Annotated in this window: 225 protein-coding genes, 2 tRNA genes and 3 pseudogenes; 110 read left to right on the top strand and 120 right to left on the bottom strand. The window is 65.7% G+C overall.

Going from position 1 to position 224,237, the window contains the following annotated elements; all coding sequences use genetic code 11:
- Both FHS94_RS00005 and FHS94_RS00010 read left to right on the top strand, forming a co-directional pair.
- A pseudogene (locus FHS94_RS00005) lies at positions 1–345 on the top strand (ferritin-like domain-containing protein); the annotation flags it as partial.
- Between the two features lie 115 nt (positions 346–460).
- Positions 461–859: a VOC family protein gene (locus FHS94_RS00010; RefSeq protein WP_184052981.1), complete on the top strand. Its 399-nt coding sequence runs from the start codon at positions 461–463 to the stop codon at positions 857–859.
- A gap of 135 nt (positions 860–994) precedes the next feature.
- On the opposite strand, the gene FHS94_RS19570 is transcribed toward FHS94_RS00010, so the two are convergent.
- Both FHS94_RS19570 and FHS94_RS00020 read right to left on the bottom strand, forming a co-directional pair.
- Positions 995–2,233 carry a methyl-accepting chemotaxis protein gene (locus tag FHS94_RS19570; protein ID WP_281396794.1) on the bottom strand — a complete coding sequence of 413 codons (1,239 nt, stop codon included), beginning with the start codon at positions 2,231–2,233 and terminating at the stop codon, positions 995–997.
- Positions 2,234–2,447: 214 nt separating this feature from the next.
- Positions 2,448–4,964, bottom strand: a complete 2,517-nt coding sequence (locus FHS94_RS00020; RefSeq protein ID WP_184053002.1) for an ATP-binding protein — start codon at positions 4,962–4,964, stop codon at positions 2,448–2,450.
- Positions 4,965–5,101: 137 nt separating this feature from the next.
- On the opposite strand from FHS94_RS00020, the gene FHS94_RS00025 reads away from it, so the two are divergent.
- Positions 5,102–5,470: a response regulator transcription factor gene (locus FHS94_RS00025; protein ID WP_184053005.1), complete on the top strand. Its 369-nt coding sequence runs from the start codon at positions 5,102–5,104 to the stop codon at positions 5,468–5,470.
- Entirely contained in the window at positions 5,470–5,868 is a 399-nt protein-coding gene (locus FHS94_RS00030) for a response regulator (RefSeq protein ID WP_184053008.1), read from the top strand. Before FHS94_RS00025 ends, FHS94_RS00030 begins: the two co-directional genes overlap by 1 nt.
- A gap of 41 nt (positions 5,869–5,909) precedes the next feature.
- Here FHS94_RS00030 and FHS94_RS00035 read toward each other — a convergent pair whose 3' ends face one another.
- The 3 genes from FHS94_RS00035 to FHS94_RS00045 are packed head-to-tail and all read right to left on the bottom strand — an operon-like array spanning position 5,910 to position 10,508.
- Positions 5,910–6,350: a response regulator gene (locus FHS94_RS00035; RefSeq protein ID WP_184053011.1), complete on the bottom strand. Its 441-nt coding sequence runs from the start codon at positions 6,348–6,350 to the stop codon at positions 5,910–5,912.
- Complete coding sequence (locus FHS94_RS00040; RefSeq protein WP_184053014.1) at positions 6,319–9,150, bottom strand: PAS domain S-box protein; 2,832 nt, start codon at positions 9,148–9,150, stop codon at positions 6,319–6,321. The genes FHS94_RS00035 and FHS94_RS00040 overlap by 32 nt, the downstream gene beginning before the upstream one ends.
- On the bottom strand, positions 9,147–10,508 hold the full coding sequence (locus tag FHS94_RS00045) for a sensor histidine kinase (protein WP_184053017.1): 1,362 nt from the start codon (positions 10,506–10,508) through the stop codon (positions 9,147–9,149). Before FHS94_RS00045 ends, FHS94_RS00040 begins: the two co-directional genes overlap by 4 nt.
- Before the next feature lie 134 nt (positions 10,509–10,642).
- On the opposite strand from FHS94_RS00045, the gene FHS94_RS00050 reads away from it, so the two are divergent.
- A complete protein-coding gene (locus tag FHS94_RS00050; protein WP_184053020.1) occupies positions 10,643–11,005 on the top strand; it encodes a response regulator in 363 nt (120 codons plus the stop codon).
- A gap of 210 nt (positions 11,006–11,215) precedes the next feature.
- On the opposite strand, the gene FHS94_RS00055 is transcribed toward FHS94_RS00050, so the two are convergent.
- A complete protein-coding gene (locus tag FHS94_RS00055) occupies positions 11,216–13,489 on the bottom strand; it encodes an MHYT domain-containing protein (RefSeq protein WP_184053023.1) in 2,274 nt (757 codons plus the stop codon).
- Between the two features lie 571 nt (positions 13,490–14,060).
- Between FHS94_RS00055 and FHS94_RS00060 the strand changes: the two genes are divergently transcribed.
- The 3 genes from FHS94_RS00060 (at position 14,061) to FHS94_RS00065 (ending at position 15,359) form a co-directional block, all read left to right on the top strand.
- Positions 14,061–14,237 carry a hypothetical protein gene (locus FHS94_RS00060; protein WP_184053026.1) on the top strand — a complete coding sequence of 59 codons (177 nt, stop codon included), beginning with the start codon at positions 14,061–14,063 and terminating at the stop codon, positions 14,235–14,237.
- A gap of 127 nt (positions 14,238–14,364) precedes the next feature.
- Positions 14,365–14,625, top strand: a complete 261-nt coding sequence (locus tag FHS94_RS19865) for a DUF6894 family protein (protein WP_425506147.1) — start codon at positions 14,365–14,367, stop codon at positions 14,623–14,625.
- A gap of 323 nt (positions 14,626–14,948) precedes the next feature.
- A complete protein-coding gene (locus FHS94_RS00065; protein WP_184053029.1) occupies positions 14,949–15,359 on the top strand; it encodes a BLUF domain-containing protein in 411 nt (136 codons plus the stop codon).
- Between the two features lie 53 nt (positions 15,360–15,412).
- On the opposite strand, the gene FHS94_RS00070 is transcribed toward FHS94_RS00065, so the two are convergent.
- The 9 genes and pseudogenes from FHS94_RS00070 to FHS94_RS00105 all read right to left on the bottom strand — a co-directional run bounded on the left by FHS94_RS00070 (position 15,413) and on the right by FHS94_RS00105 (position 24,786).
- The gene (locus FHS94_RS00070; protein WP_184053032.1) at positions 15,413–15,655 is read right to left on the bottom strand and encodes a hypothetical protein; all 243 of its coding nucleotides are present in this window, start codon (positions 15,653–15,655) and stop codon (positions 15,413–15,415) included.
- 154 nt (positions 15,656–15,809) lie between these two features.
- Positions 15,810–16,784 (bottom strand): sensor domain-containing diguanylate cyclase, encoded by a 975-nt coding sequence (locus FHS94_RS00075; RefSeq protein ID WP_221234446.1) that lies wholly within the window; start codon positions 16,782–16,784, stop codon positions 15,810–15,812.
- 10 nt (positions 16,785–16,794) lie between these two features.
- Positions 16,795–17,049, bottom strand: a complete 255-nt coding sequence (locus FHS94_RS00080) for a hypothetical protein (RefSeq protein WP_221234447.1) — start codon at positions 17,047–17,049, stop codon at positions 16,795–16,797.
- Positions 17,050–17,056: 7 nt separating this feature from the next.
- Positions 17,057–18,001, bottom strand: coding sequence for an EAL domain-containing protein (locus tag FHS94_RS19285; RefSeq protein WP_246348263.1), 945 nt, complete (start codon positions 17,999–18,001; stop codon positions 17,057–17,059).
- Positions 18,002–18,010: 9 nt separating this feature from the next.
- A pseudogene (locus tag FHS94_RS19870) lies at positions 18,011–18,874 on the bottom strand (diguanylate cyclase domain-containing protein); the annotation flags it as partial.
- Between the two features lie 231 nt (positions 18,875–19,105).
- Positions 19,106–19,495 (bottom strand): response regulator, encoded by a 390-nt coding sequence (locus tag FHS94_RS00090; RefSeq protein WP_184053045.1) that lies wholly within the window; start codon positions 19,493–19,495, stop codon positions 19,106–19,108.
- 451 nt (positions 19,496–19,946) lie between these two features.
- A complete protein-coding gene (locus FHS94_RS00095; RefSeq protein WP_184053048.1) occupies positions 19,947–22,844 on the bottom strand; it encodes a PAS domain S-box protein in 2,898 nt (965 codons plus the stop codon).
- A 133-nt stretch (positions 22,845–22,977) separates the two neighbouring features.
- Positions 22,978–23,583, bottom strand: a complete 606-nt coding sequence (locus tag FHS94_RS00100) for a phosphatase PAP2 family protein (protein ID WP_184053051.1) — start codon at positions 23,581–23,583, stop codon at positions 22,978–22,980.
- A gap of 255 nt (positions 23,584–23,838) precedes the next feature.
- Positions 23,839–24,786, bottom strand: a complete 948-nt coding sequence (locus tag FHS94_RS00105; protein ID WP_246348265.1) for a cellulase family glycosylhydrolase — start codon at positions 24,784–24,786, stop codon at positions 23,839–23,841.
- A 382-nt stretch (positions 24,787–25,168) separates the two neighbouring features.
- Here FHS94_RS00105 and FHS94_RS00110 point away from each other — a divergent pair, with 382 nt between their 5' ends.
- Positions 25,169–25,621 (top strand): hypothetical protein, encoded by a 453-nt coding sequence (locus FHS94_RS00110; protein WP_184053057.1) that lies wholly within the window; start codon positions 25,169–25,171, stop codon positions 25,619–25,621.
- A 44-nt stretch (positions 25,622–25,665) separates the two neighbouring features.
- On the opposite strand, the gene FHS94_RS19765 is transcribed toward FHS94_RS00110, so the two are convergent.
- Together FHS94_RS19765 and FHS94_RS19770 are read right to left on the bottom strand one after the other, a co-directional pair.
- A complete protein-coding gene (locus tag FHS94_RS19765; protein ID WP_343055129.1) occupies positions 25,666–25,821 on the bottom strand; it encodes a helix-turn-helix domain-containing protein in 156 nt (51 codons plus the stop codon).
- 6 nt (positions 25,822–25,827) lie between these two features.
- Positions 25,828–26,115 (bottom strand): annotated as a pseudogene (locus tag FHS94_RS19770) (recombinase family protein); the annotation flags it as partial.
- A gap of 281 nt (positions 26,116–26,396) precedes the next feature.
- Between FHS94_RS19770 and FHS94_RS00120 the strand changes: the two are divergent.
- Positions 26,397–27,236 carry a DUF5694 domain-containing protein gene (locus FHS94_RS00120; RefSeq protein WP_184053060.1) on the top strand — a complete coding sequence of 280 codons (840 nt, stop codon included), beginning with the start codon at positions 26,397–26,399 and terminating at the stop codon, positions 27,234–27,236.
- Between the two features lie 121 nt (positions 27,237–27,357).
- Here FHS94_RS00120 and FHS94_RS00125 read toward each other — a convergent pair whose 3' ends face one another.
- Entirely contained in the window at positions 27,358–28,320 is a 963-nt protein-coding gene (locus FHS94_RS00125) for an alpha/beta hydrolase (RefSeq protein ID WP_221234449.1), read from the bottom strand.
- Between the two features lie 291 nt (positions 28,321–28,611).
- On the opposite strand from FHS94_RS00125, the gene FHS94_RS00130 reads away from it, so the two are divergent.
- Together FHS94_RS00130 and FHS94_RS00135 are read left to right on the top strand one after the other, a co-directional pair.
- Entirely contained in the window at positions 28,612–29,712 is a 1,101-nt protein-coding gene (locus FHS94_RS00130) for an anhydro-N-acetylmuramic acid kinase (protein ID WP_184053063.1), read from the top strand.
- Positions 29,709–30,668 carry a hypothetical protein gene (locus tag FHS94_RS00135; RefSeq protein ID WP_184053067.1) on the top strand — a complete coding sequence of 320 codons (960 nt, stop codon included), beginning with the start codon at positions 29,709–29,711 and terminating at the stop codon, positions 30,666–30,668. Before FHS94_RS00130 ends, FHS94_RS00135 begins: the two co-directional genes overlap by 4 nt.
- Positions 30,669–30,695: 27 nt before the next feature.
- Here FHS94_RS00135 and FHS94_RS00140 read toward each other — a convergent pair whose 3' ends face one another.
- Entirely contained in the window at positions 30,696–31,682 is a 987-nt protein-coding gene (locus FHS94_RS00140; RefSeq protein ID WP_184053070.1) for a S41 family peptidase, read from the bottom strand.
- Between the two features lie 335 nt (positions 31,683–32,017).
- Here FHS94_RS00140 and FHS94_RS00145 point away from each other — a divergent pair, with 335 nt between their 5' ends.
- The 3 genes from FHS94_RS00145 to FHS94_RS00155 all read left to right on the top strand — a co-directional run bounded on the left by FHS94_RS00145 (position 32,018) and on the right by FHS94_RS00155 (position 34,831).
- Complete coding sequence (locus tag FHS94_RS00145; RefSeq protein WP_221234450.1) at positions 32,018–32,788, top strand: hypothetical protein; 771 nt, start codon at positions 32,018–32,020, stop codon at positions 32,786–32,788.
- 911 nt (positions 32,789–33,699) lie between these two features.
- Positions 33,700–34,347 (top strand): immunity protein Imm33 domain-containing protein, encoded by a 648-nt coding sequence (locus FHS94_RS00150; protein WP_184053076.1) that lies wholly within the window; start codon positions 33,700–33,702, stop codon positions 34,345–34,347.
- Positions 34,348–34,495: 148 nt separating this feature from the next.
- A complete protein-coding gene (locus tag FHS94_RS00155) occupies positions 34,496–34,831 on the top strand; it encodes a hypothetical protein (protein ID WP_184053080.1) in 336 nt (111 codons plus the stop codon).
- Positions 34,832–34,872: 41 nt separating this feature from the next.
- Here FHS94_RS00155 and FHS94_RS00160 read toward each other — a convergent pair whose 3' ends face one another.
- A complete protein-coding gene (locus tag FHS94_RS00160; RefSeq protein WP_184053083.1) occupies positions 34,873–35,133 on the bottom strand; it encodes a hypothetical protein in 261 nt (86 codons plus the stop codon).
- Positions 35,134–35,841: 708 nt separating this feature from the next.
- On the opposite strand from FHS94_RS00160, the gene FHS94_RS00165 reads away from it, so the two are divergent.
- A complete protein-coding gene (locus FHS94_RS00165) occupies positions 35,842–36,744 on the top strand; it encodes a DUF4349 domain-containing protein (protein ID WP_184053086.1) in 903 nt (300 codons plus the stop codon).
- A gap of 100 nt (positions 36,745–36,844) precedes the next feature.
- Here FHS94_RS00165 and FHS94_RS00170 read toward each other — a convergent pair whose 3' ends face one another.
- Positions 36,845–37,405 (bottom strand): hypothetical protein, encoded by a 561-nt coding sequence (locus FHS94_RS00170; protein ID WP_184053089.1) that lies wholly within the window; start codon positions 37,403–37,405, stop codon positions 36,845–36,847.
- Between the two features lie 717 nt (positions 37,406–38,122).
- Here FHS94_RS00170 and FHS94_RS00175 point away from each other — a divergent pair.
- The 4 genes from FHS94_RS00175 to FHS94_RS00190 all read left to right on the top strand — a co-directional run bounded on the left by FHS94_RS00175 (position 38,123) and on the right by FHS94_RS00190 (position 41,419).
- Positions 38,123–38,392 carry an HU family DNA-binding protein gene (locus FHS94_RS00175; protein ID WP_184053092.1) on the top strand — a complete coding sequence of 90 codons (270 nt, stop codon included), beginning with the start codon at positions 38,123–38,125 and terminating at the stop codon, positions 38,390–38,392.
- Positions 38,393–39,298: 906 nt separating this feature from the next.
- On the top strand, positions 39,299–39,916 hold the full coding sequence (locus FHS94_RS00180; protein WP_184053094.1) for a DUF6624 domain-containing protein: 618 nt from the start codon (positions 39,299–39,301) through the stop codon (positions 39,914–39,916).
- Positions 39,917–40,775: 859 nt separating this feature from the next.
- The gene (locus FHS94_RS19875; protein ID WP_184053097.1) at positions 40,776–41,078 is read left to right on the top strand and encodes a LuxR C-terminal-related transcriptional regulator; all 303 of its coding nucleotides are present in this window, start codon (positions 40,776–40,778) and stop codon (positions 41,076–41,078) included.
- On the top strand, positions 41,027–41,419 hold the full coding sequence (locus FHS94_RS00190; RefSeq protein ID WP_184053100.1) for a VOC family protein: 393 nt from the start codon (positions 41,027–41,029) through the stop codon (positions 41,417–41,419). Before FHS94_RS19875 ends, FHS94_RS00190 begins: the two co-directional genes overlap by 52 nt.
- A gap of 216 nt (positions 41,420–41,635) precedes the next feature.
- On the opposite strand, the gene FHS94_RS00195 is transcribed toward FHS94_RS00190, so the two are convergent.
- A tRNA-Ser gene (locus tag FHS94_RS00195) sits at positions 41,636–41,726 on the bottom strand.
- A gap of 95 nt (positions 41,727–41,821) precedes the next feature.
- Here FHS94_RS00195 and FHS94_RS00200 point away from each other — a divergent pair.
- Positions 41,822–42,703, top strand: coding sequence for a peptidylprolyl isomerase (locus tag FHS94_RS00200; protein WP_184054332.1), 882 nt, complete (start codon positions 41,822–41,824; stop codon positions 42,701–42,703).
- 15 nt (positions 42,704–42,718) lie between these two features.
- Here the strand turns inward: FHS94_RS00200 and FHS94_RS00205 are convergent, their stop codons facing one another.
- The 7 genes from FHS94_RS00205 to FHS94_RS00235 all read right to left on the bottom strand — a co-directional run bounded on the left by FHS94_RS00205 (position 42,719) and on the right by FHS94_RS00235 (position 52,103).
- Positions 42,719–43,303 (bottom strand): ABC-type transport auxiliary lipoprotein family protein, encoded by a 585-nt coding sequence (locus FHS94_RS00205; RefSeq protein ID WP_184053103.1) that lies wholly within the window; start codon positions 43,301–43,303, stop codon positions 42,719–42,721.
- Between the two features lie 14 nt (positions 43,304–43,317).
- The gene (locus FHS94_RS00210) at positions 43,318–44,280 is read right to left on the bottom strand and encodes an MlaD family protein (protein ID WP_184053106.1); all 963 of its coding nucleotides are present in this window, start codon (positions 44,278–44,280) and stop codon (positions 43,318–43,320) included.
- Positions 44,280–45,188, bottom strand: a complete 909-nt coding sequence (locus FHS94_RS00215; protein ID WP_184053109.1) for an ABC transporter ATP-binding protein — start codon at positions 45,186–45,188, stop codon at positions 44,280–44,282. Before FHS94_RS00215 ends, FHS94_RS00210 begins: the two co-directional genes overlap by 1 nt.
- On the bottom strand, positions 45,188–46,294 hold the full coding sequence (locus FHS94_RS00220; protein WP_184053112.1) for an ABC transporter permease: 1,107 nt from the start codon (positions 46,292–46,294) through the stop codon (positions 45,188–45,190). Before FHS94_RS00220 ends, FHS94_RS00215 begins: the two co-directional genes overlap by 1 nt.
- Positions 46,295–46,370: 76 nt before the next feature.
- Positions 46,371–47,639 carry a DUF445 domain-containing protein gene (locus FHS94_RS00225; RefSeq protein WP_246348266.1) on the bottom strand — a complete coding sequence of 423 codons (1,269 nt, stop codon included), beginning with the start codon at positions 47,637–47,639 and terminating at the stop codon, positions 46,371–46,373.
- Positions 47,640–47,697: 58 nt separating this feature from the next.
- Entirely contained in the window at positions 47,698–50,907 is a 3,210-nt protein-coding gene (locus tag FHS94_RS00230; protein WP_184053115.1) for an efflux RND transporter permease subunit, read from the bottom strand.
- Positions 50,904–52,103, bottom strand: coding sequence for an efflux RND transporter periplasmic adaptor subunit (locus FHS94_RS00235; RefSeq protein ID WP_184053118.1), 1,200 nt, complete (start codon positions 52,101–52,103; stop codon positions 50,904–50,906). The genes FHS94_RS00230 and FHS94_RS00235 overlap by 4 nt, the downstream gene beginning before the upstream one ends.
- A 227-nt stretch (positions 52,104–52,330) precedes the next feature.
- Here FHS94_RS00235 and FHS94_RS00240 point away from each other — a divergent pair, with 227 nt between their 5' ends.
- Entirely contained in the window at positions 52,331–53,056 is a 726-nt protein-coding gene (locus tag FHS94_RS00240) for an SIMPL domain-containing protein (protein WP_425506153.1), read from the top strand.
- A gap of 62 nt (positions 53,057–53,118) precedes the next feature.
- Here FHS94_RS00240 and FHS94_RS00245 read toward each other — a convergent pair whose 3' ends face one another.
- From FHS94_RS00245 to FHS94_RS00255, 3 genes are all read right to left on the bottom strand, one after another.
- Positions 53,119–53,376: a GlsB/YeaQ/YmgE family stress response membrane protein gene (locus FHS94_RS00245; protein WP_184053124.1), complete on the bottom strand. Its 258-nt coding sequence runs from the start codon at positions 53,374–53,376 to the stop codon at positions 53,119–53,121.
- 92 nt (positions 53,377–53,468) lie between these two features.
- Positions 53,469–53,768 (bottom strand): CtrA inhibitor SciP, encoded by a 300-nt coding sequence (sciP, locus tag FHS94_RS00250; RefSeq protein WP_184054336.1) that lies wholly within the window; start codon positions 53,766–53,768, stop codon positions 53,469–53,471.
- 101 nt (positions 53,769–53,869) lie between these two features.
- A complete protein-coding gene (locus tag FHS94_RS00255) occupies positions 53,870–54,118 on the bottom strand; it encodes a hypothetical protein (protein ID WP_184053127.1) in 249 nt (82 codons plus the stop codon).
- A 129-nt stretch (positions 54,119–54,247) separates the two neighbouring features.
- Here FHS94_RS00255 and mnmA point away from each other — a divergent pair, with 129 nt between their 5' ends.
- Entirely contained in the window at positions 54,248–55,372 is a 1,125-nt protein-coding gene (gene mnmA, locus FHS94_RS00260) for a tRNA 2-thiouridine(34) synthase MnmA (protein ID WP_184053130.1), read from the top strand.
- Positions 55,373–55,379: 7 nt separating this feature from the next.
- Here the strand turns inward: mnmA and FHS94_RS00265 are convergent, their stop codons facing one another.
- The 3 genes from FHS94_RS00265 to pdxH are packed head-to-tail and all read right to left on the bottom strand — an operon-like array spanning position 55,380 to position 57,705.
- Positions 55,380–56,177, bottom strand: a complete 798-nt coding sequence (locus FHS94_RS00265) for a PhzF family phenazine biosynthesis protein (RefSeq protein WP_184053133.1) — start codon at positions 56,175–56,177, stop codon at positions 55,380–55,382.
- Positions 56,177–57,130, bottom strand: a complete 954-nt coding sequence (locus FHS94_RS00270) for a cation diffusion facilitator family transporter (protein WP_184053136.1) — start codon at positions 57,128–57,130, stop codon at positions 56,177–56,179. The genes FHS94_RS00265 and FHS94_RS00270 overlap by 1 nt, the downstream gene beginning before the upstream one ends.
- Positions 57,127–57,705, bottom strand: a complete 579-nt coding sequence (gene pdxH / locus FHS94_RS00275) for a pyridoxamine 5'-phosphate oxidase (RefSeq protein ID WP_184053139.1) — start codon at positions 57,703–57,705, stop codon at positions 57,127–57,129. Before pdxH ends, FHS94_RS00270 begins: the two co-directional genes overlap by 4 nt.
- Before the next feature lie 117 nt (positions 57,706–57,822).
- Here pdxH and ku point away from each other — a divergent pair, with 117 nt between their 5' ends.
- From ku to FHS94_RS00295, 4 genes are all read left to right on the top strand, one after another.
- Entirely contained in the window at positions 57,823–58,734 is a 912-nt protein-coding gene (gene ku, locus FHS94_RS00280) for a non-homologous end joining protein Ku (protein ID WP_184053142.1), read from the top strand.
- 92 nt (positions 58,735–58,826) lie between these two features.
- Positions 58,827–61,295, top strand: coding sequence for a DNA ligase D (gene ligD / locus FHS94_RS00285; RefSeq protein ID WP_184053145.1), 2,469 nt, complete (start codon positions 58,827–58,829; stop codon positions 61,293–61,295).
- A gap of 100 nt (positions 61,296–61,395) precedes the next feature.
- Positions 61,396–63,873: a circularly permuted type 2 ATP-grasp protein gene (locus FHS94_RS00290; RefSeq protein WP_184053148.1), complete on the top strand. Its 2,478-nt coding sequence runs from the start codon at positions 61,396–61,398 to the stop codon at positions 63,871–63,873.
- Positions 63,874–63,881: 8 nt separating this feature from the next.
- Entirely contained in the window at positions 63,882–64,790 is a 909-nt protein-coding gene (locus FHS94_RS00295; protein ID WP_184053151.1) for a transglutaminase family protein, read from the top strand.
- A gap of 7 nt (positions 64,791–64,797) precedes the next feature.
- Here the strand turns inward: FHS94_RS00295 and FHS94_RS00300 are convergent, their stop codons facing one another.
- Positions 64,798–65,052 (bottom strand): hypothetical protein, encoded by a 255-nt coding sequence (locus tag FHS94_RS00300; protein WP_184053154.1) that lies wholly within the window; start codon positions 65,050–65,052, stop codon positions 64,798–64,800.
- 97 nt (positions 65,053–65,149) lie between these two features.
- On the opposite strand from FHS94_RS00300, the gene FHS94_RS00305 reads away from it, so the two are divergent.
- From FHS94_RS00305 to aroC, 5 genes are read left to right on the top strand one after another with little or no spacing between them, the layout of a single operon-like run.
- Positions 65,150–66,094 carry a DnaJ C-terminal domain-containing protein gene (locus FHS94_RS00305; protein WP_184053156.1) on the top strand — a complete coding sequence of 315 codons (945 nt, stop codon included), beginning with the start codon at positions 65,150–65,152 and terminating at the stop codon, positions 66,092–66,094.
- A 7-nt stretch (positions 66,095–66,101) separates the two neighbouring features.
- Positions 66,102–67,070 (top strand): YihY/virulence factor BrkB family protein, encoded by a 969-nt coding sequence (locus FHS94_RS00310; protein WP_184053159.1) that lies wholly within the window; start codon positions 66,102–66,104, stop codon positions 67,068–67,070.
- Between the two features lie 8 nt (positions 67,071–67,078).
- The gene (gene fabI, locus FHS94_RS00315) at positions 67,079–67,870 is read left to right on the top strand and encodes an enoyl-ACP reductase FabI (protein ID WP_184054338.1); all 792 of its coding nucleotides are present in this window, start codon (positions 67,079–67,081) and stop codon (positions 67,868–67,870) included.
- A 13-nt stretch (positions 67,871–67,883) separates the two neighbouring features.
- Positions 67,884–68,183 (top strand): hypothetical protein, encoded by a 300-nt coding sequence (locus FHS94_RS00320; RefSeq protein WP_184053162.1) that lies wholly within the window; start codon positions 67,884–67,886, stop codon positions 68,181–68,183.
- On the top strand, positions 68,180–69,250 hold the full coding sequence (aroC, locus tag FHS94_RS00325) for a chorismate synthase (RefSeq protein WP_184053166.1): 1,071 nt from the start codon (positions 68,180–68,182) through the stop codon (positions 69,248–69,250). The genes FHS94_RS00320 and aroC overlap by 4 nt, the downstream gene beginning before the upstream one ends.
- Here aroC and FHS94_RS00330 read toward each other — a convergent pair.
- Together FHS94_RS00330 and FHS94_RS00335 are read right to left on the bottom strand one after the other, a co-directional pair.
- A complete protein-coding gene (locus FHS94_RS00330; RefSeq protein ID WP_184053169.1) occupies positions 69,214–69,828 on the bottom strand; it encodes a hypothetical protein in 615 nt (204 codons plus the stop codon). The two genes, aroC and FHS94_RS00330, sit on opposite strands and share 37 nt — an antisense overlap.
- Positions 69,829–70,207: 379 nt before the next feature.
- Positions 70,208–71,497 carry an adenylosuccinate synthase gene (locus tag FHS94_RS00335; RefSeq protein WP_184053172.1) on the bottom strand — a complete coding sequence of 430 codons (1,290 nt, stop codon included), beginning with the start codon at positions 71,495–71,497 and terminating at the stop codon, positions 70,208–70,210.
- A 202-nt stretch (positions 71,498–71,699) separates the two neighbouring features.
- Between FHS94_RS00335 and FHS94_RS00340 the strand changes: the two genes are divergently transcribed.
- The gene (locus tag FHS94_RS00340; RefSeq protein ID WP_184053176.1) at positions 71,700–72,467 is read left to right on the top strand and encodes a ThuA domain-containing protein; all 768 of its coding nucleotides are present in this window, start codon (positions 71,700–71,702) and stop codon (positions 72,465–72,467) included.
- Positions 72,468–72,483: 16 nt separating this feature from the next.
- On the opposite strand, the gene FHS94_RS00345 is transcribed toward FHS94_RS00340, so the two are convergent.
- The 4 genes from FHS94_RS00345 to FHS94_RS00360 all read right to left on the bottom strand — a co-directional run bounded on the left by FHS94_RS00345 (position 72,484) and on the right by FHS94_RS00360 (position 77,170).
- The gene (locus tag FHS94_RS00345; RefSeq protein ID WP_184053179.1) at positions 72,484–73,584 is read right to left on the bottom strand and encodes an ATP phosphoribosyltransferase regulatory subunit; all 1,101 of its coding nucleotides are present in this window, start codon (positions 73,582–73,584) and stop codon (positions 72,484–72,486) included.
- The gene (locus FHS94_RS00350) at positions 73,581–74,234 is read right to left on the bottom strand and encodes a TIGR02466 family protein (RefSeq protein WP_184053182.1); all 654 of its coding nucleotides are present in this window, start codon (positions 74,232–74,234) and stop codon (positions 73,581–73,583) included. Before FHS94_RS00350 ends, FHS94_RS00345 begins: the two co-directional genes overlap by 4 nt.
- 89 nt (positions 74,235–74,323) lie before the next feature.
- Positions 74,324–75,901, bottom strand: coding sequence for a phosphoglycerate dehydrogenase (serA, locus tag FHS94_RS00355; protein ID WP_184053185.1), 1,578 nt, complete (start codon positions 75,899–75,901; stop codon positions 74,324–74,326).
- A gap of 111 nt (positions 75,902–76,012) precedes the next feature.
- A complete protein-coding gene (locus FHS94_RS00360) occupies positions 76,013–77,170 on the bottom strand; it encodes a phosphoserine transaminase (protein WP_184053188.1) in 1,158 nt (385 codons plus the stop codon).
- 155 nt (positions 77,171–77,325) lie between these two features.
- Between FHS94_RS00360 and FHS94_RS00365 the strand changes: the two genes are divergently transcribed.
- Positions 77,326–77,985, top strand: coding sequence for an extensin family protein (locus tag FHS94_RS00365; protein WP_184053192.1), 660 nt, complete (start codon positions 77,326–77,328; stop codon positions 77,983–77,985).
- 50 nt (positions 77,986–78,035) lie between these two features.
- A complete protein-coding gene (locus FHS94_RS00370) occupies positions 78,036–78,923 on the top strand; it encodes an LOG family protein (RefSeq protein ID WP_184053195.1) in 888 nt (295 codons plus the stop codon).
- Between the two features lie 50 nt (positions 78,924–78,973).
- On the opposite strand, the gene FHS94_RS00375 is transcribed toward FHS94_RS00370, so the two are convergent.
- Positions 78,974–79,591 (bottom strand): hemerythrin domain-containing protein, encoded by a 618-nt coding sequence (locus FHS94_RS00375; RefSeq protein ID WP_184053198.1) that lies wholly within the window; start codon positions 79,589–79,591, stop codon positions 78,974–78,976.
- 257 nt (positions 79,592–79,848) lie between these two features.
- Here FHS94_RS00375 and FHS94_RS00380 point away from each other — a divergent pair, with 257 nt between their 5' ends.
- Positions 79,849–80,379, top strand: coding sequence for an energy transducer TonB family protein (locus FHS94_RS00380; protein ID WP_184053201.1), 531 nt, complete (start codon positions 79,849–79,851; stop codon positions 80,377–80,379).
- Here the strand turns inward: FHS94_RS00380 and FHS94_RS00385 are convergent.
- Together FHS94_RS00385 and FHS94_RS00390 are read right to left on the bottom strand one after the other, a co-directional pair.
- Positions 80,376–80,615, bottom strand: a complete 240-nt coding sequence (locus FHS94_RS00385) for a response regulator transcription factor (protein ID WP_184053204.1) — start codon at positions 80,613–80,615, stop codon at positions 80,376–80,378. The genes FHS94_RS00380 and FHS94_RS00385 overlap by 4 nt on opposite strands.
- A 167-nt stretch (positions 80,616–80,782) precedes the next feature.
- Positions 80,783–81,514, bottom strand: coding sequence for a c-type cytochrome (locus FHS94_RS00390; protein ID WP_184053207.1), 732 nt, complete (start codon positions 81,512–81,514; stop codon positions 80,783–80,785).
- Positions 81,515–81,616: 102 nt separating this feature from the next.
- Between FHS94_RS00390 and FHS94_RS00395 the strand changes: the two genes are divergently transcribed.
- Complete coding sequence (locus tag FHS94_RS00395; protein WP_184053210.1) at positions 81,617–82,507, top strand: prephenate dehydratase; 891 nt, start codon at positions 81,617–81,619, stop codon at positions 82,505–82,507.
- A 1-nt stretch (position 82,508) separates the two neighbouring features.
- On the opposite strand, the gene FHS94_RS00400 is transcribed toward FHS94_RS00395, so the two are convergent.
- Genes FHS94_RS00400 through FHS94_RS00415 form a run of 4 tightly spaced genes read right to left on the bottom strand, consistent with a single transcriptional unit; the run spans position 82,509 to position 86,096 of the window.
- Positions 82,509–82,745, bottom strand: coding sequence for a hypothetical protein (locus FHS94_RS00400; RefSeq protein ID WP_184053214.1), 237 nt, complete (start codon positions 82,743–82,745; stop codon positions 82,509–82,511).
- A gap of 35 nt (positions 82,746–82,780) precedes the next feature.
- Entirely contained in the window at positions 82,781–83,680 is a 900-nt protein-coding gene (gene nudC, locus FHS94_RS00405; RefSeq protein ID WP_184053217.1) for an NAD(+) diphosphatase, read from the bottom strand.
- A complete protein-coding gene (locus FHS94_RS00410; RefSeq protein ID WP_246348267.1) occupies positions 83,677–85,032 on the bottom strand; it encodes a serine hydrolase domain-containing protein in 1,356 nt (451 codons plus the stop codon). Before FHS94_RS00410 ends, nudC begins: the two co-directional genes overlap by 4 nt.
- Positions 85,029–86,096: an A/G-specific adenine glycosylase gene (locus FHS94_RS00415; RefSeq protein ID WP_343055098.1), complete on the bottom strand. Its 1,068-nt coding sequence runs from the start codon at positions 86,094–86,096 to the stop codon at positions 85,029–85,031. The genes FHS94_RS00410 and FHS94_RS00415 overlap by 4 nt, the downstream gene beginning before the upstream one ends.
- A 26-nt stretch (positions 86,097–86,122) precedes the next feature.
- Between FHS94_RS00415 and FHS94_RS00420 the strand changes: the two genes are divergently transcribed.
- The 6 genes from FHS94_RS00420 (at position 86,123) to FHS94_RS00445 (ending at position 92,762) form a co-directional block, all read left to right on the top strand.
- On the top strand, positions 86,123–86,635 hold the full coding sequence (locus FHS94_RS00420; RefSeq protein WP_246348268.1) for a DUF721 domain-containing protein: 513 nt from the start codon (positions 86,123–86,125) through the stop codon (positions 86,633–86,635).
- A gap of 9 nt (positions 86,636–86,644) precedes the next feature.
- Complete coding sequence (locus tag FHS94_RS00425) at positions 86,645–87,325, top strand: thioredoxin domain-containing protein (protein ID WP_184053219.1); 681 nt, start codon at positions 86,645–86,647, stop codon at positions 87,323–87,325.
- Positions 87,326–87,338: 13 nt separating this feature from the next.
- Positions 87,339–88,067 carry a DsbA family protein gene (locus FHS94_RS00430; RefSeq protein ID WP_184053222.1) on the top strand — a complete coding sequence of 243 codons (729 nt, stop codon included), beginning with the start codon at positions 87,339–87,341 and terminating at the stop codon, positions 88,065–88,067.
- Positions 88,068–88,166: 99 nt separating this feature from the next.
- The gene (locus FHS94_RS00435) at positions 88,167–89,414 is read left to right on the top strand and encodes a putative DNA modification/repair radical SAM protein (RefSeq protein WP_184053225.1); all 1,248 of its coding nucleotides are present in this window, start codon (positions 88,167–88,169) and stop codon (positions 89,412–89,414) included.
- A gap of 43 nt (positions 89,415–89,457) precedes the next feature.
- Positions 89,458–90,852: a UdgX family uracil-DNA binding protein gene (locus FHS94_RS00440; protein WP_184053228.1), complete on the top strand. Its 1,395-nt coding sequence runs from the start codon at positions 89,458–89,460 to the stop codon at positions 90,850–90,852.
- An 83-nt stretch (positions 90,853–90,935) separates the two neighbouring features.
- On the top strand, positions 90,936–92,762 hold the full coding sequence (locus FHS94_RS00445) for a DUF885 domain-containing protein (RefSeq protein ID WP_184053231.1): 1,827 nt from the start codon (positions 90,936–90,938) through the stop codon (positions 92,760–92,762).
- A gap of 21 nt (positions 92,763–92,783) precedes the next feature.
- Here the strand turns inward: FHS94_RS00445 and FHS94_RS00450 are convergent, their stop codons facing one another.
- On the bottom strand, positions 92,784–93,581 hold the full coding sequence (locus tag FHS94_RS00450; RefSeq protein WP_184053234.1) for an aldo/keto reductase: 798 nt from the start codon (positions 93,579–93,581) through the stop codon (positions 92,784–92,786).
- 85 nt (positions 93,582–93,666) lie between these two features.
- Here FHS94_RS00450 and FHS94_RS00455 point away from each other — a divergent pair, with 85 nt between their 5' ends.
- Positions 93,667–94,302 carry a DedA family protein gene (locus FHS94_RS00455; protein WP_184053237.1) on the top strand — a complete coding sequence of 212 codons (636 nt, stop codon included), beginning with the start codon at positions 93,667–93,669 and terminating at the stop codon, positions 94,300–94,302.
- A 124-nt stretch (positions 94,303–94,426) separates the two neighbouring features.
- On the opposite strand, the gene FHS94_RS00460 is transcribed toward FHS94_RS00455, so the two are convergent.
- From FHS94_RS00460 to FHS94_RS00500, 9 genes are all read right to left on the bottom strand, one after another.
- The gene (locus tag FHS94_RS00460; RefSeq protein WP_184053240.1) at positions 94,427–94,909 is read right to left on the bottom strand and encodes a hypothetical protein; all 483 of its coding nucleotides are present in this window, start codon (positions 94,907–94,909) and stop codon (positions 94,427–94,429) included.
- 14 nt (positions 94,910–94,923) lie between these two features.
- Entirely contained in the window at positions 94,924–95,454 is a 531-nt protein-coding gene (locus tag FHS94_RS00465) for a demethoxyubiquinone hydroxylase family protein (RefSeq protein WP_246348269.1), read from the bottom strand.
- Positions 95,451–95,930 carry a disulfide bond formation protein B gene (locus FHS94_RS00470; protein WP_184053243.1) on the bottom strand — a complete coding sequence of 160 codons (480 nt, stop codon included), beginning with the start codon at positions 95,928–95,930 and terminating at the stop codon, positions 95,451–95,453. Before FHS94_RS00470 ends, FHS94_RS00465 begins: the two co-directional genes overlap by 4 nt.
- The gene (locus FHS94_RS00475; RefSeq protein WP_184053246.1) at positions 95,927–97,261 is read right to left on the bottom strand and encodes a S41 family peptidase; all 1,335 of its coding nucleotides are present in this window, start codon (positions 97,259–97,261) and stop codon (positions 95,927–95,929) included. Before FHS94_RS00475 ends, FHS94_RS00470 begins: the two co-directional genes overlap by 4 nt.
- Before the next feature lie 92 nt (positions 97,262–97,353).
- Complete coding sequence (locus tag FHS94_RS00480) at positions 97,354–98,538, bottom strand: murein hydrolase activator EnvC family protein (protein ID WP_343055099.1); 1,185 nt, start codon at positions 98,536–98,538, stop codon at positions 97,354–97,356.
- A 21-nt stretch (positions 98,539–98,559) separates the two neighbouring features.
- A complete protein-coding gene (locus FHS94_RS00485) occupies positions 98,560–98,982 on the bottom strand; it encodes a 23S rRNA (pseudouridine(1915)-N(3))-methyltransferase RlmH (RefSeq protein ID WP_184054350.1) in 423 nt (140 codons plus the stop codon).
- Positions 98,982–99,332 (bottom strand): ribosome silencing factor, encoded by a 351-nt coding sequence (gene rsfS / locus FHS94_RS00490; RefSeq protein WP_246348299.1) that lies wholly within the window; start codon positions 99,330–99,332, stop codon positions 98,982–98,984. Before rsfS ends, FHS94_RS00485 begins: the two co-directional genes overlap by 1 nt.
- Positions 99,333–99,402: 70 nt before the next feature.
- Positions 99,403–100,023, bottom strand: a complete 621-nt coding sequence (locus FHS94_RS00495) for a nicotinate-nucleotide adenylyltransferase (protein ID WP_343055100.1) — start codon at positions 100,021–100,023, stop codon at positions 99,403–99,405.
- Complete coding sequence (locus FHS94_RS00500; RefSeq protein WP_221234452.1) at positions 100,020–101,273, bottom strand: glutamate-5-semialdehyde dehydrogenase; 1,254 nt, start codon at positions 101,271–101,273, stop codon at positions 100,020–100,022. Before FHS94_RS00500 ends, FHS94_RS00495 begins: the two co-directional genes overlap by 4 nt.
- 77 nt (positions 101,274–101,350) lie before the next feature.
- On the opposite strand from FHS94_RS00500, the gene FHS94_RS00505 reads away from it, so the two are divergent.
- Positions 101,351–102,445, top strand: coding sequence for a DUF3667 domain-containing protein (locus FHS94_RS00505; protein ID WP_184053258.1), 1,095 nt, complete (start codon positions 101,351–101,353; stop codon positions 102,443–102,445).
- Between the two features lie 232 nt (positions 102,446–102,677).
- On the opposite strand, the gene FHS94_RS00510 is transcribed toward FHS94_RS00505, so the two are convergent.
- The 7 genes from FHS94_RS00510 to ptsP form a co-directional block, all read right to left on the bottom strand.
- Positions 102,678–103,049 (bottom strand): hypothetical protein, encoded by a 372-nt coding sequence (locus FHS94_RS00510; protein ID WP_246348270.1) that lies wholly within the window; start codon positions 103,047–103,049, stop codon positions 102,678–102,680.
- Between the two features lie 431 nt (positions 103,050–103,480).
- Positions 103,481–105,454 carry an ATP-dependent zinc metalloprotease FtsH gene (gene ftsH / locus FHS94_RS00515; protein WP_184053261.1) on the bottom strand — a complete coding sequence of 658 codons (1,974 nt, stop codon included), beginning with the start codon at positions 105,452–105,454 and terminating at the stop codon, positions 103,481–103,483.
- An 88-nt stretch (positions 105,455–105,542) separates the two neighbouring features.
- Positions 105,543–105,914 carry a hypothetical protein gene (locus FHS94_RS00520; RefSeq protein WP_184053264.1) on the bottom strand — a complete coding sequence of 124 codons (372 nt, stop codon included), beginning with the start codon at positions 105,912–105,914 and terminating at the stop codon, positions 105,543–105,545.
- A 43-nt stretch (positions 105,915–105,957) separates the two neighbouring features.
- Positions 105,958–106,977: a tRNA lysidine(34) synthetase TilS gene (gene tilS / locus FHS94_RS00525; protein WP_343055101.1), complete on the bottom strand. Its 1,020-nt coding sequence runs from the start codon at positions 106,975–106,977 to the stop codon at positions 105,958–105,960.
- The gene (locus FHS94_RS00530) at positions 106,955–107,920 is read right to left on the bottom strand and encodes a tetratricopeptide repeat protein (RefSeq protein WP_184053266.1); all 966 of its coding nucleotides are present in this window, start codon (positions 107,918–107,920) and stop codon (positions 106,955–106,957) included. The genes tilS and FHS94_RS00530 overlap by 23 nt, the downstream gene beginning before the upstream one ends.
- 73 nt (positions 107,921–107,993) lie before the next feature.
- The gene (locus FHS94_RS00535) at positions 107,994–108,851 is read right to left on the bottom strand and encodes a helix-turn-helix domain-containing protein (RefSeq protein WP_246348271.1); all 858 of its coding nucleotides are present in this window, start codon (positions 108,849–108,851) and stop codon (positions 107,994–107,996) included.
- Between the two features lie 85 nt (positions 108,852–108,936).
- Positions 108,937–111,213: a phosphoenolpyruvate--protein phosphotransferase gene (ptsP, locus tag FHS94_RS00540; RefSeq protein ID WP_184053269.1), complete on the bottom strand. Its 2,277-nt coding sequence runs from the start codon at positions 111,211–111,213 to the stop codon at positions 108,937–108,939.
- A gap of 64 nt (positions 111,214–111,277) precedes the next feature.
- Here ptsP and FHS94_RS00545 point away from each other — a divergent pair, with 64 nt between their 5' ends.
- Positions 111,278–112,849, top strand: coding sequence for a cation:proton antiporter (locus FHS94_RS00545; RefSeq protein WP_343055102.1), 1,572 nt, complete (start codon positions 111,278–111,280; stop codon positions 112,847–112,849).
- A 9-nt stretch (positions 112,850–112,858) separates the two neighbouring features.
- Here the strand turns inward: FHS94_RS00545 and ruvB are convergent, their stop codons facing one another.
- The 5 genes from ruvB to FHS94_RS00570 are packed head-to-tail and all read right to left on the bottom strand — an operon-like array spanning position 112,859 to position 116,477.
- The gene (gene ruvB, locus FHS94_RS00550) at positions 112,859–113,881 is read right to left on the bottom strand and encodes a Holliday junction branch migration DNA helicase RuvB (protein ID WP_184053272.1); all 1,023 of its coding nucleotides are present in this window, start codon (positions 113,879–113,881) and stop codon (positions 112,859–112,861) included.
- 56 nt (positions 113,882–113,937) lie between these two features.
- Complete coding sequence (locus tag FHS94_RS00555) at positions 113,938–114,588, bottom strand: hypothetical protein (protein ID WP_184053275.1); 651 nt, start codon at positions 114,586–114,588, stop codon at positions 113,938–113,940.
- A 43-nt stretch (positions 114,589–114,631) separates the two neighbouring features.
- On the bottom strand, positions 114,632–115,231 hold the full coding sequence (gene ruvA, locus FHS94_RS00560) for a Holliday junction branch migration protein RuvA (protein WP_184053278.1): 600 nt from the start codon (positions 115,229–115,231) through the stop codon (positions 114,632–114,634).
- Complete coding sequence (gene ruvC / locus FHS94_RS00565; RefSeq protein WP_184054358.1) at positions 115,228–115,737, bottom strand: crossover junction endodeoxyribonuclease RuvC; 510 nt, start codon at positions 115,735–115,737, stop codon at positions 115,228–115,230. The genes ruvA and ruvC overlap by 4 nt, the downstream gene beginning before the upstream one ends.
- A complete protein-coding gene (locus FHS94_RS00570) occupies positions 115,734–116,477 on the bottom strand; it encodes a YebC/PmpR family DNA-binding transcriptional regulator (RefSeq protein WP_184053281.1) in 744 nt (247 codons plus the stop codon). Before FHS94_RS00570 ends, ruvC begins: the two co-directional genes overlap by 4 nt.
- A gap of 140 nt (positions 116,478–116,617) precedes the next feature.
- Here FHS94_RS00570 and FHS94_RS00575 point away from each other — a divergent pair, with 140 nt between their 5' ends.
- Positions 116,618–118,090 (top strand): ATP-binding protein, encoded by a 1,473-nt coding sequence (locus FHS94_RS00575; protein ID WP_184053284.1) that lies wholly within the window; start codon positions 116,618–116,620, stop codon positions 118,088–118,090.
- A 43-nt stretch (positions 118,091–118,133) separates the two neighbouring features.
- Positions 118,134–118,766: a PilZ domain-containing protein gene (locus FHS94_RS00580; protein ID WP_184053287.1), complete on the top strand. Its 633-nt coding sequence runs from the start codon at positions 118,134–118,136 to the stop codon at positions 118,764–118,766.
- A gap of 11 nt (positions 118,767–118,777) precedes the next feature.
- Here the strand turns inward: FHS94_RS00580 and FHS94_RS00585 are convergent, their stop codons facing one another.
- Positions 118,778–119,020, bottom strand: a complete 243-nt coding sequence (locus FHS94_RS00585; protein WP_221234477.1) for a DUF2312 domain-containing protein — start codon at positions 119,018–119,020, stop codon at positions 118,778–118,780.
- Positions 119,021–119,181: 161 nt separating this feature from the next.
- Positions 119,182–119,478 carry a DUF1244 domain-containing protein gene (locus tag FHS94_RS00590; protein ID WP_184053292.1) on the bottom strand — a complete coding sequence of 99 codons (297 nt, stop codon included), beginning with the start codon at positions 119,476–119,478 and terminating at the stop codon, positions 119,182–119,184.
- A 73-nt stretch (positions 119,479–119,551) separates the two neighbouring features.
- Between FHS94_RS00590 and pyk the strand changes: the two genes are divergently transcribed.
- Positions 119,552–121,021 carry a pyruvate kinase gene (gene pyk, locus FHS94_RS00595; RefSeq protein WP_184053295.1) on the top strand — a complete coding sequence of 490 codons (1,470 nt, stop codon included), beginning with the start codon at positions 119,552–119,554 and terminating at the stop codon, positions 121,019–121,021.
- On the top strand, positions 121,018–123,939 hold the full coding sequence (locus FHS94_RS00600) for an insulinase family protein (protein ID WP_184053298.1): 2,922 nt from the start codon (positions 121,018–121,020) through the stop codon (positions 123,937–123,939). Before pyk ends, FHS94_RS00600 begins: the two co-directional genes overlap by 4 nt.
- Here FHS94_RS00600 and FHS94_RS00605 read toward each other — a convergent pair.
- Both FHS94_RS00605 and ykgO read right to left on the bottom strand, forming a co-directional pair.
- A complete protein-coding gene (locus tag FHS94_RS00605; protein WP_343055103.1) occupies positions 123,893–124,534 on the bottom strand; it encodes an HAD family hydrolase in 642 nt (213 codons plus the stop codon). The genes FHS94_RS00600 and FHS94_RS00605 overlap by 47 nt on opposite strands.
- A 27-nt stretch (positions 124,535–124,561) precedes the next feature.
- Positions 124,562–124,687 (bottom strand): type B 50S ribosomal protein L36, encoded by a 126-nt coding sequence (gene ykgO, locus FHS94_RS00610; protein ID WP_184053301.1) that lies wholly within the window; start codon positions 124,685–124,687, stop codon positions 124,562–124,564.
- A gap of 145 nt (positions 124,688–124,832) precedes the next feature.
- Between ykgO and FHS94_RS00615 the strand changes: the two genes are divergently transcribed.
- From FHS94_RS00615 to FHS94_RS00625, 3 genes are read left to right on the top strand one after another with little or no spacing between them, the layout of a single operon-like run.
- Positions 124,833–125,459 carry a DUF4136 domain-containing protein gene (locus FHS94_RS00615; RefSeq protein WP_184053305.1) on the top strand — a complete coding sequence of 209 codons (627 nt, stop codon included), beginning with the start codon at positions 124,833–124,835 and terminating at the stop codon, positions 125,457–125,459.
- On the top strand, positions 125,456–126,565 hold the full coding sequence (locus FHS94_RS00620; RefSeq protein WP_184053308.1) for a M14 family metallopeptidase: 1,110 nt from the start codon (positions 125,456–125,458) through the stop codon (positions 126,563–126,565). The genes FHS94_RS00615 and FHS94_RS00620 overlap by 4 nt, the downstream gene beginning before the upstream one ends.
- Positions 126,565–127,020, top strand: a complete 456-nt coding sequence (locus FHS94_RS00625) for a GNAT family N-acetyltransferase (protein ID WP_184053311.1) — start codon at positions 126,565–126,567, stop codon at positions 127,018–127,020. Before FHS94_RS00620 ends, FHS94_RS00625 begins: the two co-directional genes overlap by 1 nt.
- 6 nt (positions 127,021–127,026) lie before the next feature.
- Here FHS94_RS00625 and FHS94_RS00630 read toward each other — a convergent pair whose 3' ends face one another.
- Both FHS94_RS00630 and FHS94_RS00635 read right to left on the bottom strand, forming a co-directional pair.
- Positions 127,027–127,335 carry a hypothetical protein gene (locus FHS94_RS00630; protein WP_184053314.1) on the bottom strand — a complete coding sequence of 103 codons (309 nt, stop codon included), beginning with the start codon at positions 127,333–127,335 and terminating at the stop codon, positions 127,027–127,029.
- A gap of 72 nt (positions 127,336–127,407) precedes the next feature.
- Positions 127,408–128,136 (bottom strand): dienelactone hydrolase family protein, encoded by a 729-nt coding sequence (locus FHS94_RS00635; RefSeq protein ID WP_184053317.1) that lies wholly within the window; start codon positions 128,134–128,136, stop codon positions 127,408–127,410.
- Between the two features lie 68 nt (positions 128,137–128,204).
- Here FHS94_RS00635 and gpmA point away from each other — a divergent pair, with 68 nt between their 5' ends.
- Positions 128,205–128,891, top strand: a complete 687-nt coding sequence (gpmA, locus tag FHS94_RS00640) for a 2,3-diphosphoglycerate-dependent phosphoglycerate mutase (protein WP_184053320.1) — start codon at positions 128,205–128,207, stop codon at positions 128,889–128,891.
- Here the strand turns inward: gpmA and FHS94_RS00645 are convergent, their stop codons facing one another.
- Entirely contained in the window at positions 128,892–129,659 is a 768-nt protein-coding gene (locus FHS94_RS00645) for a tryptophan 2,3-dioxygenase (RefSeq protein ID WP_184054362.1), read from the bottom strand.
- A gap of 75 nt (positions 129,660–129,734) precedes the next feature.
- Here FHS94_RS00645 and purE point away from each other — a divergent pair, with 75 nt between their 5' ends.
- From purE to FHS94_RS00660, 3 genes are read left to right on the top strand one after another with little or no spacing between them, the layout of a single operon-like run.
- The gene (gene purE / locus FHS94_RS00650) at positions 129,735–130,232 is read left to right on the top strand and encodes a 5-(carboxyamino)imidazole ribonucleotide mutase (protein WP_184053323.1); all 498 of its coding nucleotides are present in this window, start codon (positions 129,735–129,737) and stop codon (positions 130,230–130,232) included.
- Complete coding sequence (locus FHS94_RS00655) at positions 130,172–131,284, top strand: 5-(carboxyamino)imidazole ribonucleotide synthase (protein WP_184053326.1); 1,113 nt, start codon at positions 130,172–130,174, stop codon at positions 131,282–131,284. Before purE ends, FHS94_RS00655 begins: the two co-directional genes overlap by 61 nt.
- Positions 131,285–131,336: 52 nt before the next feature.
- Positions 131,337–131,564 (top strand): hypothetical protein, encoded by a 228-nt coding sequence (locus FHS94_RS00660; RefSeq protein WP_184053329.1) that lies wholly within the window; start codon positions 131,337–131,339, stop codon positions 131,562–131,564.
- A gap of 61 nt (positions 131,565–131,625) precedes the next feature.
- Here the strand turns inward: FHS94_RS00660 and FHS94_RS00665 are convergent, their stop codons facing one another.
- Together FHS94_RS00665 and FHS94_RS00670 are read right to left on the bottom strand one after the other, a co-directional pair.
- On the bottom strand, positions 131,626–131,925 hold the full coding sequence (locus tag FHS94_RS00665; protein ID WP_184053333.1) for a hypothetical protein: 300 nt from the start codon (positions 131,923–131,925) through the stop codon (positions 131,626–131,628).
- Positions 131,926–131,945: 20 nt separating this feature from the next.
- A complete protein-coding gene (locus FHS94_RS00670; RefSeq protein WP_184053336.1) occupies positions 131,946–134,759 on the bottom strand; it encodes a M16 family metallopeptidase in 2,814 nt (937 codons plus the stop codon).
- A 172-nt stretch (positions 134,760–134,931) separates the two neighbouring features.
- On the opposite strand from FHS94_RS00670, the gene clpB reads away from it, so the two are divergent.
- Positions 134,932–137,508 carry an ATP-dependent chaperone ClpB gene (gene clpB / locus FHS94_RS00675; protein WP_184053339.1) on the top strand — a complete coding sequence of 859 codons (2,577 nt, stop codon included), beginning with the start codon at positions 134,932–134,934 and terminating at the stop codon, positions 137,506–137,508.
- A 266-nt stretch (positions 137,509–137,774) separates the two neighbouring features.
- Here the strand turns inward: clpB and FHS94_RS00680 are convergent, their stop codons facing one another.
- From FHS94_RS00680 to xseA, 4 genes are all read right to left on the bottom strand, one after another.
- Positions 137,775–140,843, bottom strand: a complete 3,069-nt coding sequence (locus tag FHS94_RS00680) for a TonB-dependent receptor domain-containing protein (protein ID WP_184053342.1) — start codon at positions 140,841–140,843, stop codon at positions 137,775–137,777.
- 205 nt (positions 140,844–141,048) lie between these two features.
- Positions 141,049–141,948, bottom strand: coding sequence for a M23 family metallopeptidase (locus FHS94_RS00685; RefSeq protein ID WP_425506148.1), 900 nt, complete (start codon positions 141,946–141,948; stop codon positions 141,049–141,051).
- Complete coding sequence (locus FHS94_RS00690; RefSeq protein ID WP_184053345.1) at positions 141,945–142,145, bottom strand: DUF2093 domain-containing protein; 201 nt, start codon at positions 142,143–142,145, stop codon at positions 141,945–141,947. Before FHS94_RS00690 ends, FHS94_RS00685 begins: the two co-directional genes overlap by 4 nt.
- Before the next feature lie 24 nt (positions 142,146–142,169).
- Positions 142,170–143,546: an exodeoxyribonuclease VII large subunit gene (gene xseA / locus FHS94_RS00695; RefSeq protein WP_184053348.1), complete on the bottom strand. Its 1,377-nt coding sequence runs from the start codon at positions 143,544–143,546 to the stop codon at positions 142,170–142,172.
- Here xseA and purD point away from each other — a divergent pair.
- Together purD and FHS94_RS00705 are read left to right on the top strand one after the other, a co-directional pair.
- Positions 143,545–144,816, top strand: a complete 1,272-nt coding sequence (purD, locus tag FHS94_RS00700; RefSeq protein WP_184053351.1) for a phosphoribosylamine--glycine ligase — start codon at positions 143,545–143,547, stop codon at positions 144,814–144,816. The two genes, xseA and purD, sit on opposite strands and share 2 nt — an antisense overlap.
- 9 nt (positions 144,817–144,825) lie before the next feature.
- Positions 144,826–145,569 (top strand): hypothetical protein, encoded by a 744-nt coding sequence (locus FHS94_RS00705; protein WP_246348272.1) that lies wholly within the window; start codon positions 144,826–144,828, stop codon positions 145,567–145,569.
- Positions 145,570–145,599: 30 nt separating this feature from the next.
- Here FHS94_RS00705 and dapF read toward each other — a convergent pair whose 3' ends face one another.
- Together dapF and FHS94_RS00715 are read right to left on the bottom strand one after the other, a co-directional pair.
- A complete protein-coding gene (gene dapF, locus FHS94_RS00710) occupies positions 145,600–146,535 on the bottom strand; it encodes a diaminopimelate epimerase (protein WP_184053354.1) in 936 nt (311 codons plus the stop codon).
- A gap of 47 nt (positions 146,536–146,582) precedes the next feature.
- Entirely contained in the window at positions 146,583–147,047 is a 465-nt protein-coding gene (locus FHS94_RS00715) for a DUF6456 domain-containing protein (RefSeq protein WP_184053357.1), read from the bottom strand.
- A 93-nt stretch (positions 147,048–147,140) separates the two neighbouring features.
- Between FHS94_RS00715 and FHS94_RS00720 the strand changes: the two genes are divergently transcribed.
- The gene (locus tag FHS94_RS00720; protein WP_184053360.1) at positions 147,141–147,704 is read left to right on the top strand and encodes a helix-turn-helix domain-containing protein; all 564 of its coding nucleotides are present in this window, start codon (positions 147,141–147,143) and stop codon (positions 147,702–147,704) included.
- A gap of 3 nt (positions 147,705–147,707) precedes the next feature.
- On the opposite strand, the gene aguB is transcribed toward FHS94_RS00720, so the two are convergent.
- The gene (gene aguB / locus FHS94_RS00725) at positions 147,708–148,580 is read right to left on the bottom strand and encodes an N-carbamoylputrescine amidase (protein ID WP_184053363.1); all 873 of its coding nucleotides are present in this window, start codon (positions 148,578–148,580) and stop codon (positions 147,708–147,710) included.
- Positions 148,581–148,657: 77 nt separating this feature from the next.
- Between aguB and pabB the strand changes: the two genes are divergently transcribed.
- The 4 genes from pabB (at position 148,658) to msrA (ending at position 152,598) form a co-directional block, all read left to right on the top strand.
- Positions 148,658–150,424 (top strand): aminodeoxychorismate synthase component I, encoded by a 1,767-nt coding sequence (gene pabB, locus FHS94_RS00730; RefSeq protein WP_184053366.1) that lies wholly within the window; start codon positions 148,658–148,660, stop codon positions 150,422–150,424.
- A gap of 31 nt (positions 150,425–150,455) precedes the next feature.
- Complete coding sequence (locus FHS94_RS00735; protein WP_184053368.1) at positions 150,456–151,655, top strand: pyridoxal phosphate-dependent aminotransferase; 1,200 nt, start codon at positions 150,456–150,458, stop codon at positions 151,653–151,655.
- Positions 151,656–151,753: 98 nt separating this feature from the next.
- Entirely contained in the window at positions 151,754–151,897 is a 144-nt protein-coding gene (locus FHS94_RS00740; protein ID WP_184053417.1) for a hypothetical protein, read from the top strand.
- 41 nt (positions 151,898–151,938) lie between these two features.
- Positions 151,939–152,598, top strand: a complete 660-nt coding sequence (gene msrA, locus FHS94_RS00745; protein WP_184053420.1) for a peptide-methionine (S)-S-oxide reductase MsrA — start codon at positions 151,939–151,941, stop codon at positions 152,596–152,598.
- Positions 152,599–152,601: 3 nt separating this feature from the next.
- Here msrA and pdeM read toward each other — a convergent pair whose 3' ends face one another.
- The gene (gene pdeM / locus FHS94_RS00750; RefSeq protein ID WP_184053423.1) at positions 152,602–153,264 is read right to left on the bottom strand and encodes a ligase-associated DNA damage response endonuclease PdeM; all 663 of its coding nucleotides are present in this window, start codon (positions 153,262–153,264) and stop codon (positions 152,602–152,604) included.
- 218 nt (positions 153,265–153,482) lie between these two features.
- On the opposite strand from pdeM, the gene FHS94_RS00755 reads away from it, so the two are divergent.
- Positions 153,483–155,366, top strand: a complete 1,884-nt coding sequence (locus tag FHS94_RS00755; RefSeq protein WP_246348304.1) for a potassium transporter Kup — start codon at positions 153,483–153,485, stop codon at positions 155,364–155,366.
- 13 nt (positions 155,367–155,379) lie between these two features.
- Here FHS94_RS00755 and FHS94_RS00760 read toward each other — a convergent pair whose 3' ends face one another.
- Entirely contained in the window at positions 155,380–156,183 is an 804-nt protein-coding gene (locus FHS94_RS00760) for an aspartyl protease family protein (RefSeq protein ID WP_184053429.1), read from the bottom strand.
- A gap of 332 nt (positions 156,184–156,515) precedes the next feature.
- Complete coding sequence (gene rpmG, locus FHS94_RS00765) at positions 156,516–156,683, bottom strand: 50S ribosomal protein L33 (protein ID WP_184054368.1); 168 nt, start codon at positions 156,681–156,683, stop codon at positions 156,516–156,518.
- A gap of 160 nt (positions 156,684–156,843) precedes the next feature.
- On the opposite strand from rpmG, the gene FHS94_RS00770 reads away from it, so the two are divergent.
- From FHS94_RS00770 to FHS94_RS00785, 4 genes are read left to right on the top strand one after another with little or no spacing between them, the layout of a single operon-like run.
- A complete protein-coding gene (locus FHS94_RS00770; protein WP_184053432.1) occupies positions 156,844–157,155 on the top strand; it encodes a hypothetical protein in 312 nt (103 codons plus the stop codon).
- Positions 157,156–157,159: 4 nt separating this feature from the next.
- The gene (locus tag FHS94_RS00775) at positions 157,160–157,726 is read left to right on the top strand and encodes a TMEM165/GDT1 family protein (protein ID WP_184053437.1); all 567 of its coding nucleotides are present in this window, start codon (positions 157,160–157,162) and stop codon (positions 157,724–157,726) included.
- A gap of 58 nt (positions 157,727–157,784) precedes the next feature.
- Entirely contained in the window at positions 157,785–158,276 is a 492-nt protein-coding gene (locus FHS94_RS00780) for a Dps family protein (protein ID WP_184053440.1), read from the top strand.
- Between the two features lie 47 nt (positions 158,277–158,323).
- Positions 158,324–159,928, top strand: coding sequence for a cisplatin damage response ATP-dependent DNA ligase (locus FHS94_RS00785; RefSeq protein ID WP_184054370.1), 1,605 nt, complete (start codon positions 158,324–158,326; stop codon positions 159,926–159,928).
- On the opposite strand, the gene FHS94_RS00790 is transcribed toward FHS94_RS00785, so the two are convergent.
- The 4 genes from FHS94_RS00790 to FHS94_RS19575 form a co-directional block, all read right to left on the bottom strand.
- A complete protein-coding gene (locus tag FHS94_RS00790; protein WP_184053443.1) occupies positions 159,929–160,744 on the bottom strand; it encodes a glutaminyl-peptide cyclotransferase in 816 nt (271 codons plus the stop codon). It abuts the gene before it with no gap.
- Complete coding sequence (locus tag FHS94_RS00795) at positions 160,741–162,204, bottom strand: carboxylesterase family protein (protein WP_184053446.1); 1,464 nt, start codon at positions 162,202–162,204, stop codon at positions 160,741–160,743. The genes FHS94_RS00790 and FHS94_RS00795 overlap by 4 nt, the downstream gene beginning before the upstream one ends.
- Before the next feature lie 1,209 nt (positions 162,205–163,413).
- Positions 163,414–163,596, bottom strand: coding sequence for a hypothetical protein (locus tag FHS94_RS00800; RefSeq protein ID WP_184053449.1), 183 nt, complete (start codon positions 163,594–163,596; stop codon positions 163,414–163,416).
- Between the two features lie 721 nt (positions 163,597–164,317).
- Positions 164,318–165,178: a cold-shock protein gene (locus tag FHS94_RS19575; protein WP_184053452.1), complete on the bottom strand. Its 861-nt coding sequence runs from the start codon at positions 165,176–165,178 to the stop codon at positions 164,318–164,320.
- A 206-nt stretch (positions 165,179–165,384) separates the two neighbouring features.
- On the opposite strand from FHS94_RS19575, the gene FHS94_RS00810 reads away from it, so the two are divergent.
- From FHS94_RS00810 to rpoN, 6 genes are all read left to right on the top strand, one after another.
- Positions 165,385–165,981, top strand: coding sequence for a TerC family protein (locus FHS94_RS00810; RefSeq protein ID WP_184053455.1), 597 nt, complete (start codon positions 165,385–165,387; stop codon positions 165,979–165,981).
- 31 nt (positions 165,982–166,012) lie between these two features.
- Entirely contained in the window at positions 166,013–166,633 is a 621-nt protein-coding gene (locus FHS94_RS00815; RefSeq protein WP_184053458.1) for a ribonuclease D, read from the top strand.
- Entirely contained in the window at positions 166,626–167,267 is a 642-nt protein-coding gene (lptC, locus tag FHS94_RS00820) for an LPS export ABC transporter periplasmic protein LptC (RefSeq protein WP_184053461.1), read from the top strand. The genes FHS94_RS00815 and lptC overlap by 8 nt, the downstream gene beginning before the upstream one ends.
- Positions 167,268–167,272: 5 nt before the next feature.
- Positions 167,273–167,812, top strand: a complete 540-nt coding sequence (locus tag FHS94_RS00825) for an LptA/OstA family protein (RefSeq protein WP_184053464.1) — start codon at positions 167,273–167,275, stop codon at positions 167,810–167,812.
- Between the two features lie 95 nt (positions 167,813–167,907).
- On the top strand, positions 167,908–168,684 hold the full coding sequence (gene lptB, locus FHS94_RS00830) for an LPS export ABC transporter ATP-binding protein (protein ID WP_184053467.1): 777 nt from the start codon (positions 167,908–167,910) through the stop codon (positions 168,682–168,684).
- 51 nt (positions 168,685–168,735) lie between these two features.
- Positions 168,736–170,238 (top strand): RNA polymerase factor sigma-54, encoded by a 1,503-nt coding sequence (gene rpoN / locus FHS94_RS00835; protein WP_184053470.1) that lies wholly within the window; start codon positions 168,736–168,738, stop codon positions 170,236–170,238.
- 47 nt (positions 170,239–170,285) lie between these two features.
- On the opposite strand, the gene FHS94_RS00840 is transcribed toward rpoN, so the two are convergent.
- Positions 170,286–171,296, bottom strand: coding sequence for a ligase-associated DNA damage response exonuclease (locus FHS94_RS00840; protein ID WP_184053473.1), 1,011 nt, complete (start codon positions 171,294–171,296; stop codon positions 170,286–170,288).
- Positions 171,297–171,404: 108 nt separating this feature from the next.
- Here FHS94_RS00840 and FHS94_RS00845 point away from each other — a divergent pair, with 108 nt between their 5' ends.
- Both FHS94_RS00845 and FHS94_RS00850 read left to right on the top strand, forming a co-directional pair.
- Positions 171,405–171,581: a hypothetical protein gene (locus tag FHS94_RS00845; RefSeq protein WP_184053476.1), complete on the top strand. Its 177-nt coding sequence runs from the start codon at positions 171,405–171,407 to the stop codon at positions 171,579–171,581.
- A gap of 51 nt (positions 171,582–171,632) precedes the next feature.
- Positions 171,633–174,044 (top strand): ligase-associated DNA damage response DEXH box helicase, encoded by a 2,412-nt coding sequence (locus FHS94_RS00850; RefSeq protein ID WP_184053479.1) that lies wholly within the window; start codon positions 171,633–171,635, stop codon positions 174,042–174,044.
- A gap of 28 nt (positions 174,045–174,072) precedes the next feature.
- On the opposite strand, the gene FHS94_RS00855 is transcribed toward FHS94_RS00850, so the two are convergent.
- Positions 174,073–174,435: a response regulator gene (locus FHS94_RS00855; protein WP_184054372.1), complete on the bottom strand. Its 363-nt coding sequence runs from the start codon at positions 174,433–174,435 to the stop codon at positions 174,073–174,075.
- A 40-nt stretch (positions 174,436–174,475) separates the two neighbouring features.
- On the opposite strand from FHS94_RS00855, the gene FHS94_RS00860 reads away from it, so the two are divergent.
- From FHS94_RS00860 to FHS94_RS00875, 4 genes are all read left to right on the top strand, one after another.
- Positions 174,476–174,745 (top strand): DUF3572 domain-containing protein, encoded by a 270-nt coding sequence (locus FHS94_RS00860; protein ID WP_184053482.1) that lies wholly within the window; start codon positions 174,476–174,478, stop codon positions 174,743–174,745.
- Between the two features lie 44 nt (positions 174,746–174,789).
- Complete coding sequence (locus tag FHS94_RS00865; protein ID WP_184054374.1) at positions 174,790–175,389, top strand: HAD family hydrolase; 600 nt, start codon at positions 174,790–174,792, stop codon at positions 175,387–175,389.
- On the top strand, positions 175,386–175,844 hold the full coding sequence (locus FHS94_RS00870) for a RidA family protein (RefSeq protein WP_184053485.1): 459 nt from the start codon (positions 175,386–175,388) through the stop codon (positions 175,842–175,844). The genes FHS94_RS00865 and FHS94_RS00870 overlap by 4 nt, the downstream gene beginning before the upstream one ends.
- A gap of 62 nt (positions 175,845–175,906) precedes the next feature.
- Positions 175,907–177,049 (top strand): GNAT family N-acetyltransferase, encoded by a 1,143-nt coding sequence (locus FHS94_RS00875; RefSeq protein WP_184053488.1) that lies wholly within the window; start codon positions 175,907–175,909, stop codon positions 177,047–177,049.
- Here FHS94_RS00875 and FHS94_RS00880 read toward each other — a convergent pair.
- Together FHS94_RS00880 and FHS94_RS00885 are read right to left on the bottom strand one after the other, a co-directional pair.
- A complete protein-coding gene (locus FHS94_RS00880; protein ID WP_221234454.1) occupies positions 177,007–178,629 on the bottom strand; it encodes a hypothetical protein in 1,623 nt (540 codons plus the stop codon). The genes FHS94_RS00875 and FHS94_RS00880 overlap by 43 nt on opposite strands.
- A gap of 251 nt (positions 178,630–178,880) precedes the next feature.
- A complete protein-coding gene (locus FHS94_RS00885; protein WP_184053492.1) occupies positions 178,881–180,098 on the bottom strand; it encodes an argininosuccinate synthase in 1,218 nt (405 codons plus the stop codon).
- 118 nt (positions 180,099–180,216) lie between these two features.
- Here FHS94_RS00885 and FHS94_RS00890 point away from each other — a divergent pair, with 118 nt between their 5' ends.
- Positions 180,217–180,675: an EF-hand domain-containing protein gene (locus FHS94_RS00890; protein WP_184053495.1), complete on the top strand. Its 459-nt coding sequence runs from the start codon at positions 180,217–180,219 to the stop codon at positions 180,673–180,675.
- A 21-nt stretch (positions 180,676–180,696) separates the two neighbouring features.
- Here the strand turns inward: FHS94_RS00890 and FHS94_RS00895 are convergent, their stop codons facing one another.
- Entirely contained in the window at positions 180,697–181,923 is a 1,227-nt protein-coding gene (locus tag FHS94_RS00895; RefSeq protein ID WP_184053498.1) for an SAM-dependent methyltransferase, read from the bottom strand.
- A 79-nt stretch (positions 181,924–182,002) separates the two neighbouring features.
- Between FHS94_RS00895 and FHS94_RS00900 the strand changes: the two genes are divergently transcribed.
- Positions 182,003–182,620, top strand: a complete 618-nt coding sequence (locus FHS94_RS00900) for a flavin reductase family protein (protein WP_184053501.1) — start codon at positions 182,003–182,005, stop codon at positions 182,618–182,620.
- 13 nt (positions 182,621–182,633) lie between these two features.
- Here the strand turns inward: FHS94_RS00900 and FHS94_RS00905 are convergent, their stop codons facing one another.
- From FHS94_RS00905 to FHS94_RS00925, 5 genes are all read right to left on the bottom strand, one after another.
- Positions 182,634–183,386, bottom strand: coding sequence for a sulfite exporter TauE/SafE family protein (locus FHS94_RS00905; protein ID WP_184053504.1), 753 nt, complete (start codon positions 183,384–183,386; stop codon positions 182,634–182,636).
- Positions 183,386–184,603, bottom strand: coding sequence for an MFS transporter (locus FHS94_RS00910; RefSeq protein ID WP_343055105.1), 1,218 nt, complete (start codon positions 184,601–184,603; stop codon positions 183,386–183,388). The genes FHS94_RS00905 and FHS94_RS00910 overlap by 1 nt, the downstream gene beginning before the upstream one ends.
- Positions 184,604–184,625: 22 nt before the next feature.
- Positions 184,626–185,810: a dual-specificity RNA methyltransferase RlmN gene (gene rlmN, locus FHS94_RS00915; protein WP_484592893.1), complete on the bottom strand. Its 1,185-nt coding sequence runs from the start codon at positions 185,808–185,810 to the stop codon at positions 184,626–184,628.
- A 168-nt stretch (positions 185,811–185,978) separates the two neighbouring features.
- A complete protein-coding gene (locus FHS94_RS00920) occupies positions 185,979–186,479 on the bottom strand; it encodes a hypothetical protein (protein ID WP_425506149.1) in 501 nt (166 codons plus the stop codon).
- The gene (locus tag FHS94_RS00925) at positions 186,476–187,126 is read right to left on the bottom strand and encodes a histidine phosphatase family protein (protein ID WP_184053507.1); all 651 of its coding nucleotides are present in this window, start codon (positions 187,124–187,126) and stop codon (positions 186,476–186,478) included. Before FHS94_RS00925 ends, FHS94_RS00920 begins: the two co-directional genes overlap by 4 nt.
- Positions 187,127–187,272: 146 nt before the next feature.
- On the opposite strand from FHS94_RS00925, the gene dnaN reads away from it, so the two are divergent.
- Positions 187,273–188,388, top strand: a complete 1,116-nt coding sequence (gene dnaN / locus FHS94_RS00930; protein ID WP_184053510.1) for a DNA polymerase III subunit beta — start codon at positions 187,273–187,275, stop codon at positions 188,386–188,388.
- Positions 188,389–188,412: 24 nt separating this feature from the next.
- Here dnaN and FHS94_RS00935 read toward each other — a convergent pair whose 3' ends face one another.
- Positions 188,413–189,585, bottom strand: coding sequence for a phospholipase D-like domain-containing protein (locus FHS94_RS00935; RefSeq protein WP_184054384.1), 1,173 nt, complete (start codon positions 189,583–189,585; stop codon positions 188,413–188,415).
- A gap of 126 nt (positions 189,586–189,711) precedes the next feature.
- Here FHS94_RS00935 and rpoZ point away from each other — a divergent pair, with 126 nt between their 5' ends.
- Positions 189,712–190,053: a DNA-directed RNA polymerase subunit omega gene (gene rpoZ / locus FHS94_RS00940; protein WP_184053513.1), complete on the top strand. Its 342-nt coding sequence runs from the start codon at positions 189,712–189,714 to the stop codon at positions 190,051–190,053.
- A 222-nt stretch (positions 190,054–190,275) separates the two neighbouring features.
- On the opposite strand, the gene FHS94_RS00945 is transcribed toward rpoZ, so the two are convergent.
- Both FHS94_RS00945 and FHS94_RS00950 read right to left on the bottom strand, forming a co-directional pair.
- Positions 190,276–190,947: an RlmE family RNA methyltransferase gene (locus FHS94_RS00945; protein ID WP_184053516.1), complete on the bottom strand. Its 672-nt coding sequence runs from the start codon at positions 190,945–190,947 to the stop codon at positions 190,276–190,278.
- Positions 190,944–191,984, bottom strand: coding sequence for a Ppx/GppA phosphatase family protein (locus tag FHS94_RS00950; protein WP_184054386.1), 1,041 nt, complete (start codon positions 191,982–191,984; stop codon positions 190,944–190,946). Before FHS94_RS00950 ends, FHS94_RS00945 begins: the two co-directional genes overlap by 4 nt.
- A gap of 182 nt (positions 191,985–192,166) precedes the next feature.
- Here FHS94_RS00950 and FHS94_RS00955 point away from each other — a divergent pair.
- Together FHS94_RS00955 and FHS94_RS00960 are read left to right on the top strand one after the other, a co-directional pair.
- A tRNA-Gln gene (locus FHS94_RS00955) sits at positions 192,167–192,240 on the top strand.
- A 5-nt stretch (positions 192,241–192,245) separates the two neighbouring features.
- Positions 192,246–192,587 carry a hypothetical protein gene (locus FHS94_RS00960; protein WP_184053519.1) on the top strand — a complete coding sequence of 114 codons (342 nt, stop codon included), beginning with the start codon at positions 192,246–192,248 and terminating at the stop codon, positions 192,585–192,587.
- Here FHS94_RS00960 and FHS94_RS00965 read toward each other — a convergent pair.
- Positions 192,580–193,155, bottom strand: coding sequence for a TlpA family protein disulfide reductase (locus FHS94_RS00965; protein ID WP_184053522.1), 576 nt, complete (start codon positions 193,153–193,155; stop codon positions 192,580–192,582). The genes FHS94_RS00960 and FHS94_RS00965 overlap by 8 nt on opposite strands.
- Positions 193,156–193,171: 16 nt before the next feature.
- Between FHS94_RS00965 and argH the strand changes: the two genes are divergently transcribed.
- The 5 genes from argH to FHS94_RS00990 are packed head-to-tail and all read left to right on the top strand — an operon-like array spanning position 193,172 to position 197,768.
- On the top strand, positions 193,172–194,542 hold the full coding sequence (argH, locus tag FHS94_RS00970; RefSeq protein ID WP_184054388.1) for an argininosuccinate lyase: 1,371 nt from the start codon (positions 193,172–193,174) through the stop codon (positions 194,540–194,542).
- A complete protein-coding gene (locus FHS94_RS00975) occupies positions 194,539–194,775 on the top strand; it encodes a hypothetical protein (RefSeq protein ID WP_184053525.1) in 237 nt (78 codons plus the stop codon). Before argH ends, FHS94_RS00975 begins: the two co-directional genes overlap by 4 nt.
- 13 nt (positions 194,776–194,788) lie before the next feature.
- Complete coding sequence (gene lysA, locus FHS94_RS00980; protein ID WP_184053528.1) at positions 194,789–196,054, top strand: diaminopimelate decarboxylase; 1,266 nt, start codon at positions 194,789–194,791, stop codon at positions 196,052–196,054.
- Positions 196,051–196,818: an NAD(P)-dependent oxidoreductase gene (locus FHS94_RS00985; protein ID WP_184053531.1), complete on the top strand. Its 768-nt coding sequence runs from the start codon at positions 196,051–196,053 to the stop codon at positions 196,816–196,818. Before lysA ends, FHS94_RS00985 begins: the two co-directional genes overlap by 4 nt.
- A complete protein-coding gene (locus FHS94_RS00990) occupies positions 196,815–197,768 on the top strand; it encodes a CorA family divalent cation transporter (RefSeq protein WP_184053534.1) in 954 nt (317 codons plus the stop codon). Before FHS94_RS00985 ends, FHS94_RS00990 begins: the two co-directional genes overlap by 4 nt.
- A gap of 8 nt (positions 197,769–197,776) precedes the next feature.
- Here the strand turns inward: FHS94_RS00990 and FHS94_RS00995 are convergent, their stop codons facing one another.
- The 4 genes from FHS94_RS00995 to glyA are packed head-to-tail and all read right to left on the bottom strand — an operon-like array spanning position 197,777 to position 200,910.
- Entirely contained in the window at positions 197,777–198,931 is a 1,155-nt protein-coding gene (locus tag FHS94_RS00995) for a TrmH family RNA methyltransferase (RefSeq protein ID WP_184053537.1), read from the bottom strand.
- Entirely contained in the window at positions 198,928–199,404 is a 477-nt protein-coding gene (gene nrdR, locus FHS94_RS01000) for a transcriptional regulator NrdR (RefSeq protein ID WP_184053540.1), read from the bottom strand. The genes FHS94_RS00995 and nrdR overlap by 4 nt, the downstream gene beginning before the upstream one ends.
- A 1-nt stretch (position 199,405) precedes the next feature.
- Positions 199,406–199,594 carry a hypothetical protein gene (locus FHS94_RS01005; protein WP_184053543.1) on the bottom strand — a complete coding sequence of 63 codons (189 nt, stop codon included), beginning with the start codon at positions 199,592–199,594 and terminating at the stop codon, positions 199,406–199,408.
- A 5-nt stretch (positions 199,595–199,599) separates the two neighbouring features.
- Positions 199,600–200,910: a serine hydroxymethyltransferase gene (gene glyA / locus FHS94_RS01010; protein WP_184053546.1), complete on the bottom strand. Its 1,311-nt coding sequence runs from the start codon at positions 200,908–200,910 to the stop codon at positions 199,600–199,602.
- A 175-nt stretch (positions 200,911–201,085) separates the two neighbouring features.
- Between glyA and FHS94_RS01015 the strand changes: the two genes are divergently transcribed.
- Positions 201,086–201,568, top strand: coding sequence for a DUF3429 domain-containing protein (locus tag FHS94_RS01015; protein WP_343055107.1), 483 nt, complete (start codon positions 201,086–201,088; stop codon positions 201,566–201,568).
- Positions 201,569–201,574: 6 nt separating this feature from the next.
- Here FHS94_RS01015 and hemA read toward each other — a convergent pair whose 3' ends face one another.
- Positions 201,575–202,819 carry a 5-aminolevulinate synthase gene (hemA, locus tag FHS94_RS01020; RefSeq protein WP_184053550.1) on the bottom strand — a complete coding sequence of 415 codons (1,245 nt, stop codon included), beginning with the start codon at positions 202,817–202,819 and terminating at the stop codon, positions 201,575–201,577.
- A gap of 78 nt (positions 202,820–202,897) precedes the next feature.
- The gene (gene murI / locus FHS94_RS01025; protein ID WP_246348273.1) at positions 202,898–203,695 is read right to left on the bottom strand and encodes a glutamate racemase; all 798 of its coding nucleotides are present in this window, start codon (positions 203,693–203,695) and stop codon (positions 202,898–202,900) included.
- Between the two features lie 110 nt (positions 203,696–203,805).
- Here murI and plsY point away from each other — a divergent pair, with 110 nt between their 5' ends.
- The 4 genes from plsY (at position 203,806) to FHS94_RS01045 (ending at position 208,545) form a co-directional block, all read left to right on the top strand.
- The gene (gene plsY / locus FHS94_RS01030; RefSeq protein WP_184053556.1) at positions 203,806–204,411 is read left to right on the top strand and encodes a glycerol-3-phosphate 1-O-acyltransferase PlsY; all 606 of its coding nucleotides are present in this window, start codon (positions 203,806–203,808) and stop codon (positions 204,409–204,411) included.
- A gap of 9 nt (positions 204,412–204,420) precedes the next feature.
- Positions 204,421–205,557 carry a DNA-processing protein DprA gene (gene dprA / locus FHS94_RS01035; protein ID WP_425506150.1) on the top strand — a complete coding sequence of 379 codons (1,137 nt, stop codon included), beginning with the start codon at positions 204,421–204,423 and terminating at the stop codon, positions 205,555–205,557.
- Between the two features lie 77 nt (positions 205,558–205,634).
- Complete coding sequence (gene topA, locus FHS94_RS01040) at positions 205,635–208,277, top strand: type I DNA topoisomerase (RefSeq protein WP_184053559.1); 2,643 nt, start codon at positions 205,635–205,637, stop codon at positions 208,275–208,277.
- Between the two features lie 64 nt (positions 208,278–208,341).
- Positions 208,342–208,545, top strand: coding sequence for a hypothetical protein (locus tag FHS94_RS01045; protein WP_184053562.1), 204 nt, complete (start codon positions 208,342–208,344; stop codon positions 208,543–208,545).
- Positions 208,546–208,550: 5 nt separating this feature from the next.
- Here the strand turns inward: FHS94_RS01045 and FHS94_RS01050 are convergent, their stop codons facing one another.
- Positions 208,551–208,847 carry a sel1 repeat family protein gene (locus tag FHS94_RS01050; protein WP_184053565.1) on the bottom strand — a complete coding sequence of 99 codons (297 nt, stop codon included), beginning with the start codon at positions 208,845–208,847 and terminating at the stop codon, positions 208,551–208,553.
- Positions 208,848–208,909: 62 nt separating this feature from the next.
- Complete coding sequence (gene panC, locus FHS94_RS01055) at positions 208,910–209,752, bottom strand: pantoate--beta-alanine ligase (protein ID WP_184053568.1); 843 nt, start codon at positions 209,750–209,752, stop codon at positions 208,910–208,912.
- Between the two features lie 75 nt (positions 209,753–209,827).
- Here panC and FHS94_RS01060 point away from each other — a divergent pair, with 75 nt between their 5' ends.
- From FHS94_RS01060 to FHS94_RS01090, 7 genes are all read left to right on the top strand, one after another.
- Positions 209,828–210,637, top strand: a complete 810-nt coding sequence (locus FHS94_RS01060) for a division plane positioning ATPase MipZ (RefSeq protein ID WP_184053571.1) — start codon at positions 209,828–209,830, stop codon at positions 210,635–210,637.
- Complete coding sequence (locus tag FHS94_RS01065; RefSeq protein WP_184053575.1) at positions 210,634–210,903, top strand: DnaJ domain-containing protein; 270 nt, start codon at positions 210,634–210,636, stop codon at positions 210,901–210,903. Before FHS94_RS01060 ends, FHS94_RS01065 begins: the two co-directional genes overlap by 4 nt.
- 80 nt (positions 210,904–210,983) lie before the next feature.
- Positions 210,984–212,357, top strand: a complete 1,374-nt coding sequence (pgmG, locus tag FHS94_RS01070; protein ID WP_184053578.1) for a phosphoglucomutase/phosphomannomutase PgmG — start codon at positions 210,984–210,986, stop codon at positions 212,355–212,357.
- Positions 212,358–212,450: 93 nt separating this feature from the next.
- Positions 212,451–213,215, top strand: a complete 765-nt coding sequence (locus FHS94_RS01075; protein WP_184053581.1) for an exonuclease domain-containing protein — start codon at positions 212,451–212,453, stop codon at positions 213,213–213,215.
- Between the two features lie 60 nt (positions 213,216–213,275).
- Positions 213,276–214,790, top strand: coding sequence for a sensor histidine kinase (locus FHS94_RS01080; protein ID WP_184053584.1), 1,515 nt, complete (start codon positions 213,276–213,278; stop codon positions 214,788–214,790).
- The gene (locus FHS94_RS01085) at positions 214,787–215,236 is read left to right on the top strand and encodes a response regulator (protein WP_184053587.1); all 450 of its coding nucleotides are present in this window, start codon (positions 214,787–214,789) and stop codon (positions 215,234–215,236) included. Before FHS94_RS01080 ends, FHS94_RS01085 begins: the two co-directional genes overlap by 4 nt.
- A 10-nt stretch (positions 215,237–215,246) precedes the next feature.
- Complete coding sequence (locus FHS94_RS01090; RefSeq protein ID WP_184053590.1) at positions 215,247–216,284, top strand: sensor histidine kinase; 1,038 nt, start codon at positions 215,247–215,249, stop codon at positions 216,282–216,284.
- Between the two features lie 16 nt (positions 216,285–216,300).
- Here the strand turns inward: FHS94_RS01090 and FHS94_RS01095 are convergent, their stop codons facing one another.
- On the bottom strand, positions 216,301–217,047 hold the full coding sequence (locus FHS94_RS01095) for a class I SAM-dependent methyltransferase (RefSeq protein WP_184053594.1): 747 nt from the start codon (positions 217,045–217,047) through the stop codon (positions 216,301–216,303).
- Between the two features lie 50 nt (positions 217,048–217,097).
- Here FHS94_RS01095 and FHS94_RS01100 point away from each other — a divergent pair, with 50 nt between their 5' ends.
- The 4 genes from FHS94_RS01100 to FHS94_RS01115 all read left to right on the top strand — a co-directional run bounded on the left by FHS94_RS01100 (position 217,098) and on the right by FHS94_RS01115 (position 220,631).
- Entirely contained in the window at positions 217,098–217,955 is an 858-nt protein-coding gene (locus FHS94_RS01100) for an oxygenase MpaB family protein (RefSeq protein WP_184053597.1), read from the top strand.
- Positions 217,956–218,027: 72 nt separating this feature from the next.
- The gene (locus FHS94_RS01105) at positions 218,028–219,029 is read left to right on the top strand and encodes a cell wall hydrolase (RefSeq protein ID WP_184053599.1); all 1,002 of its coding nucleotides are present in this window, start codon (positions 218,028–218,030) and stop codon (positions 219,027–219,029) included.
- A 52-nt stretch (positions 219,030–219,081) separates the two neighbouring features.
- Positions 219,082–219,873, top strand: a complete 792-nt coding sequence (locus FHS94_RS01110) for a cytochrome b/b6 domain-containing protein (RefSeq protein ID WP_184053603.1) — start codon at positions 219,082–219,084, stop codon at positions 219,871–219,873.
- Positions 219,870–220,631: a molybdopterin-binding protein gene (locus tag FHS94_RS01115; protein WP_184053606.1), complete on the top strand. Its 762-nt coding sequence runs from the start codon at positions 219,870–219,872 to the stop codon at positions 220,629–220,631. The genes FHS94_RS01110 and FHS94_RS01115 overlap by 4 nt, the downstream gene beginning before the upstream one ends.
- A gap of 7 nt (positions 220,632–220,638) precedes the next feature.
- Here FHS94_RS01115 and FHS94_RS01120 read toward each other — a convergent pair whose 3' ends face one another.
- Positions 220,639–221,061 carry a DUF1489 family protein gene (locus FHS94_RS01120; RefSeq protein ID WP_184053609.1) on the bottom strand — a complete coding sequence of 141 codons (423 nt, stop codon included), beginning with the start codon at positions 221,059–221,061 and terminating at the stop codon, positions 220,639–220,641.
- Between the two features lie 21 nt (positions 221,062–221,082).
- On the bottom strand, positions 221,083–222,504 hold the full coding sequence (gene mgtE, locus FHS94_RS01125) for a magnesium transporter (protein ID WP_184053612.1): 1,422 nt from the start codon (positions 222,502–222,504) through the stop codon (positions 221,083–221,085).
- 122 nt (positions 222,505–222,626) lie between these two features.
- Here mgtE and FHS94_RS01130 point away from each other — a divergent pair, with 122 nt between their 5' ends.
- On the top strand, positions 222,627–223,085 hold the full coding sequence (locus FHS94_RS01130; RefSeq protein ID WP_184053617.1) for a peptidylprolyl isomerase: 459 nt from the start codon (positions 222,627–222,629) through the stop codon (positions 223,083–223,085).
- Between the two features lie 43 nt (positions 223,086–223,128).
- On the opposite strand, the gene FHS94_RS01135 is transcribed toward FHS94_RS01130, so the two are convergent.
- The gene (locus FHS94_RS01135) at positions 223,129–224,016 is read right to left on the bottom strand and encodes a LysR substrate-binding domain-containing protein (RefSeq protein ID WP_184053619.1); all 888 of its coding nucleotides are present in this window, start codon (positions 224,014–224,016) and stop codon (positions 223,129–223,131) included.
- Between the last annotated feature and the right edge of the window lie 221 nt (positions 224,017–224,237).

Genomic DNA, 224,237 nt, shown 5'->3' on the forward strand with positions numbered 1-224,237 from the left:
GCGGCCGGCATTCTCGCCGCGGAGGCCTATCATGCCGGCCTGGTGCGGACCGTACTTTACGCCAAGGGCATCACCACCGCAGCGGTTGTCACCAATGTCGGCAAGATTTCGGACGCCCGTGACACGCTCGACAAGAACGGGGACTCCGACCAGGGCATCGCAGGGACAGGTGGTGCGTCCAACATCGTGCCAGCCGACGAGTCCGCGATCGCATACAGCCGCAACAGCCAGCAGGTTCACAACATCGTGTACCTCAATGCGACGGGTGCAAACGTCAACGGTGGTGGCTTCTTCCCCAACGGGACCAACAATCCTAACCCGGCGCTGAAAGTCGGCCTCTCGTAAGGTACTTGCGACGTTCGGGTGATTGGCAACTTCGATCACCCGCCTCGCGTTTCCACACTAATGCGCGACCGGTTTTGGCGGTCGAGAGATCAAGGTTTAAGTTAGGAGAGTATGCGTGCTTTTCCACACTATGGTAGGTTCCAACGACATCGAGCGGTCCAAGCGCTTTTACGATAAGGTGCTCGGTGTCCTTGGCGTCAGTGAGGCTACGTTGAACATCGCTGATAGCGGCCACACGCGCCTGTTCTATCGCAACGAGAACGGTACCAACTTCATCGTCTCACAGCCCATCAACGACGAGCCAGCGACAGTGGCAAACGGCAGCACCGTCGCATTCTCGTGCAGCTCGCCTGAGCAGGTGCGGAAGTTCCATGACGTTGCTGTCGCTAATGGTGGCACGTCGATCGAGGCAGCGCCTGGGCCCCGCAAGACGGCATCGATGGGAACGCTCGAGTTGGCCTATGTTCGAGATCCCGATGGCAATAAGCTTTGCGGGATCCACTTCCCTAGGTGACTACCTGGTCCACGTAGCTCGTGCCAAGTGCTGCCTGCTCGGTTCTCGACAGTGAGATGGGTTCGCCAAGACGGTAGGCAGGAGCCGCTGAGACTCAGTCGTGCCTTTCGTTGACGCAGCTTTGGCCCATTACAATCAGCGCTCCAAAAACTCTTCCGCGCCCGCCTCAAGTCGCTCAATGAGATCTCGGACCTGTCCAAATGCGTCACTGACATCCCGTACTGCCTCTGCCAACGAGCAGCTATTCTGGTTTACGCTATCGATGTTGCTGGCCATCTCATGGGCGGTAAGGGCCGTTTCATCGATCGCTGACGCAATCGTGCTCAAGTCCACTTGCTGTTCGGCGATCCGCGTGTGGATGTTATCGGCCTGGCGCTCAACGGCAGCTAATCGGTGCTGGATCGAGCCGTTCGCATCGAGCACCTCCGCGACCGCCGCTCTGATGCCATCGATCTTGGTCTCGACGTCGTTTGCTGCTCGCGTCGTCTGCTCGGCCAAGGACTTTACCTCCTGGGCAACGACACTAAACCCGCGTCCCGCGTCTCCCGCCCTTGCGGCCTCGATGGACGCATTCAGGGCGAGCAGCTTCGTTCGAGATCCAAGTGCCCGGATTACATCCAAAATGGAGGAAATAGCCTGTGAGTGGGCTCGAAGGTTCTCCGAAAGCTCGGTGGTGCGATCGGCCGACTTGGTGGCGAGCGCGGCACCTGCGGCTGCTCGAAGAGCCTCCTCTGCCATGCTCGCCACGACGTTGCTCAGGGACGCGGCCGTTCTTGCGGCGCTGGACATGGCGTCTGCCGACTGGTGGGCAGCCGTGGCCAGATCGTTTGCGTTGACGACCGATGCCCGTGTCGCCTCATTCGCGCTCGCGCAGCTAATTTCAACGACCTCTGCCGCTTCGGCGATACTGCTGACCGTCTCGACTATCTCGGTGCGGAAGTGCTCTGCCTTTTCCTCACGTTCCTTCATGAGGCGCTCCAAGCGGCGGGATGCGGTCACCTCGTTGTAGGTCAGGATCGCCCCCCGGCCCAGGAGTGGGCGGTAGCCTACGCGAACCACTCGGCCGTCCGCAAAGCCGTGATCCATGTCTCGGTCGACGCCTTCACTCTTCCAGAGGCGATGATTGTGGATCACCCGTGCGGTGCGCTCCGGCTCCCAGCCGACACCCTCGCCAACGATCGTCAGGAACTTGGATAAGGTATCTCCGACCAGCAAGCTGCCACGCGGGATATTGAATAGCTCGCAGGCTTGATGGTTGACCGCCTCGACGACCTCATGCTCGTTTAGAATTAGAATACCACCCGTCATGTGATCGAGGGTGAGGGCGAGCAACTCGGTCGCAGTCTGACCTGCCTGTAAGTTCAGGGCGTTCAACGATCGCTCCAACGGCGTCTGGCGCGTACGCCCAGCAAAGGAGCGCACTAACACGCTAAGGTAAACACCCGTTTACGAAAACGGCCACACCCGTGCATCGTGTCGCGCATACCAGGCGCAGTTGCTCGATTGGGGGTGCGTGCATCGGGTTGGCGAGCCGCACCCCGGAGCGGCGTCACAGCATGGATCGCGGTTTTCCCGCAAAGAAGCCTCTTCAGGCGGCCTCGCTCAACGTCTGCAGGACGCTTTCGACGATGCCTCTGCTACCACCGCTTGTTCCGCCTTCCAGTCTGCCCTCGAGCTCTGCGGCCCGGACACCCAGATCCTTCTGCCCGAACATCGCTGCGGAGCCAGCGAGCTTGTGGAGATGATCAGCGAGTTGCTTGGCCTGCTCATCGCTGAGGTAATCATGGCCAGCAAGGCCCTGGGCGAAAGCGATCAACTCCAGCTTACGTGCATCGAAACGGGCCTGCAGCGTCGGACTGATCTTGAATGATCCAGTCGTGGTTATTGGCTGGACGGGAGAGCGGGACCATTTCTGTATGGCTTGCCCAAGGCCTGCCAGGTCCAGCGGCTTGGAAAGATGGCCCTGCATGCCTGCCTCCAGGCACGCTGCGACATCGTCGGCATAGGCGTTGGCGGTCAATGCCACGATGGGAAGGCGGTCCGAAGTGACGCCCGCGGCCCGTATCGCCCGCGCAGCTTCCAACCCGTCCATCACTGGCATCTGCAGATCCATCAGCACGAGGTCGAATTTTGCACCGGTCGACGTTGCTGCTTGCAGAGCCTGTCCGCCGTCCTGGACAATGACGCACTCATGGCCAAGGCGGGACAACATGGCCTTCACCAGCATCTGATTGACATCATGATCCTCGGCAAGAAGCACTCGCAGGCTCCGTGGCGCCGGTGTTAAGGCGCCTGCTGGGCTCGGCGCCTCGTTATCGGCCCGTGACGGGATCAGCGGAAGGCGAAGGCTGAATGTAGTACCCATCCCTTCCTCGCTGGTGAGTTCGAGGCTGCCACTCATCAATGACGCAAGCTGCCTGCTGATGGCGAGGCCTAGCCCGGTTCCGCCGAACCGCTTTGCCGTTGTATGTTCAGCTTGGGTGAACTGCTCGAAAATTGCTGCCTGGCGGTGGGCGGGGATCCCGATGCCGGTATCCTCCACGGCGACCTCGAAGGTTGGCTTCGCCGTATCCTCGACGACCCGAGCCCGTAGGTACACGGAGCCAGCGGGCGTGAACTTCACCGCGTTGGCAAGCAGGTTGAGCGTAACCTGGCGCAGGCGAAGGCCGTCGATGAGAAGACAGGGTGGCAGCGCATCATCGACCTCGAGGTCGAGCTGCAATCCCTTCTGCGACGCTGCAGGCTGAACGAGCTTGACGCAGTTGCGCAGGGCGTGCCGAACGTCGATGGGCTCGGGCGACACCTGCATCTGCCCTGCCTCGATCTTCGAGAGATCCAGGATGTCGTTGAGCAGGCGCATCATCGCCTTGGCCGAGTCGAGGATCAGTTGCGCGTGATGGCGCTGTTCGGTTGCGAGCTCGCCTTTCAGGAGCAGATCCGCAAAACCCAGAACGCCGTTCATCGGCGTGCGAATTTCGTGGCTCATGTTGGCCAGGAAGCTCGATTTGGTCCGGACGGCTGCCTCCGCGCGCTCACGCGCGGTCTCAAGCTCCGCCTCGAGACGCTTCCTCTCCGTAATATCCCGCAACGATGCGATGAGTTCGCGCGGCGCCCCGGTCTCCGCGTCGCGCACAAGCCCCGCGTGAGCTTCGATCCACAGGTCACGGTCCGCCGTGTTGATCCGCTTGGCCCGATAAGCGTGAACGCCCCGCTCCGCCTCCCCGCTGACGAACAGATCGTGGACGGCCTGCAAACCGGGCAGATCGCCAGAATGTACCATCTCGCAGAGCCGCTGCCCTATGAGATCGGCAGGCTTAACGCGGAAGAGCTGCTCGGTCGAAGGCGAGGCGTAGAGGCAACGCCCTTTCAGGTCGAGCCGCAGCACCGCATCCGTAGCGTTCTCCGCCAGAAGGGCGAGTTCTGACTCGGCCAGCTCGCGCCGCCTTATATCGGCCTCAAGTTGCTCGTTGGTAGCTCGCAGGATTGCCATGCGCTCACGCCGGCCCCGGTAAACCAGGAACGCCAGCAAGGCGATGAGGACGCCGCTTCCCGTCAGACCGGCCTGAATGGGTCCACGGAAAGCGTCTGCCCGTCGCAGGCGCTCCGCGAGCAGTCGTCGCTCCTCGGCCGAGATCGTTTCGATAAGGCCGATGAGGGCAGCCGTGATTCGATGGCTGCTTTCGCCCGACATGGCCTTGGCAGCCTCGGTGCTGCGGCCACGCTTGGCCAGCGCGATAGTCTGATCGACTTCGTCCAGTCTCAACATAGCGAGATCAGAGAAGGCGACGACGCGTCGATGCTGTTCAGGGTTGTCCCTCGTCGACTGCTCGAGGACTCGCAACTGCCCAGGCATCTGATGGCGTATATCGGCGAGGGTGTTGCGGGCTTGCTGGTCGCCAAGGACAAGCGCCCGGCGATACACCTCTGCCCTTAGCAGACCCACCCTGACCTGGGACAGGTGCTCCTGCACCTCAAACGTGTGGCGAACCCACCCATCGGCCTTCTGCCGCTGGTGGACCAACCAAAGGCCGGAGATCGCGCAGCAGCCTAGCAGTACCATCGCGGCGACGAGTGCCAACTGCGACCTGATCTTGTCCCTGTACACTCATCGTCTCCCGGTCAGCGGACTGGTAGGCGTGCTTGGTTAACGGCTTGTTGAGGCAGGCGTTCGTAAGGCCGGTCCGGTGCCTGAGGGCGTTCTCTTGCCGCCCTGACCTACCTTATTCGTCATAGAGATTATCCATGGCCCGTATCATCATTGCAGACGACGACGAGATTGTCGGCGAGATTGCCCGCGACGCCCTGATCGGTGCCGGGCATGGGGCTGGGCTCGTCACCGACGGCAGTGAAGCGTTCAGGATTATCAAAGCGCGCCGCCCGCATGCGGTCATTCTCGATTGCAACATGCCGGGCATGTCAGGCGTGCTGCTGGTGCAGGAGCTGCGCAAGATGCCGGAGTTTGCCAGCTTGCCGGTCATGATGCTGACTGGGCGCCGCGGTGAGCGTGACGAGGAACTCGCCCGGTACGCAGGCGCGGATGACTACATGCGCAAACCCTTCGACCCGGACGAGCTGGTCTTCCGCATCGAGCAGATGCTGGCGAGGGCCTGATGGCGCGGATCATCTACGTCGAGGATGATCCCTTGATGGGCGAGGTTGTTCAGGAGATCTTGACCCAGGCGGGACACCTGATCGGGATCGTTCCCCACGGCACCCTCGCCTTCGAGACCATCGTGTTCAAAAAGCCCGAGCTCATCCTTTTGGACCAGAAGCTGCCCGGCATGCAGGGCATGGAGATCCTACGCGCGCTGCGCCGCCTACCCGATCTCTATCTCACCCCCATCATCATGCTGACGGCCAGGGCAGGCGATGACTCGCGGGATGACGCACTTGTTGCGGGCGCGAATGACTACCTGGTGAAGCCGTTCGATCCAGCCGAGCTGGTGCGCCGCGTTGGACTCGTTCTGGAGCAGACTGCCTTCACCAGGCAGCCTCGTGGCGCCAAGTAGACCGACTAAGGCAGCAACTCATTAGGTCACGAGACAGTAACCTACTCATTCGGTAGTTCGTTCATGATGGTCCAGTAGATGCCAAGGTGTTTTACCATTTCCATCAACCCATCAAAAGCGACCGGCTTGACGAGATACGAGTTAGCACCAAGGCTATAAGCACGATTGACGTCCTCACTCTCGCGCGAGGACGTCAGCATCACGACTGGCGTGCGTTGCAGCGCCGGCTGGTCCCGCACCCAGGCTAGTACTTCAAGGCCCGAGCGACGCGGAAGCTTTATGTCCAGAATGATGATGGCAGGAAGGGGATACCCCGCCCGGTCGGAATAAACGCCAGCACCTGATAGGTATGCGATTGCCGCGTCTCCGTCCCCTACGACTTGGAGCGGATTGGCAAGGTTTGACTTGGCGAAGGCTCGTCGGATCAGAAGTTGATCGTCCGGGTTATCTTCAACCAACAAAATCGGTCTGGTGCTCGGCATGTCCCTCCGCCTGCGGTAGTTCGATCCAGAAACTGCTGCCCTCGCCCAGCGTGGACTCAACCCCGGCTGTGCCCCCAAGCCGCTCAACACCCTTTCTTACGATTGCCAAGCCAATTCCCGTACCGGGGTATTCAGCAGCGCTGTGGAGCCGCTGGAAAACCTCGAAAATGCGCTTCTGATGTTCGTCAGCTATCCCGATCCCGTTGTCCTCGACCCAAAGGCGCACTCGCTGGCCCCGGTTCTCCGGACGTAAACGGACCTTTGGGGTGGTGCCAGCAGCAACGAATTTAACGGCGTTCGAGATGAGGTTTGCGAGGACCTGAATAAGCACGGGCGCATGGGCGGAGACGATCGGGGCCGGCCGCACCACTTCTACATCCGCGTTACGTTCGCGAAGAAGGCCGTTGGCCTGAGAAAGCGCGGCATCGATAGCGCTATCCAAAGACACAGGGCCGAGCACGACCTCCTCGCGTGAGAGACGACTAAAGGCCAACAAGTCTAATATTAGGACGTCCATCTGCTTCGCACCCGCAACAATCCGTCCAAGATAGTTGCGGCCCAACTCATCGAGTTGATCGCCGTAATCCTCGGTCAGGGCCTGTCCGAAGCCTTGCATTGCACGCAAAGGTGCCCGCAGATCGTGCGAAACTGAGTAAGCGAAAGCCTGAAGTTCGTGATTGACTTCAGCCAAGCGACGCGTGCGCTCTTCTACCCGTTGTTCAAGGTCGCGGTTCAGCCGACGAACCTCAGCTTCAGCCTCGAGACGCTCAGTGATGTCTAGCTCGGCCACAACGCCCGCAATGATCGTGCCCGATGCATTGCGCACTGGGGCGGCGTTGTTCAGGTAATAGCGCCGTTCTCCTGTGTCGAAGCGCTCATTCTGGATTAGCTCATTCGTCACTGTCTCCCCGTGCAGGAGCGCGCGTGACATGGCCCAATCATTGGCCTGAATACGCTCCCCGGTGTCCGGCTGATACCCTACCCATTCGCCGTATTGCTCCCAACTCGACGTTTCGGGAGCGACGCCCCACAGCTCACGATTGGCGCGATTGTCGCGGATAATTTTCCCGCTAGCGTCCGCGATGATCATGCCGACCGGCAACGCCTCGAGCACCGCCGCTAACAACGCTTCGCTCTCGCGAAGAGCGGCCTCTGCTGCCTGACGGGAGGTCACGTCGCGCATAATTTCGGTGAAGAATTGATGGCCGGCAGCATCGCTCCATCCAGCAATGGTAAGTTCGAGGGGGAAGGATGTCCCGTCCTTGCGCTGGCCCTGAACATCGCGGCCAATGCCAATGATCTTACCCACGCCGCTCAGAGCATAGTTCGAAAGGTGATGGTCGTGGCCGGCCGCTTCGTCGGCATCCATCAGCAGCGCGACATTAGCTCCGATTAGCTCATCCGCAGAGTAACCGAACACGCGCTCGGTCGCGGGGTTGGCCGACGCCATCGTGCCACGCTCATCGATAACCACGATGGCATCCACGGCTGTGTCAACGATCGCCCTTAGACGAGCCTCGCCGTCGAGGAGCGCTGCCTGTGCTTCGCGCAGATCGTGAATGTCCGTGCAGGCGCCAAACCAGCGATCCACCTGCCCTGCATCATCGCGGTGCGGCAGGCCGCGCACCAGGAACCAACGATAGGCGCCGTCATAGCGCCGAAAGCGGTATTCGGCCTCGTAGCTGCCGAGGTCGGCTGTGGCACGAGCCCAGACCTCTGCCGCCCGTGCCCGGTCATCTGGATGAAGCGCTTCCAACCACCCGTTGCCGAGCAGATCCTCACCACTGCGCCCGGTATAGTTCTGAAACACGACATTGGTGTGAGTGTTAGCGCCCTCGGCGTCGGTCACGAACAGCAGGCCCGGGACGGCGTCGGTCATCGTCCTGAAGCGCTCCTCGCCGACGCGAATTGTGCGGCGTAGCGAGAGGGCGCGTGCCTGCCCGCGAAGAGACATCATGGTAACGGCAGCAAGTCCCAAGGAGATCAGTGCCGCGATCGCCGGAACCACCTGTGCCAAGCCGAGGCGTCCGGCTGAGGTCGCTGCTTCAATGCGCCAGGGGAGGCCTCCAAAGCGGAACTCGGCGCGGGCGGGCGTCGCATCGCTGTCTTCTACGCCCTTCCCCCTTGCGATGCGTGTATATAGTGGTTCGCCGGCGACCGACACACGCAGTGAATCGTGGGGAAAGAGGTCCCCGAAGATGCGGTCCATTAGCTGCCGCGAGTCAACCGCGGCATAGATGAAGCCCTGGGGCTTGGCGTCGATCGGAGTTATCGGCTGAAAGAACAGAAAGCCCTGGCCGCCTTGCTTGAGTCCGAGCGGACCGGCGATGGCTAGCCTTCCCGTCCGCCGCGCATTTTGTAGCGCGGTACGGCGACGGGTCTCCTTGTTATTGTTCAGCCCGACAGTCGATGAGTTGCCGGCAACGGGGTAGACCCAGCGTACGACGGAACCCGCATCCACCCAGCCAAGAGATCGGAACGCGGGAAAGCTCTCGAGATTGACGGCGGCCTCTAGTTCAAAGTCAGTGCGGGTCCGGCCTCCGCTAAGCTCCCATCGCCGTGCTGTCCGTGCAAGCGCACGTGCGCGCTGATCGAGGCCCTGGATCAAGGTACGTTTCAGTGCAGCCGTCTCGGCCGCGAGTACCTGCCTTTCGTGACGCTTTTCGGTCTCGCTGAGATAGGACGCGAGCAGGCCGGAAAAGAGCAAACCGACAACCGCGACGAGTAGCGGGAGAAAGCGGGTTAGGTCGAGCGGCGGTAAACCATGCGGCTGTTTGTCACTCGCCTGGTATGAGCTCACGCGGCGAACCTGATGACCGTCTCGTACCCGCCATTGCTGGCGGTGGTCACCTCTGCCTGCAGCTGGCGCGCCAGCCTTGGAACCAGGCGGCTTCCGAGCCCGCTGTCCTCGCCTCCCTTCGGCTCCGACGTGATACCGATGCCGTTGTCGGCCACAGCAAGTGCTATACGTTCGCCCTCCCGTTTGAACGACACCCGCAGTTCGCCAGCGCGGCTGTCGGGGAAAGCGTGCTTCATGGCGTTAGTGAGAAGCTCGTTAGCGATCAGGCCTAGCGGCACTGCCTTCTCAATCGGTACGCGGATCGGCTCAATGTCCAGCAGGAGGTCGATTTCTGGACGATCCTGCATGCCTGACAGGGCATCGACCAAGCTTTTCAGGTAACCCGGGAAGTCTACCGCGCTATAATCCTCATCGCGATAGAGCTGTTGCTGAACCAGGCTCAAGGTCTGGATACGGCTGGCTACCTCAGTAAAGGCCGCTTGCACTGCTGGATCGTTGAAGCGCCGAGCTTGAAAGACCAGAAGTGATTGTACGATCTGTAAGTTGTTGTGCACGCGATGATGCACCTCGCCTAAAAGCACACTGCGCTGCTCAAGCGCGTTCCTCAGCTCCGTGACGTTCGTTAGTACGCCTACGATTTGCCGACGGCTTTCATCAACAGGGTGTGCGTCAAGCAATGCCCAGCTCGGCTCAGGGCACCCCTTCAACTCAACTTCCAGTCCTGAGATGCCGTCCGCAAGCTCTCCCGTCGCCATCTTCCGCCAAAGCGTTTGCGCGTCCTCGGATACCATAAAGTCGAGAATTGACCGTCCCTCGACAGACTCGACTGAAGGAAGGCAGAGCTGACGTGCCAAGGCGCTGTTGGCATCTTGGAACTCGCCCGAGTTGTTTGTCGCAAAAATGCTAACCGTGACGTTCTGAAACAAAGCTCGGTAACGTGCTTCGGCACGCTTGCGCGCTTGGCGTTCCGCCTTCTGTTTTAATAGCGCATCAATTGAAGAACGGAGTCGCGGGAGGCGATCGATTGATTTCAGGATGAAGTCGTCAAAGCCGATTTTGATGGCTTCTGCGGCTTCTTCTTCGCCCAGAGAGCCTGTGAATAGAATCACCGGGACGTCGGGGTCGATGGCGCGCATGCGCTTGAGCACCTCGACGCCGTTGGTCCAGCCAATCGAATAGTCGAAGACTCCCAGTGAGAAACCGTCCCCCGATAGAGCTTGGGCCAGCTCTTCGGGCGTGCCCGCTTCTATGATCTCGGCAGCAGCGTGGTCTCGGCGCAGTTCGCGTACAACGAGCGCTCTATCTCCGGGATTGTCGTCAACGAGTAGAACGCGGAAGGGCGTGGTCGCGTCAGGCATCGCGTCTCAACACCGAATTTTGCATTTGGTTCGGAATCCGGTCTGAGTGGTTTCAAAATTAGCTTGCCCGATTGGATGGTCAAGATACGAGAGCGCGATCGAAACTCCAGCTCCAGCCTAGATATGGGTGAATTGTGCAGACACTGACGGGACGGCATGTGCTGGTTGTTGACGACGAGTCCATGATCCGCCTCATGTTAGCTGACACCCTCGAGCAAAATGGGTGCCTGGTACAAGAGGCCGATGGTGGGGCAATGGCGCTGGAGCGACTTGCGGCCGACCATGCCTACGACCTCCTCGTGACAGACATACGGATGCCTGAGATGGACGGCTGGACGCTTGCTGAGCGTGCGCGGGAGCTACGTCCCGATCTCGCGGTCCTGTACGTCACCGGGTATCCTGGCGATAAGACGCGGTCTGTCGCCGGTGCAGAAGTACTTCTTAAGCCCTTCTTGGGGGCTGATCTGATCAGGGCGGCCACCAAGTTGATGAACTAACGCAAATCGGAGCCACATACGGTTGAACCTTAGAGCTTAGCGACAGTGCATCAAATGAGGTGTCCGGCTGTTAGCCTTCGACCTTGTGGTGCTGCTACCCGGGGCCGGATGGCGATCTACCCAGCGACGTTCGGGTAGGCACCGCGGACTATCTCTACACTTCGCCGGATAACACGCCGCTCGGTCGCATCGCTTTTCGACAAGCTTGGCCTACCGCTTCCGGCGTAACGGCACCACGTTTGCGGGGCGATGAAGGTCTTTTAGAGCGCGCGCCAATGCCTCTCGATCGAACGGTTTCGGCAAAAGTGGGAAGCGCCCGCCATGGGTGGCTTCCAACTCGGCAAACCCGCTGACAATGAGCACCGGGGTGTCAGCAGCCCCCAGCCTGATCCGCCGGGCAAGCTGCGAGCCCGTCATGCCGGGCATGAGCTGATCGGTCACGACTAGATCAACGTTCGAGTCTCGTGCAAGCTGATCCAGGGCATCCTCGCCTGACCGTGCAAGCCGGACTGAGTGACCCATATCTTCCAGCATCGCGGCCGTGTTGGCGAGCACCAGAGGATCATCATCGACCACGAGGATGTCGAGAGCCTCCCCCGGTTCGACTGAAACGTCATCGACTGCCCGGCGCTGCGCAGCCGCTGCCTTGACCGTAGCCGGCAGGTATAGGTCGATCGTGGTGCCATGGCCGACGTGGCTACGGATCATGAGCCGGCCGCCAGACTGGGCAGCAAGGCCATGAACCATGGACAGGCCCAACCCAGTTCCCTTTCCTATGCCCTTGGTGGTGAAGAACGGCTCTGTGGCCCGTGCGAGTGTCGCTGCATCCATGCCCTCCCCCGAGTCCGCGAGCGTCACTCGGACATAAGGGCCACTCGGCAGACCAGCGATGTTAGGCTGACCCAGGCTTTCTGCAGCCGCGCTCACGTCGAGCTTTCCGCCGCCAGGCATGGCATCGCGGGCGTTAACGGCGAGGTTGAGGAGCGCCATCTCCAGCTGGTTAACGTCAGCGTGGACAGGCGGTAGATCGCGCGGAAATCGCGTCTCCACGCGTACCTGTGGCCCCAATGAGCGTTGCAGCATGTCTGTCATACCGCGCACGAGCTCGGGTACGTCGACCGCCTCGGGACGAAGGTCCTGCCTGCGAGCAAAGGCGAGCAAACGCTGCGTTAAAGACGCGCCGCGATGCGCGCCCTCGAGCGCGCTCTCGACCAAACGCATCAGCTTGGGGTCATCTGGCAATTTTCTGCGCAGGATGTCCAAGTTGCCCATGATTACGGCTAGTAGGTTGTTGAAATCATGCGCCACGCCACCAGTGAGCTGACCGATGGTCTCAATCTTCTGCGCCTGCCTGAGCGCTTCTTCCGCGCGTTTGCGCTCTGTAACGTCGGTCAGGCCGCCGACGAGGTACAGGAAGGTGCCGTGCTCGTCCCGCTCGATCCGTGCCGCGGATACGACGTCTAGGAAGGCTCCGTCTTTTGTGACCACACGATACTCGCGCGGTTCCAGCGCGTCCTGGGCTACCAGCGCCGGCCAGTCTGTTGTGCGAAATTGACGGGCTGACTCTTCGGTCAGGAAGTTGATCAGCGGGCGACCGACAACTTCGTCGCGTTGATAACCCATAAGCTCCAGCCACGTATTGCTGACCTGCTCGATCCTGCCCTCCTGGTCGAGGGAATGGAGCGGTAGCGGCGTGCCTCGATATAGTGAGCGGAACCGCTCCTCGCTGGCGCGCAGAGCCACGGCTTCGCGCTCAGCGAGCACTGCAAAGCGGCGGTCGAACATCGCAGCAACAAGGGAGAAAAGAAGGACCAGAAAGGAGGCGGCAAACACACCGACCGCAAGCGCTGTTTGGCCGACGCTTTCAGGGCCACCTTCCATCCTGACGCCGAGGCCGGTGAAGGTGGCCGCTTTAATGCCGGCGAAGTGCATTCCGGAGATTGCGCCGCCCATAACGAGCGCCGCCACGACCTTCTCCGCCTGTCCGCTGTTGCGCGACGCGAGCCACAGCGCCGACGTGGCCGCACCGATCGCAATCAGCACGGAAGCGCTGAACCACAGCCCGTCATAGCTGATCGCTGCGCTCATTTGCATGGCCGCCATCCCCATGTAGTGCATGCCGACGACGCCCAGGCCCATGAACAGGCCGGCGGCGAGCAGCTGACCTCCTGATCCGTGAGACCGCGCCATCACGGCAAATGCTATTCCGGTCACGCAGATAGCGATGAGCAGCGATAGCAGGGTAAGGCCGAGGTCGTACCCGACCTCCATGCCCGGCATGCTGAACGCGAGCATGGCGACAAAGTGCATGGCCCAAATCCCGCCGCCCATCGCCACCGCTGCGGCGCCGAGCCATACCTGCCGGATCCAGCCGTTGGATGCGCGGATGCGGGCCGCCAGATCGAGCGCGGTGTAAGACGCGAACATCGCAATGGCGATCGACATGATCACCAGCGTGCTGCTGTGCGTTCCCGAACTGGTCATCTTGCCCCCAACCGAAATGATACACTGGCGTCAGTGAGTTACTAGGCACTGAATGGCAGCACGGAGAGGTAGTTATCCGACCGAGATTGGCTGGCAGAAGCGCTTCGGCACGACCGGGACAAAGGTGGTGCTAAGTCAAGAACTGCTCCGCGACGTAGCTCCGAACGTAATCTGGAGCCTGCGCCGCGGCTGAGGTGAGGCCTGACGGTGCCAAATTTAAATACACCAGGAAGCCGCCCGCAAGGTCGACGAGGCTCTCGGCCGTGCGGTTGCAAGCAAGGTGGACAACTCATTGAAGAACGCGATCATCGAAAGCGAGGGGGCTGCGGATGGCGGGCGGCCGAGCGGAAGGTACGGACGAGGGTCGGGGAAGCGAGAAGGCTCACAGAGGCGAGCACCTGCGGCGCGCTTACCCGGTGAGCAAGGACGGCACCTTTGCGAGCTTCTTGCTTTTGTTAGGGGATATAGAGTCTGTTTCCATGATCCAGAAGCGGAGCGGATAGGCCTCACTGGCAATCCGGAGTGGCTGCGCCGCCTCAACCGCTTGGCGAGGCACTCGAGGGAGGAAGATATGGACGAAGATGTTGCCGAGCAGGCCGAACAGCGGTCTGAGATCCACTTCCTCGCGGCGCTAGTGGATGAGCTGATGCGGACGATGTTAGACGCGGGCACTCTCACTCGTGCACAGCTGAACGACATCGAGCGCGTTGCGGCAGAAAAGGCAGGTCAGACCCCGCGAGCGTGGTGAGCCGCCAGGCAACAAGGGTGCAACAACCTCGGGCAGCGTCTCAGAATCAGGCGCTGAGCGCCACCCGGCAAGTGGGCTTATAACCTGTGGCAAGGACGAGCAGCCCGTGGGGGACCAGGCTGGATGGATGTCCCGGTACTACATCCATCTCCAGGATCCGAATGGCCACTGCCATGATGGCGAGGGCTTCGAAGCCGAAGGTCTTGATCAGGCCACAGCTGTAGCTCGAGAGACTGCGGGCCAGCTCCTCCGTGAAGCCGTCTCTAAAGGGGAGGACGCGGTTTCCCTGCTGATGTGTCTGGACGACAGCTCAGGCACTCGCATTGCAAACTTCGCGGTACATGGCTCGTTCGCGACATATGCCCAGACCGGTGTTCGCTTGGGCTAGCCGCCAACAGGTCGATCAGGTGCGCCAAGCCTATGGGCGTTCTGCCGGCGTTCGCCGCTCCTCAACCGCATCCAGCGCCTGTAAGAGATCGGTAAACGGGTGAGCCTCGTCGACTGGGAATAGCCGTTGAAAGCCGGTTCCGAGCACGTCCAGGTCGCGTCGGGTAAGCAGCCCGACGGCCACGATCTTATCAGGCCCATTCGTTCTCATGGGCAGCCAACAACCTTCTGCTTGGTTTGTGCCCGATCGTTCCGGCTGCGGCTTGGAGAACACAGCTCACGATAGAGGCTGTTTTTCCCCGAGCTCCTCCCCAGATTACAGCCATGGATTGCCCCATCGACTACAAGCGCCTGATCTACACCAGCTGCATCCGGGGCTCCCTCTCCGATGGTGATGTGGCCGCCATCTTTGCCGCGTCCCGGCGTAACAACGGCCTCGACGGGGTCACAGGTATTCTGCTGATCGAGAACCGGCGTTTCCTGCAGGTGCTCGAGGGGCCAGCAGAAAGCGTCGACTTGACGTTCGAGCGCATAAGGGCCGACGAACGGCACCGGGACGTTGTTGTGCTAGATGAGCAATGCGAGGCTGAGCGAATCTTTGCGGATTGGGCGATGGCTGGCTGGCCGGGTGAGCGACCCGCCAACGCAGTCGAGAAACTTGGCAGGCTATTGCGGCATGCGCCGGCCGAGGTGGCACGGTACTTTCCGAGCCTCAACGTTCCCCAGCCCGTCTAAGCTGGGCGGCTGGTTGCTGGCTGCGACCAAGTGGCGCTGCTCAGCAGGTCACTCTACCCAGCCACATACGGGTACGCGCCGCGGACTATCTCTAGACTTCGCCGGATTACCCGCCGTTCGGTCGCATCACCCTTCGGCTTGATGCGCCAGTTGAAGCGAGCGCTCATGGCTGCTGGCAATTTCCGGATATCACCGATCGCCTCGCGCCAGCGGGCAGCATCGCCTCCTGCCCCGCTCATGACGAGCATGACCAGAAGTTCGCGCAACTCATCTGGCGTATGTACCTGGAAAGCCATAGCCGGGCTTTACCGGAACATGGTCAAGAACTGGTAACCAAGGGCCTGCTCTCAACGGGCATCCTTCTGTGTGCTCGGCCTAGACCGGAAACAGGATCTCCGTCGCCGACTACACTCGGACGGCTGGCCAGCCGGGTGGCAGACGAGGGCGAGCCTAGCTCGCCATCCTGAGGTCAGTCATGCGTGTGCAGTTCCGTCCCTCCGCCTTCGCGCGGTAAAGCTCCTGATCGGCCTCGGCTAGCCAGTTACCGGCGCTCATGTGCCCGGCCACGGACGACACTCCAAGGCTCGCGGTAACCTTGAGCGTTTGAAGGCCACCAATTGCGAAGGTGTGTTTCTGAAGGGCGCAGCGTAGCCGCTCCGCGGCCACGAAGCCGTCCTGGGCGCCTGTTTCCGGCAAGAGAACGCCGAACTCCTCGCCGCCCAAACGACCGAGCACGTCGTTTGGCCGGAGCGTGGCCCGGGCCACGTCAGCGAGCTGGCGCAGAACCTGGTCCCCTGCGGGATGACCGTGCGTGTCGTTGATCGACTTGAAATGGTCGATGTCGAGGAACACGACCGAGGCAGGCCGATGGTATCGTGCGTGGCGATCGAACTCGCGCTGCAACTCCTCTTCGAACCCGCGACGCGTAAGCGCGCCGGTGAGGTAGTCACTGCGTGCGATCATGCGCAACTCGAGCTCGTCGCTGACCACGTTGGCGAAGTTGCTGAGGATCGCGATGTCGGCGGGGCTGAACCGGCGAGGCTTCGTGTCCATCGCGCACAGCGAGCCTACGTTGTAGCCATCAGGCGTGCGCAGGGGGACACCCGCATAGCTGCGAATGCGGGGGCCACCCAAGACCAGCGGGTTCGTTGCGAAGCGCTCATCGAGATGCGCGTCTTCCACGATAAGCGGCTCGCGCTGCTGAATGGTATGCGTGCAGAAGGAAACGGACCGCGATGTTTCGTTCACGTTCAATCCGCGCTGCGCTTTCAGCCACTGCCTGTTTCTGTCGACCAGAGAAACGGTCGCGATCGGCACGGCGAGGACCGTGCGCACCAGGTTCACAACATTCTCGAACAGCTCTTCCGGGGGTGTCTCAAGGATCTCAAGGCGGCCCAACGCCGCGAGCCTTGCTTCGTCGTCCATCAGCTTTGCTTCAAGCACTGGCAGTGTCCTGCAAAAGGGCTCGCATCGCGCTGGTCAGCTCGGCGTGATAGCTGTCGAGCAGCTGACGCACGCTTGCGTCGATCACCTCCTCGGTCAGGCCGGCTGCCCGAAGACTTGAGACAAGCGCTGCAAGGTGCCGTTGGTGCCGCTGAACGCTGTCCTGCAGCTCCGCAGGGATCGACGGCAGATCGACATGCCGCGAGGGGATTGGTCCGTATACGGCCCGCAACGATGAGTTCTGCATGAACTGATTATAGGACCTGTTGACCTGCCAGGGCGCGGTCGCGCCCCCAATTTTGATGCGTCTCGCCAGAGGCAAACACGGCCTCGCAGGCCGTGCCCACATGAAGGTGGCGTGTTTCTATCTCGGCTGCCGGCACCGCCTTGCCGAAGTGGAAGCCTTGCCCGACATTGCACCCTGCCTGCTGCAGGAAAGCGAGTTGTGCGGCATCCTCGATGCCTTCGGCTACCACTTCGATCGACATGCTTTTGCCAAGATCGATCATCGTCCGCACGATCGCGCGATCCTCATGACTTTCGGTAACGCTGCTAACGAAGCTGCGATCGATCTTGATGACGTCCACCGGGAACTGCTTGAGGTGAGACAGTGAGGCATAGCCCGTACCGAAGTCGTCGAGTGCTATCCGAACGCCCTCATTGCTTAGCTTGCGTAATACTCGGGCAACGTGGGGTGCACCGTCGCCCAGGAACACCCCTTCGGTAACCTCAAGCTCGATCATGGAGGCGGGCACGCCCGCTTGTGCCAGTTGTGTCAAAAGGCGTTCGGCGAAATTCTCGACCCGGAAGTCAGCGGCTGCCGCATTGAAGGCGACGGGCACGGCACACGAGCTGTCTCCCCAGCGGCTCAAGTCGGACACGATCTTCCCGAAGATTGTATCGGTGATCCTGGTCGCCAGGCACTTGTCATCGAAAGCGGCCGTTATGGTCTCCGGCGATTGCCATTGCCCGCCGGGCTGGCGCCAGCGCAGGAGGGCCTCAAGTCCACATAGCTTGCCCGAAGCGAGATCGAACTTCGGCTGGTAGTGCGGCTCGATCCAGCAGTTCGCGATGGCTGTTGCAGCGACTTCCAAAGACGATGCGCGACGTTGGAGGGCCTGCCGCATGTCACCGCTGAAAACCAGTGCCCGGCCGGCTTCCTGTGACTTGCCTGTCAGAAGCGCGATGTCGGCGTTCATGTACAGGTCGTCGGGCGTTCGACCTCCAAGTGGGAACACCGCAACACCGGCACTGGCCGTGCACTCGATCGGCCGCCCAGCATGATTATAAGGGAGGCGAAGACGTTCCAACATGAGCTCGACGAGCGACTGGACGTCGGCTCCTGCGGGAAGGTCGATCAGCGCCACAAACTCGTCGCCGCCAAAACGCGCTGCAAGACCTCCCGCAGGAAGGATCTCGGCGAGCCGGGCTGCAAAGCCGCGCAACAGGGCATCGGCGCCAGCGTGCCCGATACGCTCGTTGATCTGCTTGAAGCGATCGAGATCGAACGCGACCAAGCCGAAGCTACCCCCATCGGCCTGAGCCCGCTTAATCTTTTCATCGAGGCGAGCGTAGAAAAGCGCACGGTTCGCGAGGCCAGTCAGGCCGTCGTGTGTTGCGGCCCATTCGAGCTTCTTCTGCGCTGCCTCTCGTTCGGTGACGTCCCTGATAAAGGCTATCATGGTCGCCTCGCCTGCTACCGGCGGTCCGTCAGGCGATATGATCACCTCCCAGCACGCCTGGGTCCTGGCGACAGTAGGACAGGTCGCAGCGAAGGTGGCTGGAATACCGATCCGAGCCGAGGCGAGAGCCGATGACACGGCACGTTGTTCTTCGCGCGGCCAAAAAGACAGCCAGTCCCGTCCGATCACGAACGCTGGATCGCGCACCTCGGTCAGGCGCATGGCTTCTGCGTTCATCCACGCCAGCCTACCGTCCAGGTCGATCAGGAAGATGCCCTGCTTACTGGCGTCGAGAAGAGCAAGCTTCTCGCCAAGGTCGCCGCCCACTCCGGGCGTCGGAACGGGGTGGCGCGTGCAAGGCGGCAAAACAGGCGGAGCGAAGTGATGCATGGTCGTCTCGGTGCTCCTACCGACGAGGACTCGGTTAAAGATAATTGCCGTCTAATCTGAAAGGGTTAACGAAACACATCGCCAACCCGGAGCCCGGCAATCCCGGACATCCGAGACACGCGTGCCTTCAGCCCGTGACATCACGCCCGCTTCCACTTTCACCTCATCGAGGACGTCGATACGCCTGACGTTGATGCGTATAGAGCTTCGTCGCGCTGGTGCTGCTAGCGATCAACAGAGGCTGGTGGCTTGCTCGTTGAGCAAGGTAGTTATGGCGGCAACGAGCTGGGCGTTTGCAAATGGCTTTGGCAGCAGCAAGCTTTTGGGCACCCCGTAGGCAGCCCAGTCGGCCGCACTGTCGCCGGTGACATACACGACCGCGATCTCCGCGTGCCGTTCCCGGGCATGCCGCGCGACGTCCCAGCCTATGATGCCTTGCCCAAGTCGGACGTCGGTGATGAGGCCGACCGGTCGAACGCTGTCGTCATCCAGGATGCTGACTGCCTCCTCGCCGAAGGTAGCGACCCGCACCGCAAAGCCCGCGTCCTTCAGCACGTCTTCCATCAAGATCTGGATTGCAGGTTCGTCCTCTACCACGAGCAGGAGTATGGGACTGGTCATTTGTTCTCACCTTGAGCGATCGGACTGCTCTCCCGTGAAAGGCCCGGTTCGGGCCGATATATCGCGTAAGGTTCTGCAACTTAAGAGCGAACAGCTGTCGTAACTTGGCAGGTAAGCCCACTTTTTCCTACAATTTTGCTCGCTTGCTGCTGCCTACCGGGTTTAGGGATCCAGTGGCCGTGCTCTCTTGCTGAGTAGCCTAGTCGAGACCGCGAAGGACGAATGGCCTGCAGAGCTGGCGACTAGGTTGATAGACCGCGTAGCTTCGTAAAGGGGCGCTCGGAGCCGGGCGCTACCGAGGCTGACGCCTGTAGCTTAATTCAGAGTCAGCAAAAGTAGTGCCCGCGGCAGCACATGGTCCGACTTACCGCAGGCTCAACTGGCTTCCAGAAGGCGGTCACCACCGGCTTGCCCCTTTTTTTTCGAGAATGGGCCCAGTGCAACACGACAGTCAAACCCGAAGCATCTCCCGGATCTTGGTCGCTAACGCGTCAAGCGCAAACGGCTTGGTGATCATCTCCATGCCATGATCAAGGAAGCCACCCCGGACAGCCGCATTCTGGGCGTAGCCTGTGATAAACAGCACTCGAAGGTTGGGTCGGTGCTGACGCGCGATCTCCGCGATTTGTCGCCCGTTCAGTCCTGGCAGGCCAACGTCTGATACGAGCAAGTCAATTTTGCGATCGGACTGCAGAACCGGGATAGCTGTCTGCCCATCTGTCGCCTCGATCGCATGGTACCCAAGCTCATCAAGCACTTCGAGCACGATCATACGAACGGAGTGGTCGTCTTCCACTACCAGAACCGTCTCTCCATGACCGACTGGAACCGTTGCCTTCTGCTCCGGCACGACTTCCAAGGTGCCATGGTAGCGCGGAACGTAGAGTTTTACGGTCGTGCCCTGGCCAAGCTCGCTGTAGATGCGGACATGGCCACCAGACTGGCGAGCAAACCCGTAGATCATGGACAGGCCTAGTCCCGTTCCCTGGCCGACAGGCTTTGTCGTGAAAAAGGGCTCGAATGCTTTTTCGATGGTTGTTTGGGCCATGCCGGTGCCCGAGTCCGAAACACAGATTACAACATAATCACCTGGTGAGACTTCTGCGTGATCGCGCGCGTATCGATCATCAAGGTGGGTGTTAGCCGTTTCGATCGTGAGCTTCCCGCCGTGAGGCATGGCGTCACGGGCGTTGATGCAGAGATTAAGCAATGCGCTCTCAAACTGATTGGCGTCCGTGGATCCAGCCCAGAGATCGGGTGAAAGGTGAGTTGCCAATGCAACCTGCTCTCCCAGGGTCCGCCGGAGCATGTCCTCCATGCCGCCCACGAGCTCATTTACGCTCACCGGGCGCAGATCAAGCGATTGCCGGCGTCCGAATGCAAGCAGCCTTTCCGTCAGTGCGGCCGCCCGGTGAGCGGAGGTAGTCGCGGCGTCGATGTAGCGGCCAACCCGCTCCATCTTGCCGGAGGCGATATAACGCTGAACCAGGTCCAGGCTGCCAATCACGCCCGTCAGCATATTGTTGAAGTCGTGCGCAATGCCGCCCGTCAGCTGTCCGACAGCCTCCATCTTTTGCGCTTGGCGCAGAGCTTCCTCGACCTTCAAACGCTGGTCGACTTCTTCGGCAACCCGTTGTTCCAGCGTTTCATTCAGGTCCTTGAGGGCCTGCTCTATCTTCTTCCGTTCCGTGATGTCGATGGCCGTACCGATGGCGCGACGGCAGACGCCCGCCTCGTCGAAGACGCCACGTCCCTTGGCAGCGACCCAGCGGACGACCTGATCTTCCTTGCCAACCGTGCGGTATTCCACGTCGTACACGGCGCGGGTATGGGGATCGACAGCAGCGGCAAACGCGACCGATGCGTGCTCCCGATCGTCTGGATGTAGGCCGGCGTAGAAGTCTGCCATGCTGACCGAAACGTCGGGCGATATGCCGAACATGGCCTTTACCCGGGGTGGCCAGAACAGCGTATCGTTATCGAGATTGACGTCCCACATGCCGATCTCGGCTGCATCAGTCGCAAGGCGTAGCTGCTGTTCACTACTCCGAATCCGCTCCTCAGCCTCCCGGCGGTCCTGAATGTCGATGACCGAGCCAACATAACCGAGATACTCACCGTCAGCGCCAAACCGCGGGCTCGCGGCGTCAATAGCCCAGCGGTAGCCACCGTCCGCGTGGCGCAGGCGATATTCGACCCGGAACGGTACCTGAGCCGCGTTTGCTTCCACGAAGGCGCGCTCGGCTTCCGCTCTGTCCTCAGGGTGCGTGGCGTCAAGCCAGCCGAAGCCGATCGCTGCATCTTCAGCTTGGCCGGTAAACTCATACCAGCCACGGTTCAGGTAGGTGCAATAGCCGCTCTGGTCCGTCACCCACATCATTACCGGGGCGTTGTCGGCCATGTTCCGAAAGCGCGCTTCGCTGTCGACCAGCTCGGCCCGTGTTCGGGCCAGCTCTTCCGACTGCTGACGAAGGGCGGTCTCATTGCGAGCAATCTTCAGGTACCCGCCCCGCCGCGCACCGCCGTGGGCCAACGGATGAGTGGACCCGTTCATGAAAACGCGTGAACCGTCAGCCCGTTGATGCCAGCGGACGTCGGGCGCGCAACCCTCGACCGCCGCTTGGTGGACCTCCGCTTCTGGAATTCCCGCAGCTTGATCCTCAGGGGTGAACAGCTCGTCTATCGAGCGGCCAATCGCGTCCTGCTCGGTCCACTCGAACGCAGCCTCGGCGCCGGACGACCAGCTTGTGATGCGGCGACTTTCGTCCATGGTGATGATGGCGTACTCATGGGCGCTGTCGAGGATCAGGCGATACCGCTCCTCGCTAGCAAGCGCCTCCATATGTTGTCGCTCCCGCTCCTCCAGCGTTCGGCGCAATTCGAGCTGAGCCATGACCTGGTGGGCAAGGACGCGCAGAGCCTCTTGCTGAAGCTCGGTCAGCTGCCGTGGCCTGTGGTCAAGGACGCACAAGGTCCCGATCGGCAATCCGCTTTCTGTCTTCAGCAGCGCGCCAGCGTAGAACCGTAAGTGGGGCTCTCCGACTACCAACGGATTACATTTGAACCGCTGATCCTGCGTCGCGTCTGGCACCAGCAGGAAATCCTCTTCGAGAATCGCTTTTGCACAGAACGAGCTTTCGAGCGGCGTCTCGCGCACACCGAGCCCAACTTCAGCTTTGAAGAACTGACGACCGTCGCCGATTAAGTTCACAACCGCGATCGGCACCCCGCACAGCTTGGCCGCAAGTGCCGCGATCTCGTCAAAGGACGGCTCGCGGGGCGTGTCGAGTACGTCATACGACGCCAGCGCGGCGAGCCTTTGCAGCTCACGATCCCGATCCACAGTCATAACGCTCGATGATGTTACCCCAACCGTTCACTAGCGCTCCGGCCCATCCGATGCCAGCGAAACGTCCGGAACGGTACTAGCCCGCTCTCTCGGCCTTCTTCTGAGAGTCGAAAATCGTCCGGTCGCTTACCGCTTAGGCCTCGTACGGTCGCCACGGCCTAGAGCGTGCTGCAACAAAGCTCCGCAAACCTCGCCCTAGTGCGGCTTCGCTTGCCTTCTCAGCGGCAAAGCCGATTACCACTCCTGCAGCCACATCGCCCGCGTAATGGGTACCCCGCGGCACTTGCACCGCAGCGACGACGAACGCCGCCGTTCGGGCTGCAAGGGCATGGTTCGGGTAATTACGCGCGAACGCTTCAGCAACGGACACGGCCCCTGCACTATGGCCAGAAGGAAACGAGTTCTCCTCGTGAGCGTCGCTGTCCCCCCATCGCACGGCCGGGTCGTCTCCGCTTTCGGGCCGGGTGCGATTAACGACAGATTTGACGCCGCTCTTCGCCCAAGTGGCTAGAGTATGGGCCGAGAGCATCTTGATTCCGGTCTTCAGGAGACGGTTGTCACGCCCGACCACGGCGATACCGATAGTGGCAGCGCATAGAAGCCGCATCTGCGGCTGGTCGCCGATCTCGCTGGCGGCCCCCATCAGCCGGACGGGCCACGTCTTTCGTTTTTGATTAACCTGCGCGCTAAGGCGCCGGTCGAGCGCTTCTACGACTGTGGCGTCCTGTTCGGTTTCCATGCCGCTTCAACAGGCGACATTCGATCTCGGGCCCGAGCGGTCGCGGCTGGCGAGAAGCCTGACGCCGGCGACAAACCGGGCCCAAGTCAGGGCCGCGTTAGACGCGGACCCTAGGCAGCCAGTAAGGCTTTGACCTCACGTTCTAGAAACCCAAAAGTGAATGGCTTTCGTAAGAAGCTGTCGGCAATACCAGCATGGGCGCTCTCGCCGGAGTAACCCGTCAGACAGCTAATAAGCCGAGGATCAAGGACCGTTTCAGACGGCGCTTAGCATTCTCAGGAACTCGACCTCCTCAGCATCGTAAGGTTTGCCGGTTTCATCAAAGATGTCGTGGAACCACGCATCCTTGGCGACCTCAGGCAAGGGACTAGACCAATTATCCCACGGCAAGTGCGTTTGGGTCTTGCCGCGAACCAGGCCCCAGCAAAACGAGCCTACACGGTGCTCCTTTGCTGCCGGAAGGATTGCCTGAAACGTGCTACCTGCGGGCCGCGCCATGAACTCTGTGCAGAGTAGAGGACGGCCCATGGCGCTCAGCCATTTGACCCGGGTTACGAAGTCCTCGGCGGTACCGTAGTTGTGGAACGAGATGATGTCGGAATGGCTGGTCTGCGCGCGCTGGATCGGGCTCAGAAGATCTGGCGCCGACCAGTCACCCAGCCAGATGCCGCTAGTCAGCGGTTGCGTCGGCTTGCACTCGCGTGCCCAACCGAATGCCGCCACCATAAGCGGCACGACCAAGTCTGCCTTGGCGCTGAGCAGCGCGGGGTCGCAGAGCGCCACCTCAGGCCCGTTATCCGGCTCGTTCCAAATATCCCAGGCGAACACACGTGGGTCGGCAGCAAAGCGTTCGACTACACCTTTTACATATGCCTCAAGCCGCCCGTGCTGCCCGTGGTCATGCAACACCGGTACGCCGGGTGACTGCACCCAGCCGGAATTGTGCACTCCCGCACGAGGCGCGCGCTGTAAGCCGAGACAAGGCTCAGGATCCCAACACGAATCGAACAACACGAGCATGATGCGAATGCCCTGTTGGTCTGCAACGCTCAGGAATTGATCAACCCGTTTGAGAAAGCCTGGCGCGTCCTGCATCCAGAGCAGATCATGCAGGTAGACGCGAGCCGAGTTCATACCGATCGACGACGCTAGCCGGAGTTCCCGCTCCATAACGGCCAGGTTAAAGGTCTCGGGCTGCCACATCTCCAGCTGATTGATGGCATATGACGGGGTGAAGTTGCATCCCACATGCCACGGCTGTGCCTCGAACCATGTGTGCGCCTCCTCTGGAGTCCACCGCTCTGACATGCCTCACCTACCCTCGCCAACTCGTCCAAGCGTGGTGCCTGTCAAGTGTAAGCGTTTACGGACCTGCCTACGACAGGTCCTTCGTCGAGGCATGCACAAGGTTAAAAGGATCATTCCCAGAAGGCTTCGTCTAGACCCACAGGTGATCATCGCAACGCGCATCAGACCGGCGAGGGGATGCCAATCCTTGCGACTTAGCATCAGCAACTGACCGCACATCTGATTCAACTCGACTCATGATGGTTGCCGTCAAAGCCGGCCCCGGCATGGTGGCAGAATGGAACATCGCATCGCGCACGCCTGCGGTCACGAGCAGGCCCACTATATTCCCGGCTATCCCTCTCAGCAGGACCGCAAGGCGCGCTGGCTACGCACAACCAAGTGCCGGATCTGCTTTGTCGACGACAAGCGCTCAGAGGAAGCCGAAGCCGCAGCGCGGAATGCTACCGCGATCGCGCATCTCGATCTGCCAGAGCTCGTCGGCAGCGGGCGCCAGGTCTCCTGGGCGACAACCATTCGTGCGAAACGCCTTGCCGCGATCATGGCCGCCCCCAGCATCGATGATGCGAGCGGCCATCAGGCGTGCGTGGCCGTGACGGACGCAAAGTGGTGGATCGACCATCGCGACCTCACCGACACCAACCTCATCGCGAAAGGAAGGCTGCACATGAGCGCAGCAGACACAAACATCGCCGGTGCCCAGCTGACGAGCGTGGCAACGCTAGCCTGACTTCCCGCCACGGACGAGAACAGCAACTCGACCGCCAGCCAGGTTCAGCCTTGGCCGTCGACCATGCTTGTTGGCAGGAAGCGGTATACCGTCCCGCGTGAGATCCCGAGCTGACGAGCAATGTGAGAAGGCCTGACCCCTTCACTCGCCAGCTTGCGCACGGCTTCAGGGTCGATCCGCGCCTTGCCGCCCTTGTACACCCCCCTCGCCTTGGCAGCAGCAATGCCCTCTGCCTGGCGCTCTTTGCGCAGGTTGGTCTCGAACTCGGCAAAGACACCGAGCATGTCGAGAAATGCCTTGCCGGCAGCAGTGCCGGTATCGATCGGCTGCTCGGTCGCTTTCAGGGCAACCCCCCTGCCCTTCAGCTCATGCACAATGTCCTGCAGGTCCTTCATCGATCGTGCGAGCCGGTCGATGCGGGTCACTACCAGGGTGTCGCCCTCGCGCAGGAAGTCGAGCAGGATCTGAAGCTCGGTTCGGGCACCCCGCTCGGTGGCACCCGACGTAGATTGGCTGTTGCAGAAGTTAGGACTTTCGAAACACTACCGTTGTCCCATAACTCCGTCTCCCCCAGCCCATTTCGGGAAAAAGCAATTGGGAACAGGTTTTGGGAATATGGCCCCGCTGAGGGCCGAGAAGCCCTGCCCTGGCTGGTCAGCCGTCTCGCTCGACCTTCCCAATTGGGACGGCTTAGGTCACGTCGAACGGGAGCCAGATACAGCTTGAGCCGGCAACGCCTGTGTGTGATTGAGGTGATACACCTGCCGGAGGTTCCATGCGCGTCCGACAATTCCTTGCCGTGCTGCTGCTTCCCGCCATCTCAGCCGCGCCACCCATTCAAACCAAACCAGTGATGCCCCACTTGCTCGTCCTCGGCGTGCCTCACTTCGCCAATCATCATCGCGATTTGATAAACTCGAATGTGGAGGACGTGCTTACACAGGTCCGTCAGCGCGAGATGATGGAGATCGTCTCAGCGTTGGCCGCATTGCGCCCGAACCACGTCGCGGTTGAATGGTCAGCGACAAAGCAAGCTGCACTTGATGAGCGGTATGCAGCATACCGTGCGGGTAAGTACGTCCTTACCGGAGACGAGATCGACCAGATCGGATTGCGACTTGCGGCGATGCTGAATCTGCCTCGCGTGGACGCCGTGAACTGGTTGGAACAAGCGCCGGGAAATGATGATGATTACGACTTCGGCAAGTGGCTCGAAGTGCATGGCCGATCAGGGGAGCTGTCGGCGATAACAGCCGATGGACAGCGCCGGGTGAATGCGCAGGACAAGCTCAATCGCTGTCGCCCAATCGCCGAGTGGCTGCGCGATCTGAACTCGCCCGAATATGTAGCTTGGGACGAGAGCACTTATTATCGCATCGCCACCTTCGGTGACGCGAAGATGAATCCAGGAGCAGCTTGGGTGGGAGCCTGGCACGCGCGTAACCTGCGTATCGCCGCCAATCTCAAGCGTGTCGCTGGCGCAGCTGGAGACAGAACCGTGGCCGTCTCTGGCGCAGGTCATGCCAACCTGTTGCGACGATATGGTGCGGGCATGGGCTTCTCTGTGCTCGACACCAACAAGGCCCTGCCTCGGCCCGGTAAACCAACCTGTTAGTGGGCGCACGTCTACGCACTTGGGCACAGGGCCGGCACCTAGCCATCGCCATTTCTTCAGGGGGGAAACTTCTGTGGCTACTGCCTAAGCTCCGCCACCTCTACCTGCCAATATGCCCGCACTAAAGCATGCCGATCTGCTTGAGCCAAAGCTCTACAAGCTGAGCCCATTGGCCAATGGGCTCACTTGCGTGACGCAGGGCAAAGGCATGACCACCTTGCGCAAAAAGGTGGAGCTCTGTGGAGACGCCGACCTTATCGAGTGCGGCCGCATACATCAGACTATTACAGACCGGGTCTGTTTGATCGTTCCACGCTTGAGCAATGAAGGTGGGAGGAGCTTGCTTTGACATCGGTAGAGTAGGGTCGAAAACGCCACCAGCGCGACAGATATGGCCCGGGTAAAGCGCGATAGCGAAGTCTGGTCGACTACTGATGCTATCGATCGCATCGACCGTCCGATAGGTCGGAGCGAATATGTTGCTCGTTTGAGCAACCAGATATCCGCCAGCCGACATGCCTAGAACGCCAATCCGGTGTGGATCGATACCTAGCTCACCCGACATCGATCGTACCAGCCGGATTGTACGCTGCGCGTCTTGAAGCGCGCGGGGTATCTCGGGTGTGATTCTACGATTGAGCTTTGAGTCCCAGAAGTCGTTCCCACCAGGAGCTCGGTACTTCGAAAGGATGCAAGTGACGCCCTTGCTGGTCAGCCAATCGCAGATCTCCAGGCCTTCCAGACCGACAAAGACCATCTGGAAGCCGCCACCTGGAAACACCACAACAGCCGTGCCGGTGTTCCTTCCCCTGGGCGGCACGACCGTCATGGTTGGTTCGGCTATGTTGAGAACCGCTTGGGATTTGCCCCCGACCGCAGCAGCGTCATCATACGTGTGAACGCTTTCGGGCGGCTGCGGCCGGAACGTGCCGTCCGGCGCTGCGCCTGGCCAAATCCTGGTTTGCTTCAGCCCCCTTGGCGCTTGCCAAATACCCGGCGTACTTGGCAGCGTCTTTTCTGCGGCAGATGCTGACTGATTGGTGCCCGCGACCGCTTTCACCGCGTCACACGACGGCCCAGTCATCATCACCGCACAGAGAACGATTGTGTGTAGGCGCAACATCGGGCTCTCCCCAGCGTACCTTATGGTCGCCGCAGTTCCCAGTTCTTGCAAGCGCACAGCTGTTGCTTGCCCAGGTCTCTTATTAAATCTCACATGATGGTCGGCGAGCGACGCCGGACGTGCTGAGTTTAGGCTTCCCTTTCGCAACCATCAGAAGCGGTGCTCTCGCGGTGTCGCTTAAAGACGTGCACCATCAACGGACCCTGCTCAATCAGGTGTTAGCATCACCGGTGCCGTGTCTTGGAGGTTTGAATGCGCGTTCTGGGATTCATGAGCGGCACGTCGCTTGACGGGGTCGACGCCGCGATCATCGAGACGGATGGCGTCACGGTGATTGAATTTGGACCCGCCCTGCTGCTGCCGTTCACCACCGAGGAGCGCTCCATCCTCGTGTCCGCGACGGAGGACGCTGTACTGCGGGATGGTCGCGGCGAGACGCCGGCTGTCTCCGGGGCTGCCGCCCAGGTCGTGCTCGACGCCCATGTGAGGGCCGCGGAGCAATTGAGGGCCGAGGATGGTGGCGATCTGGACCTGGTCGGGTTTCATGGGCAAACCGTGCTCCATCGCCCGGAGCGGAGGCTCACCATCCAGCTAGGAGATCCCTCGGCGCTGGCCGATGCGTTGGGCGTACCTGTCGTCGCTAATCTTCGCCAGATGGACCTTGCGGCCGGCGGACAGGGAGCGCCGATCGTGCCTGCCTACCATGCCGCGTTGGCCGATCGCATCGGCGCTGAACGACCCATAGCATTCCTGAACCTGGGCGGGGTCGCAAACCTGACGTGGCTCGGGCGGGATGGTGAAATGATCGCGTTCGACACGGGGCCTGCGAACGGCCTGGTAGACCTTGCCGTACAGGCGCGCGGATTGGGGCGCTATGATGATGGCGGACGTTATGCAGCGGCAGGACACGTCGATGCTGGCGCTCTGTCCTCGCTTCTGAACTCACCCTATTTCCACCGTGCCGGAGCCAAGTCGCTCGACCGCTACGACTTTTCGCTCGACGCGGTTACCTCACTTTCAATTGAGGACGCCGCTGCAACTCTGACCGCGTTCACGGCCGAGACCGTCGGCCTAGCGGCAGACCAACTGCCGAGTGCTCCCGGGCGTTGGGTGATATGTGGGGGCGGACGCCACAACCCTACAATGATGCGCGCGCTCGCCGACAGGGTCGGCCGATGCGACACTGCAGACGCGCTCGGACTGCGAGGTGACTTTATCGAGGCGGAGGCAATCGCGTTCCTGGCGGCCCGCTCGGTAGCGGGACTTCCGATTACCTTCCCTGGAACCACCGGCGTGCCGCATCCAATGACTGGCGGTGAACGTTTTGGGATTTCGCAGGAGAAGACGGCGTGACTGCCAACGGCTCCACCAATCTCGCGATGGCTGGTGCTCTGATGCGCTTGGCCTCGGCCCTTCTGGCTTCTGGCCTCATGGTGGGCAACCGTCCCGCCACTGACCGTCACGTCGAACGAAGTGAGCGGTGCACAATGCCTGCGGGTTGGTTGGGGGTGGCGAGAGCCCATCCGCGCTTCGTCATCTTTGGCGAGATACATGGGACACGCGAGGCGCCCGCTTTCGTAGGTAAGGTGGCGTGTTCTCTGGCCAATAAAGGGGACCGCGTTCTTGTCGCCATTGAGCATAGCGCGGTGAACGATGAGGCGTTCCAAGCGGCGTGGCGCCTCCCCGATCCGAATTTCCAGGCTGCAATTACAAAGGTCGGATGGGCCGGTCGTCGTGATGGTGTCGCTAGCGCCGCCATGCTCGACCTTCTTCTTCAACTGCACCGGCTTAAGGAAGCCGGCAGATCGGTCGCGATAGTGGCGTTCAACGGCTTCCGAGATGAAGACCAGCGTCGCAGATTTGCAGGTCTGCCCGGTCAAGGACCACATGAGGCTGCGCAGGCCGAGAATATTCGCAAAGCTGCAGATGCCGGTCATTATGACCACATTCTGGTCCTCACCGGAAATCTTCATGCACGTAAAAAGCCTATTGAAGAGAATTCCTGGGTGTATCGACCAATGGCTATGCAGCTTGCGTCCCCCGGTGAGATCGTGTCGTTAAATATGAGGACCGCGGGAGGAAAGATGTGGAACTGCATCATCCGACCGGATGTGCAACTGGACCGAACTAAGCCAGTCCCGGATGACGCAATTGAGTGTGGAGATCGCCCGACGAAAGGGTGGGCCAATATGAAAGCCGCTCCGTTTATGGCTCTGAGAGTTAAGAATGGCGGCGAGGACGATAATTACGACGGCATCTTTTGGGTAGGGCGGGTCAGCGGCTCCGGGCCCGCGCTGGCTTATCCCTAGCACTGAAGCGGAGGGCATTGTTCCTGATCAGCGAGCGCACTGGCTCGCCAACCAGCGTTGTGCGCCTGTTTCGATGTTGAAGTACTCAAGGTGCTCATCCGGTTCGATTGAGCCCACATAGTCGCGACCCGTGCGGTCCCGAACGCTGGTCTCAGTGATCAGAAGGACGGCTCCATCGCTGAGGATGTAGGGCATATTAGCGGTTGTGAAGCCCGCAGAAGCTGCGCCGAACACCCTCGTCCGGGGCCGCCCGACAAATGCGAGAGCCGTCATCTCGCCGGAACTGGCCGTACCCCGCCCTATAAGAACAGCGACCGGGGCAGCCGAGTGCGCCAGCTCGAACAGGGGCTGGCTCGGTGGAAGTTCGTCGGACGACGAAAAGATGCTCCCTTCCGATCGTATCCATGCCTCTTTCGTGCCGTCCGGCAGAACGAAGAAGCCGAAAGGCGCTGCGCCGAGCAGAGGGTCCAGACCGCGGAGCATTGGCCACATATTGCCCCCGCCGTTCCCCCGCAGGTCGACGATCCAGCCGCAAAGGTCAGCGCGGTCCATGCTTAGCAATGCACGTCGCAATGTCGCGGTGTAGGCCTTTCCTCTCTCGCGTCCGTTTGGGCCCAGAGTGTCCAGCTCTGGAAGGCGCACGTAGCCGAACCGGCTTTGTACGAGACGCGATGACGGCATCAACGGACCGGCGTCTGTCCGCGTCGGCGTCGCCCCAGTGGAAGCTGGAAGGGGATACGGATCGAGCAGGAAAGAATGGCGCTCGTGGAGGGCAGCCAGAACCAGACGTATTGCGTCATAGGTGTCCGCGGGCCTTTTAGCGCCGGCGAGCAAGATCTCCGCTTGCGGGATGAGCTTCACCCAATCGACCTGACGTCGATTTCGGTGATGATGTCTGATCAGATCCAGCGCTCGCTGAAAGTAGGCTTTCGCTGCACGAGTAGGCGGTACAGGTCCGTCGGAGGAAATGGCTAGGGCTAAGATAGCTGCAACAATGGTCGAAATGCGCAGCATACGGACCCGTTCCTAGCACGAGAGCCATTCTGGTTCCCACCTAGCCGCTTGTGGGTTTTCACCATACCCGGACAGCCCCAGACTACCGTCGTTTTTGGGAAAGCTGCAAACAGCCGGCAGTGCCCACACCTTAACGGTTCGGCGGTCGAGCCAAACTGCCCGAAGCAGATAGATCTCACGCGGGAACTCCCTTCCTTCTGCTGCTCTGTTGGCGGTAAACCGTCCTGAATTGCGATTAGAAAAGAGACGTCGCGATGCAGGATGTGAGGAGTGGGTCATGCAAGCTCAGCTTGTTGCAACAAACTCTGACGACCATTGGCGCTGTAAAGTCGACCATGAGCCTGGCCTTGGTGTTGATGGCGTGCTCATCTTCTTCCCTTTCTCAAACGATCCAGGCGTCTAAGTCTGAGGCCCTGGTCAACACCGAAGTCGGACAGGATGTAGTCGTCACCGGATCGCGTCCGGTTATTATTAAAGGCAAGGTGAGGCGGTGCACACCGCAGGCTGGTGATCCGCTGGATCGCGTCAAGGTCAGCGGCTCAGCCGATACGAGAGGCTGGGAGGCGGGTGTTCACCGATATATGGCCATCGTTCCGCGTGGCGATAAGTTCGCCTGGGTGCGCGATGCCGATCAGATCACCGGCCCCGCCTTCTGGCAGCGGGTCGGGATTTTGATGGAAAACTACAGGTTCCGTGGAATGGCGCAGGACAGCCTGATGTGCGTGGGCGGGACTACGACCTATCCGTATGCCTTTGCTGGATTTCGGCGTGAGTTCGATGCGGTGCCTTATCGAGGCAAGCGGCTGCGATTCACACTCTGGGTGGCAACGAGAGCGGCCGGGAGGATCGTCACATGGCTTGGGTCACGTAGCCGCAGCGGGTTGAGAGACGGAGGAAACACAGACTACGGCAACTTCAGGGGCGATCATCTCTGGACACCGATACTCCTGGAAACCGGACCAATCGACGAAAAAGCAGATCGGATCAGCTATGGCTTCAATCTACAGGGATCTGGCGATCTGTGGGTCTATCGTCCTACCTTCGAGGTAGTTGAGGATTACGTCGGCGACGGCACCGATCGCATTGTCTTCGGCAAGGGATCATGAGAGGAAGAAAACGTAGATGATGTTGCCTCTGGTGCTTGCGACGGTTGGTGTGCAGGCGGCTCAACCCCCACACAGTGACGGTCCCATCGCAGCACAGGAAAGGTCGATAAGGCTGCCGCGTTCTTGCGACGCCAAGGCGCAACAGGCGAGCCTCAGCAATCTTTCTGAGAGCGACGCCGCTATGCTTCTCACGTCCGCAGGTTCTAGTCCGCGCATCGGGAAGGTCACAGGCGGCTTCAGCATAACGGGCGTTTGCGCCCCAGCGGTGAGCAGCCTATTTCCTGCTGTCGTGTTCGGGGGCACCGACTTCTATGGCATCGCGTATCCAACGTTCGACTCTCTCATACCGACGAAGCCCTTCTCGGAACTGCCTGATCCTTTCACTCCGCCGAGTACAGTCCGGAAGCTGAAGGGCGCCAAGTTCGAGCTCGGCGGAGTCCTTCGGTATGGCGGAGGCATTCCGTTCGAGACTCACCAGAGACTATCATTCTGGAGTAACAGCTCTGGATCTGTAATAGGATTGATCGACTGCTTGGGATCTTCGGCAACTCCCCCGTGCACCATAGGAAATATCCTTTATAGGACTAAGCACAGGGTGAGGAAGGTCAGCTACACTCCATCGATGCACTCGACGTATAAACAACTCCGGTTCTGGATCACTGAGAGAACGGGCAGGCAGGATTACGTTGAGGCTGACTATCTAGCTGCGCCGAGATGACAGGGGCAAAGCATACCGCGTCGCCCGTGGCGCACATTCTTTAACGACTGGGCGGAAAGCGCATCCGGCTGTCCCAAAATAGCATCCCAATTGGGGCGGCAGCTATCGCCCAGTTCTAGCCGTTTAGCTTGCGGCATGTGCTTCCTAGAAGCGGTCGCTTGTCGGTGCGCGTTCGCCCGTTACGATCACAGGGATGACGGCCCCGACTTTCACCCTGCTCGATCCACGCCCTGTTGCAGCGAATGCCCGCTACACCTTCTTTCTGCCGAGCCCCGCTGAGATTGCGGCTGTTGGAAAGGGCGACCTAGTCAAATTGACGTTTGCGTATACTCACGAAACTGAAGAATGGTCTATCGAGAGAATGTGGGTCACCGTCGAGGACGTCGGAGATACGGACCTTACCGGGGTACTTGCCAATCAGCCGTTCGAGAAGACATCCTCGCTCAAAGTAGGTGACCTCATCCGTTTTCAGCGGTATTGTATCCTTTCGATCCAATGGGCCCGTCCTGAGACTGCTCCACCTCCGATGGAATACCGGGAATACTGGGAGCGTTGCCTCGTGGACGAGTGCGTTCTCGACGGGTCGGAGCCGGTCGAATATATTTACCGCGAAGAGCCCGACATGCAGGAGGAAGGTGACAAGTTCCCAGACAGTGGATGGCGCATTCGCGGTAGATTGAGTGAAGCGAGCGACGAAGAGTTGGATGCGCGTAAGCCGCAGTACGTTGCTGTCGGTGCGGTGCTTAACCGAGATGATAGCTGGTTGAGCCTGATTGACGCCCCCATCGGCTCCCGCTTTACGCGCGACTTCACGACTGACACCTACAATGAAGAGCATTGACTAGCTGTGTCCGCTACCATGGCCATGGCACCTTGAAGCTGCCGGTCCCGAATCCACCCAAAAGCCGGACAGTCCCAAAATAGCATCCCAATCGGGACGGCAGCCCTCGCCCACTGGCGGTCATTCGGCCTGCTTGGCATGGAGAGCTATGGCAGAGTTCGAGAGCTTAGAGGGTGACGATCGCTGGGACGGAGAGTTCGCCGAAGATTTGGTCGGCTGTACGCTTCTCGTCGGCCTCACCTATGTCGATCACGACAACCAGCTGCTTCGGCGTCAGCAGGTTTTTGGGACGGTGGTCTCAGTCGACCGGCAAGCCGGCATTTTGGTTCGGCAGGAAACAGGCGACGACTTCACGGTCGCGCCCGTCCTTGACGCAATCGAGCCTGCGCAGCCCGGTATCTACCAGCTTGCTGACGAAGATGCGGCAGTGGAAGACCCGGACTTCACGGCGCTTCTGACGGTCCGAGCGCCGCTTCGTAGCTAGGCAGCGACGTCGGCTCACGGCCAGTTCCAGACGTGGGTGAGCTATGGAGCCGTCCTCGAAAGCAGACGTTCAATCAGCGTGAGCAGGCGTCTACCTGCCTCCGTTGATGCGATCAGGCACGGGTCATCCCACTCATTTTCAAACAGGAAGGTTTCACCGCCAAACACCACACGGGAGTACGTGGTGAACCACTCGCTGGCCGCCCCACCGAATAGATCGGAGATTGCCTGCTTCACGGTTGCGATATCATCCGTCGCGAATTCCAACGACGAGGTGCCGTCGGGAAGGGAAAGCAGGGTCACAGCCATTGCCTACTATGATGTCCTTGCGGGCGCTATCCAGCCCCACTCACTCCAAAGCTGCCGTTCCGCTGCTCACCCAAACTTCCGACGTTCGGGTCCGCCCCGATGCCCCGAAGCGCCGTCATCTCTGCTGTAGGCGTCGTGGCATGCATCATGGTACGTGCAGGCGCTGGAACGCTGCAGAGGACAGCTCCCGGAGTATACGGCCCGTTACAGGAGACGGCGTTGATCGACGTGCAGCAAGCCGAGGTCGCACCAGCGCCTGCGCCGCCTGAGACGATCAATCTGCTCGCCGCTTCCAAGCCGGGCTGTCCTGGCCCCTCGGACAGTGACGACGTCGTGGTGTGTGGGCCGAGAGATAACGAGCAGTACCGCCTTCGCCCTCTTCCCCCGCCAAAGCAGGACGGTTTTCTGTCGAGGCCCTTGCGGGTCCAACTCGCCCCTGGGGTGTCGTTTGGTCTCCAGCGAGGCGGCGGTGTGGGCCTGCGAGCTGAGTTTGGGCCAGGCAAGAAGACGGACGAAAGAGAGGAGAAGTGAAAGCCCTCGGCGCTGGCTTCCGCTAACGACCAATCCGGACAGTCCCAAAATAGCATCCCAATCGGGACAGCGTCGAACCTCGAGCGCCACTCTCGTTAGTAAGCAGGCGATGGCCGGAATCATCAAAGACAGGCGTGTGCCGATAGCCACATCTTGACGAAGCGGGGCCCCGTGGACGACTTTGCCTCGGGGGAGAAGCAGATGATGCGCAATGCTACAGTTCTGCTGGCAGCGACGTTGCTGGCCGGGTGTGCGAAAGCGCCCCAGAACAAGCAAGCGCAGACCCTGAGTGCGTACGACGTCGAAGAGCCGGCGCCTAGCGCGCCGGGTAGTCCCGCAGCTGTCGCAGGGCCCCGCATCGCCTACACCTACACCGTCACCTATGCATTCGACCGGCGCACCGTCGGGCAGGTGCAAGGGCGGCAGCTGGCCCTTTGTCGCCAATTGGGTCCTACGCGCTGCTTGGTTGTGAAGTCGACGCTGAACGCGCCGGGACCGGAAGACCACCTAGTCACCGACGAGGCTGTGCTGCTGGTAGATGCCCGGCTGGCCGGGGAGCTGAACCGCCGGCTCGACGCCCTTGCGCTGGCCGGGGGGGCGACGCTGGCGAACCGGCAGGTCGAGGCGGAGGACGTTACGAGGCAGGTGATCGACACCGATGCGCGAGTGCGGGCCAAGCAGGCGCTTGCGGAGCGGCTGCTCAGCATCGTCCGGTCCGGCAAGGGCAAGGTGGGCGAGTTGGTGGAGGCCGAGCGGGCCTATGCTGCCACCCAGGAAGAGCTAGACGCCGCGCGTGGCGAACAGGCGGAGCTTGCCCAGCGGGTCGCCATGTCTCGGGTGACAATCAATTATGCTTTTGATGACACGCCGGGTCGACAGTCGCCGGTTCGCGCCAGCCTCGTGACCGCAGGCGACACGCTAGCAACGAGCCTTGCCGCGCTCGTCACCGCGGCGGTTGCAGGTCTGCCCTGGCTTGTTGCCTTAGCGGTTGTACTTGCGCTCGTCCGTTGGATGCGCCGTAAAAGGATTTTGCGCTGGCCGCGAGGATCCCAAGCCGCTCCGCCGCTAAGTTGAGCGAGAGGCCTGCCGAGGCCTTCGCCCGTGAGATTGCTCGAGCAATGCTGAGCGTCAGCTAACGCCCGACTTTCTGAGCACAATCACTACCACCGGGCGATCAGCTCCTGCCATCAGAGAGCTTTTTAAGCCCGACCCAAAGATAGAGACCGAGCAGCGCTCCGCTGCCGATAAGCCATGCCCATGCGCTAGCCGATCGATCGAGTGTAATGATGCTGCCTAAGAAGACGAGCCCGCTAATGAGAAGGATTGTAATCACAATCGGCCAACTAAGCGCAGCCCTGGCCTCACGCCGTGCCTGCGCTGGTAGCCTTGGTGGAGCGACGGACGGTCGCCCTTTCACGAGGCGCCGTGGCGCGGTGCTAGACCAAAGGAGCCGGGCAAGTATTGTCACGACGACAGCGGCGGTCAGCAGACTGTCTGCCGATTCAGAAAACGACAGCCAGTCCGAAACCAACGTCCACAGAGCAACAATTGCGCAGACCGCTCCTACGGTCTTCCAACGACCTGCCCGTCCGGCAACGCTTTCCCACTCGGCCAGCAACTGATCATATTCCGCCTCGGTCACGAGCTTCGCGCCAAGCTTTCGTGACGGGAATATAAGGTAGCCGCCCTCCGTACGGATAAATTGCCTTTTAAACGCCTTGGTGGTGTTGAACATGTGCAGCTCCCAGGGGGCGCCGTGCCTCTCCCCCTCCCTTTTCCCGCTTATCGGCCTGCAATTCCGATCCGTAGCGGACGTCGGCTCTCGCCTGCTGTCGGCCCCCGAAACCCTGATAGGACCGCGGAATGAACGCATCTACGGTCGTCGGTCTGCTGATCATCCTATTCATCGGGATCGTACTAGGGGCCTTGTTCGCGTCCGGAAACATGCCGAACAATCTGAGAAAGTTGGACGCCCGACAGGACACAGAACCCGTGGCATTCTGGTTCTCTGCAGGGTCTTAGCTGATGATTGCGATCATCGGGGCTATGATCGTCGTCGTGAACTGGCGGAAGTGACTACTGTCCACCGAACTCCAATAGACCACAGTCGCCATCCCAACCAAATCCCGGATCGCACATCTGCCTCGGATTTGCTCAGCCTTGGAGGCTATGGACGGAACTCGGCGCGAGTGGCGGTTGGGGCCAAAACTGAAGACTTGCCGCTCTTTAGGCCGTCTTAGGACCCGCAAGCATTAGAAGAAGCCGAGCGCCTGCCAGGTTGTGACCAGAAGGCAGACGCCCAGCCTGAGTTTGTGGGGGATCCACAACTCGGAATTGGCCCCACAACACGAAGCTTTCATGACAAGGTGACAGCTGTGCCCCTCACCTCTTTGACCGATTGCGCCATCCTTAAGCTCGGGTAAGCTTATGCGGTCCAAGGGAGTGGAATTGCATGAATGTGAGTGAGCTTGCGAAGGGTGTGGCGGCCGCGATCGGCACGAGTGATGCGGATGCCAAGAAGGCGATCACCGCTGTGTTCGACCAGATTGCGGGGGCAGCTGCAAAGGGCGAGGAGGTTTCCATCCCTGGTTTCGGCAAGTTTGCCGTCAAGGACCGTCCCGAACGCCAGGGCCGCAACCCGGCAACTGGCGAGGCAATGACCTTCGCGGCATCAAAGAAGGTGGCATTCACAGCCGCCAAAGGTCTGAAAGACAAGCTCTGACCTGGCGCGCCGGCGATGTCGGTCGTCGGCGCACAAAATACCTCTCGGCGCGTAAGCCGATGGTGATGCTGACGGCCAGCAAACCGTCAGCCGTCCCAAAATAGTAGTTTCGAGAAGGCTCCTACGTTCCCATTTCTCGATCCCAATCGGGACTAATGCCCTCCAACGCCGACACTGGACGCGGCCTGTAGCGTGCCCGTAAGCTGCCCTTGGGCAGAGTAACTAGGGAGATGCGGCAATGCTGTTGTTTGTGGCTCTGACGCTCGCCTCGCCGCAGCCGTGCATGGATACGAAGCGACAGTGCCGCGCATGCACGGTCTCGGACGGCACCAAACGTTGCTCGAATATCGGGATCGCCTGCCAACCAATCGTCCGGGTCTGTCGCCCAAGAGGCAACCCGACGTCGCTGAGCCGAACAGCGCCAAGACAAGCTGACGGCAGATAACGCCCAACGCCCGCTTTCCCCCCTTCTTCGCCCTGGAAGCAGCCGGACCGCCTACCACCCAGTTGCGAACGATCCGGCGACGCCGCTAGGGTCACTCCGTGATACGGAAGATTACTCGACGCGATCGGCTCGCCCAACTCCCATTGCAGATACGCTGGCTGGGCCCTGTCCTCGCTGCGACCCTATCGGCCTTCCCATCTCCAGCCAATCGGCCGCAAGTAGGGCAGCTCCGCTTCGAAGCTGACCTTCGGAAACTGTATGGCACCGATCAGGAGCAGGCACGCGACCGATTGGAGGCACAGACGAGCAAGCTGACCCGCCGCGCCACTGAGAAGGAAGTCAAACGTATTCGATCGCTCGGGCTTCAGGCTCATCTAAAAGCATCGTGTTTCTCAGATGCACGATGCTCATATCTCGACCGGATACGGTCAGTACGAAGTGCCTGCTCGACGGCTGCAGAGATGCTTTCCGCTTCGACGAAGGTTGAAGTTGAAATGCGGTCGGTCCTGAAGATGGTCGCCGGCGCTGATGGCGACCAGCTCTCAGGAAAACTCGAGGATAGGCTGAAAGCCAGGGCTTCGCGCGAGGAGCTCTTACGCAAAGCTTTAGTCCAGGCTCGAGGAACGGGATCACCAGCAGGGCCATCCTGCCACGCAGCCACTCTGGTGGCCCGGCTCGGAGCCGAAATCGAGAGCCGCGATGCGGCCAATCTTCGCGATCTGACCAAGGTAGTCGCTGTGAGCGGCTGGCCCATCGTTGACGCCAGTTCGGGCCCTCCCTGGTACTTCCCCGTCGTGCAGCATGCCGACCGGCAATTGGCGGAGCAGTACAGGATCCTCTTACAATGGCGGCCTCTCGCAGCGACCAACCGCGTGTCTCCCAAAGCCTACGCCTACTTATACGATCGAGTGATGCTACAGCTTCGCGGCACCCAACTCTATGGCACCCAGTTTGAGTGCCAAGGAGGACGATACCTGCCATCGCGAATTGAAGATTCAGATACGGTCGACAATCGGCGCAAGGAGCTGGGCATGGTTCCTATGGGCAAATACGCTGAGATGCTTCCATCCACGTGCTGACCAGCGAATGCGGCCTGTCCCAAATCACCATCCCAATCGGGACGCCATCTCGCTACCGCTATCAGGTGATCCAACTCTGCAGGCAGCGCGCGGTCCAAGCGGCTTTCGACAATCGGACTGTACAGAGGACTCCGTAGCCGAACCTGCCTTCTTCGAGGAAAGAGACTTCCACTAAGGCAAGGCGCCGATTTTTCGAGAAGATGGGACTGGTGAACGTGACAAACGTCTTATGTCCCTCGTCGTCGATTGTCGGCCCTGTCTGGCCAGTCCACCTGCAAGCGGGCCTGAAGTTCTCGAGATTGAAAAGGTGTTCTCGTCTCGCGAGATCCTCAAATTCGCCTTCAGAAAGCTTCATGCGGGCACGATAATCCGGCATGAACTTCCGGAGATCATCAAGCCCATGAGGCGACAACCGCACATCCTGTGGGTAGGCAGGAGACGTCCGGCCTATAGCGGCGGTATAGGCGGCTTGCAGAACGGCGCACGTACTCGGTGCGGAGGCGAAAGTGACAATCGGCTGGGTAGCCGCCTTTGAGGGCACTCCTGAGGACGATGCCAGCAGTCCAAGGTACGTGATTGCGCCAACGTTCAGCACCATGGCCTCAACTTCTCTACTCGCGTGACGCGTGCAGTGACACTTACGAGCGGAGGCAGGCGGTCCGCAATCTACTCAACCCAGAGGGCCCCAAAATAGCATCCCAATCGGGACGATGCCGTTCCCTGTCCGCCTCCGAAGCGGCCCTTCTGCTCTCGCCCAGATGCAAACGCTCAACCGTGAACCGCCCGGCCCCGAAAACGCCCATTCGTTCATGCCTGTCCGGGTAGGGTAATTGCTCTCGGCGGAGTGTAGAACTGCACCATGAGCATCGAACGGAGCCGCGGAAGGACGGCCCATGACGACGTGCTGACGCCGGCCGAGTGGCGGGTTGTCGAGGCCGTGCGCCACGGCCTGACTAACGCTATTATAGCCAGCCGGCTTGGCGTTAGCGCGGACGCGGTCAAGTTCCACGTCGCTAACGCACTACAAAGCTCGGCTTTGCAAGCCGCGTTGAACTCAGGCGCCGGGACGGTGTGCGCCGGGACAGCCTGTTGCGAGGAGGTACGAGAAACATGGATCCGGATCTTCAGCTCGGCCGCATCGGCCAGCTTTCTCGAACGGTGACCGACATTGCGGCAGCGCGACAGTGGTACGCCGACGTACTCGGCCTCGCTCACCTGTACTCGTTCGGTGATCTCGCCTTTTTTGACTGTGCCGGCGTGCGCCTCTTCCTTTCGCAAGGCGAGGCCGGACCGGAGTCGATCATCTATCTGATGGTCGACGACGTGCATGCGGCAGCCGCGACTCTGGCTTCCCGCGGTGTTGAGTTTCGCAACGCGCCGCACATGATTCACCGCCACGAGGACGGAACGGAGGAGTGGATGGCCTTCTTCAACGACCCGGATAGCCGCCCGCTCGCACTCATGTCGCGTCAGGTCGTCGAGGGTGGTGAGCACCAGACCTGACCCGATTTCCGTCGTGATACATTAGGCCCGTTATGCTGAACCCAGCCGCAATCCTGCCAATCCGCTTTCCACCCACATGCTAACATGAGGCGTACCAGTGTCGGACCCGACCTACTGAGTCGCTCACAGCAAAGAAGCGAGAGTAGGACCGGCAATGGGGCCACAAACCCAAACCAGACTAATTCTGCACAATCTGAACCAGTTACGACGACGTGATGGCGGAGCGGGAGGGATTCGAACCCTCGATACGGTTTTGCCGTATACTCACTTTCCAGGCGAGCGCCTTCGACCACTCGGCCACCGCTCCGCATCTCATCCGTGCCCGGAAATGGGCCGACTAAAGGCACGCGCGCGTTGGCGCAAGCGATTGCGCGCATTTCCGCGCTGGGGCAGTCTGAACACATGTTCGCCGCTCTCCTAGTCAGCCTCGCAGTGCAGGCCGCCTCAGCCACCGTACCCCCCTCCCCCTCCGACCCGATCGAGGCCGATTGGCGAACGATCCCGGATGACGAGCTGCTGGTGATGACCCTCTCCGGCAATCGCACGGTGGTGATCCGGCTGGCCACGCCATACGCGCCCGAGCATGTCGCCAACGTGCGTCGCCTCGCGTTGGCGCATTGGTGGGACGGTACCAGCGTGTACCGCGTCCAGGACAATTGGGTGACGCAATGGGGTGACGAAACGGAGAAGAAGCCGTTGCCCATGGGCATCGCCGCTCGCCCCGCGGCGGAATATGACATCGCTGCCGGGTTTCGCGCCGCCCAACGCATGACGGTGTCCGACGCCTACTCGGGCGTTTCCGGCATCACCGCTGATGGCTGGGCAGTGGCGGGCAGCAAGCCAGGCGTGGGGCCGGTGGCGGACGCCAGTCCCGGTTGGCTGGCCCATTGCTATGGAACGGTCGGCGTCGCGCGGGATGCATCGCCCGATACGGGCACGGGGTCTGAACTCTTCATGCCGATCGGCGGGTCGGCACGGCGGCTGGACCGGAACTACACGATCGTCGGGCGCGTGATCGAAGGAGCAAGCCTGTTGTCCGGCCTGCCGCGCAGTGACGCGCCAATGGGCATGTACGCGACCGCGGCGGAGCGACTGCCGATTACCAGCGTTCGCCTGGCGAGCGACATGCCAGCGGCTGGCCGGCCCCGCTATCAATATCGGGCCGCAGACAATCCCCGGTTTGCCGCCCTGATCGCAACGAGGGAAAATCCGAAGCCGCCCACGATTGGCCTGGGCGGTGCGGATGTCTGCGACGTGCCAATCGCCACACGTCGCGCGCCCTGAGGCATGCCTCGGACCTTAGCGCCCGACCCAGTCCGCCACTTCTGCCGCCACCTGGTTAGCCGCGGTATTGAGCGCCGGCCCAGCGCTGACCGCGTCGATGGCAGCAACAGGTGCACGCGCCTCGAACCGGCGCTTCTCCAGCGTCTGCGTCCCGTCGCGACGTAAAGACGCGTCAAAGGTCACCACGGCTTCCCGTGTTGCCGCGTCAATGCCGAACTGGCGCAACTCACCGGCAAGCTCACCATTGGGCGAGTCGACCGCCTGCACCGATGACAGCACCACGCGCCCGGTACGGGCCTGTACCGTGTCGGACAGAAGCCGCGCGAACAGCCGGGCGGGCGGCTCGGCCCAGATAGCCTCCTTTACATAGGCAATGCTGGTCGGCGTCGCCTGCACGGGCACGCGTGCCGTCGCCAGACTGGCAGGGGTGACGGGCACGGCGATGGTGATGGCCCGCGCGCCGGCTGATGTCACGACCTGCCCCACCGGGACCCGTTCCGCCGGGGTCAGCGTCAGCAGCGAGGGTGGAGGCTTCGCACCGAAGCTGATGCACGCCGCTAGCGGCATCGCGCCAAGGACGATCGCGAGCGGCGTCTTCATGGTCATCCTCATGCTCACTTACCCTTGTAGTCCGGCAGCTTCGGGCTTCCGATCAGCGAGCTGGCACCACCCTGATCGACCTTTTCCGCCACGGACGACAGCGCGGCCGCGGTCTGGCGCAGATCGTGGACCAGCCGGTTCGCCTCTGGAACCGTCTGCTTGGAGAAGGTTTGCAAGCCTGGTCGCGCATCGCCGATGGCGCCGTTCAACGTGTCGGACGCCTGCTGCGCGGACGCAATCGCCTTGTTCAGGTTCTGCATCGCCGGGCGCACGTCTTCCGCCAACAAGCCGTTGGTCGTGTTGGCGAGCGCCCCCACCTGCTGTGCGGCATCGCCAGCCTGCTGGATCGCGATCCGCGTCTGCGCCAGCGTCGCCGCGATCTCCGGCGCGCGATCTGCGAAGGCGGATGTCAGCCGGTTTGTGTTCTGCAGGATCCCGGCGATCGAGGCTTGGTTACGGTCGGTCAGCAGCCCCGTCAGCCTCTCCGTCAGGGTCGACAGCCGCTCCAGCAGCTGCGGCGCGGAATTGAGGATGGCCCCGATGCCGCCCGCCCGCGGCGGGATCACCGGGACGCCATAAGGACAGGTCTGGGTCAGACGTGATTCATCGCATCCGATCGGCGGCGCACCACGCTTGGCGCCGTCCAGCGACACGGTGCTGGGACCGGTAAAGCTGCCCTGGATGGTTGCCATCGTGCCCTGCAGGATGGGCGTGTCCTCGTTCACGCTGATGCGGACGCGGACGAATTGCGGGTCGTTCTTCCACAGGCCAATCGCCTTTACCTGGCCCGCCGGCACACCCGAATAGGTGACGGTCGATCCCTTGGCGAGGCCGTCTACCGCCTGCTGGAAGAAGATGTCGTATTCGCGTTCGGTCGCATTGCCGAGCCGCGCGAGCCACACGGTGAAGATCGCGAGCACCGCGAGAAGGATCAGCACGACGGCGCCGACCAGGACGTGATTCGATCGGGTTTCCATCAGCTGGTCCTTGCTGCGTGTTCGGGCATCTGCGCGGCCGGATCACCGGCGCGCTGCCGCGTAGTGAGCTCCGTCGGGTTCTGTTCCTCCCGCGAGGCGGCGCCCGTGTCGTTCTCACCCTGTAAGGCGTCGCGCGCATTTTCGGCGGCGCGGCCGCGGGGCCCCTTGAAATACTCCTGGATCCAGGGGTGATCGAGCGCCAGCAACTCGTCGATCGTGCCGACCGCGATCACTTTCTTGTCCGCCAGCACAGCGATCCGGTCACAGATCGCATACAATGTGTCGAGGTCATGGGTAATCAGGAACACCGTCAGCCCCAGCGTCTTCTGGAGCGACTTTGTAAGCCCGTCGAAGGCCGCAGCGCCGATCGGGTCGAGCCCAGCGGTAGGCTCATCAAGGAATAACAGTTCCGGGTCCAGCGCCAGCGCGCGGGCAAGGCCAGCCCGCTTCTTCATACCCCCGGACAGCTCAGCGGGATATTTGGGGCCAGCTTCCGCGGCAAGGCCGGTCATCACGACCTTGTAGGATGCGATCTCGGACAGAAGTGTAGGGTCCAGGTCGCGGTAGAATTCGCGAAGCGGCACCTCGACGTTTTCCGCGACGGTCAACGTCGAAAACAAGGCGCCGCCCTGGAACAGCACGCCCCATCTTTTGCGGATCTCGACCGCTTCGGTCTCTTCACGACCGATCGTGGGCTCGCCGAATACGGTGATGTCGCCGGCGTCTGGGGTCTGAAGGCCGATGATGGAGCGCATCAACACCGACTTACCCGTGCCCGATCCACCGACCACGCCCAGGATCTCACCGCGACGGACGTCCAGATCGAGCCCGTCATGGATCACCTGGTCGCCAAAGCTGTTGCGAAGGCCACGGACTTGAACGATCGGATCGGCTTGAGAATCGGCCATCAGAGCCACCCGATCCGTTCAAAGAAGATGGCGAAAAAGGCGTCGATCACGATCACCAGGAAGATTGCCTGCACCACGGCGGAAGTCGTACGGGTACCGACCTGTTCGGCGTCGCTTTCGACCTGCATGCCCTGAAAGCAGCCCGCGATGGCGATGATCGCACCGAACACCGGCGCCTTGATCAAACCGACATACAGGTCGGTGATCGGCACTACCTCCCGCAGCCGCGCCACATAGGTGACGGGCGGAATGTCGAGCTGTAACCAACACAGCAGCCCGCCTCCGATGATCGAGATGAGCGATGCGTAAAAGCCCAGAAGCGGCATCAGCAGCACGGCGGCGATGGTACGCGGCAGCACCAGCGCCTCCATCGGCGACACGCCGATGGTGCGCATCGCGTCGATTTCCTCGGTCAGCTTCATGGTGCCAAGCTGCGCGGCGAAGGCAGAGCCGGAACGTCCGGCGACCATGATCGCGGTCATCAGCACGCCAAGTTCGCGCAAGGTGATCCGACCAACCAGGTTGATAGTGAAAGCCTCCGCGCCGAACTGACGAAGCTGCACCGCCCCCTGCTGCGCGATGACGATGCCAATCAGGAAACTCATCAGGCCGATGATGCCCAGCGCTGATACGCCGACCACCTCGAACCGTTGAACCACCGCGTTGAAGCGGAACCGCTGCGGATGGCGCATCACGGCGAACAGGGCGATGATCGTCGCGCCCAGGAAACCTAGCAGGCCATGCAGCGTCCGGATCGAGATCACGATCGCGTCGCCAATCTCGCCCAGCACCCGACGGAACGGAGCGACATAGGCAGGGCGACGGCTGACCGGCACGTCTGCGGCGACGACTTGGTCCATCAGGTGCTGACCGTCGGCATCCAACCCCTCGATGCGCGCGTCATGGCGCGCGGCGAAGCGATGCACGACCCAGGCGCCGACAGTGTCGATCCGCGTCACGCTGCTGAGGTCGACCACCCCGACATGGCCTGACACCGCCTCAAGCCGCTCCGGCAGGGTTCCGAGGCTGGCAAGCGACAGGTTGCCGGTGAAGCGTACGACCCCGTCGCCCCCACCCCCTTCGTCGAAATCGGCCATGGGCTTCATCGCCTGCCTCTTTGGGCGAAACCTGAACGAACGGCAAGCCGGTAGCCATTCGCGACCGACCGCTCATAGCGGCCCGTCACAGCAGGGTGTCGACCGCGTGGATGACGAGCCCCACCATGCCGCCCACCAGTGTGCCGTTGACGCGGATATACTGCAGGTCGCGGCCGACCGCATTTTCCAGCCGGCGCGTGATCGTGCGCGTGTCCCAGCCCTTTACAGTTTCCGACACCAGCCGGACGATCACGTCGCCATAGTCTGCAGCCACGCCGACCGTCGCACGGCGGGTGAAGCGGTTGATACTGTTGGCCAAGCGCCGATCGGTCGCCAACGTATCACCGATCTGACGCAGGATGTCGCCCAGCCTGCCCGCCATGGCGGCCTCCGGATCGCGGGCCACCGATAGCAGCACGCCACGCAATTGCTCCCACAAACCTTCCAGCCAGCGACCAACCGCGGGGTTGGCGATCATCTCATCCTTGATCGCCGCTACCTTGGCCTGCGTCTCAGGATCATGCCGCAGGTTCCAGGCGAACCGGTCAAGGGCTTCCTCCGCGCGGAGCAGCATCGGGTGTTCGGGGTTGTCGGCCATGTCGGCCAGCATGTTCTGCAGGCCGCTGATCAGCTTGTTGGCGACCGTTTCGTCCAGCCCCGTCCAGCGCAGAATGGAGCCGGCACGCTCGCTCACCATCTGCCGGATCAGATGATCATTCGCGGCCAGCGCCCGCGCGGCCCAGCGGATCACAGCCTCCAGCAAGGGCTTGTGACGGTTCTCGCGCATGGCAGCCACCAGGAGGCGCCCGGCAAGCGGTCCAACTTCAACCTGACGCAGCCGTTCGCCAGCCATGGTCCGGATCATGCCGCCCAGGCGCGCCGGATCCAGCGACTCGAGCACCTGCGCGACCAGCTTGGATGCGCCCGCGCGAAAGCGGCCTCCTGCCCCTTCGGGGGGATCGGTCAACCAGCGGGCCGCCGCACCGGCAACATCCAGCCGGCGCATCCGCCTGGCGATGACGCCCGTGACCAAGAAGTTCGCGCGCAGGAACGACGCGAGCTGGTCACCAATCCGGTCCTTGTTGCGCGGCACGATCGCGGTGTGCGGGATGGGCAGGCCAAGGGGATGGCGGAACAGGGCCGTCACGGCAAACCAGTCGGCGAGCCCGCCCACCATTGCCGCTTCGGCAAAGGCGCGGACATAGCCCCAGGCCGGATGCACCCCCACCAGGGTGCGGCTGACCAGGAACAACGCCGCCATGACGACCAGCAACCCGGTCGCGACCAGGCGCATCCTGACCAGGCCCGCGGGGGTCGCCTCCTCGGCCAGCGACGCGCGGGATACAGTCCTCATGCCCGAACAATCCCCGACACGGGGGATTGTTCAAGCAATGGTCGCGCCGGGGCGATCGTTATTCGGCCGCGGGCAGGCTGGCCGGACCCCGATGGTGTCCGATCGGCGTCGGCGCGGGATGGCCGTCGATCACCGGGCCCAGCTCGTCGCCGGGGCGATAGGTAAGCAAACGCCGCCCAAGCTTGCGCCCGATCGTCTGCTCGACGCCCAGCGCCAGGCTGAAGCTCGACGGCACGATCAGCAGCGTCAGCACGGTGGACAGGATCAGCCCGCCCATCACCGTCACGCTCATCGGCGCGCGGAAGGAGCTGTCGCCGGTTAGCGACAGGGCGGTCGGGATCATGCCCGCGACCATAGCGACCGTGGTCATCACGATCGGCTGCGCGCGCTTGTGGCCCGCGTCCAGGATCGCATCCATCCGACGCACGCCCTTGCTCATTTCCTCCAGCGCGAAGTCGACCAGCAGGATCGAGTTCTTCGCGACGATGCCGAGCAGCATCAGCAGGCCGATATAAACGGGCAGCGACACGGCCATCCCGGCGACCTTGAGCGCGATGCACGCCCCCAACGGCGCCAGGAACAGCGAGCCAAGGTTGACGAACGGCGGCAGGAAGCGGCGATACAGGAGCACCAGCACCGCAAAGAGCAGGAAGAAGCCTGCACACACGGCGATGATGATGTTGGTGATCAGCTCCTGCTGCCCCTTGGCCTCGCCCGTGGACAGGCGGGTGATGCCGACCGGCAGGTTCTTGATGGCCGGCAGTTGGTCCACCAGCTTCATCGCGTCACCCTGCTGCACGCCAGGCGCTAGGTCGGCGCTGATCGTCAGCTGACGCTGCTGCGCAATGCGGTCGATCTGCGTCGCGCCCGCACCGAAGCCGATATCGGCCACCACCTTGAGCGGCACCGAACCGCCGCTCTGGGTCGGCACGGCCAGGTTCTCGATGTTCGCCAGCCGCTCACGCGAGCTGCGGGCAAAGGTCACGCGGATCGGGATCTGGCGATCCGACAAGGAGAAGCGTGCCGAGTTTTGGTCGATGTCGCCGATGGTGGCGACCCGGATCGCGTTTGACAGCGCCGACGTAGTGATGCCGAGGTCGGCAGCCAGGTCCAGCCGTGGCTTGATCACGATCTCCGGCCGCTGCAGCCCGCCTTCGGTACGGGGCGCCTGCAGCACCTTGATGCCGCCCATCTGCTCGACAATGGCGTCGCCTGCCGCCTGCAGCTTGACGGGATCATCGCCCCCCAGCGTCAGCGTCAGCCCGCGGGTCGGGCCGCCCCAGCCACCATAGTTCTGGAACGCCACCCGCGCGTCGGGGATCGCCGACAGCTGCGGGGTCAGCGAGCGCTCGAACTCCTTGCTGGTCACCTTGCGATCTTCGCGCAGCTGCGCGGTGACGCGGCCGTTGCCGACAAAGGCACGCTGATAGACCGAATCGACGATCTGCTTCTGGGCGGACAGGATGGTGGCCACCCGGTTCACGACCGCTTCCGTCTGTTCCAGCGTGGATCCCGGCGGCATGTCGATCGAGACCGACGACCGGTCGCTGTCACGTTCGGGCTGGAACTGCTGTGGCAGCGTCGCGAAAATCGCAACGGTCAGCACCAGGGCAAGCGCGGCGATCCCCATCACCCAGACGCGATGGTCCAGCAATCGGGCGAACGCACGCCCGATCCGTCCCCGCGCCCGCTCACGCGCGCGACGCATACGGGTCAGGTCCACCGTCCAGCGCAGCGCGCGCATATAGGCCCGCATGACTAACCCGTCCGGGACCTCGCGGTGACCTTCGTCCTTCAGGAAATAGGCCGCGATCATGGGCGTGATCAGGCGCGCGACGGCAAGGCTCATCAGCACTGCCGCAACCACCGTCAGGCCGAAATTCTTGAAGAACTGCCCCGAAATGCCCGGCATCACGGAAACCGGCAGGAACACCGCGACGATCGACATGGTGGTCGCCAGCACCGCGAGGCCGATCTCGTCAGCGGCGTCAATGGACGCCTGATAAGCGTTCTTGCCCATTCGCATGTGGCGGACGATATTTTCGATCTCCACGATCGCGTCATCGACCAGCACACCGGCGACCAGGCTCAGTGCCAACAGGGTCATGCCGTTCAGGCTGAACCCCATCATGTCCATAAAAAAGAAGGTCGGCACCGCCGACAACGGGATGGCAAGCGCCGAGATCGCCGTTGCGCGCCAATCGCGCAGGAACAGGAACACGACCACGACGGCCAGCACCGCGCCTTCGATCATGGCGTCGATCGCGCCATGATATTCCTGCTCGGTATCATTGACACTGGTCGACAGCAGGTGGAACTTCACCTTGGGATTGCGCTGCTCCAGCGCTTTCAGCTTCTTTTCCGCCTCACGGAACACCGTCACGTCGGACGCGCCCTTGGAACGCTTGAAATCGAACGACACGACCTGCTGCCCATTCACCGCGGCGCGGCTGGTCTGATCCGCATAGGCGTCGCGCACGTCGGCGATGTCAGACAGGCGCACGGTGCGGCCGTTCCCGATGCTGATCAGCGACTGGCCAAGCGCAAAGGCGTCGGCGGCGTTGCCGAGCACACGCACCGACTGCTCGGAACCCGCGATCTGGGCTTTGCCGCCCGTCGCGTTCAGGTTCACCGCGCGCAACTGCTGGTTCACCGCGGGCGCTGTCAGGCCATAGGATTGCAGCTTCACCGGATCGAGAATGACGCGAATTTCCCGCGACACGCCGCCGTTGCGGCTGACTCCGCCCAGGCCCGGGATCGACAGCAGCTCCTTGGTCACGGTGTCGTCGATGTACCAGCTCAGCTGCTCGACCGTCATGTCGCTGGTGATCGCGGAGAAATTCGCGATGTCGTTGTCGGACGTGTCGACCCGGCCGATCTGCGGCTCCAGTATGCCGTCGGGCAGGTCGGAGCGGATCTGGGTGATGGCGCTGCGAAGATCCTCCGCCGCGCGATCGATGTTGGCGCCGATCTTCAGCTGCAGAACGGTCTGCGAGCTACCCTCTTGCACCGTGGAGCGAAGCTCGTCGACGCCCTGAACGTTGCGGGCGGCAGCTTCGACCCGCTTGGTAACCTGCGTTTCCAGCTCGCTCGGCGCGGCGCCCGGTTGGCTGATCGCGACATAGGCGATCGGGATGTCGATGTCCGGGTTCTGGTTGACGTCCATCCGCATAAAGCTGACGATTCCCGCCAGCGTCAGCGCGATAAACATCACGATAGGCGGCACCGGATTCCGGATCGCCCAGGCGGAGATGTTGCGAAAGCTCATGTGCGGTTGCCGTTCGCCTGGAGCACGGGCTTGACCTGCTGCCCGGGGTTAAGGAACGCACCCGCCGCGAGCACGACCTTTTCCGTCCCGCTCAGGCCCTGGGCGATCGACACGCCGGTATCGTTGACGGTGCCGATCTTCACCGGACGGCGCTGCACGCGGTTATCCGCCCCGACGACATAGACGTAGTTACCCGTCCGATCGCTTTGTACGGCCGATTCGGGCAGCAGGGGCACAGTCGCCGCGCCGCTGACCACCGTGGCCGTCGCAAAGCCGCCGGGTCGCAGCGCCGGGTCATAGCGCAACTGGATGCGTGCGATGCCCTGCCGGCTTTGCGGATCGATAACGGGCGACACCTGCCATACCGTGCCGGCGAACTGCCTGTTGCTGCCCACCGGAACGACGCTGGCGCGGGCGCCGGGGCGCAGGCCGGCCAGGTCGGACTCGGCCATCAGAGCTCGCATTTCCATCTCACCGCCCATTGCCATGCGGAACAGCACGCCCGAGCCGGAGGATACGATCTGCCCGGGCTCTACCTGCCGGGTAAGCACCAGCCCGGCGGCGGGCGCGCGTATGTCGAGCCGTCCGTTACGCGCCCGCGCCTCGGCAAAGGTGGCCTGTGCGACGTTCACACGCGCCGCCGCTGCATCGCGGGTGGCAGCCTTGCGCTGCAGGTCGGCCTTGGAGATGAAGCCGCGGTCAACCAGCTGCTGCGCGCGATCGAGCTCGGATTGCGCGATGGACAGGTCGGAACGCGCAACGTTGATCTGTGCTGCCAGGCTGTTGGCAGTCTGAACCTGGACGGACCGGTCCACCAAGGCCAGGACCTGGCCCGCGCGCACCCACTGTCCGGGCTCCACCAATACCTGGCGGACTAGCCCGCCCTCACCCGCGACGCCGACCGGCATCTCGCGCTTTGCTGCCAAGGAACCGGTGGCGGAGATCTGGCGATCCACCACCTGACGGCCCGGGACCGTGACCGTGACGCTTGGCAACTGGGCCACCACGCCCGCCCCCGCCGGCGCCGCGGCCTTTTTATGGCCGAGCATCCACCACGCGCCCAGCAAGGCCAGCAACGCAAGCGCGCCGCCGATCAGCCAACGCCGACGCGTGCGGGCGCGATCGGCCCCTTCGTCGCCATAGCCGGGCAACGCTAGCCGCTCCTCGCCGCTGACCTGTCCCGACTCGTAGTTCATCCGCCCCACCCATTGTCGCTGCCGCTCAGGCACGCTGCCGCGCTGTATTACGAGAATAAGGCACCGGGCTCAAGCCCCGTCGAGAGCCCAAGTGCCAGGCTCGTCACAGCCCAAGGCCGCAGGCATGGAGCGTCCCGCGCGCAGGTGCAAGCGCGACGTTCAGCCGGTGTTGTAACAGGTCCGGCCATCGCAGGACGTGAAGTAAACAGGAGAACATCATGCGGAAAATGACGTGGCAGATCGCGGCGCTTGCATTGGCGGGGGCAAGCGCAGCGAGCGCCGGCGCGCAGGTGGCGCCTGCGGTGGAACCAATGGTGCCGGCATCGGGAACGGTTCTGGACGTCACGGCGCAGGGCCTGTCGACGCGTGTGCCCGACGTGGCAACGATCCGCGCCGGCGTCGTGACCCAGGGAACAACAGCCGCAACTGCCCTCAGCGACAACGCAGCCCGCATGGGCCGCGTGCTGCAGGCGTTGCGGCGCGCGGGCGTGGCGGCGCGCGACATCAGCACCAGCAGCGTCACTCTCCAGCCGCAATATCGCTATGGTGAGAACCAGCCCCCGGTGATCACCGGTTATCAGGCAACCAACAGCGTGGCGGTACGCTTTCGCGACATAGCCCGCGCAGGAACGATCCTGGACGCGCTGGTTGCGGAAGGAGCCAACCAGATCGACGGCCCGGCGCTGGCCATCGACGACCCCGACGCGGCATTGAACGAGGCCCGGGCCGACGCGGTCAAGCGCGCCCGCACCCGCGCGGACCTGTACGCCCGTGCAGCAGGCCTCAACGTCGTGCGGGTCGTCTCGATCGCGGAAGCCGGGCAGGACACCGGCGAACCGGGCCAGCCACCGATGGTCCAGATGCGCATGGCGGCAGCCGCTCCGCGGACGGAGATCGTCGCCGGGGAAAAGCAGGTGAGCGCCACCTTGTCGGTCCGCTTTCTGCTTCGCTGATGCAAAAAGGGGCCGCCGCGTTGCCCGCGGCGGCCCCCTTGCTTACGTCCGACGAAGTGCGCTTAGCGCACGCTGCCGCGACGAACGAGGTTCACGATCGCAAGCAGGATGATCGCGCCGAGCAACGACACCAGGAAGGACTGGATGGTCAGCCCGCTGCTGTTGATCGACCCGCCATTGATGATCAGGCCGCCCAGGAAGGCGCCCACGATGCCCACGATGATGTTGAGGAAGATGCCCTGCTGGGCGTCGGTCCGCATGATGATGCTCGCCAGCCAGCCGATGACGCCGCCAACGACTAGCCAAAGGATGATACCCATTACTCGTTCCCTCCGTTGCCGCCCCTTGGTGGGCCGTGCCGGAAGAACCGAAAGCGCCCCGACTAGTTCCGCCTCCGTATCGATAACATTGATCAATACTTTTGCTGGCGCTCATATAGGGTGCGATAATGTTGGATGCGGGTCACCCGCAGCCCCGGCATCCCCGAACGGTCAATGGCACGCTGCCAGCCGGCAAATTCCTCCACGGTCAGGCGGTAGCGTTCGCAAACCTCGTCGACCGAGAGCAGCCCGCCGTTCACGGCTGCCACCACTTCCGCCTTTCGGCGAACCACCCAGCGCGTCGTGTCGGGCGGCGGCAGCGTGTCCAGCGTCAGCTGTTCACCCAGCGGCCCGATCACCTTGGCAGGACGGATCTTCTGGTTCTCGATCATGGTTTCTTGCCTCTTGGGGGCCGAGGCCCCGTCATTCCCTGTTCCTGACCGGTACCCCGGCCCATTGAAGATCGCCTGAAGCGGGTCGGTAAACGCCGCCTTCATGGCTCGTCCCACAGCACGATCAGCGCTGCGAGCGCCCCGTTGAATGCGCCGTCGGCCGGCGCGAACAGATCGGGTTCGGGCTGAACGACCGCAGCCGCCGCAACGTCGCTATCCACCCTTGCTTGCGCCACCGCGGTCGGGCTTGCCGCCTGACGCGCCGCGACCCCCACCATCAGCACGGCGAGGTCGCCGGGCAGCAGTGTCACCTCACGGTGGCGGTCATAACGGGCAAAGCTCAGGTCCAAGCGGCGCTGCTTTCATGCATTCCAACGGGACCGACGCTGTACGCAGGTCGTCGTGAAGGGGGCGTAAAGCCGCCGGCAAGAAAGCGTGAACCTTCCCTAACGCGAACGCCGGCCCTATCTGCGTCCGGCATGGATTCCCTCCCCGCCGACATCCCCGACCCATGGTCGCTTGGCGCCGATCCGTCCGCGCGCCGCATCGTCGTTGCCATGTCCGGCGGCGTCGATAGCTCCGTCGTTGCGGCCCTTGCGCAGCGCACCGGCGCCGAGGTGGTGGGTGTCACGCTCCAGCTTTACGACCATGGCGAGGCAACCGCCCGTCCAGGCGCCTGCTGCGCCGGACGTGATATTCGCGACGCGCGGGCCGTGTGCGACCGGCTCGGTATCGCGCATTATGTTTTCGATTATGAAAGCAATTTTCGCGCGGCCGTGGTGGACCGGTTTGCCGACGATTATCTCGCTGGCCGGACCCCCATCCCGTGCGTCCAGTGCAACACCGGGCCGAAATTTACCGACCTGCTACAGTTCGCCCGTGATCTTGGCGCCGACTGCCTCGCCACCGGCCATTATGTCCGCCGGGTTGGGGGAATGGCAGGGGCGGAGTTGTACCGCGGCGCCGATCCCGCGCGCGACCAGAGCTATTTCCTGTTCGCGACCACCCAGGCGCAGCTCGACTATTTGCGCTTTCCCCTGGGCGGCCTGCCCAAGGCGCGGGTGCGCGAGCTCGCGGCGGAGATGGGACTTGGGGTCGCGGCCAAGCCCGACAGCCAGGATATCTGCTTCGTCCCCGACGGGGATTATGCCGGGCTGGTGCGGAAGCTTCGTCCCGACACGGACACCGCTGGCGAGATCGTGGACCTGTCTGGTCGTGCCCTCGGCCGCCATCGCGGGCTGATCCACTTCACCGTCGGTCAGCGCCGCGGGCTCGAGATCGGCGGGCAGGATGAGCCGCTTTATGTCGTGCGGCTGGAAGCGGAAAGCCGGCGCGTGGTCGTGGGGCCCCGCCGCGCGCTCGCCGTGGATGCGGCGCAATTGTCAGGTCTTAATTGGATCGGTGGCAACCACCACGGCCCTCTCACCGCCAAGGTCCGCTCGATGGCGAAGCCGGTTCCAGCGCAGTTGATTGGCGACCGTCTGGTGTTCGACCAGCCCGAATATGGCGTCGCGCCGGGCCAAGCAGCCGTGCTTTACGCGGGCGAGCGGGTGCTGGGCGGCGGCTGGATCGAGAGAACGGAAGCGGCCGCGCTAGCCGCCTGACCAGCGATCAGGGCAGCAGGAACGTGCCCTCGATCACCGTGACGCAACTGCCCGTCAGGATCACCCGGTCTTCCTCCAGCGTGCAGCCGAGCCGCCCGCCCCGGGCGCTCGCCTGATACGCCGTCATGCGATCACGCCCTAGCTTTTCCGCGAAGTAGGGCACCATCACCGCATGAGCGGAGCCGGTCACGGGGTCTTCATCGATCCCGAATGCCGGGACGAAGACGCGGCTGACGATGTCCGTCTCGGCACCCCGGGCGGCGACGATGACGACTAGGTCGCCCTCCTCCGCCATGGCCCGCAGGTCAGGGTCGCAATCGCGAACGCTATTCTCGTCATCCACGACCACCAAAGCATAGCCGGTGTCGACCCATTGCGTGTCGAGCACGCCTTCGACGCGCAGAGCCGAAACCAAGCCGGGCAACGGGCGGGGGGTAGGCACCCAGGCGGGCAAGCTCATCCGATAGATCGAGTCCTGGCGCGCTACCTCCAGCATCCCAGACCGGCGGGTGCGAAACCGGACCCTCTCCTGCCCGATGCCCGACGACAGCACGACATGGCCGCTCGCCAACGTCGCATGCCCGCACAAGGCAACCTCGCCGCCCGGCGTGAACCAGCGCAGATCGAAATCGGCCCCGTCATCCTCAGCCGCGACCAGAAAGGCGGTTTCGGACAGGTTGTTCTCCTGCGCGATCCGCTGAAGCGTCTCATCGTCCAGCCAGCGGGACAAGGGCATCACGGCGGCGGGATTGCCTGCAAAGGGCTGGTCGGCGAAGGCATCGACCTGGGTAAACGGAATGCGCATCAGGCGCCGACCCGCTTGCCGAACCAGTGAGGCGTCACGTCTGTCTCCACGAGCGGATTGTCCGTATCGACGTGCCCTTCGGGATCGAGGTGGATCAGCACCTCAACCTTGGGAAAGGCGCGTTTCAGGCTCTGCTCGACGCCCTCCACCAGGTCATGCGCGCGGGCAACGGTCAGCGATGCGTCCACCTCCATGTGGAACTGCGCGAAATCGTGGCTGCCCGAGCGACGGGTGCGGAAATCGTGAATGCCGCGCAGGCCCGGTTGTCGAGCGGCGACGTCGAGGAAGCGCTGACGCTGATCCTCCGGCCATTCCTTGTCCATCAGCTGGTCGATCGCGTTCGACGACGCCTTGAATGCGCCGTATGCGAGCCACAGCGCGATCGCGATGCCGAAGATCGGATCCGCCTTGCTGAACCCCATATACTGGTCGAGCACCAGTGCCAGGATCACTGATCCATTCAACAGCACGTCCGACTGATAATGGATGTTGTCTGCCAGGATCGCGACCGAACCGGTGCGGCGGATCACGGAGCGCTGGTACCAAAGCAATAAGGCCGTTGCAGCAATCGCGATCACCGATACGCCGATACCGAACTCGGCATCCCTGGTCGGGGCATGATTGCCAAGGGCGGCGATGGCGCGCCACGCGATGCCAACAGACGACGCGGTGATCAACCCGACCTGGAACAGCGCCGCAAGCGCCTCCGCCTTGCCATGACCGAAGCGATGGTCATGGTCGGCGGGCTCACCGGCAAGCTTCACGCCGTACAGGGTTACCAGGCTGGCCAGCAGGTCCAGTCCGGTATCGGCAAGCGAGCCCAGCATCGCCACCGACCCCGTGTGCCAGGCCGCGAAGCCTTTCAGCGCCAACAGAAAGGTCGCGGTCGCCACGCTCGCCAGTGCGGCGCGGATGGCAAAGGGCACAGCCCTGCGGCGTTCGTCCTGGGTCATGGGTAGAGCAAGCCCTCGGTCCAGCCATCACCCGCGCGGGTGAACAGTCGACGCTCATGTAGGCGGTGGGCGCGATCCTGCCAGAACTCGATCCGATCGGGCGTAACGCGATAGCCGCCCCAGAAGGGCGGGCGAGGCACGTCGCGGCCTTCGAACTCCGCCTTTTTCGCCTCGAAACGGGCCTCAAAGGTTTCGCGAGCGTCGAGCGGGCGCGACTGGTCGGACGCCCATGCCCCCAGCTGCGAATCGCGACTGCGGCTCGCGAAATACGCGTCGGACTCTGCCTCGGTGGCGAGTGTTACCTTGCCTTCGACCCGGATCTGGCGCCTGATCGATTTCCAATGGAACAGCAACGCGGCGGCAGGATTGGCGTGCAGGTCCGCAGCCTTGCGCCCTTCGCGGTTCGTGTAGAACACGAAGCCGTCGGGCCCATGCCCTTTCAGCAGTACCATGCGGACCGACGGGCGAGCGTCGGCATCGGCGGTGGCAAGCGCCATCGCGTTGGGATCGTTCGGTTCTGACTGCCTCGCTTCGGCGAACCAGGCGTCGAACAAGGCAAAAGGATCATCGGCCATGTTGCTCGGCCCATATCCCAACCACCACCGAATCCCAAACCGGCGGTGTTGAACAAAAGGGAATCGGAACGAGTCCGTCGCCCAAGGATTGAATCGCCCTCGCAACGAGGTGCTCACATGCCCGCCAGAGCCTATTGGCAAGGTCAGATCCGGCTCGCGCTGGTGTCGATCCCGGTTGAAATCTATTCCGCGACCAAATCGGGCGCGCAGATCAGCTTCAAGCAGATCCATGAGCCCAGCGGCCAGCCGATCCATTACGAAAAGATCGTCAACGGAATCGGCCCGATCGACACGGCCGAGATCATGAAGGGCTATGAAGTCTCAAAGGGCGAGTACGTCCTGCTCGAACAGGAGGAGATCGACGCGGTCAAGCTCGAGTCCAAGAAGACGCTTGAGCTGACCCAGTTCGTGGACGCGTCCGAGATCGACGTCCTGTATTACGAAAAGCCGTATTTCGTGGTTCCGGCCGACGACCTTGCAGAAGAAGCGTTCATTGTTCTGCGCGAGGCGCTTCGGCGAACAAAGAAGGTGGGACTGGGCCAGCTCGCAATGCGCGGGCGCGAATATGTCGTCAGTCTGAAGCCATGCGGACGCGGCATGGTGCTCGAAACGCTGCGCTATGCGGACGAGGTGCACAAGGCGCAGGGCTATTTCCGCGAGATCCCGGACGAGAAGCCTGACAACGACCTGCTCGATCTGGCCGAGGCGCTGATCGAGAAGAAGTCAGGGCCGTTCGAGCCGCAGGAGTTTCACGACCGCTATGTGGATGCCCTTCGCGAGCTGATCGAGCGCAAGCGCGAAACCGGCGGCAAGAAGATCATCGAGGACAAGGGCGACGAGGCATCGTCCCGCGGCTCCAACGTCGTCGACCTGATGGCCGCGCTCAAGAAGTCGATGGAAAGCGGGGCCAAGGCCGCCAACGACGAGAAACCTGCCCCGGCCAAGAAGCCGGCGGCGAAGAAGGCCGCCGCGAAACCAGCTCCGAAGGACGCGGCCGAGAAGAAGCCGGCGGCGAGGAAGCGTGCTTAGGAGCGTTGGCGTGCCGATGCGATCGCGCAAGCCAAGAGCCCAGCTCGTAAAGCGGGCCGGTCCGGACTCCGGCGAACACGGCGGGCTCCTGCATGGCTGATCAGGATCCACTCGCCCGCTACAATGCCAAGCGCGACTTCTCCAAGACCGCAGAGCCGCGTGGCGAGTTCGCGCCCGGCAACGGCATCAGCTTCATGGTCCAGAAGCATGACGCGACGCGGCTCCATTGGGATTTCCGGCTGGAGGTCGACGGCGTCTTGAAGAGCTGGGCGGTCACTCGCGGACCCAGCCTCGATCCCGACGAAAAGCGCCTGGCCGTACGGACGGAGGATCACCCGCTCTCCTACGCAACGTTCGAGGGGACAATCCCCAAGGGCGAATATGGCGGCGGCACCGTGATGCTGTGGGACCGCGGCACCTGGGCGCCCGTACCCGGCAAATCCGCCAAGGATCTGGAGAAGGGGCACCTCCATTTCACGCTCAATGGCGAGCGGATGAAGGGTGAATGGCTGCTGATCCGGCTGAAGCCGCGGCGCAAGGAGCGCAACGAGAACTGGCTTTTGCGCAAGATAAACGACGCAGAGGCCGGCGGCACCGATACGCTCACCGAAGAGGCGCTGACCAGCGTCGCCACCGGCCGTACGATGCAGGAAATCGCGGAAAACAAGCCCGCCAAGGCCAAAGGAAAAGCGGCGCCCGCCAAGGCCGCCGCACCGAAAAGGGTAGCGAAAAGCTCTTCCAGGGCCGGCAAGCCACCCGCTTTCAAACCGCTTCAATTGTGTACCCTTGTGGACGCGGTGCCGGCTGGCAACGGCTGGCTGCACGAGATCAAATATGACGGCTATCGTGCGTTGATCGCGGTCGGTGGCGGTTCAGCCAAGGTCTACACCCGCTCCGGCCTCGACTGGACGGACAAGTTTCCCGGCATTGCAGAGGTTGCTGCGGCGTTGCCGGTGAACGATGCACTGATCGACGGTGAAATCGTCGCGTATAAGGACGGTCGTCCCGATTTTTCCACGCTGAAGGACGCAATCTCGAACAACGGCCCGATGACGTTGTTCGCCTTTGACCTGTTGCAGCTCGATGGCGAGGACCTGACGAAGCTGCCGAATGTCGCCCGCAAGGAGCGGCTGCGCCCGTTGGTCAGCGGCGACGATCCCCGGCTGCAATTTGCCGATCACGTCGTGGGCGCGGGCGAAAAGCTGTTCGAGACCATGTGCCGGGAGGGACTGGAGGGCGTGGTCTCCAAGCGGGCCGATGCTCCTTATCGAGGGGATCGCACCTCAGCCTGGCTCAAGGCGAAGTGCATCCAGCGGCAGGAGTTCGTGATCGTCGGCTGGACCGCGTCGGACAATAAACGCGGGTTTCGCTCGTTGCTGCTCGGCGTGCACCGCGACGGGCAACTACAATATGCAGGCAAGGTCGGCACCGGCTTCGGTCATGCGCAGATGGACGAGTTGCTGGACGCGATGGAGCCGCTGGCCCGCGATACGCCCACTGTGGTGGGGCCCAAGAACCTAGGTCGTGCGGCGGTGCGTGGTGCCCGCTGGATCGAGCCCAAGCTGGTGGCGGAGATCGCGTATGCCGAGGTGACGCCTGATGGCGTGCTGCGTCACTCGAGCTTCCTTGGCCTGCGCGGCGACAAGCCTGCAGCGGACGTGGTGGTCGAAACGCCGACACCGCCGCCCGCCGCTCCCGAGATCCACGTCAAGGTGTCGAGCCGCGAGCGCGAGATCTTCCCGGACTCCACCGTCACCAAGGGCGAGCTCGCCGACTATTACGCGCAAGTCGCGCCGATCATGCTGCCCTGGGTCGCGAACCGGCCGATCAGCCTGGTCCGCTGCCCACAAGGCCGCGGCAAGCGCTGCTTTTTCCAGAAGCATGACGCTGGCAGCTTCGGCGAATGGGTGCACCAGGTGCCCGTGACCGAGAAGGACGGATCCAGCGAAGACTATCTCTACGTGACGGACGCCGATGGATTGGTCGCCTGCGTCCAGATGGGCACGATCGAGTTCCATGGCTGGGGATCGACCGTCGACCATCTCGAACAGCCCGACCGGATGGTGTTCGACCTCGACCCCGATGAAGGGCTCGACTTCGCGGTCACGCGCGACGCGGCGGCGCATCTGCGTGACCTGCTCGGCGAAATGGGACTGACCACCTTTCCGCTGCTGTCCGGGGGCAAGGGGGTCCATGTCGTCGTACCCCTGACGCCCCGGGCCGATTGGCCGGCTGTCCGCGATTTCTCGGAGCGCTTCGCCCGTGCCCTGGAGCAGGCCGACCCCGCCCGTTTCGTCGCCAACATGTCAAAAGCTCGGCGAAAGGGACGCATCTTCGTCGATTATCTGCGCAACGGGCGCGGATCGACCGCGATCATGCCTTATGCCGCGCGCGCGCGGGCCGGCGCCCCCGTTGCCGTGCCGGTGTCGTGGACCGAGCTGCGCGACATGACCAGCGCGCACCCTTTCTGTGTGCGGGACGGCGCGGAGCTGTTGAAGCGCGCAAACGGGCGCGGCTTGCAGGGTTGGGGAGTTGCGGATCAGGTGCTGCCGGACCTCTGAGGACCGCGCCTGAAAAGGTCCGATAGCTCATAAACAGGTTGCATCGGCCTGCAGTAAGTGGGCACGCAGGCCCGCGACACTGGCGACGCACAAAGGACTCATGGCGACGCACCCCGCTGCACCCCTGTTCGAGGCCACCGAACAAGCCCGCCGCTGGATGGCCGACTATCGCGCCGGAGCCGGCTGGGGTGACGTGCTGGCATCGGGTGACGACGACGCCTGGTCCGCGATGTTCGAAGAGCTTGGGGCGGTGGCGGGCCGCGACCTGGGCCATGCGCGCGAACGGGTTCGGCGCCATACGGCTGACATCGGCACCGGCTTTCGGCTGGCCGATGAGGCCGAAGAGCGGCCATGGCCACTGTCCCCGGTACCGTTGCTGATCGGGGCAGACGAATGGCGCCATATCGAGCGCGGCGTAATCCAGCGGGCCGATCTGCTCGAGCGAGTAACTGCCGACCTTTATGGCCCGGCTCGACTGGTCGCCGATGGTGATCTGCCCGCCAGTGTTGTCACCGGCAGCCCGCATTTCGTGCGCACGGTGGCCGGGCTGGAGCCGCCGGGCGGACGGCACCTGCACATGGTCGGCATGGACCTGGCGCGGGGACCGGGTGGCGAATGGCGGGTGCTGGCAGATCACCTGCGTGCGCCGGCAGGGGCAGGCTACGCATTGGAGAACCGGCTGGCGATCGGCCGGACGCTCGGTGGGCTAGGCCCGCGCCTCAACGTCCAGCGCCACGCGCCGTTTTTCGCGGCCTTTCGCGACGGGGTCACGGGCCTGTGCCGCCGGGCGGAGCCGCGCATCGGGCTGCTCACCCCCGGTCGCTACAGCCCAAGCTACGCAGAGCAGGCCCATCTCGCCCGCTACCTTGGCTTTCTGCTGGTCGAAGGAGCGGATCTCGCCGCGCTCGACGGGCGGTTGTACATTCGCACGGTTGCCGGGCTGAAGCGCATCGACGCGGTATGGCGGCGTATCGACACAAGCCTGCTCGATCCGCTGGCGTTCGACACTCACTCACAGATCGGCGTGCCGGGGCTGCTCGATGCCTATGCCGCGGGCAATCTGGTCATCTCCAATCCACCGGGCGCCGGCCTGCTGGAAGCGTGCGCCTTTCACGCCTTCTTCCCGCGGCTTGCGAGCCGGTTGTTGGGTGAGGAGCTGTTGCTGCCCAGCATTGCCACCTGGTGGTGCGGAAGTGCGCGTGAGGCGGCGCATGTGACGCAATCGCTCGACGGGTTGATGATCGCACCGGCTTTTGGCGTGGCGCCGCTCGGCCTGCCAGCGGGTGCGCCGGTCGCCGGGGCCGACCTGTCCGGTGACGAGCGAGCGGTGCTGCTAGAAGACATGGCGCGCCGCCCGCAGGATTATGTCGGGCAGGAAGTTGTTCGCCTGTCCACCATGCCAGTCGTGATCGGCGACACCCTGGTACCGCGCCCCTTCACCTTGCGCGTGTTCGCCACCCGCGACGCGCATGGCGACTGGACCGTGATGCCGGGCGGCTTCGCTCGCATCGGTGATGAGCCTGATGCCCGCGCCGCGATCATGGGAGAAGGCACTTGGTCCGCCGATGTCGCGGTGCATGGGGCCGAACCGGTGGCGCCCGTGTCGCTCCTGTCCGGCGCTGACTCGCATCAGGTTCGCCGTAATCCCGGCACCCTACCCAGCCGGGTTGCCGATAATTTCTTCTGGCTTGGCCGCTATCTTGAGCGCGGCGAAGCGCTGCTGGCCGCCATTCGCGTGCTGTTGGGCAATTCGATCGATGCCGATGGGGGCGGTGCGCTGGCGCCCGACACGGTTGGCCGGCTGGTCGGGCTGATCGCGGGCAGCGGCGCCGCTGCTTACCCCGCCTCGCTCGACCGTGCCGCACTGACCGCGTTTGCACGCCTCGCCATGGAGGATGAACACCAACATTCCGTGCGTGTGATCAACGGGATGGCGAGGATCATCGGCGACGGATCGCGCGACCGTTTATCCGCCGACATGATCCGGCTTCTCGATGCGCCTTTTCCCTCCACGCCCGGGCTGCTGGACCGTGCTGGCGCGTTGCAGCGGCGATATGTGGCGATTGCCGGGCTTTCCGCCGAGCATATGGGCCGCACCGATGCATGGCGCTTTCACGACCTTGGCCGGCGCATCGAGCGCGCCACGGCGATTACCCGGGCAGTTCGCCTGTTCGGGATGAAAGGCGCGTCAAGGGATGATCTGTCCACCCTGCTCGACCTTGCCGACAGCCAGATCAGCTATCGCCAGCGCTACCTGACCGGCATCGCGCGGGTGCCTGTCGTGGACTTGGTCGCGCTCGACCCCGGCAATCCCCGCGCCCTTGCCTTTCAGATCGAGCGCGTGGCCGTACATCTCGGCAAGCTTCCCGTACTGGAAGACGATGGCATGGCCGAGCCGCAACAAGCATGCGGGATCGCGTTGCAGGCGGCTATCAATACCGCGACCGCCGCCGGGCTCGATCCCGACACGCTCGGCAGCATCGAACGGCGACTATCGCAGCTGTCCGACGCCATTGCCCGGCGATATTTCCTGCAAGGGGCAGAGCCGCTGCGCGCAGCGGGACTGACACTCGCATGACCGGCGCGATGACCTACGACATTCGCCACGTCACTCGGTTCGACTACGGCGCGCAGGTGAAGTTCGCTCGTTGCAACCTGCGCCTCCGACCGATCGACTGGCCGGGGCAGCGGCTTGACCGGTATGCACTGACGGTGGAACCTGCTGGTCGCACCAGTCCCGCGCGGGCCGAGGCGGGGCTGGCCCATGTCACCCGCCTGATCGTGGATCAGCCGGTGCGCACCCTTACCATCGTCAGCCAGGCACGATTGTTCGTGGATCGCCTGGTGCCGGTTCCATTACCGACAGACCCCACGCTTGGCGAGATCGCCGGGCGCGCGAGGATAAGCGCCGACCTGTCACCCGCCGGGCCGGCGGCCTACCTTTACCCCTCTCCCTTGATCCGCCCAGACCGCGCCATCGCTGACTGGTGCGCCAGCGAACTCGATCCGGATCGGCCGGCGCTGGACGCGGCGATCGCCCTCGCGCGCCGCATACAAGCGGAATTCGAATTCGATGCCGCCGCTACTTTGGTCGACACGCGCCCGGGCGACGCCTTCGCCAAGCGGCGAGGAGTGTGCCAGGACTTTGCGCAAATCATGATCACCGGGCTTCGGGCAGCGGGCCTGCCAGCGGCCTATGCGTCCGGGTACATCCGCACACTGCCCCCGCCCGGCCAACCACGCCTGGTCGGCGCGGATGCGACCCATGCCTGGGTCATACTGTGGTGCGGCCCAACGCTGGGCTGGGTCGGGGTAGATCCCACCAACGGCATCTGGATGGCGGGCGACCATGTACTGGTCGCGATCGGCCGGGATTATGCAGAGATCGCGCCGGTGGACGGCGTGGTCTTGGGCTCGGGTGCCCAACGAATGGACGTCAGCGTCGATGTCGCCCCCGTGAGTGAGGACGCGCCGACCCTGACGCCTGCAATCTGACCGGAGACTATTTGGTCACGGCATTCTCGTTGCCGACGTCCGGATCATCGTCATGGCCGCCCTGGCCGGTTCCCGAGTAGGCGATCTCCGTTTGCCCGCCATGCCCCATGAAGCCGCCTTCGCCGCCGCCCTTCTTGCCCGTGTGCGGGTTGGGATAGGCGCCGCCATTGCTTTCGCCGCCTTCGGTGCGATCCTGCGGATTGGGGTCGCTCTTCTCGGCATAGTTGCCGCCGCTTGCCTGGGTTGGTTGGGTATCGGCCATCGTCATTCTCCTGATACCTGCTGAACGCGCGAGCGATGAATTGCGCTCCGGGCGATCCTGCCCCACATAGTCGGGTAACACACCTGGGGGTTCAACTGTGGCCGATCCGTACCAGACCTTGGGCGTCGCACGCGGCGCGACCGAGGCTGACATCAAGAAGGCGTATCGCAAGCTCGCGAAAGAGCTTCATCCTGATCGCAACAAGGACAATCCAAAGGCAGCCGAGCGCTTCAGCCAGGCCACCTCTGCCTATGACCTGCTGTCCGACAAGGACAAGCGCGCGCGCTTTGACCGGGGTGAGATCGATGCGGACGGCAATCCTGCCGCTCCGTTCGGTTTCGGCAACCGGGCCGGCGCAGGGGCCCGTCCTGGTGCCGGCGGCCCCGGCAGCTTTCGCAGCAGCGGCTTTGAATTCGGCGGCGGCGAAGCAGACATCGGCGACGTTTTCGAAGGATTGTTCGGCGGTCGTGGCGGCGGCGGTGGCGGCTTCGCGGGCGGCTTTGGCCGCCAGCCCCAGCCCAAGGGCGCCAACATCAACTATCGCCTGCCCGTGACCTTCACGGACGCTGCGACACTGGTGCCGCAACGTGTGACGCTGGGCGATGGCAAGTCGATCGAGCTGAAGCTGCCGGCAGGTGTCGAATCGGGCACTCAGATGCGCCTGGCGGGCAAGGGAGAGGCCGGACCCGGCGGCCCGGGCGACGCGCTGGTCACCATCGAGATTCAGCCGCACCGCTTCTTCAATCGTGACGGCGATGATGTCCGCCTGGACCTGCCGATCAGCCTGGCCGAAGCGGTTCTGGGCGGCACGGTGCGTGCCCCGACCGTGGAGCGTCCGGTAAACCTGACCATTCCCAAGGGCACCACCTCTGGCCGAACATTGCGCTTGAAGGGCAAGGGGTTCCACAAGAAGAGCGGCGGGCGCGGCGATCAGCTGGTCACGTTGATGATCGATGTGCCAGCGGACGACGCCCAGCTCACCGCCTTTGTGCAAGGTTGGGCAGGGGCCGCGGGGAACCCCAGGGCTGCCATGGGCGTCTGAAGCCCGCATGAGTCAGGGTCTAGAGCTAACCCCCGAAGCGCGGGCCCATCATCCGGGCCGCGCGCGTGCCCGAGTCACCAAGGAGTTCGCCCGGGTAAAACCGGGCAGCGTCGCCTTTGAAGTTACGAAGCGGGCGGCGCTGGGCGTGTACAATGATGGTTTCATCCATGCGGGGAACCTAGCCTATCTCGCGCTGATGACGCTGTTCCCGTTCTTCATTGTGGCAGCGGCGATCCTGTCGCTGTTGGGCCAGAGCGCCGAAACGCAGCACACGGTGGCGAGCTTCCTTCACGTCCTGCCGCCGGACGTCGCGGACCTGTTGCGCAAGCCGATCGCGGACGTGCTGACGGCGCGCACCGGGCCCTTGCTGTGGCTCGGCGGGTTGGTCGGCCTGTGGACGGTGGGAAGCTTCGTGGACACGATCCGCGACATTTTCCGCCGCGCCTATGGCACCAAGTCGAGCGCGTCGTTCTTCAAGGCGCGGCTGCGGCTGTCAGGCGCGATCGTCGGGTCAGTGATTCTGGTTCTGTTGTCCTTCTTCGTACAAGGGCTGCTGACCGCGGCCGAGCAGTTCGTGTACCGGCTGCTCCCGTTCGCTCAAGAAGCTGCGACCTGGATCGGATTGTCGCGCCTGGTGCCGGGCGTGGTGATGTTCGGCGCGCTTTATGTGCTGTTTTATTCGGTCACCCCATCCAAATATCGCCATTCCGACAGCCGCAAATGGCCAGGAGCGCTGTTTGTGGCGGTTTGGTGGATCGGCATCACCGCCCTGTTGCCAAAGGTGCTCGCGTCGCTCGGCGGTTATGACATGACCTATGGCAGCCTTGCCGGCGTCGTCGTGATGCTGTTGTTCTTCTATACGATCGGCCTCGGCTTCGTCTTCGGGGCTCACCTGAACGCAGCACTGGCGGAACCCGATCAGCTCGGGCTACAGGGTGGCCCGACGGATCGGGAATTGGAGGCGGCGTCGGCGTGAACGGATTGATGGCAGGCAAGCGCGGCCTGATCATGGGCCTTGCGAATGACAAGTCGCTGGCCTGGGGCATCGCCAAGAAGCTGAGCGAAGCGGGGGCGGAACTCGCCTTCTCTTACCAGGGCGCCGCGATGGAAAAGCGCGTGCGTCCGCTGGCCGAGCAGCTCGGCATCGCGCGGCTGTTCGACTGCGACGTGTCCGACATGGCCGCACTGGACCAGACGTTCGCCGAGCTGGAAGCCGAATGGCCCACGCTCGACTTCGTGGTCCATGCGATCGGGTTTTCCGACAAGTCGCAGCTGCGCGGGCGGTATTACGATACGACGCTCGACAATTTCCTGATGACCATGAACATCTCCGCCTACAGCCTGGTCGCGGTGACGCAGCGGGCGCGGCGGATGATGTCGAGTGGCGGATCGATCCTGACGCTGACTTATTATGGCGCGGAAAAGGTAATCCCGCACTATAACGTGATGGGCGTTGCCAAGGCCGCGCTGGAAACCAGCGTGAAGTACCTGGCCGTCGACTTGGGTCCGGAGAACATTCGCGTAAACGCGATCTCGGCCGGCCCGATTCAGACGCTTGCCGCACGCGGGATCGGCGATTTCAACTACATCCTGAAGTGGAACGAGTTGAACGCGCCGCTCCGTCGCACGGTGACCATCGAGGACGTGGGCGGGGCCGGGCTTTACCTGTTGTCGGATCTCGCATCCGGCGTGACGGGTGAAATCCACCATGTGGATGCCGGCTACAACGTGATCGGCATGAAGGCCGAGGACGCGCCCGACATCGCACTGGCGTGAGCGCGCCCCTGCTGTGATCGCCCTCCTCGCCTGCCTTGCCGCGGTTGCGGGATATTATAGCTGGCAGCGCGGCCGTTACGCTCGCGCGACCCATGCCGAGGCGCATGGCCGCGCGCTCGCCGATGCGGCGGCAATGGCGACGGTGATCGCCAGCGTGTGGATCGCGAACCGTATCGGCGTGCGGTATGGCCTGATTGCAGCGGAAGGGAGCGCGGGTGCTACCGTCGGCGTGGTTCTCGGCTTTCTGCTGGCCGCGCCAGTCCAGCAGGCGGTGCTGGCGTTGACGGTGCCTGGCTGGAGGCGACCACGATGAGCTGGAACAGCTTTGGCCGCGTATTCCGGTTCACCACCTGGGGGGAAAGCCACGGCCCCGCGATCGGCGCCGTGGTCGACGGTTGCCCGCCGGGACTGGTCTTGTCAGAAGCGGACATCCAGCCCTGGCTCGATAAGCGACGGCCGGGAACATCGCGGTTCACCACACAGCGGCAGGAACCGGACCAGGTCCGCATCCTGTCTGGCGTGTTCGACGGGCGGACGACGGGGACGCCGATCAGCCTCCTGATCGAGAATGTCGACCAGCGCTCCAAGGATTATGGCGAAGTCGCCCAGGCTTATCGCCCCGGCCACGCTGACTACGCTTATGACGCCAAATACGGGTTCCGGGATTATCGCGGCGGCGGTCGCTCATCGGCGCGCGAAACCGCAAGCCGGGTTGCCGCAGGGGCGGTAGCGCGGCTGGTGATCCCGCGCGTCCGTATCCGCGCGTGGGTGGAGGCGATCGGGGGCGACGCGATCGACACAAGGGCCTTTGACGATTCCGAAATAGACAACAACCCGTTCTTCTGCCCCGATCCAGGCGCAGCGCGGCGTTGGGAGGCATTGGTCGACAGCGCGCGCAAGGCAGGCTCGTCGCTGGGCGCCGTTGTCGCGTGCGAGGCAACGGGAGTGCCGGCGGGCTGGGGCGCTCCGCTCTACGCCAAGCTCGACTCAGAACTTGCCGCCGCAATGGTGTCGATCAATGCGGTCAAGGGCGTGGAGATTGGTGACGGCTTTGCCGCCGCGGCGTTAAGGGGCGAGGATAATGCCGATCCGATGCGTCCGGGCGCGAACGGTCCGGTTTTCGCTGCCAATCATGCCGGCGGGATTGCCGGCGGGATCGCAACCGGTCAGCCGATCCGCGTGCGCGCAGCGTTTAAGCCAACATCCTCCATTCTGACCCCCGTTGAAACCGTCACCCGCACCGGCGAAGCGACCGAGATCGCGACGCGAGGCCGCCACGACCCGTGCGTAGGAATACGAGGAGTGCCCGTCGTCGAAGCGATGATGGCGCTGGTATTAGCCGATCAGGCGTTGCTCCATCGCGGCCAATGCGGTTGGTAAACGGAACGTTGACTAAGACTACTCGTTGAAGCTTCTACATATTTTAGGAGAATTCGGATGCGTATGATTTCCATAGCGATCGCGGGCGCCTTGATAATTCCCGCCGCGGCGCTCGCCCAGACGACGGGTGGCACCAGCACGGGTGGCTCAACCACAGGCAGCACGACTTCAGGCAGCAGCTCTACTGGCACGCTCGGTACGGACAGCAGCATGGGCAGCCAGTCCGGCACCACCGCGTCGCCGCAGAGCACCACGACGCAGAGCCGGTCGTCGCGTCGCGGCGGTCGTCGCGGCAGCACCGCTACCGGTTCGACAACGACCGGGGTCGATTCGACCACGTCAACGGGCGGCAGCACGTCCACGACTGACACCACCGGCACTTCGAGCACCGGTACGAGCGGCACCACGGGCTCGATGGGGACGGGTACAACCGGATCGATGGGCACCGGTTCTACCGGGTCGCTGGGCACGGGCACAACTGGCTCCACCGGTTCGATGGGCACCGGCACCACTGGATCGATGGGTACGGGCACGACCGGGTCAACCGGTTCGTCCTCGACCGGATCGGTCGGCGGCACCACCCCCCGCTAATAAACAGGAAAGGGCGTGCCGCACTGGTGCGCCCTTACCAGTTACGGGGACCTGATGCGCCTCACCACTCTGGCGATTGCCAGCATCTTCGCCGCCTCGACCGCCGCGCTGGCCCAGATTACGTCGCCGGAACCGAGCAGGAGGTGCCCGCTTCGGGCCAGTCCCCGCTCGGTAACGACTTAACTGCGGCGGACCCGGCCGACCCGTCGGCGTCACGAGCAGAAAACTCCGCGCCGAGCTCTGAGAGGTTTGCGCCGGGCCCTGATGCCACTTCGAACGCGGACGCTCCGCCAGCGAACAAAGTCGCGCCCGCCGCGGCGGCCACCGAACAAACGCCCGGCGCCCGCCGCCTCCGGCGCTAAGCCGTTAATCGGCGAACGGATCGCGTACCAGGATCGTGTCCGCTCGTTCCGGGCTGGTTGATACCAGCGCGACCGGACAACGGATCAGTTCCTCGATACGGCGGATGTACTTGATCGCCTCTGCGGGCAGTTCCGCCCAGCTCCGTGCGCCCGCGGTCGACTGAGACCAGCCGGGCACGGACTCCCAGATCGGCTCCACCGCTGCCTGATCCGCCGCATGGGCCGGAAAGTAATCGAGTACTTCCCCGTTCAGGCGGTAGCCGGTGCAGATACGCACCTCGTCAAACCCATCGAGCACGTCGAGCTTGGTCAGGGCGATGCCGGTGATTCCCGACACCGCAGCGGACTGGCGCACCAGCACCGCGTCGAACCAACCGCAGCGGCGCTTGCGCCCCGTTACCGTGCCGAACTCATGCCCGCGCGTGCCCAGCCGCTCCCCCGTTTCGTCATGGAGCTCGGTCGGGAACGGCCCGGACCCGACGCGTGTGGTGTACGCCTTGGCGATCCCGAGGACGAAGCCGACGCCTGACGGACCAAGGCCCGATCCACCCGCTGCCTGTCCCGCGATGGTGTTGGACGAGGTGACGAACGGGTAGGTGCCATGATCCACGTCGAGCAGCACGCCCTGTGCGCCCTCGAACAGGATCCGCTTGCCCGCCGCGCGCGCTTCGTTGAGGTCGCGCCATACCGGTTTGGCAAAGGGCAACACGAATCCGGCAATCGCGCGCAATTCCTCCAGCAGCCCCTCACGGTCGATCGGCGGCTGGCCGAACCCGGCGCGCAGCGCATCGTGGTGCGCGAGCAAGCGGTCGAGCTGCGGCCCAAGCCCGTCCAGATGTGCCAGATCACACAGCCGGATCGCACGGCGGCCGACCTTGTCCTCATACGCAGGGCCGATGCCACGCCGGGTCGTGCCGATCTTGCCGGCGCCCGACGCATCCTCCCGCAGCGCGTCGAGATCGCGGTGGAAGGGCAGGATCAGCGCGCAATTATCGGCGATACGCAGCGTGTCGGGCGTCGCCACCACGCCCTGCTCCGCCAGTCGCGCGACCTCCGCCTGGAGCGCCCAAGGGTCCAGCACCACGCCGTTGCCGATGACCGATGGCGTGCCACGCACGATGCCGGAGGGCAGCAGCGACAGCTTGTAGACCTTGTCGCCGACGACCAGCGTGTGGCCGGCGTTATGTCCACCCTGGAAGCGCACCACCATGTCGGCCCGCTCGGCGAGCCAGTCGACGATCTTGCCCTTGCCCTCGTCGCCCCACTGCGCACCGATGACTGCTACGTTGCCCATGAGATGTGCACGCTCCCCCGCCGAAATCGACCCGCGCGCCCTTCGACGGGACTCGGTGCGCGGGCGGTGCCATGAATGCGTGGCGCCGGTAGCGGGGCCGTAGGGCCTGTGTCAACCAACGCACCGATCGACCGAACGGCTACGACCATCGACCGGGTGACACTGCCCCGTTCGTGCCGCACAACGCGCGCGGAGGTGGTGCATGAGGGCGATCGGATGGCTGGCAGGCGTGGTGATCGCGACGGCGCTTCCGTCGGTTGCGGAGGCGCAGAGCCAGTACAAGCTGCTCGTCCTGTCGATCCCCAACAAATATCACTACGAATACATACCAGTCGCGCGCGACAGCCTGGAAAGGCTCGCCAAGCTACACGCCTTTGACATGGTCTGGACCAACAAGATCGACGCGTTCGACGGCGACCTCAGCCAATATGCCGCGGTCATGTTCCTCAACACCCCTGGGGAGGAGCTGACGCCGGCACAGCGGACGAAATTCGAGGCTTATATGCGTGCCGGCGGCAACGCCGTCGTGGTGCACCGCGCGGCCATTACACCGCCGGGCAACTGGAACTGGTACGAGAAGCTGGTCGGGCGTTCCTTTGTGATCCACCCGATGTTGCAGACGGGGGTCGTGACGGTTGCCGACGCCAGCTTCCCGGCGACCTTTGGCGTGCCGGAGCGCTGGATCTGGAGCGACGAGTTCTACGTCACAAAGAACCCGTACAACGTCCGCATCAACCCGGTGCTGAACGTCGACGAAACCAGCTACGACCCGCGCAAGATCTGGCCGGGTCAGGTGTCGGAGCCGATGGGCAAGGACCACCCGGTCGCCTGGTGGCACCCCTATGAAAAGGGGCGCGTGTTCGTGACGCTGCTCGGCCACAATGTGGAGATGTACCGCGACTCCCAATATCTCTCGCACCTGATGGGCGGGATCTATTGGGCGGCAACCGGGCGAGGTCGAAAGCAGTAGGTCCGGCGAACCATCGTCAGGCCGGGGCGACGTCGCCCTCGCGCCAGACATGCGTACAAAGCTGCGCCTCGGGCGAGTCGCCGGGTTCAAGGCCTGCGACGGTGACCCATCCTTCCGCCCGCAGCTCCCGGCCGACGTCAGTCGGCGTTCCGTGCGGCAGGAACAACCGCCGGCGTTCGGGCGCGGGCAGCTGCTCCGCCAGAACGTCAGCGTATAACGAAAAGCCGGTTGCGACCTCCTCGCGCCCGTCCGCGCCGATCAGCGCATAGGTTCCGCCGCGCCCGACCTCTCGCGACGCGCCTGCGACGAATAGTGAGAATCCGAACCAGGACTGAAACTCAAAGCCATGCCGCTCGGTCGGATCAAGGGTCAGCGTCACCGTGTCGCCAAGCGTTGCGGCGATACTGGCGATGCCGTCGAGCCGGCTCGATAGCGCGCCGGTCGAATCTATTGCCCGCAACCGGGCCAGAGCGGCTTCGAACGGACCCGCAGCCTCCACCAGCGGCAGATAGGCGGGCGCCAGTGCGGCGACAGCGCCAGCGTCCTTGGCGTCCAGCCTGTCTTTCAGCGCCGCGGTCTGTTCGGGCGGGACCGGCAATGGTCCTGCTGCCAGAACGTCGACCAGGTCGGGCAGGGTCACGTCGATTGACACGCCCGTCATCCCTGCCGCGCCCAGTGCTTCAGCGGCCACGCCGAGGATCTCGGTCGCCGCCGCCACAGAGTCCAGCCCGATCAGTTCGCAGCCGATCTGCCGGCGTTCGCGGGCCGGGGCGAGTTGGTCGCCGCGCAATTTCAGCACGGGGCCGGCATAGGACAGCCGTACCGGGCGCGGGTGATGGCCCATGCGCGTGGCGGCGATGCGCGCCACTTGCGCGGTCAGGTCGGGGCGGATCGCCAGCGTTTCCTGGCTGACCGGGTCGACGAACCGGACCGCATCGGTCAGCCCCCCCGCCTTCAGCCGTTCGCCCAACGACCGCGCAAATTCGGCCAAGGGCGGATCAACCCGCTCATAGCCATAGCCTGCCGATACGCGGAGTACCGTTGCCTCCAGCGCGGCGGCAGCGTCCGCACGGGGCGGCAGAGTATCGTGAAATCCTTCGGGTAGCAGTCCGGTCATGCGCCAGCCTCCTTGGCATATAGGTTCATGGCGATGGCGACACGGTCACGCCGGCCGCGGTGGGGGCGGACACCATGGCGCAGATAGCCGGGGAAAAGGACCAGGTCACCGGGCGCCGTCGGCACCGTCCGCTCCGTTGCCTGTGGCTGACCATCAACTCCGATCGCGCGAAAGCCGGGAAAGGTCATCAGCGGCACGGGAAAACGCGGGTCCTCCAGGTACAGCTCACCCCCTGGCGGATCACCCGGATCATTGCCAAGGTCGACATAATAGACCGCCGCCCACAGCACGCCGGGATGCGCATGGCTCATGTTGAGCGCGCCGGGCGGTGAAACGTTCGCCCACATGCGGACCGACCATCGGATCGCGGCAGGGTCGCCGTCCTCGAAATGCGACAAGCGCCGGGCGGCGCGGATCGCCGTGTCGGCCAATTTCTGGCCCGCCTGGCCTACCCAGTCGAGCATGTCGGTCCTGGAATGCCAGCCCCCGACATTGGAGCGGCCGATCCCTTCCTCCATCGCGCGCCGGGCGTTCACCGCGGCGAGCAGTTCGGCATCCAGGCTGCCATGATCCGCCACATGGCCGACCAGCACCATGGTCTCGAACAGCGGCAGCATCTCCGCTTTCACACGCAGCATGTCGGTGGGCATGATGCGCGTCTAGGCGGGGACGATGAAGGGGGGAAGACGCGTTTGTCGCGGCCGGCGTCCACCCCCTCTTCGGTCCGGGGCGGCTCCCCTTAGAAGCTCAGCCCCATCGCGGTCTTCACGCCCGGCAGCGCCTTCATCTTGGCGAGCAGATCGCCGGTCACCGGCTCGTCGACCGACAACAGCAACACCGCTTCGCCGCCCGTGTCGCGCCGGCCAAGGTGGAAGGTGCCGATGTTGACTCCTGCTTCGCCGAGCAGAGTGCCAAGGCGACCGATGAAGCCCGGCGCGTCCTCGTTCACGACGTAAAGCATGGGGCCGGCAAGGTCGGCCTCCACCTTGATCCCGAACAGCTCGACCAGACGGGGATTGGCATCGCCGAACAATGTCCCCGCGACGGATCGCTCGCCATCGGCCGTGCGGACGGACACGCGCAGCAACGTGTGATAGGCACCTTCCTTCTCCGTGCTGACTTCCCGCACCTCCGTGCCGCGATCACGCGCGAGCAGGGGGGCATTGACCATATTCACCGTATCGGTCTGCGTGCGCAAAAAGCCGGTGAGTACCGCCGAGGTGATCGGCTTTGGATTGAGGTCCGCTGCCGCACCCTCGCGATGAATGGAGATCCGGTCGATTGCGCCGGTGGTGAGCTGGCCGACCAGGCTGCCCAGCTTCTCTGCCAAAGTCATGTACGGCTTCAGCTTGGGGGCTTCTTCCGCGCTCAGAGATGGCATGTTGAGCGCGTTGGTCACCCCGCCCGACACCAGGAAATCGGCCATTTGCTCGGCCACCTGGATCGCGACGTTGACCTGCGCTTCGGTCGTTGATGCACCAAGATGCGGCGTGGAGACAAAGCCCGGCGTTCCAAACAAGGGCGACGCCTTGGCAGGCTCCTCCACGAACACGTCGAGCGCGGCGCCGGCGATGTGGCCTGAGTCGAGCCCGGCCTTCAGCGCCACCTCGTCGATCAGGCCGCCACGCGCGCAATTGATAATGCGCACGCCCTTCTTGGTCTTGGCCAAGTTCTCGGCCGAGAGGATGTTGCGGGTCTGGTCGGTCAGTGGCGTGTGCAGCGTGATGAAGTCCGCGCGGGCGAGGAGCTGGTCGAGCTCGACCTTCTCCACTCCCATCTCGATTGCACGCTCGGGCGTCAGGAACGGGTCAAAGGCCACGACCTTCATCTTCAGGCCGCGCGCACGGTCGGCAACGATCGATCCGATGTTGCCCGCGCCGATCAGCCCCAGCGTCTTGGCGGTGAGCTCCACGCCCATGAAGCGGTTCTTTTCCCACTTGCCCGCCTGGGTCGAGGCGTCGGCTTCGGGCAGCTGGCGGGCGAGCGCGAACATCAGCGCAATCGCATGCTCGGCCGTGGTGATCGAGTTGCCGAATGGCGTGTTCATCACCACCACGCCCTTTGCCGACGCGGCGGGAATGTCGACGTTATCGACGCCGATGCCGGCGCGCCCGACCACCTTCAGGTTGGTCGCGTGCTCCAGGATATCCTTCGTCACCTTGGTCGAGGAACGGATAGCAAGGCCGTCATACTCGCCAATGATGGCCTTCAGCTCGTCGGGCGTCTTGCCGGTGATTTCGTCCACCTCGACCCCGCGCTCGCGAAAGATCTGGGCGGCCTTGGGATCCATTTTGTCGGAGATGAGGACTTTGGGCATGGGAGTGCTCCTGTAATTGATGGTCACCCCGGCACAGGCCGGGGCCCAGAAAGGCAGACGTTGCCGCTTGAGGCTCTGGATCCCGGCCGTCGCCGGGACGATGGGAAAGGATTAGGCGGCGCGGGCCGTCGCGTAGGCCCAGTCGAGCCACGGGCCGAGCGCCTCGATGTCCGCAGTGTCGACCGTGGCGCCGCACCAGATGCGCAGGCCCGCAGGCGCATCGCGATAGCCGGCGACGTCGAACGCGGCGCCTTCCTTTTCGAGCAGCGAGGCCATCTTCTTGATCAGCGCCTCGTCCGCGCCCTCGACTGTCAGGCAGACACTGGTCTTGGAACGGCTGGCCGGATCAGCGGCAAGGTGGCCCAGCCAGTCGCGGCCCTCCACAATCGCGTCGAGCGCCGCGGCATTCGCGTCAGAGCGCGCCTTGAGCCCGGACAGGCCGCCCAGGCCCTTCGCCCATTCAAGCGCGAAGATCGCGTCTTCGACCGCCAGCATCGACGGCGTGTTGATCGTCTCGCCCTTGAACACGCCCTCGGCGAGCTTGCCCTTGGACACCAGGCGAAACACCTTGGGCAGCGGCCAGGCGGGCGTGTAGCTTTCCAGCCGCTCGACCGCCCGCGGCCCGAGGATCAGGACGCCGTGCGCGCCCTCCCCGCCCAGCACCTTCTGCCAGGAGAAGGTCGCAACATCGATCTTGGCCCAGTCGATGTCATAGGCGAACACACCCGAGGTCGCGTCGGCAAAGCTCAGGCCCTCACGGGTCTCTGGTATCCAGTCTGCATTCGGCACGCGGACGCCGGACGTCGTCCCGTTCCAGGTGAACAGCACGTCGTTCGACCAGTCGACCGACTGCAGGTCGGGAAGCTGGCCGTAATCGGCGCGGATAATGGTGGGATCGATCTTGAGCTGCTTCACCGCGTCAGTGACCCAACCCTCGCCAAAGCTCTCCCAGGCGAGCGTGGTGACAGGGCGGGCGCCCAGCATGGTCCACATCGCCATTTCAAAGGCGCCGGTGTCCGACCCTGGAACGATGCCGATACGGTGCGTGTCGGGCAGCTCCAGCATCTCGCGCATCAGCTGGATGGAATAGGCCAGCCGATCCTTGCCGAGCTTTGACCGATGCGAACGGCCGAGCGATGCAGTGGCGAGCTTGTCCGCTGACCAGCCGGGCGGCTTGGCGCAAGGACCCGACGAGAAAAAGGGGCGTGCCGGCTTGGTGGCCGGTTTTGCAGGCGCAAGAGTTGCGTCGGCGAGCGTCGTATCAGTCATCAAACTCTCCTCACAGAGAGCACGCGCGGCGTTGGGACCGCGTGGCCCGTAGACGGCCGTATAGGGCAAGTGTCGCAACGGCAACCCCGTTTGGCACTTGCGCCCTTGAGCTCAGGTCCAGCGTCCCGCACACGGGCCAGGTGAGTTGTACCAGAATGAAGGGTCACCGGATCAGGTCCGGCGTGGCGATGGCCATGATCGTGTTCCTGGCGGCGTGCGGAGGCCGGAACGAAACGCCGCCTGGCCGCCCCGCCGAACCGGAACGGCCCCCAACACGCGAAACCGCGCAATGCCTTTCCGACTTGTCCGCACAAGGGGTCGCGTTTCGCCGATTGCCGGACAAGACCACCGGCCCTGCATGCGGGCTATACGGCACGGTGCAGTTGCTCGACATCGGCGTACCGGTAAACAACCTGACCGCCGTACGCTGTGGCGCGGCGCGGGCCTTTTCCGGCTGGGTCCGCAACGCGGTTGTGCCTGCCGCAAACCAGATCCTGGGGTCGGAGCTCGCCCGCATCGACACCTTTGGCAGCTATGCCTGCCGAAACGTCGTCGGCACGGCAGGGCGTGGGGACCGGCGATCGGGCCATGCGACTGCCAACGCAGTCGATATCGGCGGCTTCGTACTGAAGGACGGTCGACGGGTGACAGTCCTGAACGACTGGAACAGCGCCGACCCGGCCACGCGCGAATTCCTCCAGACCGTGCGCCGCTCCGCGTGCCGGCGCTTCGGCACCGTGCTCAGCCCCGATTATAATGGCGCGCATCGCAATCACTTGCACCTGGAGGACGACCACGCGCGCTTCTGCCGCTAGCTGATCCATATGGGTGGACAGCTGTCACATCCGCGGCGTAACGCCCTCGGATGACTGATACCCGAGTACCAAGCCGCGTTTTTCCGGCCGCAAAGCAGGACGCGGAATCCGCTAAAACCGCCGTTTCGACGCCGCAGACCGAGAACCCGGCCTACCGCCTGGCCTTTCAGGACATGGACTTCCTGCTGCGCGAGGACCTGCGTCCCATTCGCTTCCAGCTCGAGCTCCTGAAGCCGCAATTGTTGCTGGACGAAGCCCATATTGGCTCCACGTTCGTGTTCTACGGCTCTGCCCGCATTCCTGCGCCCGACAAGGCCCAGGCCATGCTGGAGCTGGCGACGGACGAGAAGAGCAAGCGCATTGCCGAGCGGCTTGTCGCCAAGAGCAAGTATTATGATGTTGCGCGCGAGCTGGCTGCAAAAGTGTCGCAGCTGCCGCGGGACGAGAGTGGCCAGCGCCAGTTCGTCGTCTGCTCGGGCGGCGGGCCGTCGATCATGGAGGCCGCGAACCGCGGCGCAACGGACGTGGGTGAGGAGTCGATCGGGCTCAACATCGTGCTGCCGCATGAGCAGGCACCCAATCCTTATGTGACCCCGTCATTGTCCTTCCAGTTCCACTATTTCGCGCTGCGCAAGATGCATTTCCTGCTGCACGCACGCGCGCTTGCTGCGTTCCCGGGCGGCTTTGGCACGTTTGACGAGCTGTTCGAGCTGTTGACCCTGATCCAGACGGGCAAGATCGCGCCGATCCCCGTGTTGCTCGTCGGCCGCGAATTCTGGAGCCGCGTCGTCAATTTCGATGCGCTGGTCGAGGAGGGTGTGGTGTCGGAGCGCGACCTCGGCATCTTCACCTATGTCGAGACCGCTGATGAGGCTTGGGCCGCGGTTCAGCGCTTCTACCATGAGCGGGCCGAGGCGGATCCCTCTCCGCCGGCCTGATCCGCCGCGCTTGAAGATTGGCGCCCGCCACACCGGCGGGCGCCTTGCCATCAGGCGAGCTTCAGGCCTTCCTTGTTCATGGCCGCCGTGATGTGCTTGTTCTGCGCATCGGTCAGCTTGCCGCGCATGCGGGGGAACAGGTCGTCCTCCTCCTCGCGCATGTGCTTCTCGATCATCCCGCGAAACTCGCGCAGCTTGGGCAGCCAGGCCGGATCGCCCTTGGGCATCTCGGTCAGGTCAAAGAAATACTGCTTCACATAGCCATGCTCGTGATTGAGGTGGTCTGCCGCCTCCGCCAGTCCCTGGTCGCGCATCATGGCATAGACGACATTTTCCTCCTGGAATGCGTGTTTGCTGATCGCATGCTTCAGCTGCATCAGCAGAAACGAGCGCCGGCCGGTCGCGCTGTCTTCTGTCTTTTCCAGCAGGTCGAATATCTTCAGTGCGGCGGCATGTTCGGCCGCCAGGGCCGCGTCCCAGTTCCCGGCCAGCACAGTGGGCGCCTGCACCGCCGCCTTCCTCACCAGGTTGGCGAGCAGCCCCGCCACCACGCCCGAGGCCGCGCCGATTGCCACCGTACGTCCGACTCCGGACGAGTTGGCCCGATCGGCATCTGCGTTGCGCACCTTTGTGTTACGCCCGCCCGCTTCTTGTTGCTTCGTCGCCATGGTGCTCACTCCTGTTCGCTGCAGGTCGAACGAGGGCCTCCACCGCCTGTTCCGCCGGGCTGATCCGGACCGGCCATTAGCCCCGGCCTACCGCAAACCCCGGATCGCCGGTGTCGGATTGTCGTAGGTAGTTGCCACGCTGCGATACTGGCGTGGGCTTAGATCCGCTAGGATCGGGCACTCCGAGGCGTAGAACTGATACGAAGCGGCCCAGTGTCGTCCCTCGAGACGATAGGGACGCTCTCAGGAGCGGCATCATGAAACATCATCTGATCGCCGCGGTATGTGCCGCGGTGTTGTCCACCGTGCCTGCCGCCAGCGACGCGGGGCCAGTCAGGAGCAGCGGAACCTCCGACGCGGCTTCCAACCCGGTGACGTTCAAGGCGTGGCAGGTTCGCGTGCAGCGTGAACTCGCCCACCGGCTTCATTACCTGGCGCCAATCCTGGGCAGGTCAGCTGGAAGCGGCGTCGTCCGGGTCAACTTCAACTGCAGCGAGTCCGGGCGTCCCGACAAGGTTACGCTTGCCCAGAGTTCGGGCAGCCAGGCCCTGGACCGGGCCGCCCTGTTCGCGGTGCGCAAGATGGCGAGCATGCATCCGCTGCCGTCATCCTTCAACCATGAGCAGAAATTTGCAGCGCTCATCTATTTCGACGACGGCCTGGGCACCCAAAGCGATTCCAAGCTGAAAGACATGATGGCCTCTGCCGACAAGGCCAATGGCTGGATCCACGATCCGGTCGCTGCGGCCCAGGGGCCTGCGCCGGTGCTGTCGATCGTCCACGGCTAGCCGTGCGCGTCCGGGCCGTCGTTCAGGTCGAGCAGACCCCAGGCGACGGCCAGCGCGGCCATGTGGCTGCGATTGGTCGCTCCCATCTTGAGCTTGATGTGCTCGATGTAGGTTTCAACGGTTTTCGGAGCAATCCCAAGCGCAGCAGCGATTTGCTTGGACGAGCGCCCGGCACCTACCATTCGCAGCACGTCGCCTTCCCTGGCGGTCAGATGCACAGCCGGATGGGCGATCATAACGCGTTCCCTTGCTCGAAACGCTATCGAACGGGAATGACGCGACTACGATAAAGAATGTTGTTTAGTTAAGCGACGCTCAGCCGCGCCGAGCAGGCCCACAGCCTGCCATAAACAGATATGGCCTGCGGCCGGGCTGCGCCACGCGCACCCGGCCATGGCACAGCTTACTTGTCGAGCTTGGAAGCCTGCTTGGCGGCTGCCGGGTCGATCGAAGGCGCGCCACGTTCCGGCGTGCCGGTGTTGGCGATGTCGGCGGTGGAACCGCGAACGTCCTTTTCGACTGCGTCGATGGCGTTGGCAGCGCCCGGTGCAGCGCTACCGCCGCCCTCCACCTTGTTGCCGCCATCCGCCGGGGCAGCGCCGGGTGCCGGGGCGGCTGGCAGCGGCAGGTTCGAACCCTGGCTGTTCAGATATGCGATGACGTTGGCGCGATCCTGGGGATTGCCAAGGCCCGCAAAGGTCATCTTGGTCCCGGCCGCGAACTTGCGTGGCGAGGTCAGCCACGCGTTCATCTTGTCGAAATCCCAATTGCCGCCGACGCCCTTCAGCGCGTCGGAAAAGGCGTAGCCGCCCTTACCCTGGCCGATCGGCTCACCCAGCGTCGCATACAGGTTCGGGCCGATGCCGTTCGCGCCGCCTTGGTTCACGGTGTGGCATGCCGCGCACTTCTTGAACACTTCCGCGCCCTTGCCGGCGTCGGCGGTGGGAAGCAGGCTTGCGATCGGCACCTCGGCCGCGCCGCCGCCGGCACCGCCTTCTTCGACGCCTTCGATCGCGTAGCCCATCTTTTCAGGCCGATGCCCCTGGAACAGCATCCCGCCGACGATCGACAAGCCCAGCGCTGCGCCGCAGCCCGCCAGGACCCAGCCCGCGATCGTGTTGTTCCGGCCGTCCATGATTACCCCTGACACCTCAAGCCGGCCTCCCATAGAAAAGCCGCTCCCTCACCGCAAGCCGCGCTTGCCGCGCGATTTCGTCCCGCCTACCCCCAATGACCCATGGAGCAGTACCCAGTCCCCGCCCGCCCGTTGGTCGAAGCCATGACCAACGCCGCCGCCGACGACCCCGACCGGGCCGTGGCATTCCAGGGCGCGCCCGGCGCGAACAGCCATCTGGCCGCGATCGAATTGTTCCCCGAAGGCCTGCCGCTTCCCTGCTTCGACTTCGCCGACGCGATCGATGCGGTGAAGGATGGCCGAGCGGGCGTGGCGGTGATCCCGATCGAAAATTCGCTGCACGGCCGGGTCGCCGACATTCATTTCCTGCTGCCCGAATCGGGGTTGGTGATCACCGGCGAGCATTTTCTCTCGATTCGCCACGCGCTGATGGGGACCGGGCGCCTGGAGGAGGTGACGCAGGCCATGAGCCACCCGCAGGCGCTGGGCCAATGCCGGCACTGGTTGCGGGCACACGGCATCAGCCAGGCGTCCTATCCCGATACGGCCGGCGCAGCGGCGCATGTTGCGGCGCTGGGCGACCCCGCGGTGGCGGCCCTGGCGCCGCCGGGCGCGGCAAAGCTTTATGGGCTGGAGTTGATGGCGACCGACATCGCCGATGCCGATCACAACACCACCCGCTTCGTGGTGCTCGCACGTGGCAACCGGCAGCCGAGCGGCGATGGCCCGTGGATGACGACATTGATCTTTGAAGTGAAGAACGTCCCCGCGGCGCTCTATAAGGCGCTGGGTGGCTTCGCGACCAATGGCGTCAACATGACAAAGCTTGAAAGTTATCAGCGCGGCGGCAGCTTTGCAGCGACAGAGTTCTATGCCGATGTCGATGGCCGCCCGGGAGAGCCGGGGCTGGACCGGGCACTGGAAGAACTGGGCTTCCACGCAAAATGGCTGCGCGTGCTCGGCACCTATCGGCAGGCCCGCACGCGGGGCTGATCTAGGCGGCGCAGGCCCGGTTCACGTCGGGCAACTGCGCGGCCAGCGCGGCGATATGGCGGCCGTTGAGCGTCCGGCGCACCCCCGGCTCGTCTCCGTCGACCACCAGATAGCTGTTCAGCCGGGCATCAGCGTCCAGGGTTGCCCAGCGGTTCAGGCATTCGGCAACGGTGGCGCGCCACGGCGAATGAATGGTTGCGACCAACGCCGCGGCACGGTTCGGATCGATAACCATCATCAGAATATCGTAAGCATCAAGCCATTGACGAGGCGTTAACTTAGATCACCGGGGGTTTCGTCGCAAGCAGCCCAGGCCTGCAACAATGTATGCGCGATGGCATAGGGCGGCGGCGGCAGGAACGGGCCGGGATTTCCCGCCAGCACCTCGCGGACCAGTGGGCGCGGCACCCAGATGGCGTCTTCCAGTTCGTTGCTGTCGATCGTGAGCGCGTCGTCCTCCGCTTCCGCGACGCAGGCGATCATCAGTTGCGATGGAAAGGGCCAGGGCTGACTGGCCAGGTAGCGTACCTTGCCGACCCGCACGCCCGCTTCCTCCCACACTTCCCGCGCGACGGCTTCCTCAATCGATTCGCCCGGTTCAACAAAGCCCGCCAGCGCCGAATAGCGACCTTCGGGCCACGAAGGCTGCCGTCCGATCAACGCGCGACCGTCATGTTCCGCGATCATGATCACGACCGGATCGGTGCGCGGGAAATGCTCGGCGGTGCAAGCGGGGCAGCGGCGGCCCCAACCGGCGCGGTAAGGATTGGTCGCGGCGCCGCAATTGGCGCAGAAACGGTGCCGGGCGTGCCACAGCAGCAGGCTGCGCGCCGTGGCGTAGATCGCCGCTTCGCCCGGGGCGAGCGCGCCGAGCAGCCCCATCAGCTCGGGACTGCGGATCGCTTGCACTTCGCCGTCCCGTCCCGCCGACGACTCTGGCAGCGCGGCAAAGCGGGGCTCGCCTGCGTGGAGGCCGAGAAGCACCAGTTGGTCGAGCGGTTCGTCCGCGAGTGGCACCCATTCGAGCCGGTCATGCCCGCTGGTCACCGGCAACAGGCCGTCCAGCCGCAACAGGCGCGCTGTCGCGTCCTCTCTCGCCGCGGCCAGAGCGGCAGCATCGTGACGGAGCGGATCGGCGCGATCCAGCGGATTGCCGGTGAAGCCGGGCATCATCGTCCCGCCAACAGGGCGAGATCGCGGCCAAACGCGCGCACAGCTTCCTCGCGCACCGGCCAGCGGTCGGCCGGGAAGTAGTTCACCATGATTGTTCCTCGAATGCGCTTGGCGGGATCAACAAAGGCAACCGTGCCGGCGGCGCCACCCCATCCATAGGTTCCCTTGGATGGCACCCCGCCGGGACCGTCGGCCAGGTACACCGACCCACCCGCGCCATAACCCATCGGCACCGAAGCATCAGTGCCGCCAGTTCCGCCTCCGACCCCGCCAAAGGTCACTCCCGCAGGCAACAGGTTGGACATGGCGAGCCGAACCGTCTCCGGCTTCATCACCCGAACCCCGTCCAGCGCGCCGCCGTCGGCCAGCATGCGCAGGAACCGATCGTAATCCCGCGCGGACGTGACCAGTCCTGCGCCGCCATAAGGGAAGCTTGGCCTGGCCAGGTACACGGAGGTGGCGGCGGGATCGACCGGAACCAGGCTGTCCCCCAGGAACGTGTAGTTGGTCGCGAGCCGCGAGGTTTCGCCGGCCGGCACCGTCCAATAGCTCGACCGCATGTCCAGCGGCACGAACAGCCGGGTCTGGACGAATTGGTCGAACGGCATCCCGCTCGCCTTCTCGATCACCGCGCCCATCACGTCGAGGCCGATCGAGTAGCTCCACTTGGTGCCGGGATCCGCGATCAGCGGCAGCGTCGCGACGCGACCGGCGAACTCCTGAAGCGTCGGGGGGCGGACCCGGCGCATCTGCGGCTCGACACCGGCGTTGATCGCGGCGGGAAGGATTCCCAGGCGCTCATATTCCTTCAGCAGGGGCCCCTTGGTTATGATGTTGTAGCCGAGCCCTGCAGTGTGGGTCAGCAGGTTGCGCACCGTGATCGGCTGGGTCGCCGGACGGCTCTGCATGGTATTGGGATCAAGCTGCACCCGCATCTTGCGGAACGCGGGCAGGAAGTCGCTGATCGGCTGATCGAGGCTGATCTTGCCTTCCTCGACCAGAATCATCGCGGCCATGGCTGTGACTGGCTTGGTCATCGAATAGACCCGCCACAGCGTGTCGGGGCTGGCAGCAGCCGCGGTCGGATCGGTCGCGATCCGGCCAGCGGACACGAATCGCGTGGGCAGGTTGCCGGTGCCGAACGCAGCCACGATGCCCGGCATCTTGCCCTCGCGCACATAGCCATCGAACAGGGCCTTTGTGGCGGGCATGAACGGGATCGGCCGCTCTTGGATGACAATATTGCCCGAACCAGCGTTGCGGGGCCGCTGGGCCTGGGGCTGCGCCTGTCCCGCCAGCATTGCGCCTGCCACCAGCGCCGCCACCGCCTTGATCGTTCGAGCCCGGATCATCTGCCCTCCGCAATTGCCGCTGCAGCCCTGGCGAACAGGGTCGGCAGACCCGCAGTTGCGAGCGCGTCGACCGGCCACCACTCGCCTGGCGGCTCGCCTTGCGCCGGGCCCGTTGCCACCGCAAGCGCCAGTTCGAGCGTGAAATGAGTAAAGCCATGCTCCACCGTTCCCGCCAACAACCGCCAACTGGCCAAAGCCGGCGCGCCTTCCAGCAAAGGCGCTTCGTCCACCCACGGCCCAGTCGGCAGCGCGCGCATGCCGCCGAGCAGCCCCTTGTCGGGGCGCCGGACCAGCAGCACCTCCGGCCCGCGTGCCCGTTCGCGCTCCAGCCAGAAGATCGTGCCGTAGCGCTTGGGCCGCGCCTTCTTTGCCGCCTTGACCGGGAAGGCCTCGGGCGCGCCGGTGGCAAAGCCAGCGCAATGGGCCTGGAGAGGACACAGCAGGCAACGCGGCTTCTTGGGCGTGCAGATCGCCGAACCCAGATCCATCAGTGCTTGCGCGAAGTCGCCCGCCCGACGCTCGGGCGTGACCGCATCCGCTGCGACGCGTATCGCGGCTCGTCCCGCGGGCAACGGCGTGGCGATCGCAAACAGCCGCGCACCCACTCGCTCGACATTGGCGTCCACCACCACCGCGCGTTCACCAAAGGCGATCGCCGCGACCGCTGCGGCAGTATAAGCGCCCAAGCCAGGCAGGGTGCGCAGTTCCGCTTCGGTTCGCGGAAACGTGCCACCATGGTCGGCCACCACCGCCTTCGCCGCCCGAAGCAGGTTGCGAGCGCGAGCATAATAGCCAAGGCCGGCCCAGGCGGCCATGACTTCGTCGTCCGGCGCGGCCGCGAGGCTTTCAAAGTCGGGCCAGCGCGCGATCCATGCCGCGAAACGGGGGCGAACGGTTGCCACCGTGGTCTGCTGCAGCATCACCTCCGACAGCCAGACGCGGTATGGATCGGGCGTCTCGCCCGGCCGCGCACGCCAGGGCAGGTCCCGGCGATGGCGGTCGTACCAGTCCAGCAGCAAGGGTGCGATCAGGGTGTCTGCGATCGAAGCGCTCTTTGCGTCCACCCGCGCGCTATGGCATGGGATCGGCCATGAGCAAGCGCGTCCGCGCCACCGAAGAGCCTGTCCGACAGAACCGCTCGCGCAGCGTGGCAGAACTGCTGCCCGCGGTCGGCGGCGCGGCGTTCCGGCGCTTCGGCTTTGTGCAATCCGCGATCGTCAGCCGCTGGGCGGAAATCGTGGGGGAGCGGCTGGCAGGCGCCTCCGCCCCCGAATCGATCCGCTTTCCCCATGGCAAGAAGCAGGACGGCACCTTGACGCTGATCGTTCGCGGTGCCCATGCGCCGATGATGCAGCATGTCGCGCCCGAGATCATCGAGCGTGTGAACAGGTTCTTCGGCTATGCCGCGGTCGCAAAGCTGCAAATCAAGCAGGGCGATGTCGCCCCCCGCACAACCCGCGCCGCGCCCGCCCCTGTTCGCACCGTGCCGGCCGAGCTTGGCGAAGGGTTGAAGACCATCGCGGATCCGGAACTGCGGGCCGTTCTCGAATCGCTTGCCGCGGGCGTTGCGGCCGGCGCCCCTCGCCTGCCCAGGATCAGTTGAGGCCATCTCATGCGTTCACTGCTCGCGTTAATGTGCCTTCCCCTGCTGCTCGTGACGGCGTCGCAGGCCGCGTCACCGAAGCGTGACTGGTCGCAGGTGGGAACCCGCCTGCCGAGTGGCACCTTTGTGATCGGCAATCCCGCCGCACGTATCAAGCTTGTCGAATATGCGAGCTATACTTGCCCGCACTGTGCTGCCTTTTCGGCTGAATCGGAGCCGGTCCTGGCCAATCGCCTGGTGCGTTCGGGCAAGGTCAGTTGGGAAGTGCGCCATTGGCTGCGCGACAGCACCGACCTTGCCGCCGCAATCGTTGCGCGATGTGGCGGGGGCCGGTCCTTCGCGCCACTGACCCGCCGCATCTTCGCCGAACAGGAAAGCTGGTTGCCGCGTGCCATGGAATGGGGCCAAGCGAACAGCGCCCGGATCCAGATGTACCCGGTCATGGCGCGGTTGCGGGCGCAGGCCGATGGCGCGGGGCTGACTCAGATCGGTCGCGCGGGCGGCCTTACCGATGCGCAGCTCGACGCCTGCTTCGCCGACACGCAGGAAGCGGATCGCGTCGCGGCCATCTCTGCAGCAGTGCCGCGCGAACTGCCTGGCACGCCAGCCTTCTTCATCAACGGCAAGCATGTTCCCGGCGCCAGCTGGGCCGCGCTCGCCCCTGCCTTACGCGCCGCCGGCGCGTCCTGACCGGAGCTTTCCCATGAAGTTCGTGCTTCCCCTCTCTGCCCTGTCGCTCGCGCTTGCCGGTTGTTCAGGCGGCGCGAATGGCAACAGCGCCGATGCGGCGTCGTCCGCCCCTGTCGCAGCCAAGGCGGCTCCGGCTGGTCAGAACTGGACGGAAGTCGTGTCCAAGACCGCCGAAGGATATCGGATGGGCAATCCTGACGCGCCAATCAAGCTCGTCGAATATGGCTCGCGCCTGTGCCCGGCTTGTCGCCAGTTCGCGACCGAAACCCTGCCCCAGGTCGTCCAGACCTATATCCCGACCGGCAAGGTCAGCTATGAATTCCGCGACTTCCTGATCCATGGCGCGGCCGACCTGCCGCCGTCGCTGCTGGGCCGCTGCGTTGGTGAAGGGCCGTTCTTCGCGGTCATGGAGCAGCAATACAAGGACCAGCCCGGCTTCGTCGACAAGCTGACGCCGGCGTTCATGCAGTCGATCCAGTCGCTTCCCCCGCAACAGGCGATCCCTGCGATGGCCGAACAGATGGGGCTGATCACCTGGATGAAGCAGCGCGGCCTTCCAGAGGCCAAGGCACGGGCCTGCCTGACCGACACCAAGCAGATCGACGCCCTTACCGAGCAGACCCAGGCCAAGGGCAATGACGGCACCGTGTCAGGCACCCCGACGTTGATCCTGAACGGCACGAAGCTAGATAATTACACATGGGACGACGTGTCCAAGGCGATCAAGGCGGCCGGCGCCTGAGCCTGCTCCGGGGCAACCCGCCGGGCCGGTGGGTTGCCCTATGTTACTGGTTTGCGCGGTGAAGCTTGTTCCGTTTGTTGCGGAACGTATATTGAACAGATGGCGCAACTCGACGTTCGGCAGAAGCTCGAAATCCTGGCGGACGCGGCCAAGTATGACGCGTCATGCGCGTCGTCAGGCACCGCGAAGCGCAACAGCCGCGACGGCAAGGGCCTGGGCTCCACCGAAGGAATGGGCATTTGCCACGCCTATGCGCCGGACGGTCGCTGTATCAGCCTGCTCAAGATCCTGCTGACCAACAGCTGCATCTTTGACTGCCATTACTGCATCAATCGCAAGAGCTCGAACGTGCGTCGCGCGCGTTTCACGGCGGCCGAAGTCGTCCAGCTCACCCTCTCCTTCTACAAACGCAACTACATCGAGGGGCTATTCCTCTCGTCAGGTATCATCCGTTCCTCGAACTACACGATGGAGCAGCTGGTAGAGGTTGCGCGCTCGTTGCGGGAGGACCACCATTTTCGCGGCTATATCCACCTGAAGACCATTCCGGATGCAGACCCTGAGCTGGTGCATCAGGCGGGGCTTTACGCCGACCGCGTATCAATCAATGTCGAGCTGCCTACTGCCAGCGGGCTGAAAAGGCTCGCGCCCGAAAAGGACGGTGCGCGCATCGAGGGCGCGATGGCCGACAACAAGGCGGCGATGCTCGATAACGCCGACGCGCGTAAGAAGTACAAGGCGGCGCCGCGATTCGCGCCCGCAGGTCAGTCCACCCAGATGATCGTTGGCGCGGACGCTGCAACCGACGGCGACATCGTCCGGCGGGCGTCCACCCTGTACGACCGCTTCAACCTGCGCCGTGTCTACTACTCCGCTTTCAGCCCCATTCCGGACGCGAGCGCGGTGTTGCCGCTCCAGCGCCCGCCCTTGATGCGCGAACACCGGCTGTATCAGTCGGATTGGCTGATGCGCTTCTACGATTATTCACTGCAGGAAGTGGTCGCGGCCGCCGATGACGCGACCGGCATGCTGCCGCTCGACATTGATCCCAAGCTCGCCTGGGCGCTCAAGTTCCGCGATCGCTTCCCCGTCGACGTTAATCACGCGCCGCGGGAGATGCTGTTGCGTGTGCCGGGGCTCGGCGTGAAGGCGGTGAACGCCATTTTGACGAGCCGCCGCTGGCGCCGTCTGCGCCTTGACGACGTGGCGAGACTGACCGTTTCGGTCACCAAGCTGCGCCCCTTCATTGTCACGGAAGACTGGCGTCCGGTGATGCTGACTGACAAGGCGGAGCTGAAACCGCTGGTCGCGCCCAAGAAGCAGCAGTTGGAGCTCTTCGCGGCCTGATTGCTCACGCAACCAGCGGCGGCTTTCACCGGTTATCTTGGCAATGCGCGTCGTCACACTGCCCGAACCCGATGACTTCGACGCATGGCGCGATGCTGCGCGCGGGCTTGCCGCGGCCGGCGTACCGGCCGACGACGTCGTATGGCAGGTCGGTGACGCGCCAACCGATCTGTTCGCAGGTCAGGCCAGCACTGCGCCACCGCCAGCATCGCCCGGCTTTTCGGTCCCCAGGCCCTTTATCGACCTGGCCCGGTCGGCGGTGCAGGCCAGTGACCCCGAACGGTTCAGTCTTCTCTATACACTTCTCACTCGCCTTCGACGCGAACCCGGGGTCATGGAGGATCGCGCCGATCCGCTGCTGCGCCGGCTGGAAACGCTCGCCAAGAACGTGCGCCGCGACATCCATAAAATGCGCGCATTCCTGCGCTTTCGCGAGGTGACCGACGAGGCAGGATCGCGTTTCGTCGCGTGGTTCGAACCCGAACACCACATCGTGCGCGCCAATGCGGCGTTCTTCGTCAACCGCTTTGCGTCGATGCGCTGGTCCATCCTGACGCCCGATGTTTCGCTGCACTGGGATGGCAAGGCGTTAAGCGAAGGTCCGGGCGCGACCCGCGCGGACGCCCCCGACGGCGACCCGGTCGAAGAGGTATGGAAGACCTATTACGCGAACATCTTCAATCCTGCGCGCGTGAAGGTCGGCGCGATGCTGAAGGAGATGCCGCGCAAATACTGGAAGAACATGCCCGAAACCGCGCTCGTCCCCCAGCTTCTGGCAGGCGCCCAGGCACGCGAGGCCCGCATGATCGAAACGGCACAAACCCAGCGCGGCGAGATCGGCGGCAACAGCCAGGCTGCATGGGAGGCGCTGAAGGAAGAGGCGGCCGCCTGCACGCGATGCCACCTTTACAAACATGCGACGCAAACCGTGTTCGGCGAGGGATCGGTGACGTCCACCATAATGTTTGTCGGCGAACAGCCAGGCGACAATGAGGATCTGGCGGGCAAGCCGTTTATCGGCCCCGCCGGCCAGATGTTCGATCGTGCGCTGGAACAGGCCGGCATCGATCGGGGCGCGGCTTATGTCACCAACGCGGTGAAGCACTTCAAATTCGAACAGCGCGGAAAGCGTCGCATCCACTCCAAGCCCGGCGCGGGAGAGATCGATGCGTGCCGCTGGTGGATCGAGCAGGAGCAGATGCTGGTCCAGCCCAAAGTCACCGTGGCCCTTGGTGCCACTGCTGCACGCTCCCTGTTCGGCCGCACCGTAACGATCGGGCGCGAGCGAGGGCAAGCAATGCAGCTGCCGGCCGGTGGCCAGGCGCTGATCACCGTACATCCAAGCTTCCTGCTGCGCCTGCCCGACGAGGAGGCGAAGCAGGTCGAATTCGCCCGCTTCGTCGATGACCTAAAGGTCGCGCACGCCCTTCTCGCCTGACGCGATCCGCCGTGGCGGATCACTTGCCTGTTCCTTCCGAACGTGATTGCATCGGTCCGGAATTTTCGGGGGAACACACAGGCATGATCGATCGTCGCACGCTTCTCGGCTCGGGCGTGGCCATGACGTCGCTGGCGCTGCTCGGCTCGGTTGCTCATGCGGCGGAGACGTCGAGCAGCGGGCCGCTTTCGACATTATTCGACACGTTTGTGCAGGAAAGCCTGGACCGATCGCCAGATAGCGCGACCAGCCTTGGCCTCGATGTGGGCGCGCGAGCGGGGCAACGGCGGCTGGTGTCCGACAACTCGGCCGCTGGCATCGCTGCCGACAAGGCACTGACCGCCAGCCAGCTAAGCCGTCTTCGCGCCTTTCCCCATGCGTCGCTCACGGGCCTTGACCGGGTGAACTATGACGCGGTGCTTTATGGCCTGGAGAATGCGGACGCAGCCAATCGCGCCTTTCGCTTTGGCGAGGCCGGCGCGTCGACGCCCTATGTGCTGAGCCAGATCGCCGGCACATATCAAAGCTTCCCGACCTTTCTCGATACACAGCATCCGATCAACAACGCTGCGGACGCCGACGCTTACCTCGCCCGCCTGACCGGCTTTTCCTGCCTGCTCGACAATGACACCGCGCGGGCGCAGGCTGACGCCGCCGCCGGGGTGATTCCGCCCGACTTCATCCTCGACAAGGCGCTGGCGCAGCTCACTACCCTGCGCACGGCCGGACCGGACAGCGCGCGGCTGGTCACCTCGCTTGCCGAGCGCACCAAGGCGAAGGCCATTGCGGGCGATTGGTCTGCACGGGCAGCGGCGATCTATACCGGGCAGGTCCAGCCCGCCCTCGGTCGCCAGATCGCGGCGGTTCGCGCCATGAGAGCGCGGGCGACCTCGACCGCGGGCATCACTCTACTGCCGGGCAGCCAGGGTTATTATGCGGCCGCGCTGAAGAACTATACGACTTCCTCGCTCAGCCCGGCCGACGTGCACCGGATCGGCATGGAACAGGTGGGCCAGTACCAGGCCGAGATCGACGCGATCCTGAAGACGCAGGGGCTGACGACCGGCAGCGTAGGCGCTCGCCTGACTGCGCTCGGCACCGATCCCAAGCGCCTGTGGCCCGACACGGATGAGGGCAAGGCCAGCGCGATCGCGTCCCTTAATGAACAGGTGAAAGCAATCACCCCGCGCCTGACCGAAATATTCCGCGACCCGCCCGCCGTGCCACTGGAGATCCGGCGCGTGCCAAAGGAGATCGAGGCCGGCGCGCCGCTTGGCTATTACAACCAGGCCACGCTCGATGGGTCGCGCCCGGCGATCTACTACCTCAACCTCCAGCATTCGTCCGACTGGCCGCGATGGCAGCTGCCCTCCGTCACCTATCATGAGGGGGTTCCGGGCCATCACCTGCAAGGATCGGTGGCATTCACGATCAAGGGACTGCCGTTGCTGCGCCGGCTCAGCTGGTATTCGGGCTATGGCGAGGGCTGGGCATTGTATGCCGAGCAGCTTGCGGATGAGCTCGGCATGTACCGCAACGACCCCCTTGGCCGGGTCGGTTATCTCAAGTCCGAACTGTGGCGCGCGTGCCGCATGGTGGTTGATTCCGGTCTGCACAGCCGTGGCTGGACCCGCGACCAGGGCGTCCGATATCTCGTCGACAATGCAGGCCTAAGCGAGGGCGCGGCAACCAACGAGGTCGACCGTTACTGCGTCTGGCCGGGGCAGGCGCCGAGCTACAAGATCGGCCACACCGTCATCAACCAGCTACGCGATCGCGCGCGGGCGCGGTTGGGGCAGCGGTTCGATATCAAGGATTTCCACGCCGTCGTGCTCAACTCCGGCGCGGTGCCGCTCGACGTGCTCGACCGCATGGTGACAGCCTATGCCGCTTCCGGCCGGGTGGCCTGAGGCGGCGCTGGGCGCCCGACGTCAGAAGCTGCGCGGGTCGGGCCCGATCCGCCCGTCGGCCCGGTCGAGCGCGTCGATCGCGGCGACATCCTCCTCGTCGAGCATCAGCTCGGCCGCGGCAAGATTGTCGGCGAGGTGCTCGGGGTCCGCAGCCTTGGGGATCACCGACAGTCCGTGGTGCAGGTGCCAGGCAATCACAACCTGCGCCGCGCTCCGCCCATGCTTTGCCGCGATGCGCCCGATCGCCTCGTCGCTGAGCAACGTCTTGCCCTGACCGATCGGGCTCCAGCTTTGCGTCACGATGCCATGCGCCTCGTGATACGCGCGCGCTTCGCGCTGCTGGAAATAAGGGTGCAGCTCGATCTGGTTCACCACCGGCACCACCCCCGTTTCCTCGCGCAGTCGGTCCAGGTGCTCGGGCAGGAAGTTAGACACCCCGATTGAGCGGGCCTTGCCCGCATCGCGTAACTGGATCAGCGAGCGCCAGGCCTGCACATACCGGTCCTCGGCCGGGCTGGGCCAGTGGATCAGGTAAAGGTCGACTGCATCGGTGCCCAGCAACGCCAGGCTCTCGTCCAGCGCGGCCTCCGCATCACCGTGCCGGTCGTTCCACAGTTTCGTGGTCAGGAAGGTATCCGATGATTTCCACCCCTCACCGACGCCCCGCTCATTGTGGTAAAGAGCGGCGGTATCAACCAGTCGGTAGCCAAGATCGATACCCTGGCGGACGACTGCCGCGACCTGCGCATCGGCAATCTGGTAGGTGCCCATGCCAAGCTGCGGCATCGACCGTCCGTCATTCAACAACATGTTCTGCATTCGCGCTCAACATCGGCGTGCCATGCGCGGTTCCGGCCATTCGGCTCGGATTGCTTATCGGGGCCGATTCGGCCAAGCGCTGGTCATGTTCGAAACGATCCTGACCGCCCTTGCGACCTTTGTGATCAACGTGATCTCAGCGGGCGGGTATCTCGGCATCATCCTGCTGATGGCGATCGAGAGCGCATGCGTCCCGCTGCCGTCCGAGCTGATCATGCCGTTTGCGGGCTATCTGGTTTCCACCGGCCAGTTCAGCCTGGTGATGGCCGCAACCGCGGGCGCGCTGGGATGCAACCTTGGCTCCATCGTAGCCTATGAAGTCGGCAAGCGCGGCGGCCGGCCGGTGGTGGAGCGCTGGGGCAAATACCTGTTGATCGGCCCGGACGAGCTGGATGCCGCCGACCGCTTCTTTGTGCGCTGGGGTCGCTGGGCCGTGCTGGTGGGACGCCTGCTGCCGGTGATCCGCACCTTTATCGCGTTTCCAGCCGGCGTGGCGCGCATGCCGCTGGTGCCGTTCCACATCTACACTTTCGTCGGCTCATGGCCGTTCTGCTTCTTCCTCGCCTGGGTCGGTATGAAGCTCGGCGATCAGTGGCACAGCGATCCCCGGATCAGGGCAGCGTTTCACCGGCTGGACGCGGTGATCGGCGTACTGCTGGTCGCGGCGGTCGCTTTTTATGTTTGGCATCGGGTGCGCTCGACCCGGAAAAAGCGCGCCTGATCATCCGGCGACGATGGCGTTGGTCATCCGCTCGCGAGCAGGGTCAAGCCTCCGCCTCGTGTTTCCACTGCAACCCTCAAAGCCTAACCGCGCACGCTGACCTCAGCGTGGCAGCTAGCCGGTTTCACCGCTCGTTGATGATCCGGTCGGCGTTGGCCTGGTCGGCCTTGCGGGCCTGGTTCTCTCGGCGGTTGCCCCGAACGGCCTGGTGGAAGCAGCCCGTCTGCCCCGCCTGCCCAACAACCGAGCAGCTGCCGATCGAGTTCACCCCAACCCCGGCGGACAAGGCCTCGGGCGCGCGGGCGGCCCAGGATTCGTTTTGCGGGGTCACCTGGAACTCGCGAAGCTCCTTGGGCACACGAAACTTTTCGCTGGCCGATCGGCGGGTGCAGACCACCACTTCGGCGCCATCCGAATTGGTTGGGCAGCGTTCATTGCCATAGAGCACCAGCACGCCGTTCACGGGCGCGTTGCGCGACACTTCGCTGGTCCCCGTTACCGGCTTCGGCTTGGCCGCTCCGGGCAGCGCCACGGTTGGCACCGCCTGCTGGGCCGCTGCCGGACCGGCCAGCGCCAGTCCAAGCGCCGCAAGCATGTTTTTACGCATCAGCCTGTCCTTTCCTAGATCCGCTTGGCCGCGGCGATCGCGACCCGGCAGCCCAGCCGGATCGCGGCGCTCAGCACCGGGTAGCCGAATGTGTTCTCCGCACCGGCGGCCAGTGCGTGATCACGATGTTCCAGCTCCTCGGCCTGGAACTTGGCGATCGCGCCCGACAGCTCGGGATCATCATCGCCCAGCGTGTCCAGTTGCTGGGCGTAGTGCTTGTCGATTTCCGTCTCGACTGCCGCCGTGCAGGCCATCGCCGCTTCCGGCCCGATCGCGGCGGTGACGGCGCCCAGGGCAAAGCCGGCAACATTCCAGAACGGCTGCAGCAGCGTCGGCCGTACGCCCCGTTCGACGATCATGCGATCGAAGAACGCGCGATGCTGCTCTTCCTGCTCCGCCATGTGGTGGATCGCGCGGCTGGCGGGGTGGCGATCACCCAGAATGGCAAGCTGCCCCTGGTAGATGCGCGTGGCGCCATATTCGCCCGCCTGGTCGACGCGGATCATCGCGTCGATGCTTTCGCTCCTGTCGCCCGGCTTCCTCATCTCACCCTCGCTAGCCACCAGCCGATCACCGCCGCCCCGGTGAGCGACAGGATCGCGTTGAACCCCGCCAGCGAGATCCCCGCCAGCGTCCATTGCGGCGCGTCACAGCGCACCAGCGGCGCATGCATCAGCGCATCCAGCCGCGCTGCACCGTTCAGGCCCGACAGATCCACGGTCGAGGTACAGCCGGTAAAGCCGTGCCACCAGTGGTACTCGACGCCCGCGTGCAGGACGCCGATCACACCCGACACTGCAATCAACAGCGCCGCCAGGATCACCAACGCACGAGCGGGCCTGGGCGGCGCAGAAAAGGCGAGCAGCGCGACAGCCAGCGCCGCGTAATGCGGCCAGCGTTGCCAATGGCACATCTCGCACGGGTATAATCCGCCAAACAGCTGCGCTCCCCACCCGCCCGCCAGCAAAGCGGCCGGGACGAGCAGCGCCAGCCATCGCGCCCGATTCAGCGTCGCGATCACAGCGCCTTGGGCTTCGTCGCTGCTGCCACCTGCACCGGACCACCCAACCGCGCCACGGTCTTCAGCGCATAGTTCAGCTGGAAATCCTCAACGCCCTGCTTCTTCAACTGCTCGGGCGTTGCCGTGAAGCGCGGATCGTCCTTGGTATCTTCTTCAAGGATCGCGTTGTCCGCCTTCACCTCGTTGATCAGGTGGCGGCGCAGGTCCGCTTCCCGGAAGACCGGGCGGGTCTTGTAATCGGGGTCGGTCAGCTGTGGCACACGGATGTCGGGCTCGATCCCGCCCTCCTGCACGCTTCGCCCCGACGGCGTGTAATAGCGCGCGGTGGTCAACCGCAGGGCGGTGTTCGGGCCGAGCGGCAGTACCGTCTGCACCGATCCCTTGCCGAACGTCTTTTCGCCCATGATCAGCGCGCGGTGATGGTCCTGCAGCGCGCCGGCCACGATCTCCGAGGCAGAAGCGGTACCCGCATTGGTCAACACGATCACCGGCAAACCGTGGGCGTCATCGCCGGGTCGCGCGTAATAACGCTCGATGTCCGTCTTCTCGCGCCCGCGCTGCGAAACGATCTCGCCATGATCCAGGAACGCGTCGCCCACGGCGATCGCCTGGGTCAGCAGCCCGCCGCCATTGTCGCGCAGGTCCACCACATAGCCGAGCGGACGGTGGCCCAGCGACTTGTCGATCGCCATGATCGCGGCGCGCGTATCAGCGCCGGTGTTTTCGGAAAAGGTGTTGATGTTGATGTAGCCGACCTGGCCGCGCACTTCCCACTTCACGGGCTTCTGCACGATCACTTCGCGGATCAGCGTTACGTCGATCGGCTTGTCACGGCCCGGGCGCACCAGCGTCAGCGCGACCTTGCTGCCGGGCTTGCCCCGCATGCCTCCGATCGCCTCGTCGAGCGATTCGCCATAGATCAGCTTGCCATCGATGTGGGTGATATAGTCGCCCGACCTGATGCCCGCCCGGCCCGCAGGAGTATCCTCCTGTGGTGCGATCACCTTGATGGCCCCGTCCTCCATGGAGACGGTAAGGCCCAGGCCGCCGTAGTTACCCTCGGTCTGGATCTTGAGATTGTCGAAGTCGAGCGCGTCGACATAGCTCGAATGCGGGTCGAGGCTGGCGAGCATGCCGCTGATCGCACCCTTGATCAGCGTCTTGTCGTCGACCTTGTCGACATAGTCCGCCTTGACGCGATTGAAGACGTCCAGGAACTCGTCGAACTCGCGATAACTGTTACTATCGACCGCCGCCATCGCGCTGGTCGCGACGGGCACCAGGGCAAGCGCGCCGAGTAGGGCAGTAGCGGGGAAGAACAAACGCGGCATCAACTGGGATCCTGGAGCGAAGGGCGTGCCCGTCATGTAGTCGCTTCGGGCATCGGATGGTAGCCGGGGCGGGTGAACCGGTGCTGACCGGATTAGCCCAACAATGCGGTGATATCGACGGGCCGGCCGCGGCGACGCAATTCCACCGTGACGCGCGGGTCTTCCCCGACTGCTGCGGCACCCAGGACGGCTCCGGCGGCGACCCGCTCGCCTGCATTGACGGCAGCAGCGGACAAGCCGGTGACCAGCGTCGACCAGGCGGATCCGTGATCGATGATGATGATCGTCCCATAATGGCGAAACGGCCGGGCAAAGCGCACCACGCCGCCAGCCGGCGCGACCACGGACGCTCCCGGTCGCACCGAAAGGGTCAGCCCGCGCGACCGGATGCCATTGCCCGACACTTCGCTGAGGCCAGTGACGAGCTGCCCGGCGACCGGCAAGCGGTACGCGCCATGTTCGCCCGCCATGGCTAGCACCACGCCAGGTGCCAGCGGGCGCGGTATCGGATCGGGCAAGGGGGCGAGAGCGGCCGCCGTGGCCTTCGCCGCCCCATCTTCTTCCAGCCGATCGACCAGGTCACGCGCACGCTCGCCCAGCGCCAACGCCCGGTCCTGCTCGCTTGCCGCACCCCGGCCCAATGCCGACGCCTGCGCACGATGCCGCGCTTCGAGCAGCGCCAGCCGGGTCCGTTCCGCTTCCAGCGTAGCCCGCCCGCGGCGCAGCGCGTCTGCGGTGCCTGCCGCCACGGCCGCGAGCTTGCGCGTGGCCGCGATCTCTTGTCGCAAGCCCGCCGTGCGCGCCTGCACCGCTGGCAGCGTGCTGCCCAGCACGGCGCGCAGGTGGACCATGTCGTCCACCGATCCCGGCTGCGCGATCGCCACGATGGCGGGCCGCCGCGCCATGGACTGGAGGGCGGCGAGCAGTCGCGCGACTGGCTCCTGCGCGCGGGCCAAACGCTCGCGCTGTTGCGCGACAAGGGTGGTCACCAGCGCGGCACGCGCCCGCGTCGCGGCAAGGTCTGCCTGGGCTGCGTTCACCCGCCCGGCCAGCGCACGTTCCTGCGCGGCGGCGCGGGCAGCGGCACCGGTTTCACGAGCCGCAGCCGCGGCCAGCGCGCTTGCGCGACGGGCAGCAGCCGCGGCGTCCGCGCGGGCTGACGCAAGTGTCCGGCGGCTGGCATCGGGATCAGCTCCTTGCGCGCCCGCCATGCCGACGGCCAGCGTCGCGATCATGCCGCCGCACGCGATCAGCCCGGCAATGCTTCCTGCCCTCACGCGCTATTCCCCCGCCACCCATCAACCTTCGCGGTGGTAAGGGTGGTTGGCAAGGATGCTGGTGGCCCGGAACAGCTGTTCGGCCAGCATGGCACGGGCCAGCATGTGCGGCCAGGTCGCGCGCCCGAATGACAGCAACAGGTCAGCGCTCGCACGCGTCGCCTGGTCAAAGCCATCGGCCGCGCCGAGCAGGAAGCGCGCTTCCCGCACGCCATCGTCGCGCCATCTCTCCAGGCGACGTGCAAAGGCAACGGAGCCCAGCACCTCACCCGTTTCGTCCAGCACCACGCGGCGAAGACCCGCCTCCTCAGGGGGCATCCGGCCACCGGTGTCGGGCAACTCGGTAACGCGCGTCGGCCAGGCGATCCGCTTCAGGTAGCGGTCGACCAGCTCGCCCTCCGGCGAGCGGCCGATCTTGCCGCGCGCAACAATGTGAAGAAGGATCAGGCCTGTCCAGCGGGCGCGGACGATGTGGTGCTGGCGCTGGCCGGCTCGGGCGCATCGCCGAACGCCCACATCCGCTCCAGATTGTAGAAGGAGCGAACTTCCGGACGGAACAGGTGAACGATCACGTCACCGGCATCCAGCAGAACCCAGTCGGCGGTCGGCAGTCCTTCGATTCGGACCGAGCGGCCGAACTCGCCCTTGATCCGCTCGGCAAGCTTCGTCGCCATGGAGGCGACCTGCCGGGTCGAGCGGCCGGACGCGATCACCATGTGATCCGCGATGGTCGACTTGCCGGCGAGCGGGATCGTCACCGCGTCCACCGCCTGATCGTCGTCGAGCGACGCCATCACCAGCTTGTGCAGTGCCTCCACTTCCTGCGGGTCGGGGGCACGATTGGATTGAGGTTGGGTCGCCAAGTCAGCTCCTGGAAGGCAAGGTGGCCGGCGCAACATGCCGGAACCAGTCGGGGTCGGCCGCGCGAACCTGCGTCGCGGAAGTGGGATCGGGGCGGAAGCGCAACAGCACCAGGGCCGGCAAACTCCACGTCGTCCAACATCGGGCACTGGCAGCGGGCCGTTGGTAGCGCCGCAGCCATCCCATCGCGGGGGCCGCGAGGGCACCTCTATTATAGGGAGGGCGGGCCACCACCGCAATCGGCATCTGCCGCGCAATCCCCCGCCAGTCGCGCCAGCGGTGGAACTGGGCGAGATTATCCGCCCCCATGATCCAGACAAAGCGCCTGTTCGGATAGCGCCGGCGCAGCATCCGCAGCGTATCCACCGTGTAACGCGTGCCCAGCTTTGCCTCGATCGCGCTTGCCCGGATCGGCGCGTTGCGGGCCATCGCGCGCGCCGAGGCGAGCCGGGCGGCCAGCGGCGCCATGTCGGACGCCCCGGCCTTCAGCGGATTGCCCGGCGACACCATCCACCATGTCTCGTCCAGCCCCAGCGCACGCATCGCGGCGAGGGTAACGAAGCGATGTCCGCGATGCGCCGGGTTAAACGATCCACCGAGAAGCCCGGTGCGCCGGCCCGTCACGCCCTGACCTGGCCCGTGCCGCGGCCCACCCACTTGTACGTCGTCAGCCCTTCCAGTGCGACGGGACCGCGCGCATGGAGCCGTCCGGTCGCGATGCCGATCTCCGCGCCCAGGCCGAACTCGCCGCCATCGGCAAACTGAGTGGAAGCATTCCACAGCACGATCGCGGAATCGACCGATGAGATAAAGCGCTCGGCCACGGCGGAATCTGCCGCGACGATGGCATCGGTGTGGTGCGACCCGTGTCGCGCGATATGGGCAATCGCCTCCTCTACCCCATCCACCAACGCCGCCGAGGCGATCGCGTCGAGATACTCGGTATCCCAATCCTCGTCGGACGCGACTGGCAGGCCGGGGATCGCAGCGCTCAATCCAGGGTCCCCCCGCACTTCGCACCCGGCGTCGCGCAACGCGGTTACCAGCGCCGGTGCGTCCGGATAGGCGCGATCAATCAACAGCGTTTCCATTGCGCCGCAAACTCCCGTGCGCCGCATCTTGGCGTTGACCACGATCTCGCGCGCCATCTCCGGGTCGGCCGACCGATCGACATAGATGTGGTTGATGCCATCGAGGTGCGCGAGCACGGGCACCCGAGCCTCGGCCTGTACGCGCGCGACCAGCCCCTTGCCACCGCGCGGGACCAGCAGGTCGATGCCACCCTCCGCCTTCAGCATCGCGCCCACCACCGCCCGGTCTGCCGTCGGCACAAGCTGGACGACATCGGCGGGCAGGCCACCTGCCGCTAGTCCCGCGACCAGCGCCGCGTGGATGGCGCGGTTGCTCTCGCTCGCCTCGCTGCCTCCGCGCAGGATCACCGCGTTACCTGCCATCACGCACAAGGCGGCGGCATCGGCGGTGACGTTTGGCCGGCTCTCGTACACGATGCCGATGACGCCGATCGGGACCCGCACACGCGTCAACACGAGGCCGTTGGGCCGGGTCCGCTCATCCATGGTCGCGCCCACCGGATCAGCCAGTGCCGCCACCGCTTCGACGCCGCTCGCCATGGCGTCGATGCGCGCAGGATTGAGCTGCAGCCGGTCGATCATCGCCCCGGACAAGCCCGCTTCTTGCGCTTGCGCGACGTCGCGCTCGTTCGCGGCCAGGATTGCTCCTGTGGCTGCCCGGATCGCCTCAGCCGCGTTGCTCACCGCCTGCGCCTTCACCCGGGTCGGGGTCGCTGCCAGCTGCTGAGCAGCGTGGCGCGCGCGTACGGTCATGTCGGCGATCAGGGCGGCGGGATCGGTCATGGGGGCGGACGCTAGCATGTGAGAGGGCGCGCTGCATCCCTCTCGCCCCGTTGATCCTGCAATGATAGGCTGCCTCCATGGCGGGGGAATTGGAAGCAATCGGCGGGTTCGTCGACGGGGCAATGGTGGCGCGCGCGGTAGAGCCGCACGCGGGCGAAGGGGGTGGCCAAGACGCGCATGGCGGCGGCAAATGCCTTAATTGCGGAACGGAGCTGATCGGATCCCATTGCCACAGCTGCGGGCAGCACGCGCATGTTCACCGCACGGTGGGCGCGATCGGGCATGAGATCGCGCACGGCGTCTTCCATTTCGAAGGCAAGATGTGGCGCACCCTCCCAATGCTGGCGCTGCGCCCGGGCGAGCTCACACGCCGCTATGTGGCCGGCGAGCGGGCGCGCTTCGTCTCTCCGATGGCCGTGTTCCTGTTTTCCGTGTTCCTCCTCTTTGCTGTCGTGGCCCAGCTGCCCGGCTGGCACATGGGCGATACGAGCTGGATCAACGATGCAAGGGTCGAGGACGCGCGTAAGGCAGTGGCAAAGCAACGCGACCGCGCGGCCGAGCAGGTGAAGGATCTCGACAGCGACCTTGCCGAAGCCCGAGCGGAAAAAACGCCCGACCCCGCCAGGATTGCACAACTGACCGAAAAGCGCACCGAGGCGGTGCAGACGCAAACAACCCTCAGCCGGACCGAGCAGATGCTGCCGGCCCCCGCAGAGGAGGAAAAAGGCGCGCATTCGAAAAGCGGCTGGCTCAACGCCAAGCTGCAGCACGCGAAGGAGAATCCGCAGCTGGTACTCTACAAGATCAAGTCGTCAGCCTATAAGTTCAGCTGGCTCCTGATCCCATTGTCCTTGCCGTTCCTGTGGCTGCTGTTTCCACTCCGCCGGGGCGTTGGCATGTACGACCATGCCGTGTTCGCCACCTATTCGCTCAGCTTCATGTCGTTGCTGGCGATCACCCTTGCCGTGCTGGGTGCGATCGGCACGCCGACCAATGTGCTGGTCTTTGCCTCGCTGCTCATTCCGCCCTTTCACATCTACAAGCAGCTGAGAGGCGCTTACAGCCTGTCTCGCGTCGGCGCCCTGTGGCGGACCGTGTGGTTGTTGTTCTTCATCACCATCATCACGACCCTGTTCACCCTGGTCCTGTTGTACCTGGGCACGGCCGATTGACCGAGCTGAACAGCCAAGCGCTGCCCTTTGGTGCGAGCGTACTGATCTCCGCGTAGCTCAGGCGACTGGCCACTGGCTGGCGTGTTCCGGCCGGCCAAAGGCGGACAGGTTGTCCGCGCAACGACGGGGTCCCCGACGGGCAGCTTGGGCAACCATGCCGTGCGGAGCCGGATGCCTGTCATGTCACAAGCAGTCGTCTACCTGCCCGCCAACATATTCGTTGCTGCCGATATCAGCGGCAGGGGAATGTTTTGGCGAGAACCCGCGCGTAACCATCCTTGAGCGGCAAGCGCTTTTCCTTGGGCGACAGCTCATCCAGTCCGTCCAGCATGTCCGTAATGCCCAGCTTCTCGCCTTCCGGCATACAGGCAATCGGCTTCTTGCCCGCCGCCTTGCGCTGTGCGGCATCGGCCCGCAGCGCCCGCGTGGCGGCATCCGCCTCAGCCTTCAGCACCGGATAGTCGGGCGACATCAGCGCGATCAGCGGGTTGGCGCGCAACGGCTCCGCCCGCGCAAGGAACGCGCCTACGGTCATAGCGGCGTTGGCGGGCGCAGCAATTGCCGCGCTTAAAGCAATGGCGGCGAGGGCATGACAAAGACGCATGGCGAACCCTTTTTGGAGCGGGCGGGCGATACCGTCATTCGCCTTTCGCGGGGCTGAACTAGCGGGATGGGTCCGGGCCAATGCGTGAATGCTGGCTTGGAAGAGAGACCCCACGAAACGTCGCACGCTACCTCAGCAGAGCGCCGACAAGCTCATGAAAGTCTGACGGCAGGCTGGCAGATCAGGGACGATGCCACCAACAGCAAAGCAGGCCTCCAAAGCGCGGAGACGATTCGCCGACCGGCACGCGATTCCGGATCGCCATTTTGGCCGAACTTGTTCATCGCCTGGCGACCTACTGAGCCGAATGGAGTCTTCGGCATCCATGATCAGCGCCAGGCGCTCCGGCGTCCGGTTCCGCCCCAAACAAAACGGGGCGGCGGCATTCTTGTGCCACCGCCCCGCTCTGGGCCATCCTGGCCAATGGAAGTTCAGGCGCCGGCCGGGGCCGGGTTGCCGAACGGGCCAGCCGGACGCCGAGTCTTGGGAATCGACGTGCCCGCACGCGGGACGCTCGACTTGGGCGCCGACGGATCGGGCCGGCCCAGGTCCTCGCCCGCGATCAGCTTCTTGATCTCGTCACCCGACAGCGTCTCGTAATCGAGCAGCGCGCCGGCAAGCAGGTGAAGCTGGTCGACATTCTCGGTCAGCACATGCTTCGCACGGCTCAGGCCGCCCTCGACGATGCCCTTGATCTCGTCATCGATAAGCTGCGCGGTCGCGTTGGACATGCGGACCGGCTGCGAGGACGAATAGCCGAGGAACGACTCACCCTCAGGCTGCGCGTATTCGACCGGGCCCACCTTGTCCGACATGCCCCATTTTGTGACCATGTCGCGGGCAAGACCCGTTGCGTACTGGATGTCGCCGCTCGCGCCGGATGAAACCTTGTCGTAGCCGAAGATGATCTCCTCTGCGACACGGCCGCCCATCGACACCGCCAGGTTCGCGTACATCTTGTCGCGATGGTACGAATAGCTGTCCCGTTCCGGCAAGCGCATCACCATGCCCAGCGCACGGCCGCGCGGGATGATGGTCGCCTTGTGGATCGGATCCGACGCCGGCTCGTGCAGCGCGACGATCGCGTGGCCCGCCTCGTGGTACGCGGTCATCCGCTTCTCGTCCTCGGTCATGACCATGGACCGCCGCTCGGCCCCCATCATGACCTTGTCCTTTGCTTCCTCGAACTCGGCCATCGCGACCAGGCGCTTGCCCTTGCGGGCGCCCATCAGCGCCGCCTCGTTGACGAGGTTGGCGAGGTCCGCACCCGAGAAGCCGGGCGTGCCGCGCGCGATCACTCGGGCATCGACGTCGGGGGCCAGCGGCACCTTCTTCATGTGCACTTCAAGGATCTTGATGCGGCCCTCGATATCCGGGCGCGGCACCACGACCTGCCGGTCGAAGCGGCCCGGACGCAGCAGCGCGGGATCGAGCACGTCGGGGCGGTTGGTGGCCGCCACGATGATGATGCCCTCGTTCGCCTCGAAGCCGTCCATCTCGACCAGCAACTGGTTCAGCGTCTGCTCGCGCTCGTCATTACCGTTGCCCAGCCCTGCGCCACGATGGCGACCGACCGCATCGATTTCGTCGATGAAGACGATGCAGGGCGCCGACTTCTTGGCCTGTTCAAACATGTCACGCACGCGGCTCGCGCCGACGCCGACGAACATTTCGACAAAGTCCGAGCCCGAGATGGTGAAGAACGGCACGCCCGCCTCACCCGCGATGGCGCGGGCAAGCAGCGTCTTGCCGGTGCCGGGCGAACCGACCAGCAGCGCCCCCTTGGGGATCTTGCCGCCGAGGCGCGCGAACTTGGTGGGGTCCTTCAAGAACTCGACGATCTCGGTCAGCTCCTCGCGAGCCTCGTCGATGCCGGCGACGTCGTCAAAGGTGACCTTGCCTTCCTTCTGCGTCAGCATCTTCGCGCGGCTCTTGCCAAAGCCCATCGCGCCCGAGCCGCTCGACTTCTGCATCTGGCGGATCACGAAGAACGCGAGGCCGAGCATCAGCAGGAATGGCAGCGAATTGTAGAGGAGGACCATCCACATCGACGGGCCCTCTTCGGGCTTGGCTGCGATGGTGATGCCCTTGGAGCGAAGCTTGGGGACCAGCGTCGCGTCCTGGATCGGATAGGAGCGGAACTTGTCGCCGTTGGTCATCGTGCCCGAGATCAGGTCGCGGGAGATGTTGACGTCCTTGACCGTTCCCTCATCGACCTTGTCGAGGAAAGAGGAATACGGGATCGTCGTGCCGCCGGCCGCACTGGTACGTCCATCGATCATGGTCACGAACAGCGCCAGCGTGACCAGCACGCCGACCCAGATCAACAGGCTCTTCATCCAGGGATTGCCGCCGCCGGTCGGGCCGTTGCCGTCTGATCCGGGCTGCTTGTTGTCGTCGCTCATGGAACCCAAGATAAGCGACGCTGGGTTAATGGCAATGGAACGAGCGCGCGGATTCGGCAGCCGGTGCGCCTTTCACTGCGAGTGCGCGTCAGCGCTTTACAGCAGCCGTGCTGGCCACGGGTCGCGGCACCCAGATCGTGCAGGAGAGACCGGCGCTCGCGGGTGTGCCATCGGGCATTCGCACCCGCTTGAAGCAACCGCCAAGCGGGAACTCGCGACTTAGCCAGCGACCCTCGGGTGTGTCCTGCTCAAAGGACCTGATGTTCGCGCGTTCCAGGAACGCCCAGAGCTGCGCGGCTGAGTCGCCACTGCAGATATATTTGTGGCTGTCGTCCGTGTCGGTCACTTCCGCGTCCGCAACTGCATCTGCCAGGCACGCTTCCATCAGCCCGGGCACCCGTTCGGGAAACACGTTCGCGCCAGGGTCGGCGAATAGCAGGGCGGCGGCCAGGGTCAGCATATAGGGCTACCGTCATGCCGGTCGCGCTTCTCGCCCGCAACCATCAGAGTGGCCGCCGTGGCGGGGCGGCGGTGAACACCCATCCACCGCCCACGGCGTCGACCTTCACGCCCCCTTGCACGGCGGCGCTCCCAGCTTCCAGCGCGTCAAGCAGCGGTTCCACGTTCGCGCCCGCGCCGAAGGGCGGCTCCGTGACTGCCAGCGTTTCCCGCGTAGCCAGTATCGCGCGACGGATCAGGCGACGGCGCACCTCCCGCAGCTCGCGCTGAACGTCGAACGGCTGCCCGGGACCGCGCCAATGCTCATCCCATAGCCGCTGGACGAGGCGCTCGATCACCGTTTCGGCATCGCCAAGATACTTGGCCGATGCGGCGAGGCGCACTGGATCGAGCTCGGGCGCGCCCCCCAGCAACGCACGAATGCGCGAGCGGTCGTGCCGTGAGTCCATGTTCGACGGGTCCTCGACCCAGGGCAGCCCGGCCGCCTCGACCACGGCGCGCAGTTCGCTCCGCCGCCAGTCGAGCACCGGGCGGAGAAGGACCATGTCGCCCATGGGCTGAGACGCCCTGATCCCTGCCAGCCCTGCGAGCCCCGACGCCCGGTTCAGGCGCATCAGCAGCGTCTCCGCCTGATCGTCCGCATGATGCGCGGTCAGCACAAGCGCCAGGCCCTGCTTTGCCGCCCAGGCCTCGATCGCGGCATAGCGCGCCTCCCGTGCCCGCGCCTGCAGGCTGCTGCCGGCAATGGGGCGGCCGGGCGTCAGGGTTGCATGAGGGACGCTCAACGCGGCGCAGGCGTCCGCAACCATTGCCGCCTCCGCCCGTGATTCTGGTCGAAGCTCGTGGTCGACCGTGACCGCTACGATCCGGCCGGAGCACGATACGGCGGCCAGTGCCAGCAACGCCATGCTGTCAGGCCCGCCGGAAACGGCGATCACGAACCTGGCGCTCTCAACTCCGCTTTCGGCCGCACCCGCCCAGACGCGGTTCAGACCCCGCTGGAACCGCTCAAGGACCGCCCCGGGCAGTCGGCCGGTCAGCTCACTGGCACTTGGATGCGACACGACCCCGCGCAATGTCGGCCTTCATCCCCGACGAGATCTTTGTCCCGTACACATCGGTCAGCTCGCCATACACCTTGCAGGCATCGGCAGGCTTGTTGAGCTTGGTCAACGACTGCGCCAGGTAATAAAGGCTGTCCGGCGCACGCTCCCCGTCGGGCATCTTCTTGTAGTTGTCATAGAAGGCCATGGACGCGAGGCTCGGCTTGCCCTCGTCCAGATAGGCGCGGCCAAGCAGGTTTTGCGCATAGCTGGCGCGCTTGTGCTTGGGATAATCGGCGACGACCTTCTTCAGCTGCGCTTCCGCTTCGGGGTAGCGCTTCGCCGCCCACAGGCGATAGCCATACATATACTCGTCCTCGGCCGCATTGCCCGTGGACGGCTTTTCAACGGCAGCGCCCGCGGTCTTGGTTCCGCTCGCGGATGCCGTGGAGGCCGCGGGCACGGCCGGCTCAGGCGTCGATGTCGGGCGGGTGGTGCCACGCGCCGGGCGGGTGGACGCCGGTGCCGCCTCGTCGTCCGGGACAAATGCCGCATCGCCTCCCGGTGCCGCGGTCCCGGCGGCATTCACCCCCGAAAGCCGCTCGTCGGTGCGCCGCTTGTACGCGTCGAACTGTTCCTGCAGCTGGCGCAGGCGAAAGCTGTTCTGCTCCACCTGACCGGTCATGGTCGCAACCTGGCGCTCAAGCGATCCGACCCGCTCAGTCAGGTCGGCCACGGCGCTGGTGGCGGGGCTACCGGGCGCGGGCTCATTGGCCGGTGTTGCCGGGGCGACATCGGGCAGGACCAGCGAACCGGCACCGCCCGGAAATACTTTGCGCTGCACCGCGCGCATTTCGCCCTCCAGCTTGCTGACGCGGCCGTCCAGGTTGGCGGCACGGTCCTGAGCAAGGGCGGCAACGGGAAGAAGAAGGCCGGCAACGGCCAGCAGCAACGGCGTACGCATCAGGATCACCCCCCGGTGACGGGTTTAATTCGGCCCGTATAGCGCAGCGTTGCGCCCCCGCCAGCCTTCACGATCAGTCGTTTGCAGCGGGCGACGAACCAGCAACGGCAGCGCCGCTGCCGGCCGATAGCGTCGTGGTCGCCCCAGACGCCGCCGCACCTGACAGGCGCGCCGCGATCGAGGCGGCATCGACACGGACGTCCTTGATCGGCCGCGCACCCGAGCCGAGTGGCGGCACTGCCGATCCGTTGAGCGTCACCTGAAGCTTGTCGGGGCGGCCAACATTGATCTTGGGCTCACGCGCACCCGCGGGAACGTCAAAGCGGTCACCCTGCTTCATGGTGCCCTGGTACAGCGTCTTGTTCTCGGCGTCATAGACCCGCAACCAGACCTCGTCGGTGGCGGCCAGCGTCACTTGTCCACCGGTCGGAACGGCGGGACTGGCCGCTGGCACCGGTGCCGATGCGACTGGGCCAGCCGGTGCTGGCGTATCGGCGCGGCCAGGCTCGCCACTGCGGGTCCAGCCGCTCCCGAACCACAACAAGGCGAAAACCAGAACAGCAAGCGCCGCGCCGATGCCCAGGATCGCCACACCGCGGCTCGGCACCCGCGCCGGGTCCGCGACTTCATAGGGCGTGTAATCGGTCTGACGCCGGCCAAGCGAGGCGACTTCCGTTCGGATGCGGCTGCCAACGGCGACCTCGTCCGCGCCAACTGCCCGCGCGAACGCCTTGGCAAACCCGACCGCATAGGTGGGAGATGGAAGCTGGGCGTAATCGGACGCTTCGATCGCCTGCAGGTGGCGCAGCGGCACGCGGGTACGGGCGCCCACCTCGTCCAGCGTCAATCCTCGCGCCTCGCGCGCGGCGCGCAACATTTGCCCTCCGGTAGCGGGCGTCGGCACTGGGCTGGGGCCGGCGGCGTCGGTCATCGAGTAAACAACTCCTTGTAGCGTTCACCATGGTCCGCCGCGCCGAGGCCTGTCAACGCGCTCACCGGTGCGGCTCGTCGCCGTCTCAGGCCAGTTCGACGCCCTGTTGCTCGGCCCAGGCAGTCAGAGGCGCGCGCAGATCCCGCGGCGGTCGCACCAGCAGCTCGTCCATAAAGTCCTTGAGAGCGCCATAGTTCAGGCTGCGTACCATGGCCTTGACCGGTCCCACTGCGGCGGGGGTGATCGACAGCCGGTCGATGCCCAGGCCCATCAGCGCCATGGCCTCCAACGGCCGCCCGCCCATCTCACCACACACGGCCAGGTTCACCCCTGCCTCTCGCGCGGGTCCGACGATGCGGCGGATAAAGCGCAGGATGGATGGGCTGAGCCAGTCGTAACGCTCGGCGAGCTTGGGATTCGCGCGGTCGGCGGCGAACAGGAATTGGGTGAGGTCGTTGGTCCCGATCGACAGGAAGTCGAGCTTTGGCAGCAGGAGGTCCAGCTGCTCGGCCAGGGCGGGCACTTCCAGCATCGCGCCATAACGGATCTCGATCGGCAGTCGCTTGCCCCGCCCCGCCAGAAACGTGCGTTGCGCATCGAACAGCGCGCGGGCCTCGTCGAACTCCCAGGGTTCGCTGACCATCGGGAACATGACGTTGAGCGTGCGGCCCGCGGCGGCCTCGATCAGCGCGCGCGCCTGGGCCTTCATCAATCCGTCTCGCTCCAGGGACAGGCGCAGCGCGCGCCAGCCCATGGCCGGGTTTTCTTCATCGGCGCCGTCATGCTGAAGATAGGGCAGTGCCTTGTCGCCGCCGATGTCCACCGTGCGAAAGATCACCGGCCGCTCACCCGCTGCTTCCAGCACCTCGCGGTACAGGCGCTGCTGGCGCTCTCGCTGCGGCAACGTCGCCGACACCAGGAACTGGAACTCGGTGCGAAACAGGCCGATCCCGTCCGCCCCCGTCAGGTCGAGCGCGGCGACATCGTCCCGCAAGCCCGCATTGACCATCAGCGTCAGCCGATGGCCGTCGCGGGTTTCGGGCGGCAGGTCGCGCAGGGCGGCGAACGCCGCTCGCCGCTTTTGCCGAAGCGCCAGCCGCGCCTCGAACGCTTCCTCCATGCCCGTTGACGGCCGCACGAACACGTTGCCCTCTCCGACATCGAGCAGCAGCAGGTCGCCTTCGACGATCAGCCGCTTCACGTCGCGCACCCGGCCCAGCACCGGCACACCCATGGCGCGCGCAACAATGGTGACGTGCGCGGTCAGCGACCCTTCCTCCAGGATCACCCCCTTCAGCCGCCGCCGGTCATATTCCAGCAACTCGGCCGGACCCAGGTTGCGCGCGATCAGGATCGTGTCCTGGCGAAGCCCCAATTGCGCCGCGGTTCCCATCTGCCCCGACACGATGCGCAGCAGCCGGTTGGACAGGTCCTCCAGGTCGTGCATGCGGTCGGCCAGCAGGGGGTCGGAGATCTGGCGCATCCGCTGGCGGGTGCGCTGCTGCACACGCTCGATCGCAGCCTCCGCGGTCAGTCCTGAATCGATCGCCTCGTTGATGCGCCTGGCCCACCCCTCGTCATAGGCGAACATCTTATAGGTCTCGATGACCTCGACATGCTCGCCTGCGACGCCAAACTCTGCTTCGCGCGCCATGCGGTCGATCTGTTCGCGCATCTTGTCGAAGGCAGCGTAGACCCGGTGACGTTCGGCGTCCGTGTCCTCGGCGACCGTATGCTCGATGGTGACGCGTGGCTGGTGGAATACGGCAAAGCCAGCTGCCATCCCGTCGACCAGCTTCTGCCCCGCGATCCTGACGGCAGCGGTGGACGCCGCCGGGCGCGTGGTGCCGGGGCCGCCCTCGTCGATCAGGCCGGCGTTCGCGATCAGCTCCGACAGGACCATCGCAACGGTCTGCAGCGCTTCTATTTCGACATCGGCATAACGGCGCGGCTCGGAATGCTGGACCGCCAGCACGCCCACCGCCCGTTCGCGCCGGATGATCGGCACGCCAGCAAAGCTGTGGAAACGTTCTTCGCCGGTTTCGGGCTTGTAGGCGAAGTCGGGATGGCTCGCCGCCTCGTCCAGGTTCAGCACTTCGGTGTTCTGGGCGATGGTCCCGACCAACCCCTCTCCCAAGGCCAGCTTGGTCACGTGCACCGCCGCCTGGTCCAGCCCGCGGGTCGCGAACAACTCCAGCACGCCTTCGCGCAGGAGGTAGATCGAGCACACCTCGCTGGTGATCGCTTCGCCGATGATCTGGGTTACGCTGTTCAGCTTGGCCTGGGCAGGCGTTCGGCTGGCCATCACATCGTGAAGGCGGGTCAGGATTTCGCGGGCGGAGGCGGCGGCCGAGGCTGGCATGAACGATGGCTAGCAGGTCGCAAGCGGCGGCGTCACGCAGCAAATCTGCTGGAACGCAAAGCCCGTGACGTGGCCGGCTCCCCGCTGGTACAGCGGCAACCTGATGACGATGTTCGAAAGCCTGCTGCTGCTGCTGCTCGCAGCCATCGTGCTTCTGCAGGTCGCGCGGCGCGTGGGTCTGCCCTATCCTGCGATGCTGGCGCTGGCGGGCGTGGCGTTCGCCTTCGTCCCCGGTGCGCCAACGCTTCGGATCGAGCCCGAAACGGTGCTGGCCCTGTTCATCGCGCCGGTGTTGCTCGATGCGGCGTATGATTTTCCGCTCGGCGCCGCCAGTCGACTGTGGCGCCCGCTCGCGATCATGGTGCTGGGCGCGGTGCTGGTCACCACGGCGGTGGTCGCGACCATCGGCTGGGCCTTTGCAGGGCTGCCGATCGCCGCCGCGATCGTACTCGGCGCGATCGTTGCGCCGCCGGACGCCGCCGCGGCCACAGCCGTCGCGGGCACGGTGACGCTGCCGCGCCGCACGGTCGCCGTGCTGAAGGGCGAAAGCCTGTTGAACGACGCCACGGCGCTTCTGCTCTTTTCCGGTGCGCTGGCGATCCAGACCGCGGACGGGTCCGCCGGGCAGGTCGCCTTGCGCCTGGTACTTGCAGTGCCAGGCGGCCTGCTGCTCGGCGTGGCGAGCGGCTGGGTGGTCAAGCGGGTCAGCCGGTACGTCGCGGGGACGCTGGGCGGCAACCTGTTCCAGTTCGTCGCCGCGTTCGGCATCTGGCTGATCGCCGAGCATCTCGAGTTGTCCGCCGTGCTCGCCGTGGTGGCGAGTGCCGTGGTGATCGCGCGTGGGCAGGATGGCGTCGAGTCACCCCGCATGCGCGTCCACAGCTTTGCCGTCTGGGCAACGGTGGTGTTCCTCCTCAACGTCCTCGCCTTCATGCTGATGGGCATGCAGGCGCGCGCGATCCTGGGGCGGCTGGACGGGCGGGCCTGGGACGATCTCGAGCTGGTCGGCCTCGTCATTGCGGGCGTGGTAGCGTCCCGGTTCGCGGTGGTGATGGCCTGGAACTACGCTTCGCGGCACTGGCGGCGGGTACGTGGCTCGCTGGATGCGCCGACCATCGGGCAGGGCGTCGTTGTCAGTTGGGCAGGGATGCGGGGGCTGCTGTCGCTGGCCACCGCCTTTGCCCTGCCGGCGAACTTCCCGCAGCGCGACCTGGTGGTGTTGACCGCCTTCGGCGTGGTGCTGGCCACGCTCGTATTTCAGGGCATGACGCTGGCGCCGCTGGTCAGACTTTTCAAGCTCGACCGGATGGAGGATCCGCAGGCCGAACTCGCCGAGGCGCGACGGCGGCTGACCGATGCGGCGCTTTCCAAGCTGGACGACCTGCCCGACGGCGATGGGCTACGCGCGACCTACCAGGCAAAGCGCGCGGCTCACGACGATCCAGAGCGTGCGGCGTGGCTCGATCGGCAGCGCCAGGCGGGACTGGCCGTGGTGGCCGCGCAGCGAGAGGCGCTCGACGACCTGCGCGAGGACGGGCAGATCGGCTCCGAAACGTTTTTCCAGCTTCAGGAAGAGCTCGACTGGCGGGCGCTGACCCTATTGCCCGACGAGGAACGCCGGATCGAGGAAGCCTGACCGGCCTTCTCAGCCGTCGAACAAGCCGTCCTGCGAGCCTGTCGGCGGGCTCAGGCCCAGGTGCTTCCACCCGCCCGCGTTCAACATGCGCCCACGCGCCGTGCGGGCGACCAGGCCCAGTTGGATCAGATAGGGCTCGATCACTTCCTCGATGGTGTCGCGCGGCTCGCTCAGCCCCGCCGCCAGCGTTTCAACGCCCACCGGGCCGCCCCGATACACATCGGCGATCATGTGAAGGTAGCGCCGGTCCATCGCGTCGAGGCCCATGCTGTCGACCTCCAGCCGGTTGAGCGCGCGGTCCGCCACTGGCCGGTCGACCACTTCGGACCCGGCAACGTCGGCAAAATCCCGCACGCGGCGCAGCAGCCGGCCGGCGATACGCGGCGTGCCACGCGATCGGCGCGCGATCTCCTTTGCGCCGTCAGGAGCGATGCCAAGCCCGAGCAGCCCGGCCGCGCGGGTCACCACGCGCTCCAGTTCGTCGACCGAGTAGAATTGCAACCGGACGGGGATGCCAAAACGATCGCGCAACGGGGTGGTGAGCAGCCCTTGCCGTGTCGTCGCGCCGACCAGGGTGAAGCGGGGCAGATCAATACGCACCGACCGCGCTGACGGCCCTTCCCCGATCATCAGGTCGAGCGCGCGATCCTCCATCGCGGGGTAGAGCACCTCCTCGACCGCGGGCTGAAGCCTGTGGATCTCGTCGATGAACAGGACGTCGCCGTCCTCCAGGTTGGTCAGCAGCGCGGCCAGGTCGCCGGACTTGGCGATCACCGGCCCCGATGTCGCGCGAAAGCCTACCCCCATCTCTCGTGCGATGATCTGGGCGAGAGTCGTCTTGCCGAGCCCCGGCGGGCCAAAGAACAGCACATGGTCCAGCGCGTCCCCGCGCCCTTTCGCCGCCTCGATGAACACGCGCAGATTCTCGCGGGCGGCCTTTTGCCCGACGAAATCGTCCAGGCTCTTGGGGCGAAGCGCCGCGTCGACGTCCTCGGGCCGGCGGGACGGGGTCAGGAGGCGATCGTCAGTCACCCCGCCCCCGTACCCTTGGGCGGACGGTGCCGTCGAGGGGTAGTGCGGCGATACTGCTAGCCGAAGGTCACATTGATCGGCCGGGTCGCCGCTGCATTCCCTTCAAAGGCACTGGCGGCATACGGACCTTCGCGGTCGACCCAGTGCAGGAACAGGTGCGCCGACCAGCCATTCGGGTTGGGCGTGGTCCGGCCGTGCCGGTGGTTCACGCCGCGATACACGACCGCATCGCCCGGCTGCATCGCGACCGCGTCGAACGGCTCGTCAAACTGGTCGGTCATCTGCGCCAGCGGCTCCGCCCGGTGCTCGCGCCCGATCTCCAGGTCCCACGGCACGCCGTCGCTATAGTCCAGCGTCAGGGACAGGCTGTGCTCGCACGCGTGGCGATCACTGTGGACGCGACAAACATCCCCTTCGCGATAGATGCGGAAGTAATTGTAGGTCGGCAGCAACGGCCGACCCGTCAGTTGCTCCATCACTGGCGTCAGCCCCCACAACAGCATCAGCATCGGCCGATAATGATAGCCGTAGAACTCGATGGCCTCCCGCTTCAGCACGGCCGAAGCCGCGGTCTGGCTACCGAGCGGCGTGCCCGCCGCCTTCATGTCGGCGTCGATCTGCTGCAGGAAGGCGTTGGCGACCTCCCGCGACAACAGGCCTTCGATCAGCGCGTAACCCTGATCGGCATAGCTACCCTGCACCTTCATTGCGTCGCCCTGTCGAAGTCCCCACGCGGGAGTTGGCACGGCCTCATTTCGCCGCCTTGCGCAGCGCCAACCGGACCAGCGCGTCGAGCGTGGCGCCAGGGCCGAGATCTTCTTCCGCCGCGCCTACTGCGCTTGCCGCTTCCGCCGGCCGGAATCCGAGGTTGAGCAGCGCCGACACCGCATCCGCGGCCGCGCCGACCGGCAGCGCCTGAGCCGCCGCCGCCGGACCCAGCGCGGGGATCGCGCCGACCTTGTCCTTCAGCTCGCGCACGATCCGCTCGGCAAGCTTGGGGCCAACGCCATTGGCGCGGGCGACATTCGCCTTGTCCTGCGCCGCGACCGCGCGCGACAGCTCGGCAGGCTCCAGCACCGACAGGATGGCGAGGGCCACGCGCGCGCCGACGCCCTGCACGCCCGTCAACAGCCGAAACCAGTCGCGCTCTTCAGGCCGCGCAAAGCCGACGAGGCGGATGAAATCCTCGCCCACCAGCGTTTCGGTAAACAGCGTCGCCGCCTCGCCCGCGCGTGGCAGCGAGGCCAGCGTGCGCGCGGACGCACCCACTAGGTAGCCGACCCCGCCGACGTCGATCACCGCGTGATCGATGCCGGTCGAGTCTAGCCGGCCCTTCAGATGCGCGATCATGCGCCCACTCCTGCCACGCGCCGGGCCCGGGCATGGGCGCTCGCGAGGTGGTGCGCATGGGTGATCGCCACCGCCAGCGCGTCCGCCGCGTCCGGCCCCGCCAGCTTCACGCCGGGCAGAAGGTGCCCGACCATCGCCTGGATCTGTCGCTTTTCCGCGCCGCCGGTGCCGACCACCGCCTTTTTGACGACACTTGGATGATATTCGCCCACGGTCAGCCCGGCCGTGGACGCGGCGAGCAGCACCACGCCGCGCGCCTGGCCCAGCTTCAGCGTCGATTGCGGGTTGGTGTTGCCCAGCACCTCTTCAGCCGCGGCCGTGTCTGGCCGCTCGGTGCGAATCACCTCGCCCAGTGCCTCGAACAGGTTCGACAAGCGGCGCGGCAGCGGCATGGAGGGGTCGGTCTTCACCTGTCCGTTTGCGACATGGCGCAGCCGGTTGCCTTCTGCGGCGATCACCCCCCAGCCCGTGGTGCCCAGGCCCGGATCGAGGCCCAGGATAATCAGCCGAGCTTCTCCATGATCTCGTCCGAGACTTCGTAATTGCCCCAGACCTGCTGAACGTCGTCATCGTCGTCCAGCGCGTCGATCAGCTTCAGCAGCGTTGCCGCCTCGCCCTCGCCGACGCTCACCATCGTTTGCGGACGCCAGGCGAGCTTAGCGCCTTCCGCCTCGCCCAGCACGGGCTCCAGCGCCTTGGCGACTTCGTGCAGGTCGCCCTGCTGGGTCCAGATCTCGTGACCGTCCTCGCCGGACGTCACGTCCTCCGCGCCGGCCTCCAGCGCCGCCTCGAACACCTTGTCGGCGTCTCCGGCGGTTGCGGGATAGCTGATCAGCCCGACCCGGTCGAAACCATGGCTGACCGCGCCGGACGCGCCGAGGTTGCCGCCGTTCTTGGACACGATCGTGCGCACGTTGGTCGCGGTGCGATTACGGTTGTCGGTCAGCGCTTCGATGATCAGGGACACGCCACCGGGACCAAAGCCCTCGTAGCGGATCTCTTCATAGTTTTCCGTGTCGCCCTTGCTCGCCTTGTCGACCGCACGCTGGATATTGTCCTTGGGCATGGACTGCGCCTTGGCGGCGTTGATCGCGGCGCGCAGGCGCGGGTTCATGTCGGGATCCGGCATGCCCATCTTGGCCGCCACCGTGATTTCGCGGGAGAGCTTGGAAAACATGCCCGAGCGCTTTTTATCCTGCGCGCCCTTGCGGTGCATGATGTTCTTGAACTTGGAATGGCCTGCCACGGTGATCTTTGCCTGCGCGAGTTGCGGGAAAGCGCGGGCTCTATCCCAGCGAACGGGGCGGGGGCAACCGGAACGGGGCCAGCAAGCGATCACAAGCGCTTGCCCGCCCCCCGCCCCATCGGGCAAGGGTGCCTGCAATCATGACCGTTCGCGTAGACATGGGCTCCGACGAGCGCGGCGCCCCCGTTCTCATCGACCTCGAAGAACTGCTCGCCACCCGGTTGCTCGTTCAGGGCAATTCGGGGTCGGGCAAGTCGCACCTGTTGCGTCGGCTGCTGGAACGCTCTGCCGGACAGGTGCAGCAGGTGGTGATCGACCCGGAGGGCGACTTCGTCACCTTGTCGCATTACGGCCATGTCGCCGTTGAGGCAGCCGACTACAGCGAACGCGAGATCGCCCGCGTTGCCGCCCGTTTGCGCGAACACCGCGCCTCCGTCGTCCTGAGTCTTGAAGGGCTGGAGGCGGAAGGGCAGATGCGCTGCGCCGCCGCCTTCCTCCAGGCGATGTTCGATGCACCCCGCGAACATTGGTACCCTGCGCTGGTCGTGGTGGACGAGGCGCAATTGTTCGCGCCCAGCGCCGGCGGCGAAGTGGCCGAGGAAGTGCGGCGCGCCTCCTTGTCCGCGATGACCAACCTGATGTGCCGCGGCCGCAAGCGGGGCCTGGCCGGCGTGATCGCGACCCAGCGCCTTGCGAAGCTTGCCAAGAACGTCGCGGCCGAGGCCTCCAATTTCCTGATGGGGCGTACCTTTCTCGACATCGACATGGCCCGCGCCGCCGACCTGCTCGGCATGGAGCGACGTCAGGCGGACGCGATTCGCGACCTGCCGCGCGGCACCTTCCTGGCGCTCGGGCCTGCCGTGTCGCGCCGGCCGCTGTCCGTGCGCATCGGCACCGTGGAAACGGCCGCTCGTTCGTCCAGCCCCAAGCTGACGCCATTGCCCACCGCGCCCGCGGGGGACCTGCAGCAACTGCTGTTCGCCGAGCCTGAGCCAGAGCTCGCGCCGACCCTGCCCATGACCTTCGACTCGCGCCCCCGCCGGGTGCCTGCCGACGAGCTGGAACAGGCGATCGCGCGCCCAGCGCAGCCGACCACCGCCGCCCCGCCTCCGCCAGCCAAGTCGTCGGAGGAGGAGGCCGCGATCTATTCAGACGCGCTCGCCGCGATCGTCTCGGACGACGAGGCGGAGGGGCGCCCGGCGGCCGTGCTGTTTCAGGATTTCCAGGTCCGCTGTCGGATGGCGGGGCTGGCACGCCCGGCGCTCGACCTGTCAGGCTTCACCCGGCGCCTGTTCGCCGCACGTGCGGGCGTACTCGATCCCGATGCGGAGGATTGGCAGGAGGCGATGGCGCTGGCGGCGACCTTGCCCGATGACATGCTCGGCGCCTTTCTTCTTGTCGCGCGGGCGGCTCGTGACGGGGAACCGTGCCCGCCGGACGAGGCGATCGCGCGCGCTTATGGCACCCAGTCGTTGGGCCGCGTCCGTCGGCTGATGAGCTATATCGAGCAACGCGACCTGTTCGTGACCCGCACCGACCTGTCGGGCAAACGGTCCATTGCCATTCCGCGCCTGGGCTGGTGCACGGCCGCCGCAGACGTCGCGCCCGCCTAGCGCAACAGTTTATCAACGATTCAGCATTAGGCGTGGCTGTATCATGGCCATACCTGTCGCTTCTCCAAATTCCGACCGGCGTGGCGCGCTGCGCCATCCGGTCATCGTTCCGGGCGTGGTGTCGCACCCCGGCCGCGCCGATGTGATGGTCACGGTGGTCGACATCTCCGATTCGGGTGCCCAGATCGAACGCACCGCGGAGTTTGCGACCGGCGCACTGATCCAGCTGAGCTTTGCCGGTTTCGCGCCGGTCAACGCCGCGATCAGGTGGACGTCGCCCAGGGCCTATGGGCTCCAGTTCGATTCGCCCATCCACCAAGCCCTGGTCGAACGCGTGGTGCAGATCGGCCGGGGTCGTCGCCGCTCACCGCTCCTGCTCACCCCTGCGCTGGTCCGCCGTGAGGAGCGCGAGCGCTTGTGGCACGTCAGCCTCGCCGTGCATCTGGAGGATCCGGCCGGCGCCCGCCCGTTTGCGGGCATGCTTTCCGACCTGTCTGTTGACGGGTGCCGCGTCGCTTCCGCGATCGCGGTCCTGCCCGGCTGCGCCCTGACGGTCACAGTGCCGGGGCTGGAGCCGCTTACCGCCACCGCGCGCTGGTGCACCGACGGCGTGATCGGGCTGGAGTTCAGCCAGCCGCTCGATCCTGCCCTGGTGGAACGGATCGCGCGCGGCTGACCAACCCGCGTTCAGATCATGCCGAGCGCCTGCATATAAACCTGGAGGATCGATTCCTCCTCCTGGTACTCTTCCTTCTTTTTCTTGCGGATCGACAGGATCTTGCGGATCGCCTTGGGGTCGTACCCGCGGCCCTTGGCCTCGGCCATCACGTCCTTGATGTCGTCCTGGATGCCCTTTTTCTCTTCCTCGAGGCGCTCGGCGCGCTCGATCAGCAGGCGCAGTTCTTCCGCGGCGACGTGACCGCCGCCCATGCCTTCGTTTCGTTCTTCGCGATCAGACGCCATGAAATACTTCCCCTCGCCGACGCGCCGTCAGGGCGCGCCGCCTCCCTCGCTCGATAAAGTAGAATCGCACGCCGGCATGCCGGCGGCAGGGGCGCGGCTCTAAAGGTTAAGGCCGCGCCGCTCAACCCTCAGGCCGGCGCGTTCTTCTTCATGCTCTCGGCCATGCGCGCGAGCTGTTCGGGCGTTGCCTCGCCCTGATGGCGCGCCTTCCACTCGGCCTGCGGCATGCCATAGACCACCTCTCGCGCAGCGTTCTTGTCCATCTGCCCCGCCTCGGCGATCCAGTCGCCCAGGCAGTTGCGGCAGAAGCCCGCCAGGCCCATCAGGTCGACGTTCTGCGCGTCCGTTCGATGGCGCAAATGCCGGACCAGCCGCCGGAACGCCGCCGCTGCCACCGCGTCATCAATTGCATCCAGTTGGTCCATTAGCTGTCTCCGCGGTTGATCGCCGCGCATTAAGGGCTAGAGGCTCACGCGCGAAGTACCCCCAGGAGTGTTCATGACCAAGGCCATCGCCCCCCGCGCGCGCAAAGTGCGCGTGCTTGCGACGCTGGGTCCCGCCAGCAACTCGGCCGAGATGGTCGCCAATCTGTTTCAGGCAGGTGCGGACGCGTTTCGGATCAACATGAGTCATGGCGACCAGGCGTCCAAGGTAGAAGTCGTTCAGGCGATCCGCGCGCTGGAAAAGCGTTTCGGCCGCCCATCCACCATCCTTGCCGACCTGCAAGGGCCAAAGCTGCGCGTCGGGCGGTTCGCCGAAGGCCGCGTGGTGCTCGAAACCGGCAAGACCTTTGTTCTCGATCGCGACGCGACGCCGGGTGATGAAACCCGCGTAGAACTGCCTCACCGCGAGATTTTTGAGGCGATCGAGCCGGGTGCACGGCTGCTGCTGGACGACGGCAAGCTGGTGTTACGCGTGATCGAACATAACGCGGATCACATCACCACGCGCATCGAAGTCGGCGGCCCGTTGTCGAACAACAAGGGGCTGAACGTTCCCGACGTGGTGTTGCCCATGGCGGCGCTGACCGAAAAGGATCGTTCCGACCTCGCCTTTGCGGTCGACCAGGGTGTCGACTGGATCGCCCTGTCGTTCGTGCAACGGCCCGAGGACCTGGCCGAAGCGCGCAAGCTGATCGGCGGCAAGGCGGCACTGCTCGCCAAGATTGAGAAGCCCGCCGCGATCGAGCGCCTCGAGGAAATCATCGAGCAGTGCGACGGCGTCATGGTCGCCCGCGGTGATTTGGGCGTCGAGCTGCCGCCCGAATCGGTGCCGCCGCTTCAGAAGCGAATCGTGGAAGTGTCGCGGCGCATGGGCCGGCCCGTGGTGGTCGCGACCCAGATGCTTGAATCGATGATCACCAGCCCCTCGCCCACCCGGGCCGAGGTGTCGGACGTCGCCACCGCGATCTATGACGGCGCGGACGCGATCATGTTGTCGGCCGAAAGCGCGGCGGGCCAGTGGCCAACCGAGTCGGTGTCGATGATGAACGCGATCGGCGTGTCGGTTGAAAGCGACCCGATGCACGGCGATCGGGTCCACTTCACCGTGACCCGCCCCGACCCGACCACCGCCGACGCGCTGGCCGAAGCGGCAAAGACGATCGCGTCCACCGTGTCGGCAAAGGCGATCATCTGCTTTACCTCGTCGGGCTCCACCGCCCGGCGCGTGGCGCGTGAACGGCCGCCGGTGCCCATCATGGTGCTGACCCCGCGTCAGGATACTGCGCGGCGTCTCGGGCTGTTGTGGGGAACACACGCCGTGCACACCCGCGACGTCGAGTCGTTCGAGGAGATGGTGGCCAAGTCGAAGCGCATGGCGCTGCGTCATGGCATCGCGAAGGCTGGCGATCAGGTCATCCTGATGGCGGGTGTTCCGTTCCGCACGCCAGGCTCGACGAACGTGCTGCATGTCGTCCGGATCATCGGCGACGAGTTGAACGGCTACACTCACTCGACCGACGCGTGATACGCACCGGGGCCGCTTTCCTGGCGGCCCTGGCGCTGCTGGGGGCAAGCGCAACAGCAAGGCAGTCCGGCTCCGGGCCGCAGGCGAGCGGGCCTGTAGCGCCCGCCGCCTCGCCTGTTGCGACGATCCAGGCTGCGCCCGGCGCGCCCGCCGCGACCAGTTGGCAACATGCGGGCAGTGACATTCCCGCCGACCCCGCCTGGCGCACTGGCACCCTGCCCAACGGGTTGCGCTATGCGGTGCGCCGCAACGCCCGGCCGCCGGGCAGCATCTCCGTGCGGATCCGGATCGATGCTGGCGGGCTGATGGAGGAGGAAGCCGAGCAGGGCTGGGCGCACCTCCTCGAACACATGACATTCCGTGGGACCGCGACTGTCCCGGATGGCGAGGGCATCCGTATCTGGCAGCGTCTGGGCGCGCGGTTCGGCGCAGATACCAACGCCTTCACCAGCCTTCGCTCGACCAGCTATGTGCTCGACCTGCCCCGTGCCGACGCAGAGTCCTATGCACAGGCACTGCGGGTCATGGCCGAGATGATGCAGAGCGCGCGGATCGATGCAAAGCTGCTCGCCACGGAGCGGCAGGTAGTGGCCGCAGAAGGTGCCCAGCGCCGATCGCCACTTGCCCGCGAGCTCCAGGACGCCAGCCGTGCCTTGTTCCTAGCCGGCACCCGCGCCGGCAAACGCGACATCATCGGCTCTCCCGAAACGCTCGCCAATGCCACGGCCGATCGGCTGCGCGCCTTCTACAAGCGCTGGTATCGCCCCGAACGGGCCGTTGTGGTCGTGGTCGGGGACGCCGACCCGGCCTTGCTCGAAACGGAGGTCCAGCGCGCCTTTTCAGGATGGACGGCTGACGGAAAGCCACCGGTCGAGCCCGACTATGGCCCGTCCACCACGCCGGCCAAACCAGTGCTCGCCGTCACCGATCCACAGGCGGCAAACACCGATTCGCTTGGCTGGGTCGCCCGCCATGACGACGCGCCGGTTACGATCGCAGAGGTGCAGCGGCAGTTGGTCGAGTCGGTCGCACTCGGGATCGTGAACCGCCGATTTGCCGCTGCGGAGGAGTCCGGCGGCGCGCTGGTCGATGCCAGCGCCGGCCTGTCGCGCGGCCGGCATGTGGGGGACCAGTTGACCGTCAGCCTCCTGCCCCGGCCGGGACAGAACCGAGCCGCACTGGATCAGGTCTTTGCCATACTCAACGCGCTGCGAGCCACGCCACCGACGGAAGCGGAAGTGGAGCAGGGCCGCGCAGGCCTGCGCCGCAGTGCCGTCGACCGGGTCACCCTGCGCACCTCGGTCACGTCCGGCGGGCTGGCAAACCAGTTCGTGGCGGATGTCGACAGGGGCGATGTCACCGCCGACCCGCGATTCTACCTCGAAACCCTGAAAGCGTTTGAGCGCGCGATCACGCCGGACGCGGTGAACAAGGTGCTGGTCGAACTGCTCGCACCCCCGCCCCGCCTGCTCCGCGCCACCACCGATCCCGCACTCGCGGCAAGCGCCGCCGCCGACCTTGCAGCCGCGCGTCAGGCCGCGGCGGCAAAGGACGTCGCGGTTCGCGCGATGTCGCTCAGCGAGCTGCCTTCGCCGGGCGTGCCCGGCACAGTGATTTCGCGTAGCCGGATCGACGATCTGGACATCGATCGCGTCCGCTTCGCCAATGGCGTGACACTCGACTTCAAGAAGACGGGCTTTGAACGCAACACCGTGCGCGTCTCGGTACGCGTGGGCCGCGGATTGCTGGCCCAGGCACCCAACGATCCCGGCCTGTTCTGGACCTCCGGCGCGCTCGGCGCGGCCGGATTCGGTCCGTTCACCCGTGAGGAACTGGCGCGGCTTGCGGCGGGCCGCCGGGTCAGCTTCTCGATCGGCTCCGGCCTCGACGGCATCGGGCTGGCAACCGCGACCAGCCGCGGCGACCTGGCCGACACGCTACGGCTGATGACGGGCGCGCTGACGCAGATGCGCTATGCCGAGGGGCCGGTGGCGCGCATCCGCGACGGTAACGCCGCAACCTATGCCAGCCTCTACAGCCAGCCCGGGTCGGTGCTGTCGGCATTCGGTGCGCCTTATCTGTACGGGGGCGACACCCGATTCCGGGGTGTTCCCCCGCTGGCCGAGATCGAGCGCCTGAAGCTGGCCGATGTCACCCGTTTCTGGACCGGCCAGCTGGCGCAGGGGCCGATCCGCGTGAGCGCCGTCGGGGACCTCGACGCCGACGCGCTGATCGCGGCGGTGGCGCGCACCTTTGGCGCGCTGCCGCCCCGTCCCGACCAGCCGGTCGATCCGGCCTACACGGCGGTGCGCCCCACGCCGCCGCCGGGCGGGGCCGCCATTCTGCACCATCGTGGCGCCCCCGATCAGGCGTCGGTCGCTCGCGTGTTTCCGGTGCTCGGCTATCGCCAGGAGGTCCAGGTCGGCCGCGCACTGGGGCTGGCAGCAGCCATCGTACAGGACAGGCTGACCAGCGAGTTCCGCGAAACTGAAGCTGGCACCTATGCGCCCAGCGCGTCCGTGTCGCAGATCCGCGATCTGCCGGCCTACGGCACCTTTGTCGCGGGCGCGCAGCTGAAGGTGGACCGGATCGCCGACTTCGATCGCGCGCTGGCGCGCATCCTTGCCGATTTGGCCGCCAACGGCCCCGATGCGGACGCACTGGAACGGGCAAGAACCACCGCGATCGCCACCATCGAGCGCGCCCGCGCCAGCGACAATGGTTACTGGCTGGGCCTGGTCGCCAACAGCATCGATGATCCTCGGGATCTGGAGGCCGTGCGAACCGCTATTCCGGGCCGAAAGGCGCTGACCGTGGCAGACATCCGCGCGGCAGTTACCCGTTACCTGACGCCGGGCAAGAGCTTCGCGATCAACGTGCTGCCGGCAGCAGCCCAAATCGCGCCAGCTCGTCCCTGAGCGCTTCCGCCCCGCGGAACTCGACCGCGTGCATCCCGACGCCACGCGCGCCCTCCACGTTGTCGGCGCGGTCGTCGATGAACAGGGTGTCGCCGGCGTTCAGCCCCCAGCGGTCGAGCGCGAGGTGATAGATCGGGGCGTGCGGCTTCACCATCTTCTCGTCGCCCGACACGACGATGCCACGGAACCGGTCGAACATCGCGGCTTCACGCGCGCGGAACGGCGGCCAGAACTCGTGGGAGAAATTTGTGATCGCGTATAGCGGCACACCCGCCCCGTGCAGTTCGTCCACCAGCGCTGCCATGCCCGGTACCGTGCCCGTGATCGTTTCCGCGAATCGCGGGCCCCACTGCGCGATCAGCGCGGCATGGTGGGGGTGTTGGGCGACCAGCTCCGCCGACGTGTCGGAAAAGTCGCGGCCCTCATCATGCTGGAAATGCCATTCCTTGGTGACGACATCACGCAGGAACGCGTCCAGCGCCCGATCGTCCTCGATCAGGCGCTGGTACAGGAACCGTGGGTTCCAGTCATACAGGACGTTGCCGACGTCGAAGACGACGATCGACGGCCGGCCGATACCTTCATGCTCCCGCACTGCCTGAAGCCGCGCAGGAGAGTCGGATCAGCCCTGGCGCGCCTTGAAGCGACGCTGCGTCTTGTTGATCACATAGGTGCGGCCACGACGGCGGATCACGCGGTTATCGCGATGACGATCCTTGAGCGACTTCAGCGAATTGACGATCTTCATGGCTGTAGTTCTTTATGGATGTGGCCGAAGCCGGAAAGCAGCGCCGCCTAGCCAGCAGGCCGTTGCAAGTCAAGGTGACGAGCCGGACCCGAACCGGATTCAGAGCGTTTCCCTGCTGTAACAATTATCAAGGAACCAGGACCAGATGCTCCGCCTGCCCGTAATCCGTGGCGCTGCCGCACTCGCCGCGCTGACCCTGGGCCTGTCTTCCTGCGCGACCACGGCATCGCTGCCCCCCACTCAGGTGGTCCGATACCATGTCGACCGGCCGATCGAGCGCGGCACGGTATCGGTGGAGCCGCTCGCGGGTGGTCCAGCGCCATCGCTTGAGTTCCAGGCCTATGCCGCAGCGGTGCAAGCGGAGATGATTCGCAACGGTTATTCGCTCCCCGCGCCCGGCGCCCAGGCGGACTATGTCGCGGTGGTCGATTTCCGCCGCACCACGGTGGAAGGGCCGCAGCGGCGCTCGCCCATCTCCATCGGCGTTGGCGGGGGCGGATTTTCGGGCGGACATCGGGGCGGCGGGGTCGGGCTTGGTGGCGGCCTGTCCTTTCCGCTGGGCCGCAGTCGCAGCCAGCAACTCCTGTCGACCGAGATGCACGTCCTGATCAAGCACCGCGCGGACCAGGAGCAGCTGTGGGAAGGCAATGCCCGCACATTGGCCGACCTTCGCGCGCCCGAAGCCACCGCCGATGGACAGGCCCGCAAGCTCGCCGCCGCGCTGTTCACCGGCTTCCCCGGCGTCTCGGGTCGCACTATCGAGGTCAAATGAGCATAACGATCGACGCCGCCTTCGATGGCGGCAACATCCGTGTCGTCCGGATCGAGGGCGACACGGTGGACCTGGAAATCGTGCGCGATCACGCGTCGGACTTTTTTCAATGGTTCTATTTCCGCGTAGCGGGCGCTCGCGGACGCGACCTGACCTTTCGCATCGTCAACGCCGGCGAATCGGCTTATCCGTTCGGCTGGCCCGGTTATCAGGTGCGCGCCTCCATCGATCGGGAATCGTGGCGCATGTCACCGACCCGCTATGCGGAGGGCGTGCTCGAATGGTCGTGGAACTCGGACAGCCAGCTTGCCTGGTTCGCCTATTTCGCGCCGTACACGATGGAACAGCACCACGCGCTGGTCGCCCGCGTGGCTACACGGCCGGGGGTCGAGCATCGCGTGCTCGGCACCACGCTCGACGGTCAGCCGATCGACTATTTCCGCCTTGGTTCGGGGCCAAAACAGGTGTGGCTCTATGGTCGCCAGCACCCGGGCGAATCGATGACCGAATGGTGGATGGAGGGCGCGCTCGACTGGCTCACTGGCGATGCAGCAGCCAGCCTGTTGGCTGCGGCGACGGTGCACGTCGTGCCCAACATGAACCCCGATGGCACCCGTCGCGGGCACCTGCGCACCAATGCCGCAGGCGTGAACCTCAACCGCGAATGGCACGCCCCTTCACTCGAGCGCAGCCCCGAAGTGCTGTGCGTCCGTGACGAGATGGACCGCACGGGGGTCGATTTCGCGATCGACGTCCATGGTGACGAGGCGATCCCTGCGAATTTCATCGCCGGCTATGAAGGCATTCCGTCCTGGTCCGACGACCATGGCGCCAAGTTCTACGCGTTCGGCGACCGGCTCGCGGAACACACGCCCGACTTCCAGGTCGGCCGTGGTTATGAAAAAGCGAGCGCCGGCAACGCCAATCTGTCCATGTCGACCAACCAGCTGGCCGAGCGATTCGGCGCGGTATCGGTGACGCTGGAGATGCCGTTCAAGGACCATGATCCAAACCCCGATGCCGAGTTCGGCTGGAGCCCGGAGCGATCGCAGAGGCTTGGCGTCGCCTGCCTGGAGGTGCTTGCCGGGATGATCGGCGAGATCTGATGGAGGTCCGTCACGGCGGAGTCGATCACCCGGCGGTACGCGAGCTTGTCGCGCTGCACCGCCGGGAAGCGCTGGCATCAACACCAGCCGACAATGCTCATGCCCTCGACCTGTCCGGGTTGCAGGGCCCGGCCGTCACTTTCGTCACCGCATGGGACGGCGCGCACCTGCTCGGCATGGCGGCGTTGCGCGACCTGGGTGACGGCCATGCCGAACTGAAATCGATGCGGACGCATCCCGATCACCTGCGTCGCGGGGTGGCCCGCGCGCTCCTCGCCCATGTCCTCGCACTGGCTCGCGAACTGGGTCACCGCCGGCTCAGCCTGGAAACCGGCACCGCGCCCATGTTCGATGCCGCCAACCGGATGTACGAGGCCGCCGGCTTTACCGATGGCGAGCCGTTCGGGGGTTACCCGCCCAGCCCGCACAACCGGTTCATGACCTTGGCGCTTTGACGCGCGTCAGTCCTCGACGGTGACGCGCGGGATACCGCGCACGACCACGCCACGCTCGGCCATTTCCTTGCGGAAATCATGGCCGGCATCCGCGACCTCGCGATGGTATTCCGCCCAGGCATCTTCCCGGCTCGCCGCGTCATCGGCGCGGGCCAGGTCTTTGCGAAGCTCACGCCGCGCTTCGCTCAGGTCCGTCTTGTAATCGAGGTAGAAGTGGTTGCTGTCCGAAAACACTGGCCCACGATACCGGCCGGCCATTGCCGGGGCAGCAAGCACGACGCTCGCGGTGGTCAGGGCAAGAACGGTCCTGAACATGACGCATACTCCTTCAACAACGACGTGTCGTGAAGGAGGAACCGGCATCGGGCGTGCCGGTTCCTTGGCGCCTCACACGAACAGTTCGGTGAGGAACCCCTGCATCGCGGCCCAACTGCGCCGATCGGCCTTCTCTTCATAGGTGATGCCGGGCCGCGGCTCGCGCCCTTTCATCGCCAGGTCGGTGAAGGCATGGCCCGCGCCGCCATAGGCGTGGATCTGCCAGTCGGCCTTTGCGGCGGTCAGCTCCTCCCCCAGCGCAACCGTGCTGGCGGGCGGCGCGAGCGGATCGTCCCAGCCGTGACAGACCAGCACCTTAGCGCTCATCGGCGTCTGGGTCGGATAGTCCGGCCGGTCGTAGAGCCCGTGAAAGCTCACCACCCCCTTGACGCCCAGCCCCGCTCGCGCTGCGTCCAGCACGCACTTTCCGCCAAAGCAGAAACCGATCGCGGCGACCTTCTCGGGATCGACGCGGCTCATGTCGGTCAGCACCTTCAGGCTCGCCGCCAGCCGGTCGCGCAGCAGGCCACGATCCGCGTTCAGCAGGTCCATATACTCGGCCTGGTTCTCCGACTCGCGCACCTTGCGCTTGCCCTGGCCGAACAGGTCGCAGGCGAAGGCCACATAGCCGAGCGTGGCAAGCTGCTCCGCCTTCACATTGTCCGCTTCCTTTTGTCCCAGGATATTGGGCACGATCAGCACGCCCGGGCGGTGGAACTCCACCTCGTCGTCATAGGCGGCAACGCCCTCGAACGGGCCGCCCGGGCCGTCATACACCAATGTTTCCCGTACGATCGCCATTAGCACCGCTCCTTGTAGCGTTTGGCCGGACTGGTAGAGGGACGGCCAACGTCGAACAAGGAGCGCCGATGCCCACCCTGGTCCTGATCCGCCACGGCCAATCCGCCTGGAACCTGGAAAACCGCTTCACCGGCTGGTGGGACGTCGACGTCACCGAAAAGGGCGCGGCCGAGGCGCGGGCCGCGGGCGAGCTGATGGCGGCCAAGGGGCTCGACTTCGACCTGACCTTTACCTCGCTCCAGACGCGCGCGATCAAGACGCTGAACCTGGCGCTGGAGGAAATGGGCCGGTTGTGGCTGCCGGTGGAAAAGCACTGGCGCCTGAATGAACGCCACTATGGCGGCCTGACCGGCCTCGACAAGGCCGAGACAGCGGCCAAGCATGGCGACGAGCAGGTGAAGGTCTGGCGCCGCAGCTTCGACGTGCCGCCGCCCGCGCAGGAATCGGGAAGCGATTACGACCTGAGCAACGATCGCCGATACGCCGGCATCCCGATCCCGAACACCGAAAGCCTGAAGGACACGATCGCGCGCGTCTTGCCATATTGGGAAGAGCGGATCGCGCCGGCGCTGAAGGACGGCAAACGCGTGCTCATCTCCGCCCACGGCAACTCGCTGCGCGCGCTGGTGAAGCACCTGTCGAACATCCCCGATGACGAGATCACCGGGCTGGAAATCCCGACCGGCCAGCCGATCGTGTACCAGCTCGACGACAATCTCGCCGCGCTCGACCGTTATTACCTCAACGAGCGCTGATCACAGCCGCGTCCGAAGGCTCCAGAGTTCAGGGAACGCGCGCTTGCCGAGCGTTCCCTGAAGGTAGCCGACGCCGTCCGTGCCGCCCGTGCCCCGCTTGCCGCCGATCACGCGGCTGACGGTCAGCACATGCTTGTGCCGCCAGGTGGCAAGCGCGTCGTCGATGTCGACCAGCTTTTCCGCGAGCTGGTACAGGTCCCACCATTGCGCCGTGTCCGCGTAAACGGCGGCCCAGGCATCCTCCACCGCGGTGTCGGGCACCCAGGGCTTGGTCATGTCACGCTCCAGCACGCTCGCGGGGACTGCCCCACCCCGCGCCGCCAGGCAGGCCTGCGCGTCATCCCACAGGCTCGGCTCCTGGTAGGCCGCATCGGTCAGCGGGCCAGGAACGCCACTGCCGTCGCGCAGGCCCAGCATCACCTCCATCGCGCGGAACTGGTCCGACTGGAAACCGCTGGACGGCCCCAGCACATCGCGAAATCGCGTGTAGTCGGCGGGGGTCATGGTCGCGAGCACGTCCCACGACAGCGTCATCACCGCCTGGATACGGCTGACGCGCGCCAGCCCCTTGTACGCCTCGGTCGGTCGCCCCTCCCGTACCAGCATCTTGGCCAGCCGCAGCTCAGCCAGGATCTGCTTCAGCCACAGCTCCTTTGTCTGGTGGATGATGATGAACAACAGCTCGTCATCGCGGTCCGACAGGGGATGCTGTGCCGCCAGCAACTGGTCCAGCGCCAGATAGCGCCCATAGGTCATCGCTCGGGTCATGCCCCGACATAGCGCAGACGCGATCGCGCGGGGAGCCATTGCCCTTCCCCGCCCCCGTCGCTACCCGGCAATGCCATGACACAGCCCCTTGTCGGCATCATCATGGGTTCGACCTCCGATTGGGAGACGATGCGCCATGCCGCCGAGGTTCTGGAAGCGCTCGCCGTGCCGCACGAAACGCGGGTCGTGTCCGCGCATCGCACCCCCCAACGCCTTTACGATTATGCGACCGGCGCGGCTGATCGCGGGTTGAAGGTGATCGTCGCGGGCGCAGGGGGCGCCGCTCACCTGCCCGGAATGGCGGCCGCGATGACGCACCTCCCCGTACTCGGTGTGCCGGTCGAGTCAAAGGCGCTGTCCGGCATGGATAGCCTGTTGTCGATCGTGCAGATGCCCGGCGGCATCCCGGTCGGCACGTTGGCGATCGGCCGCGCCGGCGCGATCAACGCCGGCCTGCTCGCCGCCGCCATCCTGGCGACATCCGACACCGCGCTGGCGGAGCGGCTTCAGGCATGGCGCGCCAGGCAGACCGACAGCGTTGCCGAAGCACCCGACGGGGAAGCGGGCCGGTGATTGAGCCCGGCGGGACGATCGGCATCCTTGGCGGCGGCCAGCTTGGTCGCATGTTGGGCGTTGCCGCCGCACAGCTTGGCTACCGCACGCACGTCCTTGCGCCCGATCGCGAAAGCGTGGCTGCGCAGACCGCGTCCTCGCTGACCCGCGCCGATTATCACAACCGCATCGTCCTCGCCGACTTCGCGGCCGCCTGCGACGTCGTCACCTATGAGTTCGAGAATATCGCGCTCGCCCCCGTGGAATGGCTGGCCGAGCGCGTTCCCGTCCACCCCCACCCCCGCGCGCTCGCGGTGGCGCAGGAACGGATCGCCGAGAAGCGCTTCGTCGAGAGCGTGGGTGGACGGCCCGCCCTCTGGGCACCCGTGACCAGCCGTGAGGAGCTGGAGCAGGCTCTCGCGACCGTGGGCACCCCCGCCGTGCTCAAGACAGCGCGCTTCGGTTACGACGGCAAGGGACAGGTACGGCTTTCCTGTCCCGCGGACGCGGACGACGCCTGGGATGCGATCCGCGGCCCGGCGGTGCTGGAAGCGTTCGTCGACTTCTCGCACGAGTTCTCGATCCTGATCGCGCGGGGCGTCGATGGTTCCACCGTCCGCTATCCGCCCCCGCACAATGTCCACCGCGACGCGATCCTGCGCACTTCAACCGTGCCGGCCCCGGCAACCGTGCTCGCGCAGGCGGACGAAGCGACGGAGCTTGCCTGCCGCATCGCGTCGGCACTCGATTATGTCGGCGTGCTCGCCTGTGAGTTCTTCGCGACGCCGCACGGCCCGGTGTTCAACGAAATGGCTCCTCGCGTCCATAATTCCGGGCATTGGACGATCGAGGGCGCTGCCTGCTCGCAATTCGAAAACCACATTCGCGCGATCTGCGGCCTGCCGCTCGGCAGCACCGAACTGGTAAGCAACGGCGCGAGCATGACCAACCTGATCGGCGACGATCCGTGGCGGTCGGCGCTGTCGGAGCCTGGCGCCCATCTGCACCTGTACGGCAAGGGCGCAGCGCGGCCTGGCCGCAAGATGGGCCATATCACTCGCCTTACCCGCTAAGGGCACCGGTTCCGCCCCGCCGCGTTCCTCCTCCAGACAAGGAGAAGTGATCATGCCCGGCGAGAAGGACACCCATCTGTACGGCGGCTCCGACGAGGAGAACCGCCAGACCCCGACCACCAACGGCTTTCATGGCGAGGGCAAGGCGCCCCCCACCGACGAGGCCAAGCCGGAGAACGTGCACACGCTGCTGACCAGCGATGGCAACCGGATCGAGGTGGAGGACATGAACGGCGTCGCCGCGACCGAGGACGCCGGCACCGCCGGCCTGAAGCGCTGACACGAAACGGGCCGCCCTTCACGAAGAGGGGCGGCCCGCTTTCAATCCGTTTCGCAGGCGGTCAGCCCGCGCGCGTGCCCGTCAGCGGAAAGCTGCCAAACGCGCCAACGCCGACCGTGCCGTTCAGCGTGTTGCCCTCCGCGGTCGCTTCGCAGTCGAGCGTCAACGGCATCGGCACGGTGATCGACTGCTTCCACGACACCGTGTTGCCGTTCACCGCGCCCGACAGGTCCGCAGACCCCATCGCGCCCGATGCCGTACCCGTGAAGGTCGAGCCCGAGGAGTTGATGGTAATCGTCATCTTCTGGTCGCCCAGCGGTGATTTCACCGTGCAGTCCCAGCTGCCGTCGACGTCTGCCATGGCCTTGTCCTCTCGTTAGCTCAGCGTGCCGTTGCGACGGACGCAGCGGGCACGACCTCGACCGGCAGCCCCAGCGTGTCAAGCTGCGGCTTCACTGTCTTGGCATCGCCCACGACCACCCACACCGCGCGCTTCGGATCGATCGCTCCCTTGATCGCGCGATTGAGCTGACCGACCGTCAACCCCTGATAACGCTGGGTAATGGTGGCATAGTAATTGTCGGGCCGGCGCAGCAGGTCGTTCTGCTGCATGGCGCCCAGCACGTCGTCAGACGTCTCGAACTGCCCCGACAGCGACCGGATCGCGCCGGTGATGGTCCGGTCGAACTCCGCCTGCGTCATCGGCTTTGCGCCCAGGAAGTCGTTCAGGTCGGCCTGTAGCGACTGCAGCGACGGGCCCGTCTTGTCCGCCTGTACCGGTGCCGCGATCTGGTAGGGCGCAGCGTACTCCACCTGCCGGAAGTTACCCGATGCGCCATAAGACCAGTGCCGGTTCTCTCTCAGATCGGTGTTGATGCGGCTGAGGAAGTCGCCGCCCAGTGCGTCATTGGCGGTGATGACAGGCAACAGGTCATCCGTGCCCTTCAGCGCCGTTGGAATGCCGGCGACGATCAACGACTGCGGTGAGTCCGGGCGATCGACCAGCACGATCCGCGGTGTTGCGGGCTGCGCGGCCACGGTGAACGACTTTATGCCGGGTGTGCCCGTGGCCTTCCAGTTGCCGAACTGCGCATCGAGCGCTGCCTTCACCTCCGCCAGCGGACGATCGCTGGTGACGAAGATCTTGGCCTTGTCCGGCCGGATCCAGGCAGCGTGGAACGCCTTCAGGTCCGCCGGCGTCAGCTGCGCCACCGCGGCCGGGTCGCCCGCTCCGCGTTGCTTGGCATAAGGGCTCGCCGCTCCATAGAGCAGTCCCGGCACGACCCGGGCGGCAAGTCCGTTGGGGTTGGTCAGTTCCTGCGCGATTCCGGCCAGTTGCTGCTGCTTGACGCGGGCGACCTCGTTCGCGTCGAACGCCGGGTTGCGCACGATGTCGGACCACAGCGCCAGCGCCGGGTTCAGGTTGGAGCTCGGCACCTCCAACGCGACGGTGGTACGGTCCGCGCTGGAACTCGCGCCGATCTCGGCACCCAGTCGCTCCTCGTCTTCCGCGATGCGGATGGAGTCGCGCGTGGCCGTGCCCTCGTCGAGCATGTTGAGCGTCAGTTGCTGCGTGCCGAGCTTGCCCGGCACGTCCGCCGCGACCCCGGCATCGAAGCTCAGCACCGCCTTGGTGATGGGCACCGCCGTACGCTGCGCGTAGACGACCTCGATCCCGTTCGACAGGCGCGTGCGCTGCACCGCGGGGAAGCTCAACGGCGCCACTGCCGTTACCGCCGGCAAGGGCCCGCGATTACCCTTGGCGGGCGGCGTCGGCGCTTCGGCCACCGGCTCGGCAGCTGGCACCCGTGCCTCCTCGTACGCGTCACGCGGGCCCGGCACCACAGTCAGTGAATAGGTCGGCCGTGTCAGCCACTTGTTCGCCGCCGCCTTCACGCTGGCCGGCGTCTGCGCCGCCAACGCTTCCAGCTGCTTCTTGTAGAAGCCCGGATCGTTCGAATAAAGCTCACCCTCGGCAAGCGCGACCGCCTTGCCGCCAAAGCCGCCAACCGCTTCCAGCCCGTCGATCGTCTGCGCCGCGGTCCGCGTCACCACGCGGCTCACCTCGTCCGCGGTCGGGCCGTTGGCCAGGAAGTCGGCCAGGATCTCGTCGATTCGCTTGGTGACCAATGCCGGGTCGACGCCCTGCCGCACCACCGCCTGGATGGCGAAAGTGCCCCCCTGGGCCATGCTCGAGTTATAAGCGGCAACGCTGACGACCAGCTTGTCCTTCTTGACCAGCGCGTTGTCGAGCCGGCTGGATGCCAGCCCGCCCAGTACGCCTGCCGCCACGTCCAGCGCGGGCGCGTCCTTGTCGTTGAGGCCCGGCACCGTCCAGGCTCGCATGGTCAGCACTGCCGCCACCCGGTCCTTCATCACCTCTGCCTTGGGCGTGGCAAGTGTCGGGATCGGGGCCGCCGGCGCGACGCTTGCGGGGCCGCGGGGGATCGCGCCGAAATACTTGGTCACCAGCCGCTTGGCGGTCGCGACATCGACGTCGCCGGCCAGCACCAGGACGGCGTTGTTCGGCCCGTAATGCTCCTTGAACCAGCTCTTCACTGATTCCAGCGATGCAGCGTCCAGGTCTGCCATCGATCCGATGGTGGTGTGGCCATAGGGGTGACCCGCCGGATACAGCCCCTCGGTCAGCTTGTACTGGATCAGGCCATAGGGCTGGTTGTCGCCCTGCCGCTTTTCGTTCTGCACGACGCCGCGCTGTTCATCTAGCACCGCCTGGGTGATCGCGCCCGTCATATAGCCCATGCGGTCGGATTCCAGGAACAGCGCCCGATCCAGCGCCGCGGTCGGCACCGTTTCGAAATAGTTGGTGCGGTCCTGGTTGGTGGTGCCATTCTCGTCGGTGGCCCCGACCTGCTTCAACGGTTCGAAGAAGTCGCCCGGCGCATTCTCCGACCCGTTGAACATCAGATGCTCGTACAGGTGCGCAAAGCCGGTCTTGCCCTTGGGCTCGAACTTCGCGCCGACATTGTACCACACGCTGACCGCGACGACCGGCGCCTTGCGATCGGTATGGACGATGACCCGCAGGCCGTTGGGCAGGGTGAACTGCTGGAAAGGGATGTTCACTGCCTGGACAAGCTGGGCGGCAGGCACCGGCTGTGCCTGCTGCGCGACGGCGGGCGTGGCGAACGCGACGATGGCAGCGCCGGACAGCGCCACAGCCTTGAACTTCATACGCAATTCTTTCCTCACCGGTGTGCCAGTGAGGTATAGCGGTGCCCCGCTTCGCCGCAATGGCCAAGCCGCGCTGGCGAAGCGCCACCGCACTTCCTATTCTGGGGAGGCAACTGGCTCTTGTGTTGCCGTTTAGCAACACCACATCGCCCCCAACACAACAGGGACGACCATGAATCTCGAAAAGTTCACTGACCGCGCCAAGGGTTTTCTCCAGTCGGCGCAGACCGTCGCGATCCGGATGAACCACCAGCAGATCGCCCCCGAGCATTTGCTGAAAGCGCTGCTGGAAGATGATCAGGGCATGGCCTCGGGCCTGATCGGCGCCGCTGGCGGCGACGCTCGCCGTGCGGCGGGAGAGGTGGATGCGGCGCTTGCCAAGCTGCCGGCAGTCACTGGCTCCGGCGCGCAAAGCAGCCCCGGCCTCAACAACGACAGCGTTCGCGTGCTCGACCAGGCGGAGCAGATCGCGACCAAGGCCGGCGACAGCTTCGTCACCGTGGAACGGCTGCTGCTCGCGTTGGCGCTCTCCAGCGGTGCTGCCGGCCGCGCGCTCAAGACAGCGGGGGTCACCGCTGACGGCCTTAACAGCGCAATCAACCAGCTTCGTCAGGGCCGCACCGCCGACACCGCGGGCGCGGAGGACCGCTATGACGCGCTCAAGAAGTTCGCCCGCGACCTGACCCAGGCCGCCCGCGACGGCAAGCTCGACCCCGTGATCGGCCGTGACGAGGAAATTCGCCGCACCATCCAGGTCCTTGCCCGCCGGACCAAGAACAACCCCGTGCTGATCGGGGAGCCCGGCGTCGGCAAGACCGCGATCGTCGAGGGGCTGGCCCTGCGCATCGCCAATGGCGACGTGCCCGACGGCCTGAAGGACAAGACGCTGATGGCGCTCGACATGGGCGCACTGATCGCGGGCGCGAAATATCGCGGCGAGTTCGAGGAGCGCCTCAAGGGCGTGATCGATGAGGTCAAGGCGGCCGAGGGCGACATCGTCCTGTTCATCGACGAGATGCACACCCTGATCGGCGCGGGGAAGAGCGACGGCGCGATGGACGCGTCCAACCTGCTCAAGCCTGCCCTCGCCCGGGGTGAGCTGCACTGCGTCGGCGCCACAACGCTCGACGAATACCGCAAGCACGTCGAAAAGGACCCCGCGCTCCAGCGGCGGTTCCAGCCGGTGTTCGTGGGCGAGCCGACCGTCGAGGACACCATCTCGATCCTGCGCGGGCTCAAGGAGAAATATGAACTGCACCACGGCGTGCGGATCACCGACTCCGCGCTCGTGTCCGCCGCCACGCTGTCCAACCGTTACATCACCGACCGCTTCCTCCCCGACAAGGCGATCGACCTGATGGACGAGGCGGCGTCCCGCATCCGCATGGAAGTGGAAAGCAAGCCCGAGGAGATCGAGACGCTCGACCGCCGCATCCTGCGCCTCAAGATCGAGCGCGAGGGCCTGCGCCGGGAGTCGGACGAGGCGTCGCAGGACCGCTTCGAACATATCGAGAGCGAGCTCGCCAATCTGGAGCAGCAGTCCGCGGTACTCACCCAGCGCTGGCAGTCCGAAAAGGAAAAGATCGCAGGCGAGGCCAAGCTGAAGGAACAGCTCGACGCCGCCCGGCTGGAGCTCGACCAGGCACAGCGGCAGGGCGACCTCGCCAAGGCAGGGGAGCTTTCCTACGGCCGCATCCCTGCGCTTGAAAAGCAGCTCGCCGAGGCGGCCGGCGCGACCAAGGGCGCCATGCTGCGCGAGGAAGTCACCTCCGACGATATCGCCGGTGTGGTCAGCCGCTGGACCGGCATCCCCGTCGACCGGATGCTGGAGGGTGAGCGCGACAAGCTGCTGCGCATGGAAGAGGTACTGGGCAAGCGCGTCATCGGCCAGGACGAGGCGGTGCGGGCCGTGTCCACCGCCGTCCGCCGTGCGCGGGCGGGGCTGCAGGACCCGAACCGACCCCTGGGCTCGTTCCTGTTCCTCGGGCCAACGGGCGTCGGCAAGACGGAGCTGACCCGCGCCCTTGCCGAGTTCCTGTTCGATGATCCGGCCGCGATGGTCCGCATCGACATGAGCGAGTTCATGGAGAAGCACGCGGTCGCGCGGCTGATCGGCGCTCCTCCCGGCTATGTCGGTTATGAAGAAGGCGGCGTGCTGACCGAGGCGGTGCGGCGCCGGCCCTACCAGGTCGTGCTGTTCGACGAGGTGGAAAAGGCGCATGGCGACGTTTTCAACGTGCTGCTCCAGGTGCTCGACGAGGGGCGCCTGACGGATGGCCAGGGCCGCACGGTGGACTTCACCAACACGATCATCATCCTCACCTCGAATCTTGGCTCGCAATATCTCGCGGGTTTGGACGAGGACGCCGACGTGGCCACGGTAGAGCCGCAGGTAATGGAGATCGTGCGCGGGCACTTCCGCCCCGAATTCCTCAACCGGCTGGATGAGATCATCCTGTTCCACCGGCTGGGTCAGGCGCACATGGCCCCGATCGTCGACATCCAGGTCGGCCGCGTGGGACGACTGTTGACCGATCGCAAGATCACGCTGGACCTGACCGACGCCGCGCGCGGATGGTTGGGCCGGGTCGGTTATGACCCGGTCTATGGCGCCCGGCCGCTCAAGCGCGCCGTACAACGCCACCTGCAGGACCCGCTCGCCGACCTGATCCTGCGTGGCGACGTCAAGGACGGCAGCACCGTCCATGTCGACGAAGGCGACGGCAAGCTGGCGCTACGGGTCGCATAACAAGGCCGCGGAGCTCGCGATGCGGGGTCCGCGCCATCAGGTCGCAGGATCGTGAACCGACCGCGTGTCCTGCGCCGGGCCACAGCTGCGCCGGTACCGGCGCGGTTGTGTCACGAAGGCCAGGGCCGTGCCGGCAGCTAACAACAGCTCGCCAGCCCTTCTCGCTGAACCGGATACCCGTGAGGGGTCGGGCGCTGATGGCTGTCACGGAAACGAGAGGGGGGCGGCGTTTTGCGACGCCGCCCCCCTTCTAAGCTCCTGTCAGATCAGAAGCTGAACTTGGCACCAGCGCGGAAGCTGCGGCCATAGATGTTCTCGCCGGCCTGCACCGGGTTATAGAGGTACGCGCCATAGGTGACCGGATCGAGCGGCGGGAACCGGTCGAACAGGTTGAACCCGTTCACATAGAAGGTCAGCTTGTCGTTGACCTTGAACGATACGTTGGCATCGAACGTGACATAGCTCTTCACGCGGCAGCCGGTGTACGCCGGATCCGGTGCCAGCCCGCAGTCACGATAGCCGGTGTCCTGGTCCATCGCCGACAGGTCATAGCCCGACGTGTAGTTCACCGTGCCGGTTAGAGCCAGCGAGTCGCCGATGGCAAAGGTATTCTGCCAGTTGCCGCGCCAGCGGAACGTGCCCGACCCCGCCGTGAGGTTGAAGTTACCCAACGTGTCGACATAGGTCTCCTTGCGGCCATCCGGGAACGACGTGCTGAGCTCGAGCTGCAGCGTGGCGTCCAGGTTGCTGGTCCACACGACGTTGCCGAAGCTGAAGCGGGTGTTGGCGCCGAAATCGATGCCTTCCGACTTCAACGTGTTCGCATTCACCAGGTTCGACCGGACAAACGCAACCCGCGGCGTGGCATTGGGGAACGCGGCGTCAGGCGCGTCGGCAATCACTTCATAGCCGGCCGGGATCGTTGCGCCCGAGTAATAGGCGGACAGCGCGGTCCCCGGCGTGAGCGACGTGATCGCGCCGGTCTTGCGGATGTTGAAATAATCCACCGTGAACGACACGCCCCGGATCGGTTCCAGGATCACGCCGCCGGTGAAGCTGCGCGACTTCTCGGGCTTCAGCGTCGGCGTCGCCAAGGTCGTCTGGCCATAGCTACCGTTACGGATGTACGTCGGGCAGGCCGTGTTGAAGTTCGCAACCGTGCAGCCGTACTGCGCCAAGAACGCGTCGTTGAAGTTGTTCGAGTTGTTGGTGACGTATCCGGTGGTCGGCAGAGCGTTCGCTTCTGCGAAGCTCGGGATGCGGAAGCCCTTCGAGAAGGTGCCACGCAGAGCGACCTGACGGAGCGGCGTGAACTTGGCGCCGATCTTCGGGGACAGGTAATGCTGACCCGTCGAATAATGGTCATATCGCGCAGAACCGTTGATCGTGAGCTGATCAAAGACAGGCGCGTTCAACTCGGCAAAGGCGGCCGAGACGGTGCGGTGACCGGTCGTGCCGAATGCGTTGATGGTAAAGTAACGCTGCGTCGGGCCATTCTCGTCCGAGTTTGCGCTGGGCGCGTCGACACCTTCGTAGAACACCGTACCGCCGACGCCGAGCTGCAGCGGGCCACCCGGCAGGTCGAACAGGGCCTTACTGATGGTCACCTGCGCCTGATACAGATCGGACGATGCATCCGTCCGGTTTTCCGGCGTCAGGTAGTTGCGAACAGCCGCCGTGTTCGCCGACGGATTGACGAAGTTGTACGATCCGTCACCGATCACATCGAGCAGGCGCTGGATGTACACATAGCCGTTCTGCGTGCGGCGCAGGTCGTTGTGCATCGCGGTCAGATCGACGCGATAATCCCAATCGCCAAAGATGGTGCCGTTGATACCGGCAGCAGCGCGGTACACGCGGCTGCGGGTCTCGTCCTGCGTGACCGTGTCAGGCAAACCGCCGATCAGCAGCGCGTTCTGGCCACTGGCGGCGAACGGGTTATTCGGGTTCAGGCGACGATCGGTTGCCGTGCCGCAGTTTAAACGCGCCGCGCAGACATACACCGGCAGCGACAGCGGGCCCGACCCGGAGGCGAAGCGGGTGGCGTTCGAGCGGGTCGAGAACTGCGGGAAAAGGATGCCGGCCGGGGCGTTGTTGAAAATCGTCGACGGATCGCCCGAGTAGCTCGAACGGGTCTGCTGGAAGTTCACTTCCAGATACGCTTCCGACGTGTCCCCAACCTTGGCCGTAAAGCGACCCGATCCGCCGAACCGCTCGATGTCAGGCGACACTACGCCATACCGGTTGATGGCGTCGGTTACGCATACGGTGCCCGGACGCGTCGGATCGGCTGCTAGATCGGCCGCACCGGTCGTAGCCGCCGCGCCATTGGCGCAACCATTGCCCAGAAGCTGGTAGCGCGCGCCCGGCGCGATCGCCGAAACGGCAGCGTTAGCGGGCGCAACGTAGAAATTCGGGCCAGCGGTGGTCGTACCGAAGTTGCTCGGCAGAACGCGGTTGTCCGGGCCGCCGATGCCGGTCTGGTTGGACGAGTTGAACGGGTACGGCAGGTCCCGGTTGTTCACGCCCTCGCTGCGATAGTAGAACCCGCTGACATAGGCGTTGTAGCCCTTTTCATCGAGGTCGCCGGTGCCCGCGGTCAGCGTCAGGCGCTGGTTGGCGTTGATGCCGCGCTCCGCGATGCCCGCTTCCGCCCGGCCCGAGATGCCGTTGAACGAACGCTTGGTGATGATGTTGACCACGCCTGCGATCGCGTCCGCGCCGTAGCTGGAGGAGGCGCCGTCACGCAGCACTTCGATACGGTCGACGATGTCGTCGGGGATGGTGTTGAGGTCGACGAAGTTGCGGGTCGCGTCGTCGGCCAGCGGGTAATAGGCCGCGCGCAGGCCATCAAATAGCACCAGGGTAGAGCTGCTCGACAGGCCGCGAAGCGACACGGCCGACGCACCGCCGGCGAAAGCACCGTTGGCGGTGAACGAGTTGGTCAGCGCCGCACCGTTATTCGACGACAAGCGCTGGATCGCGTCCTGCGTGGTATTGATGCCGCGCTGGTCCAGGTTCTCGCTGGTCAGCGTGGTGACGGGTGACGGGGTCGCGCCCTGGGTCCGGAGAAGCGAACCGGTAACCACGACGTCGCCACCATTGTCCTGGGTTTCTGCGGTAGGGGCAGGAAGCTGCCGGCCAGCATCGGCCTGGTTCTCAGCATTCTGCTGCGCACCCGGGAGCGAGTCCTGCGTCGGCTGAGTCGCCTGGGTCTGGGCGGGCTCGGTGGTGCTGTTCTGCGCAAGCGCCGGCACCGTCGCCAAAGCCAAGGCGAAGGGGGTGGTGGCTGTCAGCAGCGCGGCCTTGCGCGCGGAGGAAAATGTCGTGATCACGTAGCGGATCCCCTTGTTTGTGTCCGCGATTGGATTGCAATCGCCCAAACTGTTCGTCTGCCCGCCCGGAAAGGCCGGGCGCGATGGCGGACGGATGCGTTGGCCGCCCCATCACTGTCCACCTGCCTTTTGTTAATCGGACGCGTTTGGCGCGTTTCCATTCGAAGCTGTGCTCAAAAAGTCACAAATTTGACGCTTGCGCGGGCTAGTCGCCCGGCATTGGCCCTGCGGCCAGCAGCGGGTCGAGCTTGGCGCCCTGCCACCGCAGGCTCCAGTGCAGGTGCGGCCCCGTCGCCCGCCCGGTTGCGCCGACAAATCCGACCACCTGCCCCTGCGTCACATGGTCGCCCACCGACACGTTGATGCGCGACAGGTGCAGGAACGCGCTGTTCAGCCCCATGCCATGGTCGATCATCAGCAGATTGCCCTCCAGCGTGAAGGGCGCGGCAGCGGCAAGGATGACCACGCCATCGGCCGGCGCCTGCACGGGCGTCCCCGTCACGCGGGCGATGTCGATGCCCGAATGATAAGACCCGGCCTCGCCATTGGCATAGATGCGCTGCGATCCGAACAACGTCGAGATTCGCCCGGTCGTCGGCCAGTGGAACGCCTGCGCCCAGCCGGCCGCATCCGTGCGCATCGCCCGCGCCGCAACGATCTGCGCCAGTTCACCCGGACGACGCGCCGCGAACTCGGGCTGCGGCACGGGCACCTTGGGTAGCGTTGGCAGGCGGGAGATGTCCCAGGCCCGCGGCGCAACCGAAAAGGCGACCTGGGTGCTCCGTCCGTCCCCGGCCGTGGCGACCAGCGTCGCAGCCGGCGCGGCATCGCGATCAAAACCGATAAAGAAGCGGCCATCGGACGCCACGGGCACGAGCTTGCCGTCCAGGGCCAGCGTCTGAGTACCCGCGGGCGCGATGCCGGTGATGAGGCCCCCCTGGATGGCCCGGCCCGTCCAGCGAATCGGCTGAAGCGCGACCGGTGCGGCCGGCCGCGCCACCTCTACCGTCGGCGCAGGCGTCGTTGTCGGCGGCACGACCGCCGCACAACCGGGCAGCAACGCGACCGTCGCGGCAAGCGCCGCCTTGCGCCGTCCGCCGATCACTGCGGTGCCAGCGCCTCGCTTGCGATCTGCGCGCTGGCATAAGCCTCCTGCTTGGCGACGCTCCAATAGCGGAGCTCTTCCAGCGGCACCCGTTCCCCCGACACCGCACAGGTCACGTGATCGCCCGGCGTCAGCACGCGAAAGCCATTGGCCATGTAATGTAGCCGTGCGGGTCGGTCGGTATTGGACATCAGCATCGTCAACGGCCTTGATCTCAAAGGTTACAGCAGCGTCGGCTGCTCGGGCTTGCCAGAAAGATAAGCGCGCGACCTGCCCCGCTCAACCGCGACGTCCACCGTCTCGCCCCCGCGGAAATGCAGCCGCAGCGCACCCGCCGCGCGCGCCGCCGCCGCGTCCGTGACCGTGTCACCGCTGCCTCGCGCTTCGACCCGGGCATAGCCGCGCTCCAGGGTGCGGTCGGGGTTGAGCGACTCCACCAGCCGCCAGACATCGGCCAGCCGTGCCCGTGCCGCCTCCACCCGCCGCCCCAGCACCGCCGGGCGCAACGCCCCGCCCTGCCGGTCGAGCAGCCCGCGCGCGGTGGCCACCCGCCGCTCCAGCCCTCGGTCCAGCCGCGCGCCAAGGTCGTCCGCCTTTTGCCGCTGACCACCCAGCAACTGGTCGCGCTTGGGCAGCAGCCGCGCCGCCGCCGCCAGCTTTTCGCCCCCACGCTGGTGATAGCGCCGCGCGCAGCGTTCGGTGCGCGTCCGATAGCTTTCGATCGTCAGTCGCAGGTCCGCCAACACCGGCACCGCCAGCTCCGCCGCGGCGGTCGGGGTCGGCGCGCGCAGGTCGGCGGCAAAGTCGGACAGGCTGGTGTCCGTCTCGTGCCCGACTGCGGAGATGATGGAAATGCGGCACTCGGCCACCGCGCGCACAACCGCTTCTTCGTTGAAGGCCCACAGGTCCTCGATCGACCCACCGCCCCGCGCCACGATCACCAGGTCGGGCCGCGGCACCGGCCCGTCCGCCGGCAGCGCGTCAAAGCCGCGCACCGCCGCCGCGATCTCCGCCGCCGCGCCCGCGCCCTGCACCTTGACCGGCCACACCACGACATGGGTCGGGCAGCGATCCTCCAGCCGGTGAAGAATGTCGCGAATCACCGCGCCGGTGGGGGACGTCACCACCCCGATCACCCTGGGCATGAACGGCAGCGGCTTCTTGGCAGAGGCTGCGAACAGGCCCTCGCCGGCCAGCTTCGCCTTCAGCTTTTCCAGCAGCGCCATCAGCGCGCCCGCGCCGGCCAGCTCCATGCGCTCGATCACGACCTGGTATTTCGACCGGCCGGGATAGGTGGTCAGCCGCCCGGTTGCGATCACCTCCACGCCGTCCTGCGGCTGGAACGGCAGCGCCAGCGCCTGCCCCTTCCACATCACGCCATCGATGACGGCGCCTTCGTCCTTGAGGCACAGATAGACATGGCCGGAGGTCGCGCGCTTGTAGCCGGAAATCTCGCCGCGCAGGCGCACATGGCCGAACTCGCCCTCCACCACGCGCTTCAATCGGCCGGCGAGTTCGCTGACGGACACGGCTAGCGCGTTGTCGCCCGGCACAGCCTCGGCTACGAGCCGTCCGGTTTCGGGAAAGGGGTCCGCCATGAACGTCCTGCTGATCGGGTCGGGAGGTCGCGAACACGCACTTGCCTGGCGGCTCGCACAGTCGCCTGGGCTCGATACGCTCTTCGCCGCGCCCGGCAACCCCGGCATCGCGGAGCATGCGACGCTCGTCGCCCTGGACCCAGCCGATCACGCCGCCGTGCTGCGCTTCGTCAACGACCAGCAAATCGGTCTCGTCATCATCGGCCCCGAAGCACCGCTGGTCGCCGGGCTTGGCGATGATCTGCGCGCCGCGGGCGTGCCCGTCTTCGGCCCAAGCAGGCAGGCCGCGCAGCTTGAAGGGTCAAAGGGCTTCACCAAGGACCTGTGCGCGCGCGCCAACATCCCCACCGCCGGCTATCGCCGCGTGTCGTCGCGCGATGAAGCCGCGCTGGCGCTCGACCGCAGTTTTGGCCTGCCTGTCGTGATCAAGGCCGATGGCCTCGCCGCCGGCAAGGGCGTGACCGTCGCCGCCGCCCGCGCCGAAGCGGATGCGGCGCTGGACGTCATCTTTGCCGATGCGGGCGCGCAGGCGGTGATCGAGGAGTTCCTGCCGGGCGAGGAGGTCAGCCTGTTCGTGCTGACCGACGGCGAAACCCTGCTCCCTTTCGGCACCGCACAAGATCACAAGCGCGTGGGCGAGGGCGATGTTGGCCCCAATACCGGCGGCATGGGCGCCTACAGTCCCGCCCGCGTCCTCACCCCCGCGCTGGAGGCGCAGGCCCTTCGCGAGATCGTCGAGCCGACCGTCCGCACCCTGCGGGAAGAAGGCACGCCTTTTTCCGGCGTACTTTATGCCGGGCTGATGCTGACCCCGGCCGGGCCGCGCCTGATCGAGTACAATGCCCGGTTCGGCGATCCCGAATGCCAGGTGCTGATGGCCCGCTTTACCGGAGACCTGCTCGCGCTGTTGCTGGCGGTCGCCACCGGGCGCCTTGCGGGCGAGCGGGCAAGCTTTGCGTCCGACACCGCGTTGACGGTGGTGGTCGCGGCAGAAAACTACCCCGGCACGCCCGTCACCGGCAGCCGCATCGGCGGCATAGGGGCAGTTGAGGCAGCCGGGGCGCGCGTGTTCCACGCTGGCACCCGTGAACAGGACGGCGACCTCGTCACCGCCGGCGGACGGGTGCTCGCGGTCACCGCAACCGGCACCGACACCGCCGCCGCCCAGGCCCGGGCCTATGCCGCCCTTGGGCATCTTACCGTAGATCATGCCTTTTTTCGCCGCGACATAGGATGGCGGGATGTGGCGCGGTCGGGCGAGCCGGGCTAAGGTTCACGCATGAACCAGGCCGCGATCTCCGACCCGACGCATTCGATACGCGCCGCGCTGACCTTTGGCACGGTGACAGCGGTGCACCTGATCCTCGTCGCCCTGTTCGCATTACTGGTGCTCGCCGCGCTGATCTACGGCATCAGGAGCAAGCGCCGCCGCCTTGCAGCCGAGCAAACGTTGCGCGACCATGCGGAACAGGCCGGTGTTCCCGTCATCACCGTTTCCCCCGACGAGCCGAGCCTCCCCGCCGATCGCGACGCCTCTCAGATAGGTGCCGCCCCGTCCGACCAGCGCCCGGCACCACGCCTGGTTGCCCATCGCGACACCTCCGTCCCGGCGCCCGACCACCTCCCGCCAGAAGCGCAAGAGGAGCAGGCGCCACGCCCCTTCGCTGACGAGCCGATCGCCGCTGCCGCACCGATGGAGGCAAGCCCCGCGACGGAGGCAGCTTCCGCGCCCACGCCCGCCGCGGACCCCAGCCCCCCTCCCGTCGCTCCTTCTGCGGGTCCGGCCGATGGGCCCGTCACCCAGCTCAAGGGGCTGGGCCCCAAGGTCGCCGCCCGCCTGGCCGAGCTTGGCATCACCACCGTTGGCCAGATCGCCGCCTTGAGCGATGATGAAGCGGAGCGGCTCGACGCCGACCTCGGGGCCTTTCGTGGCCGCATGGGCCGTGACCGCTGGATCGAACAATCCCGTTTCCTCGCGGCGGGCGATCGCGCGGGGTTCGAGTCGGTGTTCGGGAAGCTCTGACGCGCCTCGTCCCGTTCGCCGGACCGCCGATCAGCCGGCGACCTTGGCCCAGGCAGCAACCTCATCCGCATAGCGCCGGGTCACGACCAGGTCGCTCGCCCGCCCCGCGTCGGCGTCGACCTCGACTGACCCTCCCCATTCCCAGGTCGCATTACCCGACAGGCTGACGATCGCGTCCTCGCCAGCACGCGCCCGCACCAGCCCGCCTGCGTTGAGCACGGTGATGTCGGCGTCCCACGCGACACGCCCGGTCAGCCCCGCGGCATAGGTCGATGCCGCCATCGCACTGCCGCAGCTATTGGTCAGCCCAACGCCTCGCTCGAACGTCCGCACAAAGATCGTCTCGGGCCCGCGCACCTCAACGAACGACACATTGGCGCGATTGGGCAACCAGGACGGCGCGGCCTCGCAAACCTCCCCCAGCCGGACCAGCTCAGCCTCGTCCACCCGGTCGACAAAGCTGACGAGGTGCGGATTGGGGATTGCTACCGCGGTGAAGCGGCGCTCCCCATCCAGCGGCGGCACCGGCGCGTCCACGATCCGGCCTGCGCCCGCATCCATTGGCCACGTCGCGACAGTCAGGGTAGCCGGCCCGGCCGTCTCGCGCACCGTCCACACGCCCGGTGCGATCTCCACGTCGCGCACCGCATCCACGCTCGACGTCTTCAGCCGCACCCGGGCCCGGTCGATCCCCAGCGCCTCAAAACCTGCCCGCGCCACGCAGCGCAGGCCATTGAGGCAGGTTTCCGCCTCCGACCCGTCCGAATTGAACATGCGCATCCCGAACGCGTGCGAGTCGTCCCCATTGGTCAGCAGCAGCAAACCATCGCCCCCGACCGGTCCCGCCCGATCCGCCAGCGCCCGCGCCACGCCTGCCCACTGCTCATCACGAAGCGACAGCGCCCGCGCGTCGATCAGGGGAAAGTCGTTGCCCGATCCGTGGCAGTGGATGATCTCGAAGCGCATCAAAGGTCCGTTCAAAGAAGGTAGAAGAGCGTTCCTGTCCGGCCGCGCTAGTGCAGCCCATAATGGGATGCCACCCGGTCCAGCGCCAGCGTCAGCACCACCCGCCCAGCTCGCGCCGGCCAGCCCAAGCCTTTCTCCGCCATCGGCAGGCCCTCGCCCGCGCCCACGACGCGCCACAGCACATCGGCCAGCCCCGGGCCCGCCGCCCCGATCGCCGCATCGAATCGGCGCTTGGCCGAAACCTGCGCCGTCGTCGGGTCGAGCCGGTCGCCACCGCCGCCATCCACCCGCGCCCCCTCCCACCGCATCGTGACGCGCGGGCCGAGCGACGCGGTTTCATAGTCGGCGCGCAGCCGTTCGCCCGCCTCGAACTGGCGCGGCGTCACCAGTCCGCGCGACATCAGCCATCCCAGCGGCGATTCCGCGACGTTGACTGCCACGCGCCGCCCACCCATCCGCGCCGCACCGCTCGCGCCTCGCGCGTCCATCACCCGCTCCACCAGTTCCTGCATCGCCGCCTCCGCCTTTCGAGTCGCACGGGGCTTGCCACGACCGCCCAGCTGTAGGACAGAGGTTTTTACCAGATCGGTTCACGGGAGCCCTCCATGATCACCGCCATCCGCGACGTCCGCCGCGCCAGGAACATGACGCTCGAAGAGGTCGCGCGCGCCTGTGTGCCGCCCACCACGGCCCAGACCATCGGCCGGTTGGAAATGGGTACGCGAACCGTGTCGGTTGGCTGGCTTAACCGTATCGCCGCCGCGCTAGGCGTCACCGCCGCGGATCTGGTGAAGCTGCCGGTACGCACCGAGCTCCCCGTCGCGGCGAACCTCGACACCAACGGCGCCACCGCGCCGCGCCACGCGGCCAGCATCACCCCGCCTTTGCCGGCAGAGGGCGGCGTCGCGGTCGCGGTAACCGGCAGCGTGGGGGATTATCGCGCCGGCGATGCGATCTGGTGTGAAACGCTGGCCCCGGCCGATTGGGGCCGCGCGACCAACCGCGACGTGCTGGTGCCCCGTCCCGGCGGTCGCTTCCTGTTCGGCCGCCTGATCGGGCGCGAAACGGGCAAGCTCCACCTCCTGCCCCCAGGGCCCGGCAGTCGCCAGCAGGTGGTCAGCGACCCGCCCTGGCTCGCCCGCGCCGTGCGGCTGGTGCGGGAACTCTAGCCCTCAGACATCCTGCACCAGCCGCCCGTACAGCTCCGGGCGCCGGTCGCGGAAAAAGCCGAAGGCGGCGCGGTGCCGGCGGACACGGGCCAGGTCCACCGTCGCGACGATCACCCCTTCTTCTTCCCGGTCCAGCTCGGCCAGGATGTCGCCGCGCTCGTCCGCGATGAAGCTGGTGCCGTAAAAGGTCTGCCCATGTTCCGTGCCGACGCGGTTCGCCGCGATGATCGGCACGACGTTGGACACGGCATGACCTACCATCGCCCGCCGCCACAGCCGTGCAGTGTCCAGGCTGGTGTCGTGCGGCTCGGACCCGATCGCGGTCGGATAGAACAACAGCTCCGCCCCCATCAGCATCATCGCCCGCGCGGTTTCCGGGTACCACTGGTCCCAGCAAACCCCCACGCCCAGCTTCGCCGATGGCGCATCGCGGGGGCCGGGCCACACCTTGAACCCCGTATTGCCGGGGCGGAAATAGAACTTCTCTTCGTAGCCGGGGCCATCGGGGATGTGGCTCTTGCGATACACGCCCTGAACCTCACCATCGGGGCCGATCATCGCAAGGCTGTTGTAGTAATGCGGCCCGTCCGCCTCGAAGAAGCTGGTCGGGATCGTCACGCCGCGCGCCTCGGCCAGCGCCTGCATCGCCAGCACGGCCTTATGCTCGGTCACGGGCGCCGCATTGGCGAACAGCCCCTCGTCCTCGACGCGGCAGAAATATTCGCCTTCGAACAGCTCGGGCGGCAGGATCACCTGCGCACCCCTGTCCGCTGCCTCGTGCACCGCAGCCGACACCTTGGCGATGTTGGCGTCGATGTCAGTTGAAAAGGCAAGCTGGATGGCGGCAACGGTGACGGGAACGGCGGGCGTGGTCATGCGCCGCCACATAGTGACACCCGGCCCGGAAGCGAAGGGCGCTTGTTTGGCAGGCTCGGGCAGGGCATCGCGCGCCGATGCGGCTGGACGCGCCCTTTGTTCTTCTCGACGACGCCCGCGCGGGCGGCGCGTCCGCGCGCCTGTATCGGTCGCCAGTGGGGGTGGTCAGCGGATCGGACGCCGCGCAGCTACGCCCCGCCCTCGACCGGCTGCGTCGGGCCCGGCAGGACGGGCTCGAGGTCGCAGGCTTCCTGTCCTATGAGGCGGGCACCGCGTTCGAGCCCGCTGCGGCGATGGAGCCCGACCGCACGACCCCGCTCTTCTGGTTCGGACTGTTCGATCGATGGGAGAAGGTTTTTGACGTTCCGGCGCTGCTTCCCGATCCCGCGGGCGCCTGGATCGGCCAGGTACGTCCCGCTATCAGCCGCGACGAATATGGCAGCCGGTTCGACGCGGTGCAGGAGCTGATTCGCGCCGGCGATGTGTACCAGGCCAACCTGACCCTCCGCGCAACCGCGACCCTGATCGGCGATCCATTCGCCGCCTATGCCCAGCTTCGCGCCCGTTCGCGCGCCGGTTGGGGGGCGCTGATCGACACAGGCACTCACCGTATCCTCTCCTGCTCGCCCGAACTCTTTTTCCGGCTCGACGGCGACAGGCTGTTGTGCCGGCCGATGAAGGGCACCGCACGCCGGGGGGACGATGCAGAACAGGACCGGGGTCTCGCAAACGCGCTCGCGTCCGATGACAAGCAGCGCGCCGAAAACCTGATGATCGTCGACCTGATGCGAAACGATCTGGCGCGGGTGGCGACGCCCGGCAGTGTCGCGGTGCCCGACCTGTTCCGCGTCGAAACCTATCCCACCGTCCACCAGCTCGTGTCGGACGTGACGGCCCGCCTCGCGCCGGACAAGGACGCGTTCGACGTGGTCGCGGCGCTGTTCCCCTGCGGCTCGATCACGGGCGCTCCCAAGGTTCGCGCCATGCAGGCGATCGCCGGACTCGAGGGCGCACCGCGCGGCATCTACACCGGCGCGATCGGCAGGCTTGATGCGAACGGCGACGCGCAATTCAACGTCGCCATCCGGACCCTGTCCGTGCCGTATGGCGACACGGAGGCCATCCTTGGCCTTGGCGGAGGTATCGTGGCGGACAGCGAAGCAGAAGCTGAATGGGATGAGGCCGCGGCCAAGGGCGCCTTCATCGCTACCCCGCGCGCGCCCGACCTGATCGAAACCATGGCGTTCGACCCGGACCAGGGCCTGCTGCTTCTGGACCGCCACGTTTCTCGCATCGACCAAAGCGCACGGGCGTTCGGCATCCCGTTCAACCGGCACAATGCCCGAAACGAGCTTCAGGCCGCGACCTTTCGCCTGCGCAACCCCGCCCGCGTTCGCCTGCTGCTCGCGGGATCAGGATCGATCGCGGTGGAAGTCGGGCCGATGCCGCCCGTGACGGAGATGCTGACCCTCGCCGTGGTGCCGCTGCCGGTCGCTCCCGCCGACTGGCGGCTTCGCCACAAGAGCGCGAGCCGTGCCTTTTACGACGCCGCGCGCAGGGCCGCGGGCACGGATGAGGTGGTGTTCGAGGGGCCGGACGGATTCCTCACGGAAGGCAGCTTCACCAGCCTGTTCGTGGAGCGCGACGGCGTCTTGCTGACGCCACCTCTCCACCACGGCCTCCTGCCGGGCGTGCTGCGGGCGGACCTGCTCGCGACCGGCGCTGCCCGGGAAGCATCGCTGACCCGCGCCGATCTTTCCGCGGGCGTTTACATGGGCAATGCGCTGCGCGGTTTGATGCCGGCCACTGTTGCGGTTGCGAAAGGCTCTGCCGCGCCGCTATAGCCGCGCCGCCCTCTCGCCAAAGGCTGATCCTATGCACCCCTCCGCCGCGCTTCAGCGTATCAGCCCATCGCCGACGCTTGCGGTCACCAGCCGGGTCATGGAATTGCAGCGAGCGGGCGTCGCCGTCATCGGCCTAGGCGCGGGCGAACCCGACTTCGACACGCCCGATCACGTCAAGGAAGCCGGCATCAAGGCGATCCGCGACGGCAAGACCAAATACACCAATGTCGACGGCACGCCCGAGCTGAAGGCCGCGGTGATCGAGAAGTTCGCGCGCGACAACGCCCTCACCTTCCGCCCCGACCAGATCACGGTCAATGTCGGCGGCAAGCACACGCTGTTCAACGCGATTGTCGCCACGGTCGAGCCGGGTGACGAGGTCGTCGTCCCCGCCCCTTATTGGGTCAGCTACCCCGACGTGGTGCAGTTCGCGGGCGGCACGCCGGTGTTCGCGGTGGCGGGGCCTGAAAGCGGCTACAAGCTGTCGCCCGAGGCCCTTGAAGCGGCGATCACCCCGCGTACCAAGTGGGTGATCCTGAACTCGCCCTCCAATCCCACGGGCGCCGCCTACACCGCCGATGAGCTCCGGGCGCTGGGCGACGTGCTGCGGCGCCACCCGCACGTCTGGATCTTCGCCGACGATATGTACGAGCATATCGTTTATGACGGCTTCCGCTTTGAAACGATCGCGGGCGTCTGCCCCGACCTGCTGGAGCGCACGCTGGTCGTGAACGGGTGTTCAAAGGCGTATGCGATGACCGGCTGGCGGATCGGCTTCGCCGCGGGCGCGCCGTGGCTGATCAAGGCGATGGCAAAGCTCCAGTCGCAATCCACCAGCAACCCCTGCTCCATTGCGCAGGCGGCCGCCGTCGCCGCGCTGACCGGGCCGCAGGATTTCCTGCGCGACCGCGCCGCCGCGTTCCAGACGCGTCGCGACCTGGTCGTGTCGATGCTGAACGAGATCAATGGCATGACCTGCCCGACTCCGGAAGGCGCGTTCTACGTCTACCCCAGCTTTGCCCCGCTGATCGACCGCACCACGCCCAACGGCAAGCGGATCGACACGGACGAGGATTTTGTCGGCTACCTGCTCGACGACGCCCGCGTCGCGGCGGTGCATGGCGCCGCCTTCGGCCTCTCGCCCGCCATGCGGATCAGCTATGCGACCTCCGACGATCTGCTGCGCGAGGCATGCGGGCGTATCCAGGCCGCCTGCGCCGCGCTTCGCTGACATTGGGGTGAACGGAGCGCCAATCTCCGCTTCAGGTTGCCGGGACTAACACCGCACGTGTGGACGGCCAATCGGCCGATGATATGCGGAGAAGTTCCATGCTGACCCAGTGGAAGTCGAGCGTCGCTTGGCAGATCACCAGTGGCTTTGTGCTCGGCATCGTCGGAATGGTCGCGCTGCAGCCAGCGGACGCGACCCGCACGCTGGTCGGGCACATCGCGCCGCAAGCCGCCGCTCGCTAGGGCCGGCTTGTTGCCGCGCTGACGGCCACCATATCGCTTCCATGCTGAAGACTGTCATTCCCGCTATGTGCGCCGGCCTTGTTGCTGCTGCCGCGTTGATGCCCGGTATCGCGGGGGCGGAACGTGCCGTGCCCTTGCCGGCCGCCCGGGCCGATGTGGCGCCCGCAGCGGGTCTTCAGACGGCGATTTTCGCTGGTGGCTGCTTCTGGGGCATGGAAGCCGTGTTCGAGCGAGTGAAGGGTGTGCGCGACGTGGTCAGCGGCTATGCTGGCGGCACGCGCACCACCGCGCAGTACGATCAGGTTTCGACGGAGACGACCGGCCATGCCGAGGCGATCCGGATCACCTTTGATCCGCGCCAGGTCAGCTATGCGACCCTGCTTCGCGTGTATTTCTCGATCGCGCACGACCCGACGCTGCTCAATCGCCAGGGCCCGGACCGCGGGCCGAGTTATCGGTCGGCAATTTTTCCGCAAAGCCCGGATCAGGCCCGCGTTGCCCGCGCTTATATCGCGCAGCTGACGGCCGCGCACGCCTTCGCCAATCCGATCGTGACTCGTCTGGAGAGCGGCGGCTTCTACCCGGCCGAATCCTTCCACCAGAACTTCTACGACCGGCACCCGACCCATCCCTACATCGTCAGCTGGGACAAGCCGAAGGTGGCCGCGTTCCGTGCGGCCTATCCCACTCTCGCCCGCTAGGCGTCAGGCGGCGATCGGAAAACGCAGCATTCGGTCCTCGACCGGCACCCAGGCCTGAGCGCCCGCGCCGACCGCGCGCAGAATGGCGGGGTGATCGGGGTCCAGCCCGCCCGTCAGCGCACCAAAGGCAGGCAGCACCAGCTTGGCCTCGGTCGCCACGAAACAGCGTCGCGCCACCTGCTTGCCCCGGACCGTGACGCGAAGCTTGGGGTGAAAATGCCCTGACAGTTCCGGGCGGGGCTCATTCGCCTGCGCTTCGTGCCGCAGGATCAGCCCGTCCACGACCGCCTCCTCCACGACCTCGCCGCCGCATCGGTCCAGGATCACGGGATCGTGATTGCCGGTGATCCACGTCCAGCGCACGCGCGTCGTCATGCCGCGCAGCATCGCTTGCGCCTGCGCGGGCAGTCGCTCGCACCCTTGCGCGTCGTGAAAGCTGTCGCCCAGACACCATACTTCGCGCGCGCCGGTTGCTTCCAGCGCCTGCTCCAGCTCCGCCAGGGTAGCCAGAGAATCATAAGGGGGCAGCATCTGGCCCCGGCTGGCGAACCAGCTCGCCTTTTCCAGATGCAGGTCGGCGACCAGCAATGCCCGGCGTGCCGGCCAGAACAGGCCGCCGCTTGCTAGCGCCATCAGCGCTTGTCCGCCGAACGAAAAGGGAACCATGATCCCGCCATGCCGCCGCGATCTTGCGAATTCAAGCACTTGTGCGCTGCAGCGAATCCTTCTTGCGCCGAAACGAAAAGGGCGTAAAGCGCCCCGTCCCTCGCCAAGGTGCCGTTCCGGCCATGTCCTCAACTCCCGTCGACCTTCCCGCCACCGCGTCGGGTGTGGGAGAGAACACTGCCGATCTGCCCGCCACCCATCCCGGGCATGGCCACTCCATGGCCTGGCTGGCGGTTGGCGCGATCGGCGTCGTCTTCGGCGACATCGGCACCAGCCCCCTGTACGCTTTTCGCGAAGCGCTGGGTCAGGCGGCCGCTGGGGGCTTTGAAGCGGACGAAATTCTCGGTGTGCTCAGCCTCGCGCTTTGGGCGCTGATTCTGGTCGTCACAATCAAGTACGTGCTGTTCCTGATGCGCGCCGATAATCGTGGGGAGGGCGGCGTCCTCGCGCTCGCCGCGCTTGCCCGGCGCTCGGCGGGGTTCCGCTCACGCACCGCCTTGATACTGGGCGCGGCGGGCGCTGCCTTGTTCTACGGCGACGCAATCATCACGCCGTCACTGTCCGTCCTGTCCGCCATGGAAGGGCTGCGCACCATCCCGGGCGCCGCGACCACTTTCGATGAAGGCACTGTGCGGGCGTTGACCATCGCCATCCTGGTCGGCCTGTTCTTCGTCCAGAAGCGTGGCACCGCGCACGTCGCGCGCTTGTTTGGGCCGCTCTGCATCCTGTGGTTCGTCACGATCGGCGGCCTTGGCCTGTGGCACATCGCGGACGAGATCTCGATCATGCGGGTGTTCTGGCCGGGCTATGGGGTCAGCTATCTTGTCACCCACGGCACCGCAGGGCTGTTCACGCTGGGCGCGGTGTTCCTGACGGTGACCGGGGCGGAGGCCCTGACCGCGGACATGGGCCATTTCGGGCGCGCGCCGATTCGCTGGGGCTGGTTCACGCTGGTGTTCCCGGCCCTGGCGCTGAATTATCTGGGCCAGGGCGCCTTTGCGCTCGCTTCGTTGGAAGCCGCACAGGCCGGCGGCCGCGCCTTCGTCAATCAGGACTGGTTCTTCCTGATGGCGCCCCCTGCCCTGCGCGCGCCCCTGGTGCTGCTCGCCGGCGCCGCCACCGTGATCGCCAGCCAGGCGGTGATCACCGGCGCCTTTTCCCTCACCCAGCAGGCGGTGCAGCTCGGGCTCCTGCCGCGCCTGCGCCTTCGGCAAACGTCCGCCGCCTTTGCTGGGCAGATCTATCTGCCCGCGATCAACTGGCTGCTGCTTGCCGGCGTGTTGCTGCTGGTGCTGCAGTTCCGCACCTCGTCCGACATGGCTGCCGCCTATGGTATTGCCGTCACCGGCACGATGGTGATCACCACCTGCCTCGCCTACCTCGTCGTGCGGTACAGCTGGCACTGGTCGCGGCTGCGGGCGCTGGCGACCATCCTGCCGTTCCTGGCGCTCGACCTGATCTTCTTTGGCGCCAACATCCTTCGCGTGGTGGAGGGCGGCTGGGTGCCGCTGGTGATCGCCGCGCTGATCGGGTTCCTGATCTATACCTGGGTGCGCGGCCGCTCCATCGTCCGCGCGTTCGAGACTCGCCAGAGCATTCCCCTCGCGGATCTCGTCGCCGCGCTCGCCAAGCGCCCGCCGGAGCGGGTGCCCGGCACCGCGGTGTTCCTGACCGGCAATCCGGAAGCGACGCCGGGCGCGCTGCTCCACAACCTCAAGCACAACAAGGTGCTGCACGAGCGCAACCTGGTTGTGTCCATCCGCACCGCCGACCGCCCCTTTGTCGACCCCGCCGAACGCTCGCAGACCAAGCGGCTGGATGATGATTTCGAGGTGGTCGTGCTGCGCTACGGCTTCATGGAGGCGCCGGACGTTCCCGCTGACCTCGGCCTCGCGGGCAAGGGCGATCGCAAAGGCCTGGACCCCATGCGGACCAGCTATTTCATCGGTCGCAACACGCTGAAGCCCGAAGCGAAGGAGGGCATGCCCCCCTGGCAGGACCGCCTTTTCATGTTCCTCCAGCGCAATGCCAGCGACCCGACCGAATTCCTCCACATCCCGCCCGGCAAGATCCTGGAACTGGGCGAACAGGTCACCGTGTAACTCACGGGGCTGGTCAGCCCGCGTTCCGCCCCTTGGCCGTCCCCTCCGGGACCAGCATCCGCAACTCCCGATTCGCGAAATCGATGTCCACGCGCCGGAACAGCCGCAGCGCATCCATGCCGAGCAGCATGGCGGGCTTGGTATCCAGCCCAAAAATCTGGAACGGGGTCACTTCGGCGAAAGCGATCGGCAAATTCCTGATCGACATCGGCCCCAGTTGCATTGCTGCCGCGGCTCCATAAGGCGTGACCAGCGTCTCCCCCGTGACGCTGATTAATTGCATCGATCCGCTGATCCGCCCGCCACGAGGTAGCCGCCGCCGCAGGGCCTCGTTGCCTATCGACACCGGTGTTCCGGTATCCAGGACGACGCGGACCCGCACGCCGTCGACATTCGCATCAGTCACCACCAACTGGCCAAAGCGGCTCTTGGCACGGACGACGACCTCGTCCGGGTCGCGGCGCACGCGGCCGCTTCGCTTTTTCGCGGCGCTGACGGACATGACGCCTTGGTCAAGGTCGATGCGAACGCGATGCCCTTGCAGCGCGTCCACGCCCAGCAGCCCCGAAGCACCGATGTCTTTGGCCAGAAACGCGGGCGCCTCGATCCGCTGCCCGCCTAGCGTCGATACGCTGATCGACGGAATGATCACCGTGCCCACTATGCTCGTACCGGTCAGCGCCGTGACGCGGATCTCCCGACCCCTGGGCAGCCCCAACTGGTCGGCGAGTTCACGCGAGATCACGGTCCGCTCAGCGCCGGTGTCGATCACGAAGCGGAAAGGGCCGGCACCCGCGATTACCACAGGCACCGTCATGCGCTGATCCGTGGATTGCAGCGTCAGGTCGTAGCCGGGCGGCTCTGCGGCAGCGGCCGGGGACGGTGTGGCTGGCTGCCCTGTAACAGGCTTTGGTGGCGCGGCGGGCTGCTGCTCTGCAGCCGCGGGCGGCGGTAATGGAGCTTGCTGCGCCGACGCGGGCAAGGCTGCGCCGATCAACGCTGGCAGCAAGGCTCTCCACATACCGCACAGGCTAGGCCCGCTTCGGCCAGAACGCCAGCACGCAAAGAAGCGCCCGGTACCATGCACCGGACGCCTTTGCGCTGGGTCACCACGTCACGAGCCGGGCTTGTCGCCCGACTCGCAGCGGATCACTTGATTTTGGCTTCCTTGAAGTCGACGTGCTTGCGCACGATCGGGTCGTACTTCTTGAACGACAGCTTCTCGGTCTTCGTGCGCGGGTTCTTCTTGGTGACATAGAAGAAACCAGTGTCGGCAGAGCTGACGAGCTTGATCTTGACGGTAGTCGGCTTGGCCATGAGCCCTGTTCCTGAAATGCAAGAGAGCGGCGGCGCCGGTCGCCACCGCTCGATCAGCCGTGGCGCATGGCGCAACAGGTCCTCCAAGTCAACCGCCAGCGCCGGTTAACCAGCCTGTAACATCATTCTGCGCACCTTCTTGGCCGAAGGAGTTCGCGTCATGGGTGGTCTTGATCTGGTACGTGCCGACCTTGCCGCCCGCATCGCGATGCTGGACGGCCGCGCGGTTCACGCTCGCCCGGCCGATCTCGCCTCCGACATTGACGCGATTCGCGTGATCGCGCACCGGGCCGGGCTGAACCCGGCGGTGACCGTCGCCCATTTCCTCGATTCGGCACTCGCCCGGGGTGAATGCGGTGTCTTGCTGCACGGCTGGCTCGCGGTGCTGGCCGACGCCGTGCGCTCCGAACGCCAGGATCTTCCGGCGTGCGAGGTGTTTGCCGCCGCCTGTTCGGTACGGCTCGCTTCCTGATCCCATGGACGCCTTGATGGCCGCGCTGGTCGCGGCGGCGCTCGCCCATGTCGGCGACGCCCCCGCCACCCTCGCGGCGATCCTGGCCGATCGGTTTCGCAAGCCCGGCCTCGTCATCCTCGCCGCGGCAATCGCGCTGGCGGCGGCGAGCGCGATCGCGGTTGCGGCGGGGATGCTGCTTGCGCCCTTGATCACGCCCAAGGCAAAGCTGCTGATGCTGGCACTCGCCCTCGCGCTCCAGGGGGGCGGCGCCCTGTTTCCCGCCAAGGCGCCCGACCGGCTGCAGGGGTGGCGCCTCGGCGCGTTCGCCACCAGCCTGCTCGGGCTCTTCATCCAGTTCTTTGGCGACGGCATCCAGTTCGTCGTGGTCGTGCTCGCCGCGCGCAGCCCGGTGCCGGCCCTTGCGGGCGTCGGCGCCACGCTCGGCGCGCTCGTCGCGATCGCGCCGGCGGCGGTGCTGGGCGAGAACGCGTGGCACCGTCTGCCGCTCCGCCCCGCTCGGCTGGTTGTCGCACTGGCGTTCCTTGTGGGTGCCGCCATATTGGCGGCACAGGCGCTCGCGCTGGTCTGAACGGGAGCCAAGCCGGGCGTTCGTCGTTGACCGGCAAACCGCCAAACGGAGCTGACCCATGGCCGACGCGCCCGACCTCGATACCCCTACCTCACTCGCCCGCAACGACGTGCGCTCCGTCACCGAAGCGTTGAACGCGTCGCTCGCCGACTGCTTCGCGCTGTACCTCAAGACCAAGAACTTCCACTGGCACGTCTCGGGGCCGCATTTCCGCGACTATCACCTGATGCTCGACGAACAGGCCGCGCAGATCCTGGGCGTGACCGACCTGATCGCGGAGCGCGTGCGCAAGATCGGGGGCACCACGCTGCGCTCGATCGGCGACGTCGCACGCCGCCAGACGATCAACGACAATGACCGCGAACAGGTGCCCGCGTCCGACATGCTGGCGGAGTTGCGCGACGACAATCTGAAGCTCGTGGAACAGTTCCGCGCGGTGAAGGCCGCCGCTGAGTCTGCGGGTGACAATGCCACCAGCGGCATCGTCGACGACTGGACCGACGAGGCGGAACAGCGCGCCTGGTTCCTGTTCGAAGCGGGCCGGAACTGAACTGACGCCGCGGGGAGCGCTTCGGCGCCCCCGCGCGTTTCCCCATGATGCACGCCTTCGCCGCGCTTCTCGACTCGCTGATCTACACCCGAAGCCGCAATGCCAAGCTGAAGCTGATTGCGGATTACCTCCACGCCACCCCCGACCCCGATCGCGGCTGGGCAATGGCGGCGCTGACGGGGGATCTCGACCTCCCGGCGGTCAAGCCCGCGTTGATCCGCGCGCTGATGGAAAGCCGGGTCGATCCCGTGCTCTTCCGCATGAGCCGCGAATATGTCGGGGACACCGCCGAGACCGTGGCGCTGTTGTGGCCCACGCCCGACCAGCCGGTTGAAGCCGAACCGCTGACCATCACCAACGCCGTGGAGCGCCTGCGCCACCTGTCCCGCTCCGACGCGCCCGCGGCGCTCGCCGCCATGCTCGACCGCCTCGATGCGGAGGAGCGATTCGCGCTGCTCAAGATGGCGACCGGGTCGCTGCGCATCGGCGTGTCCGCCCGCCTCGCCAAGACTGCCTTCGCCCAGGCGTTCGGCCTCGACGTGGAGGCGGTGGAGGAGGTGTGGCACGGCATCCACCCGCCCTATCCGACGCTGTTCGCCTGGGGTCAGGGGACGGGCGAACAGCCGACGCCCCAGGACGTGCCCGTGTTTCGCCCCTTCATGCTGGCCCATCCGCTGGAGGACCTGCGGGTCGACCTTTCCGACTATGCGGCGGAATGGAAATGGGACGGCATCCGCGTCCAGATCGTCCATATCGCGGGCGAAACCCGGCTCTACAGCCGCACCGGCGACGATGTGACCGGCAGCTTCCCCGAAGTCGCCTCCGCCTTCTCTACCCCCGGCGTGGTCGATGGCGAGCTGCTGGTGAAGGGGCAGTTCCAGGGCGGCGCCGCTGGCAGCGAGGATTATGGCGGCGGCGGCGCGGCCAGCTTCAACGCCCTCCAGCAGCGGCTCGGCCGCAAGCAGGTGTCGGGCAAGATGCTGGAGGAGTATCCGGCCTTTGTCCGCCTGTACGACATCCTGCTCGACGGCACGGAGGACCTCCGCGCCCTGCCCTGGACCGAGCGGCGCGCGCGGCTGGAGGCCTTCATGCCGCAGCTCGACCCCGAACGCTTTGACCTCAGCCAGGTGATCGAGGCCGACAGCTTCACCGAACTCGAAGCGATCCGGGCCGGCGCCCGCGATGCCGCGATCGAGGGCATGATGCTGAAGCGTCGCGATTCGCCCTATGTCACCGGCCGGCGCGCGGGGCTGTGGTACAAGTGGAAGCGCGATCCGCTGACCGCCGATTGCGTCATGATGTACGCCCAGCGCGGCAACGGCCGGCGATCGTCCTATTACAGCGACTACACCTTTGGCTGCTGGACCGAGCAGGGCGAGCTGCTGCCCGTCGGCAAGGCGTATCAGGGCATCACGGACGAGGAATTGCGCGAACTGGACCGGTTCGTCCGCAACAACACGCTCAACCGCTTCGGCCCGGTGCGCGAAGTCGACAAAACTCTGGTGCTGGAGATCGCGTTCGACTCGATCCACACCTCGACCCGGCACAAGTCGGGCGTCGCGATGCGCTTTCCCCGGATCGCCCGCATCCGCACCGACAAACCCGCTGCGGAGGCCGATCGCATCGACACGCTCCGCCGCCTCGTTACCTGATCAGCGCGGAACCAGCTGCACCTCGAACACCGTCGGCCACAGCTTGCCCGTAATGAACAGTCGCTTGCCGACCGGGTCATAGGCGATGCCGTTCAGCACCGCGTCGCGGTTGGTGACCTTCACCTCCGCCACTACGCTGCGCAGGTCGACGATCGCGGTCACCAACCCGTCCTTGGGATTGATGCGGAGGATGAACGGGGTCTGCCAGACGTTGGCGAGCAGCACGCCGTCGACCATCTCCAGTTCGTTGACCTGATCGACCTGCTGCCCGTCGGGCATGTGCACCGTGATCCGCCGCCGCTCGGCAAAGCTGACCGGGTCGAGAAATCGCAGCGTCGGTGATCCGTCACCCAGGATCAGCCCCGTCGCATCGCTCGCCAGCCCCCAGCCCTCACCCGTATAGCGGCTCTGGCCGACCTCCTTCAGCGTCCTGGCGTTCCAGCGATGCGCGATCCCATCATGCCAGGTCAGGCTGATCAACTGGTCTTTCCAGCCCGCCAGCCCTTCGCCGAACTGGTTGGCGGGGATCACGGCCCTGGCGATCACCTTGCCATCGGTCAGGCGGACGCGGCGAACCTCCGACTGCCCTTCATAGCCAATGCTCTCGTACAGCGCGCCGTCGCGCCAGATCAGCCCTTCGGTGAAGGCCCTGGTGTCGTGGGGGTAGCGGGCGACCACGCGCGCCACCAGCACGGGCGGCGGCGAAGACTGTGCGGCCTTCGGGGCGGGCGCGGGCGCTGGGGTTGGAACAGCCTGCGGCGTCGCAGGCGCCGCCAGCCCCAACGCGGCAAGGCAAAGAAGCAGTCGCGCGATCATGGCCGGTCCCAGTCACGGCAGATGTCGTCGCGCAAGCCCACGCCCTGCTCTGGCTGCCCCGCACCGAAGCGAAGATAGCTGCGGTTCGGAGCATAAGCGTTCCAGCGAACCAGCCCTTCCCCGTTCGGGTCGCTCGACCGGATGAAATTAGCCCAATAAGCCTGAAGCCGCGGCGCGTCAGTGGGGATGTTGTCCTCCCCCGCATTGCCGAACGTATAGCGCAACTCGGACGCGTGGGAGAGCGGCGGACCACCAACCGGCTGGTAGGTGAAGTCATAACGCCACACCGGCACGCCTGCCGCAACCCGCGCGTCCGCGTTGAACCGCGTCGGGCAGGTGAACACCGCGTCCGTCGCGACCTGCAGCGCCACGGGACCGCGCACCTGATCGTCGGCCGGCGCGGTCGGCCGGTCCAGACCATAGAGCCTGGCGACACGACCAGCATCCGCGCCCCAATTGCCCGGCAGGGCCGCGCGTGCGCCGGCGGGGGTGTTGAAGAAATCGATCTCCCGCGCATTGCTGCCGATCAACAGCGGCACGAAGGCGCCGCGCTTGCCCGTCAGCGTCGCGGCAGGCGGCTCCGTGATGACCGTCCCGTCGACCTGCGCCTGGATCCATATCGTGCCGGGGTCGAAGCGCCCCGACTGTTCGATCTGGCGTGACGCCTGCAACAGGTCGGCGACCGGGATCGCCCGCAGCACGGCGGCCGTCGCGCGGGGGTGTCCGGCTTGCGCCACCAGCGCTTCGCCGATCGCTTCCCCCTGCGCCACGGTACGGGCGGCGTGGCCAAAGCTCGCGGTGCCGCTTTCCTGGATCGCGGCGCGGAACAGGCCACGGCTGGCCGGCGCGACCTGATGCAGGGCAACGTCCATCGCCCCAGCCGATTCGCCCGCGATCGTGACCTGCGCCGGGTCACCGCCGAAACGCGCGATGTTGCGCCGAACCCAGCGCAGCGCCGCCTGCTGGTCCATCAGTCCGTAATTGCCCGATCCGCGTGCGGGGCTCTCGGCGGACAAGGCCGGGTGCGTCAGAAAGCCGAGGGGCCCCAGCCGGTACTGGATCGCGACCACGACGATGCCGCGCCGGACCATGGACGTGCTGACCGTGCCCGCGGCGCCGCCCGCCTTGTTCGACCCGCCATGAATCCACACCATCACCGGCATCGGCCGCTCGGGCGTCAGCGTCGGCGACGCGACATCGAGGTACAGGCAGTCCTCGACGCTGCCCGCCGCGTTGTCGCGGTTCCAGCCATCATCAAGCTGCGCACAGGATGGCGCGGAACGCGTCGCCTCCCGCACGCCCTTCCACTCCCGTACCGGAGCAGGCGCACGCCAGCGCAGCGGCCCGACCGGCGGCGCCGCAAACGGCACTCCGCGAAATGCGACCCGGTCAGCCAGCCGCTCGCCTCGCAACGCGCCGCCATCGACGTTGACCACCGGCGGCACAGCCTGCTGCGCCACGGCCCCGGTTGCCAGCGCTGCCGCCCAGCCAAGCCAAAGGAGATGGAGAGCCGAACGCGAGGCCGCCCCCCTCCTGCTCGGTCCATCCTCCGGGCGGCCACCGCGGAGGATCAGGCGAAGAACACGAAGGGCATGGTGCATAACGGTGTAGTAGCGCGCGAAGGGGTTGTAGGACAGCGCCGCGAACAGGGTCGCCGGACCTGAACGGCTACACAGGACGCCACCGCGATTGGTGGGTCGCGCCTGTCTCCGACCTGGGACCTGACGCCGCACACAGGGCAAAGGCCGGGGGGAGCACGCCCCCTTCTCTCCCCGCACGCACCCGCGGAGCCGTCACGGCGCACCGACCCTCAGTCGGGGAAGGGTCGCTGCAATCGGCTGGCTCATTCACGATTCGGGGTCGGAGAAGCATTCTCGCAATAGCGAATCAACGCTCGACCCTCCCAGCTCGTGAGGGATGGTTGCCGCGCTTAGCTTGCCGCCAGACCAGCCGCGCCGTCGCAAGCGACCACCTCGCCGATCAACGGCTCAACGGGCCGTCAGCTACGACCATACTGACCATGCATCCGCAGCACTCTGCCTTCGCGACTTTCCGGGACTGTGCCTAACACGGTAGCCGCCCCTCCCTGACCCGCTCGAAAGATCGCCGGCCATCCACGGCCCGTCGCGCTCTCGCCAAAAGCCAAGGCGCGGGACCGAACAGATGCAGGACTCACCCCTCCCATGTGTCGCGGCAGAGCGGTGGTCGGGGCATGAAGCGTCGGCACATCGAGCCGCCCACCAGCGACGTAGCGGCCATAACCGTGCTCTGCAGCATGATGTCACCGGGGAACCCTGGGTGCAGCTCGATGAGTCGCTCGATCAGTGCGCCCGGGCAGTGGCGTACGACACAGATGCGCCGACCATCTCTGCCGCCTGCTCTGCCAGAAACCTCGGGGCTAGGATGGCCCCGAACACATCAGCTGCATTGTCCTGACTCGCCGCTATCATCCTGCAACGAACCCACTTCACATCGGGTCGGTCCGCCCCTCGCAGTTCGGCCAGAGTAGGCGCGAGCAAGAAGCTAACACACGCCAACCCTAGCTCGCTATCCCCGGCCAGCCGCGACGATAGCGCAAATGATTCGCATCAGGCACGCGAACAGGGTTCGCGGCCTTGCGTCACCTCGGCGGGTTGGCGATCACACCGGTTTCGTCAGCCGTAACTCCGTCAGCTCTGGCTGTTTGACGAATCGCTGTCCGAACCGACCTTGTCCGGGTCCTTCCCGGTCGCCGCCTTCTTGGCGCCCGTCCCGGTGCCGCCGCCACGTCCAGTACCAAGGCTGCCCCGCGCGCCGTCGCCACCCTTGGTGGTGATCGCTCCGGGATTACCGCCTGCACCTTTCTGTGCCATCTCATCTCTCCTTCGGGAGGGAGATCAACCCCTCTTGGCATGGGCAGTTCCGCCGCATTCTCCGTAACTTAGGTTAGCGCTGCACCCCGACCCGATCGGCATTTGAAGCGGCTTCAGGCCACGCGCGCAGAGCACCCAGTCCCCGGCGAACCGCGACAGATTCGCCCCAAGCCCCGTGTACCCGTCCCCCGTGCCCTCGATCAGCGTCGATGACCTGGAACGACCCCGAGTTTCGCTCCCAAAAGCCACAGCTCGTCCAAGACGCGGGCCCAACAGCCGGCGCCATCACCCCAGCAAGCGGCGATCAGAAAAGCTGACATCGCGATTGATCTCCGGAAGCGCGCTCCGTGAGTGCCTCCCATAGCGCCAGCGCGAACAGCGGCTCAGGCGAGAAAGCACCATTCAGCGCGTGGTCGCGTTCCAGTCTCCAGCGATCAGCACAGCCGTGGTGTTCAAAGCGGTCATGCCGCTCCAATGAGCTGGCGAGACTCGCGACCCGCTAATTCGGCGCACCATCCGGCTTTTCGCCTCGGCTTTGGCTTTCGGTTTCCGCCTCGTCTTTGTTGCGGCCCCCGCCTTCGGCTTCGTCCTCGGCTTCGGCTCTCAGCTTCCGCAGCACGGCACAACGGCAAAGCGTCGCCACTTGGCCCTGCCCACAAACGGCAACGGCCCGCCCGGATTACTCCGGACGGGCCGTCCCGCACCTCCGAAGAGGCGAAAATTAGCTCTGCTGCGAGAGGTTCACTGCCGCATGCTTGCCACGACGATCGACCTCGAGCTCGAAGCTCAGACGGTCGCCCTCGTTCAGGCTGGACATACCGGCACGCTCCACGGCGGAGATGTGCACGAATGCGTCAGGCTGGCCGTCGTCGCGCTGAATGAAGCCGAAGCCCTTCATCGCGTTGAAGAACTTGACGGTACCCGTCGCCTTCTCCCCGGTCAGCTGGCGCTGCGGGCCACCCGCACCACCTGCACCACCCGCGCCGCCCGAACGCGGGGCGCCGAAGCCACCCTCACGCGGTTCACGCGGAGCAGGACGGTCGGAGACCGGCATCGGCTCGCCCTCGATCTTGAGCTCGGTAGCCGAGATACGGCCGCCGCGATCAACCAGGGTGAAGCCGAGCGGCTGACCCTCGGCCAGGCCGCTCAGGCCGGCCTGCTCAACGGCGGAAATGTGAACAAACACGTCTTCGCCGCCGTCATCACGAACAACAAAGCCGAAGCCCTTCTGCGCGTTGAAGAACTTTACGACGCCCGTGCCTTCACCAACGACCTGGGGGGGCATGCCGCGGCCACCGCCGCCACCGCCGCTGAACCCACCGCCGCCGCCGCCGAAGCCGCGACCACCGCCGCCGCCGCCGAAGCCGCCGCGATCACCGCCACCGCCGCCGAAGCCGCCGCCGCCAAAGCCGCGACCACCGCCACCGCCGCCGAAGCCGCCGCCACCAAAGCCGCCGCCGCCGAAACCGCCGCTGTCGCCACCACCGAAGCCGCCGCCGCCGAAATCGTCACCGCCGAAGCCGTCGCGCTTGTCGCGCCCGCGTCCGCCACGATTGCCGCGGCCACCCTTGTCGAAACCCATAACCCTATTCGTCTTCCCGACTCGCCCGATATCCTCTCAAGGAAGCCCGCACCGGACGGTGGCACAAGTTCCCAGGCGCGAAAGCTTTGCGCCTTAATCACCCTCATATCTGATTCGGTGCAAGGACGCGACCAGAATCTGCGACAATTGTGGCAGAAATAGTCCGATACTTGCGCGAGCGTTGCCCGGGCGGCACAGCCTCCCGCATGGACGCCGCGCTTTTGCTTCTTTCCAGCCCTGCCGCCTGGGCCGCGCTGGTCACGTTGATCGTGATGGAGGTGGTGCTCGGTATCGACAACCTGATCTTCATTTCGCTGCTGACCAACAAGCTGCCGGAGGCTGGCCGCGCGAAGATTCGGCGGTTGGGCATCGCCCTGGCGCTGGTCCTCCGCCTGGTGCTGTTGTCGACCATTTCCTGGCTGACGGGACTGACCGCGCCGGTGGTCGACCTGGGCCTTTCCGCGACGAACAGCCGGGGCGAGCTGTTGTACGAAACCGCCTTTTCGTGGCGCGACCTGATCCTGCTGGCTGTCATGTTCGTCGCCGTGATCGTGGCGGTGGTCGCGATGATGGTAGCGGCCGAACCGCTTGCCAATTTCATCAACCGAAACCCGTCGGTGGTGATGCTCGCGCTCGCCTTCCTGCTGATGATCGGTCTCGTATTGATGGCGGACGCATGCGGCGTGCATGTGCCCAAGGGATATATCTACGCGGCCATGGCCTTTTCCGCGCTGGTCGAAGCGCTCAACCTGACCTCCCGCCGGCGCAAGCTCCGCGCGGCGCCGAACGACGCGAGGCATTGAGCGTAGCGGTCGGGACGGCTACGGCGCGTCGATGACCGTTTACCTTCACGAGGAAGATCTGCCCGCCGGCGTGTTCGCGCCGGGCGCCTCGATCGCCGTTGACACCGAAACCATGGGCCTGATCACGCCGCGCGACCGGTTGTGCCTGGTGCAGTTGTCGGACGGCGGCGCGGATGAGCATCTGGTGCGCTTTTCCCCCGACAGCGATTACGCCGCGCCGGAATTGAGCGCGCTTTTGGGCGATCCGGACCGGCTGAAACTCTATCACTTCGGCCGCTTCGACATCGCCGCGATCGGCTTTTACCTGGGCGTCGATGCGGCGCCCGCCTGGGACACCAAGATCGCGTCGCGCCTGGTCCGCACCTATACCGACCGGCACGGGCTGAAGGAGTTGGTGCGCGAACTGCTGGGCCTCGACATCAGCAAGGCGCAGCAATCCTCCGATTGGGGCGGCCCGGTCCTGTCCGACGCGCAAAAGGAATATGCCGCGTCCGACGTCCGCTTCCTGCACCGGCTGAAGGACGAGCTGGAGCGGCGACTGGCGCGCGAAGGACGCACCGAGCTTGCCCAGGCGTGCTTTGATTTCCTTCCCACCCGGGCGCAGCTCGATCTGGTCGGCTGGCCAGAGATCGACATCTTCGCTCATGCCTGACGCCGCCACCCTCGCCGCGCGATCGGCACGCGCGCACTGGGCACGACCGGGAAGCCGGCACGACCGGATGATCGGTCTCCTGCGGATCTCGTTGCCGGTCATGGTGGGGGTGCTGACGGCATTTCTGGTCATGGCGCCCCTGACCACGGGCGCAGATGTCTCATTCGTGCTCGACAAGAACAAGGTCGCGGTCGCCGCGGAGCGCCTGAAGATCCAGGCCGCGCAGTACCGGGGCCAGGACAGCAAGGGACAGCCCTTCACCCTCGACGCCGGACAGGCGGTCCAGAAAAGCTCGGCCGAGCCGATCGTGCAGATCTCCCAGCTTGCCGCCTCCATCCAGCTGCCCGACGGCCCGGCCCGGTTGCAGGCGAACCATGGCCGCTATGACATCGACACGGAGCAGGTGAAGGTGGACGGGCCAGTGACCTTCCGCGCGGCCAACGGGTACAAGCTCGATACCCACGACGCGACGGTCGACCTGAAGGCGCGGCGGATGGAAAGCGGCGGCGCCGTGACCGGGACGCTTCCCCAGGGCAGCTTCAGCGCCAACAAGATGTCGGCCGACCTGGAAAATAGGGTCGTGCGCCTTAATGGCCGGGCCCGCTTGCACATCGTGCCCGGCAGGGCGAGATAGCGGCCATGCGTGCCACCGTCTCCTTCGCCCTGCTTTTCGCCGCCCCGCTGCTGGCCGCCACGCCGCTCGCAGCGCAGACACGTCACAATTCGGACGCTCCGCTCGATTTCGGCGCGGAGCATATCGAGGTGCAGGATAAGGCCCATCGCGCCATCCTGTCGGGCAGCGTATCCGTGCGTCAGGCGGAGATGACGCTGAACGCGCAGCGCGTGACGATCGCCTATAACGGGCAGATCGAAAAACCGCAGGCGACCCGTGTCGATGCGTCGGGCGGCGTGGTGGTGACCCGTCCGGATCAGTCGGCCCGCGGACAATATGCGATTTATGACCTTAATCGCCGCGTCATCACCATGCTGGGCGGCGTGCGGCTGACCCAGGCGGGCAACACCGTGAATGGCGGCCGGCTGACCATCAATCTCGACACCGGGCGGGCGGTGATCGACGGGTCATCCGTGCGCGGCGGCGCTCCGGGTGCGGGCGGTACGACCACCACCGCGCCAAGCGGCAGGGTCACCGGCACCTTCTCCGTTCCCAAGCGCAACTGACCCCTTCGGCGCGCGGGGTGCTCCGCGTGCCGGTTTTCCCCCACTCGCGGATGGGGTAGGGAACCGCTAACCTCTTGCTGCAAGGCGACAAGCGCATGGACGCGACCACAACCCTGGATACCACAGCGCCGGCGAACGAACCGCCGGTCGCGCGCGGGTTACAGGTCGTGTCGATCGCCAAATCCTATGATAAGCGGGTGGTGCTGACCGATGTGTCGCTGTCCGTCGGGCGCGGCGAGGTGGTCGGGCTGCTCGGCCCCAACGGCGCGGGCAAAACGACCAGCTTCTATTCGGTCATGGGACTGGTGAAGCCCGATTCGGGGCGCATCATGCTCGACGGGGACGACATCACCGGCCTGCCCATGTACCGGCGCGCGATCCTGGGCCTGGGCTACCTGCCGCAGGAAACCAGCATCTTTCGTGGGCTGACGATCGAGAAGAACATCATGACGGTGCTCGAACTGTCCGAGCCCGACAAGGCCGCACGCGCCGCAAAGCTGGAGCGCCTGCTCGACGAGTTCGGCCTCACCCGGCTGCGCACCGCGCCCGCCATGGCCCTTTCGGGCGGTGAGCGTCGACGGGCGGAGATCGCGCGCGCACTCGCGGCCGACCCGTCGATCATGCTGCTGGACGAACCGTTCGCGGGCATCGACCCGATCTCGATCGCCGACATTCGTGACCTGGTGAAGGACCTGAAGCGGCGCGACATCGGCGTGCTCATCACCGACCACAATGTTCGCGAAACGCTCGACATCGTCGATCGCGCGTACATCATCTACGACGGCCGCGTGCTGTTCGCGGGCAGCCCTGAAGAGCTGGTCGCGGACGCGAACGTCCGGCGGCTCTATCTTGGCGAGGGTTTCTCCCTCTAGCACCATGCCGGCGCCTCCTGCCTCGACCGCCCCGCGCCCGGTGAAACTCCCATGAGCCTCGCGCCGCGCCTGGACCTCAGGCAGACCCAGTCGCTGGTGATGACGCCACAGTTGCAGCAGGCGATCAAGCTGCTGGCGCTGTCGAACCTGGAGATCGAGGCGTTCATCGCCGAGGAGATCGAGAAGAACCCGCTGCTGGAAAGCCCCAAGTCGCTGATCGGCGGCGACGAGGAGGGCAGCCGCCCCGCCCAGCCGGAGGCGCCGGAAACGCGGGGCGAGGTGGATGGCCTGGTATCCGGTGCCGCCGACCCGCACGAACCGGGGCTGGACCTGGATTATGCCACTGAAAGCCACCAGTCGGACAGCCTGGCCGATGGCGGTGGCGGGCAGGACGGCTCGCTGGGGCTGAACGGCATCAGCGCCAGTGGCGGCCTGGCTGGCGACACGGCGCCGGACCTGGACGCGTTTGCGGCCGCGGACCTGTCCCTGACGGACCACCTGCTGGCACAGGCGGGCACCGCCTTTGGCGACGGCGACATGTTTATCGCGCGCGCGTTGATCGATGCTATCGACGAGGCAGGCTATCTCCGCGCCGACCTGACGGAGATCGCGAACCGGCTGGGCGTGGCCCGCGTCCGGGTCGAAGGCGTGCTGAAGACGGTTCAGACCTTTGACCCGACCGGGGTCGGCGCGCGGGATCTCGCGGAATGCATCGCGCTCCAGGCGCGGGAGGCCGACCGCTACGACCCGTGCATGGCGCGGTTGATCGACCATCTCGACCTGCTTGCCCGCGGCGATCTGACCCGGCTCAAACGCCTGTGCCAGGTGGATGACGAGGACATGGCTGACATGATCCGCGAACTGCGCGGCTATGATCCCAAGCCCGGCTGCCGTTATGGCGGGGAAGCCGCGCCGGCGGTGGTGCCCGACCTGTTCGTCACGCGGACCAAGGCCGGCTGGTCGATCGAGATCAACTCCGCCACCCTGCCCCGGGTGCTGGTGAATCGACGCTATCTCAACGAACTGACCAGCGGGCCGCAGGACAAGGCGTCAAAGGCCTGGGTGACGGACGCGCTCGCCAGTGCGAATTGGCTGGTGAAGGCTCTCGACCAGCGCCAGCGCACGATCATTAGGGTCGCGACCGAACTGGTCCGCCAACAGGAAGCCTTCTTCCTTCACGGCGTCTCACACCTGCGCCCATTGACCCTGTCGCGCATCGCCGAAGCTATCGAGATGCACGAATCCACCGTCAGCCGCGTCACCAGCAACAAATACCTGTCGTGCGCGCGGGGGCTGTTCGAGCTCAAATACTTCTTCACCTCCGCCATCCAGTCCGCCGACGGAGGCGAGGCGGTGTCGGCCGAAGCGGTCAAGAACGCGATCCGCGGCCTGATCGCGAACGAGGGCACCAAGGTGCTGAGCGACGACACGCTGGTCGAGCTGTTGCAGAAACAAGGCTTCGACATCGCGCGGCGCACGGTCGCCAAATACCGCGAGGCTATCGGCCTTGGCAGCTCCGTGCAGCGCCGCCGCGTCAAGGCGCTGGGCGGCTAGCGCATTCTCCGCAAAAAAAAGAACATCTCGCCAGGGCTCGGCAGCGATCAGTCGTCCTCGTCCTCGAACCCTACGAGGGCAAGCGCGCGCGCCTTCATCTGGCGCATGGCGCACCAATGCACCAGCGCTTCCTCACGACCGTGAGTGACCCAGACTTCCTTTGGCGAAATCTCGGTCAGCGTGTCGGTCAGTTCGTCCCAATCGGCATGGTCGGACAGGATCAGCGGCAGCTCCACATTCTTCTGCCGTGCGCGCTGTCGCACCCGCATCCAGCCGCTCGCCATGGCGGTGATCGGATCGGGCAGGCGGCGCGACCAGCGATCGTTGAGCGCTCCCGGCGGGCACATCACGACATGTCCCGCCATGTCCTTCTTGGACGCGCCGGCAACGGGCACCAGTTCGCCCAGCCGCACGCCATGCTCGGCGTACAGGTCGCACAATCGTTGCAGGGCACCGTGGAGGAAAATGGGCGCCTCATGCCCGCGCTCGCGCAACTCGGCGATCACCCGCTGCGCTTTCCCCAGCGCATAAGCGCCGACCAGCACGCAGCGATCGGGATTGGCGTGGAGCCGATCCACCAGCTTGTCGATCTCATCGCCCGTGTCCGGGTGGCGAAAGACGGGTAGCGCAAACGTCGCCTCGGTAACGAAGATGTCGCAGGCGACCGGCTCGAACGGTGCACAAGTCGGGTCCGGCCGGCGCTTGTAATCGCCGGACACCACTACTCGCTCGCCCCGGTAGTCGAGCACGATCTGCGCCGATCCGAGCACATGGCCGGCAGGCACGAAGCCGACTTCCACTTCCCCCATCCGGATCGTCTCGCCATAGGCGACGGCGTTCCCGGCTTGCGGGCCGTAGCGGCATTCCATGATGCTGAGCGTTTCGGGGGTCGCCCACACCGCTTCATGCCCACCACGGGCATGGTCGGCATGGCCGTGAGTCACCAGCGCCTTTGGCGTCGGTTGCGACGGGTCAATCCACGCGTCGGCGGGGCGGACATAGATGCCATGGGGATGCGGTTCGATCCAATCGCCAAGCCGCTGGGAAGCCTTCGCCATCACCGTTCATACGCGCGAGGCGCGCCTTCGGTGCCGTCCACAGCCGGGATCGAAAGCGCCGTTGCACTCGTTAGTCGGCCAAAGCCCTGATGTCGGAGAGCGAAGATGGTGATCAGCACCTTTTGGATTATTGTCGTGTTCATCGGCGCCATGGCGCTTGCCGGTGCGATCGCCTGGGCAAAGCTGTACAACAAGACGACGCCGGAAGGCGATCGTCGCACCGAACAGGCCACGCGTGACCTGTACGAGAACGGCACCGTGGACGAATCGTCGCGCAATCGCTGATCGGCGCCGCGCAATTGGGCATCGGCGGCAGGCGACCTATATCGCACCGGAATGACTGACCTTCCCGCCCCGCTCGCCGACTGGTTCGCCGCGCGGGGCTGGCGGCCGCGACGCCACCAGATCGACATGCTTGCCGAGGCACGGCGCGGGCACCATGCGCTGCTGGTCGCGACGACCGGCGCGGGCAAGACGCTCGCCGGTTTCCTGCCGACCCTGACCGAGCTGATCGAGGCGGGCGAGTATGACGGGCTCCACACCCTCTACGTTTCGCCCCTCAAGGCGCTGGCAGTCGACATCCAGCGAAACCTGGTCACCCCGATCGAAGAGATGGGGCTCGACTTCCGGGTGGAAACGCGGACTGGCGATACTCCTTCCGACCGCAAGGCACGACAGCGCGCCCGGCCGCCGCAAATCCTGCTGACCACGCCCGAATCGCTGTCCCTGCTGCTTAGCTATCCCGACGCGCAGACCATGTTCGCCGGGCTGCGGACGATCGTGGTGGACGAGGTCCACGCGTTCGCCACGGGTAAGCGCGGCGACCTTTTGTCGCTCGCCATGGCGCGCCTCCAGCGGATCGCGCCCGACCTGCGCCGCGTCGCGCTGTCCGCGACGGTGGCGGACGCGGATGGTTATCGCGCATGGCTGGCCCCCGATGGCGACATCGACCGGGTCAGCCTGGTGCGCGGCGAACCGGGCGCGGATCCGAACATCGCCATTCTACTGCCGGAGGATCGCGTGCCCTGGAGCGGCCATTCGGGCCGCTACGCCGCGCAACAGGTCATGGCGGAGATCGAGACGCACAAGACCAGCATCGTCTTCTGCAACACCCGCAGCCTGGCGGAGCTCATCTTCCAGGACCTGTGGAAGGTGAACGCGATGAGCCTCCCCATCGGCGTCCATCACGGTTCGCTCGCGCTGGAGGCACGGCGCAAGGTGGAGGCGGCGATGGCGTCCGGGCGGCTGCGCGCACTGGTGGCGACCGCATCGCTGGACCTGGGCGTGGACTGGGGCGATGTCGATTGCGTGATCCAGATGGGCGCGCCCAAGGGCTCGTCGCGGCTGCTTCAGCGGATTGGCCGCGCCAACCACCGCCTCGACGAGGCGTCCGAGGCCATTCTGGTGCCCGGCAACCGCTTCGAATATCTGGAAGCGCGCGCGGCACTGGACGCGGTGGAGGCGGGCGAGCTTGACCCCGACCTGTTCCGCCCCGGCGCGCTCGACGTGCTGGCGCAGCATGTCATGGCCTGCGCGTGCGCCGAGCCGTTCCGCCGCGATGAATTGCTGGACGAGATCCGCTCCGCTCTCCCTTATTCGGCGCTGACCGACGAGACGTTCGACCGGGTGCTCGGCTTTATCAGCGACGGCGGTTATTCGCTGCGCGCGTACGACCGGTTCAAGCGGCTGACCCAGGACCCGGACGGCACCTGGCGCGTCAGCCACCCGCAATTCATCCGCCAACATCGCATGAACGCCGGCATCATCGTCGAAGCGACGATGCTCAACGTCCGCTTCCGCAATGGCCGCAACCTCGGCAAGGTCGAGGAAGCCTTTGCCTCCAGCCTCAGCCACGGCGACACCTTCTTCTTCGCCGGACTGTCGCTCGAGGTCGAGAAGATCGATACGGAGGACCTGATCGTCCGCGCCACCAAGCGGGAGGCGCGCATTCCGACCTATGGCGGCAGCCGCATGCCGCTATCGACCAACCTCGCCGATCGGGTGCGGCGGTTTCTGGCCTCGCCCGAGGAATGGCACCGCTTCCCATCCGATGTGCGCGAGTGGCTGGAGATACAGCAGCGTCGCGCGGCGCTGCCCCAACCGGGACAGCTGCTGGTCGAGACCTTCCCGCGCGAAGGGCGGCACTACATGGTCGCCTACAGTTTCGAAGGGTGGAACGCGCACCAGTCGCTCGGCATGCTGGTGACCAAGCGGATGGAGGCGCAGGGACTGAAGCCGCTCGGGTTCGTCGCCAACGATTACGCGATCGCCTGTTACGGGCTGGAGAAGGTCACCGACCCGGCGAGCCTCTTTTCCCCCGACATCCTGGAACATGAGTTCGTCGATTGGGTGGAACGCAGCCACCTGCTCAAGCGCGCCTTTCGGGAAGTGGCGGTGATAGGCGGGCTGGTCGAGCGCCAGCATCTGGGGCGGCGAAAGACGGGCAAGCAGGTCACCTTTTCGACCGACCTGATCTATGACGTGCTGCGTAAGTACGAGCCGTCGCACCTGCTGTTGCAGGCTGCGTGGGCCGATGCGCGGGCGCGGATGACGGATGTGGGACGGCTCGCGGCGCTGCTGGACCGGGCGGCGGAAACGATGCTGCACACCGACCTCGACCGCGTCACGCCGCTTGCCGTGCCCGTGCTGACGCTGATCGGGCGTGAGCGGGTGTCGACGGGAAGCGCGGACGATGCGCTGCTGATCGAGGCGGAGGTGCTGGCCGCCGAAGCGATGCGGTTGGATTAGGCGGCACGCCCCCATGCATGGGCCAGGGTCACAACAGCGCGTTCACCGCGTCCATGAACCGCGCCAGGCTGATCGGCTTGGACACATAGGCCTCCGCTCCCGCGGCGCGGATGCGTTCCTCGTCGTCGCGGCCCGAATAGGCAGTGACCGCCATCACCGGAATGGTGCGAAGTTCCGCGTCCGCCTTCAGCTGCACGATCAGCTCGTGCCCCGTGACGTGAGGCATCTGGATGTCCATTATGATGAGGTCCGGGCAAAAGGATCGCGCGCGGGCAACGGCCTCCCGCCCGTCGCGCACCGGCTCCGCCACGAACTCGTGCGCGCGCAGCAGGTCGCAGAACAGCTTGGAGTTGAGTTCGTTGTCCTCGACAACGAGCACCCTTTTTGCCACCGGCTCGTCGACCGCTTCTTCCATTATGGCGATCTAGGCAATGCGCGACACCGATACAATTGACGACCCTGCGGCGCTTGCCCTGCGCGCGCTGGTATGGACGCTGGGCGAGCCGGACCGCGCGTCTCGGCTGCTGGCCGTCACCGGCCTCGATCCGGCAGACCTGCGCGCCCGCGCCGGCGACCCGGCCGTACTCGCGGCGACGCTGAGCTTCCTCGAAGCGAATGAAGCGGATCTGGTCGCCTGTGCGGAGGAACTGGGCGTGAAACCCCCTGCGCTGGTCGCTGCACGCGAAAGGCTGGAAGCGTGAGCCGGCCGCTGCTGATCACCGATTGTGACGAGGTGCTGCTGCACATGGTGCGGCACTTCGGCACGTGGCTGGACGAGGCAAAGAAGCTCGACTTTCATATCGAGCACGGCCCCTGGGAGGAGCGCATCCGCCGTCGCGACCAGGGCGCGCCACTGACCCAGGCGGAGATGTGGTCGCTGCTGGGCGAGTTCTTCCCGGCTGAAATGGATCGGCAAACAATCGTACCCGGCGCGGCGCCGGCCTTGGAGGCCCTGTCGGAGGTTGCCGACATCGTGGTCCTGACGAACCTGACCGACCAGTGCCAGCAACCCCGGATCGAGCAGCTTGCCCGGTTCGGCATTCGTCACCGCGTGGAGTGCAACCAGGGGGGCAAGGGGCGCCCGGTCGCCGATCTCGTCGCCGAACATGGCAACCCGGTCACCGTGTTTGTGGACGACCTCGCCGTGCACCACGAATCGGTCGCGAAGCACGCGCCGGGCGTCCACCGGCTGCACATGGTGGCCGAGCCGCGGCTGGCGCCCAGCGTCCCGCCCGCGGGCCACGCCCATGTTCGCATCGATGACTGGCCAACAGCCCAGCGCTGGATCGCCGAGCGTTTCGACGCGGGTGTTCCCGCCGACCATACCGAAGGAGCCGTTGCATGAGTGTTGATCAAAAGCTTGCCGATCTTGGCCTGTCACTGCCGCAGGCGGCGGCGCCGGTCGCGTCCTATGTTCCCGCCGTCGAAGCGGGCGGGATGCTGCACGTGTCGGGCCAGCTGCCCTTTCGCGACGGACAGGTGGTAACCGGGCGCCTGGGGGAGAACACGTCGCTCGAACAGGGCCAGGAAGCCGCAAAGCTGTGCGGGCTGATGCTGGTCGCGCAGATCAAGGCGGCGCTGGGCGGCGATCTATCGCGCGTCCGCCGTATCGTGAAGCTCGGCGTGTTCGTGAACTCCGCCCCCGGCTTCACCGACCAGCCCAAGGTAGCGAACGGCGCGTCCGACCTGATGGAGCAGTTGTTCGGCGATGCGGGCAAGCACGCCCGCGCGGCGGTGGGCGTCGCGGCATTGCCGCTCGGCGCGGCGGTGGAAGTTGATGCGGTGGTGCAGGTCGGCTGATCCGACCGGGTGGGGCGGCAAAGCGATTGGCCATGCCGCCCCACCGCCCTATCTAGCGGATTGTGAGTTCCAGCACCGTCACCGCCCGCTTGTGCGACAGCGTCGCCGCGCTTGCCGCCGCCGATTGGGATGCCTGCGCCGGGACAGCCAACCCGTTCGTCGGCCATGCCTTCCTGACCGCGCTGGAGGAATCGGGCAGCGTCGGTGGACGATCAGGCTGGCAACCCTTGCCGATCGTGGTCGATGGTGAGGATGGCCGCCCCGCCGCCATCGCGCCCGCTTATGTGAAGTCACACAGCCAGGGCGAATATGTGTTCGACCATGCCTGGGCCGATGCGTGGCAGCGGGCGGGCGGGGATTACTACCCAAAGCTCCAGATCGCATCGCCCTTCTCCCCCGTGCCCGGCCCCCGGCTGTTGCTGCGCGACGAGGCGGCCGCCCCGGCCCTGCTGGCCGCGCTGGAAGCGGTGGTCGACCAGAACGGGCTGTCGTCCGCGCACGCGACCTTTGCCGCGCCCGATCAGGTGCCGCTGTTCGAGGCTGCGGGCTGGCTGATCCGGGAGGGCGTCCAGTTCCACTGGCGCAACAACGGCTACGCCAGCTTCTACGACTTCCTGGCCGAGCTTGCCAGCCGAAAGCGCAAGGCGATCCGAAAGGAGCGCGCGGCCGCGGTCGAGGGCCTGGTGGTCCGGCACTTGAACGGCGCGGAGATCACGCCCGCTTATTGGGACGCGTTCTGGCATTTCTACCAGGACACCGGGTCGCGCAAATGGGGCCGGCCCTACCTCACCCGTCGTTTCTTCTCGCTGCTGAGCGAGATGCTGGGCGACCGGGTGCTGCTGATCGTTGCCGAACGTGACGGTGTGCCGATCGCGGGGGCGCTCAACCTGATCGGCGCCGATACGCTGTATGGCCGCTACTGGGGTTCCACGGAGGAGGTGCCGTTCCTCCATTTCGAGCTGTGCTATTATCAGGCGATCGATGCCGCGATCGCGCGCGGGCTGCAAACGGTGGAGGCGGGCGCGCAGGGGGAGCACAAGCTGGCGCGCGGCTATGTGCCGGTGCCGACCTGGTCCGCGCATTACATCCCGGACGCAGGCTTCCGCCGCGCCATCGCCGACTTCCTGCAGCGTGAGCGCGAGGCGGTCGCCGCGGACCGCGACTATCTGGGCGAGATGACTCCCTTTCGCCGCGGCGGCAGCTGAACGCCGAAGTCCGCCAGCGTCAGCGGCTCGGGCTGGGTGCGATCGTCGACGCGGAGCAGCATGTCGCGCCCGTTCTGCCAGATCGGCGTCATGCCGCGGATCAGCGCAGGGTCAAAGGGTGGCGGCTGGAGCAGCCACACATAATCAAAGGCGTCGCGCGGAAAGTTGTTCAGCGCCATGCGCACGGGCCGCCACCAATTGCCCCGGCAATAGCGGTCGGTGACGATCTCCGACGGATCATGGGCAAAGCCCTGCGCGGCCTTGTACTGCGTGGTCAGCAACTGCGCGCCCGCCATCGACCATTGGTCGTTTGAAAAGGCGAGCCGGCGTACGATGAGGAGCGCTGGAAGATGCTCCAGGCGGGAATAGGCCCAATCGTCCTGGCAACGGCGGCCGACAAAGCTCACCACCCGCGCACGCTGGGGCAAATGGTCGATCGCGGCGAGCGCCCGGCTGTAGCTGCGGTCGTACAGGTAAAAGCTCGCCGTTGTGCCGCCCAGCCGCACCAGGAAGAACGCCAGCCCAAGGGCGGCGAGAGTCGCAGTACCGCGAGTGGACAGGCCCGGCCGTGGACGGATCGCGATCAGCGCGATGCCGAGCGCGAAGGGCGCGAGCCGCATGTCCGCATAAGCGCTGCCGAAGACGATGCGTGGCAGCACGATGAACATGGCGAACAGGAACGCCGCCGACAGGCCCAGCTGGCGTGAATATTCCACCCGGTCGTCGCGCACGCCCCGAAACAGGATCAGCAACAGCACGGTGATGGAGGCGAGGTCGAACGCCATCCACCGATCGCGCAGCGCCATTGAGACAAAGGCGATCTTGGCGCGCCAGTTGAACCAGTCCCCGGTCTGGCCGGTGACATGCTCTCCCGACCGCCACAGCACCATCAGCACCATCGGCAGGCAGAGCGGCAGGCAGCCGAGACCTGCGCGGATCCATGCCTCTGCCCAACCGCGCGCGCCCTGGCCCGGCCGCATTGCATCATGCTGCCGGATCATCTCCGCGGAAAAGGCGAGCACGCCCAGCACGCCCCAACCAAAGGTATGGCACAGCCATAACAGGCATGAGGCGGGCAGGAAGATTGCGGCGCGCAGCCGGAACCGCCCCTGACGCGCCAGCCGCAGCCACAGCGCGAACAGGTTGAGCGCGATGCCCATCGACAGCGCGAAGTTGATGAAGCCGAACTGGAAGGGGTAGCTATAGGCGAGCGGCAGCGCGAACAATGCAGTCGCCGGGATGCGCCCATGAACCTCTCGCGCGATCCACAACAGGCCGGCAACGGTCAGCGCCGGAATCGCCATGATGATCAGCTTGACCGCCATTTCGAGCCCGACCACGGGCGCGAGCGGGATCACCAGCAGGTCAACGCCGAGGTTGCCGATCAGCGACCATTTGAAATTATACCATTGCGACAGCCACGGATTGTCGGCGACTGCCAGCTGAACGCGGTATCGCCCCATGTGCCCGGGCACGTCGACCAGCGGCGGCACTGTCGGCCACAACAGCGGAATCACCGCCGCGAGTGTTGCCGCCACCACGAACGCGCGTGTCTGCCACCAGTGGAGCTTCTCCCCCATCCACGCGGCCTTAGTGCGTGGCAGGGCCGCCGGACAAGAGCGAGCGCGCCCAGATTATCGCATCGTTCCGCTTGGGGGCCGGATGCGGGCCGGCAATGCCATCGCGAGCGCCTGTCGAGACGCGAACGCAAGGAGGGTTCACCGACGACGCCGAGCGCCGGAGCGGAGGTGGCGGAGATTGCGCCGCCCGTGCGAGCAGTGCGTATAGCGGACCCGGTTGCTCGTCGTTCAGCAACCGGGCCCAGGGACGTTCAGCGGTCGCGGCGTCCCAGCAACCGCAGGCGCAGTGCATTGAGCTTGATGAAGCCCGCCGCGTCGCGCTGGTCATAAGCGCCCTGGTCGTCCTCGAACGTCACGACCTTTTCCGAATACAGGCTGTTGGGGCTGCGGCGGCCGATGACGTGGGGGCTGCCCTTGTAGAGCTTCAGCCGCACGGTGCCCGACACCTTGGCCTGGCTATGGTCGATCGCGGCCTGCAGCATCTCGCGCTCGGGCGAGAACCAGAAGCCGTTATACACCAGCTCCGCATAACGCGGCGCCAGTTCGTCCTTCAGGTGTGCGGCGCCACGGTCGAGCGTCAGCTGCTCGATCGCGCGGTGGGCGAGGTGCAGGATGGTGCCGCCGGGCGTCTCGTACATGCCGCGCGACTTCATGCCGACAAAGCGGTTCTCGACCAGGTCGAGCCGGCCGATCCCGTGGCGATGGCCATAATCGTTGAGCTTCGCGAGCAGGCTGGCGGGCGAAAGGCCCTGCCCGTTCACCGCCACCGCGTCACCGCGCTCGAAATCGATCGTGATGATCTCGGGCGTGTCCGGCGCCTCTTCGGGCGACACGGTGCGCGAGAAGACGTATTCGGGCACTTCCTCCCACGGGTCTTCCAGCACCTTGCCCTCGGACGAGGTGTGCAAAAGGTTCGCGTCGGTCGAGAACGGCGCCTCGCCCCGCTTGTCCTTGCTGACCGGGATCTGATGCGCCTCGGCGAACTCGATCAACCGGGTACGGCTGGTCAGATCCCATTCGCGCCAGGGTGCGATGACCTTGATGTCCGGGTTGAGCGCATAGTAGCCGAGTTCAAAGCGGACCTGGTCGTTGCCCTTGCCGGTCGCGCCATGGCTGACCGCATCAGCGCCGACCATCTGCGCGATCTCGATCTGCCGCTTGGCGATCAACGGCCGCGCGATGGAGGTGCCGAGCAGGTACAGCCCCTCATACAGCGCGTTGGCGCGCATCATCGGGAACACGTAATCGCGGACGAACTCTTCCTTGAGGTCGTCGATGAAGATGTGCTCGGGCCTGACCCCCGCCATCTCCGCTTTGCGGCGTGCGGGCTCCAGCTCTTCGCCTTGGCCAAGGTCCGCGGTGAAGGTGACGACCTCGCAGTTATAGGTCTGCTGCAGCCATTTCAGGATGACGCTGGTGTCGAGCCCGCCCGAATAGGCGAGCACGACCCGGTTGACGGTGTCGCTCACGGTGACAGGATCCTTGCCGAAAAGGGGGCGGGAACAAGGCCGCGCCCCTATGCGCTCCCGCCTCGTCACGCAACCGTTCAGCCGTGGTACAATGCAACAGCCTCAGGAACGTGCCCCTATGCTTCGCCCCCTTCTCCTCGCCGCTGTCGCGCTTGTCGCGACTCAGTCCCCAGCGCTCGCCCAGAGCAAGCCGGCAACTAAGCCCGGCGCAAAGACGGTCGCCGCAGTCAGCCCGCGTGTCGCCGCGGAGTTCAAGGCGTCCGATACCAACAAGGACGGCTTTCTCAGCCGGGCCGAAATCCAGGCGCGGGTTCGGCGGATGGACGTGGGCAAGACCAAGATGAGCTCGGGGCAGGTCGAAATGCTGTCGCAATCGCTGTTCGCGCGGGCGGACATCAATAAGGACAACAAGCTGTCCCCGCCAGAAATGCAGCGTTCGCTGGTGGCGATGGCCCGCCGCTATGACACCAATGGCGACGGGGTTGTCAGCATGGCCGAGCGCCAGGCCGCACGCTCCGCCACGCTGGCGGAGGTGCAGGCTGGAGGCCCCCGCAAGCCGCAAACGGAAACGCGCTGAGGCCGGCGGGCGGCGCCGCGCTTACCCGCGCAGGCGCCGCTCCTCGTCGATCATGTAATCGCGGGTAACGGGAAGCTCTGTCCGGCTGCGGCTGAACTGGAGCTGGAAGTTGCACAAGCCGCCATGCTCGAACGCCTTGGCCGCGCCCGCGAGGTAAAAGGTCCACATGCGGTAGAAGCGCTCGTCATACAGCGCGATGATCTCGTCCCGCGCCGCCACCGTGCGCTCGTACCAGGCCCGAAGCGTCCAGGCATAATGAAGGCGCAGCGTTTCCACGTCGGTCAGGAACATGCGCGTCGGCTCCGAGGCGGCGACGATCTCCGACAGGGCCGGATTATAGCCGCCGGGGAAAATGTATTTGGTTGTCCAGCGATCGGTCACGCCCGGTGGGCCGAGCCGACCGATGGTGTGGAGCAGCATCACACCGTTCTCCGTCAGCAACCGGCGGCATTGCTGGAAGAACTGCCCATAGTGCGCCGGGCCGACATGTTCGAACATGCCGACCGACACGATGCGGTCGAACTGCCCTTCGACGCGGCGATAGTCGATCAACTCGAACCGCACCTTGTCGGCGACCCCGGCCTCCTCGGCGCGGGCCCGGGCAACCTCTAGCTGTTCCTCCGACAAGGTGACGCCGAGCACTTCGGCCCCCAGCTTGCGATGGAGGTACAGCGCCATGCCGCCCCAACCACAGCCGATATCGAGAACGCGCATTCCCGGCCGAATGGCGAGTTTCGCCGCGATATGCGCAAGCTTGTCCTCCTGCGCGCGATCGAGGTCGTTGGCGGGATCGGTGTAATAGGCGCAGCTGTACTGGCGGTCGCGGTCGAGGAAGAGATCGTACAGGCGCCCAGACAGGTCGTAATGGTGGGCGACGTTGCGCTTGGAGCGACGCTCCATGTTGATCCGCTCCACCCGGTGGCGCAGCTTGCCGGCCGCACGCACCAGCCGCGACGCGACGAGGTGCTGGGCGCCGGCCTCCCATGGATCGTTGGCCGTCAACAGATGGACCAGGCCCCAGATGTCGTCACCATCAACCTGCAAGCGGCCGGCCATGTACATCTCACCGGCGCCGAGCCCCGGATCGCGCACGATCGCGCGCTCGACGCCCGTGTCCGTGAAACGGAGCACGATAGCGCCGAAGCCGGGTTCGGGCCGGCCAAAGGTGACGGTGGGCTTGCCCGGGCGGTGAAGGATCAGCTCGCCCCGCTTGACGGCACGGCGCAGGAAAACGTCGATCAGCGACATGGATGCTGCCCTAGAACCGTTGCGCACGGCAACGCAACCGGGCGGATCGCCTCTGTCCGTGCTTCGTTTGCAGCGATGCATGTCCGATTGGCACTTCTACGAACCCGCGAACGGCCACGGGCTGACGCATGATCCCCTGAACGCGATCATCGCGCCGCGGCCGATCGGCTGGATCGGCAGCGTGGCGGCCGATGGCGTACGCAACCTGGCGCCGTACAGCTTCTTCAACCTGCTGTGTTACCGACCGCCGTTGATCGGCTTTTCGTCGGTCGGCTGGAAGGATTCGGTCGCCAATATCCAGGCCACGGGCGAGTTCACCTGGAACCTTGCCACGCGCGAGCTGGCGGAAGCCATGAACAGGACTTCAGCGACCCTCGCCCCGCATATCGACGAATTCGACGCGAGCGGGATCGAAGCGGCCCCCTCTCGCCTGGTCGCACCGCCGCGGGTCGCGGGCAGCCCGGTGGCGTTCGAATGCCGGCTGACCCAGCTGATCCAGCTTGAGTCCAAGGAGGGCGCGGCACTCGATCAATGGTTGGTGATCGGCGAGGCGGTGGGCATCCACATCCGCCGCGACATGCTGGACGGCGGCATCTACCAGACCGCCCGCGCCCGCCCGATCAGCCGCGGCGGCGGCCCGGCCGACTATTTCGAGGCAACGCCTGACTCGCAGTTCCAGATGCGACGGCCGGGTTGAGCGGGCGCAACCCTCACCCGTAGGCGCGCCAGAAGAACACTAGTGCGGTGGCGCCCGTGACTAGCAGCGTCCAGCCACGCACCCAAGCGGCCGGCAGCTGGCGGCCGACCCGAGCGCCTGCCCAGCCGCCGAGCATCGCACCGGCGATCATCGGCAGCACCAGGCTCCACGCTACCCAGCCGGCGGCCACGAACACGAGGGCGGAGGCGAGATTGGCGATTGCGAGCATCAGCGTGCGCGGGGCGAACAGTTCGCGCGGAGAATGGCCCGCGAGCAGGCCATAGGTCGCGGTCATCATCATGCCCACGCCGCCGCCGAAATAGCCGCCATAGGTACCAAGCAACGCCTGCCCGACAATCAGCGTATGTTTGCCGATCGTGACGCGGGAGCGCAGCCAGTCCGACGCGCGCTTCCCGAACGCCAGCAGGACAAAGGCGTATAACACCAGCCAGGGCACGATCAGGTCGAACGCGTCGGCCGGGGTGAGCACCAGCAATGTGCTGCCGACCAGCCCGGCCAGGAAGGTCACGGCCGAGAGCAGGCGATAGGACACGCCGCCCAGCGGCCCCAGCTCGTCACGAAACGCCCATGCGCTCATGCCCGCGCCCGGCAGCAAAGCAACGTTGGAGCTCGCATTGGCGATGTTGGCGGGCAGCCCGGCGGCGAGCAGCGAGGGCAGCGTCGCAAAGGTGCCCCCGCCCGCCAGCGCGTTCATCGCGCCGCCAAGGACGCCGGCCAGGAAGACGATCAGGGTCGCCGTACTCATCACGCCTCCACCGGTGCAGGATTGGCGGGATCGGGCACGGCAAGTGGCGGCACCCTGGCGAGCGCGGCGGCGAGAACCAGGGCGAGCGCACCCAGCGCCAGGCAGAACCACGTCACGCCCGGCCAGCCCGCCCGCGTCCAGGCGATGCCGCCCGCCGACCCCAGCACGCTTGAGCCGAGATAATAGAAGAACAGGTACAGCGCGGAGGCCTGGCCCCGGTTGGCGGTGGCACGGCGGCCAACCCACGCGCTCGCGATCGAATGCGCTCCAAAGAAGCCGACCGTGAGCACCGCAATGCCGAGCACGACCAGTGGCAGCGGACTGGCCGCCGTCATGGCGGTGCCGATAGCGAGGGTCCCGACCGGCACCCAGAATACCCGGCGGCGTCCGATCCGTCCTGCCAGCCCGCCGAACCAGGCCGAGCTGATCGACCCTAGCACGTATAACAGGAATACCGCACCGACCGCCGCCTGCGACAGGCTGTAGGGCGGCTGCGTCAGCCGAAATGCCGCATAGTTGTAGATGGTGACGAAGACGCCCATCAGGATGAACGCTTCGGCGTAGAGGAGCGGCAGTGCCCTGTCGCGCAGCAGGGCGCGTATCGACCCCGGGCGGCGCGGCGCGGGCACGAACCGGCGTGACGGCGGAGCCAGCCGGCGGAAGGCTTCTCCCATCACCAGCCCGAGCACGCCGACGGTGCCGATGGCGCAGTGCCAGCCCGACACATCAGCCACCAGGCTCGCCACCAACCGCCCGCCCATGCCACCGAGCGCGCTGCCCGCGATATAGAGCCCCATGGCGCTGCCGACAGAGCCGGGCTCCACCTCCTCGGCGACATAGGCCATGGCTACGCCCGGCACGCCTGCGAGCGCGATCCCGGTCGCAAGGCGCGCGGCGAGCAGCAACGGCCAGCCCGGCACCAACGCCGCCGCGAGGGTCAGCGCACCCCCGGCCATCATCGCCCAGACCATCAGCGGGCGACGCCCGACGCGATCGCTCAACACCCCCGCGACAAGGATGCCGAGCGCGAGCGGACCGGTGGCGAGCGATACCGCCAGCGACGCGTGCTCGGCGTTCAGGTGATAGGTATCGGCCAGCAGCGGCAACAGCGGCTGAACGGCGTAGAGCAGCGAAAAGGTGGAAAACCCGGCGAACAGCATCGCCAGAGTCAGCCGGCGATAGGCGGGCGTGCCGCGCCCGTGCCCTTTATCGGTCACGCCGGCCCCGCCCGCCCTCGGCTCAGGCCAGTGCTGCCTGCTTTTCCTCTGCCTCGCGGTCGAGCTCCGCGCGCGACTTCTTTTCAGCTGCTGTCTTCAGCTGGCCGCACGCAGCGTCGATGTCGCGGCCGCGCGGGGTGCGCACGGGCGCGGAATAGCCCGCCTCGAAGATGATGTTGCTGAACGCCCGGATGCGCTCCGGCGTCGAACACTCATATGGAGCGCCCGGCCATGGGTTGAAGGGGATCAGGTTGACCTTGGCGGGCAGGCGATACTGGCGGATCAGGCGCACCAGCTCCCGCGCGTCGTCGTCCGAATCGTTCTTGTCGCGCAGCATCACATATTCGAACGTGATGCGACGGGCGTTGTTGGCGCCCGGATAGTCGGCACAGGCCTGCAACAGCTCCTCGATGCCGTATTTCTTGTTTAGCGGCACGATCTCGTCACGCACGTCCTTCGTGACCGCATGGAGCGAGACCGCGAGGTTGACCCCGATCTCCTCCCCCGCGCGAGCCATCATCGGCACGACGCCGCTGGTCGACAGGGTGATGCGCCGCTTGGACAGCGCCAGGCCGTCACCGTCCATCACCAGGCGGAGCGCGTCGCGAACATTGTCGAAGTTATACAGCGGCTCACCCATGCCCATCATGACGATGTTGGTGAGCATCCGCCCCTCTGGTTGCGAGGGCCATTCGCCCAGCGAATCGCGGGCAAGCATGACCTGGCCGACGATCTCGCCCGCGGTCAGGTTGCGGACCAGGCGCATGGTGCCAGTGTGGCAGAACCGGCAGTTCAGCGTGCAGCCGACCTGGCTCGACACGCACAGGGTGCCCCGATCCGCGTCGGGAATGAACACCATCTCGTAATCCTGCCCGTCGGGCGAGCGGAGCAGCCATTTGCGGGTGCCGTCGGTCGACACCTGCGCCTCGACCACGTCGGGGCGACTGATCGCGAAGCGCTCCGCCAACCAGGGGTGCTGCGCCTTCGCGATGTCCGTCATCTGGGTGAAGTCGGTCGCGCCGCGATTGTAGAGCCAGTGCCAGATCTGCTTGGCGCGCAGCTTGGCCTGGCGTGGTTCCATCCCCGCTTCTGCCAGTGCGCCGCGCAGCTGGTCCTTGCTGAGGCCGATCAGGTCGACGCGCCCATCCGGCCGCGCAAACGGCGCACGCGGCACCGGCACGGGGTCGATGTGCCCGGGAATCGGCATAGGAGCGATCGACCCGGAAACGGGCTCGGGCGACGTCGAAACTGTCAGCATGGCGGCCATATAGCCCTTATCGCTCTCAATTTCCACTTGGCGCGTGTCAGGCTCGGCGGGCTGGCTGAAGCGCGCGCCGCGCCGGCATGGCCGCGCTGGCTCGAAAAGCGGCACGCCTCACCGCACCCCCACACACGCCAGCGCCGCTGCATCGATCGCGGTCGGGGCGCCGCCCAGCGCATAGCTGTCTGCAAAAGGACGCCCGCCCGCGCCGACTGCCTCGACGCTCATGCTGCGGCCACCGCGAATCGCTGCCAGTATCGCCCGATCGGATGGCGCATCGGCGGCCCAGGCGTCCGATCCGGCGGCGACCAGGGCAAAGCGGCGCTCCCCCACGGTCAGCGTGACGCCCGCAGAGCGGTCCCGCGCCGCGCTGAGGCGGACGTGAAGCGACCCGCGCAGGCGCTTGTTCGGCCAGAAGCCGACGCTGGCAAAGGGGCGCCATCCGGCCCGCCCGCCCGCCACGACCGGCTGAGCGATCGCAAAACAGCCGCGTTGGACGCCATTCACCTCCCGAAACGCGCCCCAGCTGCCGTACACCCCGACCAGGTCGCGCGCGGCGAGCGCCGCCGGCACAAGGAGCAGCATCGCCGCCAGCAGCGCGCATCGACCGTTCACGCGGGTGCGCGCCCGGCGCCAAGGTGCGCCACGCTTTCCCGCCCGTTCTCGATCAGCACCAGCGATCCTTGCGGCAAGCCCGGCGCGATCGGCACCACCGCGTACGCGTCGACGGGCGCGTTCGTCATCACGCCCCGCAACACACGGCTGGAGATGCCGTGCATGATGACCAGTCGATCGCCCGAGTCAGCATCCGTGTCGGCCAGCCAACCGCCGCAACGTTCGGCGATCGCATGATAGTCCTCGCCCCCCGGCGCAACGCGGAGCAGGCCCGTGGGCGTGATCACTGGCCCCACTTCACCGATCACATCGCTGTAAAGGCGCCCGCCCCAGCTTCCCATGCCGATCTCGCCCAGTCGCGGGTCGGTGTTCGCCCCGTGCCAGTCCAGGTCCAGATGCTCCGCAATGACGGCCAGGGTTTGCAGCGCACGCCCTGTCGGCGACGCCCATAGCGTCAGCGCCGGTCGCGGCCCGAGCAATCGCCGTAGCGCTCGCCCCATCTCGTCCGCTTGTGCAAAGCCGGCACGGGTCAGCGGGGTGTGCACGGCGTCCCCTTGCAGGCGGCGGGCAAAGTTGAACACCGTTTCGCCGTGGCGGGCGATGAAATCGCGTCCCTGCCTGATCAATGCTTCAGTGTCCCCGCCCAACCGTCAACAACGTCGCGTTAACCCTAGCGCCGCCACGGAGAAAGCGGCAGGCCCCTCTTGGCTTGCCGAGCGCCGCCCGGCGCGGCTAGGAAATCAAGACGAGAGTGCCCGGCCGTGCGGAGTCGCCGGCGGGTTGGGGGATCAAGATGAAGGCGACGATCGAACGCGCAACCCTGCTCAAGGGGCTGAGCCACGTCCAATCGGTGGTGGAACGGCGCAATACCATCCCCATCCTGTCCAACGTGCTGCTGGAAGCGACCGAGTCGGGCGCGCTGCGCATGATGGCAACCGACCTGGACCTGCAGATCAACGAATCGGTGCCGGCGGCGGTCGACCAGCCTGGCTCCACCACCGTGTCGGCGCACACGCTGTTCGACATCGCCCGCAAGCTGCCCGAAGGCGCGCAGGTACAGCTCACCGTCGCCGAGGGGCGGATGAGCATCGTCGCAGGGCGCGCCCGCTTCAGCCTGGGGACGCTGCCTCGCGACGACTTCCCGGTGATCGCAGAGGGCGAGTTGCCGACCGCGTTCGAGCTGCCCGCGGAGACGCTGAAGCAGATCATCGACAAGACCCGATTCGCGATCTCCACCGAGGAAACGCGCTATTACCTCAACGGTATCTTCTTTCATGTCGCAGAGGACGGCGCAGAGCCGGTGCTGAAGGCGGCGGCGACCGACGGCCACCGGCTTGCCCGCGTAACGGTGAAGCGGCCCGAGGGCGCGGAGGCGATGCCCGACGTTATCGTGCCACGTAAGTGCATCGCGGAACTCCGCAAGCTGCTCGACGAGGTCGACGGATCGGTCGGCGTGTCGCTGTCGGGCACCAAGATCCGCTTCGACCTGGGCCAGGCGGTGCTGACGTCCAAGCTGATCGACGGCACCTTCCCAGATTACAGCCGCGTTATCCCGACCGGGAACGACAAGATCCTGAAGATCGACCCGTCGAGCCTGAAGGAAGGCGTCGACCGCGTGTCCACCATCGCGACCGAGAAGACCCGCGCCGTGAAGATGGCGCTGGACCGGGACAAGGTTACGCTGTCGGTGACCAGCCCCGACAATGGCACGGCTGCCGAGGAAGTGCCCGGCGAGTATACGGCACAGGGTTTCGAGATCGGCTTCAACAGCCGGTATCTGCTCGACATTCTCGGGCAGATCGATGGCGACCAGGTCGAGGTTCACCTGGCCGATGCGGCAGCGCCCACTCTGATTCGCGAGAACGACAAGGCGCCCGCGCTCTATGTGCTGATGCCGATGCGGGTTTGATGGCCGGGCCGGTAGTCGCCGGCCCTACCCATCGATGCCGAAGTTAAGCCCGCGCGAAAGCTGCGGGTCGACCACGGCCAGCAACAGGTAAGCGACGAACTGCCGCGCGCGCTGTACCGGGCCGGTTCCAGCCCGGTACTCCTCGCGCGTGATTTCCTGAGATTTCTCGATTTCGCCATCGACATAGGCGCGAACGTGATCGGCAAAGGCCCGGTCCTCGATCCTGAGCATCAGTTCCAGGTTCACAAACAGGCTGCGCATATCGAAATTGGCGGAGCCGATGTGAACCGCCTGATCGATGCAATACAGCTTCGTGTGCAGCTTGGCCGGCTGGTATTCGTAAATGCGCACGCCCTTGCGCAGCAGTCCGGCATAGGTGAAGCGTGCCGCCGCGATCGTTGCGCTGTTGTCTGACTTGGCCGCCGTGACGACTCGCACCGCCTGCTCTGATCGGCGTCCTGCCTTGTCCAATCGGCGCAACAGAGCAGGGCTGGGCGTAAAATAGCCGGCGATCAGGTCCACGCGGCTGCCGTGACGCATGTCGTGGCGCACGGCGCGGGCCCAGGGGGACAGCCGCCGCGTCGGCCCGCCGATCAACCAGCGCAGATGCCCTTCACGTTCGCTGAACTGGCGCAATGCGCGGTTGAGGTGGCGCAGCTTGCCCTTGGACGTGCCGACCCATTGCTCCAGCGCATCGAAATAGGGCGCCATCCGCGCCGCCGCAGGCCCCTCCACCAGCAGACCCAGATCACGCCAGGCCTGCTCCGCTGCGGTGCCGAAATAATCGTCTTCGACGTTGAATCCGCCGATGATGATCCTGGCGGCCCCAGTCTCCGCGTCGGCAAGCGCGAGTTTCTGGTGATTGCGCAGCAGGTAGCGACGCCCCCAGCGCGGGCTGAACCGGCAGAGCCTGACACCGGCCGCCCGCAGCGGCTCGAAGAAGGACGGGCCAGCGCCCACCGTGCCGAAGCCATCGACGATGACCGCGACCCTGACCCCGCGCCCGGCCGCCGCGATCAGCCGCTCGTTGACGCGCCGCCCCGTGCTGTCGTCGGCATAGATGTAGTAGAGTATGCGCAGGGACTCACGCGCGCCATCGATCAACCCGATCAGCGCGTCGAGGCGCCGCGGTCCGGTGTCGAGCAGGGTCAACCGATTGCCATCGACCGTGAACACCGGTTGGGAAGCAGCCACCATGCCAGCCGTGATGACCACCGCGCCCGCGCGTGGCAAGCCGGCGCGGTTTTCTTGACTTTTCGCGCCCTCGCGAGTAGCGGACCGCGCTTACCCTGCCTAATTTCCGTTTATTCGAGGAAGCCGTTCATGGCGCGCGTCACCGTCGAGGATTGCGTCGACAAGATCCCTAACCGTTTCGATCTGGTCCTGTTCGCGGCGCAGCGCGCGCGGCAGATTTCCGGCGGTGCGGAGCTCACGATTGATCGCGATCGCGACAAGAACCCGGTCGTGGCGTTGCGCGAGATCGCGGACGAGACCGTGACCCCGTCGAACCTGCAGCAATCGGTGATCGGCAGCCTGCAAAAGGTACAGATTGACGACGATGATGAAGTCGACGCCGTCGGCAGCCTGCAGGCCTCGGCCGAGGCGCTGCGCCTGACCGCCGCTGCCCCGCCGCGCAACCAGAACCTCGGCGGCGACTACGAATAAAGCCTGAGCCTGGCGGCAGAGCCGTCGGGCAAGGATCGGTGAACGCAGGCCGGTGTGGCGCAGGCCGCGTGGCCTTTTGCTGCCTCCGCCTTCAGCTCGTTACACGTTTCCGCGAGCGGTCGTTGGTCGATCGAGGCCATTGCTCTTTAGTGCAACGACCCTTGGGCCCGCGCCGGCGCACGAACACGGCCCAGCCGCGGCGACCAGCCCGAGTCGCGTCGGCTATTCCTGCGGCCGGCCCTTGAATCCCTGTGCCACGACGAACCATTCCACCGAACCCTTTCGGCTGGCCGGTGGTTTCGCGTGCTTCACGGTCGTGAAAGCGCCCTTCATCTGCGCCACCAGCGCCGAGTCGGCCCCTCCGGCGAAGACCTTCGCGACAAAGGTGCCGCCTGGGGCCAGCACATCCACAGCAAAGGCGAACGCGGTTTCGACCAGCGCCATGGTGCGCAGCGCGTCGGTTTGCGGGTGGCCGACCGTGTTCGCGGCCATGTCGGACAACACCAGGTCGGGCGCGCCGCCCAGCGCCTCGATCAACTGCCCCGGCGCGTGATCATCCATGAAGTCGCCCTGCATGATCGTGACGCCATCGATTGGATCGACCGGCAACAGGTCTATGCCGACCACCGCAGCCGCCGGCACGCGCCGACGCACGACCTGGCTCCAGCCGCCAGGCGCAATGCCAAGGTCGACCACGCGCTTGGCGCCGCGCAACAGCCCGAAGCGCTCGTCCAGCTCCAGCAGCTTGTACGCGGCGCGGCTGCGATACCCCTCCGCCTTAGCGCGGCGCACATATGGGTCATTTAGCTGGCGTTCGAGCCAGCGCGTCGACTGCGCGGTACGTCCCCGCGCGGTGCGGACGCGCTGGCGTCCACCCGATCCACCGCGACTCATGGCCTGCGTTCCCCCATTAGTCGCTTCAAGATCCCCTCGCGGATACCGCGATCGGCAATGCCCAGGCGCTCGGCCGGCCACAGGTCCATCACCGTTTCCAGGATGGCGCACCCGGCCACGACCAGTTCCGCGCGTTCGCCACCGATGCATGACAGCTTGGCCCGTTCAGACACTGCCATGCCGGACAAACCAGCGCAGATCCCGCGCATGGCGGCCGCGGGCACGATCAGCCCGTCCACCGCCGACCGGTCGTAATGAGAGAGGCCCAGATGCACCGAACCGAGCGTCGTCACGGTGCCGCTGGTGCCAAGCAGCCGGGGCCTGGCCGCCGCAATGGGCAGGCGGGCCGCGAACGGCGCCATGCTGTCCGCCACCACGTTTCGCATGTTGGAATAGGCAGCGACGCGAGCGTCGTGATCGGAGCCCGTCGCAGCGCCGGCGCTCTCGGTCAGCGACACCACGCCCCAGGGGGTCGAGTGCCAGTCGAGCACGCGCGGCACCGGGCCGGCCGTGTCGATCAGCACGAGTTCGGTCGAACCACCGCCGATGTCGAACACCAGCGCGGGCCCTTCACCCGGTTCCAGCAGCGCGTGGCAGCCGAGCACGGCCAGGCGCGCCTCCTCTTCGGCGGTGATGATGTCGAGGTGGATGCCGGTTTCGGCATAAGCACGCTCGATAAACGCTTCGCCGTTGCTGGCCCGACGACACGCCTCCGTCGCCACGGAGCGGGCAAGTGCCACGTTGCGGCGCTTCAGCTTGTCGGCACAGACACGCAATGCCGCCAGGGTGCGCTCGATCGCGTCGTCGGACAGTCGGCCTGACGCCGCCAGCCCCTCACCCAGTCGCACGATGCGCGAAAAGGCGTCGACCACGGCAAAGCCCTGCCCCTGCGGACGGGCGATCAACAGCCGACAGTTGTTGGTACCAAGGTCCAGCGCCGCGAAATGGCGCCCATCGGACGGGCGCATCGCCCGTGCCCGCGCCGGATCTGGGCGGGAAGGAGCCGGACGGGAGGCACCTCGCCCCCGGTACGGCATTGTGGCGGGTTCATCCCCCATGCCGTGAATCACTCGCTATTCTGTTCTGCCGTCACGGGAAATCCCGCCGGTGTCTGCCCCCGACGTAGCGCGCGTGATACCGCTCTACAAGCGTCCCAAACCGTTAGAGGATCACGCAGCGTTGACAGCCCGCAGCGCCCCGCCTAGATGCCCGCCCCTGTTGCCCGATCGTCTAACGGCAAGACTACGGACTCTGACTCCGTCAATCGTGGTTCGAATCCACGTCGGGCATCCATTTCTATGAACATACCAGCTCTCTACGCCTCTATGATCCAGCAGATCGGCGATGGCACGGGCATGGCCGATTTCGTTCTGCACATTCATGCAGGCATGGCGGTGCTGATCCTGGCGCGGCTGATCACGCGGCGGTCGCTGTCGACGCCGATCCCGCTGCTGGTCGTGGTCGCGGCAGAGGCGTGCAACGAGATACTGGACAGGCTTCATTACGGGTCGTGGCGCCCTGCGGACACCACGGCGGACGTGATCAACACGCTGTTCTGGCCGACCGTGTTGTTTATCGGCCTGCGATTGCGCCGCGCGCGGGAGCTCGATGCTGTCCGCTTGCCCCGCGAGGTCAGCTAAGCTCGGCCAGCGCCTGCGTCGCCACGGGACCCGTCCAGTCGAGGTCGCCCGTCGTGCGCCACACTTCCTTGCCCGCCGAGTCGAACAGGATGGTGGTCGGCAGGTTCGCGCCCAGGGTGGTGGCCCACGCCATCTTGGGATCGGTATAGGCCTTCAATGCCTTGAACTGCCGTTCGGCGAAGAAGGGCGCGACCTTGGCCGGGTCCATGTCCTGGCTAAGAGTCACAACCTGGATCTTGCCCGCCTCCCGTACGGCCAGCGCGTCGAGGGTCGGCAGTTCCTTGACGCAGGGCGCACACCAGGTTGCCCATAGGTTGAGCAGCACCGGCTTGCCCCCGAACGCCGCCAGCGTCGTCGGCTTGCCGTCCGGACCATCAAAGCGGAGCGTCGGCGCGGGCGAGCCCATGTGCGTGCGGTCGATCTTACCCGCGATCCCGGCGGTTGGCGAGGTGGCAGCGTCCGCGTTGTTGGCGGAAGCGGCGTTGGCTTGCTCCGTGGGCGCGGACTGCTTATCGCACCCCGTGGCCATCAGGGCCGCGACCAGCACCAGGCAAGCAGAAACACGCATGACTTCCTCCAACGCGATGTGGGGCGGGCGCTTCGCCGAGGGACCCTCGGCGGTGATGCGCGAGATCAATGCATCCTTGCCCTTCGACAAGCAACTGTGGCGACAGGACATCGCCGGGTCAAAGGCGCATGTCGCGATGCTGGGCGCGACGGGCATCGTGTCCGCCGAGGATGCCGCCGCGATCGGCGCCGGTCTCGACCGGGTCGCTGCCGACTACCAGGCGAATGGCGTCCCTGCGGACGACCTGACGCTGGAAGACATCCATATGCTGACCGAAGCGCGGTTGGCCGACGCGATCGGGCCAGTGGCGGGACGCCTCCACACCGCGCGGTCGCGCAATGACCAGGTCGCGACCGACTTCCGCCTGTGGGTGCGCGACGCGATCGACGCCGTGGTGGCCGCGCTGGAGGGGCTGGATGCGGCACTGCTCGCCCGCGCGGAGCAACATGCCGCGGACGTGATGCCGGGCTTCACGCACCTGCAATCCGCGCAGCCGGTGACGCTCGGCCATCACCTGATGGCGTATCACGAAATGGTGACGCGCGACCTGTCGCGGTTCCGGGATGCGCGCGCGCGGCTGAACCTGTGCCCGCTGGGTGCCGCAGCGCTGGCGGGGACGAGCTTTCCCATTGACCGCCACGCGACCGCCGATGCGCTCGGGTTCGACGGGCCGACCCGCAACTCCCTGGACAGTGTCAGCGACCGGGACTTCGCGATCGAGTATCTGACGAGTGCGGTGCAATGCTCGCTGCACCTGTCGCGGCTGGCGGAGGAGTTCGTGCTGTGGGCCTCGCAGCCGTTCGGCTTTGTTGCCCTGTCGGATGCCTGGTCGACCGGCAGTTCGATCATGCCGCAAAAGCGCAATCCCGACGCGGCGGAGTTGGTGCGCGGCCACGCCGGACGGATCCTGGGCTGTATGACCAGCCTGATGGTCACCATGAAGGGCCTGCCGCTCGCCTATTCAAAGGACATGCAGGACGACAAGCCGCCGGCGTTCGAGGCGCACGACCTGCTCGGCCTGTCGATCGCGGCGATGACGGGCATGGTGGCAAGCGCCACCTTCCGCACCGACCGGATGCGCGCCCTGGCCGAGAGCGGCTTTGCAACCGCCACCGATCTTGCCGACTGGCTTGTGCGTGAGGCGGGCCTGCCATTCCGGGAGGCGCACCATGTCACCGGCCGCGTGGTGAAGCGCGCGGAGGAGCTGGCCGTGACGCTTGATGCCCTGCCGCTTGACGAGATGACCGCGATTGACCGGCGCATCGACGCGCGTGTGTTCGACGTGCTCAGCGTCGATGCCTCCGTTGCCAGCCGCACCAGCTTTGGCGGCACCGCGCCCGACAATGTGCGCGCCGCCATCCGCGCGGCGCAGGGAGATGCCGCATGAAGCCTGCCCTGACGCTCTCCGCGCTGCTGCTGCTGACGGCGTGCGGCGCCAACAAGGGGGTCGTCCCCAAACCGGGGCAGGCGCTGCCCGTCGCCCCCTATGGCGCGACCGCGACCCCTTCGCCGGCGCAGTTGATCACACCCACCACCCAGCAACGCCCGCAGCGTAGCGACGAGTTGCTCAAGAGCTCACAGGAGCGCCGGTCGGACGAATTCGACCTGCCTCCGAATTGATGACACGGATCTGATGGATCACTTCAGCTACAAGAACGGCATTCTTCACGCCGAGGACGTGCCGCTGCCCGCCATCGCCGAAGCGGTCGGCACACCCGTCTACATCTATTCCGCGGCTACCTTCCGTCGTCACGCGCGTGTATTTCGCGAGGGGCTGTCAGGCGTTGCGGACAAGCACATCGCCTTTGCGATCAAAGCCAATCCGAACCTCGCCGTGCTGCACCTTCTCGCTCAGGAGGGCTATGGCGCGGACGTGGTTTCCGGCGGGGAGATGGCGCGCGCCTTGGCCGCCGGCATGGCGCCCGGCGCGATCGTGTTCTCCGGTGTCGGCAAGACGGAGGGCGAGCTGGCCCGCGCGCTGGACGCCGGCATTGGCCAGATCAACCTGGAGCTGGAGGAGGAGGGAGAGGTGCTCGCCCGCCTGGCCCACTCCCGCGGCACGCGCGCGCCTGCAACCATCCGCGTCAACCCAGATGTCGATGCCGGCACCCACGCCAAGATCTCCACGGGGCGCAAGGAAAACAAGTTCGGCGTGCCGATCGATCTGGCCGCCGACATGTACGACCGCCTGTCGCGCCTGCCCGGGCTCGATCTGAAGGGTGTTGCCTGTCACATTGGCAGCCAGCTGGCGGACCTTGGGCCGCTGGAGGCCGCGTTTGGCCGTATCGGTGCTCTCGTTGCCGAGCTGCGGCGGCGTGGGCACAAAGTCAGCCGCGTCGATCTGGGCGGCGGCGTGGGCGTGCCCTATCGGCCCGACGATCACCTGCCGAGCCCGGCCGACTACGGCGCCATGGTCGCGCGCGTGACCCGCGACTGGGACGTGACGCTGATGTTCGAGCCCGGCCGTGTAATCGCGGGCAATGCGGGCGTGCTGTTGACGCGGGTGACATGGGTGAAGCCCGGCGTCGTCCACCCTTATGTCATCGTCGATGCGGCGATGAACGACCTCGCCCGCCCCGCGCTGTACGATGCCTGGCACGATTTCGTCGCGGTCGAGCCGTCGGGTGAGCGGATGACGGCCAACATTGCCGGTCCGGTCTGCGAAAGCGGCGACACCTTCGCGATGGGGCGGGACATCGACCGCCTCGCCTCGGGCGATCTTGCCGTGTTCCGCACCGCGGGCGCGTACGGGGCGACCATGGCGTCGACCTATAACAGTCGCGCACTGGTGCCAGAGGTGCTGGTCGATGGCGACCGCTTCGCCGTCGTCGCCGACCGGATCGCGGCCGAGACCATCCTGGCCGCGGAGCGCGTGCCTGACTGGCTGGTCCAGGGGTGAGCCTACCTGCGCTGCCGTTGTTCGTGCGACTGCATGGGCGGCCCGTGATCCTACTGGGCACGGGCGAGGCAGCGGCGGCAAAGCGGCGCCTGCTCGAGCGAGCCGGCGCGGCTGTGGTCGGCGAGGAGGCTGATGCCGCCCTCGCCATCGTGGCGCTGGATGATGAGGCGGAGGCGGTCGCGGCGGTGGGCCGGCTGCGGAAGCGCGGTATGCTGGTCAATGCGGTCGATCGGCCCGGGCTTTGCGATTTTACCCTGCCCGCAATCATGGACCGATCCCCCGTGCTGATCGCGATCGGCACCAACGGCGTGTCGGCGGGGCTCGCGGCGGCGTTGCGCCAGCGCCTGGAAGCGTTGCTGCCCCCGGCGCTCGGGCGACTGGCAGAGGCGCTTCATGCCGCCCGCCCCAGGCTGCGCGCGCGTTTCCCCGATTCGGGGGAGCGGCGCCGCGCCATAGCCGGCGCCCTGGCGGCCGGCGGATCGCTGGACCCGTTCGTTGATCACGATGCGGGCGACACCGCATTGCTCTTCGACCCCGGCGCTTCCCTGGCGGGCAAGGCCATCAGTATCACCCTGACCTCCGCGGACCCGGACGACCTGACGCTGCGTCAGGCACGAATGCTCGCCAATGCCGATCGCGTCTTCCATGATCCTGCGGTGCCGGCCACGATCCTGGATCGTGCCCGCGCCGACGCGGAACGGATCGCGGGCCCGGCACCTGCCAATCCGGGCTCAGGCCTGACCCTGTTCGTGAGCATGGCATGAGCGGCTTTGCCTACCACATCAACGACGGCCGGGCGGAGCGGGTCGACCTGAACCAGGCCCTGACAGGGCAACCGCAGCTCGTCTGGGTACACCTGACCACCACCGACGAGCGTGCGCAGACCTGGTTTCGGGACCGTGCCAACCTGTCCGACTACGTTGTCGACGCGCTGACCGCGTTTGAAACGCGCCCCCGCTGCGAAGCCTTCGACAAGGGTGCGTTGCTCAACATGCGCGGGCGGTCCGACATGGAGCTGTCGGCGTCCGACCCGCTGGCATCGATCCGGATCTGGGCGGTGAAGGGCCATGTCTTTTCCGCCACCCGTCGGCCGCTGGTCGCATTGTCCACTGTCGAGAAAGAGGTACAGGACGGGGAAATCCGGGATCCGGGCGACCTGATCACCGCCTTTGCGAGCGCGATCACCGCGGATCTGGACCCGGTAGTCGCCGACTTGGGCGACGAACTGGACGCCTGCGAAGAACAACTGGACCTGTCCAGGATCTTTGACCTGCGCCGCACCGTCACGCGGGTCCGCGCCGAAGCGATCGGGTTCAAGCGCTTCATCAATCCGCAGCGTTCGGCATTGGAGACGCTCGCCGCGCTGCCTGGCGACTGGCTCGGCCCCGACGACCGCCAGCACCTGTCCGCGGCGGCGGACCGGGCGGCGCGCATGGCGGAGGAGCTGGAGGCAATACGCGAGCGCGCGGCGTTGACCCACGAGCAGTTGACTGACCTGCGCGCCGAGCAGCTCGATACCCGGTCGCTGATCATTTCCGTTGCAGCGATGGTGTTCCTGCCGCTGACCTTCATCACAGGCCTTTACGGCATGAACGTGAAGGGCCTGCCCGGCGCCGAGTCCCCGTGGGCGTTCGACGTTATCACGCTGTCCTGCGTCCTGATCTCAGTCGTGATCATCGGCTACTTCGCGACCCGGCACTGGTTTCAGCGCTGAGCCGATGCTCAGCGGCGGCGCTTCGCCCCGTCCAGGGCGGAAAGGATGCCGCGAAGGGTCCTAACTTCCTGGCTCGACCAGCCCGGCTTGGTCAGCAGCGTGCGCACGGTGCGCCTTGTCGCGGGCGTACGGTCGGGCGGAAAGAAGAAGCCGTTGGCGACCAGCATCGCGTCCAACTGGCCCAGCATTCCCTCCAGTTCCTGCTGCGGCGCCGGCGGATCGAGCTCGGTGGTCGGAGGACTGGCGAGCGTACCCTTGGCGCCCAACCCCTTGGACCATTCATAGGCCACCAGGATCACTGCCTGGGCCAAATTCAGGCTGCCGAATTCGGGATTGATCGGCACGGTCAGGATTGTCCGGGCGAGCGCGACGTCGTCCGTTTCCAGCCCCGACCGCTCGGGCCCGAACAGAATGGCACTGCGGCCGGGCCCCGCATGGATGGCCTGTCCCGCGACCTCGGGCGTCACCACCGGCTTTGTCACCCCGCGCTTGCGCACGGTGGTAGCGTAGACATGCTCGCAGTCGGCGACGGCCTCGGCCACGCTGTCGAACACCGCCGCGCGCTCCAGCACCACGTCGGCGCCGGACGCGGCGGGGCCGGCTTGCGGATTGGGCCAGCCGTCGCGCGGGGAAACCAGGCGCATCTCGACAAGGCCGAAGTTAAGCATGGCGCGCGCGGCCTTGCCGATGTTTTCGCCGAGTTGCGGGCGGACCAGGACGATGACGGGAGGTGGCGTGGGGGTGGTGGCTGTGCTTCGAGACGGGCCTTCGCCGGCGCTCAGTCCCTCCTCAGCACGAACGGTTGTGAGGTTTGTCGGGTCAGGGTCAGCGCCGCCCCGTCCGTCCTGAGGAGTCGCTGAGCCTGCCGAAGCGGTGTCTCGAAGGACCTTGCGAGAAGCAAGCTGGCGAATCCGGTCCCAATCCCCCGCGATCAGCGCTTCCTTCTTGGCTCGGCTCCAGCCCTTTAGCTGCTGTTCCGCCTCGGTCGCTTCCAGGCGCGAGGGGAAGTCCTGCGACCACACCAGCTCCACAGGGCGGCGGCCCTGCGTGTAGCCCTCGGCTTCACCTGCCTGATGCTGACCCACACGGCTGTCCAGCGCGTCCGTCTGGCCAACATAGTAGCTGCCGTCCGCGCAACGCAGCATGTACGCCCAAAAGCTCACTCTCGCCCCGCGTCGGTCACTTGCCCGGCAAAGTCCTCGAAATCGCGCGCTTCGGAGAAGTCGCGGTAAACGCTGGCGAAGCGAATATATGCCACCGAGTCGAGGCCCTTGAGCCCATCCATGACCAGCTCGCCAATGCGCTTGGAGGACACTTCCGCCTCGCCACTGGTTTCGAGCTGGCGCTGGATGCCGGACACGAGCTTCTCGATCCGCACTGGTTCGATCGGCCGCTTGCGGGTCGCTATGGAAATGGATCGGAGCAGCTTGTCGCGCTCGAACGGCTCGCGACGCAGGCCGCTGCCATCGCCCGCGGCCTTGACCACGGTCAGTTCGCGCAGCTGGATGCGTTCGAATGTCGTGAAACGTGCCGCGCAGCCTTCGCATTGTCGGCGGCGGCGGATGGCCGCCCCATCGTCCGTGGGGCGGCTGTCCTTTACCTGGCTGTCGTCATGGCCGCAAAATGGGCAGCGCATTCTATCCCTTGTTTCGTTGTGAGTAGGCGTAGGCAGCGCCGGCAATAGCGCCAAAGATCGGACCGACGATCGGCACAGGGATAGCGACCACGGCGCCGATCGCGCTGTACTTCGCCATCTTCTTGCCCAGGCCCGGGTGCGCCTGGATCCGGTCCTGAACCTCGCGAGCCTTGTCGTCGAACGCTGCCATGGAGATCACCTTTCGTAGATCGGGAACCGCGCGCACAGGGCACGCACACGGGTCCGAACGTCCGCCTCGGCATTGGGGTCCCCGGCCTCGCCGCGATTGCGCAGCCCGTCCAGCACGTCGGCGACCATGTGGCCGATCTCCCGGAACTCGGCGGGGCCAAACCCACGAGTGGTGCCGGCGGGCGAGCCGACGCGGATGCCGCTGGTCTTCACCGGGGGCAGCGGATCGTTGGGGATGCCGTTCTTGTTGCAGGTGATGCCCGCACGCTCCAGCGCCTCATCCGCATCACGACCGGTGACACCGAGCGGGGTCAGGTCGACCAGCGCCAGGTGCGTGTCGGTGCCGCCCGACACGATGTTGCTGCCCCGCTCCTTCAGCGTCGCCGCCAGCACCTTGGCGTTTTCCACCACGGCGGCAATGTAGCTCTTGTAGTCGGGACGCAACGCCTCGCCGAACGCGACCGCCTTGGCCGCGATCACGTGCATCAGCGGGCCGCCCTGCAGGCCCGGGAAGACGGCGGAATTGATCTTTTTCGCGATCGCCTCGTCATCGGTCATCACCATGCCGCCGCGAGGCCCGCGCAGGGTCTTGTGCGTGGTGGTGGTGACGACGTGCGCGTGGCCGAACGGCGTTGGGTGATGACCCGCCGCGACGATGCCCGCAAAGTGCGCCATGTCGACCATGAAATGCGCGCCGACCTTGTCCGCGATGGCGCGAAAGCGGGCGAAATCGATGACGCGGGGGTAAGCGGAGCCGCCCGCGATGATCAGGCGCGGCTTGTGCTCGGTCGCGAGCGCCTCGACCTGGTCATAGTCGATCAGGTGGGTGTCGGGACGCACGCCATACTGGATCGCGTTGAACCACTTGCCGCTCATCGCTGCCTTGGCGCCGTGGGTCAGGTGACCGCCCGCATCCAGGCTCATGCCCAGGATCGTGTCGCCCGGCTTGGTCAGCGCCAGCATCACCGCGCCATTCGCCTGCGCGCCCGAGTGCGGCTGGACATTGGCAAAGCCGCAGCCGAACAACTGCTTGGCGCGCTCGATCGCCAGCGTCTCGACCTCGTCTGACGGCGCGCATCCCTGGTAATAGCGCTTGCCGGGATACCCCTCGGCATACTTGTTGGTGAACACCGACCCCTGCGCCTGGAGCACCGCCTGGCTGACGATGTTCTCCGACGCGATCAGCTCGATCTGCGTCTGCTCACGGGTGAGTTCATGCTCGATTCCGGCGAACACGGCGGGATCCGCTTCGGCAAGATTGCGCGTGAAGAAACCGTCGGATCGGACGGCGTCGAGGGCGGCGGGCTGAGTGCTCATGCGGGTCCCCATGCGAACAGGCGGTGGCTCCCCGCCGGTGGGCCCGTGGGCGCCATACCGCGGAGAAGGTCGGGCTTGCCGGCCCATACTGCTTGGGCGCCGTTTAGGCCACCCCGTTCGCCGGTTCGCGGGCGTAACGAGTGGATCGGACTGATGCAGATCACGTTGTGGCAATGTGTCCGACGTAAATCCACCCACCAATGACGGCCAGGCCGGACAGGTCGGCCCGGTCGCGCGCACCCTGGGCTTTGCCGGACTGCTGCCGCAATTCGCCACCCTGTGGTTCGCGTGGCGCGGCGGCGACGGCTTTGGGCAATTGCTCGCCTTTGTTTACGCCGCGGTGATCCTCAGCTTCCTTGGCGGCATGTGGTGGGCTTTCGCCATGCGCCGCGGGCCGGGCCAGGGAGTGCTGGTCGCGATTTCGGTCGTGCCGTCGCTGGTCGCCTTCTTTCTAACGGTGGCGTTGGCGATGAACATGATCAGCGGTCGCACCGCTCTGATCTCGCTTGGCGTCGCCGTTATCGCGAGCTTGCCGGTGGACCAGCGCTTGTTCCGCACGGGTGAGGTGCCCCGCGGATGGATTGCATTGCGGGTGCCCTTGTCCGTCGGGCTTGGCGTGCTGACGATTTTGGCCGGGCTTGCCCCGCCGCCGCAATAAGTCTGATCAGGCGGCTTTCTTCAGCTCCAGCCGGCTCCAGATCTCTGCCAGGGCATCGGTCAGTTCGCGCATCATCGCTTCGTCATGCGCGGGGCCGGGGGTGAAGCGCAGCCGTTCGGTGCCACGCGGCACGGTCGGATAGTTGATCGGCTGAACGTACACGCCATACTCGGCCAGCAGGATATCGCTGATCTTCTTGGCCTTGACCGGGTCGCCGACCATCAGCGGCACGATGTGGGTCACCGTGTCCATGACGGGCAGCCCCGCCTCGGTGAACATCGACTTCAGCCGTGCGGCTGCAACCTGCTGGCCATCACGCTCCACGCTGGACGCCTTGAGGTGGCGCACGCTCGCCAATACGCCCGCTACCAGCACGGGCGACAGGCTGGTGGTGAAGATGAAGCCCGGCGCGTAGGAGCGGATCACGTCCACGATCGTGCGGTCTGCGGCGATATAGCCGCCCATGACGCCGAACGCCTTGCCCAGCGTGCCTTCCAGGATGGTGATCCGGTCCGCGACCTCGTCCCGCTCGCTAATGCCGCCACCGCGCGGGCCGTACATCCCGACCGCGTGCACCTCGTCGCAATAGGTCAGCGCGTTGTACTGGTCGGCAAGGTCACAGATCGCGGCGATCGACGCGACATCGCCGTCCATCGAATATACGCTTTCGAACGCGATCAGCTTGGGCACGGCCGGATCCTCGGCAGCGAGCAGTTCTTCGAGATGGGCCAGATCGTTGTGGCGCCACACCCGCTTCTCGCAGCCTGAATTGCGGATGCCTGCGATCATCGAGGCGTGGTTGAGTTCATCCGAAAAGATGACACAGCCGGGAAGAACCTTGGCCAGCGTCGCCAGCGTCGCTTCGTTGGAGACATAACCGCTGGTGAACAGCAGGGCCGCGTCTTTGCCATGCAGGTCGGCGAGCTCCGCCTCCAGGTCGACATGGTAGTGGGTGTTGCCGCCAATGTTGCGCGTGCCGCCCGAACCCGCGCCCACGTCGTGCAGCGCTTCTTCCATCGCGGCGATCACCTTGGGGTGCTGGCCCATGGCGAGATAGTCGTTGGAGCACCAGACGGTGATCGGCTTGGGACCGTTATGCCCGGCAAAGCAGCGCGCGTTGGGGAACGCGCCCTTGTTGCGCAGGATGTCGATGAACACGCGATAACGACCCTCGGCGTGCAGCCGGTCGATCGCCTGGGAGAAAACGCGCGAGTAGTCGACTCGCGGACCGGTTGCGGCCTCGATGGTCATGGGACGCGCGCATACGCCCGAAACCCGCGCCTTTCCAGCGGATTTGGCCGCTCACGGTTATCGGTTGGGTCGAACCGCCTATAGAAGCTCGGGTTCCGCAAAGCCGCGCGTGGCGAGGAACCCCGCGATCCGTTGCTCGCGATCGCCGAGGCGGGTGAACACCAGGCGATGAGCCGACGCCTGCCCGGGCCAGTCCTGCCCTGCGGTGAGATAGGCAACACGCCGCGCGATGCCGGGCCCGCCATCCACGAAGCTGATCCCTGGCGGCGCAGCCGCGACCAGGTCGGCCTCCAGCAACGGGAAGTGCGTGCAGGCGTTGACAACCACGTCGATCCGTTCCCCGCCCGGCTGGTTCAGCAACCCGGCCAGTTCGGTCGCGACGTCCTCCGTGGGCGGAGCAAACCCTGCCAGGGCACCTTCGGCCAGTTCCACCAGCCGGGCCGAGCCGTAGCGCAACACGGTGCAGTCGGCGGCGAAGCGGGCGGCAAGGTCGTCGACATAGGGCTGGCGCACCGTGGCCTCCGTCCCCAGCACGCCGATGACGCGGGTCTTGCTCATCTCCGCCGCCGGCTTGATCGCGGGAACGGTGCCGACCACCGGCACGTCCAGCGCGGAACGGACATGCGCCAGGGCGATGGTGGACGCAGTATTACACGCGATCACCACCAGCCTAGGTCGATAGCGCTCCACCAGCCGCCCCAGCAGAGCGGGTACGCGCGCGGCAATCTCCGCCTCGCTCTTGGTGCCATAGGGAAAGCCGGCAGAGTCGGCGGCGTACACGACGGGCGCGGTCGGCAGCAGCTCCAAGGTCGGAGCCACCACCGAAAGCCCGCCAACACCCGAGTCGAAGAACAGAAGGGGACGATCGTTCATCAAGGTTGCTGATACTCACGCTGCTCGCAGTTCGGAAATGTACATTCGGTTGCGCTAGGTAATTTGGCGATAGCAACAGCTTCGTCTATGCAGCCCCCCTACGAGGGGGCTTGTTGCAGACAGAGATCATCTGGGTTCCGCCAACGGTTGCGCTGCTGGGCGGGTATCTGCTCGGCTCCATCCCGTTTGGCCTGTTGCTGACCCGCTTTGCGGGAGCCGGCGACCTGAGGCAGGTCGGATCAGGCAATATCGGCGCGACCAATGTGCTGCGGACCGGGCGCCGCGGGCTAGCGGCGGCGACCTTGCTGCTCGACCTGATCAAAGGCTCCGTTGCGGTGTTGCTGGCCGAATGGCTGGCCCCCGGCCTGGGCGTGCTCGCGGCTGCGGGCGCCTTTGTTGGTCATTGTTACCCCATCTGGCTGCGCTTTCGCGGCGGCAAGGGCGTTGCGACGCTAATGGGCGTGGTGCTCGCGCTACACTGGCCGGCGGGACTGGTTTACGCGGCGGTGTGGCTTGCACTGCTGGCGCTGGTCCGCATTTCCTCGGTTGCGGGTATCGCTGCTGCCGTCAGTGCGCCGGTCGCAGCAGCGTTCATGAACCGGTTTGACCTGGTTTTGCTGTTGCTGGCGCTCGCGCTGATCGTCCTGTGGAAGCATGGCGAGAACATCGAGCGACTGCTGGCGGGCACGGAGCCGCGGATCGGCAGCAAGCACAAGTGAGCGGGCGTCGTGTCGGGCGGGGCTGAGCCTGCACGCGCGTCCGTGCCCGCCGCCACGGACGAGCAGGCGATCGCCCGACTGCGGCTGATCCGGACGCCCGGGATCGGCCCTGTCACCTATCGACAATTGCTGCTGCGCTTTGGTGATGCGGCTGCCGCGATCGAAGCGGTGCCGACGCTGGCCCGGCGCGGTGGCGGACGCCCGCCGATCGTCCCGCCCCGGTCCGAGGCGGAACGTGAGATCGCGGCCGCGACGCGGCTGGGCGCGCGCCACCTGTTCGCGGACGATGCGGATTACCCCCAGCTGTTGGGCGAACTCGACAACGCGCCGGTCGCGCTGATCGTGCGCGGCGACGTGACGCTGGCGCAGCGACTGCCGGTTGCGATGGTGGGAGCGCGAAACGCGTCCGCGGCAGCCTGTCGTTTCGCACGGGGCCTTGCCGCGGAGCTGGCGGCCGATGGCGCAGCGGTCGTGTCCGGACTGGCGCGCGGGATCGACACGGCGGCGCACATGGGCGCGCTGGGCGCCTCGGGCTCTGGCGGCACGGTGGCCGTGATCGCGGGCGGCATCGACATCGTGTTCCCGCCCGAAAACGCGCGACTGCAGGACGAGGTTGCGGAGCGTGGCTTGCTGATTGCGGAGATGCCACCCGGAACCGAGCCCCGCGCGCGCCACTTCCCCTATCGCAACCGCATCATCGCCGGCCTGTCGCTCGGCACGGTGGTGGTGGAAGCGGCGCCCAAGTCCGGTTCACTGATCACGGCGCGGCTGGCGGGCGAATTCGGACGCGAGGTGATGGCTGTTCCCGGCAGCCCGCTCGACCCACGTGCGCAGGGGTGCAACGGCCTGATCCGCGAAGGCGCAACGCTGATCCAGACCGCCGCCGACGTGCTGGAACAGGTGCGGCCGATCGATGCGCGGGCCGTGCGCTCTCCAGCAAGCCGTTTCGGCGGCCCGCCCCCGGCCGACGCGGACGATCGCGCCCGCGATGCCGTGACAACGCTGCTCGGCCCGGTAGCAGTTTCGGTGGATGAGATCGTGCGCCAATCGGGACAGGCGCCCGCGGTGGTGCAACTCGTCCTGCTCGAACTGGAACTTGGCGGTCGGCTCGATCGTCACGCCGGTGGACGGGTGAGTCTCAGCTAGACGGCCCGCTTGGCGCTTGACGCGGCGCCGGCGCTATCCAACCTCACGCGTACACGTAAGGACCCGGCCCCACTCCCATGCAACTCGTCATTGTTGAGTCGCCCGCAAAGGCGAAGACCATTGAGAAATATCTCGGCTCCGACTTTCGGGTCCTCGCCTCGTACGGGCACATCCGCGACCTGCCGGCAAAGGATGGTTCGGTCAGGCCGGACGAGAACTTTGCGATGGATTGGGAGCCCTATGCGGACAAGAGCAAGCAGCTCAAGGCCATTGCGGACCTCAGCAAGACCGCCGATCGCCTGATCCTCGCCACCGACCCTGATCGTGAGGGGGAAGCGATCTCCTGGCACGTCCAGGAGGTGCTGCGTGGGCGCAAGGCGCTGCCGAAGGACGTTCAGCGGGTCACCTTCAACGCGATTACCAAACAGGCGGTGACGGAAGCGATGAAGCGCCCGCGGGCGCTCGATACCGACCTGATCGACGCCTACCGCGCCCGGCGCGCGCTCGACTATCTTGTCGGCTTCACCCTGTCGCCAGTGCTGTGGCGAAAGCTGCCGGGCGCCAAGTCGGCCGGCCGAGTCCAGTCGGTAGCGCTGCGCCTGATCGTCGGCCGCGAGCGCGAGATCGAGGCGTTCAAGGCACAGGAATATTGGTCGGTCACGGCCAATATGGAGCATGACGGCACCCCCTTCACCGCGCGGCTGGTGCAATGGGAGGGCAAGAAGCTCGACCGGCTGTCCATCGGCAATGGCGACGATGCAAACCGCGCACAGGCGGACGTGGAAGCGGGGCGCTTCTCCGTCCAGTCGGTCGAGACCCGGCCTGCGACTCGCAACCCGCCGCCGCCTTTCACCACCTCCACCTTGCAGCAGGAGGCGGCACGCAAGCTCGGCTTCTCCGCCGACCATACGATGCGAATCGCCCAAGGCCTCTACGAGGATGGCGCGATCACCTACATGCGGACCGACGGCGTCCAGATGGACGGGTCGGCGATCAGTGCCGCGCGCAAGGCGGTGGCCGATCGGTACGACGCAAGTTACGTCCCCGACAGCCCGCGCCAGTACCAGACCAAGGCCAAGAACGCGCAGGAAGCGCACGAAGCGATCCGTCCTACCGATTTCGGCCGCGATCGCGTTGGTTCGGGCGACCATGCGCGTCTGTACGACCTGGTCTGGAAGCGTGCGCTCGCCAGCCAGATGGCGTCGGCACGGATGGAGCGAACCACGGTGGAGATGGCGGACGGCACCGGCCGCCACATCCTGCGCGCAACAGGCCAGGTCGTACTCTTCCCCGGTTACCTCGCCCTGTACGAAGAAGGCACCGACGATCCGGCGGTTGGCCGCTCCGGGCAGCAGGCCGACGCGGGCGCGGACGACGAATCGCGCCGGCTGCCGCGGCTTCGCGAAGGTGACGCCCCCGCCAAGAAAAGCGTCGCGGCCGAACAGCACTTCACCCAGCCCCCGCCCCGCTTCTCCGAAGCATCGCTGGTCAAGCGGATGGAGGAGCTCGGCATCGGGCGCCCGTCCACCTACGCGTCGATCATCAAGACGCTGAAGGACCGCGACTATGTGCGGGTCGAGAAGAACCGCTTCCACGCCGAGGAGAGCGGGCGGCTGGTGACGGCGTTTCTGGAACGCTTCTTCGAGAAATATGTCGGCTTCGACTATACCGCCGAGCTGGAAGAGGAACTGGACGACGTGTCGGGCGGCCGTGCCGAATGGCAAGCGGTGCTCGACGCCTTCTGGCGCGACTTCAAGCCGCGCACGGCTGAAGTCATGGAGCAACAGCCCTCCGCGATCACGGCAGAGCTCGACCAGTTCCTGGCGCCCTACCTGTTCCCTGAGCGTGCGGACGGAGGCGACCCGCGCCTGTGCCCCAACTGCGGCGCCGGCAAGCTCGCGCTGCGGGGCGGCCGCTTTGGCGCGTTTATCGCCTGCTCCAATTACCCCGAATGCAAATACACCCGCCGCTTCGCGCAGTCGGGCGCAGAGGGCGAGGACACGGGTCCCGAGCAGCTCGGCCAGGATCCGGAAACGGGGTTGCCGGTCGAGCGGAAGGCGGGGCGCTTTGGCCCTTATATCCAGCTGGGAGAGGGCAAGGACGCAAAGCGCGCCTCGATCCCCAAGGATGTCGACCTTGACCTGGAATGGGCGCTGAAGCTGTTGTCATTGCCGCGAACGATCGGGGCACATCCCGAGACGGGTGAGCCGATCACCGCTTCAATTGGTCGATATGGCCCCTACCTTGCCCATTCGGGGAAATATGCGCGGCTGACCTCCACCGCCGAGGTGTTCGAGACCGGCATGAATGCCGCGGTCGCCAAGCTGGCCGACGCGGCCGCCGGTGGCGGAAGACCCCAGCGAGGGGCTGCCCGCGCACCCTTGCGCGAGCTTGGCAAGCATCCGCGCACCGAGGTTGAGCTTCGGGTGATGGAAGGCCGCTATGGGGCCTATGTCACCGACGGTGAGACCAACGCCACGCTGCCGAAATCGCTTACGCCCGAGCAGCTGACGCTGGAAGAAGCGGCCCAGCTGATCGATGCCCGGGCGGCAGCGGCTCCGCCTAAAAAGGGTCGCAAGGCACCCGCCAAGAAGGCGGCGCCCAAGGCAGGGGCCAAGAAGACGGCGCCGAAAGCTGCCTCGGCAGCTGGCGCAGAGACGGAAGCCGCGCTTGCTAAACCTAAAAAGGCAGCTGCACCGCGCGCCAAGAAGAAGATTTGAAGAGCCAGGACCGAGCGGGAGCGGCTAGCCGACCCAGCCGGCAGGGTGATGGATCTGCTGGACCATGGGTCGAGCGAGGGCCTGGCCGTCAGCCGTCCTTGCGCGGGTGCTGGTCGCGGAAGCGGAGGCGGTGTGGCTTGGCTTGGCTTGGCTTGTGGCGGCTGGTGCGCAAAGGCCGACTCGACGGCGCACGCGCCACGGCGGCGTTATCGTTGGCGGTGGTGCAGAGGCGCTGGTCGCGGCGATGGAGCCGCTCGCCCTCGCCTGACCGGACTAGGCCGCGCGAGCGCGCGTGCTGGCCAACCAGGCGCGTGCTGCGGCCTGTGCCGTTGAGATTTCCCGTGCCGTCATGTCTTCGGCGACCTCGGTACGGGCGTCCTGCGCCTGAGAGACCCCGGCCACCATGGCGAGGTTGAACCATTTATGCGCTTCGATCAGGTCAACCGCGCAGCCCGACGTACCGGTCTGGTAGCAGACGCCCAGGTCGAACAACGCATGCGGATTGCCGCGCGCCGCGTCGCGCAGGCGACTATCAATCAGGAACTGTGCGGAAGAAACTGAATTGCCCATGTCGTGCCCCATTAACCATGGAGCCTTCATGGACGCGGAGCCTCTACCAAATGGTTAAGGCATTAACCCTGTCCGATAGCCAAGTTATCGATCAGCCGCGTTGACCCGATCCGTGCCGCCGCCAACAGCCGGCGCGGCCGACTGCTGTCCGGGTCGAGCGAGAGCGTTTCGGCATCGGCCAGCGCCAGGTAATCGACGTCGAACCCGGCCGCGATCAGTGCCGTACGGGCTTCGGCAAGGGCGACCTGCGGATCGTTGCCACGTTCAATGGCGCGTGCCGCTTCGCCCAGCGCGCGTGGCAGGGCTACTGCCCGCGCCCGCTCACCTTCATCAAGATAGATGTTGCGTGAAGACAGGGCGAGCCCGTCGTCGTCACGCTGGGTCGGCACGCCGACCACCTCGATCCCGAGGTCGAGGTCGACCACCATGCGCCGCACCACGGCGAGTTGCTGGAAATCCTTTTCCCCGAAAAACGCCTGGTCGGGCCGCACCTGGCCGAACAGCTTGGCGACCACCGTCGCGACCCCGTCGAAGTGACCAGGGCGTGCCGCCCCGTCCAACCCCTCGCTAACCCCGCTCACGCTCACCGTGGTCGCAAAACCGTCCGGGTACATCTCCTCGACTTCGGGCGCCCAGAGCAGGTCGCAGCCCGCCTCCGCCAACATGCGCGCATCGGCCCCTTCGCGGCGGGGATAGCGCGACAGATCCTCGTTCGCGCCAAACTGACGTGGATTGACGAAGATGGACGCAACGACGCGCTGCCCCGGCCGGCGTGCCGCCTCGATCAGTGCCATGTGCCCCGCGTGAAGCGCGCCCATGGTCGGCACCAGCGCAACCGAAGCTCCCTCGGCCCGGAAGCGCGCAACGGCCTCCCTCAACTCGGCCAGGCGGCGAATGGTCTGCACGGCAAAGAAATCCCTTAAATCCCCAGGCCGGGGCTTCTATGGAGGGGGCTTACGGGGATCAACAAGGAAGCGCACGTGCAAAGCGGGGCGGACAAACCACACGTCATTGTTTTCGCCAACGAAAAGGGCGGAACGGGCAAGTCGACCACGGCAGTTCACGTCGCGGTGGCGCTGGCCGCCAGGGGCGCGCGGGTGGCCGTGTTCGACCTTGACCAGCGCCAGCGCACCGTCGGGCGCTACCTCGACAACCGGGCGGAGACGATCAAGCGCACCGGTACGTCGCTGCCGATGCCGGTTCACGCCACCCATGTCGAACAGACCGAGGAAGCGTTCGAGGAAAGCTGGAGCCGCCTGTCCGCCGATGCGGACTACCTGGTCGTCGATACCCCGGGCCGTGACGATCCCTTTGCCCGCACCGCGGCGATGCTGGCCGACACCCTGGTCACCCCGATGAACGACAGTTTCGTTGATTTCGACTTGATCGGTCAGGTCGATCCCGAAACCTACAAGGTCACGCGGCCGTCCTTCTACTCCGAGCTGATCTGGGACGCCCGCAAGACGCGTGCGCGTGCCGACGGCACATCCATTGACTGGGTGGTGCTGCGCAACCGCCTGCAGCACATCGAAGCGCGCAACATGCGACGCGTGTCGGATGCTCTCGGCCAGCTTGCCAAGCGGGTCGGCTTTCGCCTGATTCCGGGGCTTGGCGAGCGTGTCATCTATCGCGAACTGTTCCCGGCGGGCCTGACGATGATCGATTCCAAGGATTTCGGATCGATGGGCCTCGCCCATGTCGCCGCGCGGCAGGAATTGCGGGAGATGATGGCGGCACTGCAACTGCCCGACCCGACCGCGGCACCGTCGTTGGTCGCTGCCACGGCGTGAAGTGGCTTTTTGTCCTGCTGGTAATCTGGGCGGCGTGGCAGCTGCTTGGCAAACGCCGCGCAAAGAAGACATTGGTGCGCCCGGCCATCGCTGACGAGGTGGAAGCGCGGCAGGTGCTCGGCATCTCCCGCGACGCGAACGCCGACGCCGTTCGTGCCGCGCATCGCAGGCTGGTGGCGCAGGTCCATCCCGACCGGGGCGGCTCCGCTGAGCTGACCCGCCGCGTCAATGCCGCGCGCGACCTGCTGCTCGAGCGGCTGGGCTAGGCCCCTCCTCACGGGCATCCTTTCCCGCGATCTAGCGTTTGGCGCCGTTCACAACCGTTTCGTCAGGGAAACAATATACGATGACCCACTGCTTCCACCCCTCCGTCCTGCGCGAATATGATGTGCGCGGGATCGCGGGGGAGCAGCTGGGGGAAGCGGACGCGCGCGCACTTGGCCGCACGTTCGGCACCCGGGTACGCCGGGCAGGCGGACGGGCAGTGGCGGTCGGTCGCGACGGGCGGTTGACGTCGCCAGCACTGGAAGCGGCATTGGTGGAGGGGCTGTCGGCGTCAGGCTGCGACGTGGTGCGGATCGGGCTCGGACCCACCCCGATGCTCTACTTTGCCGCCGCAACCCTACAGGTGGATGGCGGCATTCAGGTAACCGCAAGCCATAATCCCGCTGAGTATAACGGCTTCAAGATGACATTTCAGGGCCGGTCCTTTTTCGGCCAGGACATTCGCGACCTGGCGGCGGAGGCCGCGGTCGGTGATTGGGACCATGGCGTCGGCGAGGTGAGCCACGCCGATATCGCCGACACCTATGTCCAGCGGTTGCTGCGCGGGCATGAGGGCGGGCGCTTTCGGATCGGCTGGGACACGGGCAATGGTGCGGCCGGCCCGATCGTGGAGAAGCTGACCAAGCTCCTGCCGGGTGAGCACCACCTGCTGTTCACCCAAGTAGACGGTGAATTTCCCAACCATCATCCCGACCCCACCACGGCGGAGAACCTGGCCGACCTTGCCCGGCTCGTCCTGGACAAGAAGCTCGATTTCGGACTGGCTTTCGACGGCGATGGCGACCGGATCGGCGCAGTGGACGGGCGCGGTCGCGCGCTATGGGGCGACGAGATCCTGTCCATTCTGGCGCAACCTGTTCTCGAAGAACACCCGGGCGCTCCCATCATCGGCGACGTGAAGTCGACCCAGTACCTGTTCGACCGTATCGCTGAACTGGGCGGCAAGCCGGTGATGGCCAAGACGGGGCATTCCATCATCAAGACGCGGATGCACGAACTGTCCGCCCCGATCGCAGGTGAGCTGTCCGGCCATATCTTCTTTGGCGCGGATTATTACGGCTTCGACGACGCCCAGTACGCAGCGGTGCGGTTGATCAGCGCCGTGCATCGCGCGGGCGGGTCGTTGACCGCGCTCAAGGACGCGATGCCAACCCTGGTGACCACGCCCGAGATGCGCTTTGCCGTGCCGCGCGCGCGGATGGGCACCGTGGTGGACGAGGTTGCCGAGCGGCTGGAAGCGGAGGGCGCGACCATCAGCCGGCTTGATGGCGTGCGCGTGACCACGGAGCATGGCTGGTGGCTGCTGCGGGCATCCAATACGCAGGACATGCTCACCGCCCGCGCCGAAGGCCGAGACGAGGCGGCGGCGGCGCAGCTGGTCCAAACGATTGACCGCCAGCTTGAACTCAGCGGGATCAAGCGACCGCGCGATTAATCTGCGCCGGAAAGCGGCTCGGGCCCGTCACGGCAGCCCGATTTGCCCGATCAGCGGTTTGCGTTCTCGCGCCGTCGCCCCCAATTGGGGGCGATGCCGCCGCCCAAACCGCAGATCATCCGTGTCGTTGACCTAGAAACTACCGGCAGCGCACCACCCGCACATGGCGTGGTGGAGATTGGCTGGCAGGACGTCGCGCTCGGGGCCGACGGCCGATGGGAGCTGGAAGGGGAAGGCGGACAATTGTTCGTCAATCCTGGCCGCCCGATCCCGCCGATCACGCAGGCGGTGCACCACATCCTGGATGAACAGGTCGCCGACGCGCCATGGTGGCAGGATGTCGCGCGCCGGGTGCTCGATCCCTATCCACGGCGCCTCGCGCTTGCCGCTCACCGCGCCGATTTCGAGCAGCAATTCTGTTCGCCCAATCTGACCGGCGGCGCGGAATGGATCTGCACCTGGAAAAGCGCGCTCCGGCTGTGGCCTGACAGCCCCGCCTTTTCGAACCAGGTTTTGCGCTATTGGCGACGCCCGCAGGGAATTGTGCATGAGCGCGGCTTGCCCGCGCATCGGGCGTTTCCGGACGCCTATGTGACTGCCTTTCACCTGCGCGACCAGTTGAACGAGGCGAGCCTGGCGCAGTTGCTGGAATGGTCGCGCCTGCCCGGACTGCTGCCCCGCGTGCGCAACACCGGCCCTGATCGCGGCAAGGACTGGCGCGAGATCAGCGACGACAGCCTGGCGAGCTTCCTTACCGATCGTGATCCGGACGTGCGCTATACGGCCGAAACGGAAATCGCCCGGCGCCGGGGCGGCGGCCATGTCGGCCGACCGAGCGCGCAGGAGCTGCTGCTGTAGGCGCTGGCGATGTGACAACAGCACTGGCCAAGCGTCGGCACCCCGCGTAAGCGCGCCACCATGCTAGGGATTGCCGGCCGGCTCGCATCCGGCAGAGGAAAATTCAGCCGCGTCCTGGTCGGCTTCATGGTGGCAGGCTTTGCCTGCCTGCTTGCGACCGGGCTTGCCGCCGGTTGGGTGACCCAGAAAATCCAGTACCACAGTGGCTGGGTCAACCACACCTACCAGGTCGAAATCGCGATCAATCGCGCAAGCCTCTTGATCGAACAGGAAGAAACCAGCCGCCGCGGGTACCTGTTGACCGGCCTTCCCGTATATCGAGAGGCCTATGACGACTATGCCGCCGCGTTACCGGGCGCGCTCGATCGTATAGCCGAACTGACCGCCGACAACCCCGTGCAGCGTGCGGCGATCGGCCGCCTGCGCCAGCACGTGGCGGCGTTGGAGGCGCAGCGTGCGCGCGTGACGGCGATCATGGACAATGGTCAGCGTGCAGCCGCGTTGATCGCCTTTGCCAACGAAACCAGCATTCGCCGCATGCGCGTGATCCGCGACCAGGCGTCGGACATGCTGGCCGAGGAGCGGCGCCTGCTCGCCGAACGCGATGCCGAGCAGGCGGCCAGCGTGCGCGCTTTCTACGTCATCCTCGCTGTCGCGGCCGGAATCTTGCTGGTAGTCGCGATCACGAGCCTGCTGACCATCCTGCGCTATACCCGCGATCTGGCCTCATCGCGCGACAGCCTGCGTCAGCTCAACGAAACGCTCGAGGATCAGGTTACGGAGCGCACCTCCGACCTCAGCCGTGCGAACGACGAGATCCAGCGCTTCGCCTACATCGTCAGCCACGACCTGCGATCGCCGCTCGTCAACGTCATGGGCTTCACGGCCGAGCTCAGCACGGCCGCGAAGCCGCTGACGGACCTGATCGATGTGGTGGAGGAAAAGGCGCCCGAACTGCTGACGCAGGAGATGAAGCTCGCCGCGCGTGAGGACCTGCCCGAGGCGATCGGTTTCATTCGCACTTCGACGCAGAAGATGGACCGCCTGATCAACGCGATCCTGCGCTTGTCGCGCGAAGGGCGCCGCGTGATCGCGCCCGAGCCGATTGACCTCGCCGCCATTGCCGACAATGCCGTTGCCGCGATCCGCCACGTCATCGACGACCGTGGTGCAACCGTGACGGTTGAGCGGCCGATGCCGGATCTTGTCAGCGACCGGCTCGCGGTGGAGCAAATCCTGTCCAACCTGATCGAGAACGCGACCAAATACCTCCAGCCCGGTCGTCCCGGACAGATCCGCATCAGCGCGACCCGCGCCCGTGACAGGGTGATCATCGCGGTCGCAGACAATGGTCGCGGCATCGATCCGCGCGATCACCAACGCATCTTTGATCTGTTCCGCCGATCGGGTACGCAGGACCAGCCGGGAGAGGGCATCGGTCTGGCGCACGTCCGTGCGCTCGCCTATCGATTGGGCGGAACCATCGATGTTGCGTCCCGCCTGGGCGAAGGCGCTACATTCCGCCTCAACCTTCCCGCCACCTATCAAATCCCGCAGGAAAACGCCGCAGCATGAACCAGCACCAACCAGTCGGCATCGTCATGATCGAGGATGACGAAGGTCATGCCCGCCTGATCGAAAAGAACATCCGGCGCGCCGGCATCCTGAACGATGTGCGGCACTTCACCGATGGTACCAGCGCGCTCGATTTCCTGTTCGAAGCACCCGACGGCCCCGCCAAGAATGGCCCGGCGCTGATCCTGCTCGACCTCAACCTGCCCGACATGAGCGGAACGGACATTCTTGCCCGGATCAAGGCGGAAGGCAGCCCGTTGCGGCGCGCGCCCGTGGTGGTGCTGACCACCACCGACGACAAGGTCGAGATCCAGCGCTGCTATGATCTTGGCTGCAACGTCTACATCACCAAGCCAGTGGACTATGACAGCTTCGCCCAGGCCATTCGCCAGCTCGGGCTTTTTCTGACGGTAATTCAGGTTCCCGACATCGAACCAGCCGAATAGGCTGCGCGCCATGACCGACCCGGGCGCACGTATCCTGTTCATCGATGACGACCCCGGCATCCGTCGGCTGGCGACGCGTGCACTCGAACGTCGCGGCTATCAGGTGACCTGCGCCGAGCGGGGCGAGGAGGGCGTGGCGCTCGCCACGGCCGAACAGTTCGACGTGATCGCGGTGGATCACTACATGCCGGGGCTCGATGGCCTGGAAACGCTGGCCCGGTTGCAGGCGCTGACCGACGTGCCACCGGTGGTCTACGTCACCGGCTCCGACGAAGGGCGCATCGCGGTTGCTGCGCTGAAAGCCGGCGCCGCCGATTACGTCGTCAAGAATGTCGGTGAAGACTTTTTCGACCTGCTTGCCGCCGCATTCGAGGCAGTGCGCGCCCGCGCCGCCCTGGAGCGGGCCAAGGCGGAAACCGAGGAGGAACTGCGCGCCAGCAATGCCCGCCTTGCTGCGTTGCTGGGTGAGGTGAATCACCGCGTCGCCAACTCCCTCCAACTCGTTACCGCGATGGTGCAGCTTCAGGCCGGGGCGCTGAGCGATGAGGGGGCCCGTGCCGCACTCGACGATACGCAGCGGCGCATCGACGCCATCGCGAAGGTTCACCGGCGCCTTTATACCAGCAACGACGTCGAGCAGGTCGACATGCGCGAATATCTTGCGTCGCTGGTGGACGAGCTTGCCGAAGCGTGGGGTGACGAAGCGGGCCCACGCCAGTTGGTGCTCGCCGCCGATCCGATCCGTCTCGCGACCGACAAGGCGGTGTCGCTCGGCGTGATCGTGACCGAACTCGTCACCAACGCCCTGAAGTATGCCTATCCCGACGGCCGTGGCGAGGTGCGCGTGGCGCTCACCCGTGACGGCACTGACGACTTTCGCCTTGCAGTCGAGGACGACGGGTGCGGCATTGCAAAGGGTGATACGCCCAAGGGTACCGGGCTTGGCACCAAACTGATCCGCGCCATGGCCCAAAGCCTGCAATCCGCGGTGGAGTACGACTCAAGCCATCAGGGCTGCCGCGCCGTGTTGCGCGCCGCCATCGCCTGACCCGTCGCAGGCCCCATCAGGGTCGTCGAAACTTGAACACGAACTGGTCGGTACGGCCCCGGATCGCCGGGTCGAATACCGCCTTGCTGTGATCGTCCGCCGGGTTGGCCAGCACGGTCGACTGGCCGACAAAGCGAAAGCCGGCGGCGAGCACCTGGCTTTTCACCACGGCCGGGTCGATCCGGTGTTTGCCTCCCGCCGCGGAGGGCAGCGCGCCGCGCGCGTCGGCGTGGTCGACGATAAGATAGGTCCCGCCGGGCTTCAGCGCCTGGAACACAGCGGCGTTGAACCGCGCGATCCCGGCTGGCGGGATGTCGTGGTAGTTCTGCACCGTCCAGAACAGGTCAACCGGGGCCGGCACTGACGGGAACGGGGTTGGCTGCACCTCTGCCGTGACGTTGGCGAGGGCACGGGACTGAAGCGACGGCAACGTGCGTTCCGCATATTTCGCGGCGATCGAGGGCCATAGCGCGAAGACCCGCCCGCGCGGGCCCACCAGGGGCGAGAAGATCCGCGTCCAATAACCCTGCCCCGGCAGATAATCGACAACCGTGTCGCCGGGCTTCACGCCGGCAAAGGCGATCACCGCCGCCGCCTGACGCCGTGCATCGTCAACGGCCTGGTCCGCACGGGCTGGATCGGCGAGCGCGGCCGTGATCGAAGCGGAGACGGCGGGAGCCTTTGCCAAGGGAGCGGTCGCGACCTGTGCAGTGGCGGCCGCAGCGCACAGCCCCAGAACAAGCGCCAGAACCGGTTTGCGCATCTTATCCGCCTCCCTGTGGTGTCGCACGATCGATACACCATATCGGGCCAATGGGCGACATCCGTTCGACGATCCAGGAACAGGTACACAGGCTGGTTGGGTTCGGCGACGGGGCCGTAGACCTGTCGCGACCGCCGGGCGATCCGGGGCTGTTCGGGCCGGGATCGGTGACGTGGCGCGTGCATGGCGACTTCACCGCGATGATGGCAGGCGGGATCGCGTCGTTGCTGATCCAGATGCTGCATCCGGCAGCGCTCGCCGGCGTGTGGGACCATTCCAACTTCCGCCGGGACATGCACGGGCGGTTGCGGCGTACTGCGCAGTTCCTGTCGGGCACAACCTATGGCTCGACCTTGACTGCCGAACGCCTGGTGGAGCGGGTCCGGCGGGTCCACGACCATGTCACCGGCACCTTGCCCGATGGCACGCCCTATTCAGCAAATGACCCCGACTTGCTGACCTGGGTTCACGCGGCGGAGGTGTGGAGCTTTCTTGCCGCGCACCGTCGTTATCGCGAGCCCGGGATGAGCGACGCGGATGCGACCCGCTACCTGACCGAGATGGCGGAGATTGCTTATCGACTTGGCGCGCGAGAGGTGCCGACCAATCCTGCAGCGCTCGACGCTTATTTCTTGGCGGTGCGCCCTCAATTGCGATTTGACGAGCGCACCCGCACCGTGCAGCGCGCCTTGCTGTTGCAACAGCCGCGCAGCCTTGCGCTCGCCCCGATGCAGGCGCTGTTGATGGAAGGCGGCATTTCGTTGCTTCCGTCCTGGGCGGCGCGATTGCATCGACTGGAACGGCCGGCGGGCGCGCGACCGGCGGTCAGCGCAGGGATGGCAGGGGTCGGCCAAGTGCTGCGCTGGGCGCTGACCAACGGGGCGGCGAAGCAGGCGGCAGCGTCCTGACCGGCGCGACCTTAATCATCTGTTGACCCTGTCGAGGTAGAGCGGGCGGGACAGCAACCGCGCCGGACCTACATGCGAAAGCCCATCCTTCTCGGGATACCGGCGCTGGTTTGTGCGACTTCCTGCACGCCCGCCGACCCGCCTCGATCCGCCGCGACAACGCCAGCACTGGCGACCGTGGCGCCCGCGCGTCCGATCCGGGACGAGCGCGTGTTGCTCAGCCGGCTTGCCCTGGAGGTGCCGGACGACCTGTCGCGCGGGCCCGTCGCGGGCCCTGTGGCGGGCGCAGCCGTTGGCGCGCCGCCCTTTCGCGCGAGCTTCAGCGCTCCCGATGACGCAGATCGGGCGCTCGAATGCCTGACGGCTGCGGTCTATTACGAAGCACGATCGGAGGCGACCGACGGGCAGCGCGCGGTGGCACAGGTGGTGCTCAATCGCGTCCGCGACCGTGCCTTTCCGAAAACGGTGTGCGGCGTGGTGTACCAGGGCTCGACACGCAGCACCGGTTGCCAGTTCAGCTTCACCTGCGATGGGTCGATGCTGCGCCCGCGCGACTGGATGTCGTGGGGCCGCGCCAAGATCGTCGCAGGCGCAGCGCTGGCGGGCGAGGTGTACGCACCGGTTGGCGCCGCGACTTATTACCATGCCAACTATGTCATGCCCTGGTGGGCCTCCAGCCTCGCCCGGGTCGGCTCCGTCGGCAGCCACATCTTCTATCGCTGGCGTGATGCGATGGAGCGCGCGCTGACCTTTCGCCAGGAATATGCGGGTGGTGAGCCGGTGGCCGTGCCAGGCAGCAACAGCGGCACTGTGACCACGGTTGCGGGTGTTGCCATCCACGTCGGCGACCAACCGTCCGACCTGGTCACCGTGCATCGCGGCAGCGAGATGGCTGCGGCCGCTGCGGCGATACCGGCCGTAGCCAATGGAGTAACGCCGACGCTCACCCCGCGGCCCGCATCGATGCGCCATGCCGCACCACGCCTGATGTCGGTGGCGGGCGTTCGTGTGCACCGCGGCGTCGATCCCCATGCGGGCGAGGATGCTCCGGCCGGGTCCGACGAGACGATCTGATCCGATAGCCTCGCGGCGTGGCAATCATGGCTGATTTGCCTTACATCAAGGCATGGACGCGCGCACCCCGCCAGAGCACGACACGCCCCGCGCGGTGCATGGTGGGCAATGGGTGTATCGCCACCGCCTGCCGACGCGGATCTGGCATTGGGTCAGCGCGCTGGCGGTGTTCATCCTGTTGATGAGCGGGCTCATGATCTCCAACGCACACCCGCGCCTGTATTGGGGTGCGTTTGGCGCGAACTTCGACCACCCCTGGCTCAACCTGCCCCGCTTTCCGGGGTGGGCGACGATCCCGTCCACCTACAACCTCGCGCTGGCGCGGCAGTGGCACCTGTTCTTTGCCTGGGTGTTCGCCTGGGGACTGTTCATCCACCTCGTGGTCAGTTTGATCAACCGGCATATCAAGCGCGACTTGTCCCTGTCGCGGCGGGAACTGGCGCCTGCGCATCTGTGGCAGGACATTAAGGATCACGCTCGCCTCAAATTCCCGACCGGGCAGGAAGCGTTGAGCTACAACGTCCTGCAAAAGATCACCTATGTCGGCGTCGTGTTCGTGGTGATGCCGACGTTGATCATGACCGGGCTAGGCCTGTCCCCCGGCTTTAACGCGGTGATGCACTGGCCGATCGACCTGATCGGCGGCCGTGCCTCGGCCCGGTCTATCCACTTCATCTGCGCTGCCCTGATGGCGCTGTTCATCGCCGTTCACCTGATCCTGGTGGTGCTCGCCGGCCCCATCAACGAGGTGCGCTCGATGCTGACCGGCTGGTTCCGGGTGCCGCCGGACCCCGACCGGGAAGAGCGCGCCAGCCCCGAGTTGGCCGAGAAGGTGCGATCATGAGCCTTGTGACGCGTCGCGCGCTGGTCGGCGGCCTGGCGGTCGGGGCCGGTGGGCTGCTGTCAGGCTGTGATCGGCTGGGGCGGAACCCGCAATTCCGTGCGCTGCTCGACACCGGAGAGCGGGGCAATTACGCGCTCCAGCGATTGCTCCAGGACCGCACGGCCCTGGCGCAGGAGTTCGCCCCATCGCAACGATCGCCGATCTTTCGATCCAACGGAACGCGGGTGCCGGGCGGCGACGACTATGCCCGCCACATGGCTGCAAGCTTTACCGACTGGCAGTTGGTCGTCGACGGACTGGTCGCCCGCCCGCAGGCTATCAGCCTTGCCGAACTGCGTACCCTGCCCGCGCGGAGCCAGATCACCCGGCACGACTGTGTCGAGGGGTGGAGCGCGATCGCCAAGTGGACGGGCGTGCCGCTTCGCCTCGTCCTGCAACGTGCTGGAATCAGGCCGGAGGCTCGCTTTGTGGTATTCCACTGCGCCGACCCTCAGGCGACCGGCTTTCCCTATTATGAGTCGATCGATCGGGTCGACGCCGCACATCCCCAGACTATTCTCGCCTGGGCACTGAACGACCAACCTTTGCCCGTAGCTAACGGCGCGCCGCTCCGCCTGCGTGTCGAGCGACAACTCGGCTACAAGCACGCCAAATATGTGCGCCGCATCCAGGCGGTCGCCTCCCTCGACGGCATCTACGGCGGCAAGGGTGGCTTCTGGGAAGATGTCGGCGATTATGAATGGTACGCCGGCATCTGATCGCGGGTCAGATCAGCGCCAGCTCCGCCAGCCTGCCGACCAGTGCGGGCGGCATTGCCCCTAGCCCGCCCGACTCGCCGCCCAGGTCCGCTGGCGCGTCGGGGTGCTCCAGATAGCGCCAGCCCTGGTGCGCGCGCTTGGGTCGTGCCTGAACCAGCACCAACCCTGGATCGAGGTGTATCGCGACCCGGCCTCCCTCCGCCTCACCAAAGCCGGTGATCGGGGAGCGCGCGACCAGCTGGTGCTTCAGGATCCAGTATAGCGACCCCGACCCGTCCGGTCCGGCCACTTCCGTGTGTCGCTTGGGCAGATAGCGCGTAGTCACCACCAGCGCCCCTTCCTCAGCCCGCGCGCGCAACCGCTCGGCGAGGTGATCGACACTGGGGCAGGCGAACGCGACTTTGGTCAGGTGAAGCGGCACAAAGGCCATGTGGCGCGTGACCGCGGCGGTTCAACCCGTCCCGTGCACGCCGAACAGGGCAGCCAGCCCCAGAAAGCTCAGGAAACCCATGCTGTCGGTAAACATCGTCACGAACACCGACGACGATACCGCAGGATCGATGTCAAACCGATCCAGCGTTACCGGAACCAGCACCCCCGCCAGCCCGGCGACCAGATTGTTGAACAGGATCGCCAGCCCGAACACGACCGCAAGATCGGCGCGGTGCCATATGATCAGGCTGCCGATGCCGATCAGCAGGCCCAGCGTAACGCCGTTGGTGGCAGCAATCCTGAACTCGCGGACGATCATCCGGGACGTGTTTGAACTGGTCAGCTGATTGGTCGCAATCGCGCGCACCACCACGGCCAGCGTCTGCGTCCCCGCATTGCCGCCCATTCCGGACACCACCCCCATCAAGGACGCGAGCAAGGCAAAGGCGGCGATTTCGCCGTCGAAAAAGCTGATCACGAATGCCGCCAGCATCGCGGTTGGCAGGTTGATCAACAGCCAGGTCAGCCGGGTGCGGACGGTGAAACGGATCGGCTCGTTGATGTCGCCTTCGCCCGCGCCAGACAGGCGCAGGACGTCTTCGCCGGCCTCCTGCTGGATGATATGGACGATGTCGTCGACGGTGATCATGCCGACCAACCGGCCGCTGTCGTCGACCACTGCGGCGGAGATCAGCGCATATTTCTGGAAGCGAAGAGCCACCTCCTCCTGGTCCATGTCGACCGGGATCAGCGTTTGTTCGCGCTTCATGACGTCCGCCATCGCGATCTCGCGCGGGGTGCGCAGGATCCACGACAGCGCGCAGGTGCCGACCGGATGGTGCCGCCGATCGACCACAAAGATTTCCCAGAAGTCGGTCGTCAGCTCTTCATGGCCGCGCAAATAATCGATCGCGTCGCCCACCGTCCAATGCTCGGGCACCGCGATCAGCTCGCGCTGCATCAATCGCCCGGCGGACTCCTCCGGATAGGATAGCGCTTCCTCGATGGCGGCGCGGTCGTCGGGGTCGAGCGCGCGAAGGACTTCGCGCTGCTCCGCCGCGTCGAGGTCCTCGATGATCGCGACCGCATCGTCCGTGTCGAGCTCTGAGGCGATGTCCGCGACCTCGTGCGGCTCCAGCGCGTCAAGCAGGTCCTCGCGGACATAGTCGTTCATCTCCGCGAACACGTCGGCGTCGAGCAGGTCGGCGACGGCATGGGCGAGCGCGGCCCGCTCTTCGTGCGGGGTCAGTTCGAACAGGTCGGCGACGTCGGCCGGGTGGAGCGGCTCCACTAGGGCTCGCGCGGTTTCGGTATCGCCCGCTTCGACTGCGTCCAGCACGGCCTGAACGAACTCCGGCCGCAACCGGTCGTCGCGATCGAGCTGGCTTTCGGTTTCCACCTCGGCGTCGGCCCGCGCCTCGGGAAGTTCGGTCTCGCTCATGCCGCCTCCTCCCGTGCTGCGTCGCGACGGGCCCTACCGCGCGCCGCCGCTATTTGCCAGCCGCGTTGCCAGCCGCGCGGGGTGCCCCTATCTGCGCTCCCGATTAGTTCAGGAGTGACCCGATGGCCGACACCTTCCAAACGCTGACCATGACGCTGGACGACGGCGACGTCACCATCCGCCTGCGTCCCGATCTTGCCCCCAACCACGTCCAGCGCATCGGCGAGCTGGCGAATGAGGGTTTCTACGACGGCGTGCCGTTCCACCGCGTGATCCCGGGCTTCATGGCGCAGGGTGGCGACGGCGGCCGCGGCGATGGCACCGGCGGCTCGACCAAGCCCAATCTGAATCAGGAGTTCTCCGCCGAGCCGCACGTCCGTGGCGTATGCTCGATGGCGCGCACCAGCGACCCCAACTCGGCCAATAGCCAGTTCTTCATCGTGTTCGACGACGCGACCTTCCTCGACCGCCAGTACACGGTATGGGGTGAGGTCACCGACGGCATGGAGCTGATCGACGCGCTGCCCAAGGGTGAGCCGCCGCGCAATCCGGCCAAGATCGTGCGCATGCGCGCCGAGTAAGGCTGACTTCCTCCCTCTCCTCCCGAGCGGGGAGAGGGAGCGACTACCCCTCGCCCAGCACCTTCACGACCCAGTCGTGGAACAGGCGAACCGGCCGCGTCGCAAGCGCCCGTGGCCGGCACACGAAATAGTGACCATAGGGGCTGTCGACCTCGATTTCAGGGAACAGCCTTACCAGCCGCGGATCATGCGCGTGGCTAAGGTGGCTTTCGTGCATGAACGCGACGCCCAGCCCCTGTGCCGCGGCCTCCAGCATCAAACCGCCCGCATCAAAGAAGTCCATGGCGAGTGGTTTGATCGCCCCCAGCCCCGCCGCCGCAGTCCATGCGGTGATGGTATCGGGCATGTCGCGGTGGATCAGAGCGGTAAGGCCGCTCAGCTGCGTCGGGCTGGTGATCGGTCGGGGCCCTTCCAGCAGCGAACGAGCGCCGATCACCGCGATCCGGTTGGTGTCGAGCCGCCGTGCATACAGGGCGGGATCAACCTCGCGCGCCAGTGCGATCACTGCATCCAAACCATCGCCCAGCCGCGACATGCCGTGGCCCGCGGTGTCGATGTCCAGGTGTAATTGCGGGTGCGTCGCCCGCAACTCTCCGACGCGCGGAAAGAGACGTTGCGACGCATACAAGGGCAGTACGCCCAGGCGCAGCCGCAGCACCTCGGTTCCGCTGTGAAGCGATTCAAGGGCATCGGACAGGCTGTCGAGCACGGGTGCGATCTCTCGCAGCAGTTGCTCGCCGTCAGCGTTCAGTACCATGGCCTGGTGCCGGCGAGCGAACAGCGGACGATCGATAAAGCGCTCCAGCGACTGAACGCGGCGGCTGAGCGCGGGCGCGGACAACGCGAGTTCCTCCGCTGCGGCCTTTATCGACCCCAGCCGCGCAACCTGAACAAAAGCTTCGATGGCGCCCAGCGGCGGCAGCCGTCGCATCGCTGATCCCTCTTCCGACCCCGCCACCATTGCAGAAAGTGCAATCGCGTCAACTCTTTTCGCAATTGCAACATGAAAGCTGTTAGCGCAAACAGTTCACGCCTTTCAGGCATCCTCTCCTAAAAACTTTAACGGGCTGGCCTTCGCGCCGGCCCTTTTTTTGTGTTCTGTCCCGCCTCGCGCCGGCGGAACCGGCATCCTATCTCGCGCGCTTGCGATTG

The organism is Sphingomonas aerophila, from assembly GCF_014199305.1.
Classification (GTDB): domain Bacteria; phylum Pseudomonadota; class Alphaproteobacteria; order Sphingomonadales; family Sphingomonadaceae; genus Sphingomonas; species Sphingomonas aerophila.

Bases quoted from the DNA above. Each gene is read 5' to 3' on its own strand.
- FHS94_RS00025 (WP_184053005.1), top strand. From the start codon at position 5,102: ATGGCCCGTATCATCATTGCAGACGACGACGAGATTGTCGGCGAGATT.
- FHS94_RS00030 (WP_184053008.1), top strand. From the start codon at position 5,470: ATGGCGCGGATCATCTACGTCGAGGATGATCCCTTGATGGGCGAGGTT.
- FHS94_RS00035 (WP_184053011.1), bottom strand. From the start codon at position 6,350: ATGCCGAGCACCAGACCGATTTTGTTGGTTGAAGATAACCCGGACGAT.
- FHS94_RS00045 (WP_184053017.1), bottom strand. From the start codon at position 10,508: ATGCCTGACGCGACCACGCCCTTCCGCGTTCTACTCGTTGACGACAAT.
- FHS94_RS00055 (WP_184053023.1), bottom strand. From the start codon at position 13,489: ATGACCAGTTCGGGAACGCACAGCAGCACGCTGGTGATCATGTCGATC.
- FHS94_RS00060 (WP_184053026.1), top strand. From the start codon at position 14,061: ATGGACGAAGATGTTGCCGAGCAGGCCGAACAGCGGTCTGAGATCCAC.
- FHS94_RS19865 (WP_425506147.1), top strand. From the start codon at position 14,365: ATGTCCCGGTACTACATCCATCTCCAGGATCCGAATGGCCACTGCCAT.
- FHS94_RS00065 (WP_184053029.1), top strand. From the start codon at position 14,949: ATGGATTGCCCCATCGACTACAAGCGCCTGATCTACACCAGCTGCATC.
- FHS94_RS00070 (WP_184053032.1), bottom strand. From the start codon at position 15,655: ATGGCTTTCCAGGTACATACGCCAGATGAGTTGCGCGAACTTCTGGTC.
- FHS94_RS00075 (WP_221234446.1), bottom strand. From the start codon at position 16,784: ATGGACGACGAAGCAAGGCTCGCGGCGTTGGGCCGCCTTGAGATCCTT.
- FHS94_RS00080 (WP_221234447.1), bottom strand. From the start codon at position 17,049: ATGCAGAACTCATCGTTGCGGGCCGTATACGGACCAATCCCCTCGCGG.
- FHS94_RS19285 (WP_246348263.1), bottom strand. From the start codon at position 18,001: ATGAACGCCGACATCGCGCTTCTGACAGGCAAGTCACAGGAAGCCGGC.
- FHS94_RS00090 (WP_184053045.1), bottom strand. From the start codon at position 19,495: ATGACCAGTCCCATACTCCTGCTCGTGGTAGAGGACGAACCTGCAATC.
- FHS94_RS00095 (WP_184053048.1), bottom strand. From the start codon at position 22,844: ATGACTGTGGATCGGGATCGTGAGCTGCAAAGGCTCGCCGCGCTGGCG.
- FHS94_RS00100 (WP_184053051.1), bottom strand. From the start codon at position 23,583: ATGGAAACCGAACAGGACGCCACAGTCGTAGAAGCGCTCGACCGGCGC.
- FHS94_RS00105 (WP_246348265.1), bottom strand. From the start codon at position 24,786: ATGTGGCAGCCCGAGACCTTTAACCTGGCCGTTATGGAGCGGGAACTC.
- FHS94_RS00110 (WP_184053057.1), top strand. From the start codon at position 25,169: ATGGAACATCGCATCGCGCACGCCTGCGGTCACGAGCAGGCCCACTAT.
- FHS94_RS00120 (WP_184053060.1), top strand. From the start codon at position 26,397: ATGCGCGTCCGACAATTCCTTGCCGTGCTGCTGCTTCCCGCCATCTCA.
- FHS94_RS00125 (WP_221234449.1), bottom strand. From the start codon at position 28,320: ATGACTGGGCCGTCGTGTGACGCGGTGAAAGCGGTCGCGGGCACCAAT.
- FHS94_RS00130 (WP_184053063.1), top strand. From the start codon at position 28,612: ATGCGCGTTCTGGGATTCATGAGCGGCACGTCGCTTGACGGGGTCGAC.
- FHS94_RS00140 (WP_184053070.1), bottom strand. From the start codon at position 31,682: ATGCTGCGCATTTCGACCATTGTTGCAGCTATCTTAGCCCTAGCCATT.
- FHS94_RS00145 (WP_221234450.1), top strand. From the start codon at position 32,018: ATGAGCCTGGCCTTGGTGTTGATGGCGTGCTCATCTTCTTCCCTTTCT.
- FHS94_RS00150 (WP_184053076.1), top strand. From the start codon at position 33,700: ATGACGGCCCCGACTTTCACCCTGCTCGATCCACGCCCTGTTGCAGCG.
- FHS94_RS00155 (WP_184053080.1), top strand. From the start codon at position 34,496: ATGGCAGAGTTCGAGAGCTTAGAGGGTGACGATCGCTGGGACGGAGAG.
- FHS94_RS00170 (WP_184053089.1), bottom strand. From the start codon at position 37,405: ATGTTCAACACCACCAAGGCGTTTAAAAGGCAATTTATCCGTACGGAG.
- FHS94_RS00175 (WP_184053092.1), top strand. From the start codon at position 38,123: ATGAATGTGAGTGAGCTTGCGAAGGGTGTGGCGGCCGCGATCGGCACG.
- FHS94_RS00180 (WP_184053094.1), top strand. From the start codon at position 39,299: ATGCTTTCCGCTTCGACGAAGGTTGAAGTTGAAATGCGGTCGGTCCTG.
- FHS94_RS19875 (WP_184053097.1), top strand. From the start codon at position 40,776: ATGAGCATCGAACGGAGCCGCGGAAGGACGGCCCATGACGACGTGCTG.
- FHS94_RS00190 (WP_184053100.1), top strand. From the start codon at position 41,027: ATGGATCCGGATCTTCAGCTCGGCCGCATCGGCCAGCTTTCTCGAACG.
- FHS94_RS00200 (WP_184054332.1), top strand. From the start codon at position 41,822: ATGTTCGCCGCTCTCCTAGTCAGCCTCGCAGTGCAGGCCGCCTCAGCC.
- FHS94_RS00205 (WP_184053103.1), bottom strand. From the start codon at position 43,303: ATGAAGACGCCGCTCGCGATCGTCCTTGGCGCGATGCCGCTAGCGGCG.
- FHS94_RS00210 (WP_184053106.1), bottom strand. From the start codon at position 44,280: ATGGAAACCCGATCGAATCACGTCCTGGTCGGCGCCGTCGTGCTGATC.
- FHS94_RS00215 (WP_184053109.1), bottom strand. From the start codon at position 45,188: ATGGCCGATTCTCAAGCCGATCCGATCGTTCAAGTCCGTGGCCTTCGC.
- FHS94_RS00220 (WP_184053112.1), bottom strand. From the start codon at position 46,294: ATGAAGCCCATGGCCGATTTCGACGAAGGGGGTGGGGGCGACGGGGTC.
- FHS94_RS00225 (WP_246348266.1), bottom strand. From the start codon at position 47,639: ATGAGGACTGTATCCCGCGCGTCGCTGGCCGAGGAGGCGACCCCCGCG.
- FHS94_RS00230 (WP_184053115.1), bottom strand. From the start codon at position 50,907: ATGAGCTTTCGCAACATCTCCGCCTGGGCGATCCGGAATCCGGTGCCG.
- FHS94_RS00235 (WP_184053118.1), bottom strand. From the start codon at position 52,103: ATGAACTACGAGTCGGGACAGGTCAGCGGCGAGGAGCGGCTAGCGTTG.
- FHS94_RS00240 (WP_425506153.1), top strand. From the start codon at position 52,331: ATGACGTGGCAGATCGCGGCGCTTGCATTGGCGGGGGCAAGCGCAGCG.
- FHS94_RS00245 (WP_184053124.1), bottom strand. From the start codon at position 53,376: ATGGGTATCATCCTTTGGCTAGTCGTTGGCGGCGTCATCGGCTGGCTG.
- sciP (WP_184054336.1), bottom strand. From the start codon at position 53,768: ATGATCGAGAACCAGAAGATCCGTCCTGCCAAGGTGATCGGGCCGCTG.
- mnmA (WP_184053130.1), top strand. From the start codon at position 54,248: ATGGATTCCCTCCCCGCCGACATCCCCGACCCATGGTCGCTTGGCGCC.
- FHS94_RS00265 (WP_184053133.1), bottom strand. From the start codon at position 56,177: ATGCGCATTCCGTTTACCCAGGTCGATGCCTTCGCCGACCAGCCCTTT.
- FHS94_RS00270 (WP_184053136.1), bottom strand. From the start codon at position 57,130: ATGACCCAGGACGAACGCCGCAGGGCTGTGCCCTTTGCCATCCGCGCC.
- pdxH (WP_184053139.1), bottom strand. From the start codon at position 57,705: ATGGCCGATGATCCTTTTGCCTTGTTCGACGCCTGGTTCGCCGAAGCG.
- ku (WP_184053142.1), top strand. From the start codon at position 57,823: ATGCCCGCCAGAGCCTATTGGCAAGGTCAGATCCGGCTCGCGCTGGTG.
- ligD (WP_184053145.1), top strand. From the start codon at position 58,827: ATGGCTGATCAGGATCCACTCGCCCGCTACAATGCCAAGCGCGACTTC.
- FHS94_RS00290 (WP_184053148.1), top strand. From the start codon at position 61,396: ATGGCGACGCACCCCGCTGCACCCCTGTTCGAGGCCACCGAACAAGCC.
- FHS94_RS00295 (WP_184053151.1), top strand. From the start codon at position 63,882: ATGACCTACGACATTCGCCACGTCACTCGGTTCGACTACGGCGCGCAG.
- FHS94_RS00300 (WP_184053154.1), bottom strand. From the start codon at position 65,052: ATGGCCGATACCCAACCAACCCAGGCAAGCGGCGGCAACTATGCCGAG.
- FHS94_RS00310 (WP_184053159.1), top strand. From the start codon at position 66,102: ATGAGTCAGGGTCTAGAGCTAACCCCCGAAGCGCGGGCCCATCATCCG.
- fabI (WP_184054338.1), top strand. From the start codon at position 67,079: ATGGCAGGCAAGCGCGGCCTGATCATGGGCCTTGCGAATGACAAGTCG.
- aroC (WP_184053166.1), top strand. From the start codon at position 68,180: ATGAGCTGGAACAGCTTTGGCCGCGTATTCCGGTTCACCACCTGGGGG.
- FHS94_RS00335 (WP_184053172.1), bottom strand. From the start codon at position 71,497: ATGGGCAACGTAGCAGTCATCGGTGCGCAGTGGGGCGACGAGGGCAAG.
- FHS94_RS00340 (WP_184053176.1), top strand. From the start codon at position 71,700: ATGAGGGCGATCGGATGGCTGGCAGGCGTGGTGATCGCGACGGCGCTT.
- FHS94_RS00345 (WP_184053179.1), bottom strand. From the start codon at position 73,584: ATGACCGGACTGCTACCCGAAGGATTTCACGATACTCTGCCGCCCCGT.
- FHS94_RS00350 (WP_184053182.1), bottom strand. From the start codon at position 74,234: ATGCCCACCGACATGCTGCGTGTGAAAGCGGAGATGCTGCCGCTGTTC.
- serA (WP_184053185.1), bottom strand. From the start codon at position 75,901: ATGCCCAAAGTCCTCATCTCCGACAAAATGGATCCCAAGGCCGCCCAG.
- FHS94_RS00360 (WP_184053188.1), bottom strand. From the start codon at position 77,170: ATGACTGATACGACGCTCGCCGACGCAACTCTTGCGCCTGCAAAACCG.
- FHS94_RS00365 (WP_184053192.1), top strand. From the start codon at position 77,326: ATGAAGGGTCACCGGATCAGGTCCGGCGTGGCGATGGCCATGATCGTG.
- FHS94_RS00370 (WP_184053195.1), top strand. From the start codon at position 78,036: ATGACTGATACCCGAGTACCAAGCCGCGTTTTTCCGGCCGCAAAGCAG.
- FHS94_RS00375 (WP_184053198.1), bottom strand. From the start codon at position 79,591: ATGGCGACGAAGCAACAAGAAGCGGGCGGGCGTAACACAAAGGTGCGC.
- FHS94_RS00380 (WP_184053201.1), top strand. From the start codon at position 79,849: ATGAAACATCATCTGATCGCCGCGGTATGTGCCGCGGTGTTGTCCACC.
- FHS94_RS00385 (WP_184053204.1), bottom strand. From the start codon at position 80,615: ATGATCGCCCATCCGGCTGTGCATCTGACCGCCAGGGAAGGCGACGTG.
- FHS94_RS00390 (WP_184053207.1), bottom strand. From the start codon at position 81,514: ATGGACGGCCGGAACAACACGATCGCGGGCTGGGTCCTGGCGGGCTGC.
- FHS94_RS00395 (WP_184053210.1), top strand. From the start codon at position 81,617: ATGGAGCAGTACCCAGTCCCCGCCCGCCCGTTGGTCGAAGCCATGACC.
- FHS94_RS00400 (WP_184053214.1), bottom strand. From the start codon at position 82,745: ATGATGGTTATCGATCCGAACCGTGCCGCGGCGTTGGTCGCAACCATT.
- nudC (WP_184053217.1), bottom strand. From the start codon at position 83,680: ATGATGCCCGGCTTCACCGGCAATCCGCTGGATCGCGCCGATCCGCTC.
- FHS94_RS00410 (WP_246348267.1), bottom strand. From the start codon at position 85,032: ATGATCCGGGCTCGAACGATCAAGGCGGTGGCGGCGCTGGTGGCAGGC.
- FHS94_RS00420 (WP_246348268.1), top strand. From the start codon at position 86,123: ATGAGCAAGCGCGTCCGCGCCACCGAAGAGCCTGTCCGACAGAACCGC.
- FHS94_RS00425 (WP_184053219.1), top strand. From the start codon at position 86,645: ATGCGTTCACTGCTCGCGTTAATGTGCCTTCCCCTGCTGCTCGTGACG.
- FHS94_RS00430 (WP_184053222.1), top strand. From the start codon at position 87,339: ATGAAGTTCGTGCTTCCCCTCTCTGCCCTGTCGCTCGCGCTTGCCGGT.
- FHS94_RS00435 (WP_184053225.1), top strand. From the start codon at position 88,167: ATGGCGCAACTCGACGTTCGGCAGAAGCTCGAAATCCTGGCGGACGCG.
- FHS94_RS00440 (WP_184053228.1), top strand. From the start codon at position 89,458: ATGCGCGTCGTCACACTGCCCGAACCCGATGACTTCGACGCATGGCGC.
- FHS94_RS00445 (WP_184053231.1), top strand. From the start codon at position 90,936: ATGATCGATCGTCGCACGCTTCTCGGCTCGGGCGTGGCCATGACGTCG.
- FHS94_RS00450 (WP_184053234.1), bottom strand. From the start codon at position 93,581: ATGCAGAACATGTTGTTGAATGACGGACGGTCGATGCCGCAGCTTGGC.
- FHS94_RS00455 (WP_184053237.1), top strand. From the start codon at position 93,667: ATGTTCGAAACGATCCTGACCGCCCTTGCGACCTTTGTGATCAACGTG.
- FHS94_RS00460 (WP_184053240.1), bottom strand. From the start codon at position 94,909: ATGCGTAAAAACATGCTTGCGGCGCTTGGACTGGCGCTGGCCGGTCCG.
- FHS94_RS00465 (WP_246348269.1), bottom strand. From the start codon at position 95,454: ATGAGGAAGCCGGGCGACAGGAGCGAAAGCATCGACGCGATGATCCGC.
- FHS94_RS00475 (WP_184053246.1), bottom strand. From the start codon at position 97,261: ATGCCGCGTTTGTTCTTCCCCGCTACTGCCCTACTCGGCGCGCTTGCC.
- rsfS (WP_246348299.1), bottom strand. From the start codon at position 99,332: ATGGCGTCGCTCGACGACGATCAGGCGGTGGACGCGGTGACGATCCCG.
- FHS94_RS00500 (WP_221234452.1), bottom strand. From the start codon at position 101,273: ATGACCGATCCCGCCGCCCTGATCGCCGACATGACCGTACGCGCGCGC.
- FHS94_RS00505 (WP_184053258.1), top strand. From the start codon at position 101,351: ATGGCGGGGGAATTGGAAGCAATCGGCGGGTTCGTCGACGGGGCAATG.
- FHS94_RS00510 (WP_246348270.1), bottom strand. From the start codon at position 103,049: ATGCGTCTTTGTCATGCCCTCGCCGCCATTGCTTTAAGCGCGGCAATT.
- ftsH (WP_184053261.1), bottom strand. From the start codon at position 105,454: ATGAGCGACGACAACAAGCAGCCCGGATCAGACGGCAACGGCCCGACC.
- FHS94_RS00520 (WP_184053264.1), bottom strand. From the start codon at position 105,914: ATGCTGACCCTGGCCGCCGCCCTGCTATTCGCCGACCCTGGCGCGAAC.
- FHS94_RS00530 (WP_184053266.1), bottom strand. From the start codon at position 107,920: ATGCGTACGCCGTTGCTGCTGGCCGTTGCCGGCCTTCTTCTTCCCGTT.
- FHS94_RS00535 (WP_246348271.1), bottom strand. From the start codon at position 108,851: ATGACCGACGCCGCCGGCCCCAGCCCAGTGCCGACGCCCGCTACCGGA.
- ptsP (WP_184053269.1), bottom strand. From the start codon at position 111,213: ATGCCAGCCTCGGCCGCCGCCTCCGCCCGCGAAATCCTGACCCGCCTT.
- FHS94_RS00555 (WP_184053275.1), bottom strand. From the start codon at position 114,588: ATGAAGGTGCAGGGTAGCTATGCCGATCAGGGTTACGCGCTGATCGAA.
- ruvA (WP_184053278.1), bottom strand. From the start codon at position 115,231: ATGATCGCGCATCTGAAGGGCCGGCTAGACTCGACCGGCATCGATCAC.
- FHS94_RS00575 (WP_184053284.1), top strand. From the start codon at position 116,618: ATGACCGTTCGCGTAGACATGGGCTCCGACGAGCGCGGCGCCCCCGTT.
- FHS94_RS00580 (WP_184053287.1), top strand. From the start codon at position 118,134: ATGGCCATACCTGTCGCTTCTCCAAATTCCGACCGGCGTGGCGCGCTG.
- FHS94_RS00585 (WP_221234477.1), bottom strand. From the start codon at position 119,020: ATGGGCGGCGGTCACGTCGCCGCGGAAGAACTGCGCCTGCTGATCGAG.
- FHS94_RS00590 (WP_184053292.1), bottom strand. From the start codon at position 119,478: ATGGACCAACTGGATGCAATTGATGACGCGGTGGCAGCGGCGGCGTTC.
- pyk (WP_184053295.1), top strand. From the start codon at position 119,552: ATGACCAAGGCCATCGCCCCCCGCGCGCGCAAAGTGCGCGTGCTTGCG.
- ykgO (WP_184053301.1), bottom strand. From the start codon at position 124,687: ATGAAGATCGTCAATTCGCTGAAGTCGCTCAAGGATCGTCATCGCGAT.
- FHS94_RS00615 (WP_184053305.1), top strand. From the start codon at position 124,833: ATGCTCCGCCTGCCCGTAATCCGTGGCGCTGCCGCACTCGCCGCGCTG.
- FHS94_RS00620 (WP_184053308.1), top strand. From the start codon at position 125,456: ATGAGCATAACGATCGACGCCGCCTTCGATGGCGGCAACATCCGTGTC.
- FHS94_RS00625 (WP_184053311.1), top strand. From the start codon at position 126,565: ATGGAGGTCCGTCACGGCGGAGTCGATCACCCGGCGGTACGCGAGCTT.
- FHS94_RS00630 (WP_184053314.1), bottom strand. From the start codon at position 127,335: ATGTTCAGGACCGTTCTTGCCCTGACCACCGCGAGCGTCGTGCTTGCT.
- FHS94_RS00635 (WP_184053317.1), bottom strand. From the start codon at position 128,136: ATGGCGATCGTACGGGAAACATTGGTGTATGACGGCCCGGGCGGCCCG.
- gpmA (WP_184053320.1), top strand. From the start codon at position 128,205: ATGCCCACCCTGGTCCTGATCCGCCACGGCCAATCCGCCTGGAACCTG.
- FHS94_RS00645 (WP_184054362.1), bottom strand. From the start codon at position 129,659: ATGACCCGAGCGATGACCTATGGGCGCTATCTGGCGCTGGACCAGTTG.
- purE (WP_184053323.1), top strand. From the start codon at position 129,735: ATGACACAGCCCCTTGTCGGCATCATCATGGGTTCGACCTCCGATTGG.
- FHS94_RS00655 (WP_184053326.1), top strand. From the start codon at position 130,172: ATGGCGCGCCAGGCAGACCGACAGCGTTGCCGAAGCACCCGACGGGGA.
- FHS94_RS00660 (WP_184053329.1), top strand. From the start codon at position 131,337: ATGCCCGGCGAGAAGGACACCCATCTGTACGGCGGCTCCGACGAGGAG.
- FHS94_RS00665 (WP_184053333.1), bottom strand. From the start codon at position 131,925: ATGGCAGACGTCGACGGCAGCTGGGACTGCACGGTGAAATCACCGCTG.
- FHS94_RS00670 (WP_184053336.1), bottom strand. From the start codon at position 134,759: ATGAAGTTCAAGGCTGTGGCGCTGTCCGGCGCTGCCATCGTCGCGTTC.
- clpB (WP_184053339.1), top strand. From the start codon at position 134,932: ATGAATCTCGAAAAGTTCACTGACCGCGCCAAGGGTTTTCTCCAGTCG.
- FHS94_RS00690 (WP_184053345.1), bottom strand. From the start codon at position 142,145: ATGCTGATGTCCAATACCGACCGACCCGCACGGCTACATTACATGGCC.
- purD (WP_184053351.1), top strand. From the start codon at position 143,545: ATGAACGTCCTGCTGATCGGGTCGGGAGGTCGCGAACACGCACTTGCC.
- xseA (WP_184053348.1), bottom strand. From the start codon at position 143,546: ATGGCGGACCCCTTTCCCGAAACCGGACGGCTCGTAGCCGAGGCTGTG.
- FHS94_RS00705 (WP_246348272.1), top strand. From the start codon at position 144,826: ATGAACCAGGCCGCGATCTCCGACCCGACGCATTCGATACGCGCCGCG.
- dapF (WP_184053354.1), bottom strand. From the start codon at position 146,535: ATGCGCTTCGAGATCATCCACTGCCACGGATCGGGCAACGACTTTCCC.
- FHS94_RS00715 (WP_184053357.1), bottom strand. From the start codon at position 147,047: ATGCAGGAACTGGTGGAGCGGGTGATGGACGCGCGAGGCGCGAGCGGT.
- FHS94_RS00720 (WP_184053360.1), top strand. From the start codon at position 147,141: ATGATCACCGCCATCCGCGACGTCCGCCGCGCCAGGAACATGACGCTC.
- aguB (WP_184053363.1), bottom strand. From the start codon at position 148,580: ATGACCACGCCCGCCGTTCCCGTCACCGTTGCCGCCATCCAGCTTGCC.
- pabB (WP_184053366.1), top strand. From the start codon at position 148,658: ATGCGGCTGGACGCGCCCTTTGTTCTTCTCGACGACGCCCGCGCGGGC.
- FHS94_RS00735 (WP_184053368.1), top strand. From the start codon at position 150,456: ATGCACCCCTCCGCCGCGCTTCAGCGTATCAGCCCATCGCCGACGCTT.
- FHS94_RS00740 (WP_184053417.1), top strand. From the start codon at position 151,754: ATGCTGACCCAGTGGAAGTCGAGCGTCGCTTGGCAGATCACCAGTGGC.
- msrA (WP_184053420.1), top strand. From the start codon at position 151,939: ATGCTGAAGACTGTCATTCCCGCTATGTGCGCCGGCCTTGTTGCTGCT.
- pdeM (WP_184053423.1), bottom strand. From the start codon at position 153,264: ATGGTTCCCTTTTCGTTCGGCGGACAAGCGCTGATGGCGCTAGCAAGC.
- FHS94_RS00755 (WP_246348304.1), top strand. From the start codon at position 153,483: ATGGCCTGGCTGGCGGTTGGCGCGATCGGCGTCGTCTTCGGCGACATC.
- FHS94_RS00760 (WP_184053429.1), bottom strand. From the start codon at position 156,183: ATGACGGTGCCTGTGGTAATCGCGGGTGCCGGCCCTTTCCGCTTCGTG.
- rpmG (WP_184054368.1), bottom strand. From the start codon at position 156,683: ATGGCCAAGCCGACTACCGTCAAGATCAAGCTCGTCAGCTCTGCCGAC.
- FHS94_RS00770 (WP_184053432.1), top strand. From the start codon at position 156,844: ATGGGTGGTCTTGATCTGGTACGTGCCGACCTTGCCGCCCGCATCGCG.
- FHS94_RS00775 (WP_184053437.1), top strand. From the start codon at position 157,160: ATGGACGCCTTGATGGCCGCGCTGGTCGCGGCGGCGCTCGCCCATGTC.
- FHS94_RS00780 (WP_184053440.1), top strand. From the start codon at position 157,785: ATGGCCGACGCGCCCGACCTCGATACCCCTACCTCACTCGCCCGCAAC.
- FHS94_RS00785 (WP_184054370.1), top strand. From the start codon at position 158,324: ATGCACGCCTTCGCCGCGCTTCTCGACTCGCTGATCTACACCCGAAGC.
- FHS94_RS00790 (WP_184053443.1), bottom strand. From the start codon at position 160,744: ATGATCGCGCGACTGCTTCTTTGCCTTGCCGCGTTGGGGCTGGCGGCG.
- FHS94_RS00800 (WP_184053449.1), bottom strand. From the start codon at position 163,596: ATGGCACAGAAAGGTGCAGGCGGTAATCCCGGAGCGATCACCACCAAG.
- FHS94_RS19575 (WP_184053452.1), bottom strand. From the start codon at position 165,178: ATGGGTTTCGACAAGGGTGGCCGCGGCAATCGTGGCGGACGCGGGCGC.
- FHS94_RS00810 (WP_184053455.1), top strand. From the start codon at position 165,385: ATGGACGCCGCGCTTTTGCTTCTTTCCAGCCCTGCCGCCTGGGCCGCG.
- FHS94_RS00815 (WP_184053458.1), top strand. From the start codon at position 166,013: ATGACCGTTTACCTTCACGAGGAAGATCTGCCCGCCGGCGTGTTCGCG.
- lptC (WP_184053461.1), top strand. From the start codon at position 166,626: ATGCCTGACGCCGCCACCCTCGCCGCGCGATCGGCACGCGCGCACTGG.
- FHS94_RS00825 (WP_184053464.1), top strand. From the start codon at position 167,273: ATGCGTGCCACCGTCTCCTTCGCCCTGCTTTTCGCCGCCCCGCTGCTG.
- lptB (WP_184053467.1), top strand. From the start codon at position 167,908: ATGGACGCGACCACAACCCTGGATACCACAGCGCCGGCGAACGAACCG.
- rpoN (WP_184053470.1), top strand. From the start codon at position 168,736: ATGAGCCTCGCGCCGCGCCTGGACCTCAGGCAGACCCAGTCGCTGGTG.
- FHS94_RS00840 (WP_184053473.1), bottom strand. From the start codon at position 171,296: ATGGCGAAGGCTTCCCAGCGGCTTGGCGATTGGATCGAACCGCATCCC.
- FHS94_RS00850 (WP_184053479.1), top strand. From the start codon at position 171,633: ATGACTGACCTTCCCGCCCCGCTCGCCGACTGGTTCGCCGCGCGGGGC.
- FHS94_RS00860 (WP_184053482.1), top strand. From the start codon at position 174,476: ATGCGCGACACCGATACAATTGACGACCCTGCGGCGCTTGCCCTGCGC.
- FHS94_RS00865 (WP_184054374.1), top strand. From the start codon at position 174,790: ATGGTGCGGCACTTCGGCACGTGGCTGGACGAGGCAAAGAAGCTCGAC.
- FHS94_RS00870 (WP_184053485.1), top strand. From the start codon at position 175,386: ATGAGTGTTGATCAAAAGCTTGCCGATCTTGGCCTGTCACTGCCGCAG.
- FHS94_RS00880 (WP_221234454.1), bottom strand. From the start codon at position 178,629: ATGGGGGAGAAGCTCCACTGGTGGCAGACACGCGCGTTCGTGGTGGCG.
- FHS94_RS00890 (WP_184053495.1), top strand. From the start codon at position 180,217: ATGCTTCGCCCCCTTCTCCTCGCCGCTGTCGCGCTTGTCGCGACTCAG.
- FHS94_RS00895 (WP_184053498.1), bottom strand. From the start codon at position 181,923: ATGTCGCTGATCGACGTTTTCCTGCGCCGTGCCGTCAAGCGGGGCGAG.
- FHS94_RS00900 (WP_184053501.1), top strand. From the start codon at position 182,003: ATGTCCGATTGGCACTTCTACGAACCCGCGAACGGCCACGGGCTGACG.
- FHS94_RS00905 (WP_184053504.1), bottom strand. From the start codon at position 183,386: ATGAGTACGGCGACCCTGATCGTCTTCCTGGCCGGCGTCCTTGGCGGC.
- rlmN (WP_484592893.1), bottom strand. From the start codon at position 185,810: ATGCCGATTCCCGGGCACATCGACCCCGTGCCGGTGCCGCGTGCGCCG.
- dnaN (WP_184053510.1), top strand. From the start codon at position 187,273: ATGAAGGCGACGATCGAACGCGCAACCCTGCTCAAGGGGCTGAGCCAC.
- FHS94_RS00935 (WP_184054384.1), bottom strand. From the start codon at position 189,585: ATGGTGGCTGCTTCCCAACCGGTGTTCACGGTCGATGGCAATCGGTTG.
- rpoZ (WP_184053513.1), top strand. From the start codon at position 189,712: ATGGCGCGCGTCACCGTCGAGGATTGCGTCGACAAGATCCCTAACCGT.
- FHS94_RS00945 (WP_184053516.1), bottom strand. From the start codon at position 190,947: ATGAGTCGCGGTGGATCGGGTGGACGCCAGCGCGTCCGCACCGCGCGG.
- FHS94_RS00950 (WP_184054386.1), bottom strand. From the start codon at position 191,984: ATGCCGTACCGGGGGCGAGGTGCCTCCCGTCCGGCTCCTTCCCGCCCA.
- FHS94_RS00960 (WP_184053519.1), top strand. From the start codon at position 192,246: ATGAACATACCAGCTCTCTACGCCTCTATGATCCAGCAGATCGGCGAT.
- FHS94_RS00965 (WP_184053522.1), bottom strand. From the start codon at position 193,155: ATGCGTGTTTCTGCTTGCCTGGTGCTGGTCGCGGCCCTGATGGCCACG.
- argH (WP_184054388.1), top strand. From the start codon at position 193,172: ATGTGGGGCGGGCGCTTCGCCGAGGGACCCTCGGCGGTGATGCGCGAG.
- FHS94_RS00975 (WP_184053525.1), top strand. From the start codon at position 194,539: ATGAAGCCTGCCCTGACGCTCTCCGCGCTGCTGCTGCTGACGGCGTGC.
- lysA (WP_184053528.1), top strand. From the start codon at position 194,789: ATGGATCACTTCAGCTACAAGAACGGCATTCTTCACGCCGAGGACGTG.
- FHS94_RS00990 (WP_184053534.1), top strand. From the start codon at position 196,815: ATGAGCGGCTTTGCCTACCACATCAACGACGGCCGGGCGGAGCGGGTC.
- nrdR (WP_184053540.1), bottom strand. From the start codon at position 199,404: ATGCGCTGCCCATTTTGCGGCCATGACGACAGCCAGGTAAAGGACAGC.
- FHS94_RS01005 (WP_184053543.1), bottom strand. From the start codon at position 199,594: ATGGCAGCGTTCGACGACAAGGCTCGCGAGGTTCAGGACCGGATCCAG.
- glyA (WP_184053546.1), bottom strand. From the start codon at position 200,910: ATGAGCACTCAGCCCGCCGCCCTCGACGCCGTCCGATCCGACGGTTTC.
- hemA (WP_184053550.1), bottom strand. From the start codon at position 202,819: ATGACCATCGAGGCCGCAACCGGTCCGCGAGTCGACTACTCGCGCGTT.
- topA (WP_184053559.1), top strand. From the start codon at position 205,635: ATGCAACTCGTCATTGTTGAGTCGCCCGCAAAGGCGAAGACCATTGAG.
- FHS94_RS01045 (WP_184053562.1), top strand. From the start codon at position 208,342: ATGGGTCGAGCGAGGGCCTGGCCGTCAGCCGTCCTTGCGCGGGTGCTG.
- FHS94_RS01050 (WP_184053565.1), bottom strand. From the start codon at position 208,847: ATGGGCAATTCAGTTTCTTCCGCACAGTTCCTGATTGATAGTCGCCTG.
- pgmG (WP_184053578.1), top strand. From the start codon at position 210,984: ATGACCCACTGCTTCCACCCCTCCGTCCTGCGCGAATATGATGTGCGC.
- FHS94_RS01075 (WP_184053581.1), top strand. From the start codon at position 212,451: ATGCCGCCGCCCAAACCGCAGATCATCCGTGTCGTTGACCTAGAAACT.
- FHS94_RS01080 (WP_184053584.1), top strand. From the start codon at position 213,276: ATGCTAGGGATTGCCGGCCGGCTCGCATCCGGCAGAGGAAAATTCAGC.
- FHS94_RS01085 (WP_184053587.1), top strand. From the start codon at position 214,787: ATGAACCAGCACCAACCAGTCGGCATCGTCATGATCGAGGATGACGAA.
- FHS94_RS01090 (WP_184053590.1), top strand. From the start codon at position 215,247: ATGACCGACCCGGGCGCACGTATCCTGTTCATCGATGACGACCCCGGC.
- FHS94_RS01095 (WP_184053594.1), bottom strand. From the start codon at position 217,047: ATGCGCAAACCGGTTCTGGCGCTTGTTCTGGGGCTGTGCGCTGCGGCC.
- FHS94_RS01100 (WP_184053597.1), top strand. From the start codon at position 217,098: ATGGGCGACATCCGTTCGACGATCCAGGAACAGGTACACAGGCTGGTT.
- FHS94_RS01105 (WP_184053599.1), top strand. From the start codon at position 218,028: ATGCGAAAGCCCATCCTTCTCGGGATACCGGCGCTGGTTTGTGCGACT.
- FHS94_RS01110 (WP_184053603.1), top strand. From the start codon at position 219,082: ATGGACGCGCGCACCCCGCCAGAGCACGACACGCCCCGCGCGGTGCAT.
- FHS94_RS01115 (WP_184053606.1), top strand. From the start codon at position 219,870: ATGAGCCTTGTGACGCGTCGCGCGCTGGTCGGCGGCCTGGCGGTCGGG.
- FHS94_RS01120 (WP_184053609.1), bottom strand. From the start codon at position 221,061: ATGGCCTTTGTGCCGCTTCACCTGACCAAAGTCGCGTTCGCCTGCCCC.
- mgtE (WP_184053612.1), bottom strand. From the start codon at position 222,504: ATGAGCGAGACCGAACTTCCCGAGGCGCGGGCCGACGCCGAGGTGGAA.
- FHS94_RS01130 (WP_184053617.1), top strand. From the start codon at position 222,627: ATGGCCGACACCTTCCAAACGCTGACCATGACGCTGGACGACGGCGAC.
- FHS94_RS01135 (WP_184053619.1), bottom strand. From the start codon at position 224,016: ATGCGACGGCTGCCGCCGCTGGGCGCCATCGAAGCTTTTGTTCAGGTT.